Source organism: Pseudomonas sp. IT-P176, from assembly GCF_949767245.1.
Lineage (GTDB): Bacteria > Pseudomonadota > Gammaproteobacteria > Pseudomonadales > Pseudomonadaceae > Aquipseudomonas.
This window is the reverse complement of sequence record NZ_CATKPN010000035.1, coordinates 226,199-451,181: the sequence shown is the minus strand read 5'-3', so window position 1 is coordinate 451,181 and position 224,983 is coordinate 226,199. Positions and strand designations below refer to the sequence as shown.

Annotated in this window: 213 protein-coding genes, 1 other RNA gene and 4 pseudogenes (2 of these 218 cut by a window edge); 96 read left to right on the top strand and 122 right to left on the bottom strand. The window is 62.0% G+C overall.

The window, feature by feature from the left end; translation table 11 throughout:
- The 4 genes from rpoH to ftsY form a co-directional block, all read right to left on the bottom strand.
- Nucleotides 1-848 carry the 5' portion of an RNA polymerase sigma factor RpoH gene (gene rpoH / locus ACM6IP_RS08135; RefSeq protein ID WP_095164548.1) on the bottom strand. The gene continues 7 nt to the left of window position 1, outside the view, so the window shows 848 of its 855 coding nt (coding positions 1-848); its start codon is at nt 846-848; its stop codon lies beyond the left edge, outside the window.
- A gap of 112 nt (nt 849-960) precedes the next feature.
- Complete coding sequence (ftsX, locus tag ACM6IP_RS08130; RefSeq protein ID WP_095164550.1) at nt 961-1,983, bottom strand: permease-like cell division protein FtsX; 1,023 nt, start codon at nt 1,981-1,983, stop codon at nt 961-963.
- Nucleotides 1,980-2,651, bottom strand: coding sequence for a cell division ATP-binding protein FtsE (ftsE, locus tag ACM6IP_RS08125; RefSeq protein ID WP_095164552.1), 672 nt, complete (start codon nt 2,649-2,651; stop codon nt 1,980-1,982). Before ftsE ends, ftsX begins: the two co-directional genes overlap by 4 nt.
- Nucleotides 2,648-4,195, bottom strand: a complete 1,548-nt coding sequence (gene ftsY / locus ACM6IP_RS08120) for a signal recognition particle-docking protein FtsY (RefSeq protein ID WP_414861248.1) — start codon at nt 4,193-4,195, stop codon at nt 2,648-2,650. Before ftsY ends, ftsE begins: the two co-directional genes overlap by 4 nt.
- A 344-nt stretch (nt 4,196-4,539) precedes the next feature.
- Here ftsY and ACM6IP_RS08115 point away from each other — a divergent pair, with 344 nt between their 5' ends.
- The 9 genes from ACM6IP_RS08115 to ACM6IP_RS08075 all read left to right on the top strand — a co-directional run bounded on the left by ACM6IP_RS08115 (nt 4,540) and on the right by ACM6IP_RS08075 (nt 13,992).
- The gene (locus tag ACM6IP_RS08115; protein WP_159998410.1) at nt 4,540-5,901 is read left to right on the top strand and encodes a M16 family metallopeptidase; all 1,362 of its coding nucleotides are present in this window, start codon (nt 4,540-4,542) and stop codon (nt 5,899-5,901) included.
- Nucleotides 5,894-7,384 (top strand): M16 family metallopeptidase, encoded by a 1,491-nt coding sequence (locus tag ACM6IP_RS08110; RefSeq protein ID WP_414861247.1) that lies wholly within the window; start codon nt 5,894-5,896, stop codon nt 7,382-7,384. The genes ACM6IP_RS08115 and ACM6IP_RS08110 overlap by 8 nt, the downstream gene beginning before the upstream one ends.
- On the top strand, nt 7,384-7,995 hold the full coding sequence (gene rsmD, locus ACM6IP_RS08105; protein ID WP_095164560.1) for a 16S rRNA (guanine(966)-N(2))-methyltransferase RsmD: 612 nt from the start codon (nt 7,384-7,386) through the stop codon (nt 7,993-7,995). The genes ACM6IP_RS08110 and rsmD overlap by 1 nt, the downstream gene beginning before the upstream one ends.
- Before the next feature lie 136 nt (nt 7,996-8,131).
- On the top strand, nt 8,132-9,475 hold the full coding sequence (locus ACM6IP_RS08100; protein ID WP_414861246.1) for a M16 family metallopeptidase: 1,344 nt from the start codon (nt 8,132-8,134) through the stop codon (nt 9,473-9,475).
- Nucleotides 9,468-10,946, top strand: a complete 1,479-nt coding sequence (locus ACM6IP_RS08095; RefSeq protein ID WP_414861245.1) for a M16 family metallopeptidase — start codon at nt 9,468-9,470, stop codon at nt 10,944-10,946. The genes ACM6IP_RS08100 and ACM6IP_RS08095 overlap by 8 nt, the downstream gene beginning before the upstream one ends.
- A gap of 70 nt (nt 10,947-11,016) precedes the next feature.
- Nucleotides 11,017-12,027: a hydrolase gene (locus ACM6IP_RS08090; RefSeq protein ID WP_401125504.1), complete on the top strand. Its 1,011-nt coding sequence runs from the start codon at nt 11,017-11,019 to the stop codon at nt 12,025-12,027.
- Between the two features lie 4 nt (nt 12,028-12,031).
- Nucleotides 12,032-12,874, top strand: a complete 843-nt coding sequence (locus ACM6IP_RS08085; protein WP_401125502.1) for an AraC family ligand binding domain-containing protein — start codon at nt 12,032-12,034, stop codon at nt 12,872-12,874.
- 72 nt (nt 12,875-12,946) lie between these two features.
- Complete coding sequence (locus ACM6IP_RS08080; RefSeq protein ID WP_401125500.1) at nt 12,947-13,666, top strand: AzlC family ABC transporter permease; 720 nt, start codon at nt 12,947-12,949, stop codon at nt 13,664-13,666.
- Entirely contained in the window at nt 13,663-13,992 is a 330-nt protein-coding gene (locus ACM6IP_RS08075; RefSeq protein WP_414861244.1) for an AzlD domain-containing protein, read from the top strand. Before ACM6IP_RS08080 ends, ACM6IP_RS08075 begins: the two co-directional genes overlap by 4 nt.
- A gap of 3 nt (nt 13,993-13,995) precedes the next feature.
- Here the strand turns inward: ACM6IP_RS08075 and ACM6IP_RS08070 are convergent, their stop codons facing one another.
- The gene (locus ACM6IP_RS08070; protein WP_414861243.1) at nt 13,996-14,850 is read right to left on the bottom strand and encodes a sulfurtransferase; all 855 of its coding nucleotides are present in this window, start codon (nt 14,848-14,850) and stop codon (nt 13,996-13,998) included.
- 34 nt (nt 14,851-14,884) lie between these two features.
- On the bottom strand, nt 14,885-15,556 hold the full coding sequence (locus ACM6IP_RS08065; protein WP_095164574.1) for a TetR/AcrR family transcriptional regulator: 672 nt from the start codon (nt 15,554-15,556) through the stop codon (nt 14,885-14,887).
- A gap of 146 nt (nt 15,557-15,702) precedes the next feature.
- Between ACM6IP_RS08065 and ACM6IP_RS08060 the strand changes: the two genes are divergently transcribed.
- The 5 genes from ACM6IP_RS08060 (at nt 15,703) to ACM6IP_RS08040 (ending at nt 20,372) form a co-directional block, all read left to right on the top strand.
- Entirely contained in the window at nt 15,703-17,133 is a 1,431-nt protein-coding gene (locus tag ACM6IP_RS08060; RefSeq protein ID WP_401125493.1) for a coniferyl aldehyde dehydrogenase, read from the top strand.
- Nucleotides 17,134-17,159: 26 nt separating this feature from the next.
- Nucleotides 17,160-17,705, top strand: coding sequence for a twin-arginine translocation pathway signal protein (locus ACM6IP_RS08055; protein ID WP_401125490.1), 546 nt, complete (start codon nt 17,160-17,162; stop codon nt 17,703-17,705).
- A 44-nt stretch (nt 17,706-17,749) separates the two neighbouring features.
- The gene (locus ACM6IP_RS08050; RefSeq protein ID WP_159998430.1) at nt 17,750-19,345 is read left to right on the top strand and encodes a GMC family oxidoreductase; all 1,596 of its coding nucleotides are present in this window, start codon (nt 17,750-17,752) and stop codon (nt 19,343-19,345) included.
- Between the two features lie 115 nt (nt 19,346-19,460).
- Nucleotides 19,461-19,940: a pantetheine-phosphate adenylyltransferase gene (gene coaD / locus ACM6IP_RS08045; protein WP_040071510.1), complete on the top strand. Its 480-nt coding sequence runs from the start codon at nt 19,461-19,463 to the stop codon at nt 19,938-19,940.
- Between the two features lie 180 nt (nt 19,941-20,120).
- Nucleotides 20,121-20,372, top strand: a complete 252-nt coding sequence (locus tag ACM6IP_RS08040) for a YfhL family 4Fe-4S dicluster ferredoxin (protein ID WP_038358877.1) — start codon at nt 20,121-20,123, stop codon at nt 20,370-20,372.
- A 119-nt stretch (nt 20,373-20,491) separates the two neighbouring features.
- Here the strand turns inward: ACM6IP_RS08040 and mutM are convergent, their stop codons facing one another.
- Both mutM and ACM6IP_RS08030 read right to left on the bottom strand, forming a co-directional pair.
- The gene (mutM, locus tag ACM6IP_RS08035) at nt 20,492-21,304 is read right to left on the bottom strand and encodes a bifunctional DNA-formamidopyrimidine glycosylase/DNA-(apurinic or apyrimidinic site) lyase (protein ID WP_095164595.1); all 813 of its coding nucleotides are present in this window, start codon (nt 21,302-21,304) and stop codon (nt 20,492-20,494) included.
- 30 nt (nt 21,305-21,334) lie between these two features.
- Nucleotides 21,335-22,204: an HDOD domain-containing protein gene (locus ACM6IP_RS08030; RefSeq protein ID WP_095164599.1), complete on the bottom strand. Its 870-nt coding sequence runs from the start codon at nt 22,202-22,204 to the stop codon at nt 21,335-21,337.
- 143 nt (nt 22,205-22,347) lie between these two features.
- Here ACM6IP_RS08030 and ACM6IP_RS08025 point away from each other — a divergent pair, with 143 nt between their 5' ends.
- On the top strand, nt 22,348-23,544 hold the full coding sequence (locus ACM6IP_RS08025) for a class I SAM-dependent rRNA methyltransferase (protein WP_095164601.1): 1,197 nt from the start codon (nt 22,348-22,350) through the stop codon (nt 23,542-23,544).
- Between the two features lie 523 nt (nt 23,545-24,067).
- Nucleotides 24,068-25,909 (top strand): dihydroxy-acid dehydratase, encoded by a 1,842-nt coding sequence (gene ilvD / locus ACM6IP_RS08020; protein WP_414861242.1) that lies wholly within the window; start codon nt 24,068-24,070, stop codon nt 25,907-25,909.
- A gap of 182 nt (nt 25,910-26,091) precedes the next feature.
- Here the strand turns inward: ilvD and ACM6IP_RS08015 are convergent, their stop codons facing one another.
- On the bottom strand, nt 26,092-27,147 hold the full coding sequence (locus ACM6IP_RS08015; RefSeq protein WP_095164613.1) for a phosphorylcholine phosphatase: 1,056 nt from the start codon (nt 27,145-27,147) through the stop codon (nt 26,092-26,094).
- Nucleotides 27,148-27,388: 241 nt separating this feature from the next.
- Here ACM6IP_RS08015 and ACM6IP_RS08010 point away from each other — a divergent pair, with 241 nt between their 5' ends.
- Nucleotides 27,389-28,780 carry an L-cystine transporter gene (locus ACM6IP_RS08010; protein WP_159998436.1) on the top strand — a complete coding sequence of 464 codons (1,392 nt, stop codon included), beginning with the start codon at nt 27,389-27,391 and terminating at the stop codon, nt 28,778-28,780.
- A 119-nt stretch (nt 28,781-28,899) separates the two neighbouring features.
- On the opposite strand, the gene ACM6IP_RS08005 is transcribed toward ACM6IP_RS08010, so the two are convergent.
- On the bottom strand, nt 28,900-29,412 hold the full coding sequence (locus ACM6IP_RS08005; RefSeq protein WP_095164617.1) for a dihydrofolate reductase: 513 nt from the start codon (nt 29,410-29,412) through the stop codon (nt 28,900-28,902).
- An 85-nt stretch (nt 29,413-29,497) separates the two neighbouring features.
- On the opposite strand from ACM6IP_RS08005, the gene ACM6IP_RS08000 reads away from it, so the two are divergent.
- Nucleotides 29,498-30,868, top strand: a complete 1,371-nt coding sequence (locus ACM6IP_RS08000; RefSeq protein WP_095164619.1) for a DUF2868 domain-containing protein — start codon at nt 29,498-29,500, stop codon at nt 30,866-30,868.
- Nucleotides 30,861-32,246, top strand: a complete 1,386-nt coding sequence (locus tag ACM6IP_RS07995) for a DUF3482 domain-containing protein (protein WP_095164620.1) — start codon at nt 30,861-30,863, stop codon at nt 32,244-32,246. The genes ACM6IP_RS08000 and ACM6IP_RS07995 overlap by 8 nt, the downstream gene beginning before the upstream one ends.
- A 28-nt stretch (nt 32,247-32,274) precedes the next feature.
- Here the strand turns inward: ACM6IP_RS07995 and ACM6IP_RS07990 are convergent.
- The 7 genes and pseudogenes from ACM6IP_RS07990 to ACM6IP_RS07960 form a co-directional block, all read right to left on the bottom strand.
- A pseudogene (locus ACM6IP_RS07990) lies at nt 32,275-32,829 on the bottom strand (phosphonate degradation HD-domain oxygenase); the annotation flags it as partial.
- Complete coding sequence (locus ACM6IP_RS07985) at nt 32,829-33,962, bottom strand: TIGR03364 family FAD-dependent oxidoreductase (protein ID WP_414861241.1); 1,134 nt, start codon at nt 33,960-33,962, stop codon at nt 32,829-32,831. The gene ACM6IP_RS07985 and the pseudogene ACM6IP_RS07990, both read right to left, overlap by 1 nt.
- 91 nt (nt 33,963-34,053) lie before the next feature.
- Nucleotides 34,054-35,079, bottom strand: coding sequence for a putative 2-aminoethylphosphonate ABC transporter substrate-binding protein (locus ACM6IP_RS07980; RefSeq protein WP_414861240.1), 1,026 nt, complete (start codon nt 35,077-35,079; stop codon nt 34,054-34,056).
- Nucleotides 35,080-35,128: 49 nt separating this feature from the next.
- Nucleotides 35,129-36,853: a putative 2-aminoethylphosphonate ABC transporter permease subunit gene (locus ACM6IP_RS07975; protein ID WP_414861239.1), complete on the bottom strand. Its 1,725-nt coding sequence runs from the start codon at nt 36,851-36,853 to the stop codon at nt 35,129-35,131.
- The gene (locus ACM6IP_RS07970; RefSeq protein WP_320333219.1) at nt 36,853-37,929 is read right to left on the bottom strand and encodes a putative 2-aminoethylphosphonate ABC transporter ATP-binding protein; all 1,077 of its coding nucleotides are present in this window, start codon (nt 37,927-37,929) and stop codon (nt 36,853-36,855) included. Before ACM6IP_RS07970 ends, ACM6IP_RS07975 begins: the two co-directional genes overlap by 1 nt.
- Before the next feature lie 657 nt (nt 37,930-38,586).
- Nucleotides 38,587-39,450 (bottom strand): LysR family transcriptional regulator, encoded by an 864-nt coding sequence (locus ACM6IP_RS07965; RefSeq protein WP_095164633.1) that lies wholly within the window; start codon nt 39,448-39,450, stop codon nt 38,587-38,589.
- A 16-nt stretch (nt 39,451-39,466) separates the two neighbouring features.
- Entirely contained in the window at nt 39,467-41,737 is a 2,271-nt protein-coding gene (locus tag ACM6IP_RS07960) for a heavy metal translocating P-type ATPase (RefSeq protein ID WP_095164635.1), read from the bottom strand.
- Between the two features lie 85 nt (nt 41,738-41,822).
- On the opposite strand from ACM6IP_RS07960, the gene cadR reads away from it, so the two are divergent.
- The gene (gene cadR / locus ACM6IP_RS07955; protein ID WP_401125463.1) at nt 41,823-42,272 is read left to right on the top strand and encodes a Cd(II)/Pb(II)-responsive transcriptional regulator; all 450 of its coding nucleotides are present in this window, start codon (nt 41,823-41,825) and stop codon (nt 42,270-42,272) included.
- Nucleotides 42,273-42,398: 126 nt separating this feature from the next.
- Here cadR and ACM6IP_RS07950 read toward each other — a convergent pair whose 3' ends face one another.
- From ACM6IP_RS07950 to ACM6IP_RS07940, 3 genes are all read right to left on the bottom strand, one after another.
- On the bottom strand, nt 42,399-43,370 hold the full coding sequence (locus ACM6IP_RS07950) for a thymidylate synthase (RefSeq protein ID WP_095164639.1): 972 nt from the start codon (nt 43,368-43,370) through the stop codon (nt 42,399-42,401).
- A gap of 57 nt (nt 43,371-43,427) precedes the next feature.
- The gene (gene lgt / locus ACM6IP_RS07945) at nt 43,428-44,243 is read right to left on the bottom strand and encodes a prolipoprotein diacylglyceryl transferase (RefSeq protein WP_159998460.1); all 816 of its coding nucleotides are present in this window, start codon (nt 44,241-44,243) and stop codon (nt 43,428-43,430) included.
- A gap of 82 nt (nt 44,244-44,325) precedes the next feature.
- Complete coding sequence (locus ACM6IP_RS07940; RefSeq protein ID WP_095164642.1) at nt 44,326-45,108, bottom strand: sulfite exporter TauE/SafE family protein; 783 nt, start codon at nt 45,106-45,108, stop codon at nt 44,326-44,328.
- A 136-nt stretch (nt 45,109-45,244) separates the two neighbouring features.
- Between ACM6IP_RS07940 and ACM6IP_RS07935 the strand changes: the two genes are divergently transcribed.
- A complete protein-coding gene (locus ACM6IP_RS07935; RefSeq protein ID WP_095164644.1) occupies nt 45,245-45,991 on the top strand; it encodes an NRDE family protein in 747 nt (248 codons plus the stop codon).
- Nucleotides 45,992-46,127: 136 nt separating this feature from the next.
- On the opposite strand, the gene ptsP is transcribed toward ACM6IP_RS07935, so the two are convergent.
- Entirely contained in the window at nt 46,128-48,407 is a 2,280-nt protein-coding gene (gene ptsP / locus ACM6IP_RS07930) for a phosphoenolpyruvate--protein phosphotransferase (protein ID WP_095164646.1), read from the bottom strand.
- A gap of 22 nt (nt 48,408-48,429) precedes the next feature.
- Nucleotides 48,430-48,909, bottom strand: coding sequence for an RNA pyrophosphohydrolase (locus ACM6IP_RS07925; protein WP_095083604.1), 480 nt, complete (start codon nt 48,907-48,909; stop codon nt 48,430-48,432).
- 143 nt (nt 48,910-49,052) lie between these two features.
- Between ACM6IP_RS07925 and ACM6IP_RS07920 the strand changes: the two genes are divergently transcribed.
- On the top strand, nt 49,053-49,709 hold the full coding sequence (locus tag ACM6IP_RS07920) for an HAD family hydrolase (protein ID WP_320333222.1): 657 nt from the start codon (nt 49,053-49,055) through the stop codon (nt 49,707-49,709).
- 352 nt (nt 49,710-50,061) lie between these two features.
- Here ACM6IP_RS07920 and ACM6IP_RS07915 read toward each other — a convergent pair whose 3' ends face one another.
- Both ACM6IP_RS07915 and ilvA read right to left on the bottom strand, forming a co-directional pair.
- Nucleotides 50,062-50,487: a DUF2269 family protein gene (locus ACM6IP_RS07915; protein WP_414861238.1), complete on the bottom strand. Its 426-nt coding sequence runs from the start codon at nt 50,485-50,487 to the stop codon at nt 50,062-50,064.
- Between the two features lie 39 nt (nt 50,488-50,526).
- On the bottom strand, nt 50,527-52,041 hold the full coding sequence (ilvA, locus tag ACM6IP_RS07910; RefSeq protein ID WP_095164649.1) for a threonine ammonia-lyase, biosynthetic: 1,515 nt from the start codon (nt 52,039-52,041) through the stop codon (nt 50,527-50,529).
- 145 nt (nt 52,042-52,186) lie between these two features.
- Between ilvA and rpiA the strand changes: the two genes are divergently transcribed.
- Nucleotides 52,187-52,858: a ribose-5-phosphate isomerase RpiA gene (gene rpiA / locus ACM6IP_RS07905; RefSeq protein WP_095164650.1), complete on the top strand. Its 672-nt coding sequence runs from the start codon at nt 52,187-52,189 to the stop codon at nt 52,856-52,858.
- Nucleotides 52,859-52,943: 85 nt separating this feature from the next.
- Here rpiA and ACM6IP_RS07900 read toward each other — a convergent pair whose 3' ends face one another.
- The 3 genes from ACM6IP_RS07900 to ACM6IP_RS07890 form a co-directional block, all read right to left on the bottom strand.
- Nucleotides 52,944-53,858: an SdiA-regulated domain-containing protein gene (locus ACM6IP_RS07900; protein WP_414861237.1), complete on the bottom strand. Its 915-nt coding sequence runs from the start codon at nt 53,856-53,858 to the stop codon at nt 52,944-52,946.
- 185 nt (nt 53,859-54,043) lie between these two features.
- A complete protein-coding gene (locus ACM6IP_RS07895) occupies nt 54,044-54,709 on the bottom strand; it encodes a fumarylacetoacetate hydrolase family protein (RefSeq protein WP_095164652.1) in 666 nt (221 codons plus the stop codon).
- A gap of 40 nt (nt 54,710-54,749) precedes the next feature.
- Entirely contained in the window at nt 54,750-56,144 is a 1,395-nt protein-coding gene (locus ACM6IP_RS07890; RefSeq protein ID WP_095164653.1) for an FAD-binding oxidoreductase, read from the bottom strand.
- A 206-nt stretch (nt 56,145-56,350) separates the two neighbouring features.
- Here ACM6IP_RS07890 and serA point away from each other — a divergent pair, with 206 nt between their 5' ends.
- Nucleotides 56,351-57,580 (top strand): phosphoglycerate dehydrogenase, encoded by a 1,230-nt coding sequence (gene serA, locus ACM6IP_RS07885; RefSeq protein ID WP_095164654.1) that lies wholly within the window; start codon nt 56,351-56,353, stop codon nt 57,578-57,580.
- A gap of 60 nt (nt 57,581-57,640) precedes the next feature.
- Here serA and ACM6IP_RS07880 read toward each other — a convergent pair whose 3' ends face one another.
- Complete coding sequence (locus tag ACM6IP_RS07880; protein WP_095164655.1) at nt 57,641-58,063, bottom strand: DUF4399 domain-containing protein; 423 nt, start codon at nt 58,061-58,063, stop codon at nt 57,641-57,643.
- A gap of 132 nt (nt 58,064-58,195) precedes the next feature.
- Between ACM6IP_RS07880 and ACM6IP_RS07875 the strand changes: the two genes are divergently transcribed.
- Entirely contained in the window at nt 58,196-58,969 is a 774-nt protein-coding gene (locus tag ACM6IP_RS07875; protein WP_095164661.1) for a transporter substrate-binding domain-containing protein, read from the top strand.
- Between the two features lie 76 nt (nt 58,970-59,045).
- Here the strand turns inward: ACM6IP_RS07875 and ACM6IP_RS07870 are convergent, their stop codons facing one another.
- Both ACM6IP_RS07870 and ACM6IP_RS07865 read right to left on the bottom strand, forming a co-directional pair.
- Nucleotides 59,046-59,531 (bottom strand): DUF523 domain-containing protein, encoded by a 486-nt coding sequence (locus ACM6IP_RS07870; protein ID WP_320334514.1) that lies wholly within the window; start codon nt 59,529-59,531, stop codon nt 59,046-59,048.
- Nucleotides 59,532-59,533: 2 nt separating this feature from the next.
- Entirely contained in the window at nt 59,534-60,166 is a 633-nt protein-coding gene (locus tag ACM6IP_RS07865; RefSeq protein ID WP_162530217.1) for a 2OG-Fe(II) oxygenase, read from the bottom strand.
- 132 nt (nt 60,167-60,298) lie between these two features.
- On the opposite strand from ACM6IP_RS07865, the gene ACM6IP_RS07860 reads away from it, so the two are divergent.
- On the top strand, nt 60,299-61,051 hold the full coding sequence (locus ACM6IP_RS07860; protein ID WP_095164665.1) for a DUF2059 domain-containing protein: 753 nt from the start codon (nt 60,299-60,301) through the stop codon (nt 61,049-61,051).
- A gap of 21 nt (nt 61,052-61,072) precedes the next feature.
- On the opposite strand, the gene ACM6IP_RS07855 is transcribed toward ACM6IP_RS07860, so the two are convergent.
- Entirely contained in the window at nt 61,073-62,020 is a 948-nt protein-coding gene (locus tag ACM6IP_RS07855; RefSeq protein WP_414861236.1) for an alpha/beta hydrolase, read from the bottom strand.
- Nucleotides 62,021-62,116: 96 nt separating this feature from the next.
- Here ACM6IP_RS07855 and ACM6IP_RS07850 point away from each other — a divergent pair, with 96 nt between their 5' ends.
- Together ACM6IP_RS07850 and ACM6IP_RS07845 are read left to right on the top strand one after the other, a co-directional pair.
- On the top strand, nt 62,117-62,695 hold the full coding sequence (locus tag ACM6IP_RS07850; protein ID WP_159998468.1) for a DUF6436 domain-containing protein: 579 nt from the start codon (nt 62,117-62,119) through the stop codon (nt 62,693-62,695).
- Nucleotides 62,696-62,798: 103 nt separating this feature from the next.
- On the top strand, nt 62,799-65,198 hold the full coding sequence (locus tag ACM6IP_RS07845; protein ID WP_414861235.1) for a penicillin acylase family protein: 2,400 nt from the start codon (nt 62,799-62,801) through the stop codon (nt 65,196-65,198).
- 33 nt (nt 65,199-65,231) lie between these two features.
- Here ACM6IP_RS07845 and ACM6IP_RS07840 read toward each other — a convergent pair whose 3' ends face one another.
- Entirely contained in the window at nt 65,232-66,197 is a 966-nt protein-coding gene (locus tag ACM6IP_RS07840) for a GlxA family transcriptional regulator (RefSeq protein ID WP_414861234.1), read from the bottom strand.
- 296 nt (nt 66,198-66,493) lie between these two features.
- On the opposite strand from ACM6IP_RS07840, the gene ACM6IP_RS07835 reads away from it, so the two are divergent.
- A complete protein-coding gene (locus tag ACM6IP_RS07835) occupies nt 66,494-67,135 on the top strand; it encodes an HD domain-containing protein (RefSeq protein ID WP_095164686.1) in 642 nt (213 codons plus the stop codon).
- A gap of 274 nt (nt 67,136-67,409) precedes the next feature.
- Here ACM6IP_RS07835 and ACM6IP_RS07830 read toward each other — a convergent pair whose 3' ends face one another.
- The 8 genes and pseudogenes from ACM6IP_RS07830 to ACM6IP_RS07795 all read right to left on the bottom strand — a co-directional run.
- On the bottom strand, nt 67,410-68,300 hold the full coding sequence (locus tag ACM6IP_RS07830; protein ID WP_095164687.1) for an ABC transporter permease subunit: 891 nt from the start codon (nt 68,298-68,300) through the stop codon (nt 67,410-67,412).
- Nucleotides 68,297-69,178 carry an ABC transporter permease subunit gene (locus tag ACM6IP_RS07825; protein ID WP_174244642.1) on the bottom strand — a complete coding sequence of 294 codons (882 nt, stop codon included), beginning with the start codon at nt 69,176-69,178 and terminating at the stop codon, nt 68,297-68,299. Before ACM6IP_RS07825 ends, ACM6IP_RS07830 begins: the two co-directional genes overlap by 4 nt.
- 35 nt (nt 69,179-69,213) lie before the next feature.
- Nucleotides 69,214-70,356 (bottom strand): ABC transporter ATP-binding protein, encoded by a 1,143-nt coding sequence (locus ACM6IP_RS07820; RefSeq protein WP_095164689.1) that lies wholly within the window; start codon nt 70,354-70,356, stop codon nt 69,214-69,216.
- A gap of 74 nt (nt 70,357-70,430) precedes the next feature.
- Complete coding sequence (locus ACM6IP_RS07815) at nt 70,431-71,525, bottom strand: polyamine ABC transporter substrate-binding protein (protein WP_414861233.1); 1,095 nt, start codon at nt 71,523-71,525, stop codon at nt 70,431-70,433.
- Nucleotides 71,526-71,783: 258 nt separating this feature from the next.
- Complete coding sequence (locus ACM6IP_RS07810; protein ID WP_095164692.1) at nt 71,784-72,896, bottom strand: polyamine ABC transporter substrate-binding protein; 1,113 nt, start codon at nt 72,894-72,896, stop codon at nt 71,784-71,786.
- A gap of 168 nt (nt 72,897-73,064) precedes the next feature.
- Nucleotides 73,065-74,429: an aspartate aminotransferase family protein gene (locus ACM6IP_RS07805; RefSeq protein WP_159998479.1), complete on the bottom strand. Its 1,365-nt coding sequence runs from the start codon at nt 74,427-74,429 to the stop codon at nt 73,065-73,067.
- Nucleotides 74,430-74,484: 55 nt separating this feature from the next.
- Nucleotides 74,485-75,843 carry a glutamine synthetase family protein gene (locus tag ACM6IP_RS07800; protein WP_095164694.1) on the bottom strand — a complete coding sequence of 453 codons (1,359 nt, stop codon included), beginning with the start codon at nt 75,841-75,843 and terminating at the stop codon, nt 74,485-74,487.
- Between the two features lie 161 nt (nt 75,844-76,004).
- A pseudogene (locus tag ACM6IP_RS07795) lies at nt 76,005-76,301 on the bottom strand (gamma-glutamyl-gamma-aminobutyrate hydrolase family protein); the annotation flags it as partial.
- A 278-nt stretch (nt 76,302-76,579) separates the two neighbouring features.
- Between ACM6IP_RS07795 and ACM6IP_RS07790 the strand changes: the two are divergent.
- Together ACM6IP_RS07790 and ACM6IP_RS07785 are read left to right on the top strand one after the other, a co-directional pair.
- Nucleotides 76,580-77,956, top strand: coding sequence for a glutamine synthetase family protein (locus ACM6IP_RS07790; RefSeq protein ID WP_320333231.1), 1,377 nt, complete (start codon nt 76,580-76,582; stop codon nt 77,954-77,956).
- Nucleotides 77,957-78,185: 229 nt separating this feature from the next.
- Complete coding sequence (locus ACM6IP_RS07785) at nt 78,186-78,836, top strand: TetR/AcrR family transcriptional regulator (RefSeq protein ID WP_095164695.1); 651 nt, start codon at nt 78,186-78,188, stop codon at nt 78,834-78,836.
- 49 nt (nt 78,837-78,885) lie between these two features.
- Here the strand turns inward: ACM6IP_RS07785 and ACM6IP_RS07780 are convergent, their stop codons facing one another.
- From ACM6IP_RS07780 to argE, 10 genes are all read right to left on the bottom strand, one after another.
- The gene (locus ACM6IP_RS07780) at nt 78,886-79,101 is read right to left on the bottom strand and encodes a TOBE domain-containing protein (protein ID WP_003213899.1); all 216 of its coding nucleotides are present in this window, start codon (nt 79,099-79,101) and stop codon (nt 78,886-78,888) included.
- Between the two features lie 33 nt (nt 79,102-79,134).
- Nucleotides 79,135-79,941 carry an aliphatic sulfonates ABC transporter ATP-binding protein gene (gene ssuB, locus ACM6IP_RS07775; RefSeq protein ID WP_095164696.1) on the bottom strand — a complete coding sequence of 269 codons (807 nt, stop codon included), beginning with the start codon at nt 79,939-79,941 and terminating at the stop codon, nt 79,135-79,137.
- Nucleotides 79,938-80,726, bottom strand: coding sequence for an aliphatic sulfonate ABC transporter permease SsuC (ssuC, locus tag ACM6IP_RS07770; RefSeq protein WP_159998483.1), 789 nt, complete (start codon nt 80,724-80,726; stop codon nt 79,938-79,940). The genes ssuB and ssuC overlap by 4 nt, the downstream gene beginning before the upstream one ends.
- A gap of 8 nt (nt 80,727-80,734) precedes the next feature.
- A complete protein-coding gene (ssuD, locus tag ACM6IP_RS07765) occupies nt 80,735-81,883 on the bottom strand; it encodes an FMNH2-dependent alkanesulfonate monooxygenase (protein WP_095164698.1) in 1,149 nt (382 codons plus the stop codon).
- Nucleotides 81,884-81,908: 25 nt separating this feature from the next.
- Nucleotides 81,909-82,874 (bottom strand): sulfonate ABC transporter substrate-binding protein, encoded by a 966-nt coding sequence (locus ACM6IP_RS07760; protein ID WP_159998485.1) that lies wholly within the window; start codon nt 82,872-82,874, stop codon nt 81,909-81,911.
- Between the two features lie 90 nt (nt 82,875-82,964).
- Nucleotides 82,965-83,558, bottom strand: coding sequence for an NADPH-dependent FMN reductase (ssuE, locus tag ACM6IP_RS07755; RefSeq protein ID WP_095164700.1), 594 nt, complete (start codon nt 83,556-83,558; stop codon nt 82,965-82,967).
- Nucleotides 83,559-83,907: 349 nt separating this feature from the next.
- Nucleotides 83,908-84,546, bottom strand: coding sequence for a peroxiredoxin (locus ACM6IP_RS07750; protein WP_159998489.1), 639 nt, complete (start codon nt 84,544-84,546; stop codon nt 83,908-83,910).
- 283 nt (nt 84,547-84,829) lie between these two features.
- The gene (locus ACM6IP_RS07745; protein ID WP_095164702.1) at nt 84,830-86,203 is read right to left on the bottom strand and encodes an OprD family porin; all 1,374 of its coding nucleotides are present in this window, start codon (nt 86,201-86,203) and stop codon (nt 84,830-84,832) included.
- Between the two features lie 494 nt (nt 86,204-86,697).
- Complete coding sequence (gene argA, locus ACM6IP_RS07740) at nt 86,698-87,996, bottom strand: amino-acid N-acetyltransferase (RefSeq protein ID WP_095164703.1); 1,299 nt, start codon at nt 87,994-87,996, stop codon at nt 86,698-86,700.
- 134 nt (nt 87,997-88,130) lie between these two features.
- Nucleotides 88,131-89,279: an acetylornithine deacetylase gene (gene argE, locus ACM6IP_RS07735; RefSeq protein ID WP_095164704.1), complete on the bottom strand. Its 1,149-nt coding sequence runs from the start codon at nt 89,277-89,279 to the stop codon at nt 88,131-88,133.
- Between the two features lie 156 nt (nt 89,280-89,435).
- Here argE and ACM6IP_RS07730 point away from each other — a divergent pair, with 156 nt between their 5' ends.
- Nucleotides 89,436-90,803 carry an inorganic triphosphatase gene (locus ACM6IP_RS07730; protein ID WP_095164705.1) on the top strand — a complete coding sequence of 456 codons (1,368 nt, stop codon included), beginning with the start codon at nt 89,436-89,438 and terminating at the stop codon, nt 90,801-90,803.
- Between the two features lie 67 nt (nt 90,804-90,870).
- On the opposite strand, the gene ACM6IP_RS07725 is transcribed toward ACM6IP_RS07730, so the two are convergent.
- Nucleotides 90,871-91,344, bottom strand: a complete 474-nt coding sequence (locus tag ACM6IP_RS07725; protein ID WP_095164706.1) for an Lrp/AsnC family transcriptional regulator — start codon at nt 91,342-91,344, stop codon at nt 90,871-90,873.
- A gap of 126 nt (nt 91,345-91,470) precedes the next feature.
- On the opposite strand from ACM6IP_RS07725, the gene ACM6IP_RS07720 reads away from it, so the two are divergent.
- The 3 genes from ACM6IP_RS07720 (at nt 91,471) to ACM6IP_RS07710 (ending at nt 94,266) form a co-directional block, all read left to right on the top strand.
- Entirely contained in the window at nt 91,471-91,809 is a 339-nt protein-coding gene (locus ACM6IP_RS07720) for a hypothetical protein (protein ID WP_414861232.1), read from the top strand.
- Nucleotides 91,810-91,948: 139 nt separating this feature from the next.
- A complete protein-coding gene (locus ACM6IP_RS07715; RefSeq protein ID WP_414861231.1) occupies nt 91,949-93,730 on the top strand; it encodes a GspE/PulE family protein in 1,782 nt (593 codons plus the stop codon).
- 218 nt (nt 93,731-93,948) lie between these two features.
- Nucleotides 93,949-94,266: a DUF2388 domain-containing protein gene (locus ACM6IP_RS07710; RefSeq protein WP_095164712.1), complete on the top strand. Its 318-nt coding sequence runs from the start codon at nt 93,949-93,951 to the stop codon at nt 94,264-94,266.
- 62 nt (nt 94,267-94,328) lie between these two features.
- Here ACM6IP_RS07710 and gcvP read toward each other — a convergent pair whose 3' ends face one another.
- The gene (gene gcvP, locus ACM6IP_RS07705; protein WP_414861230.1) at nt 94,329-97,202 is read right to left on the bottom strand and encodes an aminomethyl-transferring glycine dehydrogenase; all 2,874 of its coding nucleotides are present in this window, start codon (nt 97,200-97,202) and stop codon (nt 94,329-94,331) included.
- A 151-nt stretch (nt 97,203-97,353) separates the two neighbouring features.
- Between gcvP and ACM6IP_RS07700 the strand changes: the two genes are divergently transcribed.
- The gene (locus ACM6IP_RS07700) at nt 97,354-98,493 is read left to right on the top strand and encodes a DegT/DnrJ/EryC1/StrS aminotransferase family protein (RefSeq protein WP_320333237.1); all 1,140 of its coding nucleotides are present in this window, start codon (nt 97,354-97,356) and stop codon (nt 98,491-98,493) included.
- Nucleotides 98,494-98,541: 48 nt separating this feature from the next.
- On the opposite strand, the gene gcvH is transcribed toward ACM6IP_RS07700, so the two are convergent.
- From gcvH to ACM6IP_RS07655, 9 genes are all read right to left on the bottom strand, one after another.
- Nucleotides 98,542-98,925 (bottom strand): glycine cleavage system protein GcvH, encoded by a 384-nt coding sequence (gene gcvH, locus ACM6IP_RS07695; protein WP_095164716.1) that lies wholly within the window; start codon nt 98,923-98,925, stop codon nt 98,542-98,544.
- Between the two features lie 51 nt (nt 98,926-98,976).
- Nucleotides 98,977-100,059 (bottom strand): glycine cleavage system aminomethyltransferase GcvT, encoded by a 1,083-nt coding sequence (gene gcvT, locus ACM6IP_RS07690; RefSeq protein WP_159998509.1) that lies wholly within the window; start codon nt 100,057-100,059, stop codon nt 98,977-98,979.
- Between the two features lie 155 nt (nt 100,060-100,214).
- Nucleotides 100,215-101,831 (bottom strand): ABC transporter permease, encoded by a 1,617-nt coding sequence (locus ACM6IP_RS07685; RefSeq protein WP_095164720.1) that lies wholly within the window; start codon nt 101,829-101,831, stop codon nt 100,215-100,217.
- 152 nt (nt 101,832-101,983) lie between these two features.
- Nucleotides 101,984-102,985 carry an extracellular solute-binding protein gene (locus ACM6IP_RS07680; RefSeq protein WP_095164722.1) on the bottom strand — a complete coding sequence of 334 codons (1,002 nt, stop codon included), beginning with the start codon at nt 102,983-102,985 and terminating at the stop codon, nt 101,984-101,986.
- Between the two features lie 130 nt (nt 102,986-103,115).
- Nucleotides 103,116-104,333 carry a 2-octaprenyl-3-methyl-6-methoxy-1,4-benzoquinol hydroxylase gene (locus ACM6IP_RS07675; RefSeq protein ID WP_414861326.1) on the bottom strand — a complete coding sequence of 406 codons (1,218 nt, stop codon included), beginning with the start codon at nt 104,331-104,333 and terminating at the stop codon, nt 103,116-103,118.
- Nucleotides 104,334-104,342: 9 nt separating this feature from the next.
- Entirely contained in the window at nt 104,343-104,540 is a 198-nt protein-coding gene (locus ACM6IP_RS07670) for a hypothetical protein (RefSeq protein ID WP_095164725.1), read from the bottom strand.
- Complete coding sequence (gene ubiH / locus ACM6IP_RS07665) at nt 104,533-105,720, bottom strand: 2-octaprenyl-6-methoxyphenyl hydroxylase (protein ID WP_095164727.1); 1,188 nt, start codon at nt 105,718-105,720, stop codon at nt 104,533-104,535. The genes ACM6IP_RS07670 and ubiH overlap by 8 nt, the downstream gene beginning before the upstream one ends.
- Nucleotides 105,717-107,051 carry a Xaa-Pro aminopeptidase gene (gene pepP, locus ACM6IP_RS07660; protein ID WP_095164729.1) on the bottom strand — a complete coding sequence of 445 codons (1,335 nt, stop codon included), beginning with the start codon at nt 107,049-107,051 and terminating at the stop codon, nt 105,717-105,719. Before pepP ends, ubiH begins: the two co-directional genes overlap by 4 nt.
- A gap of 20 nt (nt 107,052-107,071) precedes the next feature.
- Complete coding sequence (locus tag ACM6IP_RS07655; protein ID WP_095164731.1) at nt 107,072-107,629, bottom strand: YecA family protein; 558 nt, start codon at nt 107,627-107,629, stop codon at nt 107,072-107,074.
- A 127-nt stretch (nt 107,630-107,756) separates the two neighbouring features.
- Between ACM6IP_RS07655 and ACM6IP_RS07650 the strand changes: the two genes are divergently transcribed.
- From ACM6IP_RS07650 to ACM6IP_RS07635, 4 genes are all read left to right on the top strand, one after another.
- Nucleotides 107,757-107,966, top strand: coding sequence for a TIGR02449 family protein (locus ACM6IP_RS07650; RefSeq protein WP_058413757.1), 210 nt, complete (start codon nt 107,757-107,759; stop codon nt 107,964-107,966).
- Nucleotides 107,963-108,280, top strand: a complete 318-nt coding sequence (locus ACM6IP_RS07645) for a cell division protein ZapA (protein WP_095164733.1) — start codon at nt 107,963-107,965, stop codon at nt 108,278-108,280. Before ACM6IP_RS07650 ends, ACM6IP_RS07645 begins: the two co-directional genes overlap by 4 nt.
- A 30-nt stretch (nt 108,281-108,310) precedes the next feature.
- Nucleotides 108,311-108,489, top strand: a non-coding RNA gene (gene ssrS, locus ACM6IP_RS07640) — 6S RNA.
- Nucleotides 108,490-108,577: 88 nt separating this feature from the next.
- Complete coding sequence (locus tag ACM6IP_RS07635; protein ID WP_095165195.1) at nt 108,578-109,207, top strand: 5-formyltetrahydrofolate cyclo-ligase; 630 nt, start codon at nt 108,578-108,580, stop codon at nt 109,205-109,207.
- A gap of 3 nt (nt 109,208-109,210) precedes the next feature.
- On the opposite strand, the gene ACM6IP_RS07630 is transcribed toward ACM6IP_RS07635, so the two are convergent.
- The gene (locus ACM6IP_RS07630; protein ID WP_174244601.1) at nt 109,211-109,357 is read right to left on the bottom strand and encodes a hypothetical protein; all 147 of its coding nucleotides are present in this window, start codon (nt 109,355-109,357) and stop codon (nt 109,211-109,213) included.
- Between the two features lie 198 nt (nt 109,358-109,555).
- Here ACM6IP_RS07630 and ACM6IP_RS07625 point away from each other — a divergent pair, with 198 nt between their 5' ends.
- The 4 genes from ACM6IP_RS07625 (at nt 109,556) to ACM6IP_RS07610 (ending at nt 114,946) form a co-directional block, all read left to right on the top strand.
- Entirely contained in the window at nt 109,556-110,005 is a 450-nt protein-coding gene (locus ACM6IP_RS07625) for an EVE domain-containing protein (RefSeq protein WP_095164737.1), read from the top strand.
- Nucleotides 110,006-110,145: 140 nt separating this feature from the next.
- Nucleotides 110,146-111,111 carry an efflux RND transporter periplasmic adaptor subunit gene (locus ACM6IP_RS07620; RefSeq protein WP_320333241.1) on the top strand — a complete coding sequence of 322 codons (966 nt, stop codon included), beginning with the start codon at nt 110,146-110,148 and terminating at the stop codon, nt 111,109-111,111.
- Nucleotides 111,108-113,828 (top strand): ribosome-associated ATPase/putative transporter RbbA, encoded by a 2,721-nt coding sequence (gene rbbA, locus ACM6IP_RS07615; protein ID WP_414861229.1) that lies wholly within the window; start codon nt 111,108-111,110, stop codon nt 113,826-113,828. Before ACM6IP_RS07620 ends, rbbA begins: the two co-directional genes overlap by 4 nt.
- Nucleotides 113,828-114,946, top strand: coding sequence for an ABC transporter permease (locus tag ACM6IP_RS07610; RefSeq protein WP_095164743.1), 1,119 nt, complete (start codon nt 113,828-113,830; stop codon nt 114,944-114,946). Before rbbA ends, ACM6IP_RS07610 begins: the two co-directional genes overlap by 1 nt.
- 139 nt (nt 114,947-115,085) lie before the next feature.
- Here ACM6IP_RS07610 and ACM6IP_RS07605 read toward each other — a convergent pair whose 3' ends face one another.
- A complete protein-coding gene (locus ACM6IP_RS07605; RefSeq protein ID WP_095164745.1) occupies nt 115,086-115,502 on the bottom strand; it encodes a flagellar basal body-associated protein FliL in 417 nt (138 codons plus the stop codon).
- 158 nt (nt 115,503-115,660) lie between these two features.
- Between ACM6IP_RS07605 and ACM6IP_RS07600 the strand changes: the two genes are divergently transcribed.
- Nucleotides 115,661-116,638, top strand: coding sequence for an NADPH:quinone oxidoreductase family protein (locus ACM6IP_RS07600; protein WP_095164747.1), 978 nt, complete (start codon nt 115,661-115,663; stop codon nt 116,636-116,638).
- A 48-nt stretch (nt 116,639-116,686) separates the two neighbouring features.
- Here the strand turns inward: ACM6IP_RS07600 and ACM6IP_RS07595 are convergent, their stop codons facing one another.
- Nucleotides 116,687-117,295 (bottom strand): energy transducer TonB, encoded by a 609-nt coding sequence (locus ACM6IP_RS07595; protein WP_159998521.1) that lies wholly within the window; start codon nt 117,293-117,295, stop codon nt 116,687-116,689.
- A gap of 324 nt (nt 117,296-117,619) precedes the next feature.
- On the opposite strand from ACM6IP_RS07595, the gene glpT reads away from it, so the two are divergent.
- Complete coding sequence (glpT, locus tag ACM6IP_RS07590; RefSeq protein ID WP_095164753.1) at nt 117,620-118,969, top strand: glycerol-3-phosphate transporter; 1,350 nt, start codon at nt 117,620-117,622, stop codon at nt 118,967-118,969.
- Here glpT and ACM6IP_RS07585 read toward each other — a convergent pair.
- The 5 genes from ACM6IP_RS07585 to trxA all read right to left on the bottom strand — a co-directional run bounded on the left by ACM6IP_RS07585 (nt 118,945) and on the right by trxA (nt 124,269).
- Nucleotides 118,945-119,613: a gamma-glutamylcyclotransferase gene (locus ACM6IP_RS07585; protein WP_095164755.1), complete on the bottom strand. Its 669-nt coding sequence runs from the start codon at nt 119,611-119,613 to the stop codon at nt 118,945-118,947. The two genes, glpT and ACM6IP_RS07585, sit on opposite strands and share 25 nt — an antisense overlap.
- Before the next feature lie 244 nt (nt 119,614-119,857).
- Nucleotides 119,858-120,826 carry a CDP-6-deoxy-delta-3,4-glucoseen reductase gene (locus tag ACM6IP_RS07580; protein ID WP_095164756.1) on the bottom strand — a complete coding sequence of 323 codons (969 nt, stop codon included), beginning with the start codon at nt 120,824-120,826 and terminating at the stop codon, nt 119,858-119,860.
- Nucleotides 120,826-122,292 carry a 4-hydroxy-3-polyprenylbenzoate decarboxylase gene (gene ubiD, locus ACM6IP_RS07575; protein WP_095164758.1) on the bottom strand — a complete coding sequence of 489 codons (1,467 nt, stop codon included), beginning with the start codon at nt 122,290-122,292 and terminating at the stop codon, nt 120,826-120,828. Before ubiD ends, ACM6IP_RS07580 begins: the two co-directional genes overlap by 1 nt.
- 140 nt (nt 122,293-122,432) lie before the next feature.
- Complete coding sequence (gene rho / locus ACM6IP_RS07570; protein WP_025216061.1) at nt 122,433-123,692, bottom strand: transcription termination factor Rho; 1,260 nt, start codon at nt 123,690-123,692, stop codon at nt 122,433-122,435.
- Between the two features lie 247 nt (nt 123,693-123,939).
- On the bottom strand, nt 123,940-124,269 hold the full coding sequence (gene trxA, locus ACM6IP_RS07565; RefSeq protein ID WP_003206727.1) for a thioredoxin TrxA: 330 nt from the start codon (nt 124,267-124,269) through the stop codon (nt 123,940-123,942).
- Between the two features lie 355 nt (nt 124,270-124,624).
- Between trxA and ppx the strand changes: the two genes are divergently transcribed.
- Nucleotides 124,625-126,127, top strand: coding sequence for an exopolyphosphatase (ppx, locus tag ACM6IP_RS07560; protein ID WP_095164760.1), 1,503 nt, complete (start codon nt 124,625-124,627; stop codon nt 126,125-126,127).
- Between the two features lie 75 nt (nt 126,128-126,202).
- On the opposite strand, the gene ppk1 is transcribed toward ppx, so the two are convergent.
- A complete protein-coding gene (gene ppk1, locus ACM6IP_RS07555; RefSeq protein ID WP_095164762.1) occupies nt 126,203-128,446 on the bottom strand; it encodes a polyphosphate kinase 1 in 2,244 nt (747 codons plus the stop codon).
- 18 nt (nt 128,447-128,464) lie between these two features.
- Nucleotides 128,465-129,478, bottom strand: coding sequence for a porphobilinogen synthase (hemB, locus tag ACM6IP_RS07550; protein ID WP_095164764.1), 1,014 nt, complete (start codon nt 129,476-129,478; stop codon nt 128,465-128,467).
- 207 nt (nt 129,479-129,685) lie between these two features.
- Here hemB and ACM6IP_RS07545 point away from each other — a divergent pair, with 207 nt between their 5' ends.
- Nucleotides 129,686-130,315 (top strand): DedA family protein, encoded by a 630-nt coding sequence (locus ACM6IP_RS07545; protein WP_095164766.1) that lies wholly within the window; start codon nt 129,686-129,688, stop codon nt 130,313-130,315.
- On the opposite strand, the gene ACM6IP_RS07540 is transcribed toward ACM6IP_RS07545, so the two are convergent.
- A complete protein-coding gene (locus ACM6IP_RS07540) occupies nt 130,296-131,531 on the bottom strand; it encodes a sterol desaturase family protein (protein WP_414861228.1) in 1,236 nt (411 codons plus the stop codon). The two genes, ACM6IP_RS07545 and ACM6IP_RS07540, sit on opposite strands and share 20 nt — an antisense overlap.
- A gap of 114 nt (nt 131,532-131,645) precedes the next feature.
- Here ACM6IP_RS07540 and elbB point away from each other — a divergent pair, with 114 nt between their 5' ends.
- Nucleotides 131,646-132,314, top strand: a complete 669-nt coding sequence (gene elbB, locus ACM6IP_RS07535) for an isoprenoid biosynthesis glyoxalase ElbB (protein WP_095164770.1) — start codon at nt 131,646-131,648, stop codon at nt 132,312-132,314.
- 54 nt (nt 132,315-132,368) lie between these two features.
- Here the strand turns inward: elbB and ACM6IP_RS07530 are convergent, their stop codons facing one another.
- The 5 genes from ACM6IP_RS07530 to ACM6IP_RS07510 form a co-directional block, all read right to left on the bottom strand.
- Entirely contained in the window at nt 132,369-132,824 is a 456-nt protein-coding gene (locus ACM6IP_RS07530; RefSeq protein ID WP_095164772.1) for a YaiI/YqxD family protein, read from the bottom strand.
- A 45-nt stretch (nt 132,825-132,869) separates the two neighbouring features.
- Nucleotides 132,870-134,768 (bottom strand): FTR1 family protein, encoded by a 1,899-nt coding sequence (locus ACM6IP_RS07525; RefSeq protein ID WP_414861227.1) that lies wholly within the window; start codon nt 134,766-134,768, stop codon nt 132,870-132,872.
- Nucleotides 134,769-134,914: 146 nt separating this feature from the next.
- Entirely contained in the window at nt 134,915-135,547 is a 633-nt protein-coding gene (locus tag ACM6IP_RS07520) for a LysE family transporter (RefSeq protein WP_095164777.1), read from the bottom strand.
- Between the two features lie 107 nt (nt 135,548-135,654).
- A complete protein-coding gene (locus tag ACM6IP_RS07515; RefSeq protein ID WP_095081887.1) occupies nt 135,655-136,236 on the bottom strand; it encodes a mechanosensitive ion channel family protein in 582 nt (193 codons plus the stop codon).
- Complete coding sequence (locus ACM6IP_RS07510) at nt 136,236-138,146, bottom strand: ATP-binding cassette domain-containing protein (protein ID WP_159998529.1); 1,911 nt, start codon at nt 138,144-138,146, stop codon at nt 136,236-136,238. The genes ACM6IP_RS07515 and ACM6IP_RS07510 overlap by 1 nt, the downstream gene beginning before the upstream one ends.
- Before the next feature lie 50 nt (nt 138,147-138,196).
- Between ACM6IP_RS07510 and ACM6IP_RS07505 the strand changes: the two genes are divergently transcribed.
- Nucleotides 138,197-138,661, top strand: coding sequence for a TIGR02444 family protein (locus ACM6IP_RS07505; protein WP_414861226.1), 465 nt, complete (start codon nt 138,197-138,199; stop codon nt 138,659-138,661).
- Here the strand turns inward: ACM6IP_RS07505 and ACM6IP_RS07500 are convergent.
- Nucleotides 138,658-139,716, bottom strand: coding sequence for an AlgP family protein (locus ACM6IP_RS07500; protein ID WP_095164783.1), 1,059 nt, complete (start codon nt 139,714-139,716; stop codon nt 138,658-138,660). The genes ACM6IP_RS07505 and ACM6IP_RS07500 overlap by 4 nt on opposite strands.
- A 192-nt stretch (nt 139,717-139,908) precedes the next feature.
- Here ACM6IP_RS07500 and ACM6IP_RS07495 point away from each other — a divergent pair, with 192 nt between their 5' ends.
- Nucleotides 139,909-140,574, top strand: a complete 666-nt coding sequence (locus ACM6IP_RS07495; protein WP_414861225.1) for an FKBP-type peptidyl-prolyl cis-trans isomerase — start codon at nt 139,909-139,911, stop codon at nt 140,572-140,574.
- A 67-nt stretch (nt 140,575-140,641) separates the two neighbouring features.
- Here the strand turns inward: ACM6IP_RS07495 and rsd are convergent, their stop codons facing one another.
- The 7 genes from rsd to ACM6IP_RS07460 form a co-directional block, all read right to left on the bottom strand.
- A complete protein-coding gene (gene rsd, locus ACM6IP_RS07490; RefSeq protein ID WP_095164787.1) occupies nt 140,642-141,100 on the bottom strand; it encodes a sigma D regulator in 459 nt (152 codons plus the stop codon).
- 177 nt (nt 141,101-141,277) lie between these two features.
- Nucleotides 141,278-141,829, bottom strand: a complete 552-nt coding sequence (locus ACM6IP_RS07485) for a disulfide bond formation protein B (protein WP_414861224.1) — start codon at nt 141,827-141,829, stop codon at nt 141,278-141,280.
- Between the two features lie 232 nt (nt 141,830-142,061).
- The gene (locus tag ACM6IP_RS07480) at nt 142,062-143,300 is read right to left on the bottom strand and encodes a heme biosynthesis protein HemY (RefSeq protein ID WP_095164791.1); all 1,239 of its coding nucleotides are present in this window, start codon (nt 143,298-143,300) and stop codon (nt 142,062-142,064) included.
- A complete protein-coding gene (locus tag ACM6IP_RS07475) occupies nt 143,297-144,436 on the bottom strand; it encodes a uroporphyrinogen-III C-methyltransferase (protein WP_401127026.1) in 1,140 nt (379 codons plus the stop codon). Before ACM6IP_RS07475 ends, ACM6IP_RS07480 begins: the two co-directional genes overlap by 4 nt.
- Nucleotides 144,437-144,452: 16 nt before the next feature.
- Nucleotides 144,453-145,217 carry a uroporphyrinogen-III synthase gene (locus ACM6IP_RS07470; RefSeq protein ID WP_159998544.1) on the bottom strand — a complete coding sequence of 255 codons (765 nt, stop codon included), beginning with the start codon at nt 145,215-145,217 and terminating at the stop codon, nt 144,453-144,455.
- Nucleotides 145,214-146,155 (bottom strand): hydroxymethylbilane synthase, encoded by a 942-nt coding sequence (gene hemC, locus ACM6IP_RS07465; protein WP_095164797.1) that lies wholly within the window; start codon nt 146,153-146,155, stop codon nt 145,214-145,216. Before hemC ends, ACM6IP_RS07470 begins: the two co-directional genes overlap by 4 nt.
- 136 nt (nt 146,156-146,291) lie before the next feature.
- Nucleotides 146,292-147,038, bottom strand: coding sequence for a LytR/AlgR family response regulator transcription factor (locus ACM6IP_RS07460; protein WP_095164799.1), 747 nt, complete (start codon nt 147,036-147,038; stop codon nt 146,292-146,294).
- Between the two features lie 470 nt (nt 147,039-147,508).
- Here ACM6IP_RS07460 and argH point away from each other — a divergent pair, with 470 nt between their 5' ends.
- Entirely contained in the window at nt 147,509-148,903 is a 1,395-nt protein-coding gene (gene argH, locus ACM6IP_RS07455) for an argininosuccinate lyase (RefSeq protein ID WP_095164800.1), read from the top strand.
- Between the two features lie 52 nt (nt 148,904-148,955).
- Here the strand turns inward: argH and ACM6IP_RS07450 are convergent, their stop codons facing one another.
- The gene (locus ACM6IP_RS07450) at nt 148,956-149,615 is read right to left on the bottom strand and encodes a glutathione S-transferase (RefSeq protein ID WP_414861223.1); all 660 of its coding nucleotides are present in this window, start codon (nt 149,613-149,615) and stop codon (nt 148,956-148,958) included.
- A 125-nt stretch (nt 149,616-149,740) separates the two neighbouring features.
- Here ACM6IP_RS07450 and ACM6IP_RS07445 point away from each other — a divergent pair, with 125 nt between their 5' ends.
- From ACM6IP_RS07445 to ACM6IP_RS07435, 3 genes are all read left to right on the top strand, one after another.
- Nucleotides 149,741-150,040 carry a hypothetical protein gene (locus ACM6IP_RS07445; protein WP_414861222.1) on the top strand — a complete coding sequence of 100 codons (300 nt, stop codon included), beginning with the start codon at nt 149,741-149,743 and terminating at the stop codon, nt 150,038-150,040.
- Between the two features lie 107 nt (nt 150,041-150,147).
- Nucleotides 150,148-150,393, top strand: coding sequence for a TIGR02647 family protein (locus ACM6IP_RS07440; RefSeq protein ID WP_095164804.1), 246 nt, complete (start codon nt 150,148-150,150; stop codon nt 150,391-150,393).
- 184 nt (nt 150,394-150,577) lie between these two features.
- Nucleotides 150,578-153,427, top strand: coding sequence for a class I adenylate cyclase (locus tag ACM6IP_RS07435; protein ID WP_414861221.1), 2,850 nt, complete (start codon nt 150,578-150,580; stop codon nt 153,425-153,427).
- Between the two features lie 7 nt (nt 153,428-153,434).
- On the opposite strand, the gene rnk is transcribed toward ACM6IP_RS07435, so the two are convergent.
- From rnk to cyaY, 3 genes are all read right to left on the bottom strand, one after another.
- Nucleotides 153,435-153,845, bottom strand: a complete 411-nt coding sequence (gene rnk / locus ACM6IP_RS07430; protein WP_095164808.1) for a nucleoside diphosphate kinase regulator — start codon at nt 153,843-153,845, stop codon at nt 153,435-153,437.
- Between the two features lie 147 nt (nt 153,846-153,992).
- Nucleotides 153,993-154,217: a DUF1289 domain-containing protein gene (locus ACM6IP_RS07425; protein WP_095164809.1), complete on the bottom strand. Its 225-nt coding sequence runs from the start codon at nt 154,215-154,217 to the stop codon at nt 153,993-153,995.
- A gap of 4 nt (nt 154,218-154,221) precedes the next feature.
- On the bottom strand, nt 154,222-154,554 hold the full coding sequence (cyaY, locus tag ACM6IP_RS07420) for an iron donor protein CyaY (protein ID WP_095164811.1): 333 nt from the start codon (nt 154,552-154,554) through the stop codon (nt 154,222-154,224).
- 239 nt (nt 154,555-154,793) lie between these two features.
- On the opposite strand from cyaY, the gene lptM reads away from it, so the two are divergent.
- Genes lptM through ACM6IP_RS07390 form a run of 6 tightly spaced genes read left to right on the top strand, consistent with a single transcriptional unit; the run spans nt 154,794 to nt 159,410 of the window.
- Entirely contained in the window at nt 154,794-154,976 is a 183-nt protein-coding gene (gene lptM / locus ACM6IP_RS07415; protein ID WP_095164813.1) for an LPS translocon maturation chaperone LptM, read from the top strand.
- Between the two features lie 9 nt (nt 154,977-154,985).
- Nucleotides 154,986-156,233: a diaminopimelate decarboxylase gene (gene lysA / locus ACM6IP_RS07410; protein ID WP_095164815.1), complete on the top strand. Its 1,248-nt coding sequence runs from the start codon at nt 154,986-154,988 to the stop codon at nt 156,231-156,233.
- A gap of 4 nt (nt 156,234-156,237) precedes the next feature.
- Nucleotides 156,238-157,068, top strand: coding sequence for a diaminopimelate epimerase (gene dapF / locus ACM6IP_RS07405; protein WP_095164817.1), 831 nt, complete (start codon nt 156,238-156,240; stop codon nt 157,066-157,068).
- A 13-nt stretch (nt 157,069-157,081) separates the two neighbouring features.
- Nucleotides 157,082-157,807, top strand: a complete 726-nt coding sequence (locus ACM6IP_RS07400; RefSeq protein WP_095164819.1) for a DUF484 family protein — start codon at nt 157,082-157,084, stop codon at nt 157,805-157,807.
- Nucleotides 157,808-157,809: 2 nt separating this feature from the next.
- A complete protein-coding gene (xerC, locus tag ACM6IP_RS07395; protein ID WP_095164821.1) occupies nt 157,810-158,709 on the top strand; it encodes a tyrosine recombinase XerC in 900 nt (299 codons plus the stop codon).
- Nucleotides 158,706-159,410, top strand: a complete 705-nt coding sequence (locus tag ACM6IP_RS07390; RefSeq protein WP_159998560.1) for an HAD family hydrolase — start codon at nt 158,706-158,708, stop codon at nt 159,408-159,410. Before xerC ends, ACM6IP_RS07390 begins: the two co-directional genes overlap by 4 nt.
- 207 nt (nt 159,411-159,617) lie before the next feature.
- Here ACM6IP_RS07390 and sutA read toward each other — a convergent pair whose 3' ends face one another.
- The 4 genes from sutA to glnK form a co-directional block, all read right to left on the bottom strand.
- Nucleotides 159,618-159,944 (bottom strand): transcriptional regulator SutA, encoded by a 327-nt coding sequence (sutA, locus tag ACM6IP_RS07385; protein ID WP_095164825.1) that lies wholly within the window; start codon nt 159,942-159,944, stop codon nt 159,618-159,620.
- A gap of 102 nt (nt 159,945-160,046) precedes the next feature.
- Nucleotides 160,047-160,472, bottom strand: a complete 426-nt coding sequence (locus tag ACM6IP_RS07380) for a secondary thiamine-phosphate synthase enzyme YjbQ (protein ID WP_095164827.1) — start codon at nt 160,470-160,472, stop codon at nt 160,047-160,049.
- Between the two features lie 215 nt (nt 160,473-160,687).
- The gene (locus ACM6IP_RS07375; protein ID WP_095164829.1) at nt 160,688-162,025 is read right to left on the bottom strand and encodes an ammonium transporter; all 1,338 of its coding nucleotides are present in this window, start codon (nt 162,023-162,025) and stop codon (nt 160,688-160,690) included.
- A 35-nt stretch (nt 162,026-162,060) separates the two neighbouring features.
- Nucleotides 162,061-162,399 (bottom strand): P-II family nitrogen regulator, encoded by a 339-nt coding sequence (gene glnK / locus ACM6IP_RS07370; RefSeq protein ID WP_095164831.1) that lies wholly within the window; start codon nt 162,397-162,399, stop codon nt 162,061-162,063.
- A gap of 413 nt (nt 162,400-162,812) precedes the next feature.
- Between glnK and ACM6IP_RS07365 the strand changes: the two genes are divergently transcribed.
- Both ACM6IP_RS07365 and ACM6IP_RS07360 read left to right on the top strand, forming a co-directional pair.
- The gene (locus ACM6IP_RS07365; RefSeq protein ID WP_414861220.1) at nt 162,813-163,073 is read left to right on the top strand and encodes an accessory factor UbiK family protein; all 261 of its coding nucleotides are present in this window, start codon (nt 162,813-162,815) and stop codon (nt 163,071-163,073) included.
- 165 nt (nt 163,074-163,238) lie between these two features.
- Nucleotides 163,239-164,732 carry a YifB family Mg chelatase-like AAA ATPase gene (locus tag ACM6IP_RS07360; protein WP_401127041.1) on the top strand — a complete coding sequence of 498 codons (1,494 nt, stop codon included), beginning with the start codon at nt 163,239-163,241 and terminating at the stop codon, nt 164,730-164,732.
- 13 nt (nt 164,733-164,745) lie between these two features.
- Here the strand turns inward: ACM6IP_RS07360 and ACM6IP_RS07355 are convergent, their stop codons facing one another.
- The gene (locus ACM6IP_RS07355) at nt 164,746-165,666 is read right to left on the bottom strand and encodes a LysR substrate-binding domain-containing protein (protein WP_414861219.1); all 921 of its coding nucleotides are present in this window, start codon (nt 165,664-165,666) and stop codon (nt 164,746-164,748) included.
- Between the two features lie 158 nt (nt 165,667-165,824).
- On the opposite strand from ACM6IP_RS07355, the gene ACM6IP_RS07350 reads away from it, so the two are divergent.
- Nucleotides 165,825-167,222: a NorM family multidrug efflux MATE transporter gene (locus ACM6IP_RS07350; RefSeq protein WP_095165196.1), complete on the top strand. Its 1,398-nt coding sequence runs from the start codon at nt 165,825-165,827 to the stop codon at nt 167,220-167,222.
- Nucleotides 167,223-167,240: 18 nt separating this feature from the next.
- On the opposite strand, the gene ACM6IP_RS07345 is transcribed toward ACM6IP_RS07350, so the two are convergent.
- Complete coding sequence (locus tag ACM6IP_RS07345; RefSeq protein ID WP_414861218.1) at nt 167,241-168,914, bottom strand: putative bifunctional diguanylate cyclase/phosphodiesterase; 1,674 nt, start codon at nt 168,912-168,914, stop codon at nt 167,241-167,243.
- A 265-nt stretch (nt 168,915-169,179) separates the two neighbouring features.
- Between ACM6IP_RS07345 and rep the strand changes: the two genes are divergently transcribed.
- The gene (gene rep / locus ACM6IP_RS07340; RefSeq protein WP_095164841.1) at nt 169,180-171,189 is read left to right on the top strand and encodes a DNA helicase Rep; all 2,010 of its coding nucleotides are present in this window, start codon (nt 169,180-169,182) and stop codon (nt 171,187-171,189) included.
- Nucleotides 171,190-171,246: 57 nt separating this feature from the next.
- On the top strand, nt 171,247-171,819 hold the full coding sequence (locus ACM6IP_RS07335; protein ID WP_095081958.1) for a xanthine phosphoribosyltransferase: 573 nt from the start codon (nt 171,247-171,249) through the stop codon (nt 171,817-171,819).
- A gap of 39 nt (nt 171,820-171,858) precedes the next feature.
- Here the strand turns inward: ACM6IP_RS07335 and ACM6IP_RS07330 are convergent, their stop codons facing one another.
- The 6 genes from ACM6IP_RS07330 to dadA all read right to left on the bottom strand — a co-directional run bounded on the left by ACM6IP_RS07330 (nt 171,859) and on the right by dadA (nt 177,986).
- A complete protein-coding gene (locus ACM6IP_RS07330) occupies nt 171,859-173,781 on the bottom strand; it encodes an acetyl-CoA hydrolase/transferase C-terminal domain-containing protein (RefSeq protein WP_414861217.1) in 1,923 nt (640 codons plus the stop codon).
- Nucleotides 173,782-173,917: 136 nt separating this feature from the next.
- On the bottom strand, nt 173,918-174,331 hold the full coding sequence (locus ACM6IP_RS07325) for a c-type cytochrome (RefSeq protein WP_095164845.1): 414 nt from the start codon (nt 174,329-174,331) through the stop codon (nt 173,918-173,920).
- Between the two features lie 182 nt (nt 174,332-174,513).
- Nucleotides 174,514-175,062, bottom strand: a complete 549-nt coding sequence (locus tag ACM6IP_RS07320; RefSeq protein WP_019694258.1) for a cupin domain-containing protein — start codon at nt 175,060-175,062, stop codon at nt 174,514-174,516.
- 128 nt (nt 175,063-175,190) lie between these two features.
- The gene (alr, locus tag ACM6IP_RS07315; RefSeq protein WP_414861216.1) at nt 175,191-176,264 is read right to left on the bottom strand and encodes an alanine racemase; all 1,074 of its coding nucleotides are present in this window, start codon (nt 176,262-176,264) and stop codon (nt 175,191-175,193) included.
- 92 nt (nt 176,265-176,356) lie between these two features.
- Entirely contained in the window at nt 176,357-176,710 is a 354-nt protein-coding gene (locus ACM6IP_RS07310; protein WP_095164849.1) for a RidA family protein, read from the bottom strand.
- Nucleotides 176,682-177,986 carry a D-amino acid dehydrogenase gene (dadA, locus tag ACM6IP_RS07305; protein WP_095164851.1) on the bottom strand — a complete coding sequence of 435 codons (1,305 nt, stop codon included), beginning with the start codon at nt 177,984-177,986 and terminating at the stop codon, nt 176,682-176,684. The genes ACM6IP_RS07310 and dadA overlap by 29 nt, the downstream gene beginning before the upstream one ends.
- Before the next feature lie 156 nt (nt 177,987-178,142).
- Between dadA and ACM6IP_RS07300 the strand changes: the two genes are divergently transcribed.
- Nucleotides 178,143-178,631 (top strand): Lrp/AsnC ligand binding domain-containing protein, encoded by a 489-nt coding sequence (locus tag ACM6IP_RS07300; RefSeq protein WP_003177284.1) that lies wholly within the window; start codon nt 178,143-178,145, stop codon nt 178,629-178,631.
- 30 nt (nt 178,632-178,661) lie between these two features.
- On the opposite strand, the gene ACM6IP_RS07295 is transcribed toward ACM6IP_RS07300, so the two are convergent.
- Entirely contained in the window at nt 178,662-179,015 is a 354-nt protein-coding gene (locus ACM6IP_RS07295; protein WP_095164853.1) for a YkgJ family cysteine cluster protein, read from the bottom strand.
- Nucleotides 179,016-179,164: 149 nt separating this feature from the next.
- Between ACM6IP_RS07295 and ACM6IP_RS07290 the strand changes: the two genes are divergently transcribed.
- Entirely contained in the window at nt 179,165-180,475 is a 1,311-nt protein-coding gene (locus ACM6IP_RS07290; RefSeq protein WP_095164855.1) for an NAD(P)/FAD-dependent oxidoreductase, read from the top strand.
- 13 nt (nt 180,476-180,488) lie between these two features.
- Here ACM6IP_RS07290 and ACM6IP_RS07285 read toward each other — a convergent pair whose 3' ends face one another.
- Nucleotides 180,489-180,731, bottom strand: coding sequence for a DUF1127 domain-containing protein (locus ACM6IP_RS07285; protein ID WP_095164856.1), 243 nt, complete (start codon nt 180,729-180,731; stop codon nt 180,489-180,491).
- A 175-nt stretch (nt 180,732-180,906) separates the two neighbouring features.
- Here ACM6IP_RS07285 and ACM6IP_RS07280 point away from each other — a divergent pair, with 175 nt between their 5' ends.
- Nucleotides 180,907-182,328, top strand: coding sequence for a PLP-dependent aminotransferase family protein (locus ACM6IP_RS07280; protein WP_159998572.1), 1,422 nt, complete (start codon nt 180,907-180,909; stop codon nt 182,326-182,328).
- 140 nt (nt 182,329-182,468) lie between these two features.
- Complete coding sequence (locus tag ACM6IP_RS07275) at nt 182,469-184,004, top strand: phospholipase D family protein (RefSeq protein WP_414861325.1); 1,536 nt, start codon at nt 182,469-182,471, stop codon at nt 184,002-184,004.
- Nucleotides 184,005-184,013: 9 nt separating this feature from the next.
- Here the strand turns inward: ACM6IP_RS07275 and ACM6IP_RS07270 are convergent, their stop codons facing one another.
- Together ACM6IP_RS07270 and ACM6IP_RS07265 are read right to left on the bottom strand one after the other, a co-directional pair.
- Nucleotides 184,014-185,159 carry an MFS transporter gene (locus ACM6IP_RS07270; RefSeq protein WP_095164862.1) on the bottom strand — a complete coding sequence of 382 codons (1,146 nt, stop codon included), beginning with the start codon at nt 185,157-185,159 and terminating at the stop codon, nt 184,014-184,016.
- A gap of 173 nt (nt 185,160-185,332) precedes the next feature.
- Nucleotides 185,333-186,826 carry an aldehyde dehydrogenase gene (locus ACM6IP_RS07265; protein ID WP_095164864.1) on the bottom strand — a complete coding sequence of 498 codons (1,494 nt, stop codon included), beginning with the start codon at nt 186,824-186,826 and terminating at the stop codon, nt 185,333-185,335.
- A 225-nt stretch (nt 186,827-187,051) separates the two neighbouring features.
- On the opposite strand from ACM6IP_RS07265, the gene ACM6IP_RS07260 reads away from it, so the two are divergent.
- Together ACM6IP_RS07260 and ACM6IP_RS07255 are read left to right on the top strand one after the other, a co-directional pair.
- Complete coding sequence (locus ACM6IP_RS07260) at nt 187,052-187,414, top strand: cupin domain-containing protein (protein WP_159998574.1); 363 nt, start codon at nt 187,052-187,054, stop codon at nt 187,412-187,414.
- A gap of 148 nt (nt 187,415-187,562) precedes the next feature.
- Complete coding sequence (locus tag ACM6IP_RS07255) at nt 187,563-187,781, top strand: peptidase inhibitor (RefSeq protein WP_095164869.1); 219 nt, start codon at nt 187,563-187,565, stop codon at nt 187,779-187,781.
- A gap of 80 nt (nt 187,782-187,861) precedes the next feature.
- Here the strand turns inward: ACM6IP_RS07255 and rpmG (ACM6IP_RS07250) are convergent.
- A pseudogene (gene rpmG / locus ACM6IP_RS07250) lies at nt 187,862-187,954 on the bottom strand (50S ribosomal protein L33); the annotation flags it as partial.
- Between the two features lie 123 nt (nt 187,955-188,077).
- Between rpmG (ACM6IP_RS07250) and ACM6IP_RS07245 the strand changes: the two are divergent.
- Entirely contained in the window at nt 188,078-188,386 is a 309-nt protein-coding gene (locus tag ACM6IP_RS07245) for a hypothetical protein (RefSeq protein WP_414861215.1), read from the top strand.
- A 119-nt stretch (nt 188,387-188,505) separates the two neighbouring features.
- Here ACM6IP_RS07245 and rpmG (ACM6IP_RS07240) read toward each other — a convergent pair whose 3' ends face one another.
- Nucleotides 188,506-188,661, bottom strand: coding sequence for a 50S ribosomal protein L33 (gene rpmG / locus ACM6IP_RS07240; RefSeq protein ID WP_007894709.1), 156 nt, complete (start codon nt 188,659-188,661; stop codon nt 188,506-188,508).
- 11 nt (nt 188,662-188,672) lie between these two features.
- Nucleotides 188,673-188,906 carry a 50S ribosomal protein L28 gene (gene rpmB / locus ACM6IP_RS07235; protein ID WP_007894701.1) on the bottom strand — a complete coding sequence of 78 codons (234 nt, stop codon included), beginning with the start codon at nt 188,904-188,906 and terminating at the stop codon, nt 188,673-188,675.
- 480 nt (nt 188,907-189,386) lie between these two features.
- Between rpmB and ACM6IP_RS07230 the strand changes: the two genes are divergently transcribed.
- A complete protein-coding gene (locus ACM6IP_RS07230; protein ID WP_095164872.1) occupies nt 189,387-190,970 on the top strand; it encodes an ABC transporter substrate-binding protein in 1,584 nt (527 codons plus the stop codon).
- Between the two features lie 53 nt (nt 190,971-191,023).
- Here ACM6IP_RS07230 and radC read toward each other — a convergent pair whose 3' ends face one another.
- On the bottom strand, nt 191,024-191,698 hold the full coding sequence (radC, locus tag ACM6IP_RS07225; protein ID WP_095164874.1) for a RadC family protein: 675 nt from the start codon (nt 191,696-191,698) through the stop codon (nt 191,024-191,026).
- Between the two features lie 135 nt (nt 191,699-191,833).
- Here radC and coaBC point away from each other — a divergent pair, with 135 nt between their 5' ends.
- From coaBC to argB, 4 genes and pseudogenes are all read left to right on the top strand, one after another.
- Entirely contained in the window at nt 191,834-193,042 is a 1,209-nt protein-coding gene (gene coaBC / locus ACM6IP_RS07220; RefSeq protein WP_159998582.1) for a bifunctional phosphopantothenoylcysteine decarboxylase/phosphopantothenate--cysteine ligase CoaBC, read from the top strand.
- A 5-nt stretch (nt 193,043-193,047) separates the two neighbouring features.
- Nucleotides 193,048-193,503, top strand: a complete 456-nt coding sequence (gene dut / locus ACM6IP_RS07215; RefSeq protein ID WP_095081992.1) for a dUTP diphosphatase — start codon at nt 193,048-193,050, stop codon at nt 193,501-193,503.
- Nucleotides 193,504-193,758: 255 nt separating this feature from the next.
- Nucleotides 193,759-195,165 (top strand): annotated as a pseudogene (locus ACM6IP_RS07210) (phosphomannomutase/phosphoglucomutase); the annotation flags it as partial.
- Nucleotides 195,166-195,204: 39 nt separating this feature from the next.
- Entirely contained in the window at nt 195,205-196,110 is a 906-nt protein-coding gene (gene argB / locus ACM6IP_RS07205; protein WP_095164880.1) for an acetylglutamate kinase, read from the top strand.
- A 114-nt stretch (nt 196,111-196,224) separates the two neighbouring features.
- Here the strand turns inward: argB and pyrE are convergent, their stop codons facing one another.
- Nucleotides 196,225-196,869 (bottom strand): orotate phosphoribosyltransferase, encoded by a 645-nt coding sequence (pyrE, locus tag ACM6IP_RS07200; RefSeq protein ID WP_414861214.1) that lies wholly within the window; start codon nt 196,867-196,869, stop codon nt 196,225-196,227.
- Between the two features lie 82 nt (nt 196,870-196,951).
- Between pyrE and ACM6IP_RS07195 the strand changes: the two genes are divergently transcribed.
- A complete protein-coding gene (locus ACM6IP_RS07195) occupies nt 196,952-197,731 on the top strand; it encodes an exodeoxyribonuclease III (RefSeq protein WP_003176915.1) in 780 nt (259 codons plus the stop codon).
- 155 nt (nt 197,732-197,886) lie between these two features.
- On the opposite strand, the gene ACM6IP_RS07190 is transcribed toward ACM6IP_RS07195, so the two are convergent.
- Both ACM6IP_RS07190 and rph read right to left on the bottom strand, forming a co-directional pair.
- Nucleotides 197,887-198,255: a DUF4870 domain-containing protein gene (locus tag ACM6IP_RS07190; protein WP_095164884.1), complete on the bottom strand. Its 369-nt coding sequence runs from the start codon at nt 198,253-198,255 to the stop codon at nt 197,887-197,889.
- Between the two features lie 29 nt (nt 198,256-198,284).
- Nucleotides 198,285-199,007, bottom strand: a complete 723-nt coding sequence (gene rph, locus ACM6IP_RS07185) for a ribonuclease PH (RefSeq protein ID WP_095164885.1) — start codon at nt 199,005-199,007, stop codon at nt 198,285-198,287.
- Nucleotides 199,008-199,276: 269 nt separating this feature from the next.
- On the opposite strand from rph, the gene ACM6IP_RS07180 reads away from it, so the two are divergent.
- The 6 genes from ACM6IP_RS07180 (at nt 199,277) to ACM6IP_RS07155 (ending at nt 204,581) form a co-directional block, all read left to right on the top strand.
- Entirely contained in the window at nt 199,277-200,140 is an 864-nt protein-coding gene (locus tag ACM6IP_RS07180; protein WP_095164887.1) for a YicC/YloC family endoribonuclease, read from the top strand.
- A gap of 12 nt (nt 200,141-200,152) precedes the next feature.
- Nucleotides 200,153-200,773 (top strand): guanylate kinase, encoded by a 621-nt coding sequence (gmk, locus tag ACM6IP_RS07175; RefSeq protein WP_095164889.1) that lies wholly within the window; start codon nt 200,153-200,155, stop codon nt 200,771-200,773.
- A gap of 167 nt (nt 200,774-200,940) precedes the next feature.
- A complete protein-coding gene (gene rpoZ / locus ACM6IP_RS07170) occupies nt 200,941-201,204 on the top strand; it encodes a DNA-directed RNA polymerase subunit omega (protein ID WP_003177259.1) in 264 nt (87 codons plus the stop codon).
- A 57-nt stretch (nt 201,205-201,261) separates the two neighbouring features.
- Complete coding sequence (gene spoT / locus ACM6IP_RS07165; RefSeq protein ID WP_414861213.1) at nt 201,262-203,367, top strand: bifunctional GTP diphosphokinase/guanosine-3',5'-bis pyrophosphate 3'-pyrophosphohydrolase; 2,106 nt, start codon at nt 201,262-201,264, stop codon at nt 203,365-203,367.
- Nucleotides 203,368-203,404: 37 nt separating this feature from the next.
- Complete coding sequence (locus tag ACM6IP_RS07160; protein ID WP_003229509.1) at nt 203,405-203,785, top strand: RidA family protein; 381 nt, start codon at nt 203,405-203,407, stop codon at nt 203,783-203,785.
- Nucleotides 203,786-203,840: 55 nt separating this feature from the next.
- Nucleotides 203,841-204,581: a hypothetical protein gene (locus ACM6IP_RS07155; RefSeq protein ID WP_095164894.1), complete on the top strand. Its 741-nt coding sequence runs from the start codon at nt 203,841-203,843 to the stop codon at nt 204,579-204,581.
- Between the two features lie 128 nt (nt 204,582-204,709).
- On the opposite strand, the gene ACM6IP_RS07150 is transcribed toward ACM6IP_RS07155, so the two are convergent.
- The gene (locus tag ACM6IP_RS07150; RefSeq protein ID WP_414861212.1) at nt 204,710-205,567 is read right to left on the bottom strand and encodes an SDR family oxidoreductase; all 858 of its coding nucleotides are present in this window, start codon (nt 205,565-205,567) and stop codon (nt 204,710-204,712) included.
- A gap of 188 nt (nt 205,568-205,755) precedes the next feature.
- Here ACM6IP_RS07150 and exbB point away from each other — a divergent pair, with 188 nt between their 5' ends.
- Genes exbB through ACM6IP_RS07135 form a run of 3 tightly spaced genes read left to right on the top strand, consistent with a single transcriptional unit; the run spans nt 205,756 to nt 207,941 of the window.
- Entirely contained in the window at nt 205,756-206,763 is a 1,008-nt protein-coding gene (exbB, locus tag ACM6IP_RS07145; protein WP_159998589.1) for a tonB-system energizer ExbB, read from the top strand.
- A 6-nt stretch (nt 206,764-206,769) separates the two neighbouring features.
- Entirely contained in the window at nt 206,770-207,198 is a 429-nt protein-coding gene (gene exbD, locus ACM6IP_RS07140) for a TonB system transport protein ExbD (protein WP_095164900.1), read from the top strand.
- Complete coding sequence (locus tag ACM6IP_RS07135; RefSeq protein WP_095164901.1) at nt 207,195-207,941, top strand: energy transducer TonB; 747 nt, start codon at nt 207,195-207,197, stop codon at nt 207,939-207,941. Before exbD ends, ACM6IP_RS07135 begins: the two co-directional genes overlap by 4 nt.
- Before the next feature lie 103 nt (nt 207,942-208,044).
- Here the strand turns inward: ACM6IP_RS07135 and ltrA are convergent, their stop codons facing one another.
- Nucleotides 208,045-209,361 carry a group II intron reverse transcriptase/maturase gene (ltrA, locus tag ACM6IP_RS07130; RefSeq protein WP_414861211.1) on the bottom strand — a complete coding sequence of 439 codons (1,317 nt, stop codon included), beginning with the start codon at nt 209,359-209,361 and terminating at the stop codon, nt 208,045-208,047.
- Nucleotides 209,362-209,935: 574 nt separating this feature from the next.
- Between ltrA and ACM6IP_RS07125 the strand changes: the two genes are divergently transcribed.
- The 3 genes from ACM6IP_RS07125 to ACM6IP_RS07115 all read left to right on the top strand — a co-directional run bounded on the left by ACM6IP_RS07125 (nt 209,936) and on the right by ACM6IP_RS07115 (nt 214,422).
- Complete coding sequence (locus ACM6IP_RS07125; RefSeq protein ID WP_095164903.1) at nt 209,936-210,859, top strand: hydrogen peroxide-inducible genes activator; 924 nt, start codon at nt 209,936-209,938, stop codon at nt 210,857-210,859.
- Nucleotides 210,860-210,868: 9 nt separating this feature from the next.
- Nucleotides 210,869-212,944, top strand: coding sequence for an ATP-dependent DNA helicase RecG (recG, locus tag ACM6IP_RS07120; RefSeq protein WP_414861210.1), 2,076 nt, complete (start codon nt 210,869-210,871; stop codon nt 212,942-212,944).
- 77 nt (nt 212,945-213,021) lie between these two features.
- Nucleotides 213,022-214,422 carry an aminoacyl-tRNA deacylase and HDOD domain-containing protein gene (locus ACM6IP_RS07115; protein ID WP_414861209.1) on the top strand — a complete coding sequence of 467 codons (1,401 nt, stop codon included), beginning with the start codon at nt 213,022-213,024 and terminating at the stop codon, nt 214,420-214,422.
- Nucleotides 214,423-214,452: 30 nt separating this feature from the next.
- On the opposite strand, the gene ACM6IP_RS07110 is transcribed toward ACM6IP_RS07115, so the two are convergent.
- The 4 genes from ACM6IP_RS07110 to ACM6IP_RS07095 form a co-directional block, all read right to left on the bottom strand.
- Complete coding sequence (locus tag ACM6IP_RS07110; RefSeq protein ID WP_095164909.1) at nt 214,453-214,836, bottom strand: SCP2 sterol-binding domain-containing protein; 384 nt, start codon at nt 214,834-214,836, stop codon at nt 214,453-214,455.
- 272 nt (nt 214,837-215,108) lie between these two features.
- The gene (locus tag ACM6IP_RS07105) at nt 215,109-215,384 is read right to left on the bottom strand and encodes an HU family DNA-binding protein (RefSeq protein ID WP_003213368.1); all 276 of its coding nucleotides are present in this window, start codon (nt 215,382-215,384) and stop codon (nt 215,109-215,111) included.
- 189 nt (nt 215,385-215,573) lie between these two features.
- Nucleotides 215,574-216,722, bottom strand: a complete 1,149-nt coding sequence (locus ACM6IP_RS07100; protein ID WP_320333276.1) for an NAD(P)/FAD-dependent oxidoreductase — start codon at nt 216,720-216,722, stop codon at nt 215,574-215,576.
- Between the two features lie 19 nt (nt 216,723-216,741).
- Nucleotides 216,742-216,909, bottom strand: coding sequence for a rubredoxin (locus ACM6IP_RS07095; protein WP_007954349.1), 168 nt, complete (start codon nt 216,907-216,909; stop codon nt 216,742-216,744).
- 201 nt (nt 216,910-217,110) lie between these two features.
- Here ACM6IP_RS07095 and ACM6IP_RS07090 point away from each other — a divergent pair, with 201 nt between their 5' ends.
- Both ACM6IP_RS07090 and ubiA read left to right on the top strand, forming a co-directional pair.
- Nucleotides 217,111-217,674: a chorismate--pyruvate lyase family protein gene (locus ACM6IP_RS07090; protein WP_159998591.1), complete on the top strand. Its 564-nt coding sequence runs from the start codon at nt 217,111-217,113 to the stop codon at nt 217,672-217,674.
- The gene (ubiA, locus tag ACM6IP_RS07085; RefSeq protein ID WP_401127074.1) at nt 217,674-218,564 is read left to right on the top strand and encodes a 4-hydroxybenzoate octaprenyltransferase; all 891 of its coding nucleotides are present in this window, start codon (nt 217,674-217,676) and stop codon (nt 218,562-218,564) included. The genes ACM6IP_RS07090 and ubiA overlap by 1 nt, the downstream gene beginning before the upstream one ends.
- A 70-nt stretch (nt 218,565-218,634) precedes the next feature.
- Here ubiA and ACM6IP_RS07080 read toward each other — a convergent pair whose 3' ends face one another.
- Entirely contained in the window at nt 218,635-219,021 is a 387-nt protein-coding gene (locus ACM6IP_RS07080) for a hypothetical protein (protein ID WP_320333279.1), read from the bottom strand.
- Between the two features lie 152 nt (nt 219,022-219,173).
- Here ACM6IP_RS07080 and phoB point away from each other — a divergent pair, with 152 nt between their 5' ends.
- From phoB to ACM6IP_RS07065, 3 genes are all read left to right on the top strand, one after another.
- Nucleotides 219,174-219,863, top strand: a complete 690-nt coding sequence (phoB, locus tag ACM6IP_RS07075; protein ID WP_095164918.1) for a phosphate regulon transcriptional regulator PhoB — start codon at nt 219,174-219,176, stop codon at nt 219,861-219,863.
- An 81-nt stretch (nt 219,864-219,944) separates the two neighbouring features.
- Entirely contained in the window at nt 219,945-221,231 is a 1,287-nt protein-coding gene (gene phoR, locus ACM6IP_RS07070; RefSeq protein ID WP_256585382.1) for a phosphate regulon sensor histidine kinase PhoR, read from the top strand.
- A 124-nt stretch (nt 221,232-221,355) separates the two neighbouring features.
- Complete coding sequence (locus ACM6IP_RS07065; RefSeq protein ID WP_095164922.1) at nt 221,356-222,696, top strand: hemolysin family protein; 1,341 nt, start codon at nt 221,356-221,358, stop codon at nt 222,694-222,696.
- Nucleotides 222,697-222,748: 52 nt separating this feature from the next.
- On the opposite strand, the gene ACM6IP_RS07060 is transcribed toward ACM6IP_RS07065, so the two are convergent.
- The 3 genes from ACM6IP_RS07060 to phoU all read right to left on the bottom strand — a co-directional run.
- Nucleotides 222,749-223,642 carry a peptidoglycan DD-metalloendopeptidase family protein gene (locus ACM6IP_RS07060; protein WP_414861208.1) on the bottom strand — a complete coding sequence of 298 codons (894 nt, stop codon included), beginning with the start codon at nt 223,640-223,642 and terminating at the stop codon, nt 222,749-222,751.
- Between the two features lie 84 nt (nt 223,643-223,726).
- Nucleotides 223,727-224,647 (bottom strand): response regulator, encoded by a 921-nt coding sequence (locus tag ACM6IP_RS07055; protein WP_414861207.1) that lies wholly within the window; start codon nt 224,645-224,647, stop codon nt 223,727-223,729.
- Between the two features lie 73 nt (nt 224,648-224,720).
- Nucleotides 224,721-224,983, bottom strand: partial view of a phosphate signaling complex protein PhoU gene (gene phoU, locus ACM6IP_RS07050; protein ID WP_008064514.1) — the end only. It continues 499 nt past the right edge of the window; only the last 263 of its 762 coding nucleotides appear in the window; its start codon lies beyond the right edge, outside the window — the gene reads right to left on this strand; it ends in the stop codon at nt 224,721-224,723.

The window sequence follows — 224,983 nt, the reverse complement described above, 5'->3', positions numbered from 1 at the left end:
GCGATCGACAACTTGAGCTTGTTCATCGCGCTCTTCTCGAGCTGACGGATCCGCTCGGCCGACACGTTGTACTTCTGTGCCAGGTCGTGCAGCGTGGCTTTTTCTTCTGCCAGCCAGCGCTGGTAGAGAATGTCACGGCTGCGGTCGTCCAGTACATCCAACGCCTCGTGCAGGTTGTTGGTGGAGTTGTCGCTCCAGTCCGCATCCTCCAGTTGACGGGCCGGGTCGTACCGGTGGTCTTCCAGGTAGTTGGCTGGCGACTGGAAGGCGCTGTCGTCGTCCGCTTCAGCGGCCGGGTCGAAAGCCATGTCATGGCCGGTCAGGCGGCTTTCCATCTCGCGCACTTCGCGCGGCTCTACACCGAGGCTTTCAGCCACACGATGGACTTCTTCATTGTTCAGCCACGCCAGGCGTTTTTTCTGGCTGCGCAGGTTGAAGAACAGCTTGCGCTGGGCCTTGGTGGTCGCCACTTTGACGATGCGCCAGTTGCGCAGGATGAACTCGTGGATTTCCGCCTTGATCCAGTGCACGGCAAAGGACACCAGGCGTACACCCATTTCCGGGTTGAAGCGCTTGACCGCTTTCATCAGGCCAACGTTGCCTTCCTGGATCAGGTCAGCCTGGGCCAGGCCGTAGCCGCTATAGCTACGGGCGATATGTACAACAAAACGCAGGTGGGCGAGCACCATCTGCCGAGCCGCCCCCAAATCCTGCTCATAGTAGAGACTCTCGGCCAGTTCACGCTCCTGCTCTGGCGTCAGCAATGGAATGCTGTTGACCGTGTGCACATAGGCCTCCAGGTTTGCGCCTGGGACTAGAGCATAAGCAGGTTGCAAAGAAGTGGTCATACGAAAAAACCTCCGACTCACATAACTCGTGCAGTTCAGCACTGCGAAAATTGACCGGAAACCGAAGGACAAGTTCCCCTACACGCTGAAAGGATATACAAGCAAAAAGACACTATTTCGGTGCAAGCTCTCTCAAATGGCGTGCTACCGCAATCCACGCACCGATATAACCCAACAACACCGCACCAAGCAAGAGCGACAGACCATCGGCTACTGGCACACCTGCCAAGGCAAAATTACTGCCATACAGACCGGCTAGCCCGGTGACCGCATCATTCAGCCAGTTCAGGCCAAACGCCAGGACACCCCAGGAAAGAACCCCGGCGCCAAAGCCATAAAGCGCACCCATATAGAGAAAAGGTCTACGCACATAGCTATCAGTGCCGCCGACCAGTTTAATCACTTCTATCTCGGTGCGGCGGTTTTCAATATGAAGACGAATGGTATTGCCTATCACCAAAAGTAATGCAGAAACCAGCAACACCGTCAGACCGAAGACAAACCGCTCGCCCAGCTTGAGAATGGCTGCCAGGCGCTCGACCCAGACCAGGTCAAGTTGCGCCTGCTGCACCTTCGGCAACTCGGCCAGGCGCTGACGCAAACCTTCCAGGGTCGCCTTGTCGACTTCCTTGGGGGTCACCAGCACTACGCCCGGCAGCGGGTTTTCCGGCAACTCCTTGAGCGCTTCGCCCAGGCCGGACTGCTGCTGGAACTCTTGCAGCGCCTGCTCACGGCTGATGTACTCGGCCTCGGCGACGCCCGGCATGGCCTTGATCTGCTCACGCAGCTGCTCGCCTTCGCTGGCACTCGCATCCAGTTGCAGGTACAGGGAAATCTGCGCCGCACGCTGCCAGGAGCCGCCCAGGCGCTCGACGTTACTCAGCAAAAGTGACAGCCCCATCGGCAAACTCAGGGCAACGGCCATTACCAGGCAGGTAAAGAAGCTGCCGATCGGCTGCTTGCCCAGGCGACGCAGGCTGTCGAGCAGGCTGGCGCGATGGCTTTCGATCCAGGCGCGCAACAGGGTGCGGAAATCCGGGCCATCGTCTTCATCGCGTTTTTTCTTCTGCGGTTGCGGATCGGCGGCCTTGGGGGCCACGCGCTCGGAAACCTTAGGGCTGCGCGTCGCACTCATACCCCGGCCTCCCCGTCGCCGATCAATCGGCCACGTTGCAGGGTCAGCATGCGGTGACGCATGCGGGCGATCAGCGCCAGGTCGTGACTGGCGATCAGCACGCTGGTGCCCAGGCGGTTGATGTCTTCGAACACGCCCATGATTTCGGCCGCCAGGCGCGGGTCGAGGTTACCGGTCGGTTCGTCCGCCAGCAGCAAGGCCGGGCGATGGACGATGGCGCGGGCAATGCCGACACGCTGTTGCTGGCCGGTGGACAGGTCGCCCGGGTACAGGTCGGTCTTGTCCGAGAGCGCCACGCGTTCCAGGGCCGAATCCACGCGCTTGACGATCTCGGCCTTGGACAGGCCAAGGATCTGCAGCGGCAGCGCGACGTTGTTGAACACCGTGCGATCGAACAGCAACTGGTGGTTCTGGAACACCACGCCGATCTGTCGGCGCAGGAACGGGATCTGTGCATTGCTGATGGTCGCCAGGTCCTGACCGGCCAGCAGCAACTTGCCGGTGGTGGGACGCTCCATCGCCAGCAATAAGCGCAGCAGGGTACTTTTACCGGCACCCGAGTGCCCGGTGACAAACAAGAACTCGCCCCGACGGACTCGAAAGCTCAGCTCATGCAAGCCGACGTGACCGTTCGGATAGCGCTTACCGACCTGTTCGAAACGAATCATGAACGCTCCCGCTCGGCAAACAGTGCCTGGACAAAGGGTTCTGCTTCAAAGGTACGCAAGTCATCGATGCCTTCACCGACACCGATGTAGCGAATTGGCAAACCAAACTGCTTGGCCAGGGCGAAGATCACCCCGCCCTTGGCCGTACCATCGAGCTTGGTCAGGGCCAGGCCGGTCAGGGCGACCGTCTGGTTGAATTGCTTGGCCTGGTTGATGGCGTTCTGCCCGGTGCCGGCGTCGAGCACCAGCAGCACCTCGTGCGGAGCCTCGGCGTCGAGCTTGCCGATGACCCGGCGAACCTTCTTCAACTCTTCCATCAGGTTGTCTTTGGTGTGCAGGCGACCAGCGGTATCGGCAATCAACACATCGATATTGCGCGCCTTGGCTGCCTGCACCGCATCGAAGATCACCGACGCAGAGTCGGCACCGGTGTGCTGGGCGATCACCGCAATGTTGTTGCGCTCACCCCAGACCTGCAACTGCTCGACTGCGGCCGCGCGGAAGGTGTCACCCGCCGCCAGCATGACTTTCTTGCCTTCGAGTTGCAGCTTCTTGGCCAGCTTGCCGATGGTGGTGGTCTTGCCGGCGCCGTTGACGCCCACCACCAGGATCACGAATGGCTTGTTCTGCGAGGTGATTTTCAGCGGTTGCTCGACAGGCTTGAGCATCGCCGCCAGTTCCGCCTGCAGGGATTTGTACAGGGCATCGGCGTCAGCCAATTCCTTGCGCGCCACCTTCTGGGTCAGGCGCTGGATGATCACCGACGTGGCCTCGACGCCAACATCGGCAGTCAGCAGGCGGGTTTCGATGTCTTCGAGCAGTTCGTCATCAATGATCTTCTTGCCCAGGAACAGGCTGGCCATGCCCTCGCCGATGCTGGCGCTGGTTTTCGACAGGCCTTGCTTGAGGCGGGCGAAAAAGCCGGTCTTGGTTTCTTCGCTGCGCGCAGGCTCTGCGGCCACCGGCTCTGGAACAATCGGGGCAACGGGAGCGGGCGCGACCACAACGGGAGCGGCCACCGGGACCGGGACCGGCTCTAGAGTCGGCTGCAGCACTGGCTCAGGTGCGACGAACGCGGCGATGACCGGTTGCGGCAGGTCCGGCTCGTCAATGACCAGTGGCTCGACCAACGGCTTGGAGTCGACCACCAGCATTTCGACTGCTTGCTGAACCACGGTAGGCGCGGGAATCGGCGGGGTAATGTGCGGCGCCTGTTCGTCTGCAACCAAGGCCACCGGCTCTTCAGGGACCGGCAGGGTCAGCCACGGCGTGTGCACCGGCTCAGGAACAGGTTCTGGTGTAGGGGCTGGCGCAGACGCGAGCTCGACCACCGGCTGCAACACCGGCTCGGCCAATGGCAATACGACAGGGGCTACGGTTTCGACCACCGGAGCGGCTTCTATTACCGGCTCTGGCGCCACCTCAGGCAGTGGCTGTGGCTGTTCGACGACGGGTTCCTGCGGTTTTTTGCGCAGCCACCCGAACAGGCTTTTTTTCTCGCCAGCCGCAGCTGGGTTCTTCTTGTCGTCGTTGGAACCAAACATGGAGGACGGCTATCTCACGGTAGCGACGCGCCAATGGCGCCTCGGCAATTGAATATTCGATGCAGAACAGACTGTGTTTCACTCAGCTTGTTCACGCGCAACATTTTGTCGAGGTGCTCAACGGCACCTCAAAGCTCGACTAACACCAAGGACTAAAACGGTATCTTCGGCGAAAACGCAGAGTTTAGCTGATAAACCCAAAGCTTCTTGCGCAAACCTATACAGCCTACTGACCGATCAATGGCCTCATAGGCGTGGCCGCCAGTAAAACGGATCAGTATCCTAGCACCTCCTCGCCCGCCGACGCTAAGACCAAGCGGGCAGCCCAACAGGTTAAAAAACGAATGAATGCTCTAGCCCGCCGCGCTGCTGGCCTGCTGCTCAGCACAGTTTGTCTGCCCCTCGCAGCCCTGGCTGCCGACCCTCAACCGACCCACGAATTCACCCTCGACAATGGCCTGAAGGTCATCGTGCGTGAAGATCACCGTGCGCCCGTAGTGGTTTCCCAGGTCTGGTACAAGGTTGGCTCCAGCTACGAAACCCCAGGCCAGACCGGTTTGTCCCACGCCCTGGAGCACATGATGTTCAAGGGCAGCGAGAAAGTCGGCCCTGGCGAAGCGTCGCTGATCCTGCGCGACCTTGGCGCCGAGGAGAACGCTTTCACCAGCGACGACTTCACCGCCTACTACCAGGTGCTGGCCCGTGATCGCCTGGCCGTGGCCTTCGAACTTGAAGCCGACCGCATGGCCACCCTGCGCCTGCCGGCCGACGAGTTCAGCCGCGAGATCGAGGTAATCAAGGAAGAGCGCCGCCTGCGCACCGACGACAAACCAATGTCCAAGGCCTATGAGCGCTTCAAGGCCATGGCCTACCCGGCCAGCGGCTACCACACGCCGACCATCGGCTGGATGGCCGATCTCGATCGCATGAAGGTCGAGGAACTGCGCCACTGGTACGAATCCTGGTACGCACCGAACAACGCGACCCTGGTAGTGGTCGGCGACGTGACCCCGGAAGAAGTCAAAACCCTGGCCCAACGCTACTTCGGCCCAATCGCCAAGCGCGCCGTGCCACCGGCGAAAATCCCCCTGGAGCTGTCCGAGCCCGGCGAGCGGCAGATCACCCTGCACGTGCAGACCCAACTGCCGGCCCTGATGCTGGCCTTTAACGTTCCGAGCATTGCCACCACCCAGGACAAACGCTCGGTCAACGCCTTGCGCCTGATTTCCGCCTTGCTCGATGGCGGCTACAGTGGGCGCATCCCGACCCAGTTGGAGCGCGGTGAAGAGCTGGTCTCCGGCGGTTCGTCGAGTTACGACGCCTACACCCGTGGCGACAGCCTGTTCACCCTGTCGGCAACCCCCAACACCCAGAAGCAGAAAACCATGGCCCAGGCGCAAGCCGGCCTGTGGAAACTGCTTGAACAGCTTAAAACCACCGCACCTTCCGCCGAAGAACTGGAACGTGTGCGAGCACAAGTGATTGCCGGCCTGGTCTACGAGCGTGACTCGATCACCAGCCAGGCCACCGCCATCGGCCAGCTGGAAACCGTCGGCCTGTCCTGGAAACTGATGGACACCGAACTGGCCGAGCTGGAAAGCGTGACCCCGCAAGACATCCAGAACGCTGCCCGCACCTATTTCACCCGCGAACGTCTGAGCGTTGCGCATGTACTGCCACTGCCCCAGGAGAACGCGCATGAGTGAGATCAACAAGTCACGGGTGGCCCTGGTCGCCCTGGCCGTCGTCGCGCTTGCCGCTTCGGCGGTGTTCTACGTGATCCGCCCAGGCGAGATCAACGCCAGCGAAGCCCTCGACAAGGCCAAATCGAGCCAGAAGCTGCAATCGCTGGCCGAGCTCGACGGCAAGGCGCCGAGCCGACGCACCCTCGACGTGCAGACCTGGAACACCGCCGAAGGGGCCAAGGTGCTGTTCGTCGCCGCGCCTGAGTTGCCGATGTTCGACCTGCGCCTGATTTTCGCCGCCGGCAGCAGCCAGGATGGCGCCAGACCGGGCCTGGCGATGCTGACCAACGCCATGCTCAACGAAGGCGTGGCCGGCCAGGACGTCAGCCAGATCGCCCAGGGCTTCGAAGGATTGGGGGCCGACTTCGGCAATGGCGCCTACAAGGACATGGCCATTGCCTCGCTGCGCAGCCTGAGTGCCGTGGACAAACGCGAGCCGGCCCTCAAGCTGTTCGCCGAAGTGGTGGGCAAACCGACCTTCCCGGCCGATTCCCTGGCCCGGATCAAGAACCAGATGCTCGCCGGCTTTGAATACCAGAAGCAGAACTCGGCCAAGGTTGCCAGCCTGGAGCTGATGCGTCGCCTGTATGGCCAACACCCCTACGCCCACGCCAGCGACGGTAACGCGCTGAGCATCCCGGACATCACCCTGGCGCAACTCAAGGCCTTCCACGCCAAGGCCTACACAGCGGGCAATGTGGTGATCGCACTGGTCGGCGACCTGTCGCGCAGTGACGCCGAGGCGATTGCTGCCCAGGTGTCCGCCGCCCTGCCCAAGGGCCCGGCGCTGGCGAAAATCCCCCAGCCTGAGGAACCCAAGCCTGGCACCAGCCGCGTCGAGTTCCCGGCCAAGCAGACCAACCTGATGCTCGCGCAATTGGGCATCGACCGTGACGATCCGGACTACGCCGCCGTCTCCATGGGCAACCAGATTCTTGGTGGCGGCGGTTTCGGTACCCGGTTGATGAGCGAAGTGCGGGAGAAACGTGGCCTGACCTATGGTGTGTACTCGGGCTTTTCGCCGATGCAGGCCCGCGGCCCGTTCCTGATCAACCTGCAAACCCGTGCCGAAATGAGCGAAGGCACGCTCAAGCTGGTGCAGGACGTCATGGCCGACTACCTTAAAACCGGGCCGACCCAGAAAGAACTCGACGACGCCAAGCGCGAACTGGCGGGCAGCTTCCCGTTGTCGACGGCGAGCAATGCCGACATCGTCGGCCAACTGGGCGCCATGGGTTTCTACAACTTGCCGCTGAGCTACCTCGAAGACTTCATGCAGCAGTCGCAGAACCTGACTGTCGAGCAAGTTACCGCGGCCATGAACAAACACTTGAGCATGGATAAAATGGTGATCGTTACCGTCGGTCCTACCGTGCCGCAAAAGCCGTTACCGGCCCCTACTGACAAACCTTCCGAGCAGCCGCTCGGGGTTCCGGAGCATTAATGGCCACTCGCCCTAAAAAACCCGTGCACAACGTCCACAACGGTGTGAACCAACTACGCATCATCGGTGGTGAATGGCGCAGCCGTCGCCTGAGCTTCCCCGACGCCCCGGGCTTGCGCCCGACGCCGGACCGCGTGCGTGAGACCCTGTTCAACTGGCTCGCGCCCTATGTCGCCGGGGCCAAGGTACTCGACCCGTTCGCCGGCAGCGGCGCGCTGTTCCTCGAGGCGCTGTCCCGTGGCGCCGCCATGGGCCAGGCGCTGGATGCCAGCAGCCTCGCGGTGTCGAGCCTGAAGGAACACCTGGGCACCCTGCGCTGCACCGTCGGCCAGGTGCAGACCGCCGATGCCCTGCGCTACCTGGAAACCCAGCCAGCGAGCGCCTACGACCTGGTCTTCCTTGACCCGCCGTTCAACCAGAACCTGCTGCCTGCGGTGTGCTCGCTACTGGAAGAACGCCAGTGGCTGGCCGACGACGCCTGGATCTACACCGAAAGCGAGAACGCACCATCGACCCTCGGCCTGCCGGGCGCCTGGCGCCTGCACCGGGAGCAGAAATCCGGTCGGGTGTACTACGCGCTGTGGCATCGCCTCGTGGAACAATCCGCTTGATACCATGCCTGGGCAGCCAAACCTGACTGCCCAGGCACTGGCTTCACTCAAGATACATAGTTAATACCAGCCCCCTCTACGCATCGCCGACATTGATTGAGCGTTTTTCACATCAATCAATGAGGATGCACATCCAATGAACATCTACTGCAGCGCCCTGCTGCTCCTGAGTGGGCTGATGCCCATGATGGCGTTCACGGCCAGCGCGTCGACCACCCATGAGTTCAGCCTGGACAACGGCCTGAAAGTCGTAGTTCGCGAGGACCACCGCGCGCCCGTGGCCACCTCCCAGCTGTGGATCAAAGTCGGTTCCAGCCAGGAACCGCCGGGCCAGTCCGGGCTGTCCCATGCACTCGAACACATGCTTTACCAGGGCAGCAGCAAAACCTGCGCCGGTGAAGCCTCGGCCATCCTGGAGCGGCTCGGCGCCGAGGAAAACGCCGTCACCAGCAACGACTACACTGCCTACTACCAAACCCTGGCACCCGATCACCTGGGCGTGGCGTTTGAACTGATGGCCGACCTGATGACCACCGCGCACCTGCGCACCGAATCGTTTGCCACTGAAATCGAAGTGATCAAGCAAGAGCGCCGCGAACACACCGATGACGCGCCCCAAGGCCTGGCCATGGAGCGGCTGCAGGCCATTGCCTTTCCCTCCAGCGCCCATGCCACGCCGACCATCGGCTGGATGCACGACCTGCAAAGGATGAGCGCGACCCAGCTACGCGAGTGGTACCAACGCTGGTACGCCCCCAACAACGCGACCCTGGTCATCGTCGGTGATGTCAGCCTGGGCCAGGTAAAACCCTTGGTCGAACGCTATTTCGGCGACATTCCCCGCAAGACCCTGCCCCAGGTGTACGCCCCTCTGGAGCTGGCCGAGCCCGGCGAGCGCAAAATCGCCTTGAGCCAAGCCATTCATGCGCCGCAATTGCTCATGAGTTTCAACCTGCCCAGCCTGACCACTGCGCCCGACCGGCGTACGGTGCAGGCCTTGCGGTTGCTAGACATACTGCTAGCCGGGTCCAACAGTGCTCGCTTGAAAAAGCACCTGCAATTTAATGAGGACCTGTTCTCCCAGATATCTTCCGGGTACGACCCGTTCAACCGTGGCGACAGCCTGCTGTTACTCAGCGCTCAACTCAACAGCCATCAGCGGATCAGCCTGGACCAGGCTCAGGCGCGTATCTGGCAGGTGATAGAACAACTGAAAACCACGCCCCCCGACCCCGAAGAACTGGAGCGCGCGCGCACCTTGCTGATTGCCAGCCAGGTGTACCAGCAAGACTCGATCACCGAGCAAGCCACTCGAATGGGCACGCTGGAAAGCATTGGCCTGTCATGGCGCCTCATGGAAGAAGACATCGAGACACTGAACCAGGTGAGTGCCAAGGATATCCAGCAGGCGGCCGTAACCTATCTGACTCGACAACGCATGAGCGTGGCGCACCTAATGCCGGAGAACAGCCATGAATAAGTCCGCACCTTCACGTTATGTGCAACCGCTGATCAGCCTGATTTTTTGCTGCTGCCTGTCAGCCCAGGCCCAGCCATCCTCCCCATCGCCCCCCGCCGGGTCGAAACTGCAATCACTGGCCCAGTCGCCGGCGACGCCATCCGTCCCCCGCGCGCTGAAGATCCAGGCCTGGAAAACCGTGACAGGAACCAAGGTGCTGTTTATCCAGACGTCGGAACTGCCGATGTTCGACGTGCTCGTCAGCTTCGCCGCAGGCAGTGCACGAGATCCACAACATCCGGCCCTGGCCGCCGCCACGTTCAGCCTGTTGAACGAAGGCATCCAGGGCAAGAGCCTGGCGCAGACCAATGAAATCTTCGACGGTCTTGGGGCCCGCTGGGGCATGGGCATCAACCATGACCGCACCTGGTTCTCGTTGCGCAGCCTCAGTGCGCCGCAAAAGCGTGAGCCGGCCCTGCAATTGTTCGCGCAGATGCTTGGCCAGCCGCTGCTGGCCGATGACGCTTTGCTGCGAGTCAAGAGCGAGCTGCTGCAGATTATTGAGAGCCAGCAGCAAGACCCGCTGACCAAGGTGTTCCGGGGCATGGGCGGACTATTGTTCAACGGCCACCCCTATGCCCAGTCGATCTACGGAACAGCGCAGGACCTGGCAACTCTCAGCCGTGAACAGGTCCAGGCCTTCCACAAAGCCAATTACCACGCAGGCAACACCCAGATCACTCTGGTCGGGGACCTGACCCTGAAACAAGCGCAGGACCTTAGTCTGCAAATCAGTAACAGTTTGCCCGTCAAACCTACTACGTCGACCGTGCCGGATCTCCCGGTCACGCCGCCCCCCGTAGCCTCGCGGCATATTGAGCAAGCCCAGAACCAGACCCACCTGATACTGGCTCAACTCGGTGTCAGCCGTAAGCACCCCGACTATGTGGCACTGAAGGTGGCCAACCTGATATTCGCCGGTGGCAGCTCCGGATCGCGGCTGATGCAAGAACTGCGCGAGAAACGCGGCCTTACTTACAGCGTGTCCATGGAAACTGCCGACAAGCAATGGGCCAATCCCACGGGGATCCATGTGCAAACCCAACCGCAATTCAGCGAAGGCACGCTAACCCTGATCAAAAGCCTGTTCCGCGATTACCTGCACACCGGGCCGACCTCGCGGGAACTGGACGACGCCAAGCGCCTGATCCTCGGCAGTACCGCACTGGCCAGTGCCAGCAATGCGCAGATACTCTCCGGACTGTCGGAGATCAGCCGTCATGATTTGCCCTTCGACCTGGATTTTTCCGAGCATCAAGCCCAATCGTTGACGGTCGAGCAAATCAAGGCGGCACTCAACCGGCACTACAACGCTGATCACTGGAGCGTGGTCACGCTGGGGCCGACCACGACCCAGCAAGCCCTGCCAGAACCCGTCGATCGAGCCGGCCTGGGCATGTGTCGCGCTGAGGAGCAGATTGTGGCAAGTTAGTTTTCCAGTTGCACCGGCAGAACGAGCACTTCGTTCTGCCACCTTGTCCATCCGCAGCAACGAGATCGTCGTGCCCCAACCCTCCCCAGCACCGGCAAGCCCCTTCACCCCGGCATTTGGCCTCGGCAACCCGCACCTGCAAACCCTGTGGGGGCCGCTGTGGCGCAAGACCACCCACCTGGAGCGGCAGCGCGAACGCCTGTGGCTCGACGACGGCGACTTCCTCGATCTCGACTGGCACGGCCCGCACAGCGTCGACGCGCCCCTGGTACTGGTGCTGCACGGGCTGACCGGCTCCTCCAATTCGCCCTATGTCGCTGGCCTGCAACGTGCCCTCGCCGCACAAGGCTGGGCCAGCGCCGCGTTGAACTGGCGCGGCTGCTCGGGCGAACCAAATCTGCTACCACGCAGTTACCACTCCGGCGCCAGCGAGGACCTCGCCGCGGCGATCAACCACCTGCGGGCAACGCGCCCCCTGGCCCCGCTGTATGCGGTCGGTTATTCCCTGGGGGGCAACATCCTGCTCAAACACCTGGGCGAAACCGGCAGCGCCAGCCAGCTACAAGGCGCGGTGGCGGTTTCGGTGCCCTTTCGCCTGGATCAGTGCGCCGACCGCATCGGCCAGGGCTTTTCCAAGGTCTACCAGGCGCACTTCATGCGCGAAATGCTCGCGTACATCAAGAACAAGCAGCGCCAGTTTCTCCAGGACGGACGCCACGAAGGCCTGGCGACCCTGGCCAGCCTCGGCTCGCTGGACAAGATGCGCACCTTCTGGGACTTCGACGGTCGGGTCACCGCGCCGCTGCATGGCTACGCCGATGCCCAGGACTACTACCGACGCGCTTCCAGCCGCTATTTCCTCGGTGAAATCCGCACCCCGACCCTGATCATCCAGGCCGCCGACGACCCCTTCGTCTACCCCCACAGCCTGCCTGAAGCCGGCGAGCTGTCGACCTGCACCCGCTTCGAGCTGCAGGCCAAGGGTGGGCACGTCGGTTTTGTCGACGGCACCTTGCGCACCCCGGGTTATTACCTGGAACGGCGCATCCCCCAGTGGCTGGCCCAGCCGGGTCGCGACTAGGACCATGGACAGTCAATCGGGCGAGTCGATCCGTTTCTGGCACACCGCCCCCTTGGCCGGGGTCGAACTGCTGTCGGCGCGCTACATCGAGCAACGCTTCGTGCCCCATGTGCACGACGGCTTTGTGATCGGCATGATCATGGCGGGCGCCCAGCGCTACCGTTATCGCGGTGCCGAGCACCTGGCCGGCAGCGGCACCCTGGTGGTGATCAATCCGGACGAACTGCACACCGGGCACAAGGGCACCGAGGATGGCTGGCTGTACCGCGCGTTCTACCCGGACAACGGGCAGATCCTCGGGCTGCTGGCCGAACTCGAATTGCCCTCCCGCAGCTTGCCGGCTTTCGGCGCCACGCTGTATCGCGACCCGGACCTGGTCAGTGGTTTCTGTCAGTTGCACCGCTTGCTGGAAAGCCCGGCCAGCGCCCTGCAACAACAAACCCTGTGGCGGGAAACGATGCTCTCGCTGCTGCAACGCCATGCCGCCGTGGCCACGCCTGGGCAGCCGGGCCGAGAGCACCGCGCGATCGCCAGGGCCAAGGAATTGCTGCATGCGCAACTGGCCGCACCGCCGTCCCTGGAAGCGCTTGCGGCGGCGGTCAACCTGTCGCCCTTCCACTTCGCCCGAGTGTTCCGCCACGCCACCGGCATGCCACCGCACACCTGGCTGATGCAACAGCGCATCGCCCAGGCCCGGGCGTTACTGCGCGAAGGCTGCCTGCCGCTGGCGGTTGCCACACAACTGGGGTTTGCCGACCAGAGCCATTTGAGCCGGCAATTCAAGAAGGTCTACGGCGTCGGCCCCGGCGCCTACCGCACCGCCAGAATGATGCCACCCAACCCCTGAGGAAAATCTGCAAGATCGTTCAAGACAACTCTTTGCCCCGTCGCGCAAGATGCCGGCACAAGGAGAGTCTCCATGACCCGTCAGCAACTTTTTTCCCGTGGTATCCGCGACAGTTTCGCCATGGCGGTGGGCATCCTGCCGTTCGGCCTGATCTTCGGCACCCTGGCCGGCGCGGCGGGCCTGACGCTGTGGCAGGCGGTCGGCATGTCACTGCTGGTGTATGCCGGCTCCGCACAACTGATCGCCCTCAGCCTGTTGGGCACCGGCGCCAGTGTGCTGGTGATCCTGTTGACCACCTTCATCGTCAACCTGCGTCATGTGCTCTACAGCGCCACCCTGCAGCCCCATGTCGGCCGTCTGCCGCAGCACTGGCGGCTACTCCTGGCCTTCTGGCTGACCGATGAAACCTTTGCCGTGGTCCAGCGGTTTTACCTGCTGCACGGCGACAAGCCCCTGGCGCAGTGGTACTGGCTGGGCGTCGCCAGCTCGCTGTATGCCTGCTGGGTGGGCAGTTCGCTGGCCGGCGTGCTGTTTGGCCAGGCAGTGCCGGACCTGGCGAGCTGGGGCCTGGAGTTCGCGATGCTGGCGACCTTTATCGGGATTGTGGTGCCGCTGCTGCGCAACCAGCCGCAAATTGCCGCGGCCCTGGCCGCCGGCGCCGTAGCCCTGGCCACCCTGCACTGGCCCTACAAACTGGGCCTGATGGCCGCGGCGTTCAGCGGGATCGCCGTGGGCGTGCTGCTGGAGCGCCGCCAACTGCAGCAACACCAAGCCAGGGAGCTGCGCTCATGAGTTACGGCTGGCTGATTCTAGGAATGATGGCGATCACGTTTGCCCTGCGCTACAGCCTGTTCGCCTGGCCCAACCTGAAGTTCCCGCCACTGGTACGCCAGGGGCTGCACTACGTACCGACGGCGGTACTGACAGCCATCGTGGTGCCAGGCATGTTGTTGCTCGATGGCCAGCACTGGGCGCTGACCATGAACAATGCCTACCTGCTGGCTGGGTTGGCAGCCATCGCCATCGCAGCCACCACCCGCCACCTGTTGGCGACCATCGGTGGCGGCATGCTGGTGTTTTTTGGCTTGCGCTGGCTGCTGGGGCAGTTACCGCTTTAAGGCTCAGTCGCCGGTGGCAATCGCCCGCTGCGGATCGGTGATCCATTCGCTCCACGAGCCGGCGTACAGCGCCCCCAACGGGTAGCCGGCGAGGCACAGGGCAAACAGGTTGTGGCAGGCTGTCACGCCCGAACCGCAGTACGCCACCAGTTCACTCGGCGAGCGCTGCGCCAGCTTCTCGGCAAACCGCTGCTGGAGTTGCGCAGCCGGCAGAAAGCGTCCGTCCGGCCCCAGGTTATCGGTGAAGGCCGCACATGACGCGCCGGGGATATGCCCGGCCACCGGATCGATCGGTTCGACCTCGCCGCGAAACCGCGGCAGCCCACGGGCATCGAGCAGGGTCAGCTCCGGCCGGGCGAGGCGTTGCTGCAATTGGTCGGCGCTCAAGACCATGGCCGCGTCCGAGGTACCGCTGAACGTGCCACGGGTATTGCCCGGCGCATCCAGGCTCAGCGGCAGGCCGGCGGCGTGCCAGGCCTTGAGGCCACCGTCGAGGATAAACACCCCGTCACGCTTGCCCAGCCACGCCAGCAACCACCAGGCCCGGGCTGCATACGCCCCTGGACCGTCGTCATACAGCACCACCTGGCTGTCATTGTCGATGCCCCAGGCTTGCAGGCGCTCGATCAGGGCCTGCGGGTCCGGCAGTGGGTGCCGGCCGGTGACACCCTTGATCACCGGCCCGCTGAGGTCACGCTCCAGATCGGCAAACGAGGCGCCGGCAATATGCCCTTCGGCATAGCTGCGCTGGCCATAATCCGGATCTTCGAGGGCAAAGCGACAATCCAGGATCACCAGGGCGGCCTGCTCCTTTTTCTGGTCCAGGGCTAGGGGGCTGATCAGTTGCGCGATGGGCATAGCGGGCTCCTGTGAGGTAAGTCTTGGCGCGATCCTACTGCACTTCTTCGAGGGCCTGGCCCAGCGGCACGTAATACTCCTCGAACAAGGCGTCGATTTCCTCGCGCGATTGTTCGGTGACAAACCCGGCTTCCAGCACCAGCACCTGGTACACGCCGCGTTTAATGGCCTGTTCACTGAGGTGGCTGGAGTTTTCTCGGGTGGTACACAAAAAGCGCACCCAGGAGGTCAGGATGATCCAGGCGTTGAGCGTCAGGGATTCGATCTGCACCTTGTCCATGGCGAGGATGCCGGCGGCGACAAAACCGGCGTAGATCGCCGTGCCCTGGATCAGGCAGCGCTGGGAAAACCGTCGATAACGGGCCGCCAGCTCCGGATCATTGTCCAGCAGGTGCTCCAGGTCGCGGTGCAAAAACCGGTAGCGCCACATCGCGTCCAGCAGTTCCTGCAGGTAGTAACGCTTGTCTTCAACCGTGGCAGCACGCCCTTGCGGCGGGCGCAGGAAGCTTTCCACCAGGGCCTCGTACTCACTGAACAACACGGCGATGATCGCCTGCTTGTTGGGGAAGTGGTAGTACAGGTTGCCCGGGGATATCTCCATGTGCGCGGCGATATGGTTGGTGCTGATACTGCGTTCACCCTGCTGGTTGAACAGCTCCAGGCTGTTCTGCACGATGCGCTCGCTGGTTTTTATTCGTGGGGCCATGGCTTGAGCTTTAATTCTGCTGTGCGTTGCGGGCATCTTACGACCTATCCGTCGGCGGATAAATCATCACATCCCGAGGAAGTCATTTGACTTTTTAGAGCATAGACTCTAAAAACTTCTCCATTATAAAAAAACCTGGAGCTACCATGCCCGCCGAAATTGCCTACCTGCAAGACTCCCAGCAGCCATTGAGTGAGCTTCACGACCTGTTTACCGCCCAGCGCCAAGCGTATGCGGCCAACCCTATGCCGCCTGCGGCCCAGCGCCAGCAGTGGCTCAAGGTCTTGAGCGACGTCCTGAGTGACCAGCGCCAGGCCTTGATCGAAGCGATCAGCGCAGACTTCAGCAACCGCAGCGCCGATGAAACCCTGCTCGCCGAACTGATGCCGAGCCTGCACTGCATTCATTACGCCAGCAAACACCTCAAGGGCTGGATGAAAGCCTCGCCACGCAAAGTAGGCGTGGCGTTCCAGCCGGCCAAGGCCAAGGTGGTCTACCAACCGCTGGGGGTCGTCGGGGTCATCGTGCCGTGGAACTACCCGCTCTACCTGGCCATCGGCCCGCTGGTCGGCGCCCTGTCTGCGGGCAACCGAGTGATGCTCAAGCTCAGCGAATCCACGCCGGCCACCGGCGAGCTGCTTAAATTCCTGCTGGCCAAGATCTTCCCCCAGGACCTGGTGACCGTGGTGCTGGGCGAGGCCGATGTGGGCGTGGCGTTTTCCCAACTACCGTTCGACCACCTGCTGTTCACTGGCGCCACCAGCATTGGCAAGCACGTGATGCGCGCGGCGGCCGAGAACCTGACACCGGTAACCCTGGAACTGGGTGGAAAATCCCCGGCCATCGTCTCCCACGACGTGCCGCTCAAGGATGCCGCCGAACGCATCGCCTTCGGCAAAACCCTGAACGCCGGGCAAACCTGTGTCGCTCCGGACTATGTGCTGGTGCCGCAGGACCGGGTCGAATCCTTCGTCGAGGCCTATCGCCAGGCGGTGCGTGGCTTCTACCCGACCTTGGCGGACAACCCCGACTACACCGCCATCATCAACCCACGCCAACTGGCGCGACTGCACAGCTACCTGAGTGACGCGAGCGCCAAGGGCGCACAGTTGATCCCGCTGTTCGACCAAGACCAGGACCGGCGCATGGGCCACAGCGTGCTGCTGAATGTCAGCGACGAGATGATCGTGATGCAGGACGAAATCTTCGGCCCGCTGCTGCCAGTGGTGCCCTACACGACCCTGGACCAGGCATTTGCCTACATCAATCAACGACCACGTCCACTGGCGCTTTACTACTTTGGCTACAACAAGTCCGAACAGAATCGCGTACTCCAGGAAACCCATTCCGGCGGGGTCTGCCTCAACGACACCCTGCTGCACGTTGCCCAGGACGACATGCCGTTTGGCGGTATCGGCGCTTCCGGCATGGGCCATTACCACGGCAGGGAAGGTTTCCTGACATTCAGCAAAGCCAAGGGCGTGCTGATCAAGCAGCGCTTCAACGCGGCCAAGTTGATCTACCCACCCTATGGCAAGTCGATCCAGAAGCTGATCCAGAAACTGTTCATCCGCTGACCCTTCACTGCCGGGTAAAAACAATAATGAACCCACGCTTTTGCGATGCCCCCGCGCTGTCACGGCGCGGCCTGCTCAAATTCAGTCTCGGCGCCAGCGCCTTCCTCGCCACCGCAGGCCTGGGCGCCAGCCTCAGCGGTTGCTCGGCCAGCAGCCCGGCCAACGGGTTTGCGATTATCCGCGACACTGACCTGAGTTTTTTGCGGGCGCTGTTGCCGGTGATGCTCGAGGGCGCCGTGGCGGCCGAAAAACTCCCCGCCGCCACCGAACAAACCCTGCGCAGCCTGGACCACGGCCTCGATCACTTGTCGCCAGAAATGCTCAAGCTGACCCAGCAACTGTTCGACGTGCTGGGCATGGCAGTCACCCGCGGGCCACTGACCGGAATCTGGGGCAGTTGGGAAAATGCCAGCAGCGAAGCCATCCGCCACTTCCTGCAACGCTGGCAGAACAGCTCGTTAAGCCTGCTGCGCATGGGCCACAGTTCGATCCTGCAACTGGTGATGATGGCCTGGTACAGCCGCGCCGAGTCATGGGCCCATTGCGGCTATCCCGGGCCACCGAAAGTCTGAGATCCAGGCACCTTCACCACCTGATAAATATAAGAGAGCCCCTGATGCCCGTACCCGATCCGTTCCGCGAAGGCATGGCCCGCGGCTGGAAAACCTACAACGGCTCACAACTGGCCAATGACCTGACCCTGGAAGCCGACATCGCCATCATTGGCAGCGGCGCGGGCGGTGGCACCACGGCCGAGATCCTCAGTGCGGCCGGCTACAAGGTGCTGCTGATCGAAGAAGGCCAGCTCAAGACCAGCAGCGACTTCAAGATGCTCGAAGACCAGGCCTACGCCAACCTCTACCAGGAGGGCATCGGCCGCATGAGCAAGGACGGTGCGATCACCATCCTGCAGGGCCGCGCGGTAGGTGGCACGACGCTGATCAACTGGACCTCGAGCTTTCGCACCCCCGAGCCGACCCTCGAACACTGGGCCAGGGAGCATGCCGTCAAGGGCCATAGCCCGGCGGACATGGCGCCCTGGTTCGAAAAAATGGAACAACGCCTCGGCGTCGCACCCTGGCTGGTGCCACCCAATGCCAACAACGAAGTGATCAAGAAAGGCTGCGAGCAACTCGGCTACAGCTGGCACGTGATTCCGCGCAACGTGCGCGGGTGCTGGAACCTCGGTTATTGCGGCATGGGCTGCCCGACCAACGCCAAACAGTCGATGATGGTCACCACCATTCCCGCGACCCTGGAAAAAGGCGGCGAGCTGCTGTACCTGGCTCGCGCCGAACAGCTGTTGATCAAGGACGACCAGGTCACCGGCCTGCTGTGCGTGGCCATGGATGAACGCTGCGTGGCGCCCACTGGTCGCACCATTACCGTCAAGGCACGGCACTATGTGCTGGCCGGTGGCGGGATCAACAGCCCGGGGCTGTTGCTGCGTTCCAAGGCACCCGACCCTCACGAGCGCCTCGGCAAACGCACCTTCCTGCACCTGGTGAACATGTCTGCCGGGCTGTTCGATGAAGTCATCAACCCGTTCTACGGCGCACCGCAGTCGATTTACTCCGACCACTTTCAATGGCAGGACGGCGCCACCGGCAAAATGTCCTACAAGCTCGAAGTGCCGCCGCTGCACCCAGCGCTGGCCGCGACCCTGCTCGGCGGCTTCGGCGCCGAGAACGCCGCGCACATGCAGCAACTGCCCCATACCCACGCCATGCTCGCCCTGCTGCGTGACGGTTTCCACCCGGACAGCAGCGGCGGCAGCGTCGAGTTGCGCGGCGACGGCACGCCGGTGCTCGACTATCAGGTTTCCGACTACGCCTGGGACGGCCTACGCCGGGCCTTTCACAGCATGGCCGAGATCCAGTTCGCCGGTGGCGCCAAGGCCGTCATGCCGATGCACGCCGATGCGCGCTACGTCAACAGTCTCACCGAAGCCCGCACGTTGATCGACGGCCTGAGCCTGGAGTTGTATCGCACCCGCCTGGGCAGCGCCCACGTCATGGGCGGTTGCGCCATGGGTGAAGACCCGACCCACGCCGTGACCGATAGCCTCGGACGACATCATCAACTGCGCAATCTGTCGGTGCATGACGGCTCGCTGTTCCCCACCAGCATTGGCGCCAACCCGCAACTATCGGTCTACGGGCTGACCGCGCAATTGGCCAGCGCACTGGCCGAACGCCTGCGAAATCCATGAAAAAACTGCATATTCGCCTGGTCTATAGTGCGTTCTTAGCCCAATGGCGACTTGGCCGACCGGGAAGGCTGCGATACCATCCGACTCCCCAACGGATTCCCGCCAGGACGACGCGATGAACCGAGTGTTGTACCCAGGTACCTTCGACCCTATTACCAAGGGCCATGGCGATCTGGTCGAACGCGCCGCGCGCCTGTTCGATCATGTGATCATTGCTGTCGCCGCCAGCCCCAAGAAAAACCCGCTATTCCCCCTGGAACAGCGTGTGGAGCTGGCCCGCGAGGTCACCAAACATCTGCCGAACGTCGAAGTCGTCGGCTTTTCGACGCTGTTGGCGCACTTCGCCAAAGAGCAGAATGCCAATGTATTCCTGCGTGGTTTGCGTGCGGTGTCGGATTTCGAGTACGAATTCCAGCTGGCCAACATGAACCGCCAGTTGGCCCCGGACGTGGAAAGCCTGTTCCTGACGCCGTCCGAGCGCTATTCGTTTATTTCTTCGACGCTGGTCCGTGAAATTGCAGCCCTGGGCGGCGATATCACTAAATTCGTCCACCCGGCCGTGGCCGATGCTCTTACACTCCGGTTCAAGAAATAGACCCCGACTGTAGGAGCTGGCTTGCCAGCGAAAAACGTCAACGATTACGCAGCGCTATCAGAAAGTACACAGCGCCCTGACGTTTTTCGCGAGCAAGCTCGCTCCTACAGCGTCAATGCGGCACAATTGTGCGCATTAGTTTTCAGATGCCCGGGCCGACGACCCTGGCTGGAGTCCCCAATGTCCCTGATCATCACCGACGATTGCATTAACTGCGACGTCTGCGAACCCGAGTGCCCGAACGCCGCCATCTCCCAGGGCGAAGAGATCTACGTGATCGACCCGAACCTGTGCACCCAGTGCGTCGGCCACTATGACGAGCCGCAATGCCAGCAGGTCTGCCCGGTCGATTGCATTCCGCTGGACGAAGCCCATCCGGAAACTGAAGAGCAGTTGATGGAAAAGTACCGGATCATTACCGGCAAGGCGTAAGGACCCCATCGCGAGCAAGCTCGCTCCCACAAGGGGCGGGGTAATGCTCACCGGCGAATCACTGTGGGAGCGAGCCTGCTCGCGTTGGGGCCATCAGCAACCTCACCGCGACATCTGGATCAGCGCTGGCACCTGGGGCAAAACACACTCGCCCGCTGCCCCAGCTTCACCTCGCGAAGTTCTGTCCCGCAGACCTTGCAGCCCTCGCCGCCGCGGCCATAGACGAACAGTTCCTGCTGGAAATAGCCAGGCTGGCCGTCGCCGCCGACAAAGTCGCGCAAAGTGGTGCCGCCGCGCTCGATGGCGGCGGCCAGGATGCGCTTGATCTCGATCGCCAGCTTCAGGTAACGCGCCCGGGAGATGCCCTTGGCCTCGCGGCGTGGGTCGATCCCGGCGGCGAACAGCGCTTCGGTCGCGTAAATATTGCCGACCCCCACCACCACCGCGTTGTCCATGATGAACGGCTTGACCGCCATCGAACGCCCACGTGACAGTTGAAACAGGCGATCGCCGTCGAACAGGTCCGTCAGCGGCTCCGGCCCCAGGCGCAGCAGCAGTTCGTGGTTGAGCGGGTCAAGGCTCCAGAGCATCGCCCCGAAACGGCGCGGGTCGGTGTAGCGCAGGGCCAGGCCGGACTCCAGCTCGATGTCCACATGCTCATGCTTGGCCGCCGGCAGGCCGATTTCCACCAGGCGTAGATTCCCCGACATGCCCAGGTGACTGATCAAGGTGCCGACCTCGGCGTTGATCAGCAAATACTTGGCACGTCGCTCCACCAGCACAATGCGCTGCCCGGACAGGCGCACATCGAGGTCCTCGGGGATCGGCCAGCGCAGGCGCCGCTCACGCACCACCACCCGGCTGACGCGCTGGCCTTCCAGGTAGGGCGCAATCCCGCGGCGGGTGGTTTCGACTTCCGGCAATTCAGGCATGGCGTACTCGGCTCAGGAAAGGTCCGGCGCTCAATGGTGCGCGCCGAGTTCACGGATCGTCTGTTTGAGGTTCTCGAAGTCGTAGTCCGAGAGGCCGACATAGTCGAGCACCAGGTGACCGATGCTGTCCCACTCGTGGTCTTCGGTCTGGTTGCCCAGGACCCGATACGAGGCACAGATGTGTTCCGCCATCTTGAGGATCGCCAGCAGGTTCTTCAACTGACTGTTGCGCGAGGACTCATCGCTGAAGATCGCCAGGGCATTGTGATGATTGGCGATAGCGTGGCTGACATGTTCCGGCAGGCGCCAGGACTTTGCCGTGTAGTAGCCGACCACCGCATGGTTGGTGTTGAACGCATGGTTTTCCGTGTCCACCACCCGGCAATCGACGCCGGCGTTGGCATAGGCCTGTTCCAGCACTGCCATATAGTTGGGGAAGCGCTTGAGCATCAGCGGCACGCCACAGTCGTGGAACAGCCCCAGGGCATAGGCTTCGTCCACCGCTTGCGAGCCGATGCGCTTGGCCAGGCTGAGGCTGGTCATGGCCACGTCCTGCGCCGTGTCCCAGAAACGGTTGAGGGTGACGATGGTGTCGTCATTCATCTCACCCTTGATCGACTGCGCGTTGATCATGTTGATCACCGAGCGGCTGCCCAACAGGTTCACCGCCCGCTGGATCGAGGCAATCTTGTTGCTCAGGCCGAAATACGGCGAGTTGACGATTTTCAACAACGCGCCGGAGAGACCCGGGTCCTGGGAGATCAGCTTCGCGATCACTTCAAGGTCCGGGTCCGGCATGTACTGCTCCATCTGCAAATCCACCATGATTTGCGGTTGGGGCGGAACACTGATGCCTTGCAGGGCCTGCTGAATCTGTTCGGAAGATAGCTCTTGGGACATAAGTACTCACTCTGGGCAGGCGGCGATTCTACCCCTTAAGCGCAGGTTGCCGACACCTCAAACCGCTCCCGCAGTCCATCCGGTGAGCCCGCCAACGGCTGCGCAACAGGGTATACTCCCGCTCTTTTTTCTGGAGCGACGTCATGTCCCTGCCAAGCTTGCGCCTCAAAGCCAATGCCGACCGTCGCCTGCGCGCCGGCCACCTGTGGGTCTACAGTAACGAAATCGACGTAGCCGCCACCCCGCTGCACGGCTTCAAGGCCGGCGACCAGGCGATCCTGGAAGCCGCCGGTGGCAAGCCGCTGGGCATCGTCGCCATGAGCCCGAACAACCTGATCTGCGCCCGTCTGCTGTCGCGCGACATCAAGCTGCCACTGGACAAGTCACTGCTGGTGCACCGCCTGAACGTCGCCCTGTCGCTGCGCGAGCGTCTGTTCGACAAGCCGTTCTACCGCCTGGTCTACGGCGATTCCGACCTGCTGCCGGGCTTGGTAGTCGACCGTTTCGGCGACATCCTGGTGGTGCAGATCGCCTCGGCGACCATGGAAACCCATAAAGACGACGTGATCGCCGCGTTGACCCAAGTGCTCAAGCCGAGCGGCATTCTGTTCAAGAATGACTCCGCCGCGCGCGACGCCGAAGGCCTCGAGCGCTACGTCGACACCGTGTTCGGCCTGGTGCCGGAGTGGGTCGCCCTGGAAGAGAACGGGGTGAAATTCGAAGCGCCGGTCATTCAGGGCCAGAAAACCGGCTGGTTCTACGACCACCGCATGAACCGCGCCCGCCTGGCCCCGTACGCCAAAGGCAAGCGTGTACTGGACCTGTACAGCTACATCGGTGGCTGGGGCGTGCAGGCTGCCGCATTCGGCGCCAGCGAAGTGTTCTGCGTCGACGCCTCGGCCTTCGCCCTCGACGGCGTTGAGCGCAACGCTGCGCTGAACGGCTTTGCCGACAAAATGACCTGCATCGAGGGCGACGTATTCGAAGCCCTGAAAGAGTTGAAAGCCAGCGAAGAACGTTTCGACGTGATCGTGGCCGACCCGCCGGCGTTCATCAAGCGCAAGAAAGACATGAAGAACGGCGAAGGCGCCTACCGTCGCCTGAACGAGCAAGCCATGCGCCTGCTCAACAAGGACGGCATCCTGGTCAGCGCCTCGTGCTCGATGCACCTGCCCGAAGATGACCTGCAAAACATCCTGCTGACCAGCGCCCGCCACCTGGACCGCAACATCCAGCTGCTGGAACGCGGCGGCCAGGGCCCGGACCACCCGGTACACCCGGCCATTGCTGAAACCCGCTACATCAAGAGCATCACCTGCCGGCTGCTTCCCAACAGCTGATAACGCAAAACCTATGTAGGAGCGAGCACCCGCTTGCGGCGCCCGCTTGCGGCTTGCTCGCGATGCGGGTCAACGATAACGCGGGGAACCTGATACCCCGCGGTGTCATTGAACTCATCGCGAGCAGGCTCGCTCCAGGGTTTGGAGTCGGTCACGCATTTTGTGTTGTGAGCACATCCATTGTGGGAGCGAGCTTGCTCGCGATGGTCTCGAGAGCGCTGGGTTCATCCTGAATGCCTGCGTTATCGTTGACGACCATCGCGAGCAGGCTCGCTCCTACAGGATTGCGTCTTTCCACGCGTCCTGTGAATGCTTGCAGCCATTCCCTCCAGCCGCCAGCGGTGTAGAATCGAACGATTCATCGCCAGTCATCCCCCGGCGGGTTTATGAGCTCAAGCTGAAGCGCGCGGCGATCCCGCAAAGTTCTCGGCAACTTCCGGACACCCGGCTATTTCTGAGTGTTCCAGACGTCAATAGAAGCTCACTTCCCTTTTGATACCTGATTAGCCGCCCGGAGTGCTTCATGCCAGATTACCGCTCGAAAACATCCACCCACGGTCGCAACATGGCCGGTGCTCGCGCTCTGTGGCGCGCCACGGGGATGAAAGATGACGACTTCAAAAAGCCGATCATCGCCATTGCCAACTCCTTTACCCAATTCGTCCCGGGCCACGTGCACCTCAAGGACCTGGGTCAACTGGTTGCCCGCGAGATCGAACGCGCTGGCGGTGTGGCCAAGGAATTCAACACCATTGCAGTCGATGACGGCATCGCCATGGGTCACGATGGCATGCTCTATTCGCTGCCGAGCCGCGAGATCATCGCCGACTCCGTCGAGTACATGGTCAACGCCCACTGCGCCGACGCGATCGTCTGCATCTCCAACTGCGACAAGATCACCCCCGGCATGCTGATGGCCGCCTTGCGCCTGAACATCCCGGTGATCTTCGTTTCCGGCGGTCCGATGGAAGCCGGCAAGACCAAGCTCGCCTCCCACGGCCTGGACCTGGTTGACGCCATGGTCATCGCCGCCGACTCCAGCGCTTCTGACGAGAAAGTCGCTGAGTACGAGCGCAGCGCCTGCCCGACGTGCGGCTCGTGCTCCGGCATGTTCACCGCCAACTCGATGAACTGCCTGGTTGAAGCCCTCGGCCTCGCGCTGCCGGGCAACGGCTCGACCCTGGCCACCCACAGCGACCGCGAACAGCTGTTCCTGCAAGCCGGGCGCACCATCGTCGAACTGTGCAAACGCTACTACGGTGACAACGACGACTCGGTACTGCCGCGCAATATCGCCAACTTCAAGGCGTTCGAAAACGCCATGACGCTGGACATCGCCATGGGCGGTTCCACCAACACCATCCTGCACTTGCTGGCCGCAGCCCAGGAAGCCGAGATCGACTTCGACCTGAAGGACATCGACCGCCTGTCGCGCCACGTACCGCAACTGTGCAAGGTCGCGCCGAACATCCAGAAGTACCACATGGAAGACGTGCACCGCGCCGGCGGGATCTTCTCGATCTTAGGCTCGCTGGCCCGTGGCGGCCTGCTGCACACCGAGCTGCCGACCGTGCACAGCAAGACCATGGCCGAAGGCATCGCCAAGTGGGACATCACCCAGACCACCGACGAAGCCGTGCACCACTTCTTCAAGGCCGGCCCGGCGGGCATCCCGACCCAGACCGCATTCAGCCAGTCGACCCGCTGGGAAACCCTGGACGACGACCGTGAAAACGGCTGCATCCGCAGTGTCGAGCATGCCTATTCGCAAGAAGGCGGCCTGGCCGTGCTGTACGGCAACATCGCCCTGGACGGCTGCGTGGTGAAAACCGCCGGTGTCGACGAGTCGATCCACGTGTTCGAAGGCAACGCGAAGATCTTCGAAAGCCAGGACAGCGCCGTACGCGGCATCCTCGCGGATGAAGTGCAGGCCGGCGATATCGTGATCATCCGTTACGAAGGCCCGAAAGGCGGCCCGGGCATGCAGGAAATGCTCTATCCGACCTCCTACCTCAAGTCCAAGGGCCTGGGCAAAGCCTGCGCCCTGCTCACCGACGGTCGCTTCTCCGGCGGCACCTCGGGCCTGTCCATCGGCCACGCTTCGCCAGAAGCCGCTGCCGGCGGTGCGATTGGCCTGGTGCAGAATGGCGACAAAGTGTTGATCGACATTCCCAACCGCTCGATCAACCTGTTGGTCAGCGATGAAGAACTGACGGCACGCCGCGTCGAGCAGGACAAGAAAGGCTGGAAGCCGGTTGAAGTGCGCCCACGCAAAGTGACCACTGCACTGAAAGCCTACGCCCTGCTGGCCACCAGCGCCGACAAGGGTGCAGTGCGTAACAAGGCGATGCTCGACGGGCTGTAAGGCTTAACCGTCGAACAAAAAAATACCCCGCCAAGTGCGGGGTATTTTTTTGGACAACATCCGGTCAACTGTAGGAGCGAGCCTGCTCGCGAAAAACCTGAGAGCACCGCGGGGTATCAGGCTTCCAGCGTTATCGTTGACGACCATCGCGAGCAGGCTCGCTCCTACAGTGAAGCAAATCCTTACTGGATTTCCTCCGGCTTGACGATCACCCAGTTCTTGTCCGCCGTCACCGGCAGCCCTTCCTTGGCCTGGGCCGCAGCGTGCTTGGCCATCATGCCGTTGATCTGGGCCATGTATTTGTCCTTGCGGTTGACCCACAGGTGGATGCCGCCCTTGGCCACGTCGACACTGTGAAACAGCATGTAGCCGTCGCTGGTCGGAGTGTCGCCGCCCACCAGCACTGGTTTTTTCCACTCGTCGATGTAGGTCAGGATGGCGGCCTGCTTGCCGGCCATCCAGGTCGCAGGGGTCCACAGGTATGGGGTCAGCTCCAGGCCCAGGTTGGCCTTCTCGTCATACTTGCCGGCGGTGATCTGCTTGCGCGCGGTGGTCAGTTCGCCACTTTTGCGATCCTTGAGCAGCATCGTCACGCCGATTACGTTTTGCGGTTTGACGTTGTAGCCATACTTGGGATCGGAGGCGACCATGCGCACCAGCTCTTCCGAGGCGGCGGTCATCACGTAGACCTCGATGCCGTTTTCCATCAGCTTGTTGTACAGCTCGGCTTGCCCGGTGAAGATCTTCGGCGGGTTGACCTCGATGGTCTTGACCACGTCGCCTTCGTAATAGGTGCTAGGCACCGGCTTGCCGGAGGCCATCAACTCGTCGACGTAGCCCTTGAGTTCCTTGAGGGTGAAACCGGAAAAGACCTGGGCGACCCATGGGTAGCAGACCATGTCATCGAGCTCGCACAGCCGGTAGTAGTAACTGAACAGGCTTTCCTGGTGCTCGGCGGTGTCCTTGAACGGGATCAGTTTCAGGGAGGGGTCCAGCTTCTCGCGGGTGATCAGGCCTTTGTTTTCCATGAACGGCAACAGCGACTCTTCCAGGTCGTAGCGGTAGCTGGTGTTGTCCATGTCGAACACCGCGTAGTTACCCTTGTTGGCGTTGGCCGCGATCATCGCGTCCAGTTGCTTGGCCTGTGCCTGGGGCCAATGTTTGAGATCGGTGGCGAACACCTGGCCGGCAAGGCCCAGGCACATGGCGACGGCTAACACTTGCGTAGCGACTTTCATGTGCATTTCTCCCTGAATGAAAGCCATCGACGCTAACAAATCTGCATGACTGTCCTCGTCTGAGCACGACCGCTTGCGTGCTGATTCCGTCACCGGCATAACCGACAGCGTCAGCTCCTTATTCCAAAAACGACAGTCACCATGCGTTTTTGGTATTAATTTTATAGATATCAAGCTGTTAGGCTTGCCGGTTCGCAATTGCCCCGCGAGGCGATTGGCACAAGTCTTTTTTGGAGTCTCGATGAATCTGCCGCTGATCCTCAATCTGCTGGTGTTCCTGGCCTTGCTGTTTGGCCTGGCACAAACCCGCCACACCACCTGGAGCCTGGCCAAGAAAGTGCTGCTGGCACTGGTCATGGGCGTGGCGTTTGGCGTGGCCTTGCACACGATTTACGGTGCCGGCAATCCAGTGCTCAAAGCCTCCATCAGTTGGTTCGACCTGGTGGGTAACGGTTACGTGCAATTGCTGCAAATGATCGTGATCCCCCTGGTATTTGCTTCGATCCTCAGTGCTGTTGCCAGGCTGCACAACGCGTCCTCCCTGGGCAAGATCAGCTTCCTGACGATCGGCACCCTGCTGTTCACCACCGCTATCGCGGCGCTGATCGGCATCGGCCTGACCAACCTGTTCGGCCTGACCGCCGAAGGCCTGGTGGCCGGCACCCAGGAAATGGCGCGCCTGCAAACCATCCAGAGCGACTACGCGGGCAAGGTTGCCGACCTGAATGTGCCGCAGTTGCTGCTGTCGTTCATCCCGCAGAACCCGTTCGCCGACCTGGCCCGGGCCAAGCCGACGTCGATCATCAGCGTGGTGATTTTTGCCGCCTTCCTCGGTATTGCAGCCCTGCAACTGCTCAAGGATGACGTGGAAAAAGGTCAGAAAGTGATCAACGCCATCGACACCCTGCAAGCCTGGGTGATGCGCCTGGTACGCCTGGTGATGAAGTTGACCCCCTACGGTGTGCTGGCGCTGATGACCAAAGTGGTCGCCGGTTCCAACCTGCAGGACATCATCAAGCTCGGCAGTTTTGTGGTGGTGTCGTACCTGGGCCTGGGCCTGATGTTTGTAGTCCACGGCCTGCTGGTGGCGCTGGCCGGGATCAACCCGCTGCGCTTTTTCCGCAAGGTCTGGCCGGTACTGACCTTCGCCTTCACCAGCCGCTCCAGCGCCGCGAGCATCCCGCTGAGCATCGAAGCGCAAACCCGCCGCCTGGGGATTCCGCAGTCGATCGCCAGCTTCGCCGCTTCGTTTGGCGCCACCATTGGCCAGAACGGCTGCGCTGGTCTCTATCCGGCGATGTTGGCGGTGATGGTCGCCCCGACCGTGGGCATCAACCCGCTCGACCCGCTGTGGATCGCGACATTGGTGGCGATTGTGACGTTGAGTTCGGCCGGGGTGGCCGGGGTCGGCGGTGGCGCAACCTTCGCCGCGCTGATCGTGTTGCCGGCCATGGGTTTGCCGGTGTCTTTGGTGGCGTTGCTGATTTCCGTCGAGCCGCTGATCGACATGGGCCGCACGGCGCTGAACGTCAGTGGTTCAATGACGGCCGGGGCAATTACCAGCCAGATCATGCAGCAGACGGATAAAGACGTGCTGCTGGCTGATGAGCATGAGGAGTTGGCGCACGCTTGAGTCTTTGAGCGGCTGAGCGGGCCTCATCGCGGGCAAGCCCGCTCCCACAGGGATCTGCGGTGAACACATATTTGTGTTCGACCAAGACCCATGTGGGAGCGGGCTTGCCCGCGATGCTTTTAGGCTTTTTCCCAAATTTCGAAGCTGTACGCCGGTTTGTCGCCTTCGGCCGGATTCGGCACATTCGACACCAGCTTCCACTGGTTCAACTCAAACTGCGGAAACCACGCATCACCCTCGGGGCTCAGCGCCACGCGGGTCAGGTACAGCCGATCGGCCTGGGCCAATCCTTGCGCATACAGTTGCGCACCGCCAATCAGCATCAGCTCATCGACACCTTGTTCCAGCGCCCACTCCTGCGCTCGCTCGACGGCGGCCTCCAGCGACGGATAGACCTCGGCGCCCTCCAGCTGCAAGTCGGCCTGGCGACTGACCACGATGTTCAACCGCCCCGGCAGCGGGCGACCGAGAGAATCCCAGGTCTTGCGACCCATGATGATCGGCTTACCCAGGGTAGTGGCCTTGAAGTATTTGAAATCCCCCGGCAAGTGCCAGGGCATGCTGTTGTCGACGCCGATCACGCGGTTTTCACCGAGGGCTGCGATCAGGCTGAGGGGGAGTGTTTTTTTCATGGCGAGGAGGATACCAGAGCCTCGCTTTCCCCGATAAGCGCCACAGCGGTTATGCTCAGCACTCACTTAAGCGACGGGATGACGCGTGACTGATCTACACACACTCTGGCTAACCGAAACCATCCGTCTGCGCGAGGAACACGCCGGCGCCCTGGAGGATTCGCAAGCCAACCGTCTGGCCCGCAATGCCGGTGGCGACCTGCCCAGCCGCATCCAGGCCCGTGCACACTGGCTGGCCGAACGCGATGGCCTGACCGCGGCCCTGCGCCATTGGCTACAAGGCGCGCGCCTGGCACTGCTGGTCCTGGCCGTGCTGGCGATCCTCAGTGGCGCCGGCCTGGCATTTGCCGCCCTGGGCGATGGCCAGGCTCCGGTCAATGTGTTCTGGGCCCTGGGCAGCCTGCTCGGGCTGAACCTGATTCTGCTGCTCAGTTGGGCCTCGGGGCTGATCCTCGCCGCCGACTACGGCGCCACCCTCGGGCGCCTGTGGCTGTGGCTCAGTGAAAAACTCGCCCGCGATGCCAAGGCCGCCCACCTGGCCCCGGCACTGCTGCTGTTGCTACAACGGCACAAACTCAATCGCTGGTTGCTGGGCCTGCTGGTCAATGGCCTGTGGCTGGTGGTGATGCTCAGTGCCCTGGTCATGGTCCTGACGCTGATGGCGACCCGGCGCTACGGGTTTGTCTGGGAGACCACCATCCTCAGCGGCGAAACCTTCGTCGCCCTGACCCAGGCCCTCGGTGCTCTGCCTGCGCTGCTGGGGTTCAGCGTGCCTACCGAAGAGATGATCCGCGCCAGCGGTGACGCCGCCCTGAACCTTGAAAGCGCCCGCCAAGCCTGGGCCGGCTGGCTGGTCGGCGTGGTGCTGGTGTACGGTGCATTACCGCGCCTGCTGCTGACCCTGCTGTGCCTGTGGCGCTGGAACCGTGGCCGCGCGGGCTTGCAACTGGACCTGAAATTGCCCGGCTATGCCCAATTGCGTGAACGCCTGATGCCCAGCAGCGAGCGCCTTGGTGTCAGCGATGCCGCGCCAGAGCGCCTGCATCAGGTCGAAAGCGCGAGCAGCGCCCTGCACAGTGACGGCGCGCTGCTGGTAGCCATCGAGCTGGACGACCAGCGCCCGTGGCCGCCGGCCCTGGCGAAGAACGTCAAGGATGCCGGGATCCTCGACAGCCGCGAGTCGCGGCAAAAGCTTCTCGAACAACTGACCCGCTTCCCGCCGGCCCGCCTGCTGATCGCGTGCGACCCCCGGCGCTCTCCGGATCGCGGCAGCCTGGCGCTGATCGCCGAACTGGCCCAGAGCGCCAGCGCCACCCGTGTCTGGCTGCTGCAGGCACCGCCCGGCCAGGCGTTGGACGCCGACCGCCTGGGGGACTGGCATGCCGCCCTGCAGCAATTGGGCTTGCCCTTCGCCGATTGCGCACCGATGAACTGGCTGGAGTCGGGTCATGACTGATGCTCAACCAAAACCGCTGAAGCTCGCCGTAGTCGGCCACACCAACGTCGGCAAAACCTCCTTGTTGCGCACCCTGACCCGGGATGTCGGCTTTGGCGAAGTGTCCCATCGCCCCAGCACCACCCGGCATGTCGAAGGCGCGCGTTTGTCGGTCGATGGCCAGGCCCTGCTGGAGCTCTACGACACGCCCGGCCTGGAAGACGCGATCGCCCTGCTCGACTACCTCGAACACCTGGAACGCCCCGGCGAACGCCTCGACGGCCCTGAGCGCCTGGCGCGTTTCCTCGACGGCAGCGAGGCGCGCCAGCGCTTTGAGCAGGAAGCCAAGGTGCTGCGCCAACTGCTGGCATCCGACGCCGGGCTGTATGTGATCGATGCCCGCGAACCGGTGCTGGCCAAGTACCGCGACGAACTGCAGGTGCTGGCCAGCTGCGGCAAGCCGCTGCTGCCGGTGCTGAATTTCGTCAGCAGCGCCGACCATCGCGAGCCGGATTGGCGTGAAGCCCTGGCGCGCCTGGGGCTGCATGCGCTGGTGCGCTTTGACAGTGTCGCGCCGCCGGAAGACGGCGAACGCCGGCTGTATGAAAGCCTGGCGCTGATGCTGGAGAACTCGCGCGGGCAACTCGAGCGCCTGATCGCCGACCAGCAGGCGCAACGCCTGGCGCGCCAGCAAAGTGCCGCCCGCTTGATCGCTGAACTGCTGATCGACTGCGCCGCCTGCCGCCGCAGCGTGGCCAGTGACGCCGGGCAGGAACAGCAGGCCATCAGCGACCTGCGCAAAGCCGTACGCCAGCGCGAACAGCGCTGCGTCGAAGCGCTGCTCAAGCTCTACGCCTTCCGCCCGCAGGACGCGGCGGCCAGCGATTTGCCGCTGCTGGACGGACGCTGGGGCGATGATTTGTTCAACCCCGAAACCCTCAAGCAACTGGGAGTGCGAGTCGGTAGCGGGATCGCTGCAGGAGCGGCGGCCGGGGCAGGCGTCGACCTGCTGGTGGGCGGCCTGACCCTCGGCGCAGCCGCGCTGGCCGGCGCCATTGCCGGCGGCGCCCTGCAAACCGCACGCAGTTATGGCAGTCGTTTGCTGGGCAAGATCAAGGGGCAACGCGAATTGACCGTCGATGACAGCGTGTTGCGCCTATTGGCACTGCGCCAGCGCCAACTGGTGCTGGCCCTCGACCAGCGCGGGCATGCCGCGATGGACAGCATCAAGGTGGATACGCCGCAGGATAAAGGCTGGCGCGAAGGTAAGCTGCCCGAAGCCTTGAACAAAGCCCGGGCGCATCCACAATGGTCGTCGCTCAATCCCCATGGCAAGTTGAGCCAGGCCGAGCGCCAGGAGCAGGTGGAGCTGTTGGCGCAGAAGGTGATCGGGGAATAACCTCTGCGCATTGGCCAAAACCTGTAGCAGCTGCCAGTAACTGCAACGCCTTCCCCTTTAAAACGTCCAGGTCGACTACCGGCACCTGCATCTCCTTCGCCTGCTCATCCCACTGGCGCATGCGCAAACTGACAGCGCACAGTGGGTCCTGCTTGAACGCTTCGGCTTCGGCGGGTGTCATCACCCCGCCCTGATATTCCAGCGTGCGACGGCTGGCTTCGCTCAGGCGCTCGTAGTACCCAGGCTCGGTCAGCGTCAGGTAACGCTTGGCTTGCACGTGATACTCCACCAACCGCGCCATGCGCTCACCAAAACCCAGGCGACGCAGGTAGTCGGCGCCGAGGCGTTCGTGGCTGACCACCCCGAAGCCGCCCATGTTCTCGGCATTCTCGGTGCAGATGTGCCCGATATCGTGGAAGAACGCCGCCAGCACTACTTCATCGTCGAAGCCCTCGGCCATGGCGAGCTCCGCCGCCTGGGACATGTGCTCGATCTGCGACACCGGCTCGCCGATGTAGTCACTGGCACCGAAGCGCTCGTACAAGCCGAACACCTCGGCAATCACCTGCTCATTGCGATCCATCAGTGCTCCCCCAATATCGCCTTGAGATTACGTTCGCCCATCGCCGGCCCGACACTCATGCCCACACCGGTGTGCATCAACGCCGCATGCACGCCGGGTGCGGCCTGCAGAAACGAAAAGGGCGTAGGCCCTTGAGCACCATAGACGCCCTGCCAGCGCTCGACCACCTGCACCTTGCAACCCAGGGTTTGCTCGGCCAGTTCGAGCATCCAGTCATCCACCTGCTCGGCATTGAACGGCGACGGATCGCTGCCGTAATGGTGGGAGTCACCGATGATCAGTTCGCCATGGGGTGTCGGGCTGATCAACAGGTGAATGCCCTGTTCATGCAGGTGCGGGGTCTCACGCAGGATCTGCGCCTGCACGGCCTGCGCTTGCGGCAAGTCGGCGAAAGCGCCGTAGTGCACGCAGCTCAATCCGGTGAGCAAGGCGTGTTGCAGGTTGAGGTCGATCAGCGGCCGGGCGCGGAGCATTTGCAAGCGACAGACCTGTGGCTTGAGCGCGGCAATGGGCTCGGCCAGCAGGGTTTGATAGTCGTGACCGGAGCAGACAATGATCTGCTCGCCACTGAAGCTGCCCGCAGTGCTGTGCACCCGCCCGGGTTCGACGTCGCGCACCAGGGTCGAGAAGTGGAACTCGACCGCCAACTCCCGACGCAGGTAGTCGATCAAGGCCGGGATGGCCTCGCGGGAATACAGTTGCTGATCGTCCAGGCCATGCAACGCCGCGCGATGATGGCTGAACTGGCCGCCATACAGGTCACGCAATGCCGCGCCGCGCAGCAGTTCGACGCGGTAACCGTGCTCGATCGCGCGGCCTTCGCAGAAGGCTGATAACAGCTGCTCTTCAGCTTCGGTGCGGGCAAACAAATAGGAGCCGTTGCGCTTGAGCTGCAAGCCGGCAAGCTGCGCCCATTGGCCCCAGATCTCGCGACTGGCCTTGGCCAGCTCGAGCATCTGGCCGGGCGGCTGGCCGGTGACCAACGCCTGGCCAAAGTTGCGCACCGAGGCGCCCAAAGGCGTAGCGCTGCGCTCGAAAACCCTGACCTTGAGCCCGCGCCTGGCAGCGGCATAGGCGTGGGACAGCCCGAGAATGCCGGCACCGACGATCAGCAGGTCGTTGTGTTGTGTCATTAAGAAATGTCCTGAATTCAAAGCCGCCTTCGCGGGCAAGCGGGGCGGCGCTCCGCTTGCCCGCGATAGGGCCCCTCAGCCAATAGAGAGCTTACTTGGCTGCCACTTTCTCGGACTTGCCGTCATACCGCTTGCGCCACTCGGTCAGGATCTCATCGCGGTTTTTCGAGGCCCAGGCGAAGTCGTTCTTGATCAGGCGCTGCTCGTAGTCGGCCGGCAGCTCGGTCTGCGGCTTGGCGATGCCAGGCTGGGCGAGCACGGCGAAGTTTTCCTTGTACAGCTCCATTGCCGCGGTGCTTGCGGAGAAGTCGGCGAGTTTCTTCGCAGCCGCTTCATGGGGCGTGCCCTTGATGACCGCGGTGGCTTCGATTTCCCAGCCCAGGCCCTCTTTCGGCAGGACGATGTCCAGCGGTGCGCCCTGGCGCTTCAACTGCACGGCCGGGTATTCGAAGGAAATGCCGATCGGGAATTCCCCGGCGGCCGCCAGCTTGCAGGGCTTGGAACCGGAGTGAACGTACTGGCCAATGTTCTGGTGCAGGTCGTCCATGTACTGCCAGCCCTGCTTCTCGCCAAAGGTCTGCAGCCAGGCGCTGACGTCAAGGAAACCGGTACCCGAGGACGCCGGGTTGGGCATGACGATCTTGCCTTTGTATTCAGGCTTGGTCAGGTCCTGCCAGCTCACCGGCTTGCTCAGGCCCTGCTTCTCGGCTTCCACGGTGTTGAAGCAGATGGTCGCGGCCCACACGTCCATGCCCACCCAGGCTGGCGGGTTGGCGGCATCGCGGTAGTTGCCGCCGATCTTGCCCAGCTCCTTCGGCGCGTAGCTTTGCAGCATCCCTTGCTGATCGAGGATCGCCAGGCTCGACGCCGCCAGGCCCCAGACTGCATCCGCCTGCGGACGGGCTTTTTCCGCCAGCAGCTTGGCGGTGATGATGCCGGTGGAGTCACGTACCCACTTGATCTCGACATCCGGGTTGGCCGCTTCGAACGCCTGCTTGTAGGTTTTCAGCTGTTCGGCTTCCAGTGCGGTGTAGACAGTCAGTTCGGTTTTCGCCGCGAAGGCGTTCATGCTGAAAGCAGTGAGGACAGCAGCGGCTAGAGCCAAGGGCTTGAACATGGTGCGGTTCCTTTCAGGTGCGGATCAGAGGGTTGTGGGTTGGGTCGATTCAGTTGCCGGGCGCGGTCTGGCGCCAGGCCTGGGAGCGCCGCAGCAAACCGCGCGAAGCCCAGGCCAGGAGCAAGGACACGCCCGCCGAGGTGAACAGGATCAGGGTCGACATGGCGGCCGCGCCGCCGACGTTGCCGGCGTCATCCATGTTCAGCACCGCCACCGCCGCAAGGATGGTGTCGGGGCTGTAGAGGAAGATCGCCGCCGAGACGGTGGTCATGGCCGAGACGAACAGGTAGCGCACGATGTCCAGCAACGCCGGCAGGCAGATCGGCACGGTGACGCGCAGGTAGTGGCGGTACAGCGGCGCCTTGAGCGACAGCGCGGCAGCTTCGAACTCGGCGTCGAGTTGGCGCAGCGCGGTAGTGGCGGTCATTTGGGCGGTGGTCAGGTAGTGCGCAATGGTGCATACCACCAGCAGGGTCATGGTGCCGTAGAACACATGCAGCGGGTTGCCGTTGAGGTTGAAGAAGAATACGTAGCCCAGGCCCAGGACCAAGCCCGGCACCGCCATCGGCACGAAGCTGAGCATGCGCAGCGCCAGGTTCAGGCCACGCTGGCCACGGGTTTTTTCCATCAGGTAGGCGCCGGTGAAAATCAGCCCGCTGCCGATCAACGCCGTGCACAGGGCCATCTTCACGCTATTGCCGTAGGCCAGCCAGCCACCACCGGCGGTGTCGCCAAACTGATAGTGCTTGAGCGACAACGACAGGTTGTACGGCCAGAATTTCACCAGCGAGGAGTACACCGCCATGCCGAACACCAGTAACAGCACAGCGCAGATCACCAGCACGATGCCCAGGTAACAGCCATCACGCAGCCGCGAAGGCGCCGGTTGGAAGACTTGCGCCCGGCCGCTCATGGAGTCGCCATGGCGGCGACGCAACCAGGCATCGACCGCAAAGCTGAGCAGTGCCGGCACCAACAGGACCATACCGATCAGCGCACCGCGACCGAATTGCTGCTGACCGACCACCGCCTTGTAGGCTTCCAGCGCCAACACCTGATAGTCGCCACCGACCACCACCGGTACGCCGAAGTCGGTGATGGTCAGGGTGAACACCAGGCAGAACGCGGCGAACACGGCCTGGCGGGTCGCCGGCCAGGTGATGCTGCGAAAGGCCCTGGACGGACTGGCGCCCATGCTCGAAGCGGCGTCGAACAGCCGCGCATCCGCCAGGGACAGCGCCGACAGCAAGATCATCAAGGCATGGGGAAAGGTGTAGATCACCTCGCCCAGCACGATGCCCCAAAAACCGTAGATATTGTCCGACAGCAGCCCCCGCAACAGGCCCTGGTTACCGAACAGGTAGACCAGCGCAATACCCGGCAGCATCGACGGCGCCATCAGCGGCAGCAGCGACAGGCCGCGCCAGACAGGCTTGCCGGGAATCAACGTGCGTTGCAGGGCGTAGGCAAACAGGTAGGCCAGCGGGACCACGATGGCCGCGACGCTGAGGGACACTTTCAGGCTGTTGCCGAGCAGCCAGTGAAAGTTGGCGCTGGTCAGCAGCTCGCGGGCGGCGACCAGGCCACCGCCCTGCCCGGCATCGTTGCTGAAGCCACGCCAGAAGATCGCCAGCAACGGCATCAACACCGCGACGCTGAGCAGGCACAGGAGCAGGACCTTGCCGCCGAGCACAAAAATCCGATCGCCGATCTGGGCTCGGGAAGTCTGCCGAACCTGCTTGTGCGGAATCGGCAGGGCCATCTGCGTGCTCATCAGGCAAACACCTGCAGGCTGCGCGGAGGCAAGGCAACCATGATGTCCTGGGCACCGAGGCGCGGCATGGCTTCGGGCGCCAGTTCGGCGAGCAACGCATGGCCCGGAAGATGGTTGAGCTCAAAGCTCATGCGGCAGCGATTGCCCAGGAAGGTGATCTCGCGCACCTTGGCCGGGAACAGGTTTTCCTCATGCACCAGCGGGTTGACGCTGACGGCTTCCGGGCGACAGAACAGCCGGCCGGACGCGGCCTTGCCGCTGTTATCGGCCAGGCGCACGGGCATCCCGCCGACCTGGGCGTGGCTGTCACTGCTGCGCTGGAACGGCAACCAGTTGCCCTGGCCGACGAACTCGGCAACGAATGGGGTAGCCGGGCGGTTATAGATTTCCTGCGGGGTGGCGTACTGCTCGACCTTGCCGTTGTTCATCACGGCAATGCGGTCGGCCATCAGCATGGCCTCGTCCTGGTTGTGGGTCACCATCAGGGTGGTGATGCCCAGGCTGCGCTGCAGCTGGCGCAACTCAGTGCACAGATGCTCGCGAACCCGGGCATCGAGGGCCGACATCGGCTCGTCCAGCAGCAACAGTGAAGGTGCCGGCGCCAGGGCCCGAGCCAGCGCCACGCGCTGTTGCTGGCCGCCAGACAACTGGCCGGGGTATTTCTTTTCGCTGCCGGTCAGGCCCACCAGCTCAAGCATCTGCGCCACCCGCTGACGCACTTGCTCGCGACCACTGCCGGCCAGGCCGTAGGCAATGTTGGCTTCGACGCTGAGGTTGGGGAACAGCGCGTAGGACTGGAACAGAATCCCGTAGTCCCGCGCCTGTGGGGCCAGTAGGGATACGTCACGATCACCCAGGTACAACTCGCCGCGATCCTGGCGCTCGAGGCCGGCAATGCAGCGCAATAATGTGGTCTTGCCGCAGCCCGAGGGGCCGAGCAGGCACACCAGCTCACCGGCCTGCACGTCCAGCGACACGTTATCCAGCGCGGTGAATGCGCCGAAGCGCTTCTCGATACCGCGCACCTTCATCGGGGTGCCGGGAAATACCTGGGCAGTTGCATTCGAGTGGTTCATGGACGGACCTCATCAAGCAGATGTCGGCCATCCTAGGGAGCGAATGCGTAGTTCGTGTGGCAGTGAGGCAAAAACCGCTGATAGTGGTATTGGGGGATTTTGGTTCAAGTGAGTCAGCCATCGCGATCAAATGGAGCGCCGCCCGGCTCGCTCCCACAGAGGAGAGTTGTACACGCCGAGATTTGTGGTGTGGCGCAAATCGCCATCGCGAGCAAGCTCGCTCCCACAGGGTAGTGAACACCAAAAAAAAGCAGGCCGGCCGGTAGGCCGCCTCGCCCGCCCTTACCACTCAGGCCGACCGGCAGGTCGCCGTGCTTTTGCTCTTCATCCACCCGCCCCATCGGCAGGCTGAGCGAAGGTGTCCATCTGGGGGGAGGCGCGTAGCGCCGTGCGGCGAAGCCGCATACATCGAGAGGAGGTGCAGCGAAGCAAACCGGAGGCGATGCCCCCTGATGGGCACCGTAGCGAAGGTACCCCGAGCCTTAGCGAGGGGCCGTACGTCAGGGGCAAGAGCCCTTGGTTACTTGGGGCTTTTCCAAGTGACCCGCCGTAAGGGCGGAACCAATAGCCGCCGTTACCGCAGCAACGGATACACCCACAAAACCAAACCAAGTCGGAGCGCTCGCTCGCGATGAGGCAGCCCTGGCACAGGAGAACTCAGGCCGGCGCCATCTCCTGCGCCAAGCCAAGAAACGCCGCCGGCAACCGCGCGTTCTTGCGCTCCTTGAGGCAATACAGGTATTCCGCGATCTGCGGCGCGTTCTCGATGCTCAACACCCGTAGTTGCGGGTCATGGGGCACTTCCTGGCGGGCGATGATGCTGATGCCGATATTGCGCAGCACCGCCTCACGAATCGATTCGCGGCTGCCGATTTCCAGCAGGGGGCCAAAACTCACCCCGGCACTGGCGAGCAATTCTTCGGTCAGGCGGCGGGTGGTCGAGCCGCTCTCGCGCATTAACAAGGTATGCCCGGCCAAGGCGCTCAGCGGCACGTGATCGTGCACCGCCAGCGGATGGTTGCGGTGCACGGCCAGCACCAATGGGTCGGTGCCCAACACCCGGCGGATCAGGCGGGCGTCTTCCACCAGTTGCGAGGACGCGGCCAGGTCCACCCGGTACTCCTCCAACGCTTCGAGAACCTGCTGGGAGTTGCCGATTTCCACCGAAACGTCCACCTGGGGCAGCCGCTCGCGGAAGGTTTTCACCAAGTCGAGGATGTAGTACGGCGCAGTCGCCGCGATGCGCAATGCACCTTGGACCTGACCACTGTTGCGCAGGAAAAACTCGATGTCGGCTTCCTGCTGCAGCAGCGTCTTGACCATGGGCAGCAGGCGCGCACCCTCCTCGCTGACGGTCAGGCGGCGCCCGCCGCGGTAGAACAACTCGACCGAATACTGGCTCTCCAGGTGGCGAATCTGGGTGGTCACCGTAGGTTGGCTCAGGCCGAGCTTTTTCGCCGCCAGGGTAATACTGCCCAAACGCGCGACCATGTAAAAAGCCTTCAGCTCGGCACTCAGCACATCAGCCTCTCTTGATTTATTTGCGCAGCAGGCGCAGACCGTTGAACACCACCAGCAGGGCCACGCCCATGTCGGCAAACACTGCCATCCACATAGTGGCCAGCCCGAAGAAGGTTACCCCAAGAAAGATCGCCTTGATGACCAGGGCCAGGGCGATATTTTGCGTGAGGATATGGGAAGTCTGGCGAGACAGGCGGATAAACGCAGGAATCTTGCGCAGATCGTCGTCCATCAAGGCGACATCAGCGGTCTCGATGGCGGTATCGGTACCGGCCGCCGCCATGGCAAAACCGATCTCCGCCCGGGCCAGCGCCGGCGCGTCGTTGATCCCGTCGCCGACCATGCCGACTCGGTGCCCCTGGGCATACAAGGCCTCGATCGCCTTGAGCTTGTCGGTCGGCAGCAAGTCACCCTGGGCCTGGTCGATGCCCACCTGGGCGGCAATCGCCCGTGCCGTGTGCGGGTTGTCGCCGGTCAGCATCAGGGTTTTCACCCCCAGTGCGTGCAACTGCTCAATGGCCTCGCGGCTGGACTCCTTGACCGTGTCAGCGACGGCAAACAGGGCGAGCGGGCCCGAGGCATCAAGCAACAGGACCACGGTCTTGCCTTGTTCTTCCAGGGCGAAGAGTCGCTCTTCCAGCGCCGGCGAGCACAAGCCCAGCTCTTCCACCAGGCGATGATTACCCAGGTGGTAGACCTGGCCGTCGATCTCGCCGCGCACCCCGCGACCGGCCAGGGCTGCGAAGTTATCCACAGCGAGCAGGCTCAAGTGTTTATCCACAGCTGCCTTGGCGATGGCCAGCGATACCGGGTGGTCGGAGCGTCCGGCGAGGCTGGCGGCAAGCACCTGAGCACGGCTCTCGACCGCGGGGTCCAGTGCCAGGTAGTCGGTTTGCACCGGCTTGCCATGGGTGATGGTGCCGGTCTTGTCCAGGGCCAGGAAGTCGAGCTTGTAGCCGCCCTCCAGGTACACGCCACCCTTGATCAGGATGCCTTTGCGCGCAGCCGCCGCCAGGCCGCTGACGATGGTTACCGGGGTGGAGATCACCAGCGCACAAGGGCACGCCACCACCAGCAGCACCAGCGCGCGGTAAATCCAGTCGAACCAGGCCGCGCCCATGAACAACGGTGGGATCAGCGCCACGCCCAGGGCAAAGACGAATACCACCGGGGTATAGATTTTCGAGAAGCTGTCGACAAAACGCTGGGTCGGCGCACGCGCGCCCTGGGCTTCTTCCACGGCGTGGATGATTCGCGCCAGGGTCGAGTTGTTGGCGGCCGCGGTCACCCGGTACTCCAGTGCGCCGGCCTGGTTGATGGTGCCGGCAAACACCTTATCGCCCAGCGTCTTCTCGACTGGCAGGCTTTCCCCGGTAATCGGCGCCTGGTCGATGGTCGAGTTGCCGGCAACTACTTCGCCGTCCAGGCCAATGCGCTCACCCGGGCGGACCCGCACCAACGCACCCAGTTCGACACTTTTAGCCTCTCGTTCGACCCACGAACCGTCAGGCTGCTGCACGGTGACCTGTTCCGGGGTCATCTGCATCAGGCCGCTGATGGCGTTGCGCGCGCGGTCGAGGGATTTGGCTTCGATCAACTCGGCCACGGTAAACAGGAACATCACCATCGCCGCTTCCGGCCACTGGCCGATCAGCACGGCGCCAGTCACCGCGATGCTCATCAGGGCGTTGATGTTCAGGTTGAGGTTCTTCAGGGCAATCCAGCCCTTTTTGTAGGTGCCCAGACCGCCGCTGAGGATCGACACCAGCGCGACCAGCGCCACCACCCAGGTCGGCGCAGCGCTGGTGAAGTGGATCACTTCGGCGGCCAGTGCCGTGACGCCGGAGAGCGCCAGCGGCCACCAGGGCTTTTTCACCGGCGCCGCGCGACTGTCATCCGCCTGCGCGCCGTCTTCGATCGGCTCGGCCAACATGCCGATGGATTTGATCGCCTCGATGATTGGCGCCGTGCTTGGCAGGTCGTGGGTCACGCCCAGCACCCGGTTGATCAGGTTGAACTCCAGTTGCTGCACGCCGGCCAGCTTGCCGAGCTTGTTCTGGATCAGCGTCTGTTCCGTCGGGCAGTCCATGGCCTCGATGCGGAAACGGCTCAGGCGCGCACCGTCGGTGGGCGCCTCGCTGATCCGCACCAGTGCCGGCGCTGCGGCGCTGGAGCAGCAGGAGCCGGCGTGGCTGGCGTGGTCGTGTTTTTTTACCGGCTGAAGTGTTGCCCCATGATTGTGCTCATGCGCAGTACCGGGTTTGTGGGTGTGCTGGGAATCGCTCATCAGGTCGCGTCCATGTAGGTGCCTGTTGCCAAGTAAAGACCCTGTAGCCACTATAGGGTCAAGCACCCATTTGGAGATTGTCGCGATGAAGATCGGAGAACTGGCGAAACTGACCGATTGCGCCGTCGAAACCATCCGCTACTACGAACGTGAAGGCCTGCTGCCAGAACCGGCCCGCAGCAACGGCAACTACCGCGTCTACACCCAGGCCCATGCCGAGCGCCTGACCTTCATCCGCAACTGCCGCACCCTGGACATGACCCTCGAAGAAATCCGCAGCCTGCTGGGCCTGCGCGACAGTCCGCAGGATCAGTGCGAAAGCGTGAATGCGCTGATCGACGAACACATCCACCACGTCAAGGCACGGATCGACGGCTTGCTCGCCCTGCAGGCGCAACTCATCGACCTGCGCCAACGCTGCAGCGAAGGGCCGGACATCGAACAGTGCGGGATCTTGCAGCGCTTGGAAGTGAGTGGTGGAGTGGTTGCAACGGAAGTCGAACATTCCCACGTAGGCCGCAGCCACGGCCACTAGGAACACCACAAAACACTGTGGGACCGGGCTTGCCCGGGATGGCGGTGGGTCAGGGGCCATAAATATTGGCTGTGCCGACCCCATCGCGGGCAAGCCCGCTCCCACAGGGGTGTTGCGTATTGCTTGTCAGACCGCCATTGGCGCGGTCATCGGCGCGTGGTGTTCGTAACCTTCCAGCGAGAAATCACCCGGCTCGATCAGTTCCAGCCACTCCGGCTGGTACACCCCGGTCTTGGCGAACTCCGGCACACGATCGGCGATTTTCAGGTGCGGCATCGGGAACGGCTCGCGCTTGAGCTGTTCGTTGAGCATGTCCAGGTGGTTTTCGTAGACGTGGGCATCGCCGATGAAATAGGTGAACCAGCGCGGTGTGTAACCGGTCAGGCGACCGATCAGGCTCAGCAACGCGGCGCCTTCGGTTAGGTTGAACGGCGTGCCCAGGCCCAGGTCGTTGGAGCGGATGTAGAGGGTCAAAGAGATCTCTTTGGTCTCGACATTCGGGTGGAACTGGTACAGCAAGTGGCACGGCGGCAGGGCCATTTCATCGAGCTGGGCGACGTTCCAGCCGTGGAACAGGATACGCCGGCTGCCCGGGTCCTTGATGATGGTATCGACGCACTGGCGAACCTGGTCGATGGCCTTGTACAGCACCACGTAGGCCTGGCCGTCTTCTTCGCCTTCGGCAATCTGCCGGTAACCCTGGGCCAGGGTCTGCTCGATGGCGGCCGGGTTGCTCAGGGGGATCTGCTTGTACGCCGGCCACTTGCGCCATTGCACACCGTAGATCTCGCCCAGGTCGTCTGCGCCCTGGCGGAACGGGTTGGCCAGCCACTGCGCGTTTTCGTTGGCATTCTGGTCCCAGACCTTACAGCCCAGGGCGCGGAACTCGGCGGCGTTGTTGACCCCGCGCAGAAAACCGCACATCTCGCCGATGGCCGACTTGAAGGCCATCTTGCGGGTGGTGATCGCCGGAAAACCTTCTTTCAGGTCATAGCGCAGCATCGCACCGGGGAAGCTGATGGTGTTGACGCCGGTGCGGTTGGCTTGCTTGGTGCCGTTCTTGATGACGTGGGCGACCAGATCTAGATATTGCTTCATGTATTACCTGTGTCCTTGAAGGCAGGGCTCGCGGCCCTGCGCTTCGAATATAAAGCGTCAGGCGGCCGGGACAGCCGGTGCCTTGGGTGCGCGGTGATAGGCCAGCCAGATCAGGAACAGTCCGCCAACGATCATCGGGATGCACAATACTTGGCCCATGGTCAGCCAGTTCCACGCCAGGTAGCCCAACTGGGCGTCCGGCACGCGGTAGAACTCGACGATAAAGCGGAAGATACCGTAGAACAGCGCGAACATCCCGGAGACCGCCATGGTCGGCCGCGGCTTGCGCGAGAACAGCCAGAGGATGGCGAACAACGCCACGCCTTCGAGGGCGAACTGGTACAGCTGCGACGGGTGGCGCGCCAGCTGGGCCGGGTCGCTGAACGACGGGAAGACCATGGCCCACGGCACGTCGGTCGGCTTGCCCCACAACTCGGCGTTGATGAAGTTACCGATCCGCCCGGCACCCAGGCCGATTGGCACCATTGGGGCGACGAAGTCCATTAGCTGGAAGAACGACTTGCCGTTCTTTTTGCCGAACCACAAGGCCGCCAGCATCACGCCGATGAAACCACCGTGGAACGACATGCCGCCCTTCCACACCTCGAAAATCAAGGTCGGGTTGGCGAGGTAGGCACTCAGGTCGTAAAACAGCACATACCCCAGGCGGCCGCCGACGATCACGCCCATCGACATCCAGAAGACCATGTCGGAGAGTTTTTCCTTGGTCCAGGTCGGATCGAAGCGGTTCAACCTGCGTGATGCCAACAGCCAGGCACCGCCGATGCCGACCAGGTACATCAGGCCGTACCAGTGGATTTTCAGCGGGCCAATGGCCAGGGCCACCGGGTCAATCTGCGGGTAAGGCAGCATTGCGACTCCTCGTTAGAGTTGAAACCTAAAATTCCTGGCGCGACCCTGCCACGCCGAGATTAAGCCAGGATTGCGCCCTGCCTCAGAGCAGGAAACTGGTGCCCACGCACAGCAGCAAAGCGGCAAACAGCCGTTTCAGCAATCGCGGCGACAACCGGTGGGCCAGTCGCGCGCCAAAGCGGGCGAAGACCATGCTGGTCAGGGCAATGCCCAGCAGCGCCGGCAAATAAACGAAACCCAGACTATGAGCGGGCAACAGGGGATCATGCCAGCCCAGAATCATGAAACTTAATGCACTTGCCAAGGCGATCGGTAACCCGCAGGCGGACGACGTCGCCACGGCCTGCTGCATCGGCACACTGCGCCAGGTCAGAAATGGCACGGTCAGCGAGCCGCCACCAATCCCGAAGATCGCCGAGGCCCAGCCAATCACGCTACCGGCCACGGTCAGACCGAACTTGCCGGGAACCGTTCGACTGGCCTTGGGCTTGAGCTCCAGGGCCATCTGCACGGCGATCACCAGGGCAAACACACCAATGATCTTCTGCAGGTGCGGACCGGAAATCGCCTCGGCGGTCAGCGCGCCGAAGCCGGCCCCGAGCAGGATCCCCAGGGTCATCCAGGCAAAAATCGGCCAGCGCACCGCGCCTTTGCGCTGGTGTTCACGCACCGCGTTGATCGAGGTGAATATGATGGTGGCCAGCGAAGTGCCGACGGCCAGGTGGGTCAGCACCGACGCATCAAAACCCTGCAAGGTAAAGCTGAACACCAACACCGGCACGATGATGATCCCGCCACCCACCCCAAACAGCCCGGCCAGCACGCCTGCACAGGCGCCCAGCAGCAAATAGAGCAAAAATTCCATGATCGTCCTTGTCCGCTTCGCAAAAAAAGCAGCCGCATGGTAACGGATGCGGGGCCCCAGGCTCCACTGTGGATGACGATGGATCGATGAGCGATGTCTGCGTACAGTGGGCAGAAAAACACAGAAGGACCACCTTATGTGCCTGATTGTTTTTGCCTGGCGCCCGGACCACGGCACTCCCCTGATCGTCGCGGCCAACCGTGACGAGTTCTATGCCCGCCCCAGCCTGCCGCTGGCGGCATGGCCCGAAGCGCCGCAGGTGCATGCCGGGCGCGACCTGGAGGCCGGAGGTACTTGGCTGGGCATTGGCGCAGACGGACGTTTTGCCGCCCTGACCAACATCCGCAATCCGCACCAGCCGCCGGCGCGTAAATCCCGTGGCGAACTGGTGGCGCGATTCCTCACCGGCGAATTGCCCATAGACCAGTATTTGGCCGATGTTGTCGGCAGATCGCTGGAGTATGCCGGCTTTAACCTGCTGATCGGCAATCGCCAGGAACTCTGGCACTACAACGCGCAAGAGACCGCGCCGCGCCAACTGACGGCCGGGGTCTACGGTGTGTCCAACGCCGGGCTCGATACCCCCTGGCCCAAGCTGCTCAAGGCCAAGGCGGCGCTGAGCGAAGTACTCGATGATCCGCAGCCGCAAGCGCTGCTGGCTTTGCTGGGCGATCCACAGACGGCACCGTTCGGTGACTTGCCGGATACCGGGGTCGGGCTGGCGACCGAGAGCCTGCTGTCCAGCGTGTTTATTGCCAGTACCACCTACGGCACGCGCGCGAGTACCGCGCTGATTGTCCAGGCGGATGGCTCACGGGTGATGGTGGAGCGCAGTTTCGGGCCGTATGGCGGGCATCTTGGGGAAGTGCAGATCAGGCTTTGAGGTGGTGTGGTGTTGCCTGGACTGGCCCCATCGCGGGCAAGCCCGCTCCCACAGTGGATTTGTGTAGGCCCACTATTTTGTGACCAACACCAAACCCTGTGAGAGCGGGCTTGCCCACGATGACACCGCCGCAGGTTCAGAGCGGCTTGATCGCCGCCGGATTGGTCATCCGCGCCAGGCCGAGGTTCTTCAGCGCCAGTTGCAGCGAGCTGTGGATAACTTGCGGGTTGTCGATGGTCATCAGCTCGGCCAGCAGGTCCTTGGCCCAGCTGAGGTTGATCTGGCGCAGCATCCACTTCACTTTCGGCAGGTTGGTGGCGTTCATCGACAGGCTGTCAAAACCCATCGCCATCAACAGCACGGCCGCAGCCGGGTCGCCGGCCATCTCGCCGCAAATACTCACCGGTTTGCCTTCGGCGTGGGCATCGCGCACCACGGTCTGCAGGGCCTGCAGCACCGCTGGGTGCATGTAGTCGTACAGGTCCGCTACCCGCGGGTTGTTGCGGTCCACGGCCAGCAGGTACTGGGTCAGGTCGTTGGAGCCGACCGACAGGAAGTCCACCTGCCGCGCCAGTTCCTTGGTCTGGTAGACCGCCGCCGGAATCTCGATCATCACACCCACGGGCGGCATCGGCACATCGGTGCCTTCGTCGCGCACTTCGCCCCAGGCACGGTGAATCAGGTGCAGGGCTTCTTCGAGTTCGTGGGTGCCGGAGATCATCGGCAGGAGAATGCGCAGGTTGTTCAGGCCTTCACTGGCCTTGAGCATGGCGCGGGTCTGGACCAGGAAGATTTCCGGGTGGTCGAGGGTGACGCGAATCCCGCGCCAGCCGAGGAACGGGTTGTCTTCCTTGATCGGGAAGTACGACAGTGACTTATCGCCGCCGATGTCCAGGCTGCGCATCGTCACCGGTTGCGGGTGGAAGGCGGCGAGTTGCTCGCGATAGATCGCCAGCTGCTCCTTTTCGCTAGGGAACCGTTGATTGATCATGAACGGCACTTCAGTGCGATACAGGCCCACCCCTTCGGCGCCGCGCTTCTGCGCCCGTGCCACGTCCGCCAGCAGGCCGGTGTTGACCCACAGCGGCATGCGGTGGCCGTCGAGCGTCACGCAGGGCAGGTCGCGCAGGGAGTCGAGCCCCAGCGCCAGTTGCTTCTCTTCTTCGACCACCTCGGCGAATTGCTTGCGCAACACGTCGCTGGGGTTGGTGTAGACCTCGCCCCGATTGCCGTCGACGATCAATTCGATGCCATCGACCTTGGCATACGGCAGGTCGACCAGGCCCATCACCGTCGGGATGCCCATGGCTCGCGCCAGGATCGCGACGTGGGAGTTGCCGGAACCCAGGACCGAGACCAGGCCGACCAGCGTGCCTTCCGGCACCTCGCCGAGCATTGCCGGCGTCAGTTCTTCGCTGACCAGAATGGTCTTTTCCGGGTAGACCAGGTTTTGCTGGCGCTCTTCCTGCAGGTAAGCCAGCAGGCGGCGGCCGAGATCCTTGACGTCCGAGGCCCGCTCACGCAGGTAGGCGTCGTCCATCAGTTCAAAACGGTTGACGTGATCGGTGACCACCTGGCGCAACGCGCCCTGGGCCCACTGGCCGGTCTTGATCACGGTGGTGACTTCGCTGCCCAGCGCAGCATCGTCGAGCATCATCAGGTAGACGTCGAACAGTGCGCGCTCTTCCGGGCGCAACTGGGTCGCCAGCTTGGCCGACAAGGCCCGCATGTCGGCGCGCACACCTTCGATGGCGGTCTTGAACAGGCCCAGCTCGGCGTCGATGTCGGTGATGGTCTTGTCCGGCACCACATCGAGGTCCGCCGGTGGCAGCATGACCACCGCGGTACCGACCGCAGCGCCTGGCGAACCCGGGACGCCGACGAACTTGGCTTCCTGGATGCCCTTGCCCTGGCGCCCCAGACCGCGGATCGAACCGGTGGCCTCGGCGTGGGCAATTACGCCGGCGAGCTGGGCGCTCATGGTCACGAGGAAGGCTTCTTCACCCTCATCGAACTGCCGCCGCTCTTTTTGCTGGATGACCAGGACGCCGACAACGCGGCGGTGGTGAATGATCGGCGCGCCGAGGAACGAGGCATAACGCTCTTCACCGGTCTCGGCGAAGTAGCGATAGCGCGGGTGGTCGGCGGCGTTTTCCAGGTTCAACGGTTCTTCACGCGTGCCCACCAGGCCCACCAGGCCTTCGTTGGGCGCCATGCTGACCTTGCCGATCGAGCGCTTGTTCAAGCCCTCGGTGGCCATCAGCACAAAACGGTTGGTTTCGGGGTCGAGCAGGTAGACCGAGCAGACCTGGCTGCCCATGGCCTCTTTGACGCGCAATACAATAATGCCCAACGCCGCCTTGAGATCCTTGGCGGAGTTAACTTCCTGGACGATCTTGCGCAGCGTATTGAGCATGGCTCGGGGTCGAACTCCGTCGTCAGTCGCGCGTTAGAAGGCGCGGGGCAAGCTCTTTGAGAGCGCGGCGATAAACCTCGCGCTTGAATGTCACCACCTGGCCCAACGGATACCAATAACTGACCCAACGCCAGCCATCGAATTCCGGTTTACCGGTCAAATCCATCCGCACCCGCTGCTCATTGGAGACCAGGCGCAGGAGAAACCATTTCTGTTTCTGGCCGATGCACAGCGGTTGGCTGTGGGTACGGACCAGACGTTGCGGCAAACGATAGCGCAACCAGCCGCGCGTGCAGGCGAGAATTTCAACATCTTCGCGCTCCAGGCCGACTTCTTCGTTCAGCTCGCGATACAAGGCGTCTTCCGGCGTCTCCTGAGGGTTGATTCCACCTTGAGGAAACTGCCAGGCATCTTGATTGATACGGCGAGCCCATAGCACCTGGCCGGCATCATTCGTCAGAATGATCCCCACATTGGGGCGGAAACCATCGGGGTCGATCACGGCAACAACCTCGCAAACGCATGTCGCCGCATTGTTCCACAAAGGTTGTGAAGGCGGCAACGAAGCTTCCTACCTTATGTGCACTCTTGTGAAAAGACCGTATTCTTAACCCCTTTTTACTGACTTATCAGCGGGTAACTGCAATGCGCCTGGCTTTATTCGATCTGGACAACACACTTTTGGGCGGTGACAGCGATCACGCATGGGGCGATTACCTGTGTGAACGGGAGATCCTCGACCCCATCGCGTACAAAGCGCGCAACGACGAGTTCTACCAGGATTACCTGGCCGGCAAGCTGGACAATGCCGCGTACTTGAACTTCTGCCTGGAAATCCTCGGCCGCACCGAGATGGCCCAGCTCGATGAATGGCACCGCGATTTCATGCGCGACTGCATCGAGCCGCTCATGCTGCCCAAGGCGGTGGAACTGCTGGCCAAGCACCGCGCCGCCGGCGACAAGTTGGTAATCATCACCGCCACCAACCGTTTCGTCACCGCACCGATTGCCGAGCACCTGGGAGTGGAAACCCTGATCGCCACCGAATGCGAAATGCACGAGGGCCGCTACACCGGGCGCAGCACCGATGTACCGTGCTTTCGCGAAGGCAAGGTGACGCGCTTGAATCGTTGGCTGGAGGAGACTGGGTTGTCGCTGGAAGGCAGTTATTTCTATAGCGACTCGATGAATGACCTACCGCTGCTGGAGCAAGTGACCAACCCGGTGGCGGTTGATCCGGACCCGAATCTGCGGGCCGAAGCCGAGAAGCGTGGTTGGCCGGTGATTTCGTTGCGCGGCTGAGAATGCCATCGCGGGCAAGCCCGCTCCCACAGGGGGCTTGGGTGTGCATGCAATCTATGCCACCCGGCAAAACCTGTGGGAGCGTGGTTGGCCGGTGATTTCGTTGCGCGGCTGAGAATGCCATCGCGGGCAAGCCCGCTCCCACAGGGGGCTTGGGTGTGCATGCAATCTATGCCACCCGGCAAAATCTGTGGGAGCGGGCTTGGCCGGTAATTTCGCTGCGCGACTGAGAATGCCATCGCGGGCAAGCCCGCTCCCACAGGGGGCTCGGGTGTGCATGCAATCTATGCCACCCGGCAAAACCTGTGGGAGCGGGCTTGCCCGCGATTAGGGTCACCTCGGTACCAAGCTGCTAAACCGGCTTGGCACCCATCAAGCCGGCAATCGCGATCAAGCTGACCAAGCTGACCAACGCCAGGGCAAAGGTGAATCTGCCGCTACCAACCGGCGCCGTGCGCTGGCGATTGAGCCGCGCCAGCAACCAGAAACCACTCAGCGCCGCCACGGTGTAGAGCACACTGGAGGCCAGCAACCAGGTTTGCCCCAGCGGCCAACCAATCAGGTGCACCATCCACCAGCCGGTGAACGGCATGCTCAGCAGCGCCAGGCCCATCAGCAGCCAGACGAACAGCCGTGGCCGTTGCAAGGTGCGCACCGGCGCCGTGGCATCACCATTGCGCTGGGTCCGCCAGACCCAGACCGCCAGGCCCAGAGCACCGGCCAGCAGCAACACGGTTGCCACCATATGAGCCATTTTCAGCGCGATTAGAGTTTCCATACGTCAATTCCCTCAAGTCCTGTGCATCAGCGTAGCCGTTCAGCCCAGAAACAGCTGATAGGCCGGATTGTCGCTTTCATCCCAATACGGGTAGCCGATTTCCGCCAACGCCGCCGGCACCAGGTGGCGCTCGTCGTGCGGCACCTGCAGGCCCGCGACCACTCGGCCGTCGGCTGCGCCGTGGTTACGGTAGTGAAACATCGAGATGTTCCAGCGCCCACCGAGCTTGTTGAGGAAGTTGAACAGCGCGCCCGGGCGTTCCGGAAATTCGAAACGCAGGATCACTTCATCGACCACGTGGGCCGCACGACCGCCGACCATGTGGCGAATGTGCAACTTGGCCAGTTCGTTGTCGGTCAGGTCGAGCACCGGGAAACCCTGCTCGCTCAGGCTGGCGATCAGCGCACTGCGCGGATCGTTCTCCGGATGGGTCTGCACGCCGACAAAGATGTGCGCCTCACTGCCGGTGTTGTAGCGGTAGTTGAATTCGGTGATCTGGCGCTTGCCGATGGCTTCGCAGAACGCCTTGAAGCTGCCCGGCTGCTCCGGAATGGTCACCGCGATAATGGCCTCGCGACCCTCGCCCAACTCGGCGCGCTCGGCCACATGGCGCAGGCGATCGAAATTGACGTTGGCGCCGGAGTCGATGGCCACCAGGGTCTGCCCGGTGACGCCGCGCAATTCGACGTACTTCTTGATCCCGGCTACGCCCAGGGCGCCGGCCGGCTCGGTGATCGAGCGGGTGTCGTCGTAGATGTCCTTGATCGCCGCGCAGATTTCATCGGTGCTGACGGTGATCACTTCATCGACATAGTCTTTGCAGATATCGAAGGTGTGCTGGCCGATCTGCGCCACGGCAACACCGTCGGCAAAGATCCCCACGGTCGGCAGCACCACCCGCTCGCCGGCGGCCATGGCCGCTTGCAGGCAATTGGAGTCATCCGGCTCGACGCCGATGATCTTGATGTCCGGGCGCAGGTATTTGACGTAGGCCGCGATCCCGGCGATCAGGCCGCCACCGCCCACCGGCACGAAGATCGCGTCTAGCGGACCCGGATGCTGGCGCAGGATTTCCATGGCCACCGTGCCCTGCCCGGCAATGGTGTGCGGATCATCGTAGGGGTGAATGTAGACGTAGCCTTTTTCGTCGACCAGCTTCAGCGAATAGGCCAGGGCCTCTGGGAACGAATCCCCGTGCAGCACTACTTTGCCGCCGCGCGAACGCACGCCTTCGACCTTGATCTCCGGGGTGGTCTTGGGCATCACGATGGTCGCCTTGACCCCCAGCACCTTGGCCGCCAGGGCCAGGCCTTGCGCGTGGTTGCCCGCCGAGGCGGTGACCACGCCGCGCGCACGCTCTTCGTCGGTCAACTGGGTCAGCTTGTTGTAAGCGCCGCGAATCTTGAACGAGAACACCGGCTGCAAGTCTTCGCGCTTGAGCCAGATCTTGTTGCCCAGCCGCTCGGAGAGCTGGCGGGCAGTCTGCAAAGGGGTTTCTACGGCAACGTCATAAACGCGCGAGGTGAGGATCTTTTTGACGTACTGTTCAAGCATCGGAAAGCATCACTGAGCGGGTTGGGCAGGACCACGGAGTCTAACCCGGCTTTTGCCCGGGCGACCACACGAATGCAGAGGTTTTAGCCGGCCATGGCGCTATAATGCCGGCCTTCTGTCCCCCTCATGGCACCTCGGAGCCCGCATGACCCAGGATCAACTCAAACAGGCAGTGGCGCAGGCCGCCGTCGATTTCATCCTTCCCAAACTCGACGACAAGAGCATCGTCGGGGTCGGCACCGGCTCCACCGCCAACTGCTTCATCGACGCCCTGGCCCAGCACAAGGGCGCCTTCGACGGCGCGGTCGCCAGCTCCGAAGCCACCGCCGCGCGCCTCAAGGGCCACGGGATCCCGGTGTATGAGCTCAATACGGTCAGCGACCTGGAGTTCTACGTCGACGGTGCCGATGAAAGTGACGAGCACCTGAACCTGATCAAGGGCGGCGGCGCTGCCCTGACCCGCGAGAAGATCGTTGCGGCCGTGGCCAAGACCTTCATCTGCATCGCCGACGCGAGCAAGCTGGTGCCGGTGCTGGGCAATTTCCCGCTGCCGGTCGAAGTGATCCCGATGGCCCGCAGCCACGTGGCTCGCGAGCTGGTGAAACTGGGCGGCGACCCGGTGTACCGTGAAGGCGTGTTGACCGACAACGGCAACATCATCCTCGACGTCTTCAACATGCAGATCACCAACCCGGTGGAGCTGGAGCAGCAGATCAACGCCATCGTCGGCGTGGTCACCAACGGCCTGTTCGCCGCCCGTCCGGCGGACTTGTTGCTGCTGGGCACCAGCGAAGGCGTGAAGACCCTCAAGGCCTGAGGCAGGCGCCACCCTGCTCGCGATAGCGGTATGCCAGGCACCATGGATGTTGGCGGTGCCGGCCTCATCGCGAGCAAGCTTGCTCCTACGGATTGGGCTTCTTGAAGACGTAGAACAGGTTCGGCTCGCTCACCAGGTACAAGGTCCCGTCGTCATCCATGGCGATCCCCTCCGCTTGCGGCACGGTCTTTTGCAGGCCCTGACGCCCCTTGTTCAACGACATGGTGCTTAACGGCCGCCCGTCGATATCCAGTTCCAACACCAGGAACGACTCGTCCGACAGCGCCAGTAAATGGCCGCTGCGCTCATCGTATTGCAGGCTCGAGAGATCGCGCACAAACAGCCCGGCATCACGCTTGGGATTGTTGATCACGTGCACGGCGTAGGATTTCTCCGGGTTGTAATGGGGGAAACCCTGCACTTCATAGATCAGCATCGGGTCGCGTTCCTTGGCGACAAACAAGCGCTTGCCCTTGGAGTCGTAGGCCAGGCCTTCGAACCCCTTGTTGCGGGTCATGTGCACGCCCAGGGTCATCTGCTCGGCATCTGCGGCGTCGAGGAAGGTGGTGTCGTCTTCGAGATGAATCTTGATCAGCCGTTGCTGGCGCTCATCACTGATCACGTAGGTGTCGGCGCTGATGAACTCCACGGCTTCCGGGTCGCCAAAACCGATCAGCGCGACCCGGCGCAGGATGCGCCCGTCGAGGGACATCTCGACCAGTTCGGAATTCTTGTTGGTGACGGTGAACAGGCTTTTGCGCACCGGATCAAAGGTCAAGGCCGAGACGTCATCGTCCAGGCCTTCGATCGGCTTCGCCTCGATCACTACTCGATAGTCGTTGAGCGCCATCGAATGCTCACCGGCCGGGTGCAACCAGGCTTGCAGGTTGAACCAGCTGCGCTCGTAAAGGCGGTAGTACTGGCCCAACATGGCCAACGCCAGCAAGGCGGCGATCAACACGATCAGGGCAAGGGGCTTGGGGCGGGCAAGTCGGCGCATGGGGCGAGCTCAAAAAGCAATCGGGCGGATGAAATATCACGCGTTGATGAATTCAAGCTTAATGGCATAGGAGGACCCTGTGGGAGCGGGCTTGCCCGCGATGGCGTAGGCACATTCAGCATCAATGTGTCAGATACACCGCTATCGCGGGCAAGCCCGCTCCCACAGGTTCAGTGCTGTGCCGATCAGCGCACGCTGCTGGCGAAGCTGCCGGCACCCGGCAGTTCCAGGACCAGTTCATCCCCGACATTCAGCGGGCCGACGCCCACCGGCGTACCGGTGAGGATCACGTCGCCGGCCTGCAGCGAGAAGCAGCCGGCCATGTGCTGGATCATCGGCACGATCGGGTTGAGCATGGCACTGCTGTTACCGTCCTGGCGGACTTCGCCATTAATGGTCAGGCGAATGCCGATATCAGTCAGGTCGGCAAAGGTGCTGCTGACCACGAACGGCGCCAGCACACAGGCACCGTCGAACGACTTGGCGATTTCCCACGGCAGCCCCTTGGCCTTGAGCTCGGCCTGCTTGTCGCGCAGGGTCAGGTCCAGGGCCGGGGCGAACCCGGAGATCGCATCCAGCACTTCTTCACGGCTTGGCTTGGTCGACAAGGGTTTGCCGATCAACACCGCGATTTCCGCCTCGTAATGCACCGAGCCGCGCTCGGTCGGAATCGCAAAACCACCTTCCAGCGGCACCACGCAACTGCCCGGCTTGATGAACAACAACGGCTCGGTCGGTACCGGGTTATCCAGTTCCTTGGCGTGTTCGGCGTAGTTGCGCCCGATGCACACCACTTTCCCCAGTGGGAAATGAATACGGGTACCGTCGACATACTGGTGCTGATAGCTCATTACCGCCTCCTGCCTTAGGGATTCTTCAGGTATCGCACCTTCAAACAGCGAAGATCTTGCCCGGGTTCATGATGCCGTTCGGGTCGAATACTGCCTTGACGGCTTTCATGTACTCGATTTCCACCGGCGAACGGCTGTAGGTCAGGTAATCGCGCTTGGTCATGCCCACGCCGTGTTCGGCCGAGATCGAGCCGTTGTATTTCTCGACGGTTTCAAACACCCACTTGTTGACCGTCGCGCACTTGGCAAAGAACTCGTCCTTGCTCAGGTTTTCCGGCTTGAGGATGTTCAGGTGCAGGTTGCCGTCGCCGATGTGGCCGAACCAGACGATTTCGAAGTCCGGGTAGTGTTTGCCGACGATCGCGTCGATTTCCTTCAGGAATGCCGGGACTTTCGACACAGTGACCGAAATGTCGTTCTTGTACGGAGTCCAGTGGGAAATGGTCTCGGAGATGTACTCGCGCAGTTTCCACAGGTTTTGCAGTTGGGATTCGCTCTGGCTCATCACGCCATCGAGCACCCAGCCCTGTTCAACGCAGTGTTCGAAGGTTTCCAGGGCGTGGTTGGCCACTTCCTCGGTGGTCGCTTCGAATTCCAGCAGCGCGTAGAACGGGCATTCTGACTCGAACGGCGCCGGCACGTCGCCACGAGCGAGGACCTTGGCCAGGGCCTTGTCGGAGAAAAACTCGAAGGCGGTCAGGTCCAGCTTGCTCTGGAAGGCGTGCAGCACCGGCATGATCGAATCGAAATCGGTGGTGCCGAGGACCATCGCAGTGAGGTTTTTCGGCGCGCGATCCAGGCGCATGGTCGCTTCGACCACAAAACCCAGGGTACCTTCGGCGCCGATGAACAGCTGGCGCATGTCGTAGCCGGTGGCGTTCTTGATCAGGTCGCGATTCAACTCCAGCAGGTCGCCCTTGCCGGTGACCACTTTCATGCCCGCCACCCAGTTGCGGGTCATGCCGTAGCGAATGACCTTGATCCCGCCGGCATTGGTGCCGATATTGCCGCCAATCTGACTGGAACCGGCCGAGGCGAAGTCCACCGGGTAATACAAGCCCTTTTCTTCAGCCACGTTCTGCAGATGCTCGGTGACCACGCCTGGCTGGCACACCACGGTGCGATCAGTCAGGTTCACATCGAGGATCTGGTTCATGTAGTCGAACGAAACCACCACTTCGCCATTGGCGGCCACCGCAGCAGCCGACAGCCCTGTACGTCCGCCGGACGGCACCAGGGCAACCTTGTGCTGGTTGGCCCAGCGCACGATGGCCTGGACCTGCTCGGTGGTCTTGGGGAACACGATAGCCGTCGGGGCTGGGGCGAAATGCTTGGTCCAATCCTTACCGTAAGCATTCAGGGAGTCGGCGTCGGTCAACACCTTGCCAGGCTCAACCAGGGTCTTCAGCTCATCAATCAGGGCAGGATTGGTCATCGAAAGAACTCTCGAACAATTCATGGTCATCCTGAGAACGCTTCACGTCGCAGGAATGAGTGTTTAGCGGGGTGCATATGCTAGCATACCGACCCCGCAGGGTAGTGCCCAAAGGCTGTTCTGCGGTGACGGCGTTCCTGCCGTTCGGGTCAGCTCTGGGCTGCTCCCCTCCCTGCCATTTTTCTCCGGGATACAGGTTTACGCAGATGAGCAAGACTTCTCTCGATAAGAGCAAGATCAAGTTCCTTCTTCTCGAAGGCGTCCACCAATCGGCTGTCGACGTTCTCAAGTCGGCTGGCTACACCAGCATCGAGTACCTCACCGGTTCTCTGCCGGAAGCCCAGTTGAAGGAAAAGATCGCTGATGCGCACTTCATCGGCATTCGCTCACGCACTCAACTGACCGAAGAGATCTTCGATCACGCGAAGAAGCTGGTCGCCGTCGGCTGTTTCTGCATCGGCACCAACCAGGTGGATTTGAACGCTGCCCGCGAACGCGGTATCGCCGTGTTCAACGCGCCGTACTCCAACACCCGCTCCGTTGCCGAGCTGGTGCTGGCCGAAGCGATCCTGCTGCTGCGCGGCATCCCGGAGAAGAATGCCTCCTGCCACCGTGGCGGCTGGATCAAGAGTGCGGCCAACTCCTTCGAAATCCGGGGCAAGAAGCTGGGTATCGTCGGCTACGGTTCGATCGGCACTCAACTGTCGGTGCTGGCTGAAGGCCTCGGCATGCAGGTTTACTTCTACGACACCGTGACCAAGCTGCCACTGGGTAACGCCACCCAGGTCGGCAACCTGCACGAGCTGTTGGGCATGTCCGACATCGTCACCCTGCACGTTCCGGAAACCGCTGCGACCCAGTGGATGATCGGCGAGAAGGAAATCCGCGCCATCAAGAAGGGCGGCATCCTGATCAACGCCGCTCGCGGCACCGTGGTTGAACTGGACCACCTGGCCGCAGCGATCAAGGACAAGCACCTGATCGGCGCTGCCATCGACGTATTCCCGGTGGAGCCACGCTCCAACGACGAAGAGTTCGAAAGCCCGCTGCGTGGCCTGGACAACGTGATCCTGACCCCGCACATCGGCGGCTCCACCGCTGAAGCGCAAGCCAACATCGGCCTGGAAGTGGCCGAGAAGCTGGTCAAGTACAGCGACAACGGTACGTCGGTGTCCTCGGTCAACTTCCCGGAAGTGGCCCTGCCGGCTCACCCTGGCAAGCACCGCCTGCTGCACATCCACGAGAACATCCCGGGTGTGATGAGCGAGATCAACAAGGTCTTCGCCGAAAACGGCATCAACATTTCCGGTCAGTTCCTGCAGACCAACGAGAAAGTCGGCTACGTCGTGATCGACGTCGACGCCGAGTACTCGGACCTGGCGCAGGAGAAGCTGCAACACATCAACGGCACCATTCGTTGCCGCGTGTTGTTCTAACGCTCAAGCGTCAATAAAAAGGGAGCCCCGCGGGGCTCCCTTTTTTTATGCCTGGACGGCTTACTTCACCGTCACAGTGATTTTTTCCGAAATGATCGGTGGCTCGAAGGCCATGTGATTCTTGTCGCCCAACTCCAGCTGCAAGGTGTGCGTGCCGGGAGTCAGGGTCAGTTCGGTTTCGGTCTGGGCCTTGCCGAAATGCACGTGCTGGGCGTCAGCCGGAATCACCTGGCCTGCGGCGATCGGGCCGGTGTCGATCAGCAAGTGATGGTGACCGGTGTTTTTGGTGGCATCGCCCGCCGGAGCCAGCGCTACGCCTTCAATGCCGAACTTGACCTTGAAGGTCTTGTCCACGGTGGCGCCATTTTCCGGGGTGACGATAAACGCCTTGGCCCCAGCCGGGGCGGGGGTCGCAGCGCTGGCCATCATAGAAGCACCGAGTAACAGACTGGCCAAAACAGCACGTGACATAAAGGTTTTCATTCTTTTCTCCAGTTTTACGCTTAATCTTTATGAGTGTGACAACTTCGTGGCGATTCGTTGTCGAAGGACCTCAACACCATAGCAAAGCGCGCCGCAGCAGCGCGCCGCACATAACGAATTCAAGGAGTGACCATGCGCTTTTTGCCTGGCCTGATACTGTTGCTGCCCCTTGTGAGCCCATTGGCTCATGCTGAACTGATTGACGATGTAAACGACCGTGGCGAACTGCGCATTGCGCTGGAAGCCGACACCCCGCCGTTCAACTTCAAGGATGACGGCCGGCTTACCGGCTTCGAAGTCGAGCTCGGCCAACTGCTGGCCAGGGAACTGGATGTACGCGCCGACTTCGTGGTGACCGACTCCACGGACCTGCTGCCAGGCGTCGAGAGCGGCAAGTACGACATCGCCATCAATCACATAGCACTGACCCCGGAACTCAAGGATCGTTTCGATTTCAGCGAACCTTACAGCTATTCCAGTGCACAACTGATCGTGCGCCAGGAAGAACAACGTCCACTGGGCTCCCTCCTGGCCCTCAACGGCAAGGCCCTGGGCGTGGCGCAAGGCAGCCAGTTCGTCGACCAGGCCCGCAGCGTCGAAGGCATCGACCTGCACAGCTACCCCGATGCGCAGCAGCCCCTCAAGGACGTGGCAGACAAACAGCTCGACGCCGCCATCAGCGATCGCCTGCTGATCCCCTATGCCATCCGCGACAGCCGGCTGCCGGTCAAGGAAGGCGCCAAGGTCGGCCCGACCCTGAGCCTGGCGATACCCTTCCAGAAGGGCAACCCGGCCTTCCAGGCCAGCCTCGACCAGGCCCTGCAACGGATCAAGAAAGATGGGCGCCTGATGGCGCTGTCGGAAAAATGGTTCGGCATGGACGCGACCCAGCCGCCAAAACCTTAATTGTCGATGGGTCCTTGTGGGAGCAAGCAGACGGAACGCCGCCCGGCGCGCTCCCACAGCGAATCTGCACAGCCCGTCAGGCAAGGCCAGCCAGCGCAGCCGCAGCTTCAGCCAGTTGCAGCTCGCTGAACACCTGCACCCCATGCCGGGTCAGCAGGGCTGCGGTGACGCCTTCACCGCTGACCTTGACCCCGCTGAAGGTCCCGTCATACGTCAGCAGATTGCCGCAGGACGGGCTGTTGGCCTTGAGCACGGCGATCCGGATGGCGTGCTGCTGCACCAGCGCCAGGGCCTGCTGTGCACCTGACAGGAACTCGGCGCTGACATCCTCGCCCTCAGTGGTGATCACCCGAGCGTGACCGTCCAGCACCTGCGCACCCTGACCGCCGGGAATCTCCGCCGCCGCCCGTGGCGTGGGCAAGCCACCGGCGACTTCCGGGCACAACGCGACCACCCGCCCTTCGGCGATCCACTGCTGCAATTGATCGAACGGGCCGCTGGCCCCACCGTCGTAACGTACGCGGTGGCCGAGCAGGCAGCGGCTGACCAGGATTTTCTGCATCATCAGAACAACTCGTTACCGCGACGACGAAACCAGCCGGTCAATGACAGGCGATCGCGGGTCGCGGGCAGGACTTCGTGGGGCACTTCACCCGACAGGAATACCACCAGGCAACCACCGATGGGTACCACATCGTGCTCCATGCCCTCCTCCAGATACATGCGCAACTGACCGCCATGCTCCGGCAGCCAAGCGTCGTTGAGGTAGATCACCGCCGAAACCATGCGCCGGTCATCGTCGCGAAAGCGGTCGACATGCTTGAGGTAGAACGCCCCGGGTGGGTACAGCGCGAAATGACTTTCGAAATCCTCAAGGCCCAGGTACAGGCCGCGGTTCATGGCTTCGCGCAGGCTGTCCATCAAGCCCAGGTAAAGGTCGCACGCCTCGACCTGGCCCGGTTCCAGCCACTGGATGTGATCGCCACGGATACCCTCGCGAATCTCCGAAAACGGCCCGCGCCCGACAGCCGCCGGTGCCAGTTCACCTTCGGCCGCACGTTTACGGCACTCAGCCGCCAGTGCTCCGGTCAGAACCTGAGGCAGGAAAATGGGCTGCTGCGACCAGCCGCGCACAGCGAGGTCGTCCACGATACGTAACAGCAGCGGGTGATCGGAGGGTATTTGCATGGCGCGCATAGTATTCCTGCGCCAGCAAATCCGACAGCACCACATAGCGGAGGATCGTCGGATAAGCTGATGAACATGATACGAATTCTCGACAACCTGTGTCTGGCCCCGGAGAATAGTCGCCTGCCGACAGGAGTCCTTATGCGCCGTTTGCTTTTTTCACTGTTGATGCTCTGCACTTTTCCCTCCTGGGCAGACGGCCACGACCAGTTGTACAAGGTCGCCGGTTGGCCCGACCAGCGCGCGCATTTTAGCGATGCCCTCAGCGCCGCCCAGCAACGCTACCAAAGCAGCTTGCCGCCGGCGGTGTTCCAGGCCCTGGTCAATAACAGCAATCAGCGTTTTGCGCCGCAGGCCATGGATCGTCGGGCCGAAGCGCAATTGCGCAAGAACCTCGCCGACCCCAAGCCCGCGCTGGGGTTTTTCCAATCGCCGCTGGGTCGCAAGATCATTGCTGCCGAACTGCTGGCGACCCGGCGCGACCAACTGGCGAAGAACGCCAAGGGCCTGCCGAAAATCGAAGCCAGCGACACCCGTCAGTTGATCATTGGTCATCTGGCCCGTGCACTGCCGGCCCGTGAAGCCGGTGCCGAGGTCAGCCTGGCGATCGCCGGCGTGGCGGCGGACAGCCTGAGCCAGATGATTCCCGGCCTGCTCGGCGGCGGTCAGGCCCAGAGTATGTTGAACGGCCAGCGCCAGCGCCTGATGGAACAGATCGGCAGCGACCTGAACAACACCCTGTTGTATGTCTATCGCGACCTGTCGGACGCGGAACTGGAAGAGTTCGCCAGCTTTGCCGAATCGGCCGAAGGCCAGGCGTATTACCAGGCAGCACTGGCCGCGATCCGCGCGGGCCTGGCCGTAGGCCAAAGCACCTCGAACCTGAATCAGTAAAGGTCAGCGCCGGCAGGGGCGTTACGGATTACGCCCCTTGATCCGCTTGCTCAGAAACCCGAAGTACTCCTGGCGCAACGCCAGGGTTTCATTGGCCAGATGATGCCGAGCCTCGGGCAGCGTCAACACCTGGGGCCGATCGAACTTGCCCGCCAACACTTCAAGGTTGTGCTGCCAATCCACCGTCATGTCCGCCTGGCCTTGAATGATCAGCGGCCGCCGGTGGCTGCGTGGGGCCGCTTCGATACGCTTGATCCAGCGGGCCAGCGCGCCGACCCAGGCGGTCGGCAGACGCAGCGGTTGCAGCGGGTCGGCTTGCAGGAACGGCAGGAACGCCGGGTCGTTGGAGTTTTCACTGAAGCGCCGGGCGATGCCTTTGACGAAGGGCTTGAGCAGGTAGTAACTCAGGTGCGACCAACCCCAGGCACGCGGCCGCACCAGCGGCGACAGCAGCACCACCTGGCCTTGCGCCGGGCTGTCTTGTCCCTGGTTGAGCACATGATCGATCACGATCGCCCCGCCGGTACTCTGCCCACACAGGTGCCACGGCTGCGGCAAATCGATGGATTGCGCCTCGACGAACAGCCCCTGCAAGGTGTCCTGGTACTCGGCAAAATCGCGGATGCTCGCGCGCTCGCCGCTGGACAGGCCATGCCCCGGCAGGTCGCAGGCAATCACCGCAAACCCCTGGTCCAGCGCCCACTCGATCACATGCCGATAGAGCCCGGTGTGGTCGTAGAAACCGTGAAACAGAAACAGCGTCGCCTTGGCCTGCTCGGGCCACCAGAACTGACTGACCAGCTCATAACCATCGACTTCGAACCGCCCCAGCCCGGTACGCAGGGTACGGCCCGCAAAGTCCAGGCCGTAGAACAGCTGATAGGCCCGGCCCTCCTCCGACAACGGCTGCGCGCAGGCCAGGGCTTGCAGGCTGGCGCGCAAATGATCGGCATTGAAGGTGGCAGGCATATCGGGATTCCAGCGCGAAACGGACTTTATGGGCCTGCGATATTCTTCTGTCGCGGCAAGCATGGCAAGCTACGCGACCTTCGAGGAAGCTTTCCCATGCGCCCGCACGCCCGCACGACACTGCTTGCCACCCTGCTCGCCCTGCTATGCGCCGGCGTCCTGTGGGCGGCCTATGACTGGTTCCAGGGACGCTACCTGCGGGCCTTCAGTTCGCACACGGCGGTGTTTTCCGGTGACCCCTTGCGCCTTCCCGAGCACCTGGCCGGCCCCGGGGCGATTCGCGTGGTGCACTTCTGGGACCCGGCCTGCCCCTGCAACGTCGGTAATCAACAGCACCTCGCCGAACTGCTCGAGCACTACGGGCCACAAGGCGTGCAGTTCTACGCGGTGCAAAAGCCCGGCAGCCAGGGCCAACTGCCCAGCACCTTGAGCAACCTCAAACCCCTCGAACTCCTCCCAGGCTCCGAGCAAGTCCCCGCCAGCCCCGCCGTAGCGATCTGGGACCGCGGCGGCAAACTGGCGTACTTCGGCCCCTACAGCGAAGGCCTGACCTGCAACTCCAGCAACAGCTTTATCGAGCCGATCCTGCAGGCCCTGAGCGACGATCGTCCGGTGAACGCCATCAACACTTTGGCGGTGGGTTGTTATTGCCCATGGGCCAGTGACGCACCCTAGGGCATTCCGGACTTTTCAAAGTAGTGGCTGCCCGGCGCGCCAGCTCTGTGCTACATGTTGACCGCCCCGACAGGCGGTACCCTGACAAGAACAAGGAGTCACCATGAAACGCGCCCTGAGCTCACTGGCCCTGGTACTCGTGCTGCTGGCCGCCGCAGCCGGCTGGTATGTGTACAGCAAACAACCATCGCGTCAGGGTCAGGTGCAGTTGCAGCACCTGGAGGGCTCCGTGACCGTACGCTACGACGAACGTGGCATCCCGCACTTGCGTGCCGGCAACGAGATCGACCTGTATCGCGCCCTGGGTTATGTCCAGGCCCAGGACCGGCTGTTCCAGATGGAAATCATGCGGCGCCTGTCCCGGGGTGAGTTGGCCGAGGTGCTCGGGCCCAAGCTGCTGGATACCGACAAACTGTTCCGCAGCCTGCGCATTCGCGAGCGTGCCGAGACTTATGTGGCCGCGCTGGATAAGGAATCTGCGGCGTGGAAGGCCCTGCAGGCCTATCTGGACGGGATCAACCAGTATCAGGACACGCACGCCGCGCCCGTGGAGTTCGATGTGCTGGGCATCGCCAAGCGGCCGTTCACCGCCCAGGACAGCGTCAGCGTCGCCGGCTACATGGCCTACAGCTTTGCCGCGGCCTTTCGTACCGAGCCGTTGCTGACCTACGTGCGCGATCAACTGGGCAACGACTACCTGAACATCTTCGACCTCGACTGGCAGCCTAAAGGCGTGCTGGCCCAGCAACACAGCAGCGCACCGGCCCTCAGCAGCGCCGACTGGCAAGACCTCAACGCCATTGCCCGCCTCAGCCAGCAGGCACTGGCCGAGCACGGCCTGCCGCAATTCGAGGGCAGCAATGCCTGGGTAGTTGCCGGCAGTCGCACCAAGAGCGGCAAACCGCTGTTGGCCGGCGACCCGCACATTCGCTTCGCGACGCCTTCGGTGTGGTACGAAGCGCAGCTGTCGGCCCCTGGTTTCGAACTCTATGGGCACCACCAGGCACTGGTGCCGTTTGCCTTCCTTGGCCACAACCTGGACTTCGGCTGGAGCCTGACGATGTTCCAGAACGACGACCTCGACCTGATCGCCGAGAAGGTCAATCCGGACAACGCCAATCAGGTCTGGTACCGCGGCAAGTGGGTCGAACTGATCAACAGCGAGCAACAGATTGCCGTCAAGGGCCAGGCCCCCGTAACCCTGACCCTGCGGCAATCGCCCCACGGCCCGATCATCAACGATGTCCTGGGCGCCAGCGCCGGCAAGACCCCAATCGCGATGTGGTGGGCGTTCCTCGATACCCAGAACCCGATCCTCGAAGGTTTTTACCAACTCAACCGCGCCGATACCCTGGCCAAGGCCCGAGCCGCGTCCGCCAAGGTCCAGGCTCCTGGGTTGAACATCGTCTGGGCCAATGCCAAGGGGGATATCGGCTGGTGGGCAGCCGCGCAACTGCCCAAACGCCCGGCAGGGGTCAAGCCAGGCTTCATTCTTGACGGCAGCAGCAACCAGGCAGACAAGGACGGCTTCTACCCGTTCAGTGCCAACCCGCAGGAAGAGAACCCGACCCGTGGCTACATCGTCTCCGCCAACTTCCAGCCATTGTCACCGACCGGCATGGAGATTCCCGGCTACTACAACCTGGCCGATCGCGGTCAGCAGCTCAATCTGCAACTGAGCGACAAGAACCTCAAGTGGGACCTGGACAACACCCAGGAGCTGCAACTGGGCACCACGACCGCCTACGGTCAACGCCTGCTGGCGCCGTTGCTGCCGGTATTGCGCGAGGTGGTCAGCGACCCGCAGGAACGCCAGTGGCTGGATCAACTGAGCGCCTGGCAAGGCGATTACCCGCTGGAGTCGACTAGCGCCACGCTGTTCAATCAGTTCCTGTTCAACCTGGCCGACGGGGCGCTGCACGATGAACTGGGCGATAGCTTTTTCGACACTCTGCTCACGACCCGGGTGATCGATACCGCCCTGCCCAGGCTTGCGGCCAACCCCGATTCCCCTTGGTGGGACAACCGCGACACCCTGGGTCAGGAAACCCGTGCCGACGTGGTCAAGGCCGCGTGGCACGCCAGCATCGCCCACCTGAAAACCACCCTCGGCGCAGACGCCACGCAATGGCAATGGGGCAAGGCCCACACCCTCACCCACGGCCATCCGCTGGGCACGCAGAAACCCCTGGAGCGGATTTTTAACGTCGGCCCGTTCGAAGCCCCGGGCAGTCACGAGGTGCCGAACAACCTCTCGGCGAAAATCGGCCCGGCGCCTTGGACCGTGATCTATGGCCCGTCGACCCGACGCATCATCGATTTCGCCGACCCGGCCCACGGCCTGACCATCAACCCGATCGGCCAGAGCGGCGTGCCGTTCGATGCGCACTATCAAGACCAGGCCGAGGCGTACATCGAGGGTGTCTACCACCAGGCGCATTTCAGCGAGGAAGAAGTGACCGCCAATACTCGCAGCACCTTGAAGCTATTGCCGGCGCGTTGACGTTGCAGGCACACGGCGGGCAGGCGCAGCCTCTCAAAGCACCGACGAAAAGTTCAGCCGGAACTGCAGCGGCGTCACGCCCAGGCGTCGATTGAACACGCTGCGCATGTGCTGGGCATCGCGAAATCCACACTGGTAAGCGACGGTCTTGAGTGCCGCCCGCGAGCTTTCCAGCATCACCCGGGCGGCGTCCACCCGCGCCTGCTCCACGAACTCGGCCGGGGTCACCCCGGCTTCTCGGGTGAACACCCGGGAGAAATTGCGCGCACTCATGTTCGCCGCCACTGCCAGGTCGACAATGGCCAGGTCGCCCGTAAGGTTCGCCATCACGTAATGCTGGACCCGCGCCACCGGCGAGGTTTCCTCGGCATAGGGCGTGAGGAACGGGCTGAACTGCGACTGCCCGCCCGCGCGCTGGGTAAACACCACCAGGCGCTTGGCCACGCTCAAGGCCACCTGCGGACCGTGGTCCCTGGCCAGCAGGTACAGCGACAGGTCGATCCCGGCCGTGACCCCGGCCGAAGTGAACAGCTCGCCGTCCTCGACATACAACCGGTCGGCCTCGACGCGGGTAGTCGGGCACAGTGCCGCCAACGCCGCGGCATCGCCCCAATGGGTGGTGACCGTCCTGCCGTCGAGCAATCCCGCGCGGGCCAGCAGGAAGGCGCCGTTGCAGATCGAGCCAAAGCGCCGGGCCCGGGCGCTGGCATCGCGCAGCCAATGGTCGAACGCCGGACCAAAATCGACAAAGGGCAATTGCGGCCCACCGGCCACCAGCAGCAAATCGTAGGCCTGCAGCGCCGCGCTGAAGTGCTGGTGAGCCTGCAGGGTCAGGCCGTTGGAACATGGCAGCAGACCCTGTTCGACGCCGATCACCTGTAACTGGTAATGCTCCTCGGGCTCGAGAAAGCGGTTGGCCTCGGAAAACACATCCATGGGGCCGGTCACGTCCAGCGCCTGGACGCCGGAGAACACCACGATGGCAACGGTTTTACTCATGGTTCGAAACGCCTCTCATGGCATAGATTGCAACGCTCGCGATGTGCGTGAGGACGCCGCGTTCACCCCGACAGCCGAGGTCATCGTTGACGTCCATCGCGAGCAAGCCGCAAGCGGGCACTCGCTCCTACAGGGTCTGCATGCACCGTAGCCAATCCAGGCCCAACAAGCGAGGCTGGCGCGATATGCATGCTCATTGGCCGGGATTGCAGCCATGGATCGATTGTCCGGTTTCAGGGGGGCGAACAGACTGGTGACCTCAGCGCCGCCATGGCGCTCACCATGAGGAAACTCCCATGAGCACCACCATTGCCGGCATCAAGATTCCTGACAGCGCATTGGCCAAAGCCACCACCGAGTACATCCGCGACATCGAGTCCGACCTGCTGTACCACCACTCACGCCGGGTATTCCTGTTCGGTGCCTTGAGCGGCGAACGCCAGCAGTTGGCCTACGATCCGCAGTTGCTGTACGTCGGCGCGATGTTCCATGACCTCGGCCTGGTGGCTGGGTATCGCAGTGACGATGAGCGCTTTGAAGTCGACGGCGCCAACGCCGCAGCGGCCTTTCTCAAACCCTATGGCTTGAGCGATGACGACATCGAGCAGGTCTGGCTGTCGATCGCCCTGCACACCACCCCCGGCGTACCCAAACACCTGCGCCCGACCGTCGCACTGGTGACCGCCGGAGTCGAGATGGACGTGCTGGGCCTGGACTACGCGGCCTTTACCAGCACGCAGCGCAGCGCGGTGGTGCATGCCCACCCACGGGGTGAAGGGTTCAAGGAGTGCATCATCTGCGCCTTTGCCGACGGCTTGCGCCATCGTCCTCAGACGACCTTCGGCAACGTCAAGACGGATGTGCTGGTGGATCAGGAGCCGGGGTTCCAGCCGATGAACTTCGTCCAGGTCATCCGCCAATCCCCTTGGGTCTCGTAAACAACGGTGGGTGTATGCGGGATCCGTGAGCAGCAAAAACTACTGAGGGTGTGCAGGAAATGTGAGCACCAAAAACCACTGTGGGAGCGGGCTTGCCCGCGATGGTCGTCAACGATGACGCGCCAAGCCAGGCTAAGCGCGGTGTCCTGACGTCCTTCGCGAGCAGGCTCGCTCCCACAGGGTTGATGGGTGTATGCGGGATCCGCGAGCAACCTGAATCACGCTGAGGCGGGGTAGAGAGGTTGACCACAGGATTGTGGTCAACCCTCCCGAATCAAGCCGCTTCCGGCGCCTGGGCCCGACGTGCGTCCGGCTGTTTCCAGGAGTCGGCAGCACTTTCTTCGATGGCCTGCTGGATCGCCCGCTTGCGGTTTTCTTCGGCGCGGCGGCTGAAGAACCAGACCAGGAACGTGACGATCGACACCGCCAACAGGATCAGGCTGGCCACGGCGTTGATCTCCGGTTTGACCCCCAGGCGCACCGCCGAGAACACTTCCATCGGCAGGGTGGTGGAACCCGGGCCCGAGACGAAGCTGGCCAATACCAGGTCGTCCAGCGACAGGGCAAACGACATCATGCCGCCCGCTGCCAGCGAAGGCGCAATCATCGGGATGGTGATCAGGAAGAACACCTTCCATGGCCGCGCGCCCAGGTCCATGGCTGCCTCTTCGATCGACAGGTCCAGCTCACGCAGGCGTGCCGACACCACCACCGCCACATAGGCGGCACAGAACGTGGTGTGGGCGATCCAGATGGTGACGATGCCCCGCTCCTGGGGCCAGCCAATCATCTGCGCCATGGCCACGAACAGCAGCAACAGCGACAGACCGGTGATCACTTCCGGCATCACCAACGGCGCGGTGACCAGGCCGCCGAACAGCGTACGGCCCTTGAAGTGGGTGATCCGGGTCAGCACGAATGCCGCCAGGGTCCCCAGCGCCACCGCGGCAATCGCGGTGTAGCAGGCGATTTCCAGCGAGCGCACCACTGAGCCCATCAGTTGGCTGTTATCCAGCAGGCCGACATACCACTTGATCGACCAGCCGCCCCACACCGTCACCAGTTTCGAGGCGTTGAACGAGTAGATCACCAGGATCAGCATCGGCAGGTAGATGAACAACAGACCCACTACCAGCATCAGGCTGGAGAAACGGAAGCGCTTCATTCTTTACCCTCCATTTCCTTGGCCTGACTACGGTTGAACAGGATGATCGGCACAATCAGGATCGCCAGCATCACCACCGCCAGGGCGGACGCCACCGGCCAGTCACGGTTATTGAAGAACTCTTGCCAGAGCACTTTACCGATCATCAGGGTTTCCGGACCGCCCAGCAGTTCCGGGATCACGAACTCACCCACCACCGGGATGAACACCAGCATGCAGCCGGCGATGATGCCGTTCTTCGACAGCGGAATGGTGATTTTCCAGAAGCTGTTGAAGGTGCTCGAACCCAGGTCGGACGCAGCTTCCAGCAGGCTGGTGTCGTGTTTTACCAGGTTGGCGTAGAGCGGCAGGATCATGAACGGCAGGTAGGAATAGACCACGCCGATATAGACCGCCAGGTTGGTGTTGAGGATCTGCAGCGGCTCATCGATAAAGCCCATGCTCATCAGGAAGCCGTTGAGCAGGCCGTTGTTGCTGAGGATGCCCATCCACGCATACACGCGGATCAGGATCGCGGTCCAGGTCGGCATCATGATCAGCAGTACCAGGACGGTCTGCATTTCCTTGCGCGCACTGGCGATGGCGTAGGCCATCGGGTAGCCGATCAACAGGCACAAAATGGTGCTGATCAGCGCCATCTTCAACGAACCGAGGTAAGCGGCAATGTACAGCTCATCCTCGCTGAGCATCGCGTAGTTGCCCAGGTTGAGCAGCACCTGCAGCTTCTGCTCAACGAAGCTGTAGATCTCGGTGTACGGAGGAATGGCCACGTCTGCTTCGGCGAAGCTGATCTTCAACACGATGAAGAACGGCAACATGAAAAACAGGAACAGCCACAGGAAAGGAACGCCGATGACCAACTGGCGGCCACCGGGAATTATTCGACTGAGTCGACGCTTGAGTTTTCGCATGTTCATGAGCGCAGTACCACGCCGCTGTCGTCTTCCCACCAGACGTAGACCTGGTCACCCCAGGTCGGACGCTGGCCCCGGCGTTCGGCGTTGGCCACGAACGATTGCACCAGCTTGCCGCTCGGCAATTCGACGTAGAACACCGAGTGCCCGCCCAGGTAGGCGATGTCGTGGACTTTGCCGCTCGACCAGTTGTGCTCGCAGGTCGGCATATCGGCAGTGACCAGCAGTTTTTCCGGACGAATCGCGTAGGTCACCGACTTGTCTTGCACCGAGGTGCTGATGCCGTGGCCGACGTAGATGTTGCGGTCCAGGTCCTTGCAGGTGATCAGTGCATGGCCCTCGGCGTCGTCCACCACTTCACCTTCGAAGATGTTGACGTTGCCGATGAATTCACAAACCAGGCGGCTGGTCGGGGTTTCGTAGATGTCGATCGGGCTGCCGATCTGGGCAATCCAGCCCAGGTGCATGATCGCGATGCGCTCGGCCATGGTCATGGCCTCTTCCTGGTCGTGGGTCACCATGACGCAGGTCACGCCGACGCGCTCGATGATCTCCACCAACTCCAGTTGCATCTGCGAACGCAGTTTCTTGTCGAGGGCGCCCATCGGTTCGTCGAGCAGCAGCAGTTTCGGCCGCTTGGCCAGGGAGCGGGCCAAGGCGACACGCTGGCGCTGGCCACCGGAGAGCTGGTGCGGCTTGCGCTTGGCGTACTGGCTCATCTGCACCAGCTTGAGCATCTCGGCCACCCGGGCGTCGACTTCGGCGGCCGGGATCTTGTCCTGCTTGAGGCCGAAGGCGATGTTCTGTGCCACGGTCATGTGCGGGAACAGCGCGTAGGACTGGAACATCATGTTGATCGGCCGCTCGTACGGCGGCATATCGGTGATGTCCACGCCGTCGAGGAAAATCCGCCCCTCAGTCGGCCGCTCGAAACCGGCGAGCATGCGCAGCAAGGTCGATTTGCCCGAACCCGAACCGCCGAGCAAGGCGAAGATTTCGCCTTTCTTGATTTCCAGGGACACATCGTCCACGGCAATCGTCTCGTCGAACTTCTTCGTGACCCGGTCGATTTTGACCAGCACCTGTTTAGGTGTCTGGTCGCCCTCGAGGGCTTTCTTGTAGGCGCCGGAGGCAACTGCCATTTACGAAACTCCCAACAAAAAGAGTGCGGTTCGCCCAATACGGGCGAACCCTTGGATAGTTTGAGCCTTTGTCACTATTTACCCGACTTGACCTTGGTCCAGCTGCGGGTCATCAAACGTTGAATGTTCGGTGGCAGCTCGATCGACACGTAGGTCTTGTCGAGGACCGCCTGGGGTGGATACACCGACTCGTCTTCGCGGATCGACTGTTCCATCAACTTGTCCGACCCCGGGTTCGGGTTGGCATAGCCCACGTAATCGCTGACCTGGGCAATCACCTCAGGCTTGAGCAAGTAGTTGATGAAGGCATGGGCTTCTTTGACGTTGGACGAATCCTTGGGAATCGCCAGCATGTCGAACCACAGGGCACCGCCCTCTTTCGGGATCGAGTAGGCGATGTTCACGCCTTTGCCGGCCTCTGCAGCCCGGGCCTTGGCCTGGAACATGTCGCCAGAGAACCCGATGGCCACGCAGATGTCGCCGTTGGCCAGGTCCGCGATGTATTTGGAGGAGTGGAAGTACGTCACGTAAGGCCGCACCGCAAGCAACTTGGCTTCGGCCTTCTTGTAATCGGCAGGGTTGGTGCTATTGGCATCCAGGCCCATGTAGTTGAGGACCGTGGGCATCATTTCATCGGCGGAGTCGAGGAACGCAACGCCACAGCTTTGCAGTTTCTTGATGTTTTGGGGCTCGAATACCGCTGCCCAGGAATCGATCTTGTCGACCCCCAGTACCGCCTTGATCTTGTCGACGTTGTAACCGATGCCGTTGGTGCCCCACAGGTACGGCACGGCGTACAAGTTGCCCGGGTCGTTCTGTTCCAGGCGCTTGAGCAGCACCGGGTCGAGGTTGGCGTAGTTGGGCAGTTGCGACTTGTCGAGCTTCTGGAAAGCCCCGGCCTTGATCTGCTTGCCCAGGAAGTGGTTGGACGGCACTACCACGTCATAACCTGTGCGGCCGGCCAGCAACTTGCCTTCCAGGGTTTCGTTGGAATCAAACACGTCATACACCGGCTTGATGCCCGTGGCTTTTTCGAAGTCCGCCAGGGTCGATTCGCCGATGTAGTCCGACCAGTTATAAATATGCACGGTGGGGGCGGCTTGCACACTGGCTGCGAGTGTCAGACCGGCGCCAATCAGCATGGTTTTACGAAACAAAGAAATAGGCAAGTGGAGGTCCTCTGAAATAGTTGGGCCCAAGTTGCCCAGCGTTACATGACAGCCATGGCTGCCTGGCAACAAAACCGGCGCGCAACTTACCCTCGATAAACCGATCCAGCAAAACTTTTATGCAGATACACCTGTGGGAGCGAGCCTGCTCGCGATGGTCGTCAACGATAACGATGGGTTCCTGACACCCCGCGGCGCTCTCAGGTTCATCGCGAGCAAACCGCAAGCGGGCACCCGCTCCTACAAGGGTTCTACTTGTTATTTACCCGATTTGATCTTGGTCCAGCTGCGGGTCATGATCCGCTGGGTCGCAGCCGGCAAGTCGGCAATCGCGTACAGCTTGGCCAGGACGTCCGCCGGTGGATAAACACCCGGGTCGCCGGTGATGTCTTTATCGACCAGTGGGGTTGCAGCGGCGTTACCGTTCGGGAAGCGTACGGCGTTGGTAATCTCGGCCATGATTTCCGGCTTCTGCAGGAAGGTCATGAACTTGTAGGCGCCTTCGACGTTCTCGGCATCTTTAGGGATGGCGACCATGTCGTAGAAGCTGCCTGCACCTTCTTTGGGAATGTTGTAGCTGACCTTGACCTTGTCACCGGCTTCACTGGCGCGGGTCTTGGCCTGGTAGATGTCGCCCGAGTAACCGATAGCCACGCAGATGTTGCCGTTGGCCAGGTCGGAAATGTACTTGGAGGAGTGGAAGTAGCCGATCGAAGGACGCACTTTGAGGAACAGCGCTTCAGCTTCGGCCAGTTGTTTTTTATCCTGGCTGTCGGTTGGGTAACCCAGGTAGTGCAGTGCCACCGGAATCATCTCGGTTGGCGAATCCAGGACGCTGATCCCGCATGCTTTGAGCTTGGCGGCGTTTTCCGGCTTGAAGATCAAGTCCCAGGAGTTGGTCGGTGCGTCGTCACCCAGTGCAGCCTTGACCTTCTCGGCGTTAAAGCCGATGCCGATCGAGCCCCACATGTACGGGAAGGCGTGCTCGTTACCCGGGTCGCTGACCGAAACGGCCTTGAGCAAGTCGGTATTGAGGTTTTTCCAGTTCGGCAGCTTGGACTTGTCCAACTTCTGGTAGACACCGGCCTTGATTTGCTTGGCCAGGAAGTTGTTCGACGGCACGACGATGTCGTAGCCGGATTTGCCTGCCAGCAACTTGGCTTCCAGGGTTTCGTTACTGTCGAAGACGTCGTAGACAACCTTGATGCCCGACTCCGCCTCGAACTTCTTGACGGTGTCCGGCGCAATGTAGTCGGACCAGTTGTAAACGTGCAGTACTTTGTCATCTGCCTGAACCGCGCCCGCCATCACGCCCATCAGGGACATGGCAAGGAGTGTCTTGCCTGCGAGCTTTTTACCGAGTGCCTTCATGCGTAATGCTCCAAATTTTTCTTTTTTGAACCACCTGTTCCGCGCCGAACCCGGGCGACTGGAACCGTGGCTAGTCTGGCAACATCCATGGCGGTCTTTCAAGGAAAGGCCAAGCTTTCTGACCGCTCTGAGCGAAAGTTCATACAACTCCCGCTCAGAGCCTAGCACTTAGCCCTGCAACACACTCAGGGTCAGGTCCAGGCACTTGCGTGCCTTGGCCACCAGCTCATCGATTTCTGCCGGTGTGATCACCAGCGGCGGAGCGATGATCATGGTGTCGCCCACTGCGCGCATGATCAGCCCGTTGTCGAAGCAGAACTGCCGGCAGATCATGCCCACACCCTTGCCTTCGTAACGTTTGCGCGTGGCCTTGTCCTGAACCAGTTCGATTGCCCCCAACAGCCCTACTCCGCGAACTTCGCCCACCAAAGGGTGGTCGTTCAGCTCACGCAGACGCTTTTGCAAATACGGTGCCGTTTCTGCGTGGACGCGCTCGATAATTTTTTCGTCGCGCATGATGCGGATGTTTTCCAGGGCCACTGCTGCTGCCACCGGGTGACCGGAGTAAGTAAAGCCGTGGTTGAAATCACCGCCCTCGTTGAGTACCTCGACCACGCTGTCACGCACGATCAGGCCACCCATCGGGATGTAGCCTGAGGTCAGGCCCTTGGCGATGGTCATCATGTCGGGCTTGAGGTCGTAGAAATCGCTACCGAACCACTCACCGGTACGGCCGAAACCACAAATCACCTCATCGGCGACGAACAGGATGTCGTACTTGGCGAGGATTTCCTTGATGCGCGGCCAGTAGCTTTCAGGCGGCACGATCACACCGCCGGCGCCCTGGATCGGCTCGGCAATAAAGGCGCCGACGTTGTCGACACCGACTTCGAGAATCTTTTCTTCCAACTGGTTGGCAGCCCAGATCCCGAATTCTTCCGGGGTCATGTCGCCACCTTCACCGAACCAGTAGGGTTGCGGAATGTGCACGATGCCCGGGATCGGCAAGTCGCCCTGTTCGTGCATATAGGTCATGCCGCCCAGGCTGGCGCCGGCCACGGTCGAACCGTGGTAGCCGTTTTTGCGGCTGATGATGACTTTCTTGTTCGGCTGGCCCTTGATCGCCCAGTAGTGGCGAACCATACGCAGCATGGTGTCGTTGCCTTCGGAGCCGGAACCGGTGAAGAACACGTGGTTCATGCCTTGCGGGGCAATGTCGGCAATCGCCTTGGCCAGTTCCAGCACCGGTGGGTGAGCGGTCTGGAAGAACAGGTTGTAGTACGGCAGCTCGCGCATCTGTTTGCTGGCGGCGTCCGCCAGTTCGTCGCGACCGTAGCCGATCGCCACGCACCACAGGCCGGCCATGCCGTCGAGGATCTTGTTGCCTTCGCTGTCCCACAGGTAAACGCCCTTGGCGCTGGTGATGATGCGCGGGCCTTTTTCCTTGAGCTGCTTGAAGTCACTGAACGGCGCCAGGTGATGGTCGTTGCTCAGGCTTTGCCATTCACGGGTTTGCGGGTTGTTGCTAGTCATAAAGCGCTCCTTCCTAGTGAGGTGAGGGTGCGGCTGGTGGGCCGCACCCGGCGTGTCAGACGGCGAATAGCAGGAATTCCCGTTCCCACGAACTGATCACGCGCTTGAAGTTTTCATGCTCGGCCCGCTTGACCGCGACGTAGCCAGTGATGAAGTTGTGACCCAGGTATTTCTCGATGGTCTTGCTGTTTTCCATACGCTCCAGGGCGTCTTCGATGGTCAACGGCAGACGCAGGTTGCGTCGCTCGTAACCACGTCCAACTACCGGGGCGCTTGGGTTGAGGCCTTCGACCATGCCGATGTAGCCGCACAACAGGCTCGCGGCAATCGCCAGGTACGGGTTGGCGTCGGCGCCCGGCAGGCGGTTTTCCACCCGACGGTTCTGTGGCCCCGCATCCGGAACCCGCAGGCCCACGGTGCGGTTCTCTTCGCCCCATTCCACGTTGACCGGTGCCGAGGTGTCCGGCAGGAAGCGGCGGAACGAGTTGACGTTGGGGGCGAACAGCGGCAGCAGTTCAGGGATGAACTTCTGCAGGCCACCAATGTGATTGAGGAACAGCTGGCTCATGGTCCCGTCTTCATTGGAGAAGACGTTCTTGCCAGTCTCGATGTCGATGATGCTCTGGTGCAGGTGCATGGCGCTGCCCGGTTCGCCCGTCATCGGCTTGGCCATGAACGTTGCTGCCACGTCGTGCTTGAGCGCGGCTTCGCGCATGGTGCGCTTGAACACCAGAATCTGGTCGGCCAGGGACAGTGCGTCACCGTGACGGAAGTTGATTTCCATCTGCGCCGTACCGTCCTCGTGGATCAGCGTGTCCAGGTCCAGCTCCTGCAGTTCGCACCAGTCGTAGACGTCTTCGAACAACGGGTCGAATTCGTTGGCCGCTTCAATGGAGAACGACTGGCGACCGATCTCCGGACGCCCGGAACGGCCGATCGGCGGTTGCAGCGGATAGTCCGGGTCGTCGCTGCGCTTGGTCAGGTAAAACTCCATTTCCGGCGCCACGATCGGCTGCCAGCCCTTGTCGGCATAGAGTTTGAGGACCTTCTTGAGCACGTTGCGCGGCGACAGCTCGATCGGGTTGCCCTGCTTGTCGTAGGTGTCGTGGATCACCTGGGCGGTCGGCTCGATGGCCCAGGGCACGAGGAACACTGCGTTCTGGTCGGGACGGCAGATCATGTCGATGTCGGCCGGGTCGAGCAGCTCGTAATAGATGTCGTCTTCGACATAGTCGCCCGTCACTGTTTGCAGCAGCACACTCTCGGGCAGGCGCATGCCTTTTTCGGCAATGAACTTGTTGGTCGGCGAAATCTTGCCGCGGGTGATCCCGGTCAAGTCGGCGATCATGCATTCGACTTCTGTGATCTTGTGGTCTTTCAACCAATCGGTGAGCTGGTCGAGGTTGTTACTCATAAATGCCTCTGGGCTGAGTGTCCTGACTTCATTAAGAGTCAGGCGATGTTTGACGCATCCGCGTCGCGTTGTCGTGTCTGGGCCATGGCCAAGCCATGCGGGTTAAAGCTTACCTGCCATTGGGGCCTGGTTTGCACACTTGCAGCAAAAGCCGTGCGTGCAGGAACACCAACGCCGGCGCGAATCAATGGGCAGGGAGTGGCAACGCGTGCAGAATCATGAGCAGTTCCCGGCGTACTCGCAGGACCGCTATAGTGAACAGGATCTATATTGGAAGAAGTGCCACTAAAGAGAGGGGCTTCCACAACGTCCAGAATATCGGACGGGGATAGCTGCTCCGGCAACGCCGGCAGGCCCTTGGCCGCCGCGCGGACGGACGTGTCGCCACTGATGTGGCACGCATGCAGACCGATCTGCCTGGAGCAGGTGGTCACGCCGATTGACGGCAGGCGAGACATGAAGCACCCCGGTATTATTGCTGTTATGGGTTTGATTCGAGCTTAGCCTTGTTCATTTTTTTACACAACACCCCCGTAAAAAATACAACACGGCCCGCTCAAGCCTGCGGGCGGCAACGAAGGGAAAGGGATCAAAACGCCCCAAACTGCCTCAAAAATGCCCTTCGAGCGCTTTTTTAGGGCAAAAAAGGCCTCGCTTGACTTCGGCATGCCGTTCGGGTTGACTGGAATCTGAAAAGATCAATGATTGATATTTTTAACAACAAAGGTGTTGCATCATGTCGGTACCCCCGCGTGCCGTTCAGCTTAACGAAGCGAACGCGTTCCTTAAGGAACATCCTGAGGTTCTGTACGTTGACCTTCTGATTGCGGATATGAATGGTGTGGTGCGCGGCAAGCGCATCGAACGCACCAGTCTCCACAAGGTTTACGAGAAAGGCATCAACCTGCCGGCCTCTCTATTTGCTCTGGATATCAATGGTTCGACGGTGGAAAGCACCGGCCTGGGCCTGGACATCGGCGATGCTGACCGAATCTGCTATCCAATCCCCGACACCCTGTGCAATGAGCCTTGGCAAAAGCGCCCTACCGCGCAACTGTTGATGACCATGCACGAACTCGAAGGTGAGCCATTCTTCGCCGACCCGCGTGAAGTACTGGCCAATGTAGTGCGCAAGTTTGACGAAATGGGCCTGACTATCTGCGCCGCCTTCGAACTGGAGTTCTACCTGATCGACCAGGAGAACGTGAACGGTCGTCCGCAACCCCCTCGCTCGCCGGTTTCCGGCAAACGCCCGCACTCGACACAGGTCTACCTGATCGACGACCTCGACGAATACGTCGACTGCCTCCAGGACATCCTGGAAGGTGCGAAGGAGCAAGGCATCCCGGCTGACGCCATCGTCAAGGAAAGTGCTCCGGCGCAGTTCGAAGTCAACCTGCACCACGTTGCCGACCCGATCAAGGCCTGCGACTACGCGGTACTGCTCAAGCGTCTGATCAAGAACATCGCCTACGACCATGAGATGGACACCACCTTCATGGCCAAGCCTTACCCAGGCCAGGCGGGTAACGGTCTGCACGTCCACATCTCGATCCTTGATAAAGACGGCAAGAATATTTTTGCCAGTGAGGATCCCGAGCAGAACGCCGCACTGCGTCACGCGATCGGCGGTGTGCTCGAGACCCTACCGGCGCAGATGGCCTTCCTCTGCCCGAACGTCAACTCCTACCGTCGTTTCGGCGCACAGTTCTACGTGCCGAACTCGCCGTGCTGGGGCCTGGACAACCGCACCGTGGCGATTCGTGTGCCAACCGGTTCCTCCGATGCCGTGCGCATCGAACACCGCGTGGCCGGCGCCGATGCCAACCCGTACCTGCTGATGGCTTCGGTCCTGGCAGGCGTGCACCACGGCCTGGTCAACAAGATCGAGCCTGGCGCACCGGTGGAAGGCAACAGCTACGAGCAGAACGAGCAAAGCCTGCCGAACAACCTGCGCGATGCATTGCGCGAGCTGGACGACAGCGAAGTCATGGCCAGGTACATCGATCCGAAATACATCGATATCTTCGTGGCCTGTAAAGAGAGCGAGCTGGAGGAATTCGAACACTCCATCTCCGACCTCGAGTACAACTGGTACCTGCATACCGTGTAAGCGGTTGCGGTAAAAAAAACGCCATCGTGCCTAATTGGCCGATGGCGTTTTTTTATGGCCGCCTCTGGCGAATAGTCGGAGCGCCGCCATCGCGAGCAAGCTCGCTCCCACAGGGCCTTGTTTAGCACCCGGATACTGCGTGCGTAGCAGATCCTTGCTCGCGATGGCGGCCGACGAGACAACACACAACCCGACTCGTACAATGCCCCCTGCCCTGCAGGAGACTTCAATGACCCGGCCCGCCACTCTTCGTAAACCCCGTGCCCGCAGCCAGGCGCGAATCGATTCGATCCTCGATGCCGCCCGCACACTGCTGGCCGCCGAAGGCGTGGCCAGTTTGTCGATCTACAGTGTCGCCGAGCGCGCGGAGATCCCGCCCTCCTCCGTCTACCATTTCTTCGCCAGCGTCCCGGCCTTGCTCGAAGCCCTGACGGCCGACGTCCACGCCGCGTTCCGCGCCTGCCTGCAAGCACCTATCGACCATGACACCCTCAGTGGCTGGCGTGACCTGTCGCGGCTGGTCGAGCAACGCATGCTGCAGATCTACAGCGAAGACGCCGCCGCCCGCCAGTTGATCCTGGCCCAGCACGGGCTCACCGAAGTCACCCAGGCCGACCGCCAGCACGACCTCGAACTGGGCGACCTGATGCACACCCTCTTCGACCAGCACTTTGCACTGCCAGCGCTGCCCACCGACGTCGACGTGTTTGCCCTGGCCATGGAGCTGGGTGATCGGGTGTATGCGCGCTCGGTGCAGCAGCATGGGCAGATCACCCCGCGCATGGCGGAGGAAGGGATGCGGGTGTTTGATGCGTACCTGGGGTTGTATCTGCCGCCTTACCTGCCTAAACGCGCTGGTAATCCCCCAGCAAGCCCATAAAAAAACCCCGAAGGGCTCACACCCTTCGGGGTTGTTCGTAGCGCACGGCTTACAACTTGGCGATCGAGACCTCGGTGGACTTTACGAAGGCGATCACTTCGCTGCCGATCACCAGTTCCAGCTCCTTGACCGAGCGGGTGGTGATCACCGAGGTGACGATACCGGAAGCGGTTTGCACGTCGATTTCCGACAACACATCGCCTTCGACGATTTCCTTGATGGTGCCTTTGAACTGGTTGCGAACGTTGATGGCTTTGATAGTCATGAGGGTGATTCCTGTCGTGGGAAGAACGATGAGTTATTGAGCCCAGCGCAATTGCGTGGGCAAGGGTGAAACAGGTTCCGGCTCGGGCGGTACGCCCGGCAGGGCCAACACTCGGTTGAGCACTTCGGTTTCCAGCGCTGCCAGTCGATGTGAACCGCGAACCCGAGGGCGCGGTAACTCGACGTGCAGGTCCAGGCCAATCTCGCCCTCCTCGATCAGCAGCACCCGGTCGGCAATCGCCACGGCTTCGCTGACATCGTGGGTCACCAGCAACACGGTAAAACCATGCTGCTGCCACAGGCGCTCAATCAGTTGCTGCATTTCAATCCGGGTCAGGGCGTCCAGGGCACCCAGCGGCTCATCGAGCAACAGCAGGCGCGGCTGGTGGATCAGTGCCCGGGCCAGGGCCACCCGTTGTTTCTGCCCGCCGGACAATGCCGCCGGCCACTCATCGGCGCGGTCGGCCAGGCCCACCGCCTCCAGGGCATCCAGGGCCTGCTGGCGCCAGTTGCCCTTGAGGCCGAGACCGACGTTGTCGATGACCTTTTTCCAGGGCAGCAAACGCGCCTCCTGGAACATCAGCCGGGTGTCCTCCCGGGCCTCGCTGAGCGCTGCCGAGCCCGCCAGCAATTGTCCGTCCGTTGGCTGGTCGAGGCCGGCGAGCAAGCGCAGCAAGGTGCTTTTGCCGCAGCCGCTACGACCGACCACCGCGACGAACTGACCGGCCGGAATATGCAGGTCGATGTCGCGCAGCACTTGCCGCGCACCAAAGGTCTTTTGCAGCTTGCGCACCACCAGGGGAATCCCGCGCAGCAGGCGCGGCGGTTGTTGAGCCGTCATGCTGCATCTCCCTTGGCCACTTGATAGGCCGGATGCCAGCGCAGCCACACCCGTTCCAGGCCTCGGGCCGCGAGGTCGGCCAATTTGCCGAGTACCGCATAGAGCACAATCGCCAGCACCACCACGTCGGTCTGCAGGAACTCCCGGGCATTCATCGCCAGGTAGCCAATGCCGGAGCTGGCCGAGATGGTTTCGGCCACGATCAGCGTCAACCACATGAAGCCCAGGGCAAAACGCACCCCCACCAGAATCGACGGCAACGCACCCGGCAGAATCACCTGGCGAAACAGGCTGAAACCGCTCAAGCCATAGCTGCGCGCCATTTCCACCAGCGCCGGGTCGACGTTACGAATGCCGTGGTAGGTATTGAGGTAGATCGGGAACAACGTGCCCAAGGCCACCAGGAAAATCTTCGCCGACTCGTCGATGCCGAACCACAGGATCACCAGCGGAATCAGCGCCAGATGCGGCACGTTGCGGATCATCTGCACCGAACTGTCGAGCAGGCGTTCACCCCACTTTGACAGGCCGGTGATGAAACCCAGCACCAGGCCGATGCCGCCGCCGATGACAAATCCGAGGCCAGCACGCCAGCCGCTGATGGCCAGGTGTTTCCAGATTTCGCCGCTTTGCACCAGGCTCACGCCCGCCTCGATCACCGCGATCGGAGCCGGCAGAATCCGCGTCGACAACCAGCCCGCCGACACCGACAACTGCCACACCGCCAGCAACAGCACCGGCAGGGCCCAGGGCGCGAGACTGTGGATAAGGGTTTGCTTCTTCATGGCGCGCCTCAGCTCTGGGACGCGGCTTTGGGAAGAATGTCGTTGGCGACCATTTCACCGAACGGACTGACGTAACCGCCCGTTTTTGGCAACTCGGGACGTTCGATGTCGAGGTGCGGGAACAGCAGTTCGGCCACCCGGTACGACTCTTCCAGGTGTGGATAACCGGAGAAGATGAAGGTGTCGATGCCCAGGTCCGCGTACTCCTTGACCCGTGCCGCCACGGTCGGGCCATCGCCGACCAGCGCCGTGCCGGCACCACCACGGACCAGGCCGACACCGGCCCACAGGTTCGGGCTGACTTCCAGGTTGTCGCGGCTGCCACCATGCAGCGCAGCCATGCGTTGCTGGCCCACCGAGTCAAAGCGCGCCAACGATGCCTGCGCCCGGGCAATAGTGTCGTCATCCAGATGGGAAATCAGCCGGTCCGCGGCCTGCCAGGCTTCGTCATTGGTTTCGCGCACGATCACGTGCAGGCGAATGCCGAAGCGTACGGTACGGCCCAGCTTGGCTGCCTTCTCCCGCACTTGCGCGATTTTCTCGGCAACCGCGGCCGGTGGCTCGCCCCAGGTCAAGACCATTTCGACCTGCTCGGCCGCCAGATCCTGCGCCGCTTCAGAAGAGCCGCCGAAGTACAGCGGTGGACGTGGTTGCTGGATCGGCGGATAGAGCAATTTGGCGCCTTTGACGCTGATGTGTTGTCCGTCGTAATCGACGGTTTCGCCTTCCAGCACGCGGCGCCAGATCCGGGTGAATTCCACGGAGGCCTGATAACGCTCTTCGTGACTGAGGAACAAGCCATCGCCCGCCAACTCTTCCGGGTCACCGCCGGTCACCAGGTTGAACAGCGCCCGGCCCCCGGACAAGCGATCCAGGGTCGCCGCCTGACGCGCCGCCACCGTCGGCGAAATGATCCCTGGGCGCAGGGCGACCAGGAACTTCAGGCGCTGGGTCACCGGGATCAGCGAGGCCGCCACCAGCCACGAGTCTTCGCAGGAGCGTCCGGTAGGGATCAACACCCCGCCGAAACCCAGGCGATCCGCCGCCTGGGCGACTTGTTGCAGGTAGCCATGGTCAACGGCGCGCGCGCCTTCGGCGGTGCCAAGGTAATGGCCGTCGCCGTGGGTAGGCAGGAACCAGAAAATATTAAGGCTCATGGAGTGGTCTCCTTGGAAAGTCGGGTTACTGGGTTTTGGCAACGGTCGCCGGCGGCGTCCAGATCACGTCTTTGATGCTCAAGGGTTTAGGGATCAACTTGAGCTGGTAGAAGCTGTCGGCGATTTTCTGCTGTGCCGCGACCACTTCCGGAGTCAGGAAGTGCGCACCGTAGCCTTGGCGTTTCACCGAGGTCAGGGTGATGTCGGCGGGTAGGCCGAGCAGTGGCGCCACCTGCTTGGTCACATCCTCGGGGTTGGCCTGGGACCACTCACCGACAGCACGGACTTCATCCACCAGCGTCTTGATCACGGCCGGGTGCTGCTCGGCGTAAGGCTTGGTGGCCAGGTAGAACTGATGGTTGTCGACGATGCCTTTGCCATCACGCAGGGTGCGTGCCTGCAGTTGCTGTTCGGCGGCAGCCTGGTACGGGTCCCAGATCACCCAGGCGTCGACGCTGCCACGCTCGAATGCCGCACGGGCATCGGCTGGGGGCAGGAATACGGTCTGGATGTCGCTGTATTTGAGGCCGGCGTCTTCCAGGGCGCGCACCAGCAGGTAGTGCACGTTGGAGCCCTTGTTGAGCACGACTTTCTTGCCCTTGAGGTCCTGTACCGATTTGATCGCCGAGTCCTTCGGCACCAGGATCGCTTCACTGTGGGGAGCGGGCGGCTCGTAGGCGACATAGAGCAGATCGGCACCGGCGGCCTGGGCGAACACTGGCGGGGTTTCGCCGGTCACGCCGAAGTCGATGGAGCCGACGTTCAAGCCTTCGAGCAGTTGCGGGCCACCGGGGAATTCGGTCCATTGCACGTCGACGCCTTGGGCGGCGAGGCTTTTCTCCAGGGTGCCCTTGGCTTTGAGCAGCACCAGGGTGCCGTATTTCTGATAGCCGATACGTAACGTCTCGGCCTGAGCTTGAGTAATGGCGCCGAAGGACACAGCCGCAGCAAACAGAGCGACCAGACCGCGACGCAAAATGACAGGGCGCATGGCGCTCTCCTTTTTGCAGTGGGGTTGTGGCTGCACCTGCTTGCCCGTTAGCGGGCGAGTAAGGCCAGTACTTCAAACTTCGGGTAGGGCTCAAATGCTCCAGCGAGCACTCAACAAACGTTCATTCAACAGGTGTGGATCGAGCGGCTTCGGACGGCGGGCCATGGCGCTGAAAAACTGCTCCAGGGCCTCGTTCAACCGTTGCTCCAGCTCCGGTGCCAACTTCGCCTGGGCACTGCCTTCGCCATAGGCGATCTGGTTGTCTTCGGCAAAGATGCCATGCAGCATTTCCTGGGCCTTGAGCGCCGACAGCACCGGCTTGAGGGCGTAATCCACCGCCAGCATGTGGGCGATACTGCCGCCCGTAGCCATTGGCAGTACCACCTTGTGGCTCAGGGCGCGCTCAGGCAGCAGGTCCAGCACGGTTTTCAGTGCGCCCGAAAAGGACGCCTTGTAGACCGGCGTGGCGATCAGCAGGCCATCGGCATTGGCAATCTGTTGCAGCAGGTCGATCACCTTCGGGCTGTCGAAGCGGGCATGCAGCAAGTCTTCGGCCGGGAAGTCCCGTACCTGGTAACTCACCACTTCCACCCCCTGTTGTTGCAACCAACGCTGGGAGCGATCCAGCAGCACTCCGGAGCGGGAGCGTTGGCTGGGACTTCCTCCGAGTGAGACGACCAGCATTACCTTGATTCCTTGCATGTAGTGGGCGATTCGCAGCTTGCGATCTCGCGGTGTTGGAGTGACCTTAACAGGTGATTCATATATCTATAAATCATATTTATTCATTTGTTTATACTCAAAATGAATATACAAAACTGCCTTTACGCGGGCATAAAAAAAGGCCGTCGAAACGGCCTGAAAACCCCTGCATTGTGATTCTGGTTCCGGCGGATGCTTACGGTGATTGGTCCGGCCCCTTCGCGGGCAAGCCCGCTCCCACAGGTTATGTGCGATGCATTGTGGGAGCGGGCCGGGCGGCGTTCCGCTTGCCCGCGATGGGTTTATAAGGCGCGCCACGAGAGCTGGCGAATTACCGATTAGGCTGCGGCGTCAGGCGCAGGTACGGCTTCACCGCGCGGTAACCTTTGGGAAAGCGCTGGGCGATCTCTGCTTCGTCCTTGAGCGAGGGCACAATCACCACTTCGTCACCGTCCTGCCAGTTGGCCGGCGTGGCCACCTTGTAATGGTCGGTGAGTTGCAGCGAGTCGATCACCCGCAGGATTTCGTTGAAGTTGCGCCCGGTGCTGGCCGGATAGGTGATGGTCAGCCGAACCTTCTTGTTCGGGTCGATCACGAACAGCGAGCGCACGGTCAGGGTGTCGTTGGCGTTCGGGTGGATCAGGTCGTAGAGGTCCGAGACCTTGCGATCGGCGTCCGCCAGGATCGGGAAGTTGACCAGGGTGTCCTGGGTTTCGTTGATGTCTTCGATCCAGCGGTGGTGTGAGTCCACCGGGTCGACAGACAGGGCAATGGCCTTGACCCCGCGCTGGGCAAATTGATCCTTGAGCTTGGCGGTAAACCCCAGCTCCGTGGTGCACACCGGTGTGAAGTCCGCCGGATGGGAAAAAAGCACGCCCCAGCTATCGCCAAGCCACTCGTGGAAGCGAATGGTGCCGGCGCTGGAATCCTGTTCGAAATCGGGGGCGATGTCGCCCAGTCTGAGGCTCATGGTGCTGCTCCTGATGAGTGCGGAATGAGCCCACTGTGCCTAGAATTTTCTCTAATTAAAAAGAATAAATATTGATTTATTTATAACTGTAAAGAATATTAAATATCTGTTCACTGGACGCCCGCGCCCGCAGCGACCACGCTGCTGCCCAAGGTTCGAGAAGGCCTTGAGTTGCTGTAAAGAGGGAAGCTGGCGGGCACACGGGGGTGGGTCTGCCGGCAAACAAAAGCCCCGCCAGGCGCAATGCCTGGCGGGGCTTTTTTTATCAGTCTGGCGAGCGCTGTTACAACAGCGGGATCGAGTAGCTGACGATCAGGCGGTTTTCATCCTGGTCGCGTTGACCCGGGATGTCGTTGCGCCACATGGCGTTTTTCCAGGTCAGACCCAGGTTCTTCAGCGGGCCCTGCGGAATCACGTAAGCCACGGTCAGGTCGCGTTCCCACTCGCTGGCGCCAGTGGCGTTGACTTTGGTCTGTGGTTTGCTGGTGCCGACGTTACCCGAGGTGTCGATGTCGTCGCCACGCAGGTAGACGATACCCGCGGTCAGGCCAGGTGCGCCCACTTGAGCGAAGTCATAGGAGTAGCGAGCTTGCCAGGTACGTTCGCCAGCACGGGCAAACTTGGCAATCTGCATGTCGGTAGTCAGGTAAGCCGACGAGCCATCACCCTGGTTCAGCCAAGGGAAATCGCTGTCGCCGTTGCTGACCTGGTAACCGCCACCGAAGGTGTGACCGGATACCGTGTACAGCAGCAAGCCGCTGAACAGGTTGTTGTCGACCTTGCCCTTGGTGATGCCAGTGCCATAGTCACCGGTGGTGTAGTAGGCCGGATCGTTGCCGTTGGCACCGTCATCGCGGCTGTTGAAGTAACGGAAGTCCGACTTCAGCACGCCCGGGCCGATTGCCCAGTTGTGTACCAGGCCCAGGAAGTGTTGCTTGTAGAAATCGTCCAGGTTGCCGTAGTAGTACTGTGCGGTCAGGTCCTTGGTGATCTTGTAGTCACCGCCGCCGTAGATGAACTTGTTGCTGTCGCGACCCGAAGCCGTTGGGCTGTTGGCGCCAGCAATCGACAGTTCTTCGTTGTTGCTGGAGTTACGACCTTTGGCGTGCTCGATCTGGCCACCGACCAGGGTCAGGTCCTTGATCTCGTTGGTGGTGATCTGGCCGCCCTGGAAGGTTTGCGGCAGCAGGCGACCGTCGTTGGTCACGATCACCGGCAGTTTTGGCTGCAGGGTGCCGAGTTTCAGTTCGGTCTGGGAGATCTTCGCCTTGGCTGTCAGGCCCAGGCTCGAGAAGTTGTCCACGGCTTCACCGTTGGACTTGCTCGGGAACACAGTGCCGCCGTAGGAAGTTGCGGTGGCGCCGTTGGTGCCGCCGCCGGAGTCCAGCTTCACGCCCACCAGGCCGATGGCATCCAGACCGAAGCCCACGGTGCCCTGGGTGTAACCCGAGGTGAAGCGCAGATCGAAGCCTTGGCCCCATTCTTCCTGCTTGTTCTGTGCACCAGCGGCTTTGGTGTTGTTGTCGCGGTTATCGGTGTTGATGTAGAAGTTACGCAGGCCCAGGGTGGCCTTGCTGTCTTCGATAAAACCGGCGGCGCCTGCCTGCTGCGCGACAACCCCTACGGCCACTGCCAGGGCCAAGGTGGACTTGTTCATGTTTCACTCCTCTCGTTTCTAATTTTTGTGTTTCTTGGTCCAGGGTCTGATGCCCCGGATCCACAGATGCGCGATTAGCGCCAGAGCGTGACCGCCAAGTCAATCGTAACAAGGCATGTCTACGACCAAGGTCTAACCGCATGATTCGGTCTGTTCAGGTTAATGAATTTTTGATAAACCCAAAAAGAATTATTTCATCGTTTTTCATACGATTCGGGAATATAGCAAATCCACACTCGCCGAAGCGACGCAGGGTAGCGACAAAGTGTGTAATTCCTAAAAGGTATTTATCGGAGTGCCCTTAGATCGTTTGTCTGAATAGACCTTAATCAATCGTCAATCACGATCAAAAACGCGACTTCATTGGGCGAAGCGCGCATCATCCAAGGGAATTGTTACAGTTTGTGTATCGAGTGAAATATTTTCTCACTCGGGCACACGGCAGCCGTCAGCCCCGACCTTTGTCAACAAAAGCCGGGGCATCAGCGGGGGGATCAGAGGGCTTTTTCGAAGATTTTCGAATTGCGTTGGTAGTTGTACAGCGAGGCCCGCGCCGACGGCAGGCGCTCAACGCTGCTCGGCACAAAACCACGCTCGCGGAACCAGTGCGCAGTGCGCGTAGTGAGGACAAACAGGGTCTTGAGGCCTTGGGCCCGGGCTCGGCTTTCGATCCGTTCCAGCAGTTCGTCACCACGCCGGCCGTGCCGGTATTCCGGGTTCACGGCCAGGCACGCCAGCTCGCCGGCATCCGAGTCGGCAATCTGATACAAGGCCGCACAGGCAATGATCATCCCTTCGCGCTCGACTACGCTGAACTGCTCGATCTCGCGTTCCAGCACTTCGCGCGAGCGACGCACCAGGATCCCCTGCTCTTCCAGCGGGCTGATCAAATCCAGCAAACCACCGACGTCTTCGATGGCCGCCTCGCGCAGCAGTTCGAACTGCTCCTGGGCCACCAGCGTACCGCCACCATCACGGGTGAACAGTTCAGTGAGCAGCGCGCCATCTTCGGCATAACTGACGATGTGGCTGCGACCGACACCGGCGCTGCAGGCTTGCGCGGCAGCGTCCAGCAGTTCGGCCTGGTAGTTGGCACCCAGGCGTAACAGGTGAGCCGGTACCTGTTGCGGGCGCAGTTCACGGACCAGACGACCGTGTTCATCGATCAGCCCCGTTTCGGCGCCGAACAGCAGCAGCTTGTCGGCCCCCAGGTCAATGGCGGCGCGGGTAGCGACGTCTTCGCAGGCCAGGTTGAAGATTTCTCCGGTGGGTGAGTAGCCCAACGGTGACAGCAGCACGATGGAGCGCTCATCCAGCAGACGGTTGATGCCCTTGCGGTCGACCCGGCGCACTTCGCCGGTGTGGTGATAGTCGACCCCCTCGAGCACGCCGATCGGCCGTGCCGTCACCAGGTTGCCGCTGGCTACCCGCAGGCGCGAGCCCTGCATCGGCGAGGACGCCATGTCCATCGACAGGCGCGCCTCGATGGCGATGCGCAACTGGCCCACGGCATCGATCACACACTCCAGGGTCGCGGCATCGGTGATGCGCATCCCGTGGTGGTAATGCGGGGTCAGGCCGCGCGCGGCGAGGCGGGTTTCGATTTGCGGGCGCGAACCGTGTACCAGCACCAGGCGTACCCCGAGGCTGTGCAGCAACACCAGGTCGTGGACGATATTGCCGAAGTTCGCATGCTCGACGCCGTCGCCGGGCAGCATGACGACAAAGGTGCAATCGCGGTGAGCGTTGATGTAAGGGGAAGCGTGACGAAGCCAGTTGACGTATTCGGGCATAACACCTGCACCTGTAATAAATAGCAGCCGAAAAAAGGACGAAGCAAAACGCACAGCGGGCTGGTGGTTATCGTCGGAACAGGCTTGGCGACACGCGCGCTCTCCTCATGAATACGGGTGGTTGGCCCCGGGATTCAAGCCGGGGTCAGGCAGTAATGTTCGATCAGTTGCCGTAATAGATGCACGGTAGGCGTCAAACGTGACATTTCCAGGTATTCCCCCGGCTGATGGGCGCAGGCGATATCGCCAGGACCGAGCACCAGGGTTTCGCAACCCAGGCGCTGAAGATAAGGCGCTTCAGTGCCGAACGCTACTGCTTCGGCGCTATGCCCGGTGAGTCTTTCAGCCACCTGTACCAGTTCCGAATCTTGCGCCTGCTCAAATGGCGGCACTTCGGGGAACAGCGGTGCGTAGTCGATCTTCACCTGATGGCGTTCGGCGACCGGTCCCAACTTCTGTCGAATGGCATCGCGCAGGGCGTTGGGGTCCATGCCGGGCAAGGGCCGCAGGTCGAACTCCAGGGAGCACTGGCCACAGATGCGATTCGGGTTGTCGCCACCATGGATGCAGCCAAAGTTGAGGGTCGGTTGCGGCACGCTGAACTGCGGGTTGCGGAACTCGCGCTGCCACAGCAGGCGCAAGCCGCGCAGCTCGCCCATCGCATCGTGCATGGCTTCCAGGGCGCTGTGACCCAGGCGTGGGTCGGAGGAGTGACCGCTTTGCCCGAGGATGTCGATGCGCTCCATCATCACCCCCTTGTGCAGGCGGATCGGCTTGAGCCCCGTCGGCTCACCGATCACCGCCGCCCGGCCCAAGGGTTTGCCGGCCGCCGCCAGGGCGCGGGCACCGGACATCGAGCTTTCTTCGTCGCAGGTGGCAAGAATCATCAGCGGTTGCTTGAACGGCTGGTCGAGCAACGGCAGCACGGCTTCGATGGCCAGGGCAAAAAAGCCTTTCATGTCGCAGCTGCCCAGGCCGACCCAGCGGCCGTCGACTTCGGTGAGTTTCAGCGGGTCGGTCTGCCACAGCGCACCGTCGAAGGGCACCGTATCGCTGTGCCCGGCCAGCACCAGGCCGCCAGGGCCGGTGCCGAAGGTGGCCAGCAGATTGAATTTGCCGGGGCTGACCTGCTGGATGTCACAGGCAAAACCCAGGTCGCCGAGCCAGGTGGCCAGCAAATCAATGACCGGCCGATTGCTCTGATCCAGGTGAGCTTGAGTGCAACTGACGGACGGTGCGGCGATCAGTGCAGCGAACTGGTCTTTCATGGATGGCAAAGGCATCGCTGACTCCAACTCCCGGATTGAAGTCCATCATAGAACCATCCGGTCACCGGAATAAACCGTCGCGGCGCGCAGGTTTAGTGAGTGCTGTACACTGCACGGCCTTGGCAGCCACACATTTCCCCGGCTGCGCTCCCGATCCTGGATTTTCCGGCCATGCAGAAAGAAACCGAAATCAAACTCCGCGTCAGCCGCGAAACCCTCGCCGCCCTGCGCGAGCACCCGTTACTGAAAAAACGCAACAAAAGTGGCTGGGAACGCCGTGAGTTGATGAACCAGTACTTCGACACGCCAGAGCGTGACCTGGCCCGTGCCAAGGTTGCCCTGCGCCTGCGCCGCGACGGCGAAGAAGTGATTCAGACCCTCAAGACCCGTGGCCAGAGCATCGCCGGCCTGTCCGAGCGTAACGAATACGACTGGAGCCTGGCCAAAGCCAAGCTCGACGTGAAAAAACTCGACGGCGAATGCTGGCCTGAAGAGCTGGCAGAACTGGACAAAAAAACCCTCAAGCCGATCTTCACCACCGACTTCGTCCGCGAGCGCGCCGAAATCGCCTGGGGTCGCGGCAAGGCCAAGGTGGTCATCGAAGCTGCCCTGGACCTCGGCCACGTGGTAGTCGGCAAACAGAAAGAAGAAATCTGCGAACTGGAGCTGGAACTGCGCGAAGGCGAGCCGGCTGCATTGCTGGAACTGGCCGCCGAGCTGGCCGCGACCCTGGCACTGATGCCGTGCGACATCAGCAAGGCTGAACGTGGCTATCGCCTGTTCGACGCCCACAGCTATTCGCTGAGCCTGCCGGCCCCGCAACTGAGCTTCGAACTGCCGCTGGACGACGCCTTCGCCGCGCTGGGCTGGTACCTGCTGGGCAGCAGCCAGCGCCTGGCCGAGCAATATCGCTTCAATGGTCACTGGCGCCTGCTGCAAGACTGGGTCGAGAGCCTCGCCGAACTGCGCGCCCTGATCGGCAGCCTGGGCCAGGCCGCCCCGCGTCAGTCGACCCACGACCTGCGTGTGGCCCTGGATGCCTTGCTCGAAGACTGGCGTCCGCTGGTGCAGTTCGGCCAGGACGACGAAGACGTGCGCAAGGCCGCACCGGAACAGTTCCTCGAAGAACTCGAAGATCCGCGCTGGGGCCAGTTCTCGCTGAACGCCTCGCGCTGGCTGCTGGCCCGCACCTGGACTGCCGAGCGCAACACCCGCGGCAATCGCCAGGGCGCCGCGCAACTGGGTAACTGGTTGCCGCGCCTGCTGGGTGAAGAAGCCACTTCGCTGCAATTGCAACGCTACCAGCAACAACCCGAAGACCTCGCCGAGCAACTGCCGCGCATCGAGCGCATCCAGGCCTGGTTGCACCATGCCCGCGCGGTGCTGGACATCCCGGAAATGGATCGCCTGTACGGTGAACTGAACAAACTGGCGCAACTGGCCAACGAGCCAATCACCGACGAAGCGCTGGACGCACGCAAGCAGCAGGCGATCGCGGTGTATCAGAACCGTGCGTGGAAAATGCTGTTGCGCATGTAACACCGTCATCGCGAGCCGCCCGCTTGCGGGCGGCTCGCGATGAGGCCCGCACATTCACCAAAAGTCTTTACCCCCGCAATACCGGCAAACTGGTCGTCGACTTGATCTGCGATAAGGCCACGATCGAGTTCACTTCCTGGATCCCCGGCACCATCGACAGCTTCTCGAAGAAGAAGCGCTCGTAGGCCTCAATGTCGGCGGTGACGATGCGCAGCAGGAAATCTACCGCGCCCATCAGCACATAACACTCCAGCACCTCGGGAAAACCGCGAATCGCCTCGGTGAATTCGGTGAAGTTGGAGCGCCCGTGAGCGTTGAGTTTGACCTCGGCGAAGATCTGCGTGTTGAGGCCAATCTTCTTGCGGTCAAGCAGTGTCACCTGCCCGCGAATCACCCCCTCCTCCTTCATCCGCTGGATCCTGCGCCAGCAAGGTGACTGCGATAAACCGACCTGCTCGGCAATCTGCGCGCTGGACAGCGAGGCGTCCTCTTGCAATAGCGCGAGGATGCGGCGGTCATAGACGTCCAGCTCACTGTGCATAAAAAAACCCTTGAATACGTCATTGATGAATTGCTTGATTCGATATCAAACCAATATGCCCCATCATAGATAAGAAATACCCGGCTTCGAATGTAAAAATTCCTCCATTGATCTGGAGACCTCAGCATGCCCCCACTCGAAGCCGTCAGCACCACCCCTAGCCGCGCCGATGCCTGGCATGCCGGCAATGCCCACTGCTGCGTGCACTACCAGGTGCTCGCCGAAGCCGAACCCGACCTGTTGTGCCGGGCACTGAACCTGTTTGCCCTGCAGTTACTACTGCCACAAGCCGTCCACATGACCCGCGAGAATGATTTGCTGTCCCTCGATATCGTGATCGACGGCCTGAGCTGGCACCGCGCCGAGGTGCTCGCAGAAAAACTACGTAACTTGATCAGCGTCTGCTTGGTCCAGTTGCAACCGGCTGATTCACAATGGCTTGCACCGGTGCAGGCGGCAGGCTGAGGCTCGCGGTAAAACCTCGCAACGCTTGATCGGGCCAGGCTCGAACGGACGGCCCGCACGGGGACTAGGCTTGGCATTCAGAGCTGCCGACACAGCGATCGACAGCGCCGAGTGCAGGGTTATTGCCCAAGGAGTCCGGATGTCCGTTCAATTCGCCCCCCAGGATCGCTGGCTGGATTTCAATCAATTGCTGCGCGACCTGATCGCTCAAGGCGTGATCGGCCAGGCCGCAGCCGAACAGGCCCTGAGCGCACGCCGCAGCGCCGCTAACCATCAGTTGCACCCCTTGGAGCTACTCGCCGACCAACACCTGGCCGACTCCCTGCACGGCGGTCAGCCGCTGGACCTCGAACGCTTGACCCAATGGCTGGCGCAGCAGGCCGGCCAGCCCTATGTGCGCATCGACCCGTTGAAAATCCACGTCGCGCGCATCACCCCGTTGATGTCCTATGCCTTTGCCCAACGCCACGCAATTCTGGCGCTGGCAATCGACCGAGAGGCTGTCACCGTGGCCAGCGCGCAGCCCTACGTGCGCAGCTGGGAAGCCGACCTGAGCCATGTCCTGCAACTGCCAATCAGGCGCGTGGTGGCCAATCCGCTGGAGATCCGGCGCTATTGTGTGGAGTTCTATCGCCTGGCCAAATCGGTCATCGGCGCCAGCCATGGGGATCAGCCTCCCACCCCTCAGGGCAACTTCGAACAACTGCTCAACCTCGGCGCCAGTAACCAAGAGCCCGACGCCAATGACGCGCACATCGTCAATATCGTCGACTGGTTGTTCCAGTACGCCTTCCAGCAACGCGCCAGCGATATCCACATCGAACCGCGGCGCGAACAAGGCACCGTGCGCTTTCGCATCGACGGCGTGCTGCACAACGTCTACCAGTTCCCGCCGCAGGTCACCCTGGCAATGGTCAGTCGCCTGAAAAACCTGGGACGGATGAACGTCGCTGAAAAACGCAAACCCCAGGACGGCCGGGTCAAGACCAGGGCGCCAGAAGGCGGTGAAGTGGAATTGCGCCTGTCGACGCTGCCCACCGCCTTCGGGGAAAAACTGGTGATGCGCATCTTCGACCCCCAGGTGCTGCTCCAGGACTTCGATCAACTGGGCTTTGGCACCGACGACCTGCGCCGCTGGCAGGACATGACCCGCCAACCCAATGGCATCATCCTGGTCACCGGACCCACCGGCTCGGGCAAGACCACCACGCTCTACACCACCCTCAAGCAACTCGCGACACCCGAGATCAACCTCTGCACCATCGAGGACCCGATCGAGATGCTCGAGCCGGCGTTCAATCAGATGCAGGTCCAGCACAACATTGACCTGAGTTTTGCCAGCGGCGTACGCGCCCTGATGCGCCAGGACCCGGACATCATCATGATCGGTGAAATCCGCGACCTGGAAACCGCCGAGATGGCCATCCAGGCGGCGCTCACTGGACACTTGGTGCTATCGACCCTGCACACCACCGATGCGCCAAGCGCCATCAGCCGTCTGCTGGAACTGGGTATCGCGCCCTATCTGATCAAGGCCACCGTGCTCGGCGTCATGGCCCAGCGCCTGGTGCGCACCCTGTGCCCGCACTGCAAGGCACCGCTGGCCCTGGACGCCGACACCTGGCACAGCCTGAACCAACCCAGTCACGTGCCTATGCCCCACCAGGCGTGCCACGCCGTCGGTTGCCTGGAGTGCCGCGACAGCGGCTATCGCGGCCGCGCCGGGGTCTACGAAATCATGCTACTGAGCGCTAGTCTCAAGGCCCTGATCGGCGCCGACAGCGACCTGCCGGCCATCCGCCGCCAGGCCGCCCGGGATGGCATGCGCAGCCTGCGCCTGGCGGGTGCGGAAAAGGTCGCGCAAGGCTTGACCACCGTCGAAGAAGTGCTGCGGGTCACGCCACAAACTGAAGCAAAGTAAAGCGTGTCTGCTGCAAGCCCGCGCCACTAGACTCGGGCCTGTACCTTTATTGCCTGCGTGGCCAGGAGGCCCGACACCCAGGAGGGGACCAGAGCACATGCAGTGGGCCTTGATGGGATGGCGATCCTGATTGAGCAGGTTGATTAGCGTCACGGAACTCAGTTGCGGTTTTCCGATCATAACCGCCAGTCATTTATCCCATTGGAGTCAACTTACTTATGCGTGTAAAACTAGCTGCCGCTACCCTTGCCCTGCTCTCCCTGTCTGCCGGGTCCGCTATGGCCGATACTTTCTGGCGCAATGTCATCTCCTCGGGGGCGACCACCGCTTCCACCTACCTGACCTCCAAGGACCACAAGATGGTGCTTGCCGCCCAGGACGACGCCGGGAGCTTCGTGGCCAGTGATGGCAACATTCGTGGCCCGTTCCTCGAGTCGGCGCTGCAAAAAGTCCGTGCCGACAACCCGGGCCTACAGGCCACCGACATGGAATTGGCCAACGCGATCCTGGCCAACAACACCCTCGCGCAACAGTAACTCGTTGTCGAAAGCAAAATGCCGCTCGTTCGAGCGGCATTTTTTTGCCTGGCAATCAGCCCTTATCGATACTCATCCAGCGGCACGCAGGCACAGAATAGATTGCGATCGCCGTAGACGTTGTCCACCCGATTCACCGTCGGCCAGTACTTGTGCGCCCGGGTGTGGGCATCCGGGGTCACCGCCTGTTCAATGCTGTAGGGCCGCTCCCAGACCCCGGTAACGTCCGCCAGGGTATGGGGCGAGCGCTTCAGCGGGTTGTCGTCGGCCGGCCAGTTGCCGTTCTGCACTTCGGTAATTTCCGCGCGGATACTCAACATCGCACCGATAAAACGGTCCAGCTCCGCCTTGGACTCACTTTCGGTGGGCTCGACCATCAAGGTCCCCGCCACCGGGAACGACATGGTCGGCGCATGGAAGCCGTAGTCCATAAGACGCTTGGCCACGTCCTCTTCACTGATCCCGGTCTGGGCCTTGAGCGGTCGCAGATCAAGGATACATTCGTGGGCCACCCGCCCGTTACGCCCACTGAACAGCACCGGGAAGGCGCCAGACAGGTGTTCGGCCAGGTAGTTGGCCGACAGGATCGCCACTTCGCTGGCATCGGCCAGTTGCGGGCCCATCATTGCAATGTACATCCAACTGATCGGCAGGATGCTTGCACTGCCCCAGGGCGCGGCGCTGACTGCAGTGTTCTTGGGGTCCGGACCATCCAGCGGCACTACCGGGTGATTGGCCACGAACGGCGCCAAGTGCGCGCGCACGCCAATCGGTCCCATCCCCGGACCGCCGCCACCGTGGGGAATGCAGAAGGTCTTGTGCAGATTCATGTGGGACACATCGGCACCGATATCCGCCGGCCGCGCCAGCCCGACCTGCGCGTTGAGGTTGGCGCCGTCCATGTACACCTGACCGCCGTGGCTGTGGATAACTTCGCAGATCGCGCTGATGCCCTCCTCGTACACCCCATGGGTCGAGGGGTAGGTGGCCATCAGGCAGGCCAGCTTGTCAGCGGCCGCTGCGGCTTTGTTCTTCAAGTCGTCAAGGTCGACGTTGCCGGCAGCGTCACACTCGACGATCACCACCTGCATCCCGGCCATCTGCGCCGACGCCGGGTTGGTGCCATGGGCCGATGCCGGGATCAGGCAGATATCGCGCGCACCCTGCTGACGGCTTTCGTGATATTTGCGGATCGCCAACAACCCGGCATATTCGCCCTGGGCGCCGGAGTTGGGCTGCATGCAGATCGCATCGAAACCGGTGATCGCACACAACCAGCGCTCCAGCTCGTCGATCATCAACCCGTAGCCCGTCGCCTGCTCTTTCGGGGCAAAGGGGTGCAGGTTGGCGAAACCTGGCCAGGTAATGGGGATCATCTCGCTGGTGGCGTTGAGTTTCATGGTGCAGGAGCCCAGTGGGATCATCGACTGGTTAAGCGCCAGGTCCTTGTTCTCCAGTTGCTTGAGGTAGCGCAGCATCTCGGTTTCACTGTGGTGCGCGTTGAACACCGGGTGGCGCAAGTAACCACTGGTGCGCAGCAACCCTGCCGGGATGCCCGAGGCCAGCGCCTGCCCATCCAGTTCGGCCACCTGCAGTCCATGGTCGGCACCGAGGAACACGTCGAACAGTTTCGCCACCGTGCTTTCGTCGCAGCTTTCGTCGAGGCTCAGGCCGACCTGGCCGCGACCGAGAATCCGCAGGTTGATCTGCGCCGTCTTGGCCGATTCGATGATTGCCGTCTGGCTGCCGCCGACTTCCAGGGTCAGGGTGTCGAAAAATTGCTGGTTGAGCCGGGTAATGCCGTTGCGCTCAAGGCCGGCGGCGAGGATGCACGTCAGGCGGTGCACCCGTTGCGCAATGCGCTTGAGGCCCTGCGGGCCGTGGTAGACCGCATAGAAGCTGGCAATATTGGCCAGCAGCACCTGGGCGGTGCAGATGTTCGAGTTGGCCTTCTCGCGGCGGATATGTTGCTCGCGGGTTTGCAAGGCCATGCGCAGGGCAACATTGCCCCGGGCGTCTTTCGAGACACCGATGATGCGCCCGGGAATCGCCCGCTTGTATTCGTCACGGCTGGCGAAAAACGCCGCATGCGGGCCGCCATAACCCATGGGCACGCCAAAGCGCTGGGACGAACCGAACACCACGTCGGCGCCCATCTCACCGGGCGGGGTCAGCAACAACAGGCTCAACAGGTCGGCAGCCACGCAGGCCAGGGCCTGTTGGGCGTGCAGGTGGTCGATCAACGGCCGCAGGTCACGAATCTCGCCGTGGGTGTCGGGGTACTGCAGCAGCGCGCCAAACACCTGGTGCCGGGGCAAGTTATCCACAGCGTCGACGATCAGTTCGAAGCCAAACCCCTCGGCCCGGGTCTGCACCACGGAAATAGTCTGCGGATGGCAGTTTTCGTCGACGAAGAACAGATTGCTTTTCGACTTGGCCACACGCTTGGCCAAGGCCATGGCTTCCGCCGCCGCCGTGGCTTCATCGAGCAGCGACGCGTTGGCCAGCTCCAGGCCTGTCAGGTCGATGGTCAATTGCTGGAAATTGAGCAGCGCCTCGAGCCGGCCCTGGGCGATTTCCGGCTGGTACGGGGTATAGGCCGTATACCAACCGGGGTTTTCCAGCACATTACGCAGGATCACGGCGGGCGTCAGGGTGCCGTGGTAGCCCATGCCGATCAGGCTGGTCCAGACCTCATTCTGTTCGGCATAACCGCGCAGCTTGGCCAGGGCGCTCTGCTCGTCCAGGGCCGGGGGCAGGTCCAGCGGTCGATTCAGGCGAATGCCCGGCGGTACCGTCTGCTCGATCAACTCGACCCGGCTGCCAAGCCCGAGACTGTCGAGCATGGCCTGCTGCTCGGCGGCGTCCGGCCCCAGGTGGCGGCGCAGGAAGGCATTGGGATCGCGTAACTGGCTCAAGCTGGGCAACTGGGACATGACGGGCTCTCTCTTGAATGGCGCTCAGCGTCTGTTCAACTCGGTTCTGGCAGCATAGCTGCCCTGTGCGCACGGTATGGTGTCTTCGGCCAATCGGAGCCATTCTGTGCAGCGCATCACCCACGTCCGCCACTCGGGTCCCCAGATCGCCATGAGCCAACAGCCTTTCCTGCCGTTTTCCAAACCCGTCATCGATGAAGCCACTATTGCCGCCGTAGGCGATGTCCTGCGCTCCGGCTGGATCACCAGCGGGCCCAAGGTCCAGGCCTTCGAAGCCCAGCTGTCCGAGTATTTCGGCGGCCGGCCGGTGCGTACATTCAACTCGGGCACCTGCACCATGGAGATCGCCTTGCGCATCGCCGGGATCGGCGCCGGTGATGAAGTGATCACTACACCGATCTCGTGGGTGGCCACGGCCAACGTGATTCTCGAAGTCGGCGCCACCCCGGTGTTCGCCGACATCGACCCGATCACCCGCAACATCGACCTGGACCGACTCGAAGCCGCCATCACCCCGCGCACCAAGGCAATAATCCCGGTGTACCTGGCCGGGTTGCCACTGGACATGGAGCGCCTGTACGGCATTGCGCGCAAGCACGGCCTGCGCATCGTCGAGGATGCCGCCCAAGCGCTGGGCTCAAGCTGGAATGGGCAGCGCATCGGGGCGACGGGGGACTTCGTGTCGTTCAGTTTCCAGGCGAACAAGAACGTCACCTGCTCGGAGGGCGGCTGCCTGGTGCTGAACAACGCGCAAGAAGCGCGGCTGGCCGAGAAGTACCGTCTGCAAGGCGTGACCCGCAGCGGTTTTGATGGCCTGGACGTGGACGTGCTGGGTGGCAAGTTCAACATGACCGACGTCGCCGCCGCCATCGGCCTGGGTCAGTTTGCCGGGATCGAGGCGATCACCGCCCATCGCCGCATGCTGGCGCAACATTACTTCGCGTGTTTTGGCGGTGATTTCGAGGCCCGGTACGGTGCACAGCTACCGCCGGCCGATTTCACCCAGAGCAACTGGCACCTGTTCCAGCTGGTGCTGCCAGAACGTGCGGATGGCCAACCGGCACGGGCCACGTTCATGGAGAAGATGCAGGCGCTGGGGGTTGGCGTCGGTTATCACTACCCGCCGATTCATCTGCTGAGTCTGTACCGCGAGCGCGGTTTCAAGGACGGGATGTTCCCGGTGGCCGAGCGGGTTGGCCGGCTGATCGTGTCGCTGCCGATGTTCACGAGCATGAGCACCGATGATGTCGAGCGGGTTGTCGCGGCGGTAAAAGCAGTTCTACAAAAATGACACTGTGGGTGCTTGCAGGCTGTGCATGCACCCCACAGGTTGGCGTGATTACTCGCCGATGGCCGCCTTGTAGCCAGCCGCGTCGAGCAATTTGTCGAGGTCGGCGCTGTTGCTTGGCTTGAGCTTGAAGATCCACGCACCGTACGGGTCGGAGTTGAGCAGCTCGGGGTTGGCGCTCAGTTCTTCGTTGATCGCGATCACTTCGCCGGCAACCGGGGAGTAGATGTCCGAGGCAGCCTTGACCGACTCCACCACGCCCGCCTGATCGCCAGCGCCGAACGCAGTGCCCACTTCGGTCAGCTCAACGAAGACCACGTCACCCAAGGCTTCCTGGGCATGATCGCTGATGCCCACGGTCACGCTGCCATCGGCTTCCAGACGGGCCCATTCGTGACTTTCGGCAAAACGCAGGTCGGCAGGGATATCGCTCATGTTCTGTGTCCTCAAGAAGAAATGTCAGCGGTATTGGTCCGCCGGAAATAGTTAGATCAAGGTTTTGCCATGACGCACGAAGGTCGGTTTTACCACCCGGACCGGGTACCACTTGCCACGGATTTCCACTTCGGCGCGGTCGGCGGTAGCCATCGGCACCCGCGCCAGGGCGATCGATTTGCTAAGCGTAGGAGAGAAACTACCACTGGTGATCTCTCCTTCGCCAACATCGGCGATACGAACCACCTGGTGCGCCCGTAAAACCCCACGCTCCTCGAGTACCAGGCCGACCAGTTTGTGCTGTACGCCGGCGGCAAGCTCGGCCTCCAACGCGGCCCGGCCGATGAACTGACGAGTGGCCGGTGCCCAGGCGATGCTCCAGGCCATGTTCGAGGCCAGTGGCGAAACATCCTGGTGGATGTCCTGGCCATAAAGGTTCATGCCCGCCTCAAGGCGCAAGGTGTCGCGCGCGCCGAGACCGATGGGCGAAATGCCGGCACCGACCAGATCGTTGAAAAAGCCCGGCGCCTGGCTGGCCGGCATGGCAATTTCCAGGCCGTCTTCGCCGGTATAGCCGGTACGGGCGATGAACCAGTCACCGTCGTACTGGCCTTCGAAGGGCTTGAGTTGCTGGATCAGTGCACCGCGCGCCTGCGTTACCAGCTCGGCAATTTTCTGCCGAGCGTGCGGGCCCTGGATGGCCAGCATCGCCAGTTCGCTGCGCTCGTGCAGTTGCACTTGATAGTCGCCGACTTGCGCCTGCATCCAGGCCAGGTCCTGGTCCCGAGTGGCAGCGTTCACTACCAGGCGGTAACAGTCTTCCAGGCGATAGACGATCATGTCGTCGACCACCCCGCCCCGCTCATTGAGCATGGTGCTGTACAGGGCACGGCCGCAGTTGTGCAGGCGTTCGACATCATTGGCCAGTAAATACTGGAGCCAGGCCTTTGCCTGGGGGCCGCTGACATCGATCACGGTCATGTGGGACACATCAAAAACCCCACAGTCGCGACGCACCTGATGGTGCTCCTCGACCTGCGAGCCGTAATGCAGTGGCATATCCCAACCGCCAAAATCGACCATCTTCGCGCCGAGGGCGAGATGAAGGTCATACAGAGGCGTACGCTGTCCCATGGGTTTCTCCTTCCGGGCGTGGCGAAGGTGCGGACAGGCGCTGGTTGGTTGAAAGCCTTGAAATAGAAGGCTTTCAGTCAATTTCAGGAACCTGGTCTGAAGGACGATCCACACCGAATGCCGCGCATTGTAGCCGCATGATGTAGGACTGGCACCTAACCGATTCGCTGAGCCGAACGCCGGATCAAGCCAATCACCGGTAACAGGCCCACCAGAATCAGGCTCAAGGCGGGCAACGAGGCCCGCGCCCATTCGCCTTCACTGGTCATTTCGAAAATCCGCACAGCCAGCGTGTCCCAGCCAAACGGGCGCATCAGCAAGGTCGCCGGCATTTCCTTGAGCACATCGACGAACACCAGCAGCGCTGCGCTCAGGGTGCCGGGCAGCAACAATGGCAGATACACTTTGAAAAACAGTCGTGGCCCACTCACTCCCAGGCTGCGGGCGGCTTCCGGCAATGAGGGGCGAATCCGCGCCAGGCTGTTTTCCAGCGGCCCGTAGGCCACCGCGATGAACCGCACCAGGTACGCCAGCAGCAAGGCCGACAGACTACCCAGCAGCAGCGGTTTACCGGCACCGCCCAGCCAGCTCGACAGGGGCACCACCAGTTCACGGTCCAGGTAACTGAACGCCAGCATGATCGACACCGCCAGCACCGAGCCGGGCAAGGCGTAGCCGATATTGGCCACGCTGATCCCGGAGCGGATCGCCCGGGTCGGCGCCAGGCGCCGGGCGAACGCCAGCAGCAGCGCGACGCTGACGGTGATCAGCGCGGCCATGGCGCCCAGGTACAGGGTGTGCAGGATCAGCCCGGCATACCGCTCGTCGAGATCGAAGCGCCCGCGCTGCCAGAACCACGCCAGCAGTTGCAGCAAGGGAATGACAAATGCGCAGGCGAACACCAGGACACACCAACTGCTGGCCGCCAGCGCCTTGAAGCCATGCAGGTGATAGAGCGCCTTGCCCCGTGGCCGCTCGTTGCTCGCTCGGCTGGCGCCCCGCGCACGGCGCTCGCCGTACAGCAACAGCATCACCACCAGCAGCAACAGGCTGGCCAGTTGGGCCGCGCTGGACAGGCTGAAGAAGCCATACCAGGTCTTGTAGATCGCAGTGGTGAAGGTATCGAAGTTGAACACCGAGACCGCGCCGAAGTCCGCCAGGGTCTCCATCAATGCCAAGGCCACACCGGCACCGATCGCCGGTCGCGCCATAGGCAGGGCCACTCGCCAGAAGGCTTGCCAGGGGGATTGGCCGAGCACCCGCGCCGCTTCCATCAAGCCCTTGCCCTGGGCCAGGAACGCCGTGCGGGCGAGCAGGTAGACGTAGGGATAGAACACCAGCACCAGCACCAGTATCACCCCGCCAGTGGAGCGCACCCGTGGCAGGCGCAGGCCACTGCCGAACCATTCACGCAGCAGGGTCTGTACCGGGCCGGAGAAGTCCAGCAAGCCGACAAACACGAAGGCCAGGACGTAGGCCGGAATGGCAAAGGGCAGCATCAATGCCCAGTCCAGCCAGCGCCGGCCGGGAAACTCGCAAAGGCTGGTGAGCCAGGCCAGGCTGACGCCCAGCAGCGTGACGCCAACGCCAACCCCGAGGATCAGGGTCAAGGTGTTGCCCAGCAGACGCGGCATCTGGGTGTCCCACAGGTGCGACCAGATCTGCAGGTCGACGCTCTGCCACGACAGCAGCAGTACGCTCAGGGGCAGCAGCACCAGGGCGGCGACAGTGAAAACCAGCGGATACCAGCGACGTTGTGCGGGATGGGCCAAGGGATGTCTCGAAAAAGGCGGGGCCGGGGGAGCGAAGGCTAACAGCTTTGTTTTGTGCAGAGGAGATTGCCCCCCATAGGTCCTGCACAAAACCAGTGGGAGCGAGCTTGCTCGCTCCTACAAATAGCTCGGGGGTGGCCCCCCTTGATAACTCAGTTCCAGCCAGCGCGGTCCATCAGGCGAATCGCTTCGGCCTGGCGCAGGCCAGCCACTTCGACCGGCAGGGTGTCCGGGATGAATTTGCCCCAGGCCTCGACTTCAGCCGACGGCTTGACGTTCGGGTTGGCCGGGAACTCCTGGTTGACGTCGGCGAAGATCTTCTGGGCTTCGGCAGTGGTCATCCACTCCACCAGGGCCTTGGCGGCTTCCGGGTGTGGCGCATGCTTGGTCAGGCCAATGCCCGACAGGTTGACGTGCACGCCACGGTCGGCCTGGTTTGGCCAGAACAGTTTGACCGGCAGTTCCGGCTTCTGCTTGTGCAGGCGGCCGTAGTAATAGGTGTTGACGATGCCGACGTCGCACTGCCCGGCGGCGATGGCTTCGAGCACGGCGGTGTCATCGGAGAACACGTCAGTGGCGAGGTTGTTGACCCAGCCCTTGATGATTTCCTCGGTCTTGCCGGCGCCATGGGTTTCGATCAGGGTCGCGGTCAACGACTGGTTGTAGACCTTCTTCGCCGTGCGCAGGCACAGGCGGCCTTCCCACTTCTTGTCGGCCAGGGCTTCGTAGGTGGTCATTTCCTCAGGCTTGACCCGCTCGGTGGAGTAGGCCAGCGTCCGTGCACGCAGGCTCAGGCCGGTCCAGGCGTGGGACGCGGCGCGGTATTGCAGGGGAATGTTGGTATCGATCACCTTCGAGGTGAACGGCTGCAGGATGCCCATCTGCTCGGCCTGCCAAAGGTTGCCGGCGTCGACGGTCAGCAGCAGGTCGGCGGTGGCGTTTTCACCTTCGGCCTTGATGCGCTGCATCAGCGGCGCTTCCTTGTCGGTGATGAACTTCACTTTGACACCGGTTTTCTCGGTGTAGGCATCGAAGACCGGCTTGATCAGCTCATCGATACGCGAGGAGTAGACCACCACTTCGTCGGCGGCCTGCGCCGTGGTGCCAATCAGGGTCAGGGCGATGGCTGTCAGTAGACGCTTCGGTGCCAACATGGGAGCGGTCTCTCGATATCAGAAATGAGGCCAAATGATAAGGAGTCACATTTGCCATCTCAACCGATCCCTCTGTGGAGGAGTTACCAGATGTTGCACGGCCTCGCTGAGGCTCGCCCCAACCGCCCCCTCAAGCCTTGGCCAGCTCCGGCAGATCACCGCTCAAGCCCAGCGCCTGGCGCACGAACAGCGCCTTGGCCTCGGGCATCTGGTCGACCAGCTTCAAGCCGGTATTGCGCAACCAGCGCACGGGCAAGGGATCGGCCTGGAACAAGCGCTCGAAGCCTTCCATCGCCGCCATTAACGCCAGGTTGTGGGGCATGCGCCGGCGTTCGTAGCGGCTCAATACTTTCACATCCGCCAACCGCTCGCCCCGTGCCGTTGCTTGCAACAGCACCTCGGCCAGCACCGCGGCATCGAGGAAACCCAGGTTGACCCCCTGCCCGGCCAACGGGTGAATGGTGTGCGCGGCGTCACCGATCAGCGCCAGGCCTTCGGCCACATAGCGCTTGGCGTGGCGCTGGCGCAGGGGCACACAGAGGCGCGGGTCGGCACTCAGCACCTGGCCCAGGCGCCCTTCGAAAGCGCGCGTAAGCTCTGCACAGAAAGCCTGCTCGTCCAGCCCCATCAGGCGCTCGGCTTCGCTGGGGGTGGTCGACCAGACGATCGAGCACCAATCCTGCTGGCCGTCGCGCGCAAGGGGCAGGAAGGCCAGCGGGCCGTGATCGGTAAAACGCTGCCAGGCCGTCATCTGGTGTGGCCGGGAGCTGCGCACACTGGTGACGATGGCGTGGTGCAGATAATCCCATTCCCGGGTCGCCACCCCGGTCAAGCGTCGCACGGCCGAGTTGGCGCCATCGGCGGCGATCACCAAGGGCGCGCGCAAGGTCCGGCCATCGGCCAGGGTCAGCAGCCAATCGTCGCCGGAGCGCCGCATCTGCTCCAGGCGCGCATTGGCCAGCAGGCCCAGGTCGCAGTCGTGCAGACGGTCGAGCAACGCATCCTGCACCACGCGGTTCTCGACGATATGTCCCAGGACTTCGGCGTGCACGCTGGCGGCAGAAAAGTGAATCTGCCCGGTGCCGCTGCCGTCCCACACCTGCATGTCGCAGTAGGGACTGCTACGGCGCCGCAGCACACCGTCCCACACTCCCAGGCGCTCGAGAATGCGCTGGCTGGCGGCCGACAAGGCACTGACTCGCGGCTCGAACGCCGATTGCCCATCGAAGGGTTTGACACTCATCGGGCTGCCATCGAGCAGCAGGACTTCCAGGCCACTGTTCTGGAGGGCCAGTGCCAAGGCACTGCCGACCATCCCGGCCCCGACAATCAGCAGATCTGCGCGCATTTCCATGCTTTAAGCCTGTCTCGCTTGCGGCTTGAGCCGCACGTAAAGGGTTTTTTCGACCCGGGCTACCAAGGTGCCAGCGCCGTCGTGAATGTCATCGCTGATAGGGCGCACCCGCACGCCCGCGCCGAGGTACGGCGGGTAGAAACCCATGAACCAACGCAGCAACCGCGCCTTGCCCAGCCGCCGGGTCAGCCACTTAACCATCGGCCCGGGTTCCCAACCCCATGGCCTGGCGAGCGAACCAGCGCTTGGCCGGCGGTAACAGATCGAGCCCCAGCAGGCCGAGGTTGCGGCCCAGGGACACCAGTGGCTGGGTGCTGCCAAACAAACGGGTGACCTGGTCGGAGAAACCCACGGTGAGGTTCTGGTCCAGGCGCTGGCGCTCGCGATAGGCCTGCAAGGTGGCGAAGTCGCCCGCCGGCTGGTCACTGCCAAGCAGGGCTTCAGCCAGGGCCTGGGCGTCGCGCAGCGACAGGTTGAAGCCCTGCCCGGCTATCGGATGCAGGCTGTGGGCGGCGTTACCGAGCACTGCCAGGTGCGGGCGCACCTGCTCCTCGGCCTCGATCAGCGACAGCGGATACAGATGCCGCGCGCCCACTTGTTTGAGCGTCCCCAGGCGATAGCCGAACACGCCCTGCAATTCACTGAGGAAACTGCGTTCATCCAGCTGCGCCAGGCGTTGTGCGTCCATGCCCAGGCGGGTCCAGACCAGCGCACAGCGATTTTCCGGCAGCGGCAACAGGGCCATCGGGCCGTCATCGGTGAACCGTTCGAACGCCATGCCGTTGTGGGCTTCGCTGGGCGTGATGTTGGCGATCAGCGCGCTCTGGTTATAGGGACGCGTCTTGACGCCAATCCCCAACTGCTCGCGCAACCCCGAGCGGCCGCCGTCGGCCAGCACCGCTAGGTCGCAATCCAGGCTGGTTTCATCGTTGAGGGTCAGGCGGTAGCCATCTACCAAGGGCTCCATGCGCGTGACCTCGGCTGGGCAACGCCAGGTGATCACGTCCTTGTCCAGACCCTGCCACAGGCATTGGCCGAGCCAGGCGTTTTCCACCACATAACCGAGCGCCGGAACGCCCTCTTCCATGGCGGACAGGCGGGCGGTGGAAAACCGTCCACGGTCGGAGACGTGAATCTGCTTGATCGGCTCGGCCCGGCGGGAGATCTCCTGCCACAGGCCCAGGCGCTGGTAGATCTGCCGGGCACCGAAGGACAACGCCGAGGAACGTGCGTCGTAGCTGGGCTGGTAGCTGTCACCGGGGGCGAAGGGTTCGATCAGCACGATCTTCCAGCCACGGGCCTTGGCCCCGGCCTGCAGCGCCAACGCCAGGCTGGCGCCCACCAGCCCGCCACCGATGATCGCCAGGTTGACCCGGCTCATGCCGCTTGGCCCCGTGCCGCGGCCATAAGGGCCTCGATCTCGGCGACTGTCTTGGGTACGCCACGGGTCAGGATTTCACAGCCTTGCTTGGTTACCACCACGTCATCCTCGATGCGCACGCCAATGCCGCGCCATTTCTTCGCCACCTGCAGATTGTCCGGAGCAATGTAGATGCCCGGCTCGACGGTCAAGGCCATGCCGACTTCCAGCACCCGCCATTCACCACCCACCTTGTACTCACCCACGTCGTGCACATCCATGCCCAGCCAATGGCCGGCGCGGTGCATGTAGAACGCCTTGTAGGCTTCGCTGGCGATCAGTTCGTCAACGTCGCCCTGCAACAGGCCCAGGTGCACCAGCCCGGCGGTAATCACCTGGACCGTCGCCTCGTGGGCCTGGTTCCAGTGCTTGTTCGGCGCGATCTGGGCAAAGGCCGCTTCCTGGGAAGCCAGCACCAGTTCGTAGATCGCCTTCTGCTCCGCGGTGAACGTGCCGTTGACCGGCCAGGTGCGGGTGATATCGCTGGCATAGCAGTCGATTTCACACCCGGCGTCGATCAATACCAGGTCACCGTCCTTGAGCACCGCGTCGTTCTGCTGGTAATGCAGGATGCAGCTGTTGCGCCCGGCAGCGACGATCGAGCCGTAGGCCGGCATTTTCGCCCCACCCTTGCGGAACTCGTAATCCAGCTCCGCTTCCAGGCTGAACTCATGCAGCCCGGCACGGCTGGCCTGCATTGCACGAACATGGGCCTGGGCGGAAATCCGCGCCGCCTCGCGCATCACCTTCACTTCTGCCGCCGATTTATACAGGCGCATGTCGTGCAGCAGATGATCCAGGGCAACAAATTCGTTCGGCGGCTGCGCACCCAGGTGCGCCTTGGAGCGGATCACGTTGATCCAGTCCATCAAATGCCGATCGAATTCCGGATTGCTGCCCATGGCCGAGTAAACCCGGTCGCGGCCTTCGATCAGGCCCGGCAGGATGTCGTCGATGTCGGTGATCGGAAAGGCGTCGTCGGCCCCGAAGTCGCGAATTGCGCCCTCCTGGCCGGCGCGCAGGCCATCCCACAACTCGCGTTCGACGTTGCGTTCACGGCAAAACAGCAGGTATTCGCCGTGCTCGCGGCCAGGCATCAAGACGATGACGGCTTGAGGCTCGGGGAAACCACTGAGGTACTGGAAGTCGCTGTCCTGGCGATACACGTGCTCGACGTCACGGTTGCGGATCGCCACGGCGGCGGCCGGCAGGATTGCGATGCTGTTGGGTTCCATCTGCGCCATCAGCGCCTTGCGCCGGCGCGCGTATTCCGACTTCGGGATATGGATCATGGGCAGATGGGGATCCTTTCTTAGTGCAGCGACGGCTTGGGTGCAGCCGGTACAACCGGTTTTTTGGTCTCGGCGAACAGCAGCAGCGGCGCAACGCGCAGGTATTCCATCACTTCCATATAGTCGCTTTCACCGTCTTCGGACTCTTCCAGGGCGTCTTGCACCTGGGAGATGGCAGCGAGGTCTTGCAGCACTTCACGGGCATCGGTGCTCAGATCCAGGCCGGAGGCGTTGACGCCGAAGCCGTGGAGGAAGCCCTGGCACCATTGGCCCAGCGCGGCAGCACGCTCGGTAAGCGGCGCGTCGTCGGTTGGCAGCAGCAGGACTACAGTGACTTCGTCGCCCGTCAACTCGCCCTTGACCATTTCCTGCAGGCCGATCAGCGCGTTGCGTACGTTTTCCGCAGGTTCGGTTTCCAGCAGTTCGGCGACATCCGCCAGCCAGTTGTCGGCATCAAAGCCAACACCGGTGCAACTGCGGCCCAGCAGCACGCCGTGAAGCTCGGCAGGAGAGCAAGGATGGCCGCTGGTGCTCAGCAGGGTGGCAAAGGCGTTATACGGGGAATTCTGATTGGTCATGGGCAGCTAGGCGCCAAGCGGCGCTATGTCTAGAATGAAGGCCTTGTATCCTACATCGACAGACTCGCCAAGACTATTAAAGGCTGTCCGCCAGTTACCGCCCATCAGACAAAAACCGTGGAACGCTATGGAAGACACCGACCTGCAAGCGCTGATGGCCAGACTCGAACTGCTAATTACCCGGGTCGAGCAACTTAAGGGCCAAAACGGACTCTTATTAGCTCAGGAAAAGACCTGGCGCGAGGAACGCGCGCACCTCATTGAAAAAAATGAAATCGCCCGGCGTAAGGTCGAATCGATGATTTCGCGCCTCAAGGCCCTGGAGCAAGACTCATGAGTTCAAGCAATAGCGTTACCGTGCAGATTCTCGACAAAGAGTATTCGATCATCTGCCCACAGGAAGAGCGCAGCAACCTGGTGAGCGCTGCCCGTTACCTGGACGGCAAGATGCGCGAAATCCGCAGCAGCGGCAAAGTCATCGGCGCCGACCGCATCGCAGTGATGGCTGCCTTGAACATAACCCACGACCTGTTGCACAGCCAGGAACGACCGGACGTGCAGGCCAGCGGCTCGACTCGCGAGCAAGTGCGCGACCTGCTCGATCGTGTGGATCTGGTGCTGGCCACCGATCCGGATGTCAGCAAAGGCTGATTCCTCGGGGTGGTTGCGGTATACTCGCGCCACTCCCTGGGGTGCTTGCCAGTTGACGATGTCCCTGAGCCGATTCGCACTACCCTGGAGGTTGCACGTTGGGCTGGTGTGCATGTCCGCTAGACGGAAAGCCTGAAAGCCTACTGCATCTTCCACCTTGAACTTTCGGGTTCAAGGGCTAAGTCAGCAGCGGTTCATCCGGGGAGCCTGATTCAAGCCGATGCCAGCCCATGCTGGCATCGGCTTTATTACGCGACCACCGTGCTGGTGCCCTCGCCACTCGAACAGCCCATGACGATGACCGAACCTGCGCCGCTTTCCCGCCCGCAACTTCGACGCAAGCTGCGCCAGGCCCGCCGCGCACTGAGCGCCAGCCAGCAACGCCAAGCCGCCCACGGGCTGTATCGGCAACTGGCCCAACACGCGCTGTTCCGCCGCGCCAGACACATCTCCCTGTACCTGCCCACCGACGGTGAAATCGATCCGCGCCTGCTGCTGCGTGCGGCACAGCGCCGGGGCAAGGCTACCTACCTGCCGGTGCTCAGCGCCTGGCCACGCACCAAGATGGTGTTCCAGCGCATTCGCCCGGGCGAAAAACTGCGGCCCAATCGTTTCCGCATTCTCGAACCACGGGCCAACCAGGCCCGCCAGCGCAAGGTCTGGACCTTGGACCTGGTGCTGCTGCCATTGGTCGGCTTTGATCAGGAAGGTGGACGCCTGGGCATGGGCGGTGGGTTTTATGACCGCAGCCTGGCTTACCTGGCACGCCGCCAGAGCTGGCGCAAGCCAACGCTGCTGGGCCTGGCCCATGAATGTCAGAAGGTCGCGAAGCTGGATCAGGCGAGCTGGGATGTGCCGTTGCAAGGAACGGTGACTGATCGCCAGTGGTATGTCGCGGGTCCGCTGGCAGCGAACCCTGTTGCGTGAAGATCAGCGCTTGAAGGGTTGAATCTGTTGCGCGAGCTCGAGCGGAGCATCGGTTTTGTTCGCCCACAGGCTCTGCGCGTAGCCGGTAGTCACCACACCCAAACCGAACACTATGACCAGAACCCAGAGTAAATCCGGTTTGCGTTTCATCGATTGCCCCCCTCAAGGCATTTCACACACGATGTCAGCAGCGGTGTCCGTTACAGGCCGTGCTTGCCGCGTCTTGCTTAAAAGTCCGGCATTTTGCGGTAACGTGAGGCGACACGCAAACGCTGGCGTCAACCGACCGTCGGTTTGTCATGTATTTGCCGGAACCCTTTTCCGCCCCCCTCTCCTGGAGCAAAAAAGATGGCCTATTGGCTGATGAAATCCGAGCCCGACGAGCTCTCGATCAAGGGCCTGGAAAAGCTCGGGCAAGCCCGCTGGGACGGGGTTCGCAACTATCAGGCCCGCAACTTCCTGCGGGCCATGGCGGTGGGTGACGAGTTCTTCTTCTATCACTCCAGTTGCCCGGAGCCGGGAATTGCCGGGATTGGCAAGATCGTCGAAGCCGCCTACCCGGACCCGACGGCCCTCGATCCGCAAAGCCACTACCACGACCCCAAGGCCAACGCCGAAAAAAATCCCTGGAGCGCGATCGACGTCGCGCACGTGGACACCTTCGCCAAGGTGCTCAAGCTCGATTACCTCAAGCAGCAAGCGGCATTGGCAGAGATGCCCCTGGTGCAAAAAGGCAGCCGGCTGTCGGTGATGCCGGTCACGGCCGAGCAATGGGCGGCGGTGCTCGCCTTGCGCTGAACAGCAGAACCCGGCGGTCACGCCCGCAGCGGATGCATAAGCCCCCAGTAAGGGTTAGGCTCGCCTTTCATTTGACGGGCATCAAGTCGCCACTGCGCTGAACCCGTCAGACTAGGACGCTACAGTTGCAGGATGCACTCATGTCGACAAACCATCGCTCATCCCGTCTATTTGCCGTTTCGTTAATGGTCCTGCTGGTCGCCGCCGGCGGTTTCGGCTATTGGAAATCCCTGCGCGACCGCCTGCCCGAAGGCCTGAGCATGGGCAATGGGCGGCTTGAAGCCACCGAAGTGCAGATTGCCAGCAAGCTCCCCGGACGCCTCGCCGACGTGCATGTCGACGAAGGCGACAAGGTGCTCAAGGGCCAGTTGCTGGCGCGCATGGACACCCGCACCCTGGAGGCCCAGCGCAACCAGGCCGAGGCCGAGGTGCTGCGCGCCCGGCAAAACTACGCGGCGGCCGAGGCCAATGTGCAGTTGCGCCAAAGCGAACTGCTGCTGGCCAGCCAGGAAATCAAGCGCTCACGGGAACTGTTCAATCGCGGTTTCGCCAGCCAGCAGATTCTCGACCAGCAGCAGGCTCGCCTGAATACCGGCAACGCTGCAGTCCAGGCCGCCAATGCCCAGGTCGCGGCAGTGCAGGCGGCGATCGGTGCAGCCCAGGCGCAAGTCGCGCAACTGACCAGTGAAATCGAAGACAGCAGCCTGCGGGCCCCCATCGACGGGGTGATCCAGCTGCGCCTGGCGGAACCGGGCGAAGTACTCGGTGCCGGCGGCCGGGTACTGCTGTTGATCGACCCAAACGACCAGTACATGAACCTCTATCTGCCGGCCTCGGTCACTGGGCGCCTGACCGTCGGTGCCGAGGCGCGCATCCTGCTCGACGCCCTGCCCGACCGGCCATTGCCGGCCAGAATCAGTTTTGTCGCGGCCAAGTCGCAGTTCACCCCCAAGGAAGTGGAAACCCGTGACGAGCGGCAAAAGCTGGTGTTCCGGGTCAAGCTCAAACTGACTGACCCGGCCGCCGTGCCCGAGGCCAAACCGGGAATGCCGGGCGCCGGTTATGTGCGCACGGCGACGGTGGACTGGCCGGCCAACCTGCAATGAGCGCCCTGGCGCTGCAGGCCAAAGGCCTGTGCCATGCCTACGGCGCACAACAGGCACTGATCGACATCGCGTTCAGCCTACCCAGCGGCACACGCTGCGGCCTGATCGGCCCCGATGGTGCGGGCAAATCCAGCCTGCTGGGGCTGATTGCCGGGGTGAAGAAACTACAACGCGGAGACCTGCAGGTGCTGGGCGGATCTATCGACCAGCGCCGCCATCGCAACAGCCTGTACCCGCGCATCGCCTTCATGCCCCAGGGCCTGGGTGGCAACCTGTATCCGGACCTGTCGATCAACGAGAACATCCGCTTCTTCGCCACCCTGTTCGGCCTGTCGAAGGACGAGTGCGAACAACGCATGCAGAGCCTGTTGCTGGCCACCGACCTGGCACGGTTTGCCGAGCGGCCGGCGGGCAAGCTGTCCGGCGGGATGAAACAGAAACTCGGCCTGTGCTGCGCGCTGATCCATGAACCGGACCTGCTGATCCTCGATGAGCCGACCACCGGCGTCGACCCGCTGTCCCGCCGGCACTTCTGGGAGTTGGTAGAAGATGTCCGCCGCCAGCGCCCACAACTGACCCTGCTGGTCGCCACCGCTTATATGGAGGAGGCCGAACAGTTCGAGCACTGCCTGATGCTCGACGCCGGCAAGCTGATCGCCGACGGCCTGAGTCGCGACCTGGCAGCCGTGACCCCCAGCGGCAAACTGGACGATGCGTTCACCTACTTTCAAGGTGACCGCAAACGCAGTAGCCAACCGCTGGTTATTCCACCGCGCCCCCACGACAACCTCGACATCGCCATCCAGGCCCACGAACTGACCCTGCGCTTCGGCGACTTCACGGCCGTGAACAAGGTCAGCTTTGCCATCGGTCGTGGCGAGATTTTCGGTTTCCTCGGCTCCAACGGCTGCGGCAAGACCACCACCATGAAGGTCCTCACCGGCCTGATGCCAGCCAGCGAAGGCAGCGCCACGTTGCTCGGCAAACCGGTGGATGCCAAGGACCTGGCTACGCGCAAGCGGGTCGGTTTCATGTCGCAGAGCTTCTCGCTCTACGGCGAACTCAGCGTGCGCCAGAACCTCGAGTTGCACGCGCGGCTGTTCGACTTGCCCAAGGCCGAGAGCGCCACGCGCATCGAGGAACTGATCCAGCGGTTCGACCTGGGCAGCATTGCCGGGCAACAGTCGGGAGCACTGCCGCTGGGCTTGCGACAGCGCTTGTCACTGGCGGTCGCGGTACTGCACCGCCCGGAAGTGCTAATCCTCGACGAACCGACTTCCGGCGTCGACCCGGCCGCCCGGGATGATTTCTGGCGACTGCTGATCGAGCTGTCCCGCGAGCAAGGGGTGACGATCTTCCTGTCGACCCACTTCATGAATGAAGCCCAGCGCTGTGACCGGATCTCGCTGATGCACGCTGGCAAGGTGCTGGCCTGCGACACCCCGGCGGCGCTGCAGCAGCAGTTTGCTGGAGACACCCTGGAAGACGCCTTCGTCCGCTGCCTGCAAGATGCGCAGGACGCCAGCCCGGCGCCGCCACCCCCGGCAGCGGTCAACGCCGCGACAGCTCCGGCACCCACGGGCGGCGCCGCATTCAGCCTGCGGCGGTTGATTGCCGTGGCCAGCCGCGAGGGCAAGGAGTTGCTGCGCGACAAAGTGCGCCTGGCCTTCGCCCTCGCCGGGGCCTTGTTCATGATGGTGATCTTTGGCTACGGCATCTCCCTGGACGTCGAGAAACTGGCTTTCGCCGTCTACGACCAGGACCAGACCCCGCAAAGCCGCGCTTACCTCGAGGCGTTTCGCGGCTCGCGCTACTTCGCCGAACAAGCGCCTATCCACGATGCCAGGCAATTACACCAGCGCCTGCAACGCTCGGAAATCAAGCTTGCACTGGAAATTCCCCCAGGCTTCGGCCGCGATCTGTACGCCGGGCGTCAACCGGCCGTGGCCGCGTGGCTCGATGGCGGCATGCCGTTTCGTGCAGAGACCAGCCGCAACTACGTCGAGGCGGTGCACCAGGCCAACCTCGAGCAACTCGCCGCGCAAAGCAGCCCGGCGCTCAACCAACGCCCGGCGGCCAGACTGGAAACGCGCTTTCGCTACAACCAGGACGTGGTCAGCGTGAACGCCATCGGCCCGGGAGTCATGGCGCTGATCCTGGCTTTCATCCCGGCCATGCTCACCGCGCTGGGCATCGTCCGGGAAAAAGAGCTGGGCTCGATCACCAACTTCTACGCCACGCCGCTGACCCGCCTGGAGTTCCTGCTGGGCAAGCAGGCGCCCTACCTGGCCGTCAGCCTGGTCAATCTCGGCTTACTGGTGGCGATGAACCGCTGGCTGTTCGGCGTGCCGTTCAAAGGCAGCGGTCTGACCCTGGCCTTCGGTGGCCTGCTCTATGTGCTGGCGACCACCAGCATGGGCCTGCTGATTTCGGCGTTCACCCGCACCCAGATCGCCGCCATCCTCGGCACCATGATTATCACCAGCCTGCCGACCATCCAGTTCTCCGGCCTGATCGTGCCGCGTTCCTCGCTCGAAGGCGCCGCAGCCCTGATGGGGCAATTGTTCCCAGCCGGCTACTTCCTCGACATCGCCGTCGGCACCTTCACCAAAGCCCTGGATGTGCGCCAGTTGTGGCCACAGTGCCTGGCACTGTTCGGGTTTTTCCTTGGTTTCACCGGGCTGAGCCTGATCATGCTCAAGAAGCAGGAGGTCTGATGCACCAGCTCTCGCACATCCTGCGCCTGGGGCTCAAGGAGCTCACGAGCCTGCGCCACGACAGCGTCTTGCTGCTGTTCTTGCTGTACGCCTTCAGCGTGGCGATCTACATGCCCGCCGCCGGCTCGGTGATCGGGGTCAACAACGCCAGTGTGGCGATCGTCGACGAAGACCACAGTCATCTCTCGCGCCAGCTCGCCGACGCCCTGCAACCGCCGCAGTTCCAGGCTGCCGTGCCGCTGCCTTACGACCAGTTGGACCAAGTCATGGACCGCGGGCAGTACACCTTTGTGATCAACGTGCCGGCCAACTTCCAGGCCGACCTCCTGGCGGGTCGCTCGCCGGCCGTGCAGGTCAACGTCGACGCCACCGCCATGAGCCAGGCCTTCATGGGGGCCGGCTACATCGGGCGGATCTTCCAGCGTGAACTGCTCAACTATGGCGGGCAGCCGGATACGGCCAGCAAGGCACCGGCCCTGCTGACCACCCGCGCACTGTTCAACACCAACCTGGAGGGAGGCTGGTTCCTGGCGGTGATCCAAATCGTCAACAACATCACCATCCTCGCCATCGTCCTGACCGGTACCGCGCTGCTGCGCGAGCGCGAACACGGCACCCTCGACCATTTGCTGGTGCTGCCGCTGACGGCGCTGGAAATCATGCTGGCGAAAATCGGCAGCAACATGCTGGTGGTGGTGCTGTGCACCTGGGTGTCGTTGGAGGTGGTGGTCAAAGGGCTGTTGGGAGTTCCGCTAGCGGGCTCCCTGGGGCTGTTCCTGCTGGTGACTGCGCTGTATCTGTTCGCGAGCACGGCGCTGGGGATATTCCTCGCAACCCTGGCCCGCTCGACACCGCAGTTCGGCCTGCTGGCGATTCCGGTGATCATTCCGATGCTGCTGCTCTCGGGCGGCAGCACCCCGCTGGACAGCATGCCGCAGTGGCTGCAGTGGGTGATGCAGGGCTCGCCCTCCACCCACTTCGTCAGCCTCAGTGCGGCGATCCTGTTCCGCGATGCCGCGCTCGACGTGGTCTGGCCGGACCTGCTGGCACTGGCAGTGATCGGCCTGGCGTTCTTTGCGATTGCCCTGGCGCGGTTTCGCAAGAGCCTGGCGTCCTGACAGACCGCTATCGCGAGCAAGCCGCAAGCGGGCACTCGCTCCCACAATGGCTCTGGGTGCCCACAGATCCCGCATACACGCCACAAACCCTGTGGGAGCGAGCTTGCTCGCGATGGGGCCCGAACAAACGCCAGAAACCCTATTGGATGATCAGGTTGTTGAACAACAGATCGTCCACCATCGGCTTGCCGGTTTCGTCGTTCATCACTTGCTGGGTCTGCTTCAGGGCTTCCTGGCGCAGTTTTTCCTTGGCTTCGACGTTGTTCATGGTCTCGCTGGTTTGCTGGCCGAACAGCGCCACCAGTTGGTTACGAATCAACGGCTCATTGGCCTTGACCGCCTTGGCGGCTTCCTCGCCGGTGACCCGCAGCGCCACGTCGGCTTTATAGACCTTGAGCCTGGCCGTGCCATCCAGGCCGTAATTGCCCACGAACGGCGGGGTCAGACTGATATAGCTGACCTTCGGCGCTTCGCCCTCTTTGGCTTCCTTGGCTTCTTCGGCCTGCGCTGCCATAGGCAGCGACAGGGCCAGCATCAACATGATCCACGCTTTCACACTTCGCTCCTTATCCGGTTTGCGGCCTAGCATAACCATCCACCCCCCAGCGCCCAAGCGCAAAGCTTATGGGCGGCTATCAGGGTGGGGCATGCTCGTTGACCCCTTGACTCACCCACCTACACTTATCGGCCATCACTCCCAAAGGAATAGCCCTGATGAAAGCCGTGCTGTGCAAAGCCTTCGGCCCTGCCGAATCGCTGGTGCTGGAAGAAGTCGCCAGTCCTGTCGCCAAGAAGAACGAAATCCTCCTGCAAGTGCACGCCGCGGGGGTCAACTTCCCGGACACGCTGATCATTGAGGGCAAGTACCAGTTCAAGCCACCCTTCCCGTTTTCCCCGGGGGGTGAGGCGGCCGGCGTGGTCAGCGCGGTGGGCGAGAAGGTCAGCCACCTCAAGGTCGGCGACCGGGTCATGGCGCTGACCGGCTGGGGCAGTTTTGCCGAGCAGGTCGCGGTACCGGGCTACAACGTGTTGCCTATCCCTGCGTCCATGGACTTCAACACCGCCGCCGCCTTCAGCATGACCTACGGCACTTCGATGCACGCGCTCAAGCAACGCGGCCACCTGCAGCCGGGGGAAACCCTGCTGGTGCTGGGTGCATCCGGCGGCGTGGGCCTGGCTGCCGTGGAAATCGGCAAGGCCATGGGTGCCCGGGTCATCGCCGCGGCCAGCAGCGCCGAGAAACTGGCAGTGGCCAAGGCCGCCGGTGCCGATGAGCTGATCAACTACAGCGAAACCAACCTCAAGGACGAAATCAAGCGCCTGACTGACGGCCAGGGCGCCGACGTGATCTACGACCCGGTCGGCGGCGACCTGTTCGACCAGGCCATCCGGTCCATCGCCTGGAATGGCCGCCTGCTGGTGGTCGGTTTCGCCAGCGGGCGGATCCCTGAATTGCCGGTGAACCTCGCCCTGCTCAAGGGCGCTGCTGTGGTCGGAGTATTCTGGGGTTCGTTCGCCCAACGCCAACCCCAGGACAACGCGGCGAACTTCCAGCAACTGTTCGGCTGGTTTGCCGAAGGCAAGCTCAAGCCGCTGGTGTCGCAGGTCTATCCCCTGGCCAACGCGGCCCAGGCCATCAATGACCTGGGCCAGCGCAAGGCGGTGGGCAAGGTGGTGGTGCAGGTTCGCTGAGTCGGGGCGCGCGCTGTACAGCTGACAACGCTGTACAGAGCGTACCGGCTAAAGCACCTTGCGAATCTCCTCCGGCAGGAACCGGAAGAACCTGGATGCGGGGTAATCCAGGCAGCGCCTGGCAATGCTCAGCACCTGGCGGTTCAGCCTTTTAATCATTGCCAGGCGCTCTGCCGTCGTCCATTGATGCTGGAAAAAGCCACTCGACAAGTAAGCCCGGGTGTATCGGAACGCTGCGAGGTCGACCCACAGGTAATCGGCGGTATGGGCGAAACCCGGGTTGATCTCTCGGCATTTCACCTCTTTGAGCCATTGGTTGAGGCCGGTCGAATCATCCAGGTGAAACTGCATTGGCGCTATGACTTCCAGTTCAGCCGGCTTCTCGCCCCCCACCGTCCAGGGCTTGAAGCGCCACTGCTCGATCGCCTCTTGGCTTACCGCACTGAGATCCGGGTGAACACTTTGGAGAATCCTGACCCCGCTCACCGAGCCATCGGCCTGCACCGTAAAACCTACCCGTACCTCACCGTTGATCCCAGCCCTATGCAGTGCCCGGGGATAAACCGGTTTGGGCGTGTTCTCTGGAATCAGGAACAACTGCGCGGCCAAGCCGTCACTCGAAATACACCAGACCAAAAGCAAACCTAACCAACGCATGACACCCTCCGCGATCTCTGTGCCACTGTTGGCACCTACGCAAAAGGTTAAGGCGAAGGGCTTTGCCGCCCTATCCCCCAACTTCCGACAGCTTCGCGGGATATCTCCCAAATCATTGCCGTTTTTTACCAGGCAACCGCCGGAGTTCGCCTCCGGGGAAATCTCCTACACCGCCCTCCAGTTATACCTGAGCGACATGTTCATAAAAGAACGCGCGACTTTGTTCGTTTACGACTGTTTTGCAGATGAGATGCAGTGCTATTTTCGGTAACGAAACTGTAACATTCGCATCCGCAGTCAAAACAAGAAATTTGGAGCTCTTGAATGTTTGCTTTTTTTCGCCCTGCCGCCCACCAGGCACCCTTGCCTGAAGAAGACGTTGATAGCACCTACCGGCGCTTGCGCTGGCAGATTTTCGCCGGGATTTTCATTGGGTATGCGGGTTATTACCTGCTGCGCAAAAACTTCTCCCTGGCCATGCCCTACCTGATCGAAGAAGGCTACACCCGGGGCCAGCTCGGCCTGGCGATGTCGGCGATCGCGATTTCCTATGGCTTGTCCAAGTTCCTGATGGGCCTGGTGTCCGACCGCTCCAACCCGCGTTACTTCCTGCCTTTCGGCCTGCTGGTGTCGGCTGGGGTGATGTTCGTGTTCGGTTTCGCGCCCTGGGCCACCTCCAGCGTGACGATGATGTTCATCCTGCTGTTCATCAACGGCTGGGCCCAGGGCATGGGCTGGCCGCCGAGCGGGCGGACCATGGTGCACTGGTGGTCGCAGAAAGAGCGCGGCGGCGTGGTGTCGGTGTGGAACGTTGCGCATAACGTCGGCGGCGGCCTGATCGGTCCACTGTTCCTGATCGGCATGGGCCTGTTCAACGACTGGCATGCGGCATTCTATGTACCCGCTGCAGTGGCCCTGCTGGTGGCGGTGTTTGCCTTCATCGTGATGCGCGACACCCCGCAGTCCGTGGGCTTGCCGCCCATCGAGCAGTACAAGAACGACTATCCCCACGGCTACGATGCCAGCCATGAAGAAGAATTCAGCGCCAAGGAAATCTTCGTCAAATACGTGCTGCGCAACAAAATGCTCTGGTACATCGCCCTCGCCAACGTGTTTGTCTACCTGCTGCGCTATGGCGTGCTGGACTGGGCTCCGACCTACCTCAAGGAAGCCAAGCACTTCACCGTCGACAAGACGTCCTGGGCCTACTTCCTCTACGAATGGGCCGGTATTCCGGGCACGCTGCTGTGTGGCTGGCTATCGGACAAGGTGTTTCGCGGCAACCGTGGCCTGACCGGCATGGTGTTCATGGCGCTGGTGACCGTGGCGACCCTGGTGTACTGGCTGAACCCGGCCGGCAACCCGACCGTCGACATGATCGCCCTGGTGTCCATCGGCTTCCTGATCTACGGCCCGGTGATGCTGATCGGCTTGCAGGCGTTGGAGTTGGCACCGAAAAAAGCCGCAGGTACGGCGGCGGGCTTCACCGGACTGTTCGGTTACCTGGGCGGCTCGGTCGCCGCCAGTGCGGCCATGGGCTACACCGTCGACCACTTCGGCTGGGATGGCGGGTTTGTGCTGTTGATCGGTGCGTGCCTGCTGGCCATGGCGTTCCTGGCGCCAACCCTGCGCCACAAGCAAATCGCCAGTCAGGGCCGCGAAGCCATCGCCTGATCCCTGGATGACCCACAACGCTTGAGCCGCGCCTCCAGATTCCGGTCTGGCATGGCGTGGCTGCGCAGCGCGCTGGCGGTCTGCTCGACATAATCGCGCGTGCTGCCGTAGCGTCCGCTGGCACTTTCAAAGACCTGGCTGAGCACATGGTCCGGCAAGTTGCCGGCATAGCTGGGCAGGTGCCGCTCCAGGACAAAACCCAATGCCTGAACCTTGCTGCCATCTTCCAGGCGGCAGTTGAGCCAGTGTGGGCGGTACGACGGGACCGGCATTTCGCGCTGCCACAGGGCAAACAACGATGCTTGCAGTTGCTCCTCGGGCAAGCGGTAGGCAAAACCACTGCATGAACCGCCGCGATCCAGGCCAAATACCAGCCCTGGCAACTCCGGCGTGCCCCGGTGTTCGTGGGACCACAGGTACAAACCACGATGGTAGCCATGCACTCGACCGCGCACCCGCTCGACCGCCGAGCATTCGGGGCGCCAGATCAACGAGCCGTAGGCGAACAACCAGACCGGTCCACCTTGGTGGCGGGCCATGGTGCTTTGCATGGAGTGGAGCAATTGCTCGTGCGTCAGCTGCGGCCCCAGATCGAGCCGCGGAGGGTAAGCCAGATTGAGAAAATCAGATTCAATGGCTGTCATGGCGAATAGCGTTCAGCTCCCCGCGGGTAAACAATTACTTAATAGAACGCACCGCTGTAACAATAAGGCACATTTGTTTTAAGACAGTTTATAGAGCATGGCACCGAAATTAATCCAGCGCCTGAATGACATATAGCCTATCGGTATTTATCCGTTTGAATAAATACCGATGGGCTATATAGGGAGTTATAACGAAGTTTCGAACTCAAGAGCGTGGATCAAGATCGAGGCTCAAGAGCGCGGATCAAGATCGCGGCGCATATGCAAATACGTCGGCGCGCATCTGGTGGGCGTCCATACCCGCCTCGACCAAGGCATCCAGCGTGCCATAGACCATGGCCGGCGAGCCGCTGGCGTAGACATGCAGGGGCTTGAGGTCCGGGAAATCCTCACAGACCGCTTGATGCAACATGCCGCAGCGCCCTTCCCAGCCACACAGGTCGCTGACCACCTGGTGCAGGAACAGATTGGGCAACTTCAGCCATTCGTCCCAGTGTTCCATCTGGTAGAAATCTTCCGGGCGGCGCACGCCCCAGTACAGGTGCACCGGGTACTTGAAGCCTTTGGCCCGGCAATGTTCGAGCAGGCTGTGGATCTGCCCCATGCCGGTACCCGCCGCAATCAGCACCAGCGGACCCTCCGGTAACTCGGCCAGGTGGGTATCGCCGAATGGCAGCTCGACCCGGGCCATGCGGTTGCGTTGCAACTGCTCGATCAGGCTCAGGGCACTGGCTTCGCGGGCGAGCACGTGGATTTCCAGGTCACGCCCCGAGTGGGGCGCCGAGGCCAGGGAAAACGCCGACTTTTCGCCGTTTTCCCGTTCGATCATCAGGTACTGGCCGGCGTGATAGCGCGGCGGCTTGCCTGCCGGCGCGCGCAGGCGTACCCGCCAGGTATCGCCACCCACGTCCACGCACTCAATTACCTGACACGACACGCTGCGCACCGGCAGTTCTCCCAGCGCAAGGACGCCATCCCACAACACGATGCAGTCTTCCAGCGGCTCTGCAATGCAAGTGTAGAACTCGCCGTGGTCGCGTACATGACCGCTCTGCTCGACCCGGCCTTCGACCAGCAACGCCGCGCACACGTGGCAATTGCCATTGCGGCAGCTCTGCGGGCAGTCGTAGCCCAGGCGCCGCGCCCCATCGAGGATCCGCTCGCCGGGCAGTATCTCAAGCACTGCTCCGGACGGCTGCAAGGTTACACGCATCAATCTATTCCTAACTGATTCCAGATGGCATCGATCCGGCGCGTCACCGCCTCATCCTTGACGATAACCCGGCCCCACTCGCGGGTGGTTTCACCAGGCCATTTATGCGTGGCATCGAGCCCCATCTTCGAGCCCAGGCCGGAAACCGGCGAGGCGAAGTCGAGGTAATCGATCGGCGTGTTATCGATCATCACCGTATCGCGCTTGGGGTCCATGCGCGTGGTGATGGCCCAGATCACGTCGTTCCAGTCGCGGGCGTTGATATCGTCGTCAGTGACGATAACGAACTTGGTGTACATGAACTGTCGCAAAAACGACCAGACACCCAGCATTACCCGCTTGGCGTGGCCCGGGTACTGCTTCTTGATGGTCACCACCGCCATGCGGTACGAGCAACCTTCGGGTGGCAGGTAGAAGTCGGTGATCTCCGGGAACTGCTTTTGCAGGATCGGCACGAATACTTCATTGAGCGCCACGCCAAGAATCGCCGGCTCGTCTGGCGGCCGGCCGGTGTAGGTGCTGTGGTAGATCGGCTTGACGCGGTGGGTGATGCGCTCGACCGTGAACACCGGGAAGCTGTCGACTTCGTTGTAATAGCCGGTGTGGTCGCCATAGGGACCTTCGTCGGCCATTTCACCCGGATGGATCACGCCTTCGAGGATGATCTCGGCCGTGGCCGGCACTTGCAGGTCGTTGCCACGGCACTTCACCAGCTCGGTGCGGTTACCGCGCAGCAGCCCGGCGAACGCGTACTCGGACAGGCTGTCCGGCACGGGCGTCACCGCGCCGAGAATGGTCGCAGGGTCTGCCCCCAGGGCCACGGACACCGGGAACGGCTGGCCCGGGTGCTTCTCGCACCATTCGCGGTAGTCCAGCGCGCCGCCACGGTGGCTCAGCCAGCGCATGATGACCTTGTTGCGGCCAATCACTTGCTGGCGATAGATGCCCAGGTTCTGGCGGTCCTTGTTCGGCCCCTTGGTGACCGTCAGGCCCCAGGTGATGAGCGGGCCGACGTCGCCCGGCCAGCAGGTCTGCACAGGCAGCATCGCCAGGTCGACGTCGTCGCCCTCGATGACCACTTCCTGGCACACCGCGTCCTTGACCACCTTGGGCGCCATGGCAATGATCTTGCGGAAGATCGGCAGCTTCGACCAGGCGTCCTTGAGGCCCTTCGGCGGCTCTGGCTCCTTGAGGAAGGCCAGCAGCTTGCCGATTTCGCGCAGTTCGCTGACCGCTTCGGCGCCCATGCCCAGCGCCACGCGCTCAGGTGTGCCAAACAGGTTGCCGAGCACAGGGATATCGTAGCCGGTGGGGTTCTCGAACAGCAACGCCGGCCCTTTGGCCCGCAGGGTGCGATCGCAAACCTCGGTCATTTCCAGCACAGGGGACACTGGAACCTGGATGCGCTTGAGTTCGCCGCGCTGTTCCAGGCCGCTGATAAAGTCGCGCAAGTCGCGATACTGCATGCGTTAGCCTCGCTTGGCCGTGGCGTTCGGGGGCATGAGTTTAGCGCCGAACCCGACGGTTCAAAATAGTGACAGCTCAGATCATGAAAAGTCAGATAGCAAAAAGCCGGGTTTCCCCGGCTCTTGCGGTCCCGCTCGACTTACTTGCGTTTCATCGACAGGAAGAACTCATCGTTGGTCTTGGTCTGTTTCAGCTTGTCGACCAGGAACTCGATGGCAGCCACTTCATCCATAGGATGCAGGAGCTTGCGCAGGATCCACATACGCTGCAACTCGTCGTCGGCAGTCAGCAACTCTTCGCGGCGGGTGCCGGAACGGTTGATGTTGATGGCCGGGAAGACGCGTTTTTCAGCGATTTTGCGGTCCAGGGGCAGTTCCATGTTGCCGGTACCCTTGAACTCTTCGTAGATCACTTCGTCCATCTTCGAGCCGGTTTCAACCAGCGCGGTGGCGATGATGGTCAGCGAGCCGCCTTCTTCGATGTTCCGTGCCGCGCCGAAGAAACGTTTTGGCTTCTCCAGGGCGTGGGCATCGACACCACCGGTCAGGACCTTGCCGGAGCTCGGGATCACGGTGTTGTAGGCACGCGCCAGACGAGTGATGGAGTCGAGCAGGATGACCACGTCTTTCTTATGCTCAACCAGGCGCTTGGCCTTCTCGATAACCATTTCGGCAACCTGCACGTGGCGGGTTGGCGGCTCGTCGAACGTCGAGGCAACCACTTCGCCGCGCACGGTGCGCTGCATTTCGGTTACTTCTTCCGGACGCTCGTCGATCAGCAGCACGATCAGGTGAACTTCCGGGTTGTTACGGGCGATGTTCGCTGCGATGTTTTGCAGCATGATCGTTTTACCGGCTTTCGGCGGAGCAACGATCAGACCGCGCTGGCCTTTGCCGATCGGGGCGCACAGGTCGATGACACGACCGGTCAAGTCTTCGGTGGAACCGTTGCCGGCTTCCATCTTCATGCGCACGGTCGGGAACAGTGGGGTCAGGTTCTCGAAGAGAATCTTGTTCTTCGCGTTCTCCGGACGATCGAAGTTGATCGTGTCGACCTTGAGCAGTGCGAAGTAACGCTCGCCTTCCTTTGGAGGGCGGATCTTGCCAACGATGGTGTCACCGGTGCGCAAGTTGAAACGGCGGATCTGGCTCGGCGAGACGTAGATATCGTCTGGGCCGGCGAGATAGGAAGCGTCTGCAGAGCGCAGGAAGCCGAAGCCGTCCTGGAGGATCTCCAGCACGCCATCACCGGAGATTTCCTCGCCGCTTTTCGCGTGCTTTTTCAGCAGGGAGAAAATCACGTCCTGCTTGCGCGAACGGGCCATATTTTCTATGCCCATCTGTTCGGCCAATTCGAGCAGTTCGGTAATCGGCTTTTGCTTGAGTTCAGTCAGATTCATATAGGAATGACGTAATCATTTATGGAGGGGGGGAAATTAAGCTTTTGGCTTAATGAGGCCGCGCCGCAGAGAAGGCGACAGGATCGCGTACTTATTCGAAAAGGAGTGCGTCGGCGACGGCTAGCAGGGGGCAATGGAGAAACCAGTGCGGGGCCGAATGTACCACCTGAGTTTCGGAGCGTCTAGCCCTCAATAACGAAAAGCCCCGCAATTTGCGGGGCTTTTCGGGTACCACCTGCAACGACGCTTAGATGTTGGCGTCGAGGAAGGCAGCCAGTTGCGACTTCGACAGCGCACCGACCTTGGTGGCTTCGACGTTGCCGTTCTTGAACAGCATCAGCGTCGGAATACCACGCACGCCGTGCTTGGCCGGGGTTTCCTGGTTTTCGTCGATGTTCAGCTTGGCAACGGTCAGCTTGCCTTTGTAGGTCTCAGCGATTTCGTCCAGGACCGGAGCGATCATCTTGCATGGACCGCACCACTCAGCCCAGTAGTCGACCAGTACAGCACCTTCGGCCTTGAGTACGTCAGCTTCGAAGCTAGCGTCGCTAACGTGTTTGATAAGATCGCTGCTCATGGAAGTCTCCAGGTTGTAAGCAAAAAAACGTGGCCCATCATAGCCGCCCTTCCCTCGTTCAGGAAGCCGCAGTTGATTGAGTCTCGCTATGGTGTTGCGTGAGTTTGGGTATAGCTCAACTCCGGCGGCGGCGGGAGCCAGGGACGCAATTTGGCGACGCCCAGCAGGATTTGGCGGTTCGCCGACCGCCCGTCGCGTGCATTGCCTGAGTCCATGTGAAAGCGAGCCTGCTCGCGATTGCCCCCACAGCGCTCACCCACACAACTGAGTTGGATCAATGCTTTAAACACTGCGCGTTGGCGGCAGCGATTGATCGTGGCACGATGGTCGGGTTATCGACCGAGACCTCTAGACCATGCCCCAATCCCAAGCCAAGAATCTGTCCCTGATCGCCGCTATCGACCTGGGCTCGAACAGCTTCCATATGGTCGTGGCCAAGGCTCACCACAATGAGATCCGCATTCTCGAGCGGCTCGGCGAAAAGGTGCAACTGGCGGCCGGGATCGACGAGGCGCGCCAACTCAACGAAGAATCCATGCAGCGCGGGCTCGATTGCCTCAAGCGTTTTGCCCAACTGATCAACGGCATGCCCCTGGGTGCGGTGCGGATCGTCGGCACCAACGCCCTGCGTGAAGCGCGCAACCGTGGCGAATTCATCCGCCGCGCCGAAGAAATCCTCGGCCACCCGGTCGAAGTCATCTCCGGGCGAGAAGAAGCGCGCCTGATTTACCTGGGCGTTTCCCACACCCTCGCCGACACTCCGGGCAAGCGCCTGGTCGCCGACATCGGTGGCGGCAGTACCGAATTCATTATTGGCCAGCGCTTTGAGCCGCTGCTGCGCGAAAGCCTGCAAATGGGCTGCGTGAGCTTCACCCAGCGCTACTTCAAGGACGGCAAGATCACCCCGGCACGCTACGCCCAGGCGTACACCGCAGCGCGCCTGGAGATCATGAGCATCGAACACGCCCTGCACCGCCTGACCTGGGATGAGGCCATCGGCTCCTCGGGCACCATTCGCGCCATCGGCCTGGCCCTCAAGGCCGGCGGCCACGGCGCGGGCGAGGTCAATGCCGAAGGCCTGGCCTGGCTCAAGCGCAAGCTGTTCAAGCTGGGCGACGCCGAGAAGATCGACTTCGAAGGCATCAAGCCTGACCGTCGGGCGATCTTCCCGGCCGGCCTGGCGATTCTCGAAGCCATCTTCGACGCCCTTGAACTGCAGCGCATGGACCATTGCGACGGCGCCCTGCGCGAAGGCGTGCTGTACGACCTGCTGGGCCGCCATCACCACGAAGACGTCCGTGAGCGCACCCTGAGCTCGCTGATGGACCGTTACCACGTCGACCTGGAGCAAGCCGCTCGGGTTGAACGCAAGGCCCTGCACGCGTTCGACCAGGTGGCGGTGGACTGGGAGCTGGATGACGGTGTGTGGCGCGAGCTACTGGGCTGGGCCGCCAAGGTCCATGAAGTCGGCCTGGATATCGCTCACTACCATTACCACAAGCACGGCGCCTACCTGATCGAGCACTCCGACCTCGCCGGCTTCTCCCGCGAAGACCAACTGATGCTGGCGCTGCTGGTACGTGGTCACCGACGCAACATTCCCAAGGACAAGTTTGCCGAGTTCGGCGACGAAGGCATCAAGCTGATCCGCCTGTGCGTGCTGCTGCGCTTCGCGATCCTGTTCCATCACATCCGCGGCACCCAGACGATGCCCCAGGTCACCCTGCACGCCAACCGCGACAGCCTGGAAGTGCAGTTCCCGGAACAGTGGCTGGACGACAATCAGCTGACCCAGGCCGACTTCGCCCTGGAGGCCGAGTGGCTGGCGCGGATCGGGTTCACCCTCAACGTGCGCTGAGGCATGGCCTGAGCGGTGCAGAAACAAAAATGGCGATCCCCAGGGATCGCCATTTTTTTGCCTGCTACCTGTCGATCAACTGCTGACCGGCAAGATCGGGCTACCCAGACGCTCGAGCAACGTCGCCTGCGCACTGCGCGGGTTCTGGTTGCCGGTCGGGGTGTTGCGGATGTACCGACCGTCCGACTGCAGGCTCCAGCTGTGGGTGTTGTCGCTGAGGTACAGCTCCAGCTCTTTCTTGACCCGGGTCAGCAGTTTCTTGCCTTCTACCGGGAAGCAGGTCTCAACCCGTTTATCCAGGTTGCGCTCCATCCAGTCGGCACTGGACAGGAACATCTGCTCCTCGCCGCCATTGAGGAAGTAGAACACCCGCGTGTGCTCGAGGAAGCGACCGATGATCGAGCGCACGTGAATGTTGTGCGAGACCCCGGCGATGCCTGGCCGCAGGCAGCACATGCCACGCACCACCAGGTCGATGCGCACCCCTGATTGGCTGGCCTTGTACAGCGCGCGGATGATCTTCGGATCGGTCAGCGAGTTGAACTTGGCAATGATATGTGCCGGCTTGCCGTCGAGCGCAAACTGGGTTTCGCGGGCAATCATGTCGAGCATGCCCTTCTTCAGGGTAAACGGCGCATGCAGCAGCTTCTTCATGCGCAGCGTCTTGCCCATGCCGATCAACTGGCTGAATAGTTTGCCGACGTCTTCGCACAAGGCATCGTCGGACGTCAGCAAGCTGTAGTCGGTATACAGGCGGGCGTTGGCGGCGTGGTAGTTACCGGTACCCAGGTGCGCGTAGCGGACGATTTCGCCAGCCTCGCGACGCAGGATCAGCATCATCTTGGCGTGGGTCTTGAAGCCGACCACACCGTAGATCACCACCGCACCGGCAGCCTGCAAGCGGCTGGCCAGTTGCAGGTTGGACTCTTCATCAAAGCGCGCACGCAGCTCGATCACCGCAGTGACTTCCTTGCCGTTACGCGCGGCGTCGACCAGGGCATCGACGATTTCCGAGTTGGCGCCGGAACGGTACAGGGTCTGGCGGACCGCCAGCACATGCGGGTCCTTGGCAGCCTGGCGCAGCAGGTCGACCACCGGGGTGAACGACTCGAACGGGTGCAGCAACAGAATGTCCTGCTTGCTGATCACGCTGAAAATGTTCTCGCTGTTCTGCAGCAGTTTCGGGATCTGCGGGGTGAACGGCGTGTATTGCAGCTCGGGGTGACTGTCCAGGCCGGTGATGCTGAACAGGCGCGTCAGGTTGACCGGGCCGTTGACCTGATACAACTCGGTCTCGTGCAGGTTGAACTGCTTGAGCAGGTAGTCGGACAGGTGTTTCGGGCAAGTGTCGGCCACCTCCAGGCGCACCGCATCGCCGTAGCGCCGCGAGAACAGCTCGCCGCGCAGGGCGCGGGCCAGGTCTTCGACATCTTCGGTGTCGACCGACAGGTCGGCGTTGCGGGTCAGGCGGAACTGGTAGCAGCCCTTGACCTTCATGCCCTGGAACAGGTCGTCGGCGTGCGCATGGATCATCGACGACAGGAACACATAGTTATCGCCGGTGCCGCCGACTTCTTCCGGCAGCTTGATGACCCGTGGCAGCAAACGTGGTGCCGGGATGATCGCCAGGCCGGAGTCACGACCGAAGGCGTCGATGCCCTCGAGCTCGACGATGAAGTTCAGGCTCTTGTTCACCAGCAATGGGAACGGGTGCGTCGGATCGAGGCCGATCGGGGTGATGATCGGTGCGATCTCGTCGCGGAAATAGCGGCGTACCCAGGTCTTGATCTTGGTGTTCCAGTGACGCCGACGGATGAAGCGGACCTGATGTTTTTCCAGCTCCGGCAATAGGATGTCGTTGAGGATGGCGTACTGGCGATCGACATGGCCGTGCACCAGTTCGCTGATGCGGGCCAGCGCCTGATGCGGCTGCAGGCCGTCGGCACCGGCTTGTTCGCGGGCGAAGGTGATTTGTTTCTTCAGCCCGGCGACACGAATCTCGAAGAACTCGTCCAGGTTGCTGGAGAAGATCAGCAGGAACTTCAGCCGCTCCAGCAAGGGATAGGACTCATCCAGCGCCTGTTCCAGCACGCGGATGTTGAACTGCAGTTGCGACAGCTCGCGATGGATGTACAGGCTGCTGTCATCCAGGCCCGGGATCGCGATGGCCGGCGCCGCCGGGGCGGCGTCGGCGACCACCACCGGCGGCGCTGCGACCGGTTCACGTTCCGGCAGCGCTTCGGGGGTGGATTCAACGACGGGCTCGACCACGGGCTGAGCTTCGTTTACAGCAACTTCAGTGAGTCCTTCGGTATTCATCGCGTGTTCCTGGGAGGGCTATTTTTGCTCTCGTAACAATTGAGCGGCACGTACGGCAAAGTAGGTGAGGATGCCATCAGCACCGGCGCGTTTGAAAGCGGTCAGGGATTCAAGAATCACCCCTTCGCTCAACCAGCCATTCTGGATTGCCGCCATGTGCATGGCGTATTCACCGCTGACCTGATAGACAAAGGTCGGCACTTTAAATTCTTCTTTGACTCGATAAAGAATATCCAGGTACGGCATGCCTGGCTTGACCATGACCATATCCGCACCTTCTGACAAGTCGCTAGCCACTTCATGCAAGGCTTCGTTGCCGTTGGCCGGGTCCATCTGGTAGGACGCCTTGTTTGCCTTGCCCAGGTTCAGGGCCGAGCCGACTGCATCGCGAAACGGACCGTAGTAGGCACTGGCGTACTTGGCCGAGTAAGCCATGATCCGCACGTTGACATGACCGGCCAGCTCCAGCGCTTCGCGGATCGCCTGGATCCGTCCATCCATCATGTCCGAGGGGGCCACCACCTGGGCACCTGCCGCAGCATGGGACAATGCCTGGCGGACCAATGCATCGACGGTAATGTCGTTCTGCACGTAGCCTTCTTCATCAAGGATACCGTCCTGGCCGTGGGTGGTGAACGGGTCCAGCGCGACATCGGTGATCACCCCCAGCTCCGGGAACCGTGCACGCAGCGCGCGGGTAGCGCGCTGGGCAATGCCGTCCGGATTCCAGGCCTCGGCGGCGTCCAGGGACTTGAGCTCGCTCGGGGTCACCGGGAACAGCGCGATGGCCGGGATGCCAAGTTCTACCCACTGGGCCGCTTCCTCGAGCAACAAGTCGATGGTCAGGCGCTCTACGCCCGGCATCGAGGCCACCGCTTCGCGACGGTTCTCACCGTCCAGCACAAACACCGGCAGAATCAGGTCGTTGCTGGTCAGGACATTTTCCCGCACCAGACGGCGCGAAAAGTCATCGCGACGGTTGCGACGCAGGCGGGTTGCAGGAAACAAACGGTTGGCGGGGGTAAAGCTCACGGCAGACTCCTGAGCCCGCGCTGGCGGGCGAGCGTGACAGTTATAAGCGCTCATTATGACCGTCGTATGACAGTTGTGTGCACCCCTGTGACCAGTAGCCGCATTCATTGTCCTTGTAGGAAATGTTCACGTCGAGACACATTTGGATACTTTCCTCCCTGAGCCCGAAGGGTTAGGCTGCGCGTTCATTTCGCCAGCACCCAGACAATGCTCCAACAATTCCTGCATGATTTTGGCTACTTTGCCCTCTTTCTAGGCACGTTCTTCGAAGGCGAAACCATCCTGGTTCTTGCGGGATTCCTCGCGTTCCGCGGATACATGGACATCAATGTGGTGGTGGTCGTGGCGTTCCTCGGCAGCTATGCCGGTGACCAGCTGTGGTACTTCCTGGGACGCAAGCACGGGCGCAAGCTGCTGGCGCGCAAACCACGCTGGCAAATGATGGGCGACCGGGCGCTGGAGCATATCCGCAAGCACCCGGACATCTGGGTCCTGAGCTTTCGTTTCGTCTACGGCCTGCGCACGGTGATGCCGGTGGCCATCGGCCTGTCGGGATACCCGCCGGGACGCTACCTGATCCTTAACGGCATCGGCGCGGCGATCTGGGCTACCGCGCTGGCGGCTGCCGCCTATCATTTTGGCGCAGTGCTCGAAGGCATGCTGGGCAGCGTCAAGAAGTACGAGCTATGGGTGCTAGGTGCCCTGCTGGTGCTGGGTGTCGTCCTGTGGCTGCGTCGCCGTTTCAAGAACGCTCGCCTGGCCCGTCAGGTCTATGCCGACGAGCAGGCCTTGATCGCCGAAAAGGCCAAGAACGAGCCTACGACGCCAGCCGAGTGAACGACTTTTGGCAAGCGTACAGCGCAATCCCACTCAGCACACTGTAAGCGCTCAGGCCGACCCAGATCAGATTGCTGGCCGGCCATAGCCCCGCCAGCGGTGCCAGCCATACCAGCGGTAGGTTCGATAGCAGCCGCAGCAGTTCCAGCCTGAGCGCCTGCGGGCGATTCTCCAGGGCCATGCCCAACACAAACAGACCGAACGCCAGCGCGGCCCAACCCAGCAGCAACGCGCTGCCGGGCAGGTGTTGCTCGCGACCCAGCAGGTAACTGCCCAAGGCAACGTACACACAGAACTGCAGGGTTACGTACAGTTGCTGGCGCCCGGCCAATGGCACCTCGAACTTGCGGAACTGGCTCAACTGCGGCTTGTGTAGCGGGTACTTGGCGGCAACGTCCGCCGGCCGCCAACCGGTACGCATGAACCAGATCCGCAGCTTGTCCCATCGCCGCTCGGCGCGCCGCGCATCGGTCCACAACTGCGCGTAGAACTGCACGTTCGCCCACAACGGATTCCAGCTGGCCAGCGGCGTGGTCACGCCAAAAATCACCGGCTCGTTGTCGTCCTCTTCCTGATAAGAACCAAACAGCCGGTCCCAAATAATGAACACCCCGCCATAGTTGCGATCCATGTAGAGAGCGTTCTGTGCATGGTGAGCACGATGATTGGATGGGGTCACGAAGAACCACTCGAACCAGCCCAGCTTGGGAATGTGCCGGGTGTGGACCCAGAACTGGTACAGCAGGTTCAGCGCCGCGACACTGACAAACACCAGCAGGGGCACGCCGAGCACTGCCAGCGGCAGATAGAAGATCCAGCCCAGCAGGAACCCGGTGCTGGTCTGGCGCAGCGCCGTGGACAGGTTGTAGTCCTCGCTTTGATGGTGCACCGAATGTGCCGCCCAGAGGATGTTGCGCTCATGGCCACAGCGGTGCAGCCAGTAGTAGCACAAGTCATAGAGGACAAAGGCCGACACCCAGGTCCACGGGTTGTCCGCCGACAGTTCGAACAGCGCCAGGTGCTCGAGGGCAAAGGCGTAGGTCAGCAGGCCCACGCCCTTGGTCAGCAGCCCGGTGGTGGTCGACAACACGCCCGTGCTGAGGCTGTTGATCGCGTCCGCCAGGCGGTAATGACTGACTCCCCGCCAACGGTCGGCCAGCAGCTCGATGGCAATCAGCACGAAGAAAAACGGCACCGCATACAAAATGAAATTCATGACGCGACCCGTGGGCAGTGGTTGTCCAGAGATTAGGCCCAGACACGCAGCAACCCTATGGCAACGAGCGACAAATTAGTGGACATTTAGCGCCATGAACCTGGAGAAGAACCCATGAGCAAAAAAGTTGCAGTGATACTTTCCGGCTGTGGCGTCTATGACGGCGCCGAGATCCACGAAAGCGTGATTACCCTGCTGCGCCTCGACCAGCGTGGCGCACAGGTGCAGTGCTTTGCCCCGAACATCACCCAGTTGCATGTGATCAATCACCTGACTGGCGAAGAAATGCCCGAGTCGCGCAATGTGCTGGTGGAGTCGGCCCGCATCGCCCGTGGCCAGGTCAAGGACCTGCGTGACGCCAACGCCGAGGACTTCGATGCGCTGATCGTTCCCGGAGGGTTTGGCGCCGCCAAAAACCTTTCCAACTTTGCCATCGAAGGCGCGGGCTGCAGCCTGCAACCGGAAGTCCTGGCCCTGGCCGAGGCCTTTGCCGAAGCCGGCAAGCCGGTGGGCCTGATCTGTATTTCCCCGGCCCTGGCGGCGAAGATCTACGGCCCCGGCGTCACCTGCACCATCGGCAACGACGCCGATACCGCTGCGGCGCTGACCAAGATGGGCGCCACCCACACCGACTGCGCCGTCACCGACATCGTCGAAGACAAGGCGCGCAAACTGGTGAGCACCCCGGCCTACATGCTGGCGCAGTCGATCAGCGAAGTGGCTTCAGGTATCAACAAGCTGGTGGACCGGGTGCTCGAACTGACCCACGAAAACGACGCCTGACCTACCCCGCAGCAGGAGCTGGCGTGTCAGCGCAAAGGGCCTGGGTGGCAACGTTCAGGCCTGGCGGCTGAGCCGGGTCAGGATCCGGTCCAGCGCATTGGCGAACGCCTGTTTTTCCCGTTCGCCGAACGGCGCCGGACCGCCACTCATCTGCCCCTGTTCACGCAGGTCAGTGAACAGATTGCGCACCGCCAGGCGGTCGCCCATGTTCTGTGCATCGAACTCCTTGCCGCGCGGGTCCAGCGCGGCAACGCCCTTCTTCACCAGGCGGTCGGCCAGCGGCACATCGCTGCAGATCACCAACTCGCCGGGTACGGCATGCTCCACCAGGTAGTCGTCCGCCGCATCCGGGCCGCTGGGCACCACGATCAACTTGACCAGCGCCAGGCCCGGCTTGGTCTGCGGCTGCCCCGCCACCAGCAGCACCTCGAACTGACGCTTGAGGGCAAACTTCACTACCAGATCCTTCGCCGCCCTGGGGCAGGCATCGGCATCGATCCAGACACGCATTGTGTTTTCCTCTGTTGAAAGCATCGCGGGCAAGTCGAATGCTGGTTACGAAACCGGCATGCGCCGCTTCTCGGCCATACGACTGCGGCTGTACAACACGACAATCGCCAGGATCGCCACTGCCTGCGCACCGAGCGAATAGGCATCAGCGTGAATCCCCAACCAGTCAAAGTCAAAGAATGGCACCGGACGCGTGCCAAAGACCCCGGCTTCCTGCAAAGCTTTCACCCCATGCCCGGCAAACACCACCGACAAGGCGCAGAGCAGCCCGGCATTGATGCCGAAGAACAGGGCCAGGGGCAATTTCGCCGAGCCGCGCAAAATCACCCAGGCCAGGCCGATCAGCAGCACCAGCGCGGTTGCACCACCCGCCAGCACCGCGTTATGCCCGGCCGGGCCGGCTTGCAGCCACAGGGTTTCGTAGAACAGGATCACTTCGAACAGCTCGCGGTACACCGAGAAAAACGCCAGGATCGCAAAACCGAAACGCCCACCTCCGCCCACCAGGCTGCTCTTGATGTAATCCTGCCAGGCCGCCGCATGGCGACGGTCGTGCATCCAGACACCCAGCCATAGCACCATGACGCTGGCGAACAGTGCGGTCGCCCCCTCGAGCAGTTCGCGCTGGGCGCCACTGACATCGATCACATAGGCGGCCAACGCCCAGGTGGCAAGACCGGCCAGCAAGGCCAGGCCCCAGCCGACATTGACACTGCGCACCGCCGACTGCTGGCCAGTGTTACGCAGGAACGCGAGGATCGCCGCCAGTACGAGGATCGCCTCCAGGCCTTCGCGCAACAGGATCAACAGGCCAGAGATGTAGCTCAGCGACCAGCTCAAGCCATCGCTGCCCAGAAGGCTGGCGGACTCCTTGAGCTTGGCTTTGGCGGTATCCAGGCGCTGCTGGGCCTGCTCCACCGGCAAACCGTCCTGCAGTGACTGACGGTAGGCCATCAGCGACTTTTCGGTGTCTTTGCGCACTGTGGCGTCGACGTTATCCAGCGAGCTCTCGACCAGCTCGAACCCCTCCAGATACGCCGCCACCGACAGGTCGTAGGCCTGGTCGTGGTCGCCGGCACGGTAGGCGGCGATGCTCTTGTCCAGGGTCGCGGCGGTGTAGTCGAGCAACTGCCCCGGGCCACGCTTGACTTGCGGAGGCTGGGCCCGTTGCGCACGGAAGGTGGCCGCCGCTTCAGGTCCGTCGGCCGCCAGCACTTCGGCCGGCGTCTGGCGCGCCAGATCGGCCAGGTTGTAGGTCTGCTGGTTTTTCACCGCCGCCGCGTCGACGCTGAAACTAGCGATGTAAGTGGCCAGGTCCCAGCGCTGACGCTCGTCCAGTTGATCGGCGAACGCCGGCATGTCGGTGCCTTCGATGCCCTGCCCAAGGGTGCTGTAGATCGCGTAGAGACTCAGGCGGTCCTGGCGCGAGCTATCCCGCAGGTTCGCCGGCGCAGGCTCCAGGCCGACCCCGGCGGGGCCATCGCCAGCACCGCTGGCGCCATGGCACACCGAGCAATGCTGGGCATACAACGGTGCACCGCGCACGGGGTCGGGGGTAATGATCGGCGCTTGGCTGACCTCGTAGGCCACCGCCAGCTTCGCACCCAACTGCCGCGCCTGGCGGGCGACACTCACACCGTCCTGGCGCTCGGCGACCGCCTTGCTCAGTGCGAGCACGCCCTGCTCCAACTCAGGCTTCTGCGGCCTGGCCGGCAATCCCGCGATAAAACCCTGCAGCGCCCGCAGAAACTCGACCTGCTCCTGATACTCGGCGGCATCGATCACCTTGCCTGCCTCGACCGCCGCCGGGTAATCGGCGCCAATGTAATCGAGTACGTGCAGGGCCTGGGGAGCGCCTTCCACGGTGTCGGCCAGCAGATTGAAACTGCACAGCGATAACCACGGGAGCACCAGCCAGGCCAGAAAACGGGACGGGGCAGTCATGAATGAATCTCAATTGGAAATACGAAGTTACATATTGTTCACTTCGAATGAGCTTCACTCAAGCTTTGTCGTGCTTTGGGCGTTTTATCCCGCGCAGAAATGAAAAAGGCGACCCCTCAGGGTCGCCTTGCCGGGTGCCGGACGGCTTACACCACCGCTTTACGCAGAGTCGCCATAAACGCCGCAGCACCAATGAACAAACCAGCAAAGGTACGGTTCATGCGTTTCTGTTGCTTGGGAGTACGCAGCAGGCGCAGCACCTTGGACGCGAGGCCCGTGTAGCCGGCCATCACCACCAGGTCGACGCAGATCATCGTCGCCCCCAGGATCAGGTACTGCGCCACCAGCGGTGCGTGCGGGTCAATGAACTGTGGCAGTACCGCCAGCATGAACACCAACGCCTTGGGATTGCTGACGTTCACCAGGAAACCGCGGAACATCAGGGCCAAGGGCTTGCCGATCGGGCGAACCGCCGCATCATCGTTCAGGTCGCTGGGCAGCGCTTGCCATTGCTTGACGGCGAGAAACACCAGGTAGGCAACACCAAACCACTTGATCACATAAAACGCAGTGGCCGACGTCGCGAGAATCGCCCCGACCCCGGCCGCGACGATTGCAATCTGCAAGGCCAGGCCCAGTTGCAGGCCCAGGGCGTTCCAATAACCGCGCCAGAACCCGTAGCGCAAACCGCTGGACATCGACGCGATGGCGCCGGCGCCCGGAGAAAGGCTGATCACCCAGCAGGCGGCAAAAAACGCCAGCCATGTTTCAAGCACCATCGCACACCTCGACTCAAGCTTCTTGTCAGGCGTCTAAGCTAATGCGCCAGCCGGCGAATGACTATCGATTTTTTGCAGGAAGTGGCCGCTGCCGACCAGCGTGTCGGCTATTTTTCAAAGCCGCTGGAAGGCAGTACGTCGCTACCGCGCCAGCGGCGCACGGAGCGCTGGAAGAACAGGCTGTTGGGCACTTGCACCATGGCGCTACCGGTGCCCAGTTCCTCGGCCTCGATCAACGTGGTGTACAGCAGGTTGATCGCCACCACTCGACCCTTGACGCCGGGCTTGTCGGTGGTGTCCACCAACTCGACCACATCCCCCAGGCGAAACGGCCCGACGGTGAAGATCAGAATCGCGCAGAGCAGGTTCGACAGCACACTCCACATGGCGAAGAAAGCCACCGCGGCGACCGCGACAAAGCCGGATAGAGCGGTCCACAGCACCGTGGCGGAAACCCCCAGGCGCTCAAGGACAAAGATCAGCGCACTGCCCATGATCAGCCAGCGCAGGCCGCCGCGCAGCGGCATCAGCAACTGCGGCGGAAACGGGTAACGCTCACCCAGACGAGTCAGGCCTTTCGCCACGAAGCGCTGCGTCAGGTAACCCGCCAACAGGATCAGCAGGATCTGCACGCCGAGCCAGATCGGCTCGACCCACACGGCCGGCAATGGCAGCTTGAAGGCTTCCATCACGACAACGCCTCCAGCTCCGCCTGCATGCCTTCCAGCAGTTCCAGGGCTTGCATCCAGGCTTCTTCAAGCTCGGCTTCACGGACTTTCAATTTGGCCTGCTCGGCCAGCAGGTCACGCAATTCGTTCTTGCGCGCCGGCTCGTAGATATCGCTGTCGCCCAGACTGGTGTCGACCTTGGCCAGTTTCTCGTGCAGCTTGCCCAACTCGGCTTCCAGCTTGTCGGCTTCGCGCTTGTGCGGTGCCAGTTGCTGGCGCAACGCCGCGGCTGCCTGGCGCTGGGCCTTCTTGTCGGTCTTGTCCGGGTTGACCGGGGTGTTGCTCACCGGCGCGTTGCGCTGGCGATACTCGACCAGCCAGCGGGCATAGTCTTCCAGGTCGCCGTCGAACTCCTCGACCTTGCCATCGGCCACCAGGAAAAAGTTGTCGGTGGTGCTTTTGAGCAAGTGACGGTCGTGGGAGACCACCAGTACCGCACCACTGAATTCCTGCAAGGCCATGGTCAGCGCCAGGCGCATTTCCAGGTCCAGGTGGTTGGTCGGTTCGTCGAGCAGCAGCAGGTTCGGCCGCTCCCAGGCGATCAGGGCCAGCGCCAGGCGAGCTTTTTCACCGCCGGAGAAGTTCAGCACCGGCTCGTCGATCCGTGCACCACGGAAGTCGAAGCCGCCGAGGAAATCGCGCAGGGTCTGCTCACGCTCGGTCGGCGCCAGGCGCTGCAAGTGCAGCAACGGACTGGCCTTGGCATCCAGCGAGTCCAGTTGGTGCTGGGCAAAGTAACCCACCACCGTGTTCTCGCCACGGGTCAGGCGGCCTGCCAGCGGCTCGAGCTCACCGGCTAGGTTCTTGATCAGGGTCGACTTGCCGGCACCGTTGGGGCCGAGCAGGCCGATCCGGGCGCCGGGGGTCAGTTGCAGCTTGACCTTCTCCAGGATGGTCTTGTCGCCATACCCCAGGCGGGCGTCGGACAGGTCGATCAGTGGGCTGGAGATCTTTGTCGACTCGCGGAACACGAAGTCGAACGGCGAATCGACGTGGGCCGCGGACAGCTCCTCCATCCGCTCCAGCGCCTTGATCCGGCTCTGGGCCTGGCGGGCCTTGGTGGCCTGGGCCTTGAAACGGGCGATGTAGCTTTCCATGTGCGCCCGCTGAGCCTGCTGCTTCTCGTAGGCCTGTTGTTGCTGCGCCAGACGTTCGGCACGGGCCCGTTCGAACGCCGTGTAGCCACCGCGGTACAGGGTGATCTTGCGCTGATCGACGTGGGCCACGTGATCGACCACCGCATCGAGGAAGTCTCGGTCGTGGGAAATCAGCAGCAGGGTGCCGGGGTAGCTCTTTAGCCACTCTTCGAGCCAGATGATGGCGTCGAGGTCCAAGTGGTTGGTCGGCTCATCGAGCAGCAACAGGTCCGATGGACACATCAATGCCTGCGCCAGGTTCAGACGCATCCGCCAGCCACCGGAGAAATCTCCGACTTGACGGTCCATCTGCTCGTTGGTGAACCCCAACCCGGCGAGCAATTTGCGCGCACGGGCGTCGGCGGTATAGCCGTCGGCGCTATCGAGTTCCGAATGCAGGCGCGCCAGGGCGGCACCATCATGGGCCGCTTCGGCTGTCGCCAGGTCGCGCTGGACCTCGCGCAGGCGCAGGTCGCCATCGAGCACGTAGTCGACCGCCAGGCGTTCGAGCGTCTCGATTTCCTGGCGCATGTGGGCGATACGCCAATCGGCCGGCAGGAAGCAGTCACCCGAATCCGGGTGCAGCTCGCCCCGGATCAAGGCGAACAGGCTCGATTTGCCGGCGCCGTTGGCACCGATGAGGCCGGCTTTGTGGCCGGCGTGCAGGGTCAGCTCGGCGTCTTCTAGCAGACGTTGCGGGCCACGCTGTAAAGTCAGGTTCTGAAGTCGAATCATAATGGCGGCGGAGTCTACCAGCTTCGCTCGCAACTAGCGCGAGTAGCACTATGTCCTCTGACCTGTGGAGCTTTTCCCTCGACACCTATGCACGACCTGGCGTGGAGGACGCGTGCCTGCGATTGCAAGGCGCCGGGGCCAATGTCTGCCTGCTGCTCTGCGCGGCCTGGCTCGGTGCACGGGGTGTCGCCTGCAACCGCCAACGCCTTCTAGACCTTCAGCAAGTCGCCTTGCCCTGGTCCCGCGACGTGGTGGAGCCCCTCCGGCAATTGCGCACGTCATGGAAAACTGCCGCGGCATCTGACCCACAGCTCGCGACTCTGCGCGCGCAGGTCAAGGCACTGGAGCTTGCAGCCGAGCGGAAACTGTTGGGGCGTCTGGAAAGTTCGGCACAGGACTGGCCGGCAGCTCAAGCGAACGACTTGGCCGCGTGGCTGGAAGGATTGGCGACGGACGCCGCCAACCTTGATCGCGACGCGCTGCAGCAGCTGCGCGTCGCGTTGACCTCGGCTTAGGAAGCGCTGGTCGGGGTGTTGGTGGTGCTGTTGGTGGCGGCTGGCGCGGTGCTGGTCACTGCGACCGGCGCTGACGCTGGCGCAGCGGCTGGCGTGGGGGTCGCCGGTTTGGCAGCCACGGCAGCGGTGGCAGGCTTGGCAGCAGCCGGTTTCGCGGCCACCGGCTTTTTCACCGCAGGCTTGGCGGCGGGCTTGGCCGCTACTGGCTTGGCTGCAGGTTTCGCAGCGCTGGCTGCCGCAGGTTTTGCTGCTGGCTTGGCAGGTGCCTTGGCAGCAGGCTTGGCGGCTGGTTTAGCAGCCGGCTTGACCGCTGGTTTAGCGGCAACCGGTTTGGCTGCTGGCTTGACGGCCGGTTTCGCGGCAGCGGTTTTCGCTACTGGCTTGGCGGCCGGTTTTGCGGCGGCGGTTTTCGCGGCAGGCTTGGCGGCGGCTGGTTTTGCCACTGGCTTGGCTGCTGGTTTGGCCGCAGCAGTTTTCGCCACTGGCTTGGCCGCTGGTTTGGCTGCAGCGGTTTTTGCCACTGGCTTGGCCGCTGGTTTGGCGGCTGCAGTTTTAGCCGGGGTCTTGGCTGCAGGCTTGGCCACAGTTTTAGCTGGAGCCTTGGTCGCTGCCGGTTTGGCCGCAGGTTTTTTTGCCGCCGGTGCTGGCTTGGCCGAACGCTGGGTCAAGACCTTGCCAACGGCCTCTTTCACCCGGCCTACACCCTGGGCCAGTTTCAGGCTTTCCTGGGCATCGCGTTTGAGATTGAGGATGTAGTTGCGCGTCTCGGATTGACGGTCCTTGAGCGCGTCGAGCAGGTCTTCAAGTTCCTTGACCGCACCCTTGGCCTTGGCCTGTGCCTTGGACTTGCCGGCCGCCGCAGCGTCCTGCAATTTGGTGCGCGATTTGTGCAGTTTTTCCTGAGCTTTTCCGCGTTGCTTTTCCAGCTTGGCGAGCAGTTTTTCAGCATCAGCCAAGGCTTGTGAACAAGCATTTTCCAAATGTTCGAGCAGGCTGCCCGAAAGCTGTTGGAGTAAGTGCAACGGAGTATTTACAGGCTTCTTATTGGCCGACATGGGTTACCTCCTGGCTGACGTGAGTGCGGCTCATACTAGACCTCTGCTGCTACCGCCGCTAGGGCATGTTGACAGTATCGATTGCCGTGGGTTGCACGGAACTGAAAATGTTCCGCCTGCACCTCAAAGCAGTTCACCGACCGAGGCATTCTCACTGGCATAATCCTGCGCATTCCACGCTGGAGAATGCTCATGTCGCGTCTGCTTTTTTTACCCCTGTGCCTGATTTTTTCAATGGCGCAGGCTGCTGAAAAAAAACCTGGGGATGAGGCTCATGATCTCGCCTACAGCCTCGGTGCGAGCCTGGGTGAACGCCTGCGCCAGGAGGCTCCCAACCTGCAGATCCAGGCGCTGATCGAAGGTTTGCAACAGGCCTATCAAGGCAAGCCGCTGGCGCTCGACGACCAGCAGATCGAGCGGATCCTGACCGAGCACGAAGCACGAATGAGCGAGCGGCCAGGCGTACCGCAAAGTGAAGTTGCCCTGCAAACGGAGCAGCGTTTTCTGGCTAGCGAAAAGTCCCGCCTGGGCGTGCGCGAACTGGCGGACGGCATTCTGCTGACCGAACAAGTTGCCGGCAGCGGCGCCAAGGCCGGCCCCCATGGCAAGGTCCAGGTTCGCTACATTGGCAGGCTACCCGACGGCACGGTGTTCGATCAGAACGAGCAGCCACAATGGTTCAGTCTCGACAGCGTGATTCGTGGTTGGCGCACCGCCCTGCAGCAAATGCCGGTGGGGGCAAAATGGCGCCTGGTGATTCCTTCGGCACAGGCCTATGGTGCCGACGGCGCCGCAGACCTGATCGCCCCGTTTACACCCTTGGTATTTGAAGTGGAGCTGCTCGGCGTCTCCGGCTGATCAATCCGCGAAAACGCAAAACGGCGCGCCATGCGCACCGTTTTGGAGGTTACCAACCGCTCAAGGTTCAGGCTTGTGCCGGAGCCTCTTCCTTGTGGGCGGTGTGCAGCACTTCGATCAGGCAGTCTTCCAGTTCGAAGCGCTCGTGGAGCAAGCCACCCAGCTCCTTGAACTTCTCGGCAACACACTTGCCGGCATCGCACAGATCATTGAACGCCAGCAGCTTTTCAGTGATGACGTCGATGCGTGGGTAGAGGGTTTCAGCCAACTCCAGACCGCGCTTGTCGCCAAACGCCTTGGCCTCACCGGTGAGCTGTTCGTAGATCTCGAAATGGCCGGCAGAGACGTAGTCGACCAGGACCCCGCAGAACTCCTGTAAAGGCTGTCGATTGTCGCCCAGCGCCTCGGGCTTGGCACCGAGAGCATCATAGGCCCGAACCAGCTCGTGACGCTCCTGCAACCAGCGATCGATCAGCAGGTGCACTCCACCCCAGCGTTCCTGAGCATTCTGACAACTTTCGAGCATGGTGATCTCTCTTCCCTTTTGGGTAATGCCACCCGCGCTGGCCGCAAGACTTGAGGATCAAGGTTCGGCCAGGCAAGGCACCATCGAGCAACATGAATCCAATGACACGTGCGGGCCAGATTATGCTCGCACGCCAACTGCTTCAAGGTACGCAGGAGATAAAGTTCATACAAGTGTTTAATCCGTTGTCCAGCCCGGGTGCGACGACTCGCCGCTGGACGGTCGCTGACAGGCATACCAGACCAGTCGCAGAGTTTGGTAAGTGGCGAGAATCAGCACCGCGACAAAAAACATCAGGCTCCACTCAGCGATGCTCAGGTCGAACAGCGACCAGGAAATATGCGCACAATCGACAGTACCATTGAACATTCGCTTGAGCAGGCACAACAACGGAGTGTCGGGTGAATAGCCCAGGGTTTCTGGCGCACAGGCCACCAATTGCTTGACCGGGTCACTTTGCAACAGCACCTGGCGCCACGCGATGGCCGTGCCCGCAACGGCACAGGTCAGGCCCGCCAGCCAGTACACGACGCTGCCCAGGCGCTGGGGGCCATGCAAGGCAGCACTCATGCAGACCAGCGTGAACAGCAGCAGACAGACCCGCTGCAGCATGCACAGGCCACAAGGCTCGAGGCCGATGGCGTACTCCAGATAATACGAAGCGCCCAAGGCCATGGCACCAGCAAGGAACGCCATGAAGAACAAGGAGCGTGAGCAGGCCAAAGACATGGCTTATCCGTAGAAGAAGGGACAGGCCATTACGGTAGAGGAAAGCGCTGAGGCCTTTCAAGGCGGGGGTGCGTGGAGACTTCGACAAGAACGCAGGGAAATGCCAACAGCCGCAGCAGGACTCCATGTAGCCCACTGTAAGACTGCGCCTACAGCGCGAAGATCGAGGTGTAATCCGGCCTTCGTGACACGGCAGGTCCGCCCCTTTTGGACGGCCCTGCCTGACCCCATCCTACGCGCGAACGGGAACCGGTAACGGTGAAGCCAACAGGCGCTCATCCAGCAGCCCCAGCCCTTCCTGGAAGAGTTGATTGCTGCGGTCGGTATCACCCAGTTGAGCCAACAGCCGCGCCAGCTCGGCACAGGCTTCCGGATTGCGCTGCAGACGCAGGCTGCTCTCCAGATAGTCTCGCGCCTTGCCCCACAGGCTGGTCTGCAGACACAGGCGGCCGAGAGTCAGCAACAGGCTCGGATCGTCGGGGTGCTGCTTCAGCCAACCCTCGGCAGTCTGCAACTGGCGCGCCGGATCACTACCGCGCAACAACCCATACAGGCGCGCCAGGTGGCTGTCGTATTGACGTTTGAGGGCTGCCCGCAGGACCTCTTCGGCTTCGACCTCGGCGCCCAGCTGACGCAACTGCTCGGCATAGGCCAGCACCAGTTGTGGTTCCTGGCGTTGGGCCGAAGTCAGTTGCTGCCAGGCGCGATTGAGCGATTGCAAGCCCACGGCCCCACCCTCTTCCTGGCGCGCCGCCAGGGTCAGGTTTTCACCCCAGGCCCGCCGCTCCAGCTCAGCCAGTTCACTGGCCGGCAAGACCTTGTCCTTGCGCAGCTCGGGCAACAGGCGGATCACCGAGGACCAGTCGCCACGTTGCTGATGCAGGCGCTGCAATTGGCGCAACACTTGAACACTGTGGGGATGACGTTCGTGCATGGCCAGCAGCGTGGCCATGGCGCCGTCGGTATCGCCACGGTCGGTCTGCAATTGCGCGTGGCTCAGGGCAATCGCCAACTCGGCCTGGGGCTGGCGCTCCAGGGCGCGCTCCAGCAGGTTGTCGCTTTCTTCATAGCGCCCCAACTCATTGGCTGCCCGGGCAGCACCCAGGTAGTAGAGCAGCGGCTGGCGCTCGGCTTCGGCGGCCCGCTGCAGGTGGCGTTGGGCGCTCGCCCAGCGGCCTTCGGCGAGATCCAGCTGACCGTGTTCGATCGCCACCTGAACCCGCCGACTGCGGTTGCGGTTCGACCAGGGGTTGACTACACCGCTGGAGACCGCCACCAACTCGACCAGGGCCTTGATCCCCCACAGCACCAGCCAGATCAGCGCGACCAGCAGCAAGGTCGCCCACAGGCTCGACTCATAACGGAAGGTCTTGTAGGCGATCAGTACGTACCCAGAGTGCTGGGCAATCGCCAGCCCCAAAGCGCCAGCGGCGGCGATCACCAGGAACACAATCACATAGAGACGTTTCATGGGCTGGTCTCCGGCGTAGCGCCCGCAGCGGCCTTGGCTGCAGGTTTGACCGACTCCTCGGCATTCACGTTACGCCGCTCCAGATAACCCTGGACCGCGCTCAAGGTGGTCGCCAGATCAGGGGTCAGCACCGTAACCGGCTGCTGGCTCAGTTCGTTGAGCTGTTCAAGCATCACCTGGCTTTGCGGGTTGTCCTGATTGAAGCTGCCTTTGAGCACATCCCGTGCCTCGGTCAGCGCCTGGCTGTAGACCGGCGCCTGACCGTTGAGCGCGGCCCATTGCGCCTGCTCGATCGCCAGGCTCAAGGCCAGGCGGACCTGGGTCAGGCTCTGGCCGGCAAGCAACGGACGGATGTTTTTGTCGGCATTAAAATCGATGCGGATGTAGCGCGAGACTTGATCCCACCACTGCGCCCAGCGACTGGCGCCATCGCCATCGGCGGTCAGGCCGAGCAGCGAGTCGCCGCGGTCGTGGTACTCGGGCGCCAGTTCGGTGAGCTCGGCGACCTGGTCACGCAAGGCCCCCAGCTTCAGGAACAACCCGGTGCGGTCCGGCTGCTCGGTGCTGCGCAACGCTGCCAGGCTCTTGGCGAGCTGCTCGCGGGCCGCAAAGGCACCGGGGTCATTCTGCTCACGAAGAATTTCGTCAGCACCCTGGACCAATGCCCGGGCGCTGCTGATGTCTTGCAGGGCGGATAAACGCAGGCTGGCCAGGCGCAACAAATGTTCGGCCTCAGCCAAACGCCAGTCCTTGCGACTGGCCCCCAGCACGGTTTCCAATCGCTGGTTCAAGCGCTGCTGGTCGCCTTGCAACTGGGTGACCAGGCGCTGCCGGGCGTCCAGTTCGTCGGCGCCCGGCAATTGCTCCAGGCGTGTCGTCAGGCGTTGCTCATTGAGCTTGAGGCCCTGCGCCTGGTCGCTCAGTGCCTGCAATTGCGCCACTTGTTGCTGGGTGTTGGCCTGCAGACTGCGCATCTGCCAGACGCCCCAGCCGCCAACGGCCACGCCCGCGGCGCCCACCAACAACGCCAGAATCGCCAGCCCGTTACCCCGGCGTGGCTCTGGGCTGTTCACAGTTTCAACCGGCGCCTCGAGCGCGGGCTGGACGTCATCTTTAGGCAAGGCTGTTTCGCTCACGTATCCATCCTTTGCATTAGAGAACGGGTCGGGTTGCTCCCAACGCCGTTAGCAAGGCCGTGGCACTGGCACCACGACAATCCACAACTGTTCGGGCGCCTGCCGCCCGTGCCATCTCGGCGACACGCGGGCTCGGCACAAACAAGGGCAACTGCGCCAACGCCGGCCAGGCATCACCGGCCATTTGGTGCAGGTGCGCAAAACCCTGTCCACTGCTGACCACCAGGCCGTTCAAGCGTTCCGCTTGAATCCGCTCCGGCAAGGCCGCCTCGGCGTACTGCGGCAAGTCGCGACGGTACACCTCCAGGTAATCGACACTAGCACCTTGCTCGCGCAAACGCTCAGCCAGCAGCTCGCGCCCACCCTCGCCGCGCAGGATCAACACGCGCGCGGCGGGCTGCGCGATCGCCTCACGCAACTGCCTGACCTGCAGCAATGCTTCGCTGTCATCGCCCTCCAGCGGAAAGCTGACGTCCAGGCCGTGTGCCTGCAGGACCTGGGCCGTCGCCGCGCCGACGCTGAACCACGATAAGCGTGGTAACGGCGACCAGCGTTGCTCGAGCAGGGCCAGGCCCATTTTGGCCGCCGGCTTGCTGACCACTATCACCGCGCAGTAACGGTCGAAACCGTCGATCACCGCACGCATTGTGTCAGTCAATGCCAGGGGTGCCATTTCCAAAAGCGGCAAGCTGCTGCTGAAAATCCCCTGTTCGGCCAGCAGGCTCGCCAGTGCCGCCGAATCCTCTGCCGGACGCGTCAGCAGCAGGCGCCAGCCGGTCACTCGTGACCTGCCTCACCGTAGACCGCTTTCAGAATGTCATCGGCACCCTGGCGCAGAAGGTCTTCGGCCACTTGCACACCCAAGGCCTCGGCAGCGGCGCGCGGCGCACGGGCCTCGGCACTGAGCAACAGGCCACCGTTCGGATCGCCGACCAGGCCACGCAACCACAGCTGTTCGCCTTCAAGCACGGCGTAACAGGCGATCGGTACCTGACAGCCACCATTGAGGTGCTTGTTCAGGGCGCGCTCGGCAGTGACCCGGGTAGCAGTGTCCTGGTGATGCAGAGGCGCCAGCAGCGCGTGAATCTCGCTGTCGGCGCTGCGGCATTCAATGCCCACGGCGCCCTGGCCACCGGCCGGCAGGCTGTCGTCGACGCTGATCGAGTCGCTGATGCGGTCTTCGAAGCCCAGGCGAATCAGCCCCGCGGCGGCGAGGATGATCGCGTCGTACTCGCCGGCATCCAGCTTGGCCAGGCGCGTGTTGACGTTGCCCCGCAGGAAGCGGATCTGCAGGTCCGGACGACGGGTCAGCAGTTGCGCCTGGCGACGCAGGCTCGAAGTGCCGACCACACTGCCCTTGGGCAACGCGTCGAGGCTGGCGTAGGTGTTGGAGACAAAGGCATCGCGCGGGTCTTCGCGCTCACAGATGCAGAACAGGCCCAGGCCTTCGGGGAAGTCCATGGGCACGTCTTTCATCGAGTGCACGGCAATGTCGGCTTCGTTTTCGAGCAGCGCGGTTTCCAGTTCCTTGACGAACAAGCCCTTGCCACCGATCTTCGACAGGGGCGAATCAAGCAGCTTGTCGCCGCGACTGACCATGGGCACGAGCGTCACGATCAGGCCGGGATGAGCCTGCTCCAGACGAGCTTTGACGTATTCGGCCTGCCACAAGGCCAGGGCACTTTTGCGGGTAGCGATGCGGATTTCGCGAGGGGACATGGATCAATCCGTACTGAATAGATACGGCGGATAATAACAGCTCAGCCAAATTCGCTTTGACTTGTATCAGAAACAGCGCGGCCTCCCTGGCCTCGCTTGCCCGCGAAAAGGCCGCGTAATCGTTGCCCGACACGCTCTACAGCTGTTGCATCATCTTGCGTACACCGGCGACATGGCGCCGGCTGACAATCAGCGCATCGCCGTTGAGGCCTTTGAGAAACAGCTGGAAATGCCCCAGTGGCGTACGTTGCAGACGCTCGATACGCTCGCGGGCCACCAGCGCATTGCGGTGGATGCGCACGAAACGGTCGCCAAATTCGTCTTCGAGGGCCTTGAGGGGTTCATCCAGCAGCACTTCGCCGCCTTCGTGGCGCAAGGTCACGTATTTGTGGTCGGCAATGAAATAGACCACTTGCCCCAGCGGAATCAGCTCGATGCCTTTGCGGGTACGGGCGCTGATATGGCTGCGTGGCCCGCTGCCGCTTTCGGCCGCCGGGCGGGTCAGAGCCGCGAGCTGTACCCGGTTGGGCCGCTCGGCCTTTTTCAGGGCTTCGAGCAGTTGCTCCGAACGCACCGGCTTGACCAGGTAACCCACTGCGCTGGCTTGCAGGGCCTCAATGGCAAATTCATCCTGGGCTGCGCAGAACACCACCGCTGGTGGCGTTTCACGCTCGCACAAGCGGGCAGCGACTTGCAGCCCGTCCAGGCCGGGCATACGGATATCGAGCAGCACGATGTCAGGTTTCAGGCTGTCGATCAGGGTCAACGCCTCATCGCCATTGGTGGCGCTGGGCTCCAGGACACTGTATCCCTCGAGTTCGCCGACCATACGGCTCAGGCGCTCGCGGGCTAGGGGTTCGTCATCAACGATCAGGACATTCATATTGCGCTGGATTCCTGCGTGAGTCTCGCACAAGGATAGCGTAGACAGGTGAAGTGACATCCGTCACCGCGATCCACGCTAAGACTAGCGCGAGCGCCAAAAAGTGCCGCACGTCGGACAGCAATATTTATCGGTGCCGGTGCAGACGCGTTCAAAATCAGTCCTGGCCAGGCATCACCGCAGGGAATGTTGGTAGCCAATATGAACACCCCGCTCGTTGGTTTTCGGCCTGGCGTCTGAGCCCTGCGCGTATCGTTCGCGCGGCTCCTAACGTGCAACTGTAGACGCTCGCCGTGCCAAAAGTGGGCAATTGACAAATATCGTTGCGCATTCGTGGCGGCGACCTCTTGAGTATGGCCCTCCATCAGGAAAAAACGTATCGACCAGCGTCAACGACACGATTGGCAACCCTGTTATTATCCGCCGCAGGTTTTTACGCCATTCTCCTTCAGCCGATCACGAGCGAATTCATGAGCACTGACAAGACCAATCAGTCCTGGGGCGGCCGCTTCAGTGAACCCGTCGACGCCTTCGTCGCCCGCTTCACCGCCTCCGTCACTTTCGACCAGCGCCTGTATCGCCACGACATCATGGGCTCCGTCGCCCACGCCACCATGCTGGCCAAGGTCGGCGTGCTGACCGACGCCGAGCGCGACAGCATCATCGACGGCCTGCGCACCATCCAGGGTGAAATCGAGGCCGGTACCTTCGACTGGCGCATCGACCTCGAAGACGTGCACATGAACATCGAAGCGCGCCTGACCGACCGCATCGGCGTCACCGGCAAGAAGCTGCACACCGGCCGCAGCCGTAACGACCAGGTAGCGACCGATATCCGCCTGTGGCTACGCGACGAGATCGACCTGATCCTGGCTGAAATCACTCGCCTGCAAAAAGGCCTGCTGGAGCAGGCCGAGCGCGAAGCCGAGACCATCATGCCGGGCTTCACGCACCTGCAGACCGCGCAGCCAGTGACCTTCGGACATCACCTGCTGGCCTGGTTCGAAATGCTCAGCCGTGACTACGAGCGCCTGGTCGACTGCCGCAAGCGCACCAACCGCATGCCGTTGGGCAGCGCCGCGCTGGCTGGCACTACCTACCCGATCGACCGCGAGCTGACCGCACAACTGCTGGGCTTCGACGCCGTGGGCGGCAACTCGCTGGACAACGTCTCGGATCGCGACTTCGCCATCGAATTCTGCGCCGCCGCGAGCATCGCCATGATGCACCTGTCGCGCTTCTCCGAAGAACTGGTGCTGTGGACCAGTGCGCAGTTCCAGTTCATCGATCTGCCTGATCGCTTCTGCACCGGCAGCTCGATCATGCCGCAAAAGAAAAACCCCGACGTTCCGGAACTGGTGCGCGGTAAGAGCGGCCGGGTGTTCGGCGCACTGATGGGCTTGCTGACCCTGATGAAAGGCCAGCCCCTGGCCTACAACAAGGACAACCAGGAAGACAAGGAACCGCTGTTCGACGCTGCCGACACCCTGCGCGACTCGCTGCGGGCCTTCGCCGACATGATCCCGGCGATCAAGCCAAAACACGCCATCATGCGTGAAGCGGCCCTGCGCGGTTTCTCCACCGCGACCGACCTCGCCGACTACCTGGTACGCCGCGGCCTGCCGTTCCGTGACTGCCACGAAATCGTCGGTCACGCCGTGAAGTACGGCGTGGAAAGTGGCAAGGACCTGGCGGAAATGAGCTTGGAAGAGCTGCGCAAGTTCAGCGACCAGATCGAGCAGGACGTATTTGCCGTGTTGACACTGGAAGGTTCGGTCAATGCCCGTAACCACATTGGCGGCACTGCACCGGCTCAGGTGAAGGCGGCGGTGATTCGCGGCCAGGCGCTGTTGGCCAGTCGCTAAATCGCTGGAAGCTTCGCTGGCGACGCCCGCTTGCGGCTCGCCAGCGAAAGCTTCACTTTTTTGAAGCGATCATCGCCAAAAATGCAGGCATCCCCGCCTCTTTGTCGGTATTGATGCGCTGCGCAATCGGCGTTTCCTGCAAGCGCTCCAGCAATGCCCTGGCCGCCGGCAGCTCTGCCAACAGGTCCAGCTCGAACAGTTTTTTCCCCACCGCACAGGCCAGGCTGACGCTGTACAAGAAGTACAGGTCGGCGATGCTCAGGCTGTCACCCGCCACGTAGGGAGCAAACTTGCCGTGCCGCCCCAGGGACGCAATACCCAGCAGCAGCTCGCCCTTGGCTTTTTCCTTGATCGCGTCAGGTACCGGCATGCCAAAAAACGCCTCGGCGAAACACGCGCGGGCCGGCAGTTCGATGTACAACTCGATTTCCTTGGCCAGTGCCAGCACCTGGGCCCGCTCGAACGGCGCCTTGGGTAACAGCACAGTGCCTCCCTGGGTGTCTTCGAGGTACTGCAGGATCACGCTGGTTTCGTTGATAAATCCCTGTTCGACCCCCAGCACCGGCACTTTGCCGCGCGGGCTGATCGCCAACGCCTCCGGGCTTTGACCGGCATAAAAGGCGACCTCCTCGAATGCCAGGCCCTTCTCCAGCAAGGCGTGCTTGACCATGTTGTAGTAATTGCTGACGGAAAAACCATAAAGCTTGAGCATCACAAAGCCTCCAGGCCGTGCAGGGGGTTGGCAGCGACTGTTATAGATCCTCAGGGGCACTCTCGCCAGCAGCATCACGGCGCTGAATGCAGGTAAACTGCTGGCCTTACCTTGAGGAGCCTGCCATGAGCGAGCTGACCCCCGACACCAATACGAACGACGACATCGACGACGAAGAGTTCGCCGAGAACACCCTGGTCGAAGCCATCGAAAACCAGATCGCAAGCGACAACCCGCCCGCAGCCAAAGCCACCTTCAACAAACTGACCCTGGTGGGTTACGAGCGCGAGGAAATCCTCAGCCTGATGGCCCACGTGCTGGCGGTGGAAATCGACGCGATCCTCGAAGAAGACCGCGCGTTCGACACCCAGTGGTACGAAGCTGCCCTGCGTGCCCTACCCGAGCTGCCGCCGGAAAAGAAATAAGAATCACCCGGGCGGGCGAAAAGCCCGCAGCCAACACTGGACAGCTCGCCCGAGTGCGTTCACCTTAGGGGCGCTACAGTCATATTCCTAGAAAGTCTGGAGTCCTTATGTCGCTTACCCCTGAGCTGGTTGCCGAACTGGAAATCCTTGCACTCTTCAACCTGGACAGTTCCCAGGAAGGTTTGAAAATTCATCAGACCGCTGCCCCGAAAGCTATTGCTGCCGCACAACGCCTGTTCGAAAAAGAATTGATCGATCAACCCGATGGCGGGTATCTGACCAGCCTGGGGCGTGACGCCGCGCAGAATGTGCAGACTGTACTGACCATCCTGTCCGTCGAAGAAACCGCATAGCGACACCGGTATCGCCCACGGGAACCCCTGCATCGGGATTTCCGCGGGCAGACTGTCGCCAACCGATAGATGTTTGGCGCCAGAAATCAACAATCAGCTTAAAAGTCCTGTGCGCGAGGCTGTAGACTGCCCCAGCACCTGAAACTTTCCCACGTTCGTTGACTGCGAGCCGGTTTGAGCTGACATGACCCGCACCCATGAAATCCGCCCCGACCTGGACGAGGGAATCGATCGCAAGGTTCTCAGCCAGTTGCGCGCACGCTTCCTCACGCTCAATAACGGCCGCATGGCCCGGGCCATGGAAGGGTTAACACCGCGCCAGCAAATGGTCCTCAAGCTGCTGCCGCTGTTTTTCCATGTCAATCATCCCCTGTTGCCAGGCTACGTCTCGAGCAGCACCCCCGCCGGCGTGGCGAATTTCGAACCTGATGCCAGCACCCTCGCGGAAGCGCAGCGCCTGACCCGATCCTTTTCCTACAAGGCCCGTCGCGGCAACCCGCCACAGCCGATTCACGGTCTGTTCCTGATGGGCAGCCTCGGCACCCTGGCCCAGGCCGATCAGAGCGATATGGACCTGTGGATCTGCCACGCCCCGGACCTTCGCGCGGACGAACTCGCTGAACTGGGAAAAAAGGCTCAGTTGCTCGAAGCCTGGGCCGCCAGCCAGGGCGCCGAGGCCCATTGTTTCCTGATCGAGCCACAGCGGTTTGTCCGCGGCGAGCGCGATAGCCAGCTCAGCTCAGAAGACTGCGGCACCAGCCAGCACTATCTGCTGCTGGACGAGTTCTATCGCACTGCGATCTGGCTCGCCGGGCGCACGCCAATCTGGTGGCTGGTGCCGGTGTATGAAGAACCCGGCTACGAGCTGTACACCCACACCCTGTTGTCCAAGCGTTTTGTGCGCGCCGAGGAGACCCTCGACCTCGGTCACCTGGCGCACATTCCGCCCGGGGAATTCATCGGCGCCGGGCTCTGGCAACTGTTCAAAGGCATCGAATCGCCCTACAAGTCGGTGCTCAAACTGCTGCTGATCGAGGTCTACGCCAGCGAGCATCCGCAGGTCGAATGCCTGAGCCTGCGCTTCAAGCAAGCGGTGTTCGCCAACCGCCTGGAGCTGGACGAACTCGACCCCTACATCATGGTGTACCGCCGTATCGAGCAATACCTCAACGCCCGGGGCGAAACGGAACGCCTGGAGCTGGTGCGACGCGCCTTGTACCTCAAGGTCAACCGCAAGCTCACCGGCACCAGCGCTCAACGCAACAGCCGCTGGCAGAGCCAGCTCCTGCAACGGCTGGCCGAGGAGTGGCGCTGGGACCATCGACAACTGGCATTGCTCGACAGCCGCAGCCAGTGGAAGGTCCGCCAGGTCAGTGCCGAGCGTCGGGCCCTGGTCAACGAGCTCAACTACAGCTATCGCTTCCTCAGCCAGTTTGCCCGCACTGAACGCAGCGTCAGCCTGATCAACAAACGCGACCTCAATGTACTCGGCCGCCGGCTCTATGCGGCCTTCGAACGCAAGGCCGACAAGGTCGAGTTCATCAACCCGGGCATTGCCCCGGACCTGGCCGAAGACACCCTGACGCTGGTGCAGTCGGCCAACAAAAAAGCCCCCGGGCAGACCCATTGGGGCCTGTACAACGGCAGCCTGGGTAACCTGGAGTGGGAACACTTCGCGCCGCTCAAACGCAGCAGCCACCTCCTCGAGTTGCTGACCTGGTGCCACCGAAACGGCGTGATCGACAGCAGTACGCGCCTGGCGCTGCACCCAGGCAACAGCGACCTGAGTGAGTTCGAGCTGTTCAACCTGCTGGGCAGCCTGCAGCAGACCATCGCCCTGCCCCTGGCCAGCGTCGACGAGGAGCAACTGCTGCGTGCCATCGAGCCAGCCGAGGTGCTGATTCTGGTGAACGTGGGCATCGACCCGCTCAAGCATCACCGCGACCTGAACATCCTGATGACCACCGAGCGCACCGACTCGCTGAGTTATGCCGGGGTCCGTGAAAACCTGGTACTGACCCTCGACCAGGTCACGCTCAACAGCTGGAATGAAGTGCTGGTCAATCGTCATGACGGGCCCCACGCCCTGCTCGACTGCCTGCGCGATTACCTCAACCACTTGCCCCAAGGCCCCCGGCAGCCGCGCCTGCGGGTCCAGTGCTTCTGCCACAACCGCGCACAGTTCATTGCCCGGCGGGTCGAGGAGATCTTCGACACCGCGCAGCACCTGTTGCTGAGCGACCTCAACCAGCGCTACCTGATCCAGGTCCAGCAGCACTACCACGTGCTGGAGCTGGTACCCGGCCAGGTCCGGCATATGGCCCTGGGCACCCTGCCCGCCCTGCTCGATTACCTGGGCCAGGAACAGACCGCCTACAGCCCGCTGCACCTGGACCCAATGGCCCTGGAAGAACACGACCTGGCGCTGATCCTGCCCATGGGCCAGCCCGGCTGCATTCAAGTGTTCTACCGCGTCGGCGACAGCGGGGCCGAGCTGTATGTGCTGGATGAGTTCAACGCCCTGTGGTACCAGCGCCAGCCCTATCACGATGACAACAGCCTGCTGGTGCCCCTGCAGCGGTTCGTGCAGTCGATCCTGTTTCGCCGCGACGCCATGCTGCCCATGGACGCCACGCAGCCACTGCCGCAGCTGGACATCCACTACTACCAGTTACTGCCCGCGGGCACGGGGCGGGCCCGCCGGGTAGAGCCGCAGCCAGCACCGCAGATCCCCGCCGACAGGCCGTTCTATGACGTGCAGGCGATTGTCGGCAAAGCTGCGCCGGGGAAGGTGCAGGTCACCCTGTATTGCAATCAACGGGAGTACAGCGAACTGGAGTACGGCGATCAGTTGTTTGCCGTGGTGGCGCGGGAGATAGTCGGGCGTCGCCGGGAGATGCAGCCCTATCGCTGCTATATCACCGACCTGGATCTGTCAGGACTGTTGGCTGACAGCCCCGGCTCGAGCAATCTGTACCTGCGCTACAAGGCAGACCTGGAGCGCGCTTTGAACAAGGCGCTCGAACAGGTTTGAAGCCTTCTCAGAGGGAGAAATCGCCGCCATTGGCTGGCTGGTTCTCGACTTCGAGCAGGGTCAGCTTCAGGGTCTTGCCACCCGGTGCTGGCCAGTCGATGTGCTGGCCAACCTTCAGGCCCAGCAGTGCACTGCCGACCGGCGCAAGAATGGAAATCTTGCCTTCATCGGCATTCGCGTCCTTGGGGTAGACCAGGGTCAGGTGATAGTCCTTGCCGCCGCTTTCTTCACGGCAATGAACACGCGAGTTCATGGTTACGACATCGGCAGGCACCTCATCGTGACCGACCAGAGTATCGGCGCGATCCAGTTCGGTTTGCAGCGCGATCACGCCCGGCAGCGTGTCATCCAGGCTGTCGATCAGGCGCTCCAGACGTTGTACGTCCAGACGGGTAAGAGTGATGGAAGGTACGGTCATGATTCAGGCAGACTCCTTTCTTCTGCACGAAAAAAGCAAAACCCCGCCATAAAACAGGCGGGGTTTTCACGCGCCTCGATGGGTTGAGGCGTAACCGGACACTATCACAGCTCAAAAAATATACAAGCCGGTCGCGGCAGGTGGCGCCTACCGAGCGACGTGGGCGCGGCGATTGTGCGCCTGGGCGCAAATCACCCGGCGTCGTTCATCGTCCGCCGAACGCCATTCACGAATATCTTCGACATGGCGGAAACAGCCCTTGCAGACTTTTTCCTCATCCAGCCGGCAGACATTGGTGCAGGGCGATGGCACGGCCGGGCTGACATTACTGTACAGCGGCTTGGGCGCACGAACGGGGGCAGGTTCGGTCACGCTGTCAGAGACCTTCGAAGTCGAGCTCGGCATCGGCTTGCTGCTTGACGATGCGCTCGAGCATTTCGCCCAGCTGCTCTTCGCTCTTGTCACACATCCAGCGCTCGCTTTCTTCGTCGTAGTCGAAGTGGAACCCGCCGGACACCGCTGCCAGCCACAACTGGCGCAGTGGCTCCTGGCGGCTGAAGATCAACTGGCTGCCGCTTTCGAACTTGACGGTCAGGACCCCAGCCGAACTTTCCAGATCAACATCCAGGCCGCTGTCGTCGAAAATATCTTCCAGTGTCTGCTGGGTGGCATCGACCAGGTCGTGGAAACGGGCTTCAGTCAAACTCATTGCGGCAACCTCAAAAAGTGTCTACTTACGCTCAAGCGCCGCAAGATACGGACGCGCCCCGGCGATTGCAAAGGATACCGACCAAGCACCGGGCAAGGTGGACCAATAACCGCCTGCCATTGTCTGCTCGATCGCAAGCCACGGGCAAAGGCCCGCCGGACGGGTGGCCCGTCGCATAGGCAAGCTGCCGGGTGGCCGGTATACTCCGGCGCAATTAACGCATTCTCAAGGATTTCGCCATGAAGCGCCTGATCTCTTCCCTTGCTGCGCTCGCTTCGCTCGTCGCTTTTACCTGCCTGTTATCGGCCTGCGGTCAAAAAGGCCCGCTGTACCTGCCCGATGACAGCAAGCCTGCAGATGAACAGGCCAAATCGTCGCAGTCCAAAGCGCACGAACACAGCAACAGCAACAGCACCTACTAAGGGAACATCATGGACGCTTTTAACTACCGTGACGGTGAGCTGTTCGCGGAAGGTGTTGCCTTGTCCGCCATCGCCGAGCGCTTTGGCACCCCCACCTATGTCTACTCCCGTGCGCACATCGAAGCCCAGTACCTGGCGTATGCCGATGCCCTGGCTGGCACCCCGCACCTGGTCTGCTTCGCGGTCAAGGCCAACTCCAACCTGGGCGTACTGAATGTCCTGGCGCGCCTGGGCGCCGGTTTTGACATCGTCTCCCGTGGCGAGCTGGAACGGGTCCTGGCTGCAGGCGGTGCGGCCGACAAGATCGTATTCTCCGGCGTGGGCAAGACCCGCGACGACATGCGCCGCGCCCTGGAAGTCGGCGTGCACTGCTTCAACGTCGAGTCCACCGACGAACTGGAGCGCCTGCAAGTGGTGGCCGCCGAGTTGGGTGTGCGTGCACCGATCTCGCTGCGCGTGAACCCGGACGTCGATGCCGGCACCCACCCGTACATCTCCACCGGCCTCAAAGAAAACAAGTTCGGCATCGCCATCGCCGACGCCGAAGACGTCTATGTGCGCGCCGCCCAACTGCCGAACCTGGAAGTGGTCGGCGTCGATTGCCACATCGGTTCGCAACTGACCACCCTGCCCCCCTTCATTGATGCCCTCGACCGCCTGCTGGCGCTGATCGACCGCCTCAGCGATTGCGGGATCTACCTGCGCCACATCGACTTGGGTGGCGGCCTGGGTGTGCGTTATCGCGATGAGGAGCCACCGCTGGCTGCCGACTACATCAAGGCCGTGCGCGAACGTATCGACGGTCGCGACCTGGCGCTGGTGTTCGAGCCGGGCCGCTTCATCGTCGCCAACGCCGGCGTGCTGCTGACCCAGGTCGAGTACCTCAAGCACACCGAACACAAGGATTTCGCCATCGTCGACGCGGCCATGAACGACCTGATCCGCCCGGCGCTGTACCAGGCCTGGATGGACGTCACGGCCGTGCGCCCACGCGACACTGCGGCACGCGCCTACGACATCGTCGGCCCGATCTGCGAAACCGGTGACTTCCTGGCCAAGGATCGTCAACTGGCGCTGGAAGAAGGCGACTTGCTGGCCGTGCATTCGGCCGGTGCCTACGGGTTTGTCATGAGTTCCAACTACAACACCCGCGGCCGTTGCGCCGAAGTGCTGGTGGACGGTGATCAGGCATTCGAAGTGCGTCGCCGCGAGACGGTAGCCGAGTTGTTTGCTGGCGAAAGCCTGCTGCCGGAGTAACCCCATGCTGCTGCGTTTTACCAAGATGCACGGCCTGGGCAACGACTTCATGGTCCTCGACCTGGTCAGCCAGCACGCGCACATTCTGCCCAAGCACGCCAAGCAATGGGGCGACCGCCACACCGGTGTCGGTTTCGATCAGTTGTTGATCGTCGAAGCACCGAGCAACCCGGAGGTGGATTTCCGTTACCGGATCTTCAACTCCGACGGTTCCGAAGTGGAGCAATGCGGCAATGGCGCGCGCTGCTTCGCCCGCTTTGTGCTGGACAAGCGCCTGACGGCCAAGCGCCAGATCCGCGTCGAGACCAAGAGCGGCATAATCGAACTCGATATTCGCAATGACGGTCAGATCAGCGTCAACATGGGGGCACCACGCCTGGTGCCAGCGGACATTCCGTTCCAGGCCGACGCGCAAGCCAACAGCTACCCGGTCGAGGTCGACGGCCAGACCGTCGAGTTGGCCGCGGTGTCCATGGGCAACCCGCACGCCGTGCTGCGCGTGAACGACATCAACAACGCGCCGGTGCATGCACTGGGGCCGAAGATCGAACATCACCCGCGCTTTCCGGCACGGGTCAACGTCGGTTTCCTCCAGGTCATCGACCGCAATCGTGCGCAGTTGCGCGTTTGGGAGCGGGGCGCCGGGGAAACCCAGGCCTGCGGTACCGGCGCCTGTGCCGCTGCAGTGGCCGCGATCAGCCAGGGGTGGATGGATTCGCCGCTATTGATCGACCTGCCCGGCGGGCGCTTGTCCATTGAATGGGCAGGTCCTGGCCAACCGGTGATGATGACCGGTCCGGCAGTACGCGTATACGAAGGACAAGTGCGTCTTTGAGTGAGCTAAATCCATGACTGATCAGCCCAAGGTTCCAGCCCCGCAGCCCGACGAATGCCCTTCCGAGAGCCTGGAGGCGGCGGCGATTGCCGCGTACCTTGAGGCTCATCCGGATTTCTTCGTCGAGCACGAAGAACTGCTCCCGGCCCTGCGCATACCGCACCAGCGTGGCGATACCATCTCGCTGGTCGAGCGGCAGATGAAAATCCTGCGCGAACGCAACATCGAGATGCGCCACCGTCTTTCGCAGTTGATGGATGTCGCCCGCGACAACGATCGGCTGTTCGACAAGACCCGCCGCCTGATCCTCGCCCTGATGGACGCCAACAGCCTGGATGACCTGGTCATCAGTGTTGAAGACAGCCTGCGCCAGGACTTCCAGGTGCCCTTTGTCAGCCTGATCCTGTTCAGCGACGAGCCCTTGCCGGTCGGCCGCTGGGTCAGCGACGCCGAAGCGCACAAGGCCATTGGCGGGTTGCTGTCCGAAGGCAAAAGCGTCAGCGGCACCCTGCGCGAGCATGAACTGGACTTCCTGTTTGGCGAAGAACAACGCCTGCAGATCGGCTCCACGGCCGTGGTTGCCATCAGTCACCAGGGCCTGCATGGCGTGCTGGCCATCGCCAGCCGCGATCCGCAGCACTACAAGAGCTCGGTAGGCACCCTGTTCCTCAGCTACATCGCCGAAGTCATGGGCCGCGTATTGCCACGGGTCAACAGCACCCTGCGCTCGGTGCGCTGACCATGGAACGGCAACTGGACGCCTACTGCGAGCACCTGCGCAGTGAGCGTCAGGTGTCGCCGCACACGCTTGAAGCCTACCGCCGTGACCTGAACAAGGTCCTGGCACACTGCGAGAAACTGCACATCGGCAGTTGGAGCGCGCTGGACATCCAGCGCCTGCGCGGCCTGGTCGCGCGTCTGCATGCCCAGGGCCAGTCCTCGCGCAGCCTGGCGCGCTTGCTGTCGGCCGTGCGCGGGCTCTATCACTACCTGAACCGCGAAGGCCTGTGCGACCACGACCCGGCCAACGGCCTGGCCCCGCCCAAAGGCGAGCGACGCCTGCCCAAGACCCTCGACACCGACCGCACCCTGCAACTGCTCGAAGGGGCCGTCGAGGACGACTTCCTGGCCCGTCGCGACCAGGCGATTCTCGAGCTGTTCTACTCCAGTGGCCTGCGTCTGTCGGAGCTCACCGGCCTGAACCTCGACCAGCTCGACCTCGCGGATGGCCTGGTGCAAGTGCTCGGCAAGGGCAGCAAGACCCGGGTGCTGCCCATCGGCAGGAAAGCCCGCGAGGCCCTCGAGTGCTGGCTGCCCTTGCGCGCCCTGGCCAATCCGCCGGACGATGCGCTATTCGTCAGCCAAAAAGGCCGACGCCTCGGTTCACGCGCCGTGCAACTTCGGGTCAAGGCCGCAGGCGAGCGGGAGCTGGGGCAGAACCTGCACCCGCACATGCTCAGGCACTCCTTCGCCAGCCACGTGCTGGAGTCTTCCCAAGACTTGCGCGCCGTGCAGGAGTTGCTTGGCCACTCGGACATCAAGACTACCCAGATCTACACCCACCTGGACTTCCAGCACCTGGCCACGGTCTACGACAGCGCCCACCCTCGGGCCAAACGCATCAAGGGCGATGAGCAATGACAATCCAACTGATCACCTTCGACCTCGACGACACCCTGTGGGACACCGCCCCGGTGATCGTCAGCGCGGAAGCCGTACTGCGCCAGTGGCTGGCCGAGCACACGCCGGTCCTGGGCGCCTTGCCGGTCGAGCATTTGTGGGCCATCCGTGAACGGGTACTGGGCCTCGAACCGCAGCTCAAACATCGCATCAGCGCCTTGCGCCGCCGGGTGTTGCTGCACGCCCTGGAAGAAGCCGGCTACGCCCACCCACAGGCAAGCGAACTTGCCGAACAGGCCTTCGAAGTCTTCCTGCACGCACGGCACCAGCTCGAGATATTCCCCGAGGTGCAACCGACACTGGAGATCCTGCGCAACCGCTATGCCCTGGGCGTGGTCACCAACGGCAACGCCGACGTACGCCGCCTGGGGCTGGCCGATTACTTCAAGTTTGCCCTGTGCGCCGAAGACATCGGCATCGCCAAGCCCGATGCCCGCCTGTTCCACGAAGCCCTGCAGCGCGGTGCAACCACTGCCGCCAATGCGGTGCATGTCGGCGATCATCCCGGTGATGACATCGCCGGGGCCCAACAAGCGGGGTTGCGCGCAATCTGGTTCAACCCGGCGGGCAAGGCATGGGAAGCAGACCAGGCACCGGATGCTGAGATTCGTTGCCTGACAGAACTGCCGGAGTTGCTGGCACGCTGGTCGGAGCTGCGTTAAGCCTCTGCTTGTGGTATTGACGGTGACAAGGACTGCGTCTTCGAACGCAGCCTCGCGGGCTCGGCAGCTGCTACGGGGGATTGGAGGGCAGTTCACGTAAGGGCGAAACCCTAAGCAGCCGTTACCGCAGCAACGGATCCACCCACCACCACCCATAAAAAAGCCCGCAGCGACGGCGGGCTTTTTCAGCAAACACAGTGCAGACCCTTAGATAGGCCGGCTGCCGTACTTGTTATCAGGCTTCTTTGGTGGATCGGCCACCACGTTGGCCTCGACTTCCTGAACCTTGCCGCCTTTGGCCAGGAACTCTTCCATCGCACGGGCCAGAGCATCACGCTCCTTGTTCTTGGCTTCAACGCTCGGCAGCTCGTCTACCGACACCGCAGCCTTGGCCTTGCCTTTGGCGGTCGGGGCCGGCGTATCGTCGCCACCATCGTCGTCAGCAACGTCTTCCGCCGCAGCTTCAAGGCCTTCTTCGGCCTCGTCTTCGTCGCCTACTTCGAGGTCGTCGTTTTCCAGATCATCGTCGCTCATGTTCTACCTCATGACTTGCGAAAAGCAGATTAGTTATAGCCCAGCTTCGTCGTCTGTCGACGACTGCCAGAAAAAATTCAAAATCCACTGGTAACCAGCGGTTTATGCCCCTTCACCGTGCACGGTGGCGAGGACTTTACGAGCACCGCCATGATCTCGGTGCTCGCCCAGATAAACACCTTGCCAGCTACCTAACGCCAATCGGCCCGCCGTGATCGGCAAACTCAATTGACAGCCTAGCAAACTGGCCTTGAAGTGCGCCGGGAGGTCGTCCAGGCCTTCGTCGTTATGCTCATAACCGGTTGCGCCTTGTGGGATCAACCGGTTGAAAAACCGTTCGAAGTCGCGACGTACCGCCGGATCGGCGTTCTCGTTGATGGTCAACGACGCCGAGGTATGCTGCAGCCACAAGTGCAACAGACCGACCCGGCATGCCTTGAGTTCGGGCAGGCCGGCGAGTAACTCGTCCGTTACCAGATGAAAGCCCCGGGGCTTGGCCCGCAGGGTAATCAGAGTCTGTTGCCACATACAGTTCTCCGCACGTTCGGGGCGCATTCTAGCGCGCTCTGGGAAAAAACAAAGACCCTAATATTCGCGCCATGCTGTAAGCCATCGCCCCTGGAAAAACCGCTGCGGAAAACCCCGGCAAAGCTGTCAGAAAAATCCTTTCAGCCTAGGCCTGAGTGACAAATCCAGAACAAAAAAATGCCCGGCAAGCCGGGCAAGTTTTTTTCGGCGCCTGCTTACAGGTTGTAGCCGCGCTCGTTGTGTTGTGCCAGGTCCAGGCCGACTGCCTCTTCCTCTTCGGTCACGCGCAGACCCATGACGGCGTCCAATACCTTGAGGATGACGTAGGTGACGATCGCGGTGTAGATCACCGTGAAACCCACGCCTTTGCACTGAATCCAGACTTGTGCAGCGATGTCGGTCACGGTGCCGAAGCCACCCAGCGACGGTGCAGCAAATACGCCGGTGAGGATCGCACCGAGAATACCGCCAATACCGTGCACGCCGAAGGCGTCGAGGGAATCGTCGTAGCCCATTTTGCGTTTCAGGGTCGTAGCGCAGAAGAAGCACACCACGCCGGCCGACAAGCCGATCACCAGGGCGCCCATCGGGCCCACGGTGCCAGCGGCTGGAGTAATGGCCACCAGGCCGGCAACCACACCCGAGGCGATGCCCAGGGCGCTAGGTTTGCCGTGGGTCAGCCACTCGGCCAGCATCCAGCCCAGGGCAGCGGCAGCGGTTGCGATCTGGGTTACCAGCATCGCCATGCCGGCAGTACCGTTGGCCGCCGCGGCGGAACCGGCGTTGAAGCCGAACCAGCCAATCCACAGCATGGCCGCGCCCATCAAGGTGTAACCGAGGTTGTGCGGAGCCATTGGGGTGGTCGGGAAACCCTTGCGCTTGCCCAGCACCAGGCAGGCCACCAGACCGGCGATACCGGCGTTGATGTGCACCACGGTGCCGCCTGCGAAGTCCAGGACGCCCCAGTCCCACATCAGGCCACCGGGGCCGGACCAGACCATATGCGCGATCGGTGCGTACACCAGGGTGAACCACACACCCATGAAGATCAGCATTGCGGAGAACTTCATCCGCTCGGCGAAGGCACCGACGATCAGCGCCGGGGTGATGATGGCGAAAGTCATCTGGAAGGTGATGAACACCGCTTCAGGGAACAGTGCCGCCGGCCCTGTCAGGCTCGCCGGGGTGACACCGGCGAGGAACGCCTTGCCCATGCCGCCGAAGAACGAGTTGAAGTTGACGACGCCCTGCTCCATGCCCGCGGTGTCGAACGCAATGCTGTAGCCATAAATGACCCACAGGATGCTGATCAGACCGGTAATGGCGAAGCACTGCATCATCACGGAAAGAATGTTTTTGGAGCGCACCATGCCGCCGTAGAACAGCGCAAGGCCGGGAATGGTCATGAACAGCACCAAGGCTGTCGCGGTCAGCATCCAGGCGGTATCGCCGGAGTTGAGGACTGGAGCCGCCACTTCGTCTGCCGCCATGGCCAGGCTGGGCATTACGAGGGACAACAGGGCTCCTAGCCCTGCGAATTTACGCAGAGTCATATTGTTTTCTCCTGGGGCGTTGGGGTTGTGGCGGCTTAGATCGCGTCGGTATCGGTTTCGCCGGTACGGATGCGAATAGCCTGTTCCAGATTGACCACGAAAATCTTGCCGTCACCAATCTTGCCGGTGTTGGCCGCCTTGGTTATCGCCTCGATAACCCGGTCCAGATCCTTGTCGTCAATGGCGACATCGATCTTCACCTTGGGCAGGAAATCGACCACGTACTCCGCGCCGCGATACAGCTCGGTGTGACCCTTCTGCCGACCGAAGCCTTTGACCTCAGTGACGGTAATGCCCTGCACGCCGATCTCGGACAGTGCCTCGCGGACGTCATCCAGTTTGAACGGCTTGATGATGGCAGTGACTAGCTTCATGAAAACTCTCTCCCGAATTGGTGGACTTGCCCCAGGAAAACAAACCCGACTCAAGTCTAAGCGCAGTGCCTGGCTTTGTAACGCATCGTCGGCCGTACCTGCCCGACTGACGCCAGTTAACCGCTGCCGACGAAACTCCCCGTTTCGCCTGCCGCACTGCATTCGTCACAGCGACTGCATCAGTGCATGGGTTACTCAAGCCTTAGCAGAAAGCTTGCCATCTCCAGAAAAACCACTGATTTCAATCCCTTGCCTTTAAACCCAGGCCATTGCAGAAATGCGCGCCCAGAGATACGCACAATAACGGTGCGCCGACAGACGGACCGATGCGCGAAAAGCGTGCGCCGCACCGGGATAAATGAGCCTGAACACTGCGTGATACACTGCCCGCCATCAGTTTAAGGACTCCCTACATGCTCGCGCCCAAAGACCTCCTCGACGCCCTGAGCGGCCACGCCTCCCGCCTGTTCAGCAGCGACACCCCGCTGCCCAAAAGCGAAATCGAAAGCCAGTTCAAGGCCCTGCTGCAAAGCGGCTTCAGCAAGCTGGACCTGGTCAGCCGGGAAGAATTCGACAGCCAGATGGTCGTCCTGGCCCGCACCCGGGCACGCCTGGAAAGCCTTGAAGCGAAAGTCGCGGAGCTGGAAGCCAGGCTCAATCCGCCTGCCGAGTAATTCCCTGCCCCTTGTGGGTGCGAGCCTGCTCGCCCCCACACATAAGCCAGGCCACCGGCAACATCCTGCGAACGTTTGGCGCGTCTCGCGCGGTGCTAAAACACCCCCTCGCAACTACCCTTGAACAACCGCAGGAAGCGGCTCTTTTTCGTTCAAGGAATGCTCATGTCCCTGTCCATCGTCCACAGCCGCGCCCAGATTGGCGTGGAGGCACCGGCTGTCACTGTCGAAGTCCACCTGGCCAATGGCTTGCCATCACTGACGATGGTCGGCTTGCCCGAAGCGGCGGTGAAAGAGAGCAAGGACCGGGTGCGCAGCGCGATCATCAATTCGGGCCTGCAGTTTCCAGCGCGGCGCATCACCTTGAATCTCGCTCCCGCCGACTTGCCCAAGGACGGTGGGCGCTTTGACCTGGCGATTGCCCTGGGGATTCTTTCGGCCAGCGTGCAGGTGCCAACCCTGACCCTGGATGACGTGGAGTGCCTGGGGGAACTGGCACTTTCCGGTGAGGTGCGGGCGGTGCGCGGCGTGTTGCCGGCCGCCTTGGCGGCGCGCCAGGCCGGGCGGGCGCTGGTGGTGCCCTGGGCGAATGCCGAGGAAGCTTGCCTGGCCTCCGGGCTCAAGGTGCTCGCGGTGCATCACTTGCTGGAAGCGGTCGCTCACTTCAACGGCCATACACCCATCGAGCCTTACCGCTCCAACGGTTTGCTCCACGCCAGCAAGCCCTACCCCGACTTGAGCGAAGTACAAGGCCAGGCCGCCGCCAAGCGGGCCCTGCTGATTGCCGCGGCGGGTGCCCATAACCTACTGTTCAGCGGGCCACCCGGGACCGGGAAAACCCTGCTGGCCAGTCGCTTGCCCGGATTACTGCCACCGCTGACGGAAAGTGAGGCCCTGGAGGTGGCGGCGATCCAGTCGGTCGCCAGCGGTGTGCCGTTGAGTCATTGGCCGCAACGTCCTTTCCGCCAGCCCCATCACTCGGCGTCCGGCCCGGCGCTGGTAGGCGGCAGTTCAAAACCCCAGCCCGGGGAAATCACCCTCGCCCACCACGGCGTGCTGTTTCTCGACGAGCTGCCGGAGTTCGATCGCAAGGTGCTGGAGGTATTACGAGAGCCGCTGGAATCTGGCTATATCGTGATTTCCCGCGCCCGGGATCGAGTGCGCTTCCCGGCGCGTTTCCAACTGGTGGCGGCCATGAATCCCTGCCCCTGTGGCTACCTGGGCGAGCCCAGCGGTCGCTGCTCCTGCACCACTGAGATGGTCCAGCGTTACCGGCACAAGCTCTCCGGTCCGCTGCTCGACCGCATCGACCTGCACCTGACCGTCGCCCGCGAGACCACTGCACTCAATCCCGCCACCCAGCCGGGCGACAACTCCGCCCGTGCTGCCGAGCGCGTTGCCATGGCTCGCGAGGTTCAGCAGCAGCGCCAGGGCTGCGCCAACGCCTTCCTCGACCTGCCGGGGCTGCGCCGGCATTGCCAGTTGTCCACAGTGGACGAACGCTGGCTGGAAAGCGCCTGCGAACGCCTGACCCTGTCGCTCAGGGCGGCCCATCGACTACTCAAGGTCTCCCGGACCCTGGCCGATCTCGAACAGGCGCAGGACATCAGCCGCGAACACCTGGCTGAAGCACTGCACTATCGGCCGGCCAATCAATAACCCCGCTGCCGACTCAGTCCAGACGCTCGACGTCCGGCAGCTCCATGGCCTGTGCCTCGCCTTGCAGGAAGTCGCTGAGCCGCCGCAAACGCTCACCGCCCGGACGGGTTTTCGGCCAGACCAGATAGTAATTCAGGCCACTGGCAACGGCGGTCGGCCAGGGCAGGCTCAAGCGTCCCTGCGCCACATCCTCGGCCACCATCAACAGGTCGCCCATGGACACACCATAGCCACGCGCCGCGGCGATCATCCCCAGCTCTAGGGTATCGAAAACTTGCCCGCCCTTGAGCGACACCTGCTCGGAGAGCTCCATGCGCTCAAGCCAACTGCGCCAGTCGCGACGATCAGGGGTGGGGTGCAGCAGTTCGGTACTGGCCAGCCGCTCGAGATCCCAGGGCTGATCGTTGAGCAGGTTCGGCGCACCGACCGGTATCAACAGCTCCGGGAACAGGTAACTGGCTTCCCAGTCCGGTGGAAAATGCCCGTTGCTCAGCAGTACCGCACAGTCGAAGGGTTCATGATTGAAATCCACCGAGTCGACGTCCATCCAGGCGCTGGTCAGTTGCACTTCATTGCCCGGCTGCAGATGCCGAAAGCGACTAAGCCGCGCCAGCAACCAGCGCATGGTCAGGGTCGAAGGAGCCTTCATGCGCAAGATGTCATCTTCGCTGCGCAAGGTGTTGCAGGCGCGCTCCAGTGCACCAAAACCTTCACGCACTCCGGGCAGCAACAGGCGAGCGGCCTCGGTCAATTGCAGGTTGCGACCACTGCGTTGAAACAGTCGGCAGGCAAAGTGATCTTCCAGCGTACGAATATGCCGGCTGACGGCGCTCTGGGTAATCGACAGCTCTTGCGCGGCACGGGTGAACGAACTGTGCCGCGCCGCAGCCTCGAAAGCACGCAGGGCATACAGCGGAGGAAGACGACGGGACATCAGGAAAGCTCCTATAGCGCAATGGGCAAACCCTAGCAGAAACTCGACAGCATGAGTTTTAATCATGCCAGTGATCGTTTTTATCCCTTTGTGCATTCGTCTGAGAGCGCCGAGAATCAGCGGCTACCCCTTATTTCCAGGAAACACGCGTGATGACCATGCAGCATCCAGCACGTACCGAATTGCGGGCCATCCTACGGCTGGCGGGGCCGTTGATCGCCTCGCAGTTGGCGCACATGCTGATGGTGCTCACCGACACCTTGATGATGGCCAAAATCAGCCCCGAGGCGCTGGCGGGTGGTGGCCTGGGAGCGGCGACCTATTCGTTCGTGTCGATTTTCTGCATCGGCGTGATCGCCGCGGTCGGCACGCTGGTGTCGATCCGCCAGGGCGCGGGCGACATTCCCGGTGCGGCACGCCTGACCCAGGCCGGGCTATGGTTGGCCTGGTTGATGGCATTGGTCGCGGGCCTGCTGTTGTGGAACCTCAAACCGGTGTTGCTGTTGTTCGGCCAGACGGCCAGTAACGTCGAGATGGCCGGCCAGTTCCTGCTGATCCTGCCGTTTGCCCTGCCTGGTTACCTGAGCTTCATGGCGTTGCGCGGCTTCACCAGCGCCATCGGCCGGGCCACTCCGGTGATGGTCATCAGCGTCATCGGCACCCTGGCCAACTTCCTGCTCAACTACGCGCTGATCACCGGGATGTTCGGCCTGCCGAAAATGGGCCTGGTGGGGATCGGCCTGGTGACCGCGATCGTGGCCAACTGCATGGCCCTGGGCCTGGCCTGGCACATTCGCCGGCACCCGGCGTACGAGGCGTACCCATTGCGCGCAGGCCTGTCCCGGCCCAATCGCCAGTACCTGCGGGAGTTGTGGCGCCTGGGCCTGCCGATTGGCGGAACTTATGCGGTCGAGGTCGGGCTGTTCGCCTTCGCGGCCCTGTGCATGGGCACCATGGGCAGCACGCAACTGGGTGCCCACCAAATTGCCCTGCAAATTGTCTCGGTGGCGTTCATGGTGCCGGCAGGGCTGTCCTATGCCATCACCATGCGCATCGGCCAGCATTACGGCGCCGGGCAACTGCTCGACGCACGCCTGGCCGGACGGGTCGGGATTGGCTTTGGCGCGGTGGCGATGCTGGGTTTCGCCATGGTGTTCTGGCTGCTGCCCAATCAACTGGTCGGTTTGTTCCTGGACCACAACGACCCACAGTTTGCCGACGTCATCCAACTGGCCGTCAGCCTGCTGGCCGTGGCCGCATGGTTCGAGCTGTTCGACGGTGTGCAGACCATCGCCATGGGCTGCATACGTGGCCTCAAGGACGCCAAGACCACCTTTCTGGTGGGCCTGGGTTGCTACTGGCTGATCGGCGCACCGGCCGCCTGGTGGATGGCCTTCCACCTGCACTGGGGGCCGACCGGAGTCTGGTGGGGCCTGGCCCTGGGGCTGGCCTGCGCGGCTGTGAGCCTGACGCTGGGGTTCGAGTGGAAGATGAAGCGGATGATCCGGCAAGAGCCGGCGCCGCAAGCTGATTTCCAGATGTCTCAGCCGGACTGACCTGCCTGTGGGGCGAGCTCAGTTGACGATTTCCAGCACCGTCTGCTGGCTGGAGCCGAAGGTCAGGTACTCCACCAGTTCAGACAGCGGCAACGGCTTGCTGATCAGGTAGCCCTGCACCTGGTCGCAACCAAAGCCGCGCAACAACTCAAGCTGCTCCGGGGTTTCGACGCCCTCGGCGACGACTTCCAGATGGAGGTTGTGGGCCAGGTTGATCATCGCGTGGACCAGCTTGCGATTCTCTTCACGCCCTTCCATACCGCCAACAAAGCTCTTGTCGATTTTCAACAAGGCGATCGGCAGGCTGTTGAGGTGCACGAACGAGGAGAACCCGGTGCCAAAGTCGTCCAGGGAAAACCGCACGCCGAGGCGACCCAGGGCATCCATAGTCTGCTGGACCAGATCACTGCGCCGCATCACCGCGGTTTCGGTGAGTTCGAACTCCAGCCACTGCGCATCGACTCCCCGCTCGGCGATCAAGCGGCTCAAGGTCGAGAGCAACTGGCTGTCCTGAAACTGGCGGAACGACAGATTGACCGCCATGTGCAACGGCGGCAGGCCGCGCTCGCGCAACGCCTGCATGTCCCGCAGGGCGCGGGAGATGACCCAGTAACCGAGCGGCACGATCAGCCCACTCTGCTCGGCCAGCGGCACGAACTCACTGGGCGGCAACAAGCCACGTTCAGCATGCCGCCAGCGCACCAGGGCTTCGAGGCCGACAATTTGCCCGTCATCCAGGTTCAGCCGTGGCTGGTAATGCAGCTCCAGCTCATCGCGGCGCAAGGCTCGGCGCAACTCGCTTTCCAGGTCAGCCATGCTGCGGGCGTTGCGGTTGATCCGCTCGTTGAAGATATGGAAGGTGCAACCCTGGGTGCTCTTGGCCTGCTGCATGGCGATATGGGCATGCCACATCAGCGGGTCGGCACCGGCCTGGGCACGCGCGTGGGCAATCCCCAGGCTGGCGCCGATCAACAGGCTTTCACCGTCGATCCAGTAGGGTTCGGACAAGGCTTCGGTGATGCGCTCGGCCATCCACTCGGCGCGTTGCGGCGCGCGGCGGGTGTCGATGAGCAAGGCAAATTCGTCACTGCCCAGGCGCGCCAGTTGATCACCGGCCTCAAGCTGGCTTTTGAGCCGCGCGACCACCTGCAGGATCAATCGGTCGCCGGCCTGATGGCCCAGGGCGTCGTTGGCGTAGCGAAAATTGTCGAGATCCAGGTGCCCCAGCGCCAGGCCCCGGCCGTCGTTTTCCACCAGGCGCGTGGCTAGCAAGGTCTGGAAGCCCTGGCGATTGGCGATGCCGGTCAAGGGGTCCTGTTCGGCAAGACGTTGCAAGGTGTTTTCCAGCACCCCGCGTTCGCGCACATGCCGCAGGCAACGCCGCAGGATGCCGGCATCCAGCGCATCGCGCACCAGCCAGTCGCTGACACCGTCCGGTGGGTTGAGGGGTTCATGTTCGAGCAGCAACACCGTCGGCAGGCTGCACCGCCCAGGTTCCGGTTGCAGAGCAGGAATAGTCAGCAGGACCGCAGAGCGGTTATCGGTAAATAGACTGCTCACCGACTCCCAGGTCGGTGCACTGATCAGCACAGCCGAGCTCCCCATCGGAGCCAGACACTCGCGCAACAACGCTGCCCATACTGGCTCTTCGGCCAGCAGCAGCAAACGCAAGGGTTCGACAGGCGTAGACAAGCTAGCTCCCTAGACTCTGCAAAGATGTTGGCGGTGACATTATGACGCACAGCTGAACAATGACAAATGTCATTGATTCTCAATCATAAATTTGTGCCACTTCAGAGATCGAACATTAGACGCAAATTCTCCCTGCATCCTGCGCGAAAGTAACAAAACCGGCAAATACAGATCGAGTGCTACGTCACAAGTCGGAGAGAGGCGGCAGAATCCGTGCATCCTGTTAAAATGCCCGCCCTTTTCGCAAACGACTCCTTTTTCCGTCATGTCCCGACTCAATCCCCGGCAGCAAGAAGCCGTGAGCTACGTCGGCGGCCCTCTTTTGGTGCTCGCCGGCGCTGGCTCCGGCAAGACCAGCGTGATCACCCGCAAGATTGCGCATCTGATCCAGAACTGCGGCATCCGCGCCCAGTACATCGTCGCCATGACCTTTACCAACAAGGCGGCGCGCGAGATGAAGGAGCGCGTCGGCACCCTGCTCAAGGGCGGTGAAGGCCGCGGCCTGACGGTGTGCACCTTCCACAACCTGGGGCTGAACATCATCCGCAAGGAGCATGTGCGCCTGGGCTACAAGCCCGGTTTCTCGATCTTCGACGAGACCGACGTCAAAGCCCTGATGACCGACATCATGCAGAAGGAATACTCGGGCGACGACGGCGTCGACGAGATCAAGAACATGATCGGCGCCTGGAAGAACGACCTGATCCTGCCGCCCGAGGCGCTGGAAAATGCGCGCAATCCAAAGGAACAGACCGCGGCGATCGTCTACACCCACTACCAGCGCACGCTCAAGGCGTTCAACGCGGTGGACTTCGACGACCTGATCCTGTTGCCGGTCAAGCTGTTCCAGGAACACGCCGACATCCTCGAAAAGTGGCAAAACAAAGTTCGCTACCTGCTGGTGGACGAGTACCAGGACACCAACGCCAGCCAGTACCTGCTGGTGAAGTTGCTGATCGGCAAACGCAACCAGTTCACCGTGGTGGGCGACGACGACCAGTCGATCTACGCCTGGCGCGGCGCCCGTCCGGAAAACCTGATGCTGCTCAAGGACGACTACCCGTCCTTGAAAGTGGTGATGCTGGAGCAGAACTACCGCTCCACCAGCCGCATCCTGCGTTGCGCCAACGTGCTGATCTCCAACAACCCCCACGAGTTTGAAAAGCAGCTGTGGAGCGAGATGGGCCACGGTGACGAGATCCGCGTGATCCGCTGCCGCAACGAAGATGCCGAAGCCGAGCGCGTAGCCGTGGAGATCCTCAGTCTGCATCTGCGTACCGACCGCCCATACAGCGATTTTGCGATCCTGTACCGGGGTAACTACCAGGCCAAGCTGATCGAGCTGAAGTTGCAGCACCACCAGGTGCCGTATCGCCTGTCCGGCGGCAACAGCTTTTTCGGACGCCAGGAAGTGAAAGACCTGATGGCCTACTTCCGGCTGATTGTGAACCCGGATGACGACAACGCCTTCCTGCGCGTGATCAACGTCCCGCGCCGGGAAATCGGCTCGACTACCCTGGAAAAGCTCGGCAACTACGCTACCGAACGCAAGATTTCGATGTACGCCGCCACCGACGAGATCGGCCTGGGCGAGCACCTGGATAGCCGCTTCACCGACCGCCTGGCGCGCTTCAAGCGCTTCATGGACAAGGTCCGCGAGCAGTGCGCCGGCGAAGATCCGATTTCGGCCCTGCGCAGCATGGTCATGGACATCGACTACGAAAACTGGCTGCGCACCAACAGCTCCAGCGACAAGGCCGCCGACTACCGCATGGGCAACGTCTGGTTCCTGATCGAGGCGTTGAAGAACACCCTCGAGAAGGACGAAGAAGGCGACATGACCGTGGAGGATGCCATCGGCAAGCTGGTCCTGCGTGACATGCTCGAACGTCAGCAGGAAGAGGAAGACGGCGCCGAAGGCGTGCAGATGATGACTTTGCACGCCTCCAAGGGCCTGGAATTTCCCTACGTGTTCATCATGGGCATGGAGGAAGAAATCCTCCCGCACCGCTCCAGCATCGAAGCCGACACCATCGAGGAAGAACGGCGCCTGGCCTATGTCGGGATTACCCGCGCACGCCAGACCCTGGCCTTCACCTTCGCCGCCAAGCGCAAGCAGTACGGCGAGATCATCGACTGCTCCCCGAGCCGGTTCCTCGATGAGTTGCCGCCGGACGACCTGGCCTGGGAAGGCAATGACGACACCCCGACCGAAGTCAAAGCCGTGCGCGGTAATACCGCATTGGCAGATATACGCGCGATGTTAAAGCGCTAGAATCGACTACTTTTTAATCTACTTTCGGCGCCCGTCGCGCCACCAGAGGAAGCTGTTGTGGAAGCACTGCACAAGAAAATTCGCGAAGAAGGCATCGTGCTTTCCGACCAGGTCCTGAAAGTCGACGCCTTTCTGAACCATCAGATCGACCCGGCGTTGATGAAGCTGATCGGCGACGAATTCGCCGCGCTGTTCAAGGATTCGGGGATCACCAAGATCGTCACCATCGAAGCCTCGGGCATCGCCCCGGCCATCATGACCGGCCTGAACCTGGGCGTTCCGGTGATCTTCGCCCGCAAGCACCAGTCCCTGACCCTGACTGAAAACCTGCTGTCGGCGACCGTTTACTCGTTCACCAAGCAGACCGAAAGCACCGTGGCCATCTCCCCGCGCCACCTGACCAGCAGCGACCGCGTGTTGATCATCGACGACTTCCTGGCCAACGGTAAGGCGTCCCAGGCCCTGATTTCGATCATCAAGCAGGCAGGCGCCACCGTGGCCGGCCTGGGCATCGTGATCGAGAAGTCGTTCCAGGGCGGCCGTGCCGAGCTGGACTCCCAGGGCTACCGCGTGGAATCCCTGGCCCGGGTCAAATCCCTGGCAGGCGGCGTAGTGACCTTCATCGAGTAATACCCCCCGCTCGCTCCCACCAGTGTTTGGTGGGGGCTGCTACTGCGCCGTGGCCTTCAAGCCTGCCAGCAGCAAGCGCTGATACAGATCCTCCTTCAAGCCCTCAGGCGTCGTCAGTTGCATGCGCGCCAGGTGCTGCAGGTACTCCGACGCCTGCGGCGCATCCAGCGCGGCCTTGCCCAACTGGAGGATCTCGGTCAGCTTGAATTTGCTCTTGAGCCAGTTCAACGCCCGCAACAAGTCCCGTTCCTCGCTGGAAAAATCACTGCCCAACGGATACTCCGGGAACAACTGTGGGTGCCGTGCGGCGATGGCCTGCAAGCGCTGCGGGGTGTTGTCGGTGAAGCGCTCTTGAAGGCGGAAATCCTTGGCCAGCTTGCCGGCTTTCTGCGCCTGCTCGATCAAGCCCGGCTGGAAACGTGAATCGCTGATGTTCAGCAGTAATTCGATGACCTTGGCATCGGTTTGACCGCGCAGGTCGGCGATCCCGTACTCGGTGATCACGATGTCGCGCAGGTGGCGCGGGATCGTGCAGTGGCCGTATTGCCAGACGATGTTGGAGCTGATGTCGCCGCCCGACTCACGGCAACTGCGCAGAATCAGGATCGAGCGCGCGCCCTCCAGGGCATGGCCCTGGACGACAAAGTTGTATTGCCCGCCGACCCCACTCAGCACTCGCCCATCCTCCAGTTGGTCCGCTACCCCGGCCCCCATCAGGGTCATGGTGAAGGCACTGTTGATGAAGCGTGCATCCTGGCGCTGCAGGCGCTTGAGCTGCTCCTGCCCGTACAGCTCGTTGATATAGCTGATGGCGGTCATGTTGAATTCGCCGAGCTGGTCCTGGGGCAGATCGCGCAGGCGTTGGTAGAAGCTGCGCGGGCCGAGGAAAAATCCACCGTGAATCGACACGCCGCCCTGCGCCATCGACTCATCCAGGGTGCCGGCATTGGCCTGCTGTTGCAGGGCAACGTCGGGGTAAACCTTGCGCCGCACGATGCCGGCGTCAGACAACGCCAACAGGCCGTTGACGAACATTTCGCTGCAACCGTACAACCCTTTGGCAAAAGGCTCGACACCTCCTTCGCGACTGATCAGGGGGGCCCAGTAGTGCGCGTCGAGGTCGGTCAGCAGCATGCGGTAATGCTCGTTGTCCGCTTGCCGCGCGAGCAACGCGGCGGTCAGCGCATCGCCCATGGAGCCAATGCCGATCTGCAGGGTGCCACCGTCGCGCACCAGGGTGCTAGCGTGCAAGCCGATGAAATGATCCTGGAAACCCACTGGCATGTTGGGGGTGGAAAACAGGGTACTGCGCTCCTCCTCGTCGATCAGCCAGTCGAACGTCTCGCGGTCGACTTCTGAATCACCGGGCATGTACGGCAGGTCGCTGTGCACCTGGCCGAGCATCAGGATGGTTTCACCCGCCGCCCTGCGCTTGGCAATCATGGGCAGCAGGTCGAGGGTGATATCGGGATTGCAGCTCAGGCTCAGGCGGCCGGGGTGCTGCGGGTCGTGGGCCACCAGTTGCGCCACCAGGTTCAAGCCGGCGGCGTTGATATCCCGGGCGGCGTGGCTGTAATTGCTGCTGACGTAGTCCTGCTGTGCCGAAGCGCTGTGCAGCAAGCTGCCAGGCTGCATGAAAAACTGCTGGATGTGGATGTTTGCGGGCGTTTGGTCTTTACGCAGGTCAGCGAGGAAGTCCAGCTCCGGGTAGTCGCCAAACACGCGCTCGATGAAAGGCTCCAGGAACCGTCGCTGCAGGCCGTCGCCCAGGGGCGGACGACCCAGGCTCAAAGCGGTGTAGACCGTCAGCTGGCGCTCGGGCAGTTGGGCGATGCGTTGATAGAGCGCGTTGACGAAGCGGTTGGGTTTGCCTAATCCCAACGGCATGCCGAGGTGGATGTGCGCGGGTAACCGCGCCAGTACTTCATCGACTGCCTGCTCGATTGAAACGGACTGCACCATCAGACCCCTCCCGACCTATCCATGAATGACGCTAACCCGAGCTTGCCGGGTCTTGCGTGCCATGACCAGTCTTGAGGTCAAATCCCAGGCACAAAAAAGCCGCTCGCAAGCGGCTTTTTTTGCTGAAGACGGCGGCTTATTTCAGGCCGGACATCTTCTGGATGGCACCTTTGAGGTCATCATCGGAGCAATCTGCGCAGGTGCCTTTAGGAGGCATTGCGTTGATCCCGGTAATGGCCTTGGCCAGGATGCCGTCAAGGCCGCCCTGGTGATCGGCACGCTCTTTCCAGGCTGCAGTGTCACCGATTTTCGGTGCGCCCAGCAGGCCACTACCGTGGCAAGCGTTGCAATGTTTGGCAATAATCTCATCCGGGGTTTTCGCCCCGCCGCCGCCTGCCGAAGCAGCGACTTCCATCCCCTTGCACTCCTGACCTTGCACACAGACCTGGCCGACTGGTTCAAGGCGCTTGGCAATATCGTCGTTGGTCGCAGCTTGAGCGCTGACTGCCCAAAGGGCCAATACGGTTGCTGGTGCGGCCAGCATTTTCATAATTAGGTTCACGCGTACACCCTCAATGGTGGCTAGTCACGCCCACGGCCACGGTTTCGCAGGCGGGCGCAAGTATAACGGTTAGCCCGCCACACTGAAACAACCCTAAAGTCCTAGGGGTATTAAGTCATGGCGAAATACTGCTCGGGCGCCTCGAAAAACCTTGGCGGACGCCTCTTTTCTTAGAAATTGGCTGGTGTGGCTGCGCTGATTAGTCGCGCAGGCGCATCAAACGGATTGCGGAAACGATGTGGCTTGGTGCTTTCAAAATAGTAGCTGTCACCGGCTTCGAGCACGAAGGTCTCAAGCCCGACCACCAATTCCAGGCGCCCTTCGAGCAGAATCCCGGTTTCCTCCCCTTCGTGGGTAAGCATCTCTTCACCAGTATCGGCACCCGGTGGATAGATCTCGTTGAGGAAGGCGATTGCACGGCTCGGATGGGCCTTGCCCACCAGTTTCATGGTCACCGCGCCATCGGAGATATCGATCAGCTCGTTGGCTTTATAGACGATCTGCGTTGGTTTTTCCTGGAGGATCTCTTCGGAAAAGAACTCGACCATGGACATGGGGATGCCGCCAAGCACCTTCCTCAGCGAACTGATGGAAGGGCTGACACTGTTTTTCTCGATCATGGAAATGGTGCTGTTGGTCACACCCGCGCGTTTGGCGAGCTCACGCTGGGAAAGACCTTTTAGTTTGCGGATCGATTGCAGTCGTTCACCGACGTCCAATGCATTTGCCTCCCAGGATTCAGGTTATGTAAATATTGAGCGTTATCATGGCGACAGCGTTCAGTATTTACAACACTTGAGCCCAGGTCCGGTTCGCCAGCGCCCCAGCGGCTGTACCCCGCGGCCCGTCAGGCCTCGGAATAGAGCCGTGGCACCCGACGCAGGTTGCAGAAGATCTGGTAAGGAATGGTGCCCGCAGCCATCGCGATATCGCTGGCGAGGATGTTTTTGCCCCATAACTCGACCGTCGAACCCAGGCCAGCCTGGGGCACATCGGTCAAATCGATACACAGCATGTCCATCGACACACGCCCCAACAACTGACTGCGCTGCCCCGCCACCAGCACCGGCGTACCGGTCGGCGCCTGCCGCGGATAACCGTCGGCATAGCCCATGGCGACCACACCCAGGCGCATGGGTTTTGGCGTGATGTAACGGGCGCCATAACCCACGGGTTCGCCGGCCGGCAATTCGCGCACACTGATGACTTTCGACTCCAGGGTCATCACCGGCTGTAAACGCGCGGCCACAGAGTTGGCTTCCTCGAACGGGGTGGCGCCATACAGCATGATGCCGGGGCGCACCCAGTCGCTGGGCACCTGCGGCCAACCCAGCACGGCCGGCGAGTTACGCAGGCTGACCTGCGCCGACAAGCCCTGGCGCGCCGCTTCAAATACCGCGACCTGCTCGCTTGCGCTGCTGCTATCGAGCTCATCGGCGCGGGCGAAGTGGCTCATCAGCACGATCTTCGCGACCTTGCCGCTGGCCAGCAGCCGTTGATACGCCGCCTGATAATCCGCAGGATGCAGGCCGACGCGGTGCATGCCCGAGTCCAGCTTGAGCCAGACGGTGATCGGCTTGCGCAGCGTCGCCTGCTCGATCGCTTCGAGCTGCCACAACGAATGCACCACACACCACAAATCCTGCTCGACGATCAGCGACAGCTCATCGGCTTCGAAAAAGCCTTCGAGCAGCAACACCGGCGCACGGATGCCAGCAGCGCGCAGCTCCAGGGCTTCTTCGATGCAGGCTACGGCAAACCCATCGGCATCCGCTTCCAGCGCCTGGGCACAGCGCACTGCGCCATGGCCATAGGCATCGGCCTTGATCACCGCGAGGGCGCGCGCCCCCGAGACTTCACGGGCCAGTTGGTAGTTGTGACGCAGGGCTTGCAGATCAATCAGGGCACGAGCAGGACGCATGGCGGCAGGCTTCCAGGCGGTTGGCGGGGAGGGAAGAAAAAACCGGCGCTGAAGACAGTATGAACCGCCAACAGCACCGGCAGAGGGATCGTTTACGGCAGAGCGGCGACTATCGACACTTCTACCAGGATTTCTGGTTCGCACAGCTTGGCTTCCACCGTCGCCCGCGCTGGCGCGACGTTTTTCGGTAGCCAGCTGTCCCAGACACTGTTCATGCCCTGGAAGTCGGCATCGATGTCTTTCAGGTAGATCGTCGCCGACAGCAACCGGGTCTTGTCGGTACCGGCCAGATCGAGCAAACGCTCGATGTTGGCCAGGGTCTCGCGGGTCTGCTGTTCAACTCCGGCGTTCATGTCGTCGCCGACCTGTCCTGCCAGGTACACCGTACCGCTGTGGACTACGATCTGGCTCAAACGCTCATTGGTGAGCTGGCGCTGGATTGACATGTTTTGCAGACTCCTGGTGGGTGTTGCCATAGCGAGAAATATCGAGGCCTTCGGCGCTGATCTGCGGCGTTTTCTTGGCCATCAGATCGGCGAGCAGGCGGCCGGAGCCACAGGCCATGGTCCAGCCGAGCGTGCCGTGACCGGTGTTCAGGAACAGGTTCTTGAACGGAGTGGCACCAACAATCGGCGTGCCATCCGGCGTGGTCGGACGCAGGCCGGTCCAGAAACTGGCTTGCTGCAGGTCGCCGCCCTGAGGATAGAGATCGTTGACGATCATCTCCAGCGTTTCACGCCGACGCGGGTTCAGCGACAGGTCAAAACCGGCAATCTCCGCCATGCCACCGACGCGGATGCGGTTGTCGAAACGGGTGATCGCGACCTTGTAGGTCTCGTCGAGAATGGTCGAGGTCGGAGCCATGGCCGGATTGGTGATCGGCACGGTCAGCGAGTAACCCTTGAGCGGATACACCGGGGCCTTGATGCCCAACGGCTTGAGCAACTGCGGCGAGTAACTGCCCAGCGCCAGCACGTAGCGGTCGGCGGTTTCCAGCTTGCCGTCAATCCACACACCGTTGATCCGGTCACCGGCGAAGTCCAGGCGCTGGATGTCCTGGCCGAAGCGGAATTCAACGCCCAGCTTGATCGCCATTTCCGCCAGGCGGGTGGTGAAGATCTGGCAGTCGCCGGTCTGATCGTTCGGCAGGCGCAGGGCACCGGCCAGGATGTCGGTGACACTGGCCAGGGCCGGTTCGACGCGGGCAATGCCGGCGCGGTCGAGCAGCTCGAACGGCACACCGGACTCCTTGAGTACCGCGATGTCCTTGGCGGCGCCATCCAGTTGCGCCTGGGTACGGAACAGCTGGGTGGTCCCCAGGCTGCGGCCTTCGTAGGCGATACCGGTTTCGGCGCGCAATTCGTCGAGGCAGTCACGGCTGTACTCGGACAGGCGGACCATGCGCTCCTTGTTCACCGCATAACGGCTGGCGGTACAGTTGCGCAGCATCTGCGCCATCCACAGGTACTGATCGATATCGGCGGTGGCCTTGATGGCCAGCGGGGCGTGGCGCTGCAACAGCCACTTGATGGCCTTGAGCGGCACACCCGGAGCAGCCCATGGCGACGCATAGCCCGGCGATACCTGGCCGGCGTTGGCGAAACTGGTTTCCATGGCAGCGGCCGGTTGACGATCCACGACCGTCACTTCAAAGCCGGCCCGAGCCAGATAGTAGGCACTGGCGGTACCGATTACGCCGCTACCCAAGACCAGAACGCGCATTTTTTTATCCCTCATCGCGGCAAACCGCTGACGTTGTTGTGTACAAGCAATGATGAGCGCAGTGTAAAAAACATTTGCCAGTGCTTTTCACTATATAAGTGCCTATATTTGGCGACAATTCTCGGCAATTTGGCTTTTCACGGAGGCGCATCCCCTATGCGGACCAACACTCAAACCAAACGTGAGCTGGACAAGATCGACCGCAACATCCTGCGCATCCTCCAGGCTGACGGGCGCATTTCGTTTACTGAGCTGGGGGAGAAGGTCGGCCTGTCGACCACGCCCTGTACCGAGCGGGTGCGGCGCCTGGAGCGCGAAGGGATCATCATGGGCTACAACGCCCGGCTCAATCCGCAACACCTCAAGGGCAGCTTGCTGGTGTTCGTCGAGATCAGCCTGGACTACAAGTCCGGTGACACCTTCGAAGAGTTCCGCCGCGCGGTGCTGAAACTGCCGCACGTACTGGAATGCCACTTGGTATCCGGGGACTTCGACTACCTGGTGAAGGCACGGATTTCCGAGATGGCCTCGTACCGCAAATTGCTCGGCGATATCCTGCTCAAACTGCCCCACGTGCGTGAGTCCAAGAGCTACATCGTGATGGAAGAGGTGAAGGAGAGCCTGAGCTTGCCGATTCCGGATTGAGGCCTGTGGTAAGTGTCCGTGCGCTGTGACCTACACCAAAACCTGTCGGTTAGCAGCCATGTACTCGAACACCTGCGCCTCGACCCGTGGGTGGATCAACTCCACCGGTCCGCGACCGTTGGGGCATGGCAGGGTCTTGGTGGTGCCGAACAAGCGACAGATCAGCGGCCGCTCGCCATACACGGTGCAGCCATTGGGACCCAGGTGTACGCAGTTCAGCTCGTCCAGGGCGGCATCCTGCTCGGCGCGAGTCTTGCGCGGCAGGCGGGACATTTCTTCCGGCGACGTGGTGACCGGACCACAGCAGTCATGACAGCCAGGCACGCACTCGAACGAGGGAATCTGCTGGCGCAGGGTACGAACGGTCTCGCGGTTGCAGCTCATCGAAACAAATACCCCTAAGGTGAACAAGGTCGGATTTTGCCCTAAAAGCCCTGCGCCAGACAGCAACAACCGACCAGTGTTGCCCAGGCAGAAAGGTCCGGCTTATGCTCCGTAAAATTTACTCAACACCCGATAATCAGGATCAACCCATGACTGCCCGTGTTCAGCCGCCTGTCCCGAGCACCCATATCGCCTCCTATTACGCCGCGAGCAGCCTGCCGCAGCCGGATCATCCGGTACTTGCCGGTGAGCAACTGGCCGACGTGTGCGTGGTGGGCGGTGGTTTTTCCGGCCTGAACACAGCCATTGAACTGGCCCAGCGCGGTCTTCGCGTGGTGCTGCTGGAAGCACACAAAATCGGCTGGGGCGCCAGCGGACGTAATGGCGGGCAGTTGATTCGTGGTGTCGGCCATGGCCTGGACCAATTCAGCAATGTGCTGGGGGCCGAAGGCGTACGCCAGATGAAACTGATGGGCCTGGAGGCAGTGGACATCGTTCGCCAGCGGGTCGAGCAGTTCCAGATCCCCTGCGACCTGACCTGGGGCTACTGCGACCTCGCCAACAAACCCCGCGACCTGGAAGGTTTCGCCGCGGACGCGGACGAACTGCGCAGCCTCGGTTATCGCCACACCACCCGCCTGCTGCAAGCGCACGAGATGCACAGCGTGGTGGGCTCAGACCGCTACGTGGGCGGACTGATCGACATGGGCTCGGGGCACCTGCACCCGCTGAACCTGGCCCTGGGTGAAGCCGCTGCCGCCCAGCAACTGGGGGTCCGTCTGTTCGAGCAATCGGCAGTGACCCGCATCGACTACGGGCCCGAGGTCAAGGTCCACACCGCGCAAGGTTCGGTCCGCGCCAAGACCCTGGTGCTGGGCTGCAACGCCTACCTCAATCACCTCAACCCGCACCTGAGCGGCAAAGTGCTGCCCGCCGGCAGCTACATCATCGCCACCGAACCCTTGAGTGAAGAGCAGGCCCACGCCCTGCTGCCGCAGAACATGGCCGTGTGCGACCAACGCGTGGCGCTGGACTACTACCGGCTTTCGGCAGACCGACGCCTGCTGTTCGGCGGCGCCTGCCACTATTCGGGCCGCGATCCGGCGGACATCGGCGCCTACATGCGACCGAAGATGCTGGAGGTTTTCCCGCAATTGAGCGCGGTGAAGATCGACTATCAGTGGGGCGGCATGATCGGCATCGGCGCCAACCGCCTGCCCCAGATTGGCCGGCTCAAGGACCAGCCGAATGTGTATTACGCCCAGGCGTACTCCGGACACGGGGTGAATGCCACTCACCTGGCCGGCAAACTACTGGGTGAAGCCATCAGCGGCCAGCACAGCGGCGGTTTCGACCTGTTCGCCAAAGTACCGCACGTGACCTTCCCGGGCGGCCGCTACTTGCGCTCGCCATTGCTGGCCCTGGGGATGTTGTGGCACCGACTCAAAGAGCTGGCCTGATCCGAAGAGCCGCTCAAAGCTGCCAGAACGGCTTCAGCCCCTCTTCCCTCGCCTGCTCACGACTCAAGCCGACATCGCGCAGTTGTTCCGGGGTGAGTTCGAGCAGGGTCTTGCGCGTGTGCAGACGGTGCCACAGCAAACCCCAGCGCCCCAGGCAGGACGGGGCATTGCGGATCGCCGTCGGCATGCCCTGGTCGTGCCCTGCCACCAGTTCCTGACTGTGTAACGTCAGCCGCACATCGCTCAAACCGTTCATTTTTAGTGCTCCTGTTTACTTGGGTAGCCAGAGATTCCATGATGCGCGGGCAGGCAAAACCATTACAGATTCAATGGACCTGTATTACCTCCATACAGATTTGCTGAATTAGCCGCTGAATGATGGTTTTTTGCCTGATCTGTACTGGTCCCTCCTCTCACACCGAGGCTGAAACATGACGCTGTACGTCAACCTCGCCGAATTGCTCGGCACGCGCATCGAACAGGGCTTCTACCGGCCCGGTGACCGTCTGCCTTCCGTGCGGGCCTTGAGTGTCGAGCATGGGGTCAGCCTGAGCACGGTGCAGCAGGCCTATCGGGTGCTGGAGGACAGCGGGCTGGCGCGGCCCAAGCCCAAGTCCGGCTACTTTGTCCCTGTGGGGCGGGAACTGCCCGAACTGCCGGCGGTAGGCCGCCCGGCCCAGCGCCCGGTCGACATCTCCCAGTGGGACCAGGTGCTGGAGCTGATCCGCGCCGTGCCACGCAAGGACGTGGTGCAACTGGGCCGCGGCATGCCGGATATCACCACACCGACCATGCAGCCCCTGCTGCGCAGCCTGGCGCGGATCAGTCGGCGCCAGGACATGCCAGGGCTGTACTACGACAATATCTACGGGGTGCTGGAACTGCGCGAGCAGATCGCCCGCCTGCTGCTCGACTCAGGCAGCCAACTGAGCGCCAGCGACCTGGTGATCACCACGGGCTGCCACGAAGCGTTGTCCACCAGCATTCGCGCCATCTGCGAACCAGGCGACATCGTCGCGGTGGACTCGCCGAGCTTTCACGGTGCCATGCAGACTCTCAAGGGGCTGGGCATGAAGGCCCTGGAGATTCCCACCGACCCCCTCACCGGAATCAGTCTCGACGCCCTGGAACTGGCCCTCGAGCAGTGGCCGATCAAAGCCATACAGTTGACCCCCAACTGCAACAACCCGCTCGGCTACATCATGCCGGAGTCGCGCAAACGTGCGCTGTTGACCCTGGCACAACGGTTTGACGTGGCGATCATCGAAGACGATGTGTATGGCGAACTGGCCTACACCTACCCTCGACCGCGCACCATCAAGTCCTTCGATGAAGACGGTCGCGTGCTGCTCTGCAGTTCGTTCTCCAAGACCCTGGCACCTGGCCTGCGGATCGGCTGGGTCGCTCCCGGACGGTACCTGGAGCGGGTGCTGCACATGAAATACATCAGCACCGGCTCGACCGCGCCACAACCGCAAATTGCCATCGCCGAGTTTCTCAAGGGCGGGCATTTCGAGCCGCATCTACGGCGAATGCGTAACCAATACCAGCGCAATCGCGACCTGATGCTCGATTGGGTCAGCCGCTACTTTCCCCTCGGCACCCGCGCCAGCCGCCCCCAGGGCAGCTTCATGCTGTGGGTCGAACTGCCGGAAGGGTTTGATACGCTCAAGCTCAATCGGGTGCTGCTCGACCAGGGCGTACAGATCGCCGTGGGCAGCATTTTCTCCGCCTCGGGCAAGTACCGTAATTGCCTGCGCATGAACTACGCAGCCAAACCCACGGCTCAGGTCGAGGAAGCGGTGCGTAAGGTGGGTGCAGCGGCGATCGCCCTGCTGGCCGAGGCCAGCTAGTTCATCTGGGAACTCGATGCCCGAGAGCTTCCCAGGCGCCATCGGCACGCCGCGACGACTTCGCCAGCCGTGCCATACTCCCTACCTGCCCATCTGCAGGAACATTCGACTTGCGCCGAAAAAAAGCCCTGCTCTGCCTGATGCTCGCCGCGTTGCTGAGCAGTTGCGCCTCGCTCAACGTGCCCCGCGAGCCTAGCCAGGCATTGCCTGCTGCCGAGTCCTCTTTCGGGCGCTCGATCCAGGCCCAGGCCGCCCCTCATGAAGGGCGATCCGGATTTCGCCTGCTATCGGACAGCAGCGAAGCCTTCGCCGCCCGTGCCGAGTTGATCCGCAATGCGCAGCGCAGCCTCGACCTGCAGTACTACATCGTCCACGACGGTATCAGTACCCGACTGCTAGTCAGCGAACTGCTCAAGGCCGCTGACCGAGGCGTGCGCGTGCGCATCCTGCTCGACGACCTCACCAGCGATGGCCAGGTCCAGACCATTGCCACACTGGCCGCTCACCCACAGATTCAGATTCGCCTGTTCAATCCACTGGAACTGGGCCGCAGCACCGGCGTCACTCGCACTATGGGCCGCCTGCTCAATCTCTCGCTGCAGCACCGGCGCATGCACAACAAGCTGTGGCTGGCGGACAACAGCGCCGCGATTGTCGGCGGGCGCAACCTGGGCGACGAGTACTTCGATGCGCAGCCCAAGCTGAATTTTACCGACATCGACCTGCTAGGTGTCGGCCCCGTCGCTGAGCAGCTCGGCCACAGCTTCGATCAGTACTGGAACAGCGCCCTGAGCAAGCCGATCGATGAGTTTGTCTCCAGCCAGCCCACGGCCAAGGACCTGGCCGAGACCCGCGCGCAGCTGCAAGCGTCCCTGGACGAAAGCCATCGGCAAAACCAGGCCCTGTACCAGCAGTTGAAGGCCTACCAGACCGATCCGCGCCTGGACCTCTGGCGCAGCGAGCTGATCTGGGCCTGGAACCAGGCGTTGTGGGACGCTCCGAGCAAAGTGCTGGCCAAGGGTGAGCCGGATCCGCAACTGCTACTGACCACCCAACTGGCCCCCGAACTGCAAGGGGTGAGCAAAGAGCTGATCATGATCTCAGCCTACTTTGTGCCCGGCCCACCCGGACTGGTGTATCTCACCGGGCGGGCCGATGCCGGAGTGTCCGTCAGCTTCCTGACCAACTCGCTGGAGGCCACCGATGTGCCCGCCGTCCACGGCGGCTACGCCCCTTACCGCAAGGTGCTGCTGGAGCACGGCGTGCAACTGTTTGAACTACGCCGGCAACCGGGCGAAGGCGGCGGTAGCGGGCCAAGCCTGTTTCGCAGTTCCAGCTACCGCGGCTCCGAATCCAGCCTGCACAGCAAGGCGATCATCTTCGATCGCCAAAAGGCGTTCATCGGCTCGTTCAACTTCGACCCGCGCTCGGTGCTGTGGAACACCGAAGTCGGGGTGCTGGTCGACAGCCCGGCGCTTGCCGAGCGTGTTCGCGAACTCGCCCTGGAAGGCATGGCGCCTCCTCTCAGCTATGCGGTGCGGTTACAGGAGGGTCAACTGGTCTGGGTCACTGAAGACGATGGCAAGCTGCACACCCTGACTCGCGAGCCGGGAAACTGGTGGCGCCGCTTCAATGCCTGGTTCAGCGACACCCTGGGCCTGGAGCGGATACTGTAAACCCGGGCCTCAGATCGGCGCCGCCGCCTCGCCAAACGCCCCTTGGCGCAGCAACAACAACACCAGGCCAAAGGCCCCGGCCGCCATCAGTAATGGCAAGGCGTGTCCGCTGACCCACTGACTGCCGGCACCCGCTGCAAGCGGGCCAATCAAGCAACCGATACCCCAGAGTTGGGCGATGTGGGCGTTGGCCCGCACCAGCGCATCATCGCGATAACGCTCGCCCACCAGAATCAGCGACAAGGTGAACAAGCCGCCGGCACTGGCACCGAACAGCACCCACAGCGGCCAGATCAGCAAGGTGTCGAGCAACAGCGGAATCGCCAGGCTCGACAGCATCAGAATCACCGCGCAGCCGGCAAACAAGGTTCGCCGCGACAGATAGTCCGCGAGGGCGCCAATGGGCAATTGCAGCAACGCATCGCCGACTACCACGGTGCTGACCATGGCCAGGGCAATTTCTGCGGTGAACCCCTGTTGCAGGCAATACACCGGCAGCAGGGTCAGGATCATCGCCTCGAACGCAGCAAACAACGACACCGCCCAAGCGATCGCCGGCAGGCCACGGCAGAAACCCAGCAAGTCACTGAAGGTCACACTCAGGGCTTCGCTGCTCGGTGCCCCGCTACGCCCCATCAAGACCAGCGGCGAAGTCACCAGCAGCGCGACCCCGACCCAGAAACCGATATCGTTGTCGGTACCCAGCACCCCCAGCAACAACGGTCCAGCCAATTGACTCAAGGCATAGCTGCAGCCATACAGCGCCACCAGCCGGCCACGCCATTGCTCAACCACCAACTGGTTGATCCAGCTCTCGCCGAGAATGAACACGATGGTCAGGATGACTCCGATCATCAGCCGCAGTACCAGCCACACCGGGTAGCTGGGCAACAACGCCAGCAGGCCAATGGAGAGGGCTCCGGCCCACAAGCACAGGCGCATCAGGTTAGCCGTACCCAGGCGAGCCGCCAGGTGGCTGGAGATCTTCGCCCCCAGCAGGACGCCAATTGCCGGCATGGCCGCCATCACCCCGATTGCAAACGCGCCATAACCCCAGCTTTCCAGGCGAAACGACACCAACGGCATGCTCACGCCCAGGGCGAGGCCGACACTCAGGACCGAGGCCAGAACGGCGAAATAAGTCGCCCAACGCATGTTCCACGCTCCTGTGGATATTCTTATGTGTGGCACAAAGCAATGTGGGAGCGAACCCGCTCGCGATGGCGGCGCAACATTCAACACGACGTCGACTGTCATACCGCTATCGCGAGCAAGCTCGCTCCCACAAGGGATCTACGTCGTTCAGGGAGCCAGGCTCCCTGAAAGGCTTACAGCTTGATCCAGGTCGCCTTCAGCTCGGTGTACTTGTCGAACGCGTGCAGCGACTTGTCACGGCCGTTGCCCGATTGCTTGAAGCCGCCGAACGGCGCAGTCATGTCGCCGCCATCGTACTGGTTGACCCACACGCTACCGGCGCGCAGTGCCTTGGCGGTCAGGTGAGCCTTGGAAATGTCCTTGGTCCATACCGCTGCGGCCAGGCCATACGGCGTGTCGTTGGCGATCTGGATAGCCTCCTCGGCGGTATCAAAGGTGATGACCGACAGTACCGGGCCGAAGATTTCTTCCTGGGCAATCTTCATGGCATTGCTCACGCCGTCGAAAATCGTCGGCTCCACGTAGGTGCCACCGGTTTCCTCGAGGATGCGCTTGCCGCCCGCCACCAGCTTGGCGCCGTCGGTATGCCCAGACTCGATGTACGACAGCACGGTGTTCATTTGCTGGGTATCGACCAACGCACCCACGGTGGTAGACGGGTCCAGCGGGTTGCCTGGCTTCCAGGTTTTCAGGGCCTCGATCACCAGTGGCAGGAACTTGTCCTTGATCGAGCGCTCGACCAGCAGGCGTGAACCGGCGGTGCAGACTTCGCCCTGGTTGAAGGCAATTGCGCCAGCAGCGGATTCGGCGGCGGCCTGCAGGTCCGGCGCATCGGCAAACACGATGTTCGGGCTCTTGCCGCCGGCTTCCAGCCAGACGCGCTTCATGTTCGACTCGCCGGAGTAGATCATCAGTTGCTTGGCGATCTTGGTCGAACCGGTGAACACCAGGGTATCGACATCCATGTGCAGGGCCAGGGCCTTGCCCACGGTGTGGCCGTAGCCTGGCAGTACGTTGAGTACGCCTTTGGGGATACCGGCCTCGACGGCCAGGGCCGCGATGCGGATGGCGGTCAGCGGGGATTTTTCGGACGGCTTGAGGATCACCGAGTTACCGGTGGACAGCGCAGGACCGAGTTTCCAGCACGCCATCATCAGCGGGAAGTTCCACGGCACGATAGCGCCCACCACGCCCACAGGCTCACGGGTCACCAGGCCCAGTTGATCATGAGGGGTCGCGGCCACTTCATCGTAGATCTTGTCGATCGCTTCACCGCTCCAGCTCAGCGCCTGGGCGGCACCAGGAACGTCGATGTCCAGGGAGTCGCTGATCGGCTTACCCATGTCCAGGGTTTCCAGCAGGGCCAGCTCCTGGGCATTTTGCTTGAGCAGGCCGGCGAAGCGGATCATCACGGCCTTGCGCTTGGCCGGGGCCAGGCGAGACCAGACACCGGAATTGAACGTGGCGCGGGCATTGTCCACGGCGCGCTGGGCGTCGGCGGCATCACAGCTGGCAATCTTGCCCAGCAGACGGCCATCGACCGGGCTGATGCACTCGAAGGTCTCGCCGGAGACCGCATCGGTGTATTCGCCATTGATGTAGGCGCGGCCTTCGATTTTCAGGTCGCGGGCGCGTTGTTCCCAGTCGGCACGAGTCAGGGTGGTCATACGAGTGTCCTCCTCTTATTGAATACGACACCCGCGTTCTTCGCGGGCGCTGTCAGGAATTCTGCCCGGCCAGCCTTGCAATCGGCCCTAGGCACCCGCCACCCTAAACCAGCCACACCTCAAGTTTCAATATATTTGACACAAGGCCGGCAAACGGCCTTGCGATGTTCATTTTAATAAACATAGACTCGGGGCTTTCCAAGCAAACACGGGGGGATTACCAGAATGAGCATCCAGGACATCGTCGATTTCAGCCAGGCCGGCACCGCCGCCGAACGCTACCGCCCGGACGCGGCCAAAATCCTCAAGGGCGACCCTGAGCAGACCGTCTACAACCACTACAACAGCCCGTGCGGCCAGCTCAATGCCGGGGTCTGGGAAGGCGCAGTCGGTCAGTGGACGGTGAATTTCACCGAACACGAGTACTGCGAAATCGTCCAAGGGGTTTCGGTGTTGCGCGACACCGACGGCAATGCCAAGACCCTGCGCACCGGTGACCGATTTGTCATCCCGGCCGGGTTCCGTGGCACCTGGGAAGTCCTGGAAACGTGCCGAAAGATCTACGTGGCGTTTGAACAAAAGCCATAAATAAATACCGCATAACGGGTCATGGCCGGGAGGAGGATCGAGCCGTCCCCAGGGACACATGAAAAGGCTTGCATCTCGCGATACCGGCCTTTCCAACAGGAGCGCACAGGACGTGCCTCAATCCAGACCTACAACGCAAGGAGGCAACATGCCCGATACTCCAGACTCATGCGACGTCACCATCGCTGAGTACACCATCGGCCAGACCTACACCCCTCAGTTGCTCGAGGAAGTGCGAGCACTGGCCAATGGCGCACCGGTGCGGGTCACCGGCCCTCGCCATGCATCAGACCGCAAGCGAGTCCCGCGACGGATCAGCCTGCTGACCAATGCCGACAATGTCATCGTCAGCATTCAGTGCGGTTGAGCAACTGAAGCTTTTCCCAGGCCCACAAAAAAGGCCCGTATCTTGCGATACGGGCCTTTTTCTCAAGAGGGAAAAATCAATTACTTGATTTTGCCTTCCTTGTAGATCACGTGCTTGCGAACAACCGGATCAAATTTCTTGATCTCGATTTTGTCCGGAGTAGTGCGCGCGTTTGACGCAAATACTTACACAGAGCGATACATATTTACCGCACTCGCTCGTGCTGTCTCACATGACTATGTCACTGTGCCCCGATAAACGAGGGGCTTTGAAATCAATCACGCAAGGAAGCAAACATGCCTGGAATCACTTATCTGCAACGTATAGCCCTGCCCCCCCTGCTTGCACTGAGCATGGGAATGCTTGAAGCCTCGGCCTCCGAGAACAACGATCAGCCCGGCCTATGCAATGACAACTTTGGATACAGCACCCTCAGGCCGGCTCAGGTCACACCCCTCCTTTTGGAAGAGCTGCGCGAGTTGTCAGGGGCTGCAATCGTACGCCATGAAAAAACCGGCGAGAGCTATACCCAGGACTACAGGAATGATCGCCTGCGAGTGCTCAGCGATGCAAAAAATAACTACAGCCACTTCAAGTGCGGCTAATCGGTTGATCGATCCTCGCTGAGGAATTACTGGGTCGTTAAAAGCATCAGGTTCGAAAAAACAACAAAAAAGGCCCGTATCTTGCGATACGGGCCTTTTTCTCAAGAGGGAAAAATCAATTACTTGATTTTGCCTTCCTTGTAGATCACGTGCTTGCGAACAACCGGATCAAATTTCTTGATCTCGATTTTGTCCGGAGTAGTGCGCTTGTTCTTGTCGGTAGTGTAGAAGTGACCAGTACCGGCGCTCGAAATCAAACGAATCAATTCACGCATGATTAGCTCCCTTAGATCTTGCCAGCTTTGCGGATTTCGGCCAGCACGACAGTGATGCCACGCTTGTCGATGATACGCATGCCTTTGGCAGATACGCGCAGACGCACGAAACGTTTCTCTTCTTCAACCCAGAAGCGATGATGCTGCAGGTTCGGCAGGAAACGACGACGGGTTTTGTTGTTTGCGTGGGAAATGTTATTCCCAGTCACCGGACCCTTACCGGTAACTTGACATACTCTCGACATGCCTCAGCCCTCTAAAACCACATGCCCAACCCGGCATGGGTTGGCCGCTTAATCTCTCAGTCATTTGGCGCCAGGCGCCGCGTTTCTTTAGAGGTCTTACCGGCTACACCTACAGTGAAGGAACCGGGCCCCTAGAAAAGAGCGCTGCTTTATACCAGAAAGACCCCATAGCAACAACTATTGGTGTGAAGAGAGTTTTCAAAAACCCCGGAATTACGGCGCCAGACGCCTTGGATAAAGGCTATCGATGGTAGCGACCGCTCGTCGCAGAGCATCACCCTGCTCCCCCATATGGAGGGTACCGGCACGCCACCTTACGCTAATTCGCTGCGCCCGAAGCGCAATAAACGGCAAAAATACGTACCGTCGAGCAGGACACAAAACAAAAAGGGGATAGTCATTTGCCGGGCAGGCCACTAGGGTAAGCCTTTTCCAGACTGCACTCGCAGATGGGCCTTCGATCTGCAAAGGAATCCACACATGCGCCTCGCTGCCCTACCGCTGTTGCTTGCCCCACTCTTGCTGAGCCCTTTGGCCCAGGCTGCCGCCCTGAGCGTCTGCACCGAGGCCAGCCCGGAAGGGTTCGATGTCGTTCAATACAACTCGCTGACCACCACCAACGCCTCGGCCGACGTGTTGATGAATAGCCTGGTGGACTTTGATACCGCCAGTGGCAAGGTCGTCCCGAGCCTGGCCGATAGCTGGGAAGTCTCGGCCGACGGCCTGACCTATGTCTTCAAGCTGCACCCGGAGGTGAAGTTCCATCGCACCGAGTACTTCACCCCGACGCGTACCTTGACCGCCGAAGACGTGAAGTTCAGCTTTGACCGCATGCTGGACCCCGCACAGCCATGGCACAAAATCGCCCAGAGTGGCTTCCCGCACGCCCAATCCATGCAGCTGCCTGCGCTGATCAAGAAAATCGACGCCCTCGACCCGCTGACCATTCGTTTCACCCTTGACCACCCCGACTCGACCTTCCTCGCCACGCTGAGCATGGGTTTCGCCTCGATCTACTCGGCTGAATACGCCGATCAGTTGCTCAAGGCTGGCACACCCGAGAAACTCAATAACCAGCCGATTGGCACCGGGCCGTTCATTTTCGGGCGCTTCCAGAAAGACGCATCGATCCGCTACAAGGCCAACCGCGACTACTTCGCTGGCAAGCCCGCGATCGACACCCTGGTGTTCGCCATCACCCCGGACGCCAACGTGCGCCTGCAGAAGCTGCGGCGCAACGAGTGCCAGATCGCCCTGTCGCCCAAGCCGCTGGACGTCCAGGCTGCCGCCAAGGAGCCGAACCTCAAGATCGAGAGCACGCCGGCCTTCATGACCGCCTTCGTCGCCATCAATAGCCAGCATCCGCCGCTGGATAAACCGGAGGTGCGCCAGGCGATCAATCTGGCCTTCGACAAGGCCAGCTACCTCAAGGCCGTGTTCGAGGACACCGCCCAAGCCGCCAACGGCCCTTACCCGCCCAACACCTGGAGCTATGCCAAGGACCTGCCGGGCTACCCGAAGGACCTCACCAAGGCCCGCGCGCTGATGGTCAAGGCAGGACTCAAGGACGGCTTCAAGACCACGATCTGGACCCGCCCTTCCGGCAGCCTGCTCAACCCCAACCCAAGCCTGGGCGCTCAATTGTTGCAGGCTGACCTGGCGGAAATCGGGATTCAGGCAGAAATACGCGTGATCGAATGGGGCGAACTGATTCGTCGGGCCAAAGCCGGCGAGCACGACCTGCTGTTCATGGGCTGGGCCGGTGACAACGGCGATCCAGACAACTTCCTGACCCCGCAATTCTCCTGCGCGGGCGTGAAGTCCGGGACCAACTTCGCACGATACTGCGATCAAGGCCTGGACAAGCTGATCAACGCCGGCAAGACCACCACCGAGCAGGGCGTGCGCACCAAGCTCTACGAACAGGCCCAGGGGCAGATCCAGCAGCAGGCGCTGTGGCTACCCCTGGCCCACCCGACCGCCTATGCCCTGACCCGCAAGGATGTCCAGGGTTACTCGGTCAGCCCGTTCGGGCGCCAGGACTTCTCGAAAATCAAACCGTAGGAGCAGCCGGGCGGCGCTCCCGCATGGCCATGGATGGGGGGCGCATTCGGCACCTAGATCCAGCCATATTCGGCCATCGACAACGGATCACCATCACCGACGATGAAATGGTCGAGCACCCGCACATCGACCAACTCCATCGTCTCCTGCAAACGCTTGGTCAGCACCCGGTCGGCCGGGCTCGGCTCGGCGTTTCCCGAGGGGTGGTTATGGCACAGGATCAACGCCGCCGCGTTGTGTGCCAGGGCGCGCTTGACCACCTGGCGCGGATGCACGCTAGTGGTGTCGATCGAGCCGCGAAAGAGGATTTCGAATGCCAGGACCCGATGCCGGGAATCGAGGAACAGGCAGGCAAACACCTCATGGGGCTCATGCCGCAGCATGGCCTTGAGGTAGTTGCGCACCTCGATCGGACTCTTGAGTACGGATGCCTGGCGCAGGTGCTCGGCCAAATGCCGACGCGCCATCTCCAGCACCGCCTGCAACTGGGCGAATTTCGCCGGCCCCAGCCCCAACTGGCCGACAAACGTTTGCTGGTCCGCCTCCAGCAAGTTACGCAAGCCGCCAAACTGCTGCAGCAAGTGCCTGGCCAGGTCCACCGCGCTTTTCCCGGCGACCCCGGTGCGCAGAAAGATCGCCAGCAATTCGGCGTCGGACAGACTCGCCGGACCCTGCTCCAGAAGTTTCTCCCGCGGCCGCTCTGTCGTCGGCCAATCTCGAATGCTCATAGCACCTCCCTGTCGATGGGCGCCGCTGTTCCCTAGCGGTCGCTGTGATATCGTAGCCCATCTTTTTTGCGGGCGATTGTTCCCTGGGGAGGGGGTTTCGCCACGTATGTCACCAACGAATTGAAAGGCAGACCTATGCAGCGGCTGTATCGGAAACGCATCGTTCTGGGCGTCGGCGGCGGCATTGCTGCCTACAAGAGCGCCGAACTGGTTCGCCGCCTGATCGACCAGGGCGCCGAAGTGCGCGTGGTCATGACCCGCGGCGGCAGCGAGTTCATCACCCCGCTGACCATGCAGGCCCTCTCCGGGCACCCGGTGCACCTGGACCTGCTGGACCCTGCGGCCGAAGCCGCGATGGGCCACATCGAGCTCGCCAAGTGGGCTGACCTGGTGCTGATCGCCCCCGCCACGGCGGACCTGATCGCCCGTCTGGCCCAAGGCATCGCCAACGACCTGCTGACCACCCTGGTGTTGGCCACCGACGCCACCGTGGCTCTGGCGCCGGCCATGAACCAGGCGATGTGGCGCGACCCGGCCACCCAGGCCAATACCCAGTTGCTTGAAAGCCGCGGCTTCAAGGTCTTCGGCCCGGCCTCGGGCAGCCAGGCCTGCGGCGACGTCGGCATGGGCCGCATGATGGAGGCCGATGACCTGGCCCAGTGCGCCGCCGATTGCTTCCAGCGCCAGGCGCTGACCGGTCGGCACGTGCTGATCACTGCCGGTCCGACCCAGGAAAACATTGACCCGGTGCGCTACATCACCAACCACAGCTCCGGAAAAATGGGCTTTGCCCTGGCCGAAGCTGCGGTGGAAGCCGGCGCCCGTGTGACCCTGATCACCGGCCCCGTGCACCTGCCGACCCCGGACCGGGTGACGCGCATCGACGTGGTCAGCGCCCGCGACATGCTGGCCGCCTGCGAGGCCGCGATCCCTTGCGACCTGTTCATCGCATCTGCTGCGGTTGCGGACTACCGTCCGGAAGTCGTCGCCCCGCAAAAACTCAAGAAAGACCCTACGACTGGCGACGGCTTCGTCCTGCAAATGGTGCGCAACCCTGACATTCTGGCCACCATTGCCACCCGACCTGATCGTCCGTTCAGCGTCGGATTCGCCGCCGAAACCGAACACCTGCTCGATTACGCCGCACGCAAGCTCAAGGACAAGAACCTCGACCTGATCGTCGCCAACGACGTGGCCAACCCCAGCATTGGCTTCAACAGCGAGGAAAACGCCTGCAGCGTGATCGACCGTGAGTTGCACGCCACCCTTTTTGCCCAGACCAGCAAGGGCAAGATTGCCCGCCAGCTGATCACTTTTATCGCCGAACGTCTGAACCAGGTTTAATTCGTATGCACGCTTTGCAAGCCAAGATCCTCGACCCACGCATCGGCAGCGAGTTTCCGCTGCCCCAGTACGCCACTCCCGGTTCCGCCGGCCTTGACCTGCGGGCGATGCTGGAACAGGACACCGTCATCAAGCCGGGAGAAACCCTGCTGATCCCTACTGGCCTGTCGGTATACATCGGCGATCCGGGCCTGGCTGCATTGATCCTGCCGCGCTCGGGCCTGGGCCACAAACATGGCATCGTGCTGGGTAATCTGGTCGGCCTGATCGATTCCGACTACCAGGGGCCACTGATGGTGTCCTGCTGGAACCGTGGCCAGACCGACTTCAACATCGTGGTGGGTGAGCGGCTGGCCCAGTTGGTGCTGGTACCGGTGGTGCAGGCGCACTTCGATCTGGTTGAAGAGTTCGTTGAAACCGAACGCGGCACCGGTGGTTTCGGCCATTCCGGCAGCCACTGATAACACCAGTGCCAGGACCGGGCGCTCTGCACGGCCCTGGCACTACGCTTTGCATTTCAGGATGAACCTTGCACAGACGCCAACTGCAGGATCTGGCGAGCGAATTCAAGACAACAGTCGACTGCACCAGTGCCAGCCCCATGGCATGGCACTTGTGCACCACGAACTCTGTACCGAAAACGCCGTCAAAGCCTTCAGTTTGAACCCGTCGACGAACCTCTCGTCGGCCCGTCCAGCAACCTTTGAGTTGGAGCAACCCCAGTGATGAGTAACACAACCCGCGTCGCCCCTGCATTTCCCGACAGCATCTTTCGCGCCTACGATATCCGTGGCGTGGTCCCGCAGACCCTGACCGCTGAAACGGCCTACTGGATCGGTCGCGCCATCGGCGCCCAGACCCTGGCCCAGGATGAGCCGAACATCAGCGTCGGTCGTGACGGCCGCCTGTCCGGCCCGGAACTGGTCGAGCAACTGATCCAGGGCCTGGCCGATGCCGGCTGCCATGTCAGCGACGTCGGCCTGGTGCCAACCCCGGCGCTGTACTACGCCGCCAACGTCCTCGCGGGCAAGTCCGGGGTGATGCTCACCGGCAGCCATAACCCGTCGGACTACAACGGCTTCAAAATCGTGATCGCTGGCGACACCCTGGCCAACGAACAGATTCAGGCCCTGCACCAGCGCCTGAAAAGCAACAACCTGACCAGCGGCCAAGGCAGCATCACCAAGGTCGAGATTCTCGATCGCTACAGCGCCCAGATTGTCCAGGACATCAAGCTCGCACGCCGCCTGAAAGTGGTGGTTGACTGCGGTAACGGCGCTGCCGGCGTGATTGCCCCACAGCTGATCGAGGCCCTGAATTGCGAAGTGATCCCGCTGTTCTGCGAAGTCGACGGCAACTTCCCCAACCATCACCCGGACCCGGGCAAACCGGAAAACCTGGTGGACCTGATCGCCAAGGTCAAGCAAACCAATGCCGACCTGGGCCTGGCCTTCGACGGTGATGGTGACCGTGTCGGCGTAGTGACCAATACCGGCGACATTGTGTTCCCGGACCGCCTGCTGATGCTGTTTGCCAAGGACGTGGTAGCACGCAACCCGGACGCCGAGATCATCTTCGATGTCAAATGCACCCGTCGCCTGACCCCGCTGATCAAGGAGTACGGCGGTCGACCACTGATGTGGAAAACCGGTCACTCGCTGATCAAGAAAAAAATGAAGCAGACCGGCGCCCTGCTCGCTGGCGAAATGAGCGGGCACATCTTCTTCAAGGAGCGCTGGTTCGGTTTCGACGACGGCATCTACAGCGCCGCTCGCCTGCTGGAGATCCTCAGCCAGGAGAAATCCACGGCCCAGGAACTGTTCGAGACCTTCCCGAACGATATTTCTACGCCGGAAATCAATATCCATGTGACCGAAGAGAGCAAATTCAGCATCATTGATGCACTGCACGACGCCCAGTGGGGCGACGGCGCCGACCTGACCACCATCGACGGTGTACGGGTCGACTACGCCAAGGGCTGGGGCCTGGTTCGCGCCTCCAACACCACACCGGTGCTGGTGCTGCGCTTCGAGGCCGACGACGAGGCCGAATTGCAGCGCATCAAGGATGTGTTCCACGCTCAACTGAAACGTGTCGCACCTGACCTCCAACTCCCGTTTTGATTATTTGAAGCGCCTTTTACACAAGTGCCGGAGCCCTGAATGACCCTCGAACGCGAAGCCGCCGCCAACACCGCCAAGGTCCTGTCCGAAGCGCTGCCTTACATTCGCCGCTATGTCGGCAAGACGCTGGTGATCAAATACGGCGGCAACGCGATGGAAAGCGAGGAGCTGAAAACCGGCTTCGCCCGCGACATCGTGATGATGAAAGCCGTGGGCATCAACCCGGTGGTGGTGCACGGTGGCGGCCCGCAAATCGGTGACCTGCTCAAGCGCCTGTCGATCGAGAGTCATTTCATCGACGGCATGCGCGTGACAGACGCCCAGACCATGGACGTGGTGGAGATGGTCCTCGGCGGTCAGGTCAACAAGGACATCGTCAACCTGATCAACCGCCATGGCGGCAGCGCCATCGGCCTGACCGGCAAGGACGCCGAGCTGATTCGCGCGAAGAAGCTCACCGTTACACGCCAGACGCCAGAGATGACCCAACCGGAAATCATCGACATCGGGCAAGTGGGCGAAGTGGTCGGGATCAATACCGATCTGCTCAACCTGCTGGTCAAGGGTGACTTCATCCCGGTGATCGCGCCAATCGGCGTGGGGGCCAACGGTGAGTCGTACAACATCAACGCCGACCTGGTGGCCGGTAAAGTGGCCGAAGCGCTGAAAGCTGAGAAGCTGATGCTGCTGACCAACATCGCCGGCCTGATGGACAAATCAGGCACTGTGCTGACTGGCCTGACGACCCAACAGGTCGACGAACTGATCGCCGACGGCACCATCTACGGTGGCATGCTACCGAAGATCCGGTGCGCGCTGGAGGCCGTACAGGGCGGCGTGGGCAGTTCGCTGATCATCGATGGCCGGGTACCCAATGCGATCCTGCTGGAAATCTTCACCGATACCGGCGTGGGCACCCTGATCAGCAATCGCAAGCGTCCTTAAGCGCTGGCACCTGCAAAAAGACCCCGCTCAGCCTGGCTGAGCGGGGTCTTTTTTTGCCTGCGGTCCTTGTAGGAGCGAGTGCCCGCTTGCGGCTTGCTCCTACAGGGCGGCGTATCAGACGCCGAACTGCGCGCGGTAGGCTTCTACGGCTGGTAGATGCTGCTTGAGCTGAGGATCATCGGCCAGGAACTCCAGGACCTGGTTCAACGAAACGATGCTGATCACCGGAATCGCGAAGTCACGCTCCACTTCCTGGATCGCCGACAGTTCGCCACTACCACGCTCCTGACGGTTGAGGGCGATCAACACGCCAGCAGCCTTGGCGCCTTCCTGGGAAGCGATGATCTGCATCACTTCACGGATCGCGGTGCCCGCGGTAATCACGTCGTCGATGATCAGCACTTCGCCGGTCAGCGGCGCACCAACCAAGCTGCCGCCCTCGCCGTGGGCCTTGGCTTCCTTGCGGTTGAAGCACCATGGCAGGTCACGGTCGTGGTGTTCAGCCAGGGCCACTGCGGTGGTGGCCGCCAACGGGATGCCCTTGTACGCCGGACCAAACAGCACGTCGAAGGCAATACCGCTCTCGACAATGGCCGCCGCATAGAAGCGACCCAGCTGCGCCAAGGCGCTGCCGGAGTTGAACAGGCCGGCATTAAAGAAGTAAGGGCTGGTGCGCCCGGACTTCAGGGTGAACTCACCGAAGCGCAAAACGCCGCGATCGATGGCAAAACGAATGAAATCGCGCTGATACGCTTGCATGCAAAAAACCCCAAATACCACGGATTTAGCTAATTAGCTTGACGCCGTGTATCATACACGCACGCGATTTTTGGGGCCATTTATGCGGATCATCAGTGTGAACGTCAATGGTATTCAGGCGGCAGTCGAGCGCGGTTTGCTCAGTTGGCTGCAAGCCCAGAATGCCGACGTCATCTGCCTGCAGGACACCCGCGCCTCCGCCTTTGAACTGGACGATCCAGCCTTCCAACTGGATGGCTACTTCCTTTATGCCTGCGATGCCGAAGTCCCCGCCCAAGGTGGCGTGGCTTTGTATTCGCGGCTGCAACCGAAGGCTGTCATCAGCGGTCTCGGTTTCGAGACGGCCGACCGCTACGGGCGCTACCTGCAAGCCGATTTCGACAAGGTCAGCATCGCGACCTTGCTGCTCCCTTCGGGGCAGAACGGCGATGAAGACTTGAACCAGAAGTTCAAGCTAATGGACGATTTCGCCCGTTATCTGGATAAACAGCGGCGCAAGCGGCGCGAGTACATTTATTGTGGCTCGCTGTACGTGGCGCAACAGAAGCTGGATATCAAGAACTGGCGCGACAGCCAGCAATCCCCGGGCTTCCTGGCACCTGAGCGTGCCTGGATGGACGAGATTGTCGGCAACATGGGTTATGTCGACGCCCTGCGCGAAGTCAGCCGTGAAGGCGACCAGTACAGCTGGTGGCCAGACAACGAACAGGCTGAGATGCTCAACCTGGGCTGGCGCTTCGACTACCAGCTGTTGACCCCAGGCCTGCGCCGCTTTGTTCGCAGTGCACGCCTGCCACGTCAACCGCGGTTCTCGCAGCACGCACCGCTGATCGTGGACTACGACTGGACGCTGACCATCTAGGCGTCGTTTCGCAAGACACAAAAAAGCCGACAGCGATGTCGGCTTTTTTGTGGGAGCGGGCTTGCCCGCGATGAGGCCATGACCTTCAGCCCATGTGCTGCCTGCCAGATCGCTATCGCGGGCAAGCCCGCTCCCACCGGCAATGCACCTGGTTATTATTTGATCAGTCGCCAGGTGAACGGGTAGCGATACACCTGCCCCTCATTGGCCTTGACTCCGGCAATGATGGTCAGCACCAACGCGCCAATGGCCAATAGGCCAAACAAGAAGAAGCCGATCACCACCACCATCAACAGCAGGCAGATCGCCGAGGCAATGGCCACGCTGATCTGGAAATTCAGCGCCTCCTTGCCCTGGTCGTCGATGAACGGGTCCATCTCACGCTTCATTTGCCACAGAATCAGCGGGCCGATCAGCGAGCCGAAGGGCACCCAGATCCCCAGCAAGGCCGAGAGATGACAGAACATCGCCCACTGGCGAACCTCACGGCTCGGCACGGGCAGCGGCAGTTGCTCATCACTCATGACACTCTCCTTGCTGGCGACCGGAACAATCAGTCAGCCAGCGCAGCCTGTTGCAGGTCGAAAATCTCGGCCATGCCTTTTTTCGCCAGTTCCAGCATCGCGGTCAGCTCTTCAGGCTGGAACGGCGCGCCTTCGGCGGTGCCCTGCACTTCGATGAAACCACCGGTGCTGGTCATCACCACGTTCAGGTCGGTCTCGGCTGCCGAATCTTCCAGGTAGTCCAGGTCCAGCACTGGCTCGCCCTGGTACATGCCCACCGACACGGCTGCGATCATTTGCTTGAGCGGGTCGCCGCCTTTCAGGCCGCCACGCTTCTTGATCACTTTCAAGGCATCGACCAAGGCCACCATGGCGCCGGTGATCGAGGCAGTACGAGTACCGCCGTCGGCCTGGATCACGTCGCAATCGACGTACAGGGTTACATCGCCGAGCTTGGACATATCCAGCGCAGCGCGCAGCGAACGGCCGATCAGGCGCTGGATTTCCAGGGTGCGGCCGCCTTGCTTGCCACGGCTCGCTTCACGCTGGTTACGTTCACCGGTGGCGCGCGGCAGCATGCCGTACTCGGCGGTCAACCAGCCCTGGCCCTGGCCCTTGAGGAAGCGCGGTACGCCGTTCTCGACGCTGACGGTGCAGATCACCTTGGTATCACCGAACTCGACCAGTACAGATCCCTCGGCATGTTTGGTGTAGTTGCGGGTGATGCGGATCGAGCGAAGCTGATCGGCAGCGCGACCACTTGGACGTTTCATAGGGGATACCTGTACGAAGGACGGAAATCTGCCGAGCATTATAGGGCGGCCGGGCACGCCTGGGCACTTCTAAAAAAAAACCGGCGACGAGCGAGGGCTCTGCAGCGCACGCTGCGACGAGCTGCAGCGCTTTGTCGCACGCCTCGTTTGGGAGCTCCCGCTGCACTGCGCTACAATCGCGCGCCTTTGTTGCCTGTGGGCTTTAATTCATTCAAGCAGGTCCGCCGAACCCCGGGGTTCGCTAGCGACCTGCATCGCGAGGTACCGCCATGGTGCACAGCATGACCGCCTTTGCCCGCGTCGAAAAAGCCGGCAGCCAGGGCACCCTGAGCTGGGAGTTGCGCTCGGTCAACAGCCGCTATCTGGAACCGCACCTGCGCCTGCCAGAGTCCTTCCGTGACCTCGAAGGCAACGTGCGCGAGGCACTGCGCCAGGGCCTGTCGCGAGGCAAGCTCGAATGCACCCTGCGTTTTACCGAAGAAACCGCCGGCAAGGCGCTGCAGGTTGACCGCGAGCGCGCCGCGCAACTGATCGCCGCCGCCGAAACCATTGCCAGCCTGATCAGCAATCCCGCGGCACTCAACCCGCTGGAAGTGCTGGCCTGGCCAGGAGTCCTGGTGGCCGATGCCAGCGACCCGCAAGCGCTGAATGCCGAGGCGCTGGCGCTGTTCAACCAGGGCCTCAAGGAGCTCAAGGCTGGCCGCGAGCGCGAAGGCGCGGAGTTGGCGCGACTGATCAGCGAGCGCCTGAGCGCCATTGAAGAAGACGTCGTGACCCTGCGCGAACTGGTCCCGCAGATGCTCGCCACCCAACGCCAGAAAGTCCTCGACCGCTTTGCCGACATGCAGGCCGAACTCGACCCGCAACGCCTGGAGCAGGAAATGGTCATGCTCGCGCAAAAGAGCGACGTCGCCGAGGAACTGGACCGCTTGAGCACCCACATCATTGAAGTTCGCCGCGTCCTCAAGTCCGGCGGCGCCGCCGGCCGGCGCCTGGACTTCCTGATGCAGGAGCTCAACCGTGAAGCCAACACCCTGGGCTCCAAAGCTTTCGACCCGCGCAGCACCCAGGCTGCGGTCAACCTCAAAGTGTTGATCGAGCAAATGCGCGAACAAGTGCAGAACATTGAGTAAGGCAACCCCGACATGACCCACAGCACCGGCACCCTGTACATCATTTCCGCCCCCTCGGGCGCAGGCAAGAGCAGCCTGGTCAAGGCCCTGACGGACGCCGACCAGCGGATCCGCGTCTCGGTCTCCCACACCACCCGCGCCATGCGTCCCGGTGAAGAGAACGGGGTGAACTATCACTTCGTCGAGCGCAGCGAGTTCGTGAAGATGATCGAGCACGGCGACTTCCTCGAGCGCGCCGAGGTGTTCGGCAACCTCTACGGCACCTCGCAAAGCCACCTGCAGCAGACCCTGGACGAAGGCCATGACCTGATCCTGGAAATCGACTGGCAAGGCGCCGAGCAAGTGCGCAAATTGATGCCGCAGGCCCGCTCGATCTTCATCCTGCCGCCGTCCCTGCAGGCATTGCACCAGCGCCTGACCAATCGCGGCCAGGACAGCGACGAGATCATTGACGGCCGGATGCGCGAAGCCGTCAGCGAAATGAGCCACTACGTCGACTATGACTACCTGATCATCAACGACGATTTCGCCCACGCCTTGCACGATTTGCAGGCGATCTTTCGCGCCAATCAGCTGCATCAGAAGCGCCAGCAGCAGCTTCACGGCAAACTTCTGGCCGAATTGCTCGGTTAAACAGCACTTCCCAAAACCGCTGCAAGGGCTTTACATTGGCACTTGCAGCGCGTTGAAGAGCTTGGTTAAAAAATCAGCGCTTCCCTAATCGCTGGTGATTTTTTAAACTGTTGAGTCCGCTCGCCCAACCGGGCAGCGCGCATATTGCATTCGCTCCGAGGAATACCATGGCCCGCGTAACCGTTGAAGACTGCCTAGAACACGTGGAAAACCGCTTTGAGCTGGTCATGCTCTCTACCAAGCGTGCCCGTCAACTGGCCACCGGCGGCAAAGAGCCACTGGTCCAGTGGGAAAACGACAAGCCTACCGTTGTCGCCCTGCGTGAAATCGCCGAAGGCCTGATGAGCTACGAGTTCATCGCCAATGCTGAAATCGTCGAAGACGAACCGCTGTTCGCAGCGTTCGAGGACGAGTCCAACGAGGCCGTCTAAGCCTATGCCTGGTCGACGTAGCACGGCGCGGGATCACAGCCATCGGCAGGAGTCATCATGCCGAGCATAGACGCCCTCGCCGATCGCTTATCGACCTACCTCGGCAATGACCAGGTCAACCTGGTCCGCCGAGCGTATTTCTACGCCGAACAAGCCCACGACGGCCAACGCCGCCGCAGTGGCGAGGCGTATGTCACGCATCCTCTTGCCGTGGCCAATATTCTTGCCGACATGCACATGGACCATCAGAGCCTGATGGCGGCAATGCTGCATGACGTGATCGAAGACACCGGTATTGCCAAGGAAGCGCTGCAAGCGCAGTTCGGCGAAACCGTGGCCGAATTGGTCGATGGGGTCAGCAAACTGACCCAGATGAATTTCGAGACCAAGGCTGAGGCCCAAGCGGAAAACTTCCAGAAGATGGCCATGGCCATGGCGCGCGACATTCGCGTGATCCTGGTCAAGCTGGCCGACCGCCTGCACAACATGCGTACGCTGGAAGTGCTGTCCGGTGAAAAACGCCGGCGCATCGCCAAGGAAACCCTGGAAATCTATGCCCCCATTGCCAACCGGCTGGGCATGCACGCCATCCGCATAGAGTTCGAAGACCTCGGCTTCAAGGCCATGCACCCAATGCGTTCCGCGCGGATCAACCAGGCCGTTAAACGCGCCCGGGGCAACCGCAAGGAAATCGTCAACAAGATCGAAGAGTCCTTGAGCCACTGCCTGGCCGTCGATGAAATCCAGGGCGAAGTCAGCGGCCGGCAGAAACACCTCTACGGCATCTACAAAAAAATGCGCGGCAAACGTCGGGCCTTCAACGAGATCATGGACGTCTACGCGTTCCGGATCATCGTCGACAAGGTCGATACCTGCTACCGCGTGCTAGGCGCTGTACATAATTTGTACAAACCACTGCCGGGGCGCTTCAAGGATTACATCGCAATCCCCAAGGCCAACGGCTACCAGTCGCTGCACACCACGCTGTTCGGCATGCACGGCGTACCGATCGAGATCCAGATCCGTACCCGTGAAATGGAAGAGATGGCCAACAATGGCATCGCCGCGCACTGGCTGTACAAGTCCAGCGGTGACGAGCAGCCCAAAGGCACCCATGCCCGCGCCCGCCAGTGGGTCAAGGGCGTGCTGGAAATGCAGCAACGCGCCGGCAACTCGCTGGAATTCATTGAAAGCGTGAAGATCGACCTGTTCCCGGACGAGGTCTACGTATTCACGCCCAAAGGCCGGATCATGGAGCTGCCCAAAGGCTCCACGGCGGTCGACTTCGCCTACGCGGTGCACACCGACGTCGGCAACAGCTGCATCGCCTGCCGGATCAACCGCCGCCTGGCACCGCTGTCCGAGCCCCTGCAAAGCGGCTCCACAGTCGAGATCGTCAGCGCCCCGGGCGCTCGACCTAATCCGGCGTGGCTCAACTTTGTGGTCACCGGCAAGGCACGCACCCACATCCGCCATGCCCTGAAACTGCAACGCCGTTCCGAATCCATCAGCCTCGGCGAACGCCTGCTGAACAAGGTGCTCAACGGCTTTGACAGCTCGCTGGAAAAAATCCCGGCCGAGCGGGTCAAGGCCATGCTCGCCGAGTACCGCCTCGAACTGATCGAAGACCTGCTCGAAGACATCGGCCTGGGCAATCGCATGGCCTATGTCGTGGCCCGACGCCTACTGGGCGAAGGCGAACAACTGCCCAGCCCGGAAGGTCCGCTGGCGATCCGCGGCACCGAAGGCCTGGTGCTCAGCTACGCCAAGTGCTGCACGCCGATTCCGGGCGATCCGATCGTCGGCCACCTGTCCGCGGGCAAAGGCATGGTCGTGCACCTGGACAACTGCCGCAACATCAGCGAAATCCGCCACAACCCGGAAAAATGCATCCAGTTGTCGTGGGCCAAGGATGTCACCGGCGAATTCAACGTCGAGCTGCGCGTCGAACTGGAACACCAGCGCGGCCTGATCGCCCTGTTGGCCAGCAGCGTCAATGCCGCCGACGGCAACATCGAGAAAATCAGCATGGACGAACGCGATGGTCGCATCAGCGTGGTTCAACTGGTGGTCAGCGTACACGACCGCGTGCACCTGGCCCGCGTGATCAAGAAACTGCGCGCCCTGACCGGGGTGATCCGCATCACCCGCATGCGTGCATAGCTCGCTAACGTAGCCAAGCCATTACAAGGAGTCATCAATGACCAAGACAGTTATCACCAGCGACAAGGCCCCAGCCGCTATCGGCACTTATTCCCAGGCGATCAAGGCCGGCAACACCGTCTACATGTCCGGCCAGATCCCGCTCGACCCAAAAACCATGGAACTGGTTGAAGGCTTCGAAGCCCAGACCGTCCAGGTGTTCGAGAACCTCAAGGCAGTAGCAGAAGCTGCCGGCGGATCCTTCAAGGACATCGTCAAGCTGAACATCTTCCTCACCGACCTGAGCCACTTCGCCAAGGTCAACGAGATCATGGGCAAGTACTTCGACCAGCCTTACCCTGCCCGCGCCGCCATCGGCGTGGCTGCCCTGCCAAAGGGCTCCCAGGTTGAAATGGACGCCATTCTGGTAATCGAGTAACACGCGCGGCGTTACCTGACAGGTAACGCCGACCCCGCTCCCAAAGGATTTCCTCATGCGCAAAGCGCTAGCTCTCTCGTTGCTTGCGGTGCTGCTCGGCGGCTGTGCCAGTGACCCTGCCGACCGCGACATCAGCGGCACCTGGATCAACCAGGCGGCTATCGATGCCGCAGCCAAGGGCGTTCCGCTGCGTGAAGCCCTGCAAGCCAATGGCCCGAACCTGGAATGGGACGTCAACACCAAGGCCAGCCAGGCGCGCTACACCAATGGCTTTGAAAACATCGAAGGCAAGATCCTCGGCGAACAATCCGGCACCTGGAAGATCGAGGTGTACGGCAGCTCCGGCAGCGAATTGAAACGCGATGGCAAACAACTGCAACAAGCGGCCAACGACAATGAGCCGGAGCAGACGTTTGACCTGCCCAAGGAAGCCGTTCCCGTAGGCGCCCCGCTGGGTGCCAGCTTTGAGCGTGCACTTTATTCGGCCTACCTGGGCGGTGGCTGGAAGATCGTCAACGGCCCTGGAGAAGGCAATACTGTGCAGTTCCAGGCCGACGGCTCAGTGCAGGGTTTGCCCGGTGCCGATCGCTACGCCTTGTGCCTGGCCGGTGATTGCGCGTCGATGAGCGGTGGCAATGACACCATCTGGCTGCAACTCAACGAGCAGGGCAACCCATGGATCTTTACCCGCAAGGGCGATGACATGGAGATTTTCCAGGCGGTCAACGGCGCACAGGCCGATGAAAAACCGTCGTTCTCCCCTGGCACTCGCCAGTGGACCCTGGAAAAGCAGTAAGCCGCCAGGAAACGGTGGGAGCGAGCCTGCTCGCGATGAACTCAGGGCTAACGCATGGACTCAGGCAGCGCGCGTAATCGATGACGTGCATCGCGCGCAGCCGCAATCCCGCCCGGCTCGCTCCCGCCTCAGGCCTTGCCCGCCAGAATCGCTGCATAGCCCTCGCGATAAGTCGGATACCGGGGCTTCCAGCCCAACGCCTTCGCCCGCGCATTACTGCAACGCTTGCTGCCGGTACGCCGCACGCTGGCGTCTTCGGCCCACTCCGTCACTCCCAGGTATTCGCGCAGCCACATCACCACCTCGGCCAGCGGGGCGGGTGCATCGTCGACGCCAATGTAGCAATCGTCCAGCGCCACACCCTGATGGTTGGCATCGAGCAGGAACGCCAGCAACCCGGCCGCATCGTCGGCGTGAATCCGGTTGCCATACAACGGCGGGTCCACGGCCACACGATAGCCACGACGCACCTGAGTCAACAGCCACTCGCGGCCCGGACCGTAAATTCCGGTCAAGCGCACCACGCTGGCCGGGATGCCGCTGCCCAGTGCTATCTGCTCGGCCTCCAGCATCACCCGCCCGGAATACGCCGAAGCCTCGGCCGGAGCGGTTTCATCGACCCAACCACCGTCCTGCTGCTCGTAGACACTGCTGCTGGAGACAAACAGCAAACGCTCGGGCACCTGGCCGTAGTCGTCCAGCCAGCCCAGCGCATGCTGCAGGCCCTGCACATAGGCCGCGCGATAGCCCGCCTCGTCGTGATCGGTGGCTGCCGCGCAATACACCAGGTAGTCCACAGCTCCGACAGGCCAGGTCTCTGGGCAATCTTCGTTGAACAGATCACCGGCGACCCCGATCACCCCAGCCGGCAAGTTGGCAATGGTGCGACGCAACCCATAGACCTGCCAGCCTTTTGCCAGCATTTGCTCAGCCAGACGGCCGCCGACATCACCACAACCGGCGATCAATACACTAGGCGCGGACATCAATTCACTCCCCTGATAAAGGCACAGACTAGCCTCGACAATGGACGAGCGGCTAGTAATAGAAGAAAAAAAGAGACGCTATTACTTCTGTTAACAAGAATTAATTGCAATAATGCCCGCCACTTTGTTCTCGGCCCCACGAGGCCTGGAAGGACATTAACCCTCTTTTTCTCTCAGGTCCGGCCAGCATGACACGCAATCCACTCTCCGCTTCGCCAACCACACCCGTCCGCCCGTTGCGCGCCTTGAGCGCCGTAGCCGCACTGGTGTTCAGTCTCCTGCTGGCCCCCACCGCAGCGTTCGCCGATGAGCCAACCTCCGCCACCGCGCCAGCCGCAGCAGTAGCACCTGCACCGGCCGCCGACGCCGCCCATGGCAACGCCGACCACGCAGCGCCAACCGTGACGCCGGTCGCTACCGACCCGGCACTGGCTAGCGACGCACCTACCGCTGACGAGCCTGAAGTCCTGGAAGCCGACAACACCTTGGGCATGGCCCATGACCTGTCGCCGTGGGGCATGTACCAGAACGCCGACATCATCGTGAAGATCGTGATGATCGGCCTGGCCATCGCCTCGGTCATCACCTGGACCATCTGGATCGCCAAGGGCTTCGAGCTGATGGCTGCCAAGCGTCGCCTGCGCAGTGAAATCACTCACCTGAAAAAGGCCACCACCCTCAAGGAAGCCAGCGCTACCGCCACCAAGGCCGGGACCCTGGCCAACCTGCTGGTCCATGACGCCCTGGAAGAGATGCGCCTGTCGGCCAACAGCCGTGAAAAGGAAGGCATCAAGGAACGTGTCAGCTTCCGCCTGGAGCGCCTGGTCGCGGCCTGCGGTCGCAACATGAGCAATGGCACCGGCGTGCTGGCCACCATCGGCTCCACCGCTCCCTTCGTCGGCCTGTTCGGCACCGTGTGGGGCATCATGAACAGCTTCATTGGCATCGCCAAGACCCAGACCACCAACCTCGCCGTGGTCGCCCCCGGCATCGCCGAAGCCCTGCTGGCAACCGCGCTGGGCCTGGTGGCGGCGATTCCTGCCGTGGTCATCTACAACGTCTTCGCCCGCTCCATCGCCGGCTACAAGGCTCAGGTCTCCGACGCCTCCGCTGAAGTCCTGCTGCTGGTCAGCCGCGACCTCGATCACCTGCCAAGCGAGCGCTCCTCGCAGCCGCATATGGTCAAAGTAGGGTAATCAGCCATGGGCTTGCATTTGAAGGAAGGCGCGAGCGACGACCTCGCCGAGAACCACGAAATCAACGTTACGCCGTTCATCGACGTAATGCTGGTGCTGTTGATCATCTTCATGGTGGCGGCCCCGCTGGCCACCGTGGACATCAAGGTTGACCTGCCCGCCTCCAGCGCCAAGCCGGCGCCGCGACCGGAGAAACCGGTGTTCCTCAGCGTCAAGGCCGACCAACGGCTGTACCTGGGCGAAGACGAAGTCAAGACCGAGACCCTCGGCGCGACCCTTGATGCTCGCACCCAGGGCAAGAAGGACACCACCATCTTCTTCCAGGCCGACAAAGGCGTGGACTATGGCGACCTGATGCACGTAATGGATGCCCTGCGGGCAGCCGGTTACCTGAAGGTCGGCCTGGTCGGACTTGAGACGGCAGCCAAAAAATGATCACGACGCGCCAAAAGCTGACGCGTTACAGCGCTAGCCTGGCGGTGGTGCTCGGCGTCCACGCGGTCGCGGTAATCCTCGCGCTCAACTGGAAGTCCTCGCCCCCCGTCACGCTGCCGCCGATGGCGATGCTGGTCGAGTTGGCGCCGGTTCCGGCGCCACCGCAACCGGCACCGCCCAAGGTCGTAACGCCACCCCAACCGCCGACACCGGTAGAAGAACTGCCGCTGCCGAAACTGGCCGAAGCGCCAAAACCGACGATCTCGGTGCCCAAGCCAAAACCCAAGCCCAAGCCTCAGCCGCCTAAACCGGTAGAGAAAAAGCCTGAGCCGGTGAAGGAAAAACCTTCGGAAACGCCACCGTCCGAGGCCCAGCCAAGCAACGTACCGCCCGCCAAATCGGCACAGCCCAGCCCCGGCCCAACGGCAGCACAAAATGCCGCCAAGGCCAGTTGGCAAGGCACACTGCTGGCGCACCTGCAGAAGTACAAGAAGTACCCGCCGGGCGCCCAGGCACGCGGCAAGGAAGGCCTGAACCGCTTGCGGTTTGTGGTCGATGCCGAAGGCAAGGTGTTGTCCTATGAGCTGGTAGGACGCTCCGGCAACGCCGATCTGGACCGGGCCACCCTGGAAATGATCCGCCGCGCCCAGCCCCTGCCCAAGCCACCGGCCGATATGCTCAACAACGGCTCGATCGAAATCGTCGCACCGTTTGTGTACTCGCTGGAGAAGAAGCGCCGTTAAGCAACACCATGCCCTATCGGCATAGGGGACGACCTTCACAGGCCGCGCCCCTGCCACACCACCCGGCATGCGGGTCCGCACCGGGCGGTTCGAGAGATTGAGGTTATGAGAGACGTACCAATCCCAGCCTGTCGAACCACGCAATATTAAGCACGCGATTTAGATCCAGACGACTGTTATGCCACCAGCGGCAGGTGTTTGCTGCCACGTTCTGCGCCACTTGGTTACTCGCGCCAAGTGCTCGCAGCTCACGATATGTCGTCGTTCCGCGCTTCCATTGTTTAAGCTGGATAGCTCGCAATCGGTGTCGTATCCATTCGTCCAGCGCACGCCAGACGGCTGGGGTTTGCGACAACCCGAAATAAGCTTTCCAACCCAAAAGGTAAGGTCGCAGTTCATCGACAATCTGCTGCAAGCTGCGGCCACACGAGCGTCGGGTGTACCAGCGTATTCGCTGCTTGAACTGCTTCTGCGCTTTGTAGGATGCAGCGCGTTTGACATCGCCGCGGGCTGACCACAATTCGTAGCCCAGAAACTTGCGGCCAAACGCACTCGTCACTGCACTTTTGCTTTCGTTGACGCTCAAGTGCAGCTTTTCATAAAGGCGTTTCAGCAAGACCATGACTCGCTCACCTGCCTTCTGGCTGCGAACATAAACGTTCGCGTCGTCGGCATAGCGCACAAAATAATGACCTCGACGCTCAAGCTCCCGATCCACTTCATCCAGCAGCACATTCGCCAACAGCGGCGACAGCGGGCCGCCTTGCGGCGCCCCGTAGCGGCTTTTCTCGATCACGCCATTGATCAACGTTCCCGCATCCAGATACGCCCGAATCAGACGGATAACCGCCCGATCCGCAATCCGTTTACCTAAACGATCAATCAAAATATCGTGATCAACCCGGTCGAAGAACTTCTCCAGATCAACATCCACCACCACTTTGCGTCCCGAGGACACGTAGCGCTGAGCCGCCAAGACAGCGCCCTGCGCACAGCGTCCCGGGCGGAAGCCGTAGCTGTGTTCACTGAAAGTAGGATCGAGTAACGGCTGCAAGACTTGCAGCAAGGCCTGTTGGATCAAACGGTCAGTGACCGTCGGAATACCCAACTCGCGTTCACCGCCATCTGGCTTGGGAATGACTACCCGTCGTACCGGACAGGGCCGGTAGACGCCTGACATAAGCTGTTCACGAATCGCTGCCCACTGGGTCAGCAGGTGTTCGGCTGTCTGATCAATACCCAGACCGTCGACTCCCGATGCACCTTTGTTAGCCTTGACCCGCTTCCATGCCCGCTTCAGGTTTTCTCTCGCAAAGGCCCGCTCCAGCAGCCCTTGCCCTGCGTTGTCGGTTTCATTTTGCGGGCGATTGACCTCGTCGCTGATCGAGCTTCTCACGGTTTCACCGCTCGCAGTCTCCATCCGCCCCGCGTTTGGCGGGCATCTGACTTCCGGTTTCTCGCATCAACATGGCCTATGACGCTTTCTCTCGTTCGGCCCTTCGTCAAAAAAAAAAGACTACTATGGCCTCTGCTGACTTCTCGCTCCAGCTAGCGCCGTCGCCCTTTCAGGCACAAAGCGAGATCTCCCCAGGTAAGAACGCAATCCTTCACCACACAACCGCCGGATTTACGCTGCCTGACCCTTGACCACAAGAGCTTCGCGGTTTTGTGCCCGCTCGCCCTGATCGGCTTCGCCTTGTATCCGGTTCTTGTACATCGGCTCATGGCTTCGATTCACGCTTCCTCCCCACACTCGGTCGCCCTCATGCAGTTGCGCTTCACTTCGTTCGCTGTGGTCAGCTTACGACGGGACTTTCACCCGCAAGATTGCGCCCATGCTGGGCGCACACAAGGAAGGCACCGAAAGGTGCCTTCTGCATATCCGGCAACGGCAAAGATGCATTGCCCAGTGTCACTCCACACACTCAGTCTGATAACGTGCGTCTATCGATTGCAGCCGGTATGCTTGGCCCGCAACTTCACGGACGCCCGCTATGACCCTCACAGAATTACGCTACATCGTTACCCTCGCCCAAGAACAGCATTTCGGCCACGCGGCTGAACGCTGCCACGTCAGTCAGCCGACCCTGTCGGTGGGCGTGAAAAAGCTTGAAGACGAACTCGGTGTGCTGATTTTCGAGCGCAGCAAAAGCGCGGTGCGCCTGACTCCGGTCGGCGAAGGCATCGTCGCCCAGGCCCAGAAGGTCCTGGAGCAGGCCCAAGGCATCCGTGAACTGGCCCAGGCCGGCAAGAACCAGCTGACCGCGCCGCTCAAGGTCGGCGCGATCTACACCGTCGGCCCGTACCTGTTCCCGCACCTGATTCCACAACTGCACCGGGTCGCCCCGCAGATGCCGTTGTACATCGAAGAGAACTTCACCCACGTGCTGCGCGACAAACTGCGCAACGGCGAGCTGGACGCGATCATCATCGCCCTGCCGTTCAACGAAGCCGACGTGCTGACCCTGCAACTCTACGACGAGCCGTTCTACGTCCTGATGCCGGCCCAGCACCCCTGGACCCAGAAAGACACCATCGACGCCAGCCTGCTCAACGACAAGAGCCTGTTGCTGCTCGGTGAAGGTCACTGCTTCCGCGACCAGGTCCTCGAAGCCTGCCCGACCCTGGCCAAGGGCAACGACGGTGCCAAGCACACCACGGTCGAATCCAGCTCGCTGGAAACCATCCGCCACATGGTGGCCTCGGGCTTGGGCATCTCGATCCTGCCGCTGTCGGCCGTCGACAGTCACCACTACGCCCCCGGCGTGATCGAAGTGCGCCCGCTGACCCCACCGGTGCCGTTCCGCACCGTGGCCATCGCCTGGCGCGCCAGCTTCCCGCGGCCCAAAGCAATTGAAATCCTCGCCGACTCGATCCGCCTCTGCTCGGTGGCCAAGCCGGCCACGGCTGCGGGTTAAGCGTTCGCCATGACGGAGCTGTCGCAAGTGTCGGTCACGGCACTCAAGGGTGTCGGCGAAGCCATGGCCGAAAAACTCGCCAAGGTCGGCCTGGAGAACCTCCAGGACGTACTGTTTCACCTGCCGCTGCGCTACCAAGACCGCACCCGGGTGGTGCCCATCGGTCATTTGCGGCCCGGGCAGGATGCTGTGATCGAAGGCACCGTCAGCGGCGCCGACGTGGTCATGGGCCGGCGCCGCAGCCTGGTAGTACGCCTGCAGGACGGCACCGGCGGCTTGAGCCTGCGTTTCTACCATTTCAGCAACGCGCAAAAGGAAGGCCTGAAACGTGGCACCCGCGTGCGCTGCTACGGCGAAGCACGGCCCGGCGCATCGGGCCTGGAGATCTACCACCCGGAGTACCGCGCCATCACCGGCGACGAACCGCCGCCGGTAGATGAAACCCTGACCCCGGTCTACCCGCTCACCGAAGGCCTGACCCAACAGCGTTTGCGCCAACTGTGCCAGCAAACCCTGACCTTGCTCGGCCCCAGCAGCCTGCCGGACTGGTTGCCCAGCGAACTGGCGCGTGACTACCAACTGGCGCCGCTGGACGACGCAATCCGCTACCTGCATCACCCACCCGCCGATGCCGATGTCGACGAACTCGCCCTGGGCCACCACTGGGCGCAACATCGCCTGGCATTCGAAGAGTTGCTGACCCATCAGTTGTCGCAACAACGCCTGCGCGAAAGCATGCGTTCGCTACGCGCGCCGGCCATGCCCAAGGCCAGCCGATTGCCGGCCCAATACCTGGCCAACCTGGGCTTCCCGCCGACCGGCGCGCAGCAACGGGTGGGCAATGAAATCGCCTACGACATGAGCCAGCACGAACCCATGCTGCGGCTGATCCAGGGCGATGTCGGCGCCGGCAAGACCGTAGTCGCCGCCCTCGCCGCCCTGCAAGCACTGGAAGCTGGCTACCAGGTGGCATTGATGGCGCCCACCGAGATTCTCGCCGAACAACACTTCATCACCTTCAAGCGCTGGCTCGAGCCCCTGGGCCTGGAAGTCGCCTGGCTGGCCGGCAAGCTCAAGGGCAAGAACCGTGTCGCCGCCCTCGAACAGATCGCCAGCGGCACGCCAATGGTGGTCGGCACCCACGCACTGTTTCAGGATGAAGTGCAGTTCAAGAACCTGGCGCTGGTGATCATCGACGAACAGCACCGCTTCGGCGTCCAGCAACGCCTCGCGCTGCGCCAGAAAGGCGTGGGCGGGCGGATGTGTCCACACCAGTTGATCATGACCGCCACGCCGATTCCACGCACCCTGGCCATGAGCGCCTACGCCAACCTCGACACCTCGATCCTCGATGAACTGCCGCCCGGGCGCACCCCGGTCAATACCGTGCTGGTCACCGACACGCGCCGCGTCGAAGTCATCGAGCGCGTGCGCGGGGCTTGTGCCGAAGGGCGCCAGGCGTATTGGGTGTGCACCCTGATCGAGGAATCGGAAGAACTCACCTGCCAGGCCGCCGAGACCACCTTTGCCGACCTCACCGCCGCCCTCGGCGAATTGAAGGTGGGGCTGATCCACGGCCGCATGAAGCCTGCGGAAAAGGCCGCGGTGATGGCCGAGTTCAAGGCCGGGGCCTTGCAACTGCTGGTGGCCACCACGGTGATCGAAGTCGGGGTCGACGTGCCCAATGCCAGCTTGATGATCATCGAAAACCCGGAGCGCCTGGGCCTGGCGCAATTGCACCAACTGCGTGGCCGGGTGGGCCGAGGCAGCGCCGCCAGCCACTGCGTGCTGCTCTACCACCCACCGCTGTCGCAGATCGGCCGGCAACGCCTGGGCATCATGCGCGAAACCAACGACGGATTTGTGATCGCCGAAAAGGACCTTGAGCTGCGCGGCCCCGGCGAAATGCTTGGCACTCGCCAGACCGGCCTGCTGCAATTCAAGGTCGCCGACCTGATGCGCGACGCCGACCTGTTACCCGCGGTGCGCGACGCGGCCCAGGCGCTGCTGGAACGTTGGCCGCACCATGTCAGCCCGTTGCTGGATCGCTGGCTACGCCATGGTCAACAATACGGCCAGGTGTAACGTGTCGCCTGGCTTGGCCAGCAAGGGCACCCGCAAGCTGGTTATACTCTCGAAATTGTAGGGATCGGATCCAGACCATGACTGAAGTTGCTCTCGCTGGCGAAACCCCGCACACGCCGTCGGTTATCCGGCTATTGCTCGGCAAGCTAGGCATCGGCTACACCGAAGTGCTTGAACACCCAGGCCTGAATGCCGAGCGCAAGGTCCAGGCAGTGCTGCTCGACGACGCCATCGGTGCGCTCATGGTGCTGTTCCCGCAGAGCCAGTTGCTGGACCTCAATCGCCTGGCCGAACTCACCGGTCGCCGCCTCACCGCAGTGCCGCAGGACCGCCTGGAGCGCATGCTCGGCAAGCACAACCTGAGCCTGCTGCCCGGCCTGCCGGCCCTCACCAGCTCTCCGTGCCTGTACGAACAAAGCCTGCTCGACCAGCCACTGCTGCTGATCAATTCCGGCGAGCCAGGCATGCTCCTGGAAATCCGCGACGAAGACTTCAAGAGCATGCTCACCCAGGCCAGCGCCGCAAAGTTTGGCGAGCCGCTGAGCCGCATCCGGCCGAACCTCGACCGACCGGGAGATGACCGCGAGGAAATCACCCAGGCCGTCCAGGCCTTCACCGCGCGCCGCATCCAGCAACGCCTGGAAGCGACCATCGAGATTCCACCCCTGGCCGGTTCCGCACAGAAAATCATCAAACTGCGGGTCGACCCCAATGCCACCATCGACGACATCACCGGCGTCGTCGAAACCGATCCGGCACTCGCCGCCCAGGTCGTGAGCTGGGCGGCATCGCCGTACTACGCGTCACCGGGCAAGATCCGCTCGGTGGAAGACGCAATTGTCCGCGTACTGGGCTTTGACCTGGTGATCAACCTGGCACTGGGCCTGGCCCTGGGGAAAACCCTGAGCCTGCCCAAGGATCACCCACAACAGGCCACGCCGTACTGGCAGCAGTCAATCTACACCGCCGCCGTCATCGAAGGCCTGACCCGGGCCATGCCGCGGGCCCAACGCCCGGAAGCCGGCCTGACCTACCTGGCGGGCCTGCTGCACAACTTTGGCTACCTGCTGTTGGCCCATGTCTTCCCGCCACACTTCTCGCTGATCTGCCGTCACCTGGAGGTCAACCCGCACCTGTGCCACACCTATATCGAGCAGCATTTGCTGGGGATCAGCCGGGAACAGATCGGCGCCTGGCTGATGCGCCACTGGGACATGCCCGACGAACTGGCCACCGCCCTGCGCTTCCAGCACGACCCAAGCTACGACGGCGAATTCGCCGAGTATGCCAACCTGGTGTGCCTGGCCGTACGCCTGCTACGCAGCCGAGGCGTCGGTTCCGGCCCGGACACCAACATCCCCGACGCCCTGCTCGAGCGCCTGGGCCTGACCCGCGACAAAGCCGAGGAAGCGGTCAGCAAGGTGCTGGATGCCGAAGTGCTGTTGCGCGAACTGGCGTCGCAGTTCTCCCACACCTAGGCACTACGCTGCCCGGCGCCAGCGTCGACCTCACGCCTTAGGCTTGGCCTTGCGCGGCTTCAGATACTTGGTCAGCCCCTGGAACCACATCACCAGCGCCGGGTTGCCCTTGATCTGGATCGACTTGTCCTGGATCCCGGTCATGAATGCCAGTTGCTTGTTCTTCGCCTGCATCGTGGCGAAACCGTAGGCTGCGTCCTTGAAAGCGATGGCGAAGGCCGGCTCGGCATACAGCCCGGACTTGCTGGTGATGCGCTGGTCTTTGACCACGAAATGCCGTGCCACCTTGCCGTCCTGAGTCTGCAACTGGAACACCAGGTCCTTGTCGGCCAACTGCTGCTGAAAAGCCGGGTTGGTCCGGCTGGCCTTGCGCATCAGCAAGCCCAGCATCCACAGGAGAAAACGAAATTTCATGCTCAAGCCCCAGAAGAAAAAAGTGAACGCCGGGGCAGTTTAACGAGTTCAAACTGGAACGCCACTGTTACCTATCGTTGTCGGGAGATGAGCTGCTTTTTACGTAAGATGACTACCAAGTCACCGTCAACGATTCAAACCAAAGACCTCCGCTGGCCAGTTTTTGCCCGCAGCCAGCCCAAGTCAGCGGCCACAAAAAATGGGCACCCAATCTGATTGGCGTGCCCATTTTTCGATCCAGCTCACCCGTTATACGGGAGGGTGGTCGGGGGTTACGGATTAACGCTGTCTTTCAACGATTTGCCTGGCTTGAACGCAACGGTGTTACTGGCCTTGATTTTCACTGGCTCACCGGTCTGCGGGTTTTTGCCGGTGCGGGCACCACGGTGGCGCTGCAGGAAAGTGCCGAACCCTACCAGGGTGACGCTGTCCTTGCGGTGCAGTGCGCCGGTGATCTCTTCAAGAACGGCGTTGAGAACGCGGTTGGCCTGCTCTTTGGTGAGATCAGCTTTTTCGGCGATTGCGGCGGCGAGTTCTGGTTTACGCATGAGTGAAGCCTCTTTGACGGTTTTTTGTTGTTATGTCCGTGCTGTTCTTCCGGAACAGCGCCCAAGGCGCCGCAGGCTCTACTCTGCGGCAGACGGGTGTGAGGATGGCACGCGGATACGGGCTACGCCAGTCTCGACGCGACCTTTGTAGGGGTTAAAGCGGGGTGATTCCGACAGAACGACCTGTATTTATGCCAGAAGCGCCGGAAGCTCCTTGTTTAGAGCCAATTTGTCCATCACCGCCGCCCCCGTAAGGGCGTAACCCAGGAGCTTGCCGCTGCTGTCGCGGCACAGCGCCTTGATGTCGGCGCCCTGCCCCTCCACCGTCCAGACGCCCTCAGAGCCCCGTGGCGGCGGGGAAACCACCAGCGGGCACACCGGGGTTTTCACGGTGATCGGCATCGCTCCGTAGCTCACCGCGGTCGGGTTGCCGGCCAGGGTTTGTGCCAGCGCCCGCGCACAACTCATGAGCGGCATCACGTACAGCAGATTCAGCCCATCGACCTCGGCGCAGTCACCCAAGGCATAGATATTGGCGTGGGAGGTTTTCAGGTGCCGGTCCACCATCACCCCACGATTGGTCTGCAGGCCGGCGGCCGCCGCCAGATCAATTCGCGGGCGCAGGCCAATGGCCGAGACCACCACGTCACAAGGCAGCACCTGGCCGTCGGACAAATGCCCTTCCAGGCCGTCAGCGGTGCGCTGCAAACGGTTGAGCACCGGCCCCAGGTGGAATTGCGCCCCCAGGCTTTCCAGCCCGGCTTGCACCGCAGCCGCGGCGGCTGGGTGCAGCAACGTCGGCATGACCTGCTCGCACGGCGCTACGAGTTGCACCTCATAACCACCGAGGATCAGGTCATTGGCAAACTCACAGCCGATCAGCCCGGCCCCCAGCAATAGCACCCGGCGCTTGCCGGCGGCGGCTGCGCGAAAACGGGCATAGTCTTCCAGGTCATTGATCGGGAAGATCGCCTCGGGCGCGTCCCCCTGCACCGGCACACGCACGGTTTCTGCGCCCCAGGCCAGGATCAAGTCGCGATAGGCTACCGCCTCTTCGCCGATCCACAGGCGCTTGTGGCCCGGGTCGATGCCGCTGATGCGCGTATGGGTGCGCACCTCGGCCTTGAGCTGCTCGGCCATGGCGCCAGGCTCGGCCATGCTCAGGCCGTCGGCGTCCTTGTTCTTGCCAAAGCCGGTGGAGAGCATCGGCTTGGAGTAGGAACGCCCGTCATCTGCGGTAATCAGCAACAGCGGAGTTTCGCCATCGAGTTTGCGAAACTCCCGGGCCAGGTTGTAGCCAGCCAGCCCAGTGCCGACGATCACGACAGGTGCGTTCATTCCTTACTCCTCGAATCGGTTAGTTGATTTCAATCATTTCGAAATCCATCTTGCCCACGCCGCAGTCCGGGCATAGCCAGTCTTCCGGCACGTCCTGCCACAGGGTGCCCGGTGCGATGCCGTCATCCGGCCAGCCGTCGGCTTCGTTGTAGATCAGCCCACAGACTACGCATTGCCACTTCTTCATTGCTTGTTTCCTCGGATTCACAGGCTTTATCTGGCGCGGACAGTCGCCCGCCAAGGGTCCGCCGTCCGGCTCAGGGCGTTTTGTACTGATCGCACTCGACAGATGCAAGCGTGTTCGACGCCGCAGGCCGGTCCGATCACTCAATATCGCCGACCAACATGTTAAGCTCGCCGCCTCATTTGCTGCCAATAATGACTCACTGTGCCGCACTCAAACGCCCTCGCCCCCACTCCGCTCTGGCTACCGCAAAGCCAGCTGACACCCCTTCCCGATGCGCAAACCCTCGACTGGCTGTTCGATCAAGGCTCGCTCACCCGACGCCTGACGCGCTTGTCGAATGACGGTTTCAGCGTCACGCCGCTGTACGAAGGTTGGCAGCCGTTGCGCGCCGATGAATGCGCCGTCCTCGACTTGCCGCCGGACAGTGAAGGTTGGGTGCGCGAGGTGTATTTGCGCGGCCACGGCCAGGCCTGGGTATTTGCCCGCAGCGTGGCGGCGCGCAGTGCGTTGCGCGATGGCGGCTTGAACATGGATGAATTGGGCAGCCGCTCCCTGGGGGAGTTGCTGTTCTGCGACCAGGCGTTCCAGCGCCGCGCCATCGAGGTCTGCCACTACCCCGTTGATTGGCTGCCCCCTGAGGTTCAGGCCCCGGCCTTGTGGGGCCGCCGTTCGCGTTTCGACCGCGGTGGCTTGAGCGTGCTGGTCGCAGAAATCTTCTTGCCGGCCCTGTGGCGGGCGGTTGGCGCGCCTGCGGAGAATGGCTGATGTACCAGAACCTGCTCAAATCGCTGAATCGCTTGAACCCGCGCGCCTGGGACTTCGTCCAGTTGACGCGCATGGACAAACCCATCGGCATCTACCTGCTGCTATGGCCGACCCTGTGGGCACTGTGGATCGCCGGTGAAGGCTCGCCGTCCCTGGCCAACATCGTGATTTTTATCCTCGGCGTGATACTGACCCGCGCCGGCGGCTGCGTGATCAACGACTGGGCCGACCGCAAGGTCGACGGCCATGTAAAGCGTACCGCCCAACGCCCACTGGCTGCCGGCAGAATCAGCTCCCGGGAGGCGCTGGTGTTCTTTGCGCTGCTGATGGGCCTGAGCTTCCTGCTGGTGCTGTGCACCAACGCGGCGACGATCTGGTTGTCATTCGGTGGCCTGGCACTGGCGGCCAGCTACCCCTTCATGAAGCGCTACACCTATTACCCGCAAGTGGTGCTGGGCGCCGCGTTCTCGTGGGGCATGCCGATGGCGTTCACCGCCGAGACCGGCGAGCTGCCGGCCATCGCCTGGCTGCTGTGGATCGCCAACTTGCTGTGGACGGTTGGCTACGACACCTACTACGCCATGACCGACCGCGATGATGACCTGAGGATCGGCGTGAAATCCACGGCGATCCTGTTTGGCGATGCCGACCGGGCAATCATTCTCACGCTGCAGGGGCTGGCGCTGGGCTGCCTGTGGCTGGCCGGCTCGAAGTTCGCCCTGGGGGGCTGGTTCCACCTCGGCTTGCTGGCGGCTGCCGGCTGTTTCGCCTGGGAGTTCTGGTACACCCGCGACCGGGACCGACTGAAGTGCTTCCGGGCGTTCCTGCACAATCACTGGGCAGGATTGGCGATTTTTGTCGGGATCGTGCTGGATTACGCGTTGCGCTGACGGGGCGGTGGAGATTTTGTAGCAGCTGGCGCAGCCGGACGCAGCCTTCGCCAGCTGCTACAACAACGGGTTATTTCTGCGACTCATGGACCACGTGCCAGATGTCTTTCATCTTGTCGCCCTTCATTTCACCGGGCTTTTCGTCCTTGACGAAGGTGTACAGCGGCTTGCCGTCATACGCCCATTGCATCTTGCCGTCGTCACGCTTGATCGCTGTCCATTTGCCGTCGGCCTTGGCATCCGCCGGCGCCGTCAGCGGTGGCCAGTTTTTTGCGCAATCATCGTTACACATCGACTTTCCACCACTGTCCTTGTCGAACGTGTACAACGTCATGCCCTGGGGATCGACCATCATGCCGCCTTTCATCATTGCCGGCTCGGCAGCCATGGCGATTGCCGGCAAGGCCAGGGCAGCAGCGAGTACCAAGGCCTTGAAGGAGTGAGCATAGTCAGTCATGGAAACCTTCTTTTGTGGTAGTCAGGATTCGGACTTAGAGCTTAGCCCAGGATCACGCGCCTCGCAGAGACACTGGAATGCTGTAACACGACTGCAATAATTCCGTTATCTAATGCGGCGCAAGACAGTTAAATGACAAGAGGATTAAACCCATGGTTGGCAGGAGCATTCTGATCGTCGACGACGAAGCGCCCATTCGCGAAATGATCGCCGTTGCGTTGGAAATGGCCGGCTATGACTGCCTGGAGGCGGAGAACGCCCAACAGGCGCACGCCATTATCGTCGACCGCAAACCGGACCTGATCCTGCTCGACTGGATGCTGCCTGGCACCTCGGGGATCGAACTGGCCCGCCGCCTCAAGCGTGACGAGCTGACCGGTGATATCCCGATCATCATGCTCACCGCCAAGGGCGAAGAAGACAACAAGATCCAGGGCCTGGAAGTGGGCGCGGATGACTACATCACCAAGCCGTTTTCCCCCCGCGAGCTGGTCGCTCGCCTCAAGGCTGTGCTGCGCCGCACCGGCCCTACCGAAGGTGAAGCCCCGATTGAAGTGGGCGGCCTGCTGCTGGACCCGATCAGCCACCGGGTAACCATCGACGGTAAACCGGCCGAGATGGGCCCCACCGAATACCGCCTGCTGCAGTTTTTCATGACCCACCAGGAGCGCGCCTACACCCGTGGCCAGTTGCTGGACCAGGTCTGGGGCGGCAATGTGTATGTCGAGGAGCGCACCGTGGACGTGCACATCCGTCGCCTGCGCAAAGCCCTGGGTGATGCTTACGAAAGTCTGGTACAAACCGTGCGCGGCACCGGCTATCGTTTTTCGACCAAGGCCTGATTACACCCCGACCCGCTCCAAACGCTGACAAGGACGCATGTTCAAGTGAACCAAAACTGGCATGGCACCCTGATCCGCCACATGCTGCTGCTGGTCACCGGCTGCCTGGTGATCGGCCTGATCACCGGCTATTACGGCTGGAGCCTGGCCGTGGGCCTGGGTCTTTACCTGGGCTGGACCCTCAAGCAATTGCTGCGCCTGCACGAGTGGCTGCGCCTGCACAAACCCGATGAAGCACCGCCCGATGGCTACGGCCTGTGGGGCGAAGTATTCGACAGCATCTACCACCTGCAACGCCGCGATCAACGGGTGCGCGGGCGCCTGCAAGCGGTGATCGACCGGGTCCAGGAGTCCACAGCGGCACTCAAGGACGCGGTGGTGATGCTCGACAGCGATGGCAACCTGGAATGGTGGAACCGCGCCGCCGAAACCCTGCTGGGACTCAAGACGCCCCAGGACAGCGGCCAACCGGTGACCAACCTGGTGCGCCACCCGCGCTTCAAGGAGTACTTCGAGCAAGACAGCTACGCCGAGCCGCTGGAAATCCCCTCGCCGACCAACGACCGGATGCGCATCCAGCTGTACATCACCCGTTATGGCAACAATGAGCACCTGATGCTGGTGCGCGACGTGACGCGCATCCATCAACTGGAACAGATGCGCAAGGATTTCATCGCCAACGTCTCCCATGAACTGCGCACGCCACTGACGGTAATCAGCGGCTACCTGGAAACCCTGCTGGACAACGTCGAAGACGTGAACCCGCGCTGGACCCGCGCGCTGCAGCAGATGCAGCAGCAAGGCGGTCGCATGCAGACCTTGCTCAATGACTTGCTGCTACTGGCCAAGCTCGAGGCCACCGACTACCCCTCGGACAACCAGCCAGTGGCGATCGACAGCCTGCTGCAGTCGATCAAGGGCGACGCCCTGGCGCTGTCCGGGCAACGCAACCAGCAAATCACCCTGGAAGCCGACCCCTCGATTCAGCTCAAGGGCAGCGAGGCCGAGTTGCGCAGCGCGTTCTCCAACCTGGTGTTCAATGCGGTGAAATACACCCCGGCCGAAGGCCATATCCGCATCCGCTGGTGGGGCGATGAGCAAGGCGCGCACCTGAGCGTGCAGGACTCGGGGATCGGCATCGACAATAAGCACCTGCCACGCCTGACCGAACGCTTCTACCGCGTCGACTCGAGCCGCAACTCCAACACCGGCGGCACCGGCCTGGGCCTGGCGATCGTCAAGCACGTACTGCTGCGCCACCGCGCCCGGATGGAAATCAGCAGCGTGCCAGGCCATGGCAGCACCTTCACCTGCCATTTTGTGCCGGTGCAGGTGAGCAAATCACGCACCAGCAGCCTGACCGACTAGCCCCCCGCGCTACTTCCCCCTAGGCAATTGCCCTGTCAGCCGCTACATTGGCTGACTTGGGCCTGCCTTTCAGGCTCGTCTGCACCCCCTTTATTCGAATATACGGAACCCGCAAAACTCCATCATGGACCCTTCCCCTGGCTTGTCCCTCGCTACACTCTTCGCCGATTTCGGCATGATTCTTTTTGCACTGATCCTGGTTTTGCTCAACGGCTTCTTCGTTGCGGCGGAATTTGCCATGGTCAAACTGCGCTCGACCCGGGTCGAGGCGATTGCCGACAAGAACGGCTGGCGCGGCCACATCCTGCGCACCGTGCACAGTCAGCTCGACGCCTACCTGTCGGCCTGCCAACTGGGTATCACCCTCGCCTCCCTCGGCCTGGGCTGGGTGGGTGAACCGGCGTTTGCGCACATTCTCGAGCCGCTGCTGGGCGCCGTGGGCGTCGAATCGCCGGAAGTGATCAAGGGCGTGTCGTTCTTTACCGCTTTCTTCATCATTTCCTACCTGCACATCGTGGTCGGTGAGCTGGCTCCGAAATCCTGGGCGATCCGCAAGCCCGAGCTGCTGTCGCTGTGGACAGCCGTGCCGCTGTACCTGTTCTACTGGGCCATGTACCCGGCCATCTACCTGCTCAACGCCAGTGCCAATGCGATCCTGCGCATTGCCGGCCAGGGTGAGCCCGGCCCGCATCACGAGCACCACTACAGCCGTGAAGAACTGAAGCTGATCCTGCACTCCAGCCGTGGCCAGGACCCGAGCGACCAAGGCATGCGCGTGCTGGCCTCGGCCGTGGAAATGGGCGAGCTGGAAGTGGTCGACTGGGCCAACTCCCGGGAAGACCTGGTGACGCTGGAGTTCAACGCACCGCTCAAGGAAATCCTGGCGATGTTCCGCCGCCACAAGTTCAGCCGGTACCCGGTGTACGACAGCGAGCGCCAGGAGTTCGTCGGCCTGCTGCACATCAAGGACCTGTTGCTGGAACTGGCCGCGCTGGACCACATTCCCGAGTCGTTCAACCTGGCCGAGCTGACCCGCCCGCTGGAGCGCGTGTCGCGGCACATGCCGCTGTCGCAGTTGCTGGAGCAGTTCCGCAAAGGCGGCTCGCACTTCGCCGTGGTGGAGGAAGCCGACGGCAACATCATCGGCTACCTGACCATGGAGGACGTGCTGGAAGTGCTGGTCGGCGACATCCAGGACGAACACCGCAAGGCCGAGCGCGGCATCCTGGCCTACCAGCCGGGCAAGCTGCTGGTCCGCGGTGACACCCCGCTGTTCAAGGTCGAGCGCCTGCTGGGCGTGGATCTGGACCACGTCGAAGCCGAAACCCTGGCCGGGCTGGTCTACGACAGCCTCAAGCGGGTACCGGAAGAGGAAGAAGTGCTGGAAGTCGAAGGTTTGCGGATCATCATCAAAAAGATGAAAGGCCCGAAAATCGTCCTGGCCAAGGTACTGATGCTCGATTGAACCCGGGAAAGATCGCAGCCTGCAGGCTGCGATCTTTTACCTGAAGGCCCACCTATCTCCCCAACGCGAAGTTCGGCAGGCTGCCCACCGGCTGGCTGAACTGATACGGGATCGACACCAGCCCCAACCCGGTATTGCGCTGCACCACGAAGTGCAGGTGCGGACCGCTGCTGTTGCCCGTATTGCCGGACAGCGCCAGGGCGCTGCCCACCGCCACCCGCTGCCCTTCACGGACCCGTACCGAACCCTGCTTGAGGTGCAGGTACACGCCCATGGTCCCGTCGTTGTGCAGCACCCGCACAAAGTTGCCCGCCGGATCCGTGCCGCGACCGCTCTGGCGGTTCTCGGTTTTCACCACCACCCCGGCCCGTGCCGCAATGATCGGCGTGCCTTCAGGCATGGCGATGTCCATGGCGTAGCGATTCTTCGGTCCGTAATGGCTGTACTGGCCGTTGGCACCCTGACTCAGGCGAAACGGACCGCCGCGCCAGGGTAGCGGGTAACGATAGCTCAGCGTGGCGCCTGAGGGGTCGCCCAAGGCGTATTTGAGCCTGGGGGTATAGATCAGCGGCTTGCCGGCGCGGGACGCCTTGAGCAGCGCCAGACGGGTGTTGCTACGCGCTGGCAGGACCCGTCGGATGGCCTGGGCAGGCGCGCCACTGAGGTTTTTCACCTGGTGAAAACTCAACTCGACCTCGACCGGCGCATACAGGTCGTTGCGCACATACACGCTGTGGCTGCCCGCCTGCTTCTTGATCTGCAGGTGCACCTGGCGGTCGAGGCGCTCGTCCATCCGGTCGCGGAATACAAACACCTGGGACCCACGGGACGGCCGATCGCTATAGGACACCACGCCATTGGCGTGCTGGGTCTTGTAGATGGTCGTGGCCACGGCCAGGCTCGAGGCCATGAGCAGGCCACAGCAAATCAGCAATCGCGCGAGCATGGGCAGCATTCTGTCGGGGCAGGCTTGAGGTGAGCCTAGCAGTCAGAATGGCCCCAGGCTGGCGCCAGCTGTTTCAAAAGCTGATTACGCACCCGGTACAAAGTGCTTCTGCGCCGTGCCCCGGGCGATCAGCCGGGAAATGTAATCGAGCTTCTGGGCATCCTGGTCGACGAAGCGGAAGGTCAGTTGCAGCCACTCGCTGTCGGGTTTCGGCTCGTGGGCGACGATGGCATGCAGGTAGCCGTTGAGGCGGGCGATTTCGGCGTTGTCACCCTGCTCCAGGTCGAGCACGGCGCTGTCCAGCACTTGCGGTAGCGTCTCGCTGCGTTTGACCACCAGCAGTGCTTCCTTGATGCTCAGGGCCTTGATCACGCAGGCCTGGATGCCGCTGGGCAGGCGCAACTGACCCTGGCCACGGCCACCGGCGGGCGACGGCATCGGGGCCTTGATCGGCGGGCTGCTGAGCAAACCCTTGGCGGGCTCCGCCGGGCGGTTTTGCAGATACGCGTTGGGCGCTGGCGCTGCAGTCACTGGCGCCTTGCCGGCGGTCAGGGCATTCAGCGAGTCATTGGCGAATGCCGGTGCCAGCTTGGCCGGGGCCTGATTCAGCAAGGCATCGAGCTTGCCGATTTTATTCAGGGCCTGTTTGACCTTGCTCAGCAATTGCTCGTTGGTGAAGGGCTTGCTCACATAACCCGAAACACCGGCCTGGATCGCCTGGACGACGTTTTCCTTGTCGCCACGGCTGGTGACCATGATGAACGGCATGGTCTTGAGGGCGTCCTGCTCGCGGCACCAGGTCAGCAACTCCAGGCCGGACATTTCCGGCATCTCCCAGTCGCACAGCACCAGGTCGAAGGTTTCGCGGGTCAGCAGGCTTTGCGCCTTGCGGCCGTTGACCGCGTCTTCGATGCGCATGCCCGGGAAGTAGTTGCGCAGGCACTTCTTCATCAGATCACGAATGAACGCAGCATCGTCCACGACCAACACACTGACCTTACTCATCGACCACCCCTCGTTATTGTCCCGACCAACAAAAACGCCCGGCCAATGGCCGGGCGTTTTTACTTGGGCAATCTTACTTATCGTCAGATTTACCCGGAACATTAGCGGTTTCGCCACTGGTGCCTTCAACTTCTTCCTTCATGCGCTTGAGGCCCAGGTGACGCACGTCCGTGCCGCGCACCAGGTAGATCACCAGCTCGGAGATGTTGCGGGCGTGATCGCCAATACGCTCCAGCGAACGCAGGACCCAGATGATGCTCAGCACGCGCGAGATCGAGCGCGGGTCTTCCATCATGTAGGTGGCCAGTTCGCGCAGCGCAGTCTTGTACTCACGGT

Coding starts and splice junctions, on each gene's coding strand:
- ftsX (WP_095164550.1), bottom strand. CDS start 1,983: ATGAGTGCGACGCGCAGCCCTAAGGTTTCCGAGCGCGTGGCCCCCAAG.
- ftsE (WP_095164552.1), bottom strand. CDS start 2,651: ATGATTCGTTTCGAACAGGTCGGTAAGCGCTATCCGAACGGTCACGTC.
- ftsY (WP_414861248.1), bottom strand. CDS start 4,195: ATGTTTGGTTCCAACGACGACAAGAAGAACCCAGCTGCGGCTGGCGAG.
- ACM6IP_RS08115 (WP_159998410.1), top strand. CDS start 4,540: ATGAATGCTCTAGCCCGCCGCGCTGCTGGCCTGCTGCTCAGCACAGTT.
- ACM6IP_RS08110 (WP_414861247.1), top strand. CDS start 5,894: ATGAGTGAGATCAACAAGTCACGGGTGGCCCTGGTCGCCCTGGCCGTC.
- rsmD (WP_095164560.1), top strand. CDS start 7,384: ATGGCCACTCGCCCTAAAAAACCCGTGCACAACGTCCACAACGGTGTG.
- ACM6IP_RS08100 (WP_414861246.1), top strand. CDS start 8,132: ATGAACATCTACTGCAGCGCCCTGCTGCTCCTGAGTGGGCTGATGCCC.
- ACM6IP_RS08095 (WP_414861245.1), top strand. CDS start 9,468: ATGAATAAGTCCGCACCTTCACGTTATGTGCAACCGCTGATCAGCCTG.
- ACM6IP_RS08085 (WP_401125502.1), top strand. CDS start 12,032: ATGGACAGTCAATCGGGCGAGTCGATCCGTTTCTGGCACACCGCCCCC.
- ACM6IP_RS08080 (WP_401125500.1), top strand. CDS start 12,947: ATGACCCGTCAGCAACTTTTTTCCCGTGGTATCCGCGACAGTTTCGCC.
- ACM6IP_RS08075 (WP_414861244.1), top strand. CDS start 13,663: ATGAGTTACGGCTGGCTGATTCTAGGAATGATGGCGATCACGTTTGCC.
- ACM6IP_RS08070 (WP_414861243.1), bottom strand. CDS start 14,850: ATGCCCATCGCGCAACTGATCAGCCCCCTAGCCCTGGACCAGAAAAAG.
- ACM6IP_RS08065 (WP_095164574.1), bottom strand. CDS start 15,556: ATGGCCCCACGAATAAAAACCAGCGAGCGCATCGTGCAGAACAGCCTG.
- ACM6IP_RS08060 (WP_401125493.1), top strand. CDS start 15,703: ATGCCCGCCGAAATTGCCTACCTGCAAGACTCCCAGCAGCCATTGAGT.
- ACM6IP_RS08055 (WP_401125490.1), top strand. CDS start 17,160: ATGAACCCACGCTTTTGCGATGCCCCCGCGCTGTCACGGCGCGGCCTG.
- ACM6IP_RS08050 (WP_159998430.1), top strand. CDS start 17,750: ATGCCCGTACCCGATCCGTTCCGCGAAGGCATGGCCCGCGGCTGGAAA.
- coaD (WP_040071510.1), top strand. CDS start 19,461: ATGAACCGAGTGTTGTACCCAGGTACCTTCGACCCTATTACCAAGGGC.
- ACM6IP_RS08040 (WP_038358877.1), top strand. CDS start 20,121: ATGTCCCTGATCATCACCGACGATTGCATTAACTGCGACGTCTGCGAA.
- mutM (WP_095164595.1), bottom strand. CDS start 21,304: ATGCCTGAATTGCCGGAAGTCGAAACCACCCGCCGCGGGATTGCGCCC.
- ACM6IP_RS08030 (WP_095164599.1), bottom strand. CDS start 22,204: ATGTCCCAAGAGCTATCTTCCGAACAGATTCAGCAGGCCCTGCAAGGC.
- ACM6IP_RS08025 (WP_095164601.1), top strand. CDS start 22,348: ATGTCCCTGCCAAGCTTGCGCCTCAAAGCCAATGCCGACCGTCGCCTG.
- ilvD (WP_414861242.1), top strand. CDS start 24,068: ATGCCAGATTACCGCTCGAAAACATCCACCCACGGTCGCAACATGGCC.
- ACM6IP_RS08015 (WP_095164613.1), bottom strand. CDS start 27,147: ATGAAAGTCGCTACGCAAGTGTTAGCCGTCGCCATGTGCCTGGGCCTT.
- ACM6IP_RS08010 (WP_159998436.1), top strand. CDS start 27,389: ATGAATCTGCCGCTGATCCTCAATCTGCTGGTGTTCCTGGCCTTGCTG.
- ACM6IP_RS08005 (WP_095164617.1), bottom strand. CDS start 29,412: ATGAAAAAAACACTCCCCCTCAGCCTGATCGCAGCCCTCGGTGAAAAC.
- ACM6IP_RS07995 (WP_095164620.1), top strand. CDS start 30,861: ATGACTGATGCTCAACCAAAACCGCTGAAGCTCGCCGTAGTCGGCCAC.
- ACM6IP_RS07985 (WP_414861241.1), bottom strand. CDS start 33,962: ATGACACAACACAACGACCTGCTGATCGTCGGTGCCGGCATTCTCGGG.
- ACM6IP_RS07980 (WP_414861240.1), bottom strand. CDS start 35,079: ATGTTCAAGCCCTTGGCTCTAGCCGCTGCTGTCCTCACTGCTTTCAGC.
- ACM6IP_RS07975 (WP_414861239.1), bottom strand. CDS start 36,853: ATGAGCACGCAGATGGCCCTGCCGATTCCGCACAAGCAGGTTCGGCAG.
- ACM6IP_RS07970 (WP_320333219.1), bottom strand. CDS start 37,929: ATGAACCACTCGAATGCAACTGCCCAGGTATTTCCCGGCACCCCGATG.
- ACM6IP_RS07960 (WP_095164635.1), bottom strand. CDS start 41,737: ATGAGCGATTCCCAGCACACCCACAAACCCGGTACTGCGCATGAGCAC.
- cadR (WP_401125463.1), top strand. CDS start 41,823: ATGAAGATCGGAGAACTGGCGAAACTGACCGATTGCGCCGTCGAAACC.
- ACM6IP_RS07950 (WP_095164639.1), bottom strand. CDS start 43,370: ATGAAGCAATATCTAGATCTGGTCGCCCACGTCATCAAGAACGGCACC.
- lgt (WP_159998460.1), bottom strand. CDS start 44,243: ATGCTGCCTTACCCGCAGATTGACCCGGTGGCCCTGGCCATTGGCCCG.
- ACM6IP_RS07940 (WP_095164642.1), bottom strand. CDS start 45,108: ATGGAATTTTTGCTCTATTTGCTGCTGGGCGCCTGTGCAGGCGTGCTG.
- ACM6IP_RS07935 (WP_095164644.1), top strand. CDS start 45,245: ATGTGCCTGATTGTTTTTGCCTGGCGCCCGGACCACGGCACTCCCCTG.
- ptsP (WP_095164646.1), bottom strand. CDS start 48,407: ATGCTCAATACGCTGCGCAAGATCGTCCAGGAAGTTAACTCCGCCAAG.
- ACM6IP_RS07920 (WP_320333222.1), top strand. CDS start 49,053: ATGCGCCTGGCTTTATTCGATCTGGACAACACACTTTTGGGCGGTGAC.
- ACM6IP_RS07915 (WP_414861238.1), bottom strand. CDS start 50,487: ATGGAAACTCTAATCGCGCTGAAAATGGCTCATATGGTGGCAACCGTG.
- ilvA (WP_095164649.1), bottom strand. CDS start 52,041: ATGCTTGAACAGTACGTCAAAAAGATCCTCACCTCGCGCGTTTATGAC.
- rpiA (WP_095164650.1), top strand. CDS start 52,187: ATGACCCAGGATCAACTCAAACAGGCAGTGGCGCAGGCCGCCGTCGAT.
- ACM6IP_RS07900 (WP_414861237.1), bottom strand. CDS start 53,858: ATGCGCCGACTTGCCCGCCCCAAGCCCCTTGCCCTGATCGTGTTGATC.
- ACM6IP_RS07895 (WP_095164652.1), bottom strand. CDS start 54,709: ATGAGCTATCAGCACCAGTATGTCGACGGTACCCGTATTCATTTCCCA.
- ACM6IP_RS07890 (WP_095164653.1), bottom strand. CDS start 56,144: ATGACCAATCCTGCCCTGATTGATGAGCTGAAGACCCTGGTTGAGCCT.
- serA (WP_095164654.1), top strand. CDS start 56,351: ATGAGCAAGACTTCTCTCGATAAGAGCAAGATCAAGTTCCTTCTTCTC.
- ACM6IP_RS07880 (WP_095164655.1), bottom strand. CDS start 58,063: ATGAAAACCTTTATGTCACGTGCTGTTTTGGCCAGTCTGTTACTCGGT.
- ACM6IP_RS07875 (WP_095164661.1), top strand. CDS start 58,196: ATGCGCTTTTTGCCTGGCCTGATACTGTTGCTGCCCCTTGTGAGCCCA.
- ACM6IP_RS07870 (WP_320334514.1), bottom strand. CDS start 59,531: ATGCAGAAAATCCTGGTCAGCCGCTGCCTGCTCGGCCACCGCGTACGT.
- ACM6IP_RS07865 (WP_162530217.1), bottom strand. CDS start 60,166: ATGCGCGCCATGCAAATACCCTCCGATCACCCGCTGCTGTTACGTATC.
- ACM6IP_RS07860 (WP_095164665.1), top strand. CDS start 60,299: ATGCGCCGTTTGCTTTTTTCACTGTTGATGCTCTGCACTTTTCCCTCC.
- ACM6IP_RS07855 (WP_414861236.1), bottom strand. CDS start 62,020: ATGCCTGCCACCTTCAATGCCGATCATTTGCGCGCCAGCCTGCAAGCC.
- ACM6IP_RS07850 (WP_159998468.1), top strand. CDS start 62,117: ATGCGCCCGCACGCCCGCACGACACTGCTTGCCACCCTGCTCGCCCTG.
- ACM6IP_RS07845 (WP_414861235.1), top strand. CDS start 62,799: ATGAAACGCGCCCTGAGCTCACTGGCCCTGGTACTCGTGCTGCTGGCC.
- ACM6IP_RS07840 (WP_414861234.1), bottom strand. CDS start 66,197: ATGAGTAAAACCGTTGCCATCGTGGTGTTCTCCGGCGTCCAGGCGCTG.
- ACM6IP_RS07835 (WP_095164686.1), top strand. CDS start 66,494: ATGAGCACCACCATTGCCGGCATCAAGATTCCTGACAGCGCATTGGCC.
- ACM6IP_RS07830 (WP_095164687.1), bottom strand. CDS start 68,300: ATGAAGCGCTTCCGTTTCTCCAGCCTGATGCTGGTAGTGGGTCTGTTG.
- ACM6IP_RS07820 (WP_095164689.1), bottom strand. CDS start 70,356: ATGGCAGTTGCCTCCGGCGCCTACAAGAAAGCCCTCGAGGGCGACCAG.
- ACM6IP_RS07810 (WP_095164692.1), bottom strand. CDS start 72,896: ATGAAGGCACTCGGTAAAAAGCTCGCAGGCAAGACACTCCTTGCCATG.
- ACM6IP_RS07805 (WP_159998479.1), bottom strand. CDS start 74,429: ATGACTAGCAACAACCCGCAAACCCGTGAATGGCAAAGCCTGAGCAAC.
- ACM6IP_RS07800 (WP_095164694.1), bottom strand. CDS start 75,843: ATGAGTAACAACCTCGACCAGCTCACCGATTGGTTGAAAGACCACAAG.
- ACM6IP_RS07790 (WP_320333231.1), top strand. CDS start 76,580: ATGTCGGTACCCCCGCGTGCCGTTCAGCTTAACGAAGCGAACGCGTTC.
- ACM6IP_RS07785 (WP_095164695.1), top strand. CDS start 78,186: ATGACCCGGCCCGCCACTCTTCGTAAACCCCGTGCCCGCAGCCAGGCG.
- ACM6IP_RS07780 (WP_003213899.1), bottom strand. CDS start 79,101: ATGACTATCAAAGCCATCAACGTTCGCAACCAGTTCAAAGGCACCATC.
- ssuB (WP_095164696.1), bottom strand. CDS start 79,941: ATGACGGCTCAACAACCGCCGCGCCTGCTGCGCGGGATTCCCCTGGTG.
- ssuC (WP_159998483.1), bottom strand. CDS start 80,726: ATGAAGAAGCAAACCCTTATCCACAGTCTCGCGCCCTGGGCCCTGCCG.
- ssuD (WP_095164698.1), bottom strand. CDS start 81,883: ATGAGCCTTAATATTTTCTGGTTCCTGCCTACCCACGGCGACGGCCAT.
- ACM6IP_RS07760 (WP_159998485.1), bottom strand. CDS start 82,874: ATGCGCCCTGTCATTTTGCGTCGCGGTCTGGTCGCTCTGTTTGCTGCG.
- ssuE (WP_095164700.1), bottom strand. CDS start 83,558: ATGCTGGTCGTCTCACTCGGAGGAAGTCCCAGCCAACGCTCCCGCTCC.
- ACM6IP_RS07750 (WP_159998489.1), bottom strand. CDS start 84,546: ATGAGCCTCAGACTGGGCGACATCGCCCCCGATTTCGAACAGGATTCC.
- ACM6IP_RS07745 (WP_095164702.1), bottom strand. CDS start 86,203: ATGAACAAGTCCACCTTGGCCCTGGCAGTGGCCGTAGGGGTTGTCGCG.
- argA (WP_095164703.1), bottom strand. CDS start 87,996: ATGCCCGAATACGTCAACTGGCTTCGTCACGCTTCCCCTTACATCAAC.
- argE (WP_095164704.1), bottom strand. CDS start 89,279: ATGCCTTTGCCATCCATGAAAGACCAGTTCGCTGCACTGATCGCCGCA.
- ACM6IP_RS07730 (WP_095164705.1), top strand. CDS start 89,436: ATGCAGAAAGAAACCGAAATCAAACTCCGCGTCAGCCGCGAAACCCTC.
- ACM6IP_RS07725 (WP_095164706.1), bottom strand. CDS start 91,344: ATGCACAGTGAGCTGGACGTCTATGACCGCCGCATCCTCGCGCTATTG.
- ACM6IP_RS07720 (WP_414861232.1), top strand. CDS start 91,471: ATGCCCCCACTCGAAGCCGTCAGCACCACCCCTAGCCGCGCCGATGCC.
- ACM6IP_RS07715 (WP_414861231.1), top strand. CDS start 91,949: ATGTCCGTTCAATTCGCCCCCCAGGATCGCTGGCTGGATTTCAATCAA.
- ACM6IP_RS07710 (WP_095164712.1), top strand. CDS start 93,949: ATGCGTGTAAAACTAGCTGCCGCTACCCTTGCCCTGCTCTCCCTGTCT.
- gcvP (WP_414861230.1), bottom strand. CDS start 97,202: ATGTCCCAGTTGCCCAGCTTGAGCCAGTTACGCGATCCCAATGCCTTC.
- ACM6IP_RS07700 (WP_320333237.1), top strand. CDS start 97,354: ATGAGCCAACAGCCTTTCCTGCCGTTTTCCAAACCCGTCATCGATGAA.
- gcvH (WP_095164716.1), bottom strand. CDS start 98,925: ATGAGCGATATCCCTGCCGACCTGCGTTTTGCCGAAAGTCACGAATGG.
- gcvT (WP_159998509.1), bottom strand. CDS start 100,059: ATGGGACAGCGTACGCCTCTGTATGACCTTCATCTCGCCCTCGGCGCG.
- ACM6IP_RS07680 (WP_095164722.1), bottom strand. CDS start 102,985: ATGTTGGCACCGAAGCGTCTACTGACAGCCATCGCCCTGACCCTGATT.
- ACM6IP_RS07675 (WP_414861326.1), bottom strand. CDS start 104,333: ATGCGCGCAGATCTGCTGATTGTCGGGGCCGGGATGGTCGGCAGTGCC.
- ACM6IP_RS07670 (WP_095164725.1), bottom strand. CDS start 104,540: ATGGTTAAGTGGCTGACCCGGCGGCTGGGCAAGGCGCGGTTGCTGCGT.
- ubiH (WP_095164727.1), bottom strand. CDS start 105,720: ATGAGCCGGGTCAACCTGGCGATCATCGGTGGCGGGCTGGTGGGCGCC.
- pepP (WP_095164729.1), bottom strand. CDS start 107,051: ATGATCCATATCCCGAAGTCGGAATACGCGCGCCGGCGCAAGGCGCTG.
- ACM6IP_RS07655 (WP_095164731.1), bottom strand. CDS start 107,629: ATGACCAATCAGAATTCCCCGTATAACGCCTTTGCCACCCTGCTGAGC.
- ACM6IP_RS07650 (WP_058413757.1), top strand. CDS start 107,757: ATGGAAGACACCGACCTGCAAGCGCTGATGGCCAGACTCGAACTGCTA.
- ACM6IP_RS07645 (WP_095164733.1), top strand. CDS start 107,963: ATGAGTTCAAGCAATAGCGTTACCGTGCAGATTCTCGACAAAGAGTAT.
- ACM6IP_RS07635 (WP_095165195.1), top strand. CDS start 108,578: ATGACCGAACCTGCGCCGCTTTCCCGCCCGCAACTTCGACGCAAGCTG.
- ACM6IP_RS07630 (WP_174244601.1), bottom strand. CDS start 109,357: ATGAAACGCAAACCGGATTTACTCTGGGTTCTGGTCATAGTGTTCGGT.
- ACM6IP_RS07625 (WP_095164737.1), top strand. CDS start 109,556: ATGGCCTATTGGCTGATGAAATCCGAGCCCGACGAGCTCTCGATCAAG.
- ACM6IP_RS07620 (WP_320333241.1), top strand. CDS start 110,146: ATGTCGACAAACCATCGCTCATCCCGTCTATTTGCCGTTTCGTTAATG.
- rbbA (WP_414861229.1), top strand. CDS start 111,108: ATGAGCGCCCTGGCGCTGCAGGCCAAAGGCCTGTGCCATGCCTACGGC.
- ACM6IP_RS07610 (WP_095164743.1), top strand. CDS start 113,828: ATGCACCAGCTCTCGCACATCCTGCGCCTGGGGCTCAAGGAGCTCACG.
- ACM6IP_RS07600 (WP_095164747.1), top strand. CDS start 115,661: ATGAAAGCCGTGCTGTGCAAAGCCTTCGGCCCTGCCGAATCGCTGGTG.
- ACM6IP_RS07595 (WP_159998521.1), bottom strand. CDS start 117,295: ATGCGTTGGTTAGGTTTGCTTTTGGTCTGGTGTATTTCGAGTGACGGC.
- glpT (WP_095164753.1), top strand. CDS start 117,620: ATGTTTGCTTTTTTTCGCCCTGCCGCCCACCAGGCACCCTTGCCTGAA.
- ACM6IP_RS07585 (WP_095164755.1), bottom strand. CDS start 119,613: ATGACAGCCATTGAATCTGATTTTCTCAATCTGGCTTACCCTCCGCGG.
- ACM6IP_RS07580 (WP_095164756.1), bottom strand. CDS start 120,826: ATGCGTGTAACCTTGCAGCCGTCCGGAGCAGTGCTTGAGATACTGCCC.
- ubiD (WP_095164758.1), bottom strand. CDS start 122,292: ATGCAGTATCGCGACTTGCGCGACTTTATCAGCGGCCTGGAACAGCGC.
- rho (WP_025216061.1), bottom strand. CDS start 123,692: ATGAATCTGACTGAACTCAAGCAAAAGCCGATTACCGAACTGCTCGAA.
- trxA (WP_003206727.1), bottom strand. CDS start 124,269: ATGAGCAGCGATCTTATCAAACACGTTAGCGACGCTAGCTTCGAAGCT.
- ppx (WP_095164760.1), top strand. CDS start 124,625: ATGCCCCAATCCCAAGCCAAGAATCTGTCCCTGATCGCCGCTATCGAC.
- ppk1 (WP_095164762.1), bottom strand. CDS start 128,446: ATGAATACCGAAGGACTCACTGAAGTTGCTGTAAACGAAGCTCAGCCC.
- ACM6IP_RS07545 (WP_095164766.1), top strand. CDS start 129,686: ATGCTCCAACAATTCCTGCATGATTTTGGCTACTTTGCCCTCTTTCTA.
- ACM6IP_RS07540 (WP_414861228.1), bottom strand. CDS start 131,531: ATGAATTTCATTTTGTATGCGGTGCCGTTTTTCTTCGTGCTGATTGCC.
- elbB (WP_095164770.1), top strand. CDS start 131,646: ATGAGCAAAAAAGTTGCAGTGATACTTTCCGGCTGTGGCGTCTATGAC.
- ACM6IP_RS07530 (WP_095164772.1), bottom strand. CDS start 132,824: ATGCGTGTCTGGATCGATGCCGATGCCTGCCCCAGGGCGGCGAAGGAT.
- ACM6IP_RS07525 (WP_414861227.1), bottom strand. CDS start 134,768: ATGACTGCCCCGTCCCGTTTTCTGGCCTGGCTGGTGCTCCCGTGGTTA.
- ACM6IP_RS07520 (WP_095164777.1), bottom strand. CDS start 135,547: ATGGTGCTTGAAACATGGCTGGCGTTTTTTGCCGCCTGCTGGGTGATC.
- ACM6IP_RS07515 (WP_095081887.1), bottom strand. CDS start 136,236: ATGGAAGCCTTCAAGCTGCCATTGCCGGCCGTGTGGGTCGAGCCGATC.
- ACM6IP_RS07510 (WP_159998529.1), bottom strand. CDS start 138,146: ATGATTCGACTTCAGAACCTGACTTTACAGCGTGGCCCGCAACGTCTG.
- ACM6IP_RS07505 (WP_414861226.1), top strand. CDS start 138,197: ATGTCCTCTGACCTGTGGAGCTTTTCCCTCGACACCTATGCACGACCT.
- ACM6IP_RS07500 (WP_095164783.1), bottom strand. CDS start 139,716: ATGTCGGCCAATAAGAAGCCTGTAAATACTCCGTTGCACTTACTCCAA.
- ACM6IP_RS07495 (WP_414861225.1), top strand. CDS start 139,909: ATGTCGCGTCTGCTTTTTTTACCCCTGTGCCTGATTTTTTCAATGGCG.
- rsd (WP_095164787.1), bottom strand. CDS start 141,100: ATGCTCGAAAGTTGTCAGAATGCTCAGGAACGCTGGGGTGGAGTGCAC.
- ACM6IP_RS07485 (WP_414861224.1), bottom strand. CDS start 141,829: ATGTCTTTGGCCTGCTCACGCTCCTTGTTCTTCATGGCGTTCCTTGCT.
- ACM6IP_RS07480 (WP_095164791.1), bottom strand. CDS start 143,300: ATGAAACGTCTCTATGTGATTGTGTTCCTGGTGATCGCCGCCGCTGGC.
- hemC (WP_095164797.1), bottom strand. CDS start 146,155: ATGTCCCCTCGCGAAATCCGCATCGCTACCCGCAAAAGTGCCCTGGCC.
- ACM6IP_RS07460 (WP_095164799.1), bottom strand. CDS start 147,038: ATGAATGTCCTGATCGTTGATGACGAACCCCTAGCCCGCGAGCGCCTG.
- argH (WP_095164800.1), top strand. CDS start 147,509: ATGAGCACTGACAAGACCAATCAGTCCTGGGGCGGCCGCTTCAGTGAA.
- ACM6IP_RS07450 (WP_414861223.1), bottom strand. CDS start 149,615: ATGCTCAAGCTTTATGGTTTTTCCGTCAGCAATTACTACAACATGGTC.
- ACM6IP_RS07445 (WP_414861222.1), top strand. CDS start 149,741: ATGAGCGAGCTGACCCCCGACACCAATACGAACGACGACATCGACGAC.
- ACM6IP_RS07440 (WP_095164804.1), top strand. CDS start 150,148: ATGTCGCTTACCCCTGAGCTGGTTGCCGAACTGGAAATCCTTGCACTC.
- ACM6IP_RS07435 (WP_414861221.1), top strand. CDS start 150,578: ATGACCCGCACCCATGAAATCCGCCCCGACCTGGACGAGGGAATCGAT.
- rnk (WP_095164808.1), bottom strand. CDS start 153,845: ATGACCGTACCTTCCATCACTCTTACCCGTCTGGACGTACAACGTCTG.
- cyaY (WP_095164811.1), bottom strand. CDS start 154,554: ATGAGTTTGACTGAAGCCCGTTTCCACGACCTGGTCGATGCCACCCAG.
- lptM (WP_095164813.1), top strand. CDS start 154,794: ATGAAGCGCCTGATCTCTTCCCTTGCTGCGCTCGCTTCGCTCGTCGCT.
- lysA (WP_095164815.1), top strand. CDS start 154,986: ATGGACGCTTTTAACTACCGTGACGGTGAGCTGTTCGCGGAAGGTGTT.
- dapF (WP_095164817.1), top strand. CDS start 156,238: ATGCTGCTGCGTTTTACCAAGATGCACGGCCTGGGCAACGACTTCATG.
- ACM6IP_RS07400 (WP_095164819.1), top strand. CDS start 157,082: ATGACTGATCAGCCCAAGGTTCCAGCCCCGCAGCCCGACGAATGCCCT.
- xerC (WP_095164821.1), top strand. CDS start 157,810: ATGGAACGGCAACTGGACGCCTACTGCGAGCACCTGCGCAGTGAGCGT.
- ACM6IP_RS07390 (WP_159998560.1), top strand. CDS start 158,706: ATGACAATCCAACTGATCACCTTCGACCTCGACGACACCCTGTGGGAC.
- sutA (WP_095164825.1), bottom strand. CDS start 159,944: ATGAGCGACGATGATCTGGAAAACGACGACCTCGAAGTAGGCGACGAA.
- ACM6IP_RS07380 (WP_095164827.1), bottom strand. CDS start 160,472: ATGTGGCAACAGACTCTGATTACCCTGCGGGCCAAGCCCCGGGGCTTT.
- ACM6IP_RS07375 (WP_095164829.1), bottom strand. CDS start 162,025: ATGACTCTGCGTAAATTCGCAGGGCTAGGAGCCCTGTTGTCCCTCGTA.
- glnK (WP_095164831.1), bottom strand. CDS start 162,399: ATGAAGCTAGTCACTGCCATCATCAAGCCGTTCAAACTGGATGACGTC.
- ACM6IP_RS07365 (WP_414861220.1), top strand. CDS start 162,813: ATGCTCGCGCCCAAAGACCTCCTCGACGCCCTGAGCGGCCACGCCTCC.
- ACM6IP_RS07360 (WP_401127041.1), top strand. CDS start 163,239: ATGTCCCTGTCCATCGTCCACAGCCGCGCCCAGATTGGCGTGGAGGCA.
- ACM6IP_RS07355 (WP_414861219.1), bottom strand. CDS start 165,666: ATGTCCCGTCGTCTTCCTCCGCTGTATGCCCTGCGTGCTTTCGAGGCT.
- ACM6IP_RS07350 (WP_095165196.1), top strand. CDS start 165,825: ATGCAGCATCCAGCACGTACCGAATTGCGGGCCATCCTACGGCTGGCG.
- rep (WP_095164841.1), top strand. CDS start 169,180: ATGTCCCGACTCAATCCCCGGCAGCAAGAAGCCGTGAGCTACGTCGGC.
- ACM6IP_RS07330 (WP_414861217.1), bottom strand. CDS start 173,781: ATGGTGCAGTCCGTTTCAATCGAGCAGGCAGTCGATGAAGTACTGGCG.
- ACM6IP_RS07325 (WP_095164845.1), bottom strand. CDS start 174,331: ATGAAAATGCTGGCCGCACCAGCAACCGTATTGGCCCTTTGGGCAGTC.
- alr (WP_414861216.1), bottom strand. CDS start 176,264: ATGCGTCCTGCTCGTGCCCTGATTGATCTGCAAGCCCTGCGTCACAAC.
- ACM6IP_RS07310 (WP_095164849.1), bottom strand. CDS start 176,710: ATGTCAATCCAGCGCCAGCTCACCAATGAGCGTTTGAGCCAGATCGTA.
- dadA (WP_095164851.1), bottom strand. CDS start 177,986: ATGCGCGTTCTGGTCTTGGGTAGCGGCGTAATCGGTACCGCCAGTGCC.
- ACM6IP_RS07300 (WP_003177284.1), top strand. CDS start 178,143: ATGCGGACCAACACTCAAACCAAACGTGAGCTGGACAAGATCGACCGC.
- ACM6IP_RS07295 (WP_095164853.1), bottom strand. CDS start 179,015: ATGAGCTGCAACCGCGAGACCGTTCGTACCCTGCGCCAGCAGATTCCC.
- ACM6IP_RS07290 (WP_095164855.1), top strand. CDS start 179,165: ATGACTGCCCGTGTTCAGCCGCCTGTCCCGAGCACCCATATCGCCTCC.
- ACM6IP_RS07285 (WP_095164856.1), bottom strand. CDS start 180,731: ATGAACGGTTTGAGCGATGTGCGGCTGACGTTACACAGTCAGGAACTG.
- ACM6IP_RS07280 (WP_159998572.1), top strand. CDS start 180,907: ATGACGCTGTACGTCAACCTCGCCGAATTGCTCGGCACGCGCATCGAA.
- ACM6IP_RS07275 (WP_414861325.1), top strand. CDS start 182,469: ATGCTCGCCGCGTTGCTGAGCAGTTGCGCCTCGCTCAACGTGCCCCGC.
- ACM6IP_RS07270 (WP_095164862.1), bottom strand. CDS start 185,159: ATGCGTTGGGCGACTTATTTCGCCGTTCTGGCCTCGGTCCTGAGTGTC.
- ACM6IP_RS07265 (WP_095164864.1), bottom strand. CDS start 186,826: ATGACCACCCTGACTCGTGCCGACTGGGAACAACGCGCCCGCGACCTG.
- ACM6IP_RS07260 (WP_159998574.1), top strand. CDS start 187,052: ATGAGCATCCAGGACATCGTCGATTTCAGCCAGGCCGGCACCGCCGCC.
- ACM6IP_RS07255 (WP_095164869.1), top strand. CDS start 187,563: ATGCCCGATACTCCAGACTCATGCGACGTCACCATCGCTGAGTACACC.
- ACM6IP_RS07245 (WP_414861215.1), top strand. CDS start 188,078: ATGCCTGGAATCACTTATCTGCAACGTATAGCCCTGCCCCCCCTGCTT.
- rpmG (WP_007894709.1), bottom strand. CDS start 188,661: ATGCGTGAATTGATTCGTTTGATTTCGAGCGCCGGTACTGGTCACTTC.
- rpmB (WP_007894701.1), bottom strand. CDS start 188,906: ATGTCGAGAGTATGTCAAGTTACCGGTAAGGGTCCGGTGACTGGGAAT.
- ACM6IP_RS07230 (WP_095164872.1), top strand. CDS start 189,387: ATGCGCCTCGCTGCCCTACCGCTGTTGCTTGCCCCACTCTTGCTGAGC.
- radC (WP_095164874.1), bottom strand. CDS start 191,698: ATGAGCATTCGAGATTGGCCGACGACAGAGCGGCCGCGGGAGAAACTT.
- coaBC (WP_159998582.1), top strand. CDS start 191,834: ATGCAGCGGCTGTATCGGAAACGCATCGTTCTGGGCGTCGGCGGCGGC.
- dut (WP_095081992.1), top strand. CDS start 193,048: ATGCACGCTTTGCAAGCCAAGATCCTCGACCCACGCATCGGCAGCGAG.
- argB (WP_095164880.1), top strand. CDS start 195,205: ATGACCCTCGAACGCGAAGCCGCCGCCAACACCGCCAAGGTCCTGTCC.
- pyrE (WP_414861214.1), bottom strand. CDS start 196,869: ATGCAAGCGTATCAGCGCGATTTCATTCGTTTTGCCATCGATCGCGGC.
- ACM6IP_RS07195 (WP_003176915.1), top strand. CDS start 196,952: ATGCGGATCATCAGTGTGAACGTCAATGGTATTCAGGCGGCAGTCGAG.
- ACM6IP_RS07190 (WP_095164884.1), bottom strand. CDS start 198,255: ATGAGTGATGAGCAACTGCCGCTGCCCGTGCCGAGCCGTGAGGTTCGC.
- rph (WP_095164885.1), bottom strand. CDS start 199,007: ATGAAACGTCCAAGTGGTCGCGCTGCCGATCAGCTTCGCTCGATCCGC.
- ACM6IP_RS07180 (WP_095164887.1), top strand. CDS start 199,277: ATGGTGCACAGCATGACCGCCTTTGCCCGCGTCGAAAAAGCCGGCAGC.
- gmk (WP_095164889.1), top strand. CDS start 200,153: ATGACCCACAGCACCGGCACCCTGTACATCATTTCCGCCCCCTCGGGC.
- rpoZ (WP_003177259.1), top strand. CDS start 200,941: ATGGCCCGCGTAACCGTTGAAGACTGCCTAGAACACGTGGAAAACCGC.
- spoT (WP_414861213.1), top strand. CDS start 201,262: ATGCCGAGCATAGACGCCCTCGCCGATCGCTTATCGACCTACCTCGGC.
- ACM6IP_RS07160 (WP_003229509.1), top strand. CDS start 203,405: ATGACCAAGACAGTTATCACCAGCGACAAGGCCCCAGCCGCTATCGGC.
- ACM6IP_RS07155 (WP_095164894.1), top strand. CDS start 203,841: ATGCGCAAAGCGCTAGCTCTCTCGTTGCTTGCGGTGCTGCTCGGCGGC.
- ACM6IP_RS07150 (WP_414861212.1), bottom strand. CDS start 205,567: ATGTCCGCGCCTAGTGTATTGATCGCCGGTTGTGGTGATGTCGGCGGC.
- exbB (WP_159998589.1), top strand. CDS start 205,756: ATGACACGCAATCCACTCTCCGCTTCGCCAACCACACCCGTCCGCCCG.
- exbD (WP_095164900.1), top strand. CDS start 206,770: ATGGGCTTGCATTTGAAGGAAGGCGCGAGCGACGACCTCGCCGAGAAC.
- ACM6IP_RS07135 (WP_095164901.1), top strand. CDS start 207,195: ATGATCACGACGCGCCAAAAGCTGACGCGTTACAGCGCTAGCCTGGCG.
- ltrA (WP_414861211.1), bottom strand. CDS start 209,361: ATGGAGACTGCGAGCGGTGAAACCGTGAGAAGCTCGATCAGCGACGAG.
- ACM6IP_RS07125 (WP_095164903.1), top strand. CDS start 209,936: ATGACCCTCACAGAATTACGCTACATCGTTACCCTCGCCCAAGAACAG.
- recG (WP_414861210.1), top strand. CDS start 210,869: ATGACGGAGCTGTCGCAAGTGTCGGTCACGGCACTCAAGGGTGTCGGC.
- ACM6IP_RS07115 (WP_414861209.1), top strand. CDS start 213,022: ATGACTGAAGTTGCTCTCGCTGGCGAAACCCCGCACACGCCGTCGGTT.
- ACM6IP_RS07110 (WP_095164909.1), bottom strand. CDS start 214,836: ATGAAATTTCGTTTTCTCCTGTGGATGCTGGGCTTGCTGATGCGCAAG.
- ACM6IP_RS07105 (WP_003213368.1), bottom strand. CDS start 215,384: ATGCGTAAACCAGAACTCGCCGCCGCAATCGCCGAAAAAGCTGATCTC.
- ACM6IP_RS07100 (WP_320333276.1), bottom strand. CDS start 216,722: ATGAACGCACCTGTCGTGATCGTCGGCACTGGGCTGGCTGGCTACAAC.
- ACM6IP_RS07095 (WP_007954349.1), bottom strand. CDS start 216,909: ATGAAGAAGTGGCAATGCGTAGTCTGTGGGCTGATCTACAACGAAGCC.
- ubiA (WP_401127074.1), top strand. CDS start 217,674: ATGTACCAGAACCTGCTCAAATCGCTGAATCGCTTGAACCCGCGCGCC.
- ACM6IP_RS07080 (WP_320333279.1), bottom strand. CDS start 219,021: ATGACTGACTATGCTCACTCCTTCAAGGCCTTGGTACTCGCTGCTGCC.
- phoB (WP_095164918.1), top strand. CDS start 219,174: ATGGTTGGCAGGAGCATTCTGATCGTCGACGACGAAGCGCCCATTCGC.
- phoR (WP_256585382.1), top strand. CDS start 219,945: ATGCTGCTGCTGGTCACCGGCTGCCTGGTGATCGGCCTGATCACCGGC.
- ACM6IP_RS07065 (WP_095164922.1), top strand. CDS start 221,356: ATGGACCCTTCCCCTGGCTTGTCCCTCGCTACACTCTTCGCCGATTTC.
- ACM6IP_RS07060 (WP_414861208.1), bottom strand. CDS start 223,642: ATGCTCGCGCGATTGCTGATTTGCTGTGGCCTGCTCATGGCCTCGAGC.
- ACM6IP_RS07055 (WP_414861207.1), bottom strand. CDS start 224,647: ATGAGTAAGGTCAGTGTGTTGGTCGTGGACGATGCTGCGTTCATTCGT.